The organism is Clostridium sp. KNHs214 (assembly GCF_000744935.1).
Taxonomy (GTDB): domain Bacteria; phylum Bacillota; class Clostridia; order Clostridiales; family Clostridiaceae; genus Haloimpatiens.
In genome coordinates this window covers 576714-807399 of sequence record NZ_JQMW01000011.1, presented here as the reverse complement: position 1 = coordinate 807399, position 230686 = coordinate 576714, and the positions used below count along the sequence as shown (strand labels likewise).

The window sequence follows — 230686 nt, the reverse complement described above, 5'->3', positions numbered from 1 at the left end:
ACAGAGCAGTGAGCATGATGAGAGAAAGATTACATGCTAATGCAGTCCCAATACAATTACCAATAGGAAAAGAAGAAAACTTTACGGGAATAATAGACTTAATAGAAAACAATGCTAGAATATATAAAGATGACTTAGGAAAAGAATTTGAGACAACTGAGATTCCAGAAGATATGAAGGAATTAGCAGAAGATTATAGATCACAAATGTTAGAAGCAGTTGCTGAATTAGACGAAGAATTAATGATGAAATACCTTGATGGAGAAGAATTAACAGTAGAAGAAATTGACACTGTTATAAGAAAAGGTGTATGTAGTAATGAAATAGTACCAGTAATATGTGGTTCTTCATATAAGAACAAAGGCGTACAAATGATGATTGACGCTGCAGTTAAATATTTACCATCACCATTAGATGTACCATCAATAAAAGGCATGGATCCAGAAACGAAAGAAGAAGTAGAAAGACACAGTGACGACAATGAGCCACTTGCGGCTTTAGCATTTAAGATAGCTACAGACCCATTCATAGGAAAACTAGCTTTCACAAGAGTTTACTCTGGGATAATGGAAAGTGGTACTTACGTACTAAATTCTAATAAGGGTAAAAGAGAAAGAATAGGAAGACTTGTTAAAATGCACTCAAATCACAGAAAAGATGTAGAAGAATTAAGAGCTGGTGATTTAGGAGCTGTAATAGGTCTTAAGAATACAACAACTGGAGATACTTTATGTAGTGAAGACAGTCCAGTAATATTAGAAAGCATGGAGTTCCCAGAACCAGTTATATCTGTTGCTATTGAGCCTAAGACAAAAGCAGGCCAAGAAAAAATGGGTATTGCTCTTCAAAAATTAGCTGAGGAAGATCCAACTTTTAGAACATTTACTAACCAAGAAACTGGTCAAACAATTATAGAAGGTATGGGTGAGCTCCACCTTGAAATAATTGTTGACAGACTTCAAAGAGAGTTCAAAGTTGAATGTAACGTAGGTCAACCACAAGTTGCTTACAAAGAAACTATTAGAAAAGCTGTTAAAGCTGAAGGTAAGTTCGTTAGACAATCAGGTGGACGTGGTCAATATGGTCACTGTTGGATTGAAATGGAACCATGTGAAGAAGTATTTAAATTTGAAGATGCTATTGTTGGAGGATCTATACCAAAAGAGTACATTGCACCAATAGAAAATGGTATAAGAGAAGCATGTAAAACAGGTGTCGTTGCTGGATATCCTGCAGTAAACTTCAAAGTTAAATTATTTGATGGTTCATACCATGACGTTGACTCTTCAGAAATGGCCTTTAAGATAGCTGGTTCTATGGCATTCAAAAACGCTATGAGCAAAGCTGATCCAGTATTACTTGAGCCAGTTATGAAAGTTGAAATTGTTATCCCAGAAGAATATATGGGAGACGTTATGGGAGACGTTAACTCTAGAAGAGGTAAAATAGAAGGAATGGAACAAAGAGCAGGAGCTCAAGTTATTAGAGCATTTGTTCCACTATCAGAAATGTTTGGTTATGCAACATCATTAAGATCAAAAACTCAAGGTAGAGGAAACTACTCAATGGAATTTGATCACAATGAAGAGGTGCCAAAGAGCATACAAGAAAAAGTAATTAGTGAAAGAAAATAATATTAGTAGATTAAAAAAAGCTTAAAAATAAATGATTATTACATTTATTATAAGGAGGAAGAACAATGGCAAAGTCAAAATTTGAAAGAAGTAAACCACACGTAAATATAGGAACAATAGGTCACGTAGACCACGGTAAGACAACATTAACAGCAGCAATAACAACAGTATTATCAAAGACAGGAAAAGCAGAAGCAACAAAATATGACGAAATAGACAAGGCACCAGAAGAAAAAGAAAGAGGAATCACAATCAATACATCACACGTAGAATATGAAACAGACAACAGACACTATGCACACGTAGACTGCCCAGGCCATGCTGACTATGTAAAGAACATGATAACAGGAGCAGCACAAATGGATGGAGCAATACTAGTAGTAAGTGCAGCAGATGGTCCAATGCCACAAACAAGAGAACATATACTACTAGCATCAAGAGTTGGAGTTAACCACATAGTAGTATTCTTAAACAAAGCAGATATGGTAGATGATCCAGAATTATTAGAATTAGTAGAAATGGAAGTAAGAGAATTACTAAGCGAGTATGGATTTGACGGAGACGGATGTCCAGTAATAACAGGATCAGCATTAGAAGCATTACAAAACCCAGATGATGAAGGAAAAACAGCATGCATCTATGAATTAATGGCATCAGTAGATGAATATATACCAACACCAGAAAGAGCAACAGACAAAGAGTTCTTAATGCCAGTAGAAGATGTATTCACAATAACAGGAAGAGGAACAGTTGCAACAGGAAGAGTAGAAAGAGGAGTACTACACGTAGGAGACGAAGTAGAAATTGTTGGACTAAGTGAAGAAAAGAGAAAAGTAGTAGTAACAGGAGTAGAAATGTTCAGAAAGTTACTAGATGAAGCAATGGCTGGAGATAACATCGGAGCATTATTAAGAGGTATCCAAAGAGCAGACATCGAAAGAGGTCAAGTATTAGCAAAACCAAATACAGTACACCCACACAAGAAATTCGTAGGTCAAGTGTACGTATTAAAGAAAGAAGAAGGTGGAAGACATACACCATTCTTTAACGGATACAGACCACAATTCTACTTCAGAACAACAGATGTAACAGGTTCAATAGCATTACCAGAAGGAGTAGAAATGGTTATGCCAGGAGACCACATCGACATGAATGTTGAGTTAATAACTCAAGTAGCTATGGAAGAAGGACTAAGATTTGCTATAAGAGAAGGCGGAAGAACTGTAGGTTCAGGAGTCGTTACTACTATAGTTGAATAATTAATATTTTTAAGTTAACTCAATTGACTTTTAATTAAGAGTTTTATAAGGGGGAAGAGTGCGTATCTTCTCCCTTATAATTTAAAATACAAACAAAAAAATACTTGTCAAACAAAAAAAATTAGTGTATACTGAAAGAGTTGTAATGTGTAACAGTAATGTGGTAAGAGGTTGCCGAACTTCCGGGGAATTCTTATCATATAAGTTCGATCAGGAATCGGGCGACGGAAAGCCTGTTTATTTGTTTTCGGTACAACATGAAACACCCGGAACAGTTTACAGAGTATCCGCTGTTGTACGTAAAGAAGTAAAGCGTGCGATGAAAAGGAGGGAAAGAAAAAATGGCAAAACAAAAAATAAGAATCAGACTTAAGGCTTTTGATCACAATATTCTGGATCAATCAGCAGAAAAAATAGTAGAAACTGCAAAAGCTACAGGAGCTAGAGTAGCAGGTCCAGTACCTCTACCAACAGAAAAAGATGTGGTAACAATATTAAGAGCTCCACACAAGTACAAAGATGCAAGAGAGCAGTTTGAAATAAGAACTCATAAAAGACTAATAGACATAATAAGTCCTTCACCAAAAACTGTAGATTCTTTAATGAAGTTGGATTTACCAGCAGGTGTTGATATCGAAATAAAGCTATAATTTAGTAATAGAGGTCTATTACGAGCTGTTATGATCACTTATGTGATCCGCTAATTAGTTGAGGAGGTGTAATTAATGAAAAAAGCAATATTAGGTAGAAAGTTAGGTATGACTCAAATATTTGCAGAAAATGGTGCTGTAATACCAGTAACAGTGGTTCAAGCAGGACCTTGTGTTGTTCTTCAAAAGAAAACTGTAGAGAAAGATGGATATGAAGCAATTCAAGTTGGATTTGAAGATATAAGAGAAAAATTAGTTAATAAACCTGTTAAAGGACAATTTGCAAAAGCTAACGTTTCTTTAAAAAGATTTATTAAAGAATTTAGATTAGAAGACACAGCTGCTTATGAAGTTGGAGCAGAAATAAAAGCAGATGTATTTAATGTTGGAGATAAAGTAGATGTATCAGGGGTTTCTAAAGGTAAGGGATTCCAAGGTACAATCAAAAGATGGAATTTCCACAGAGGACCAATGAGTCACGGTTCTAAATACCATAGAGCGGTTGGTTCAATGGGAGCATCTTCTGATCCATCAAGAACATTCAAAAACAAGAAAATGCCTGGTCACATGGGAAACGAAAATGTTACAGTGCTAAATCTTGAAGTAGTAAAAGTAATGCCAGAAAACAATGTAATATTAATAAAAGGCGGAATACCAGGACCAAACAAAGGATTAGTAGTATTAAGAGATACAATAAAAGTTAAATAAGCAGTTCTAAAGGAAAGGAGGAATTAGAATGCCTACAGTAGGATTATTTAATAGAGAAGGACAAAAAGTTGGTGATGTTGAATTATCAGCTAATGTGTTCGGTATCGAAGTAAATAAAGAAGTTATGCATCAAGTTGTAGTAGCACAACTTGCTAATAAAAGACAAGGAACTCAATCAACTAAAACAAGAGCTGAAGTTTCAGGTGGTGGAATAAAGCCATGGAGACAAAAGGGAACAGGTAGAGCAAGACAAGGTTCAATAAGAGCTCCACAATGGATTCACGGTGGTGTTGTTTTTGCACCAAAGCCAAGAGATTACAGAAAAGATGTTCCAAAGAAAGTTAAAAGATTAGCTCTTAAGTCTGCTCTTTCATCAAAAGTTGCAGATGAAAACATATTAGTTTTAGAAAGCTTACAAATGGAAGCTCCAAAAACTAAAGAAATGGTAAAGGTGCTAAATGCATTCGAAGCTAAAAAAACATTAATAGTTGTAGCTGAAAAAGATGAAAATGTATATAAATCAACTAGAAACATTGAAGGGGTAGCAGTAATCCCTGTAAATAACTTAAATGTCTATGATTTATTAAGATATGAGAGATTATTAGTAACTAAAGATGCGGTTGCTAAGATTGAGGAGGTGTATGCATAATGAAATTAACAAGCCATGATATAATAAGAAGACCAGTTGTAACTGAAAAAAGTATGGCTGAAATGGCTGATAAGAAATACACCTTTATAGTAGAAAAAAGTGCAAACAAATACCAAATAAAAACAGCAATAGAAGAAGTTTTTGGTGTTAAAGTGCTAGAAATTAAAACTGCAAATGTAATGGGAAAACCAAAGAGAGTTGGAGTTCACTTTGGAAAAAGACCAGATTACAAGAAAGCTATTGTTAAGTTAACTGAAGATAGCAAAGCAATAGAATTTTTCGAAGGAATGTAGTTTTAAACTATAATAAAGCAATTATTGGCGATGGCCAGAAAAGCTAGTGCAAGGAGGGAAATTAAATGCCAGTTAAGGGTTTTAGACCTACTACTCCTTCTAGAAGACAAATGACTATGGCTACTTTTGAGGAAATAACAACAGATAAGCCAGAAAAGTCACTTCTTGTTTCTCTAGGAAAGAAAAATGCGGGTAGAAATGGTCAAGGAAAAATAACAGTTCGTCACAGAGGCGGCGGAGCTAAAAGAAAATATAGAATAATAGATTTTAAAAGAACTAAAGATAATATACCAGCAACTGTTGCTACAATAGAATATGATCCAAACAGATCAGCATACATTGCTTTAGTTGTATATGCTGATGGTGAAAAAAGATACATAATTGCTCCAGTAGGATTAAAAGTTGGAGATGTAATTATGTCCGGCGCAGAAGCTGATATTAAAGTTGGAAATGCTCTTCCTTTAAAGAATATTCCAGTAGGTACTGTAATTCACAATGTTGAATTAGCAAAAGGAAAAGGCGCTCAATTAGTAAGAGCTGCAGGTTCTTCTGCACAGTTAATGGCTAAAGAAGGCGGTTATGCTACATTGAGATTACCAAGTGGTGAAATGAGATATGTTAGAATAGAATGTAGAGCTACAATAGGAACAGTTTCTAACTTATCACACGAACTAGTTAACATAGGAAAAGCTGGTAGAACAAGACATTTGGGATTCAGACCAACAGTAAGAGGTTCTGTAATGAACCCTAATGATCACCCACATGGTGGTGGAGAAGGTAAGGCACCTATAGGTCATGCTAGTCCACTTACTCCTTGGGGTAAACCAGCACTTGGATATAAGACAAGAAAGACTAAGAAATATTCTGAAAGATTAATAATAAAGAAAAGAAAATAGTGGAGAGAATTTAAAATTCTCTTCCTAGTTTGCCAATGAACTGTATGAAAGGAGGCCAATACAAGTGAGTAGATCAATAAAAAAAGGACCTTACATTGACGAGATACTTTTAAAAAGAATTAATGAAATGAACAAAAATGGAGAGAAAAAGGTTATTAAAACTTGGTCAAGAAGTTCAACAATATTCCCTCAAATGGTAGGCCATACAATAGCAGTACACGATGGAAGAAAACACGTGCCTGTATACTTAACAGAAGATATGGTTGGACATAAATTAGGAGAGTTCGTTTTAACTAGAACATTTAAAGGTCATAAAAACACTGAGAAAAAATCAGCTGTAAGATAGTGACTGGGGAAGGAGGTAATAGTAATGGAAGCTAGAGCTAAAGCTTGTTACGTGAGAATGTCTTCAACAAAAGTAGCAGTTGTACTTGACTTAATAAGAGGTAAAGATGTTAATGAAGCTTTTGCAATATTAAAATACACTCCAAAAAGAGGAGCAGATGTTATAAGCAAGGTTTTAAAATCAGCTGTTGCTAATGCAGAAAATAATTTTGATTTAGATAAAAATAGATTATATGTAGCAGAAGCCTATGCTAATCAAGGACCAACTTTAAAAAGATTTAGACCACGTGCTCAAGGTAGAGCATATAGAATATTAAAAAGAACTAGCCATGTAACATTAGTGGTTAAAGAAAGAGTGTAAGGAGGGACGTAGATTGGGTCAGAAGGTAAATCCACATGGTTTAAGGGTTGGCGTTATCAAAGATTGGGATGCAAAATGGTATGCTAATGATAAGGACTTCGCTGATAACCTAATAGAAGATAACCAAATAAGAGAATTTGTTAAACAAAAACTTTATACAGCTGGTATTTCAAAAATAGAGATTGAAAGAGCGGCTAAAAGAGTTAAATTAAATATACAAACAGCTAAACCAGGAATGGTTATAGGAAAAGGCGGCCAAGGAATTGAAACTCTTAAAGGTGGGTTAAAATCAATAGTTGGCAACAAAAATATATTAATAAACATAATAGAAGTTAAAAAACCAGAAGGCAATGCTCAATTAATTGCTGAGAACATAGCTTTACAATTAGAAAAAAGAATATCTTTTAGAAGAGCTATGAAACAATCAATACAAAGAGCTATGAAATCTGGAATTAAAGGTATCAAAACATCTTGTTCAGGAAGACTTGGCGGTGCTGAAATAGCAAGAAATGAACAATATCATGAAGGAACAATTCCGCTACAAACATTAAGAGCAGATATAGATTACGGATTTGCTGAAGCGAATACAATATATGGAAAAATAGGTGTAAAAGTTTGGACATATAAAGGAGAAATTCTTCCAACAAAAAAAGTAAACAAGGAAGAAACTGAAGCATAGAAAATTTTGTGTTCAAGGAAGGAGGAATAAGTTATGTTAATGCCTAAAAAAGTTAAACACCGTAAGGTACAACGCGGTAGAATGAAGGGTAAGGCAACAAGAGGTAATTTCATAGCATATGGTGATTTCGGTATACAAGCAACTGAATGTGGTTGGATAACAAACAATCAAATAGAAGCTGCCAGAATAGCAATAAATAGATACGTTAAAAGAGGCGGAAAAGTTTGGATTAAGATATTCCCAGATAAGCCTGTAACAGAAAAACCTGCAGAAACTCGTATGGGTTCAGGTAAGGGTTCACCAGAACATTGGGTAGCAGTAGTAAAACCAGGTAGAGTGCTATTCGAAATATCTGGAGTTCCAGAAGAAGTAGCAAGAGAAGCTATGAGACTTGCTTCACACAAATTACCAGTGAAGAGTAAATTTGTTACAAGAAGAGATTTTGAAGAAATGGGTGGTGAAGTAAATGAAGGCTAAGGAATTACAAGAGCTAAGACAAAGTACTCCTCAAGAGTTAAATGCCAAAATTGGGGACTTAAAGGCTGAGTTATTCAACTTGAGATTCCAATTAGCTACTGGGCAGTTAGAAAATCCAATGAGAATAAGACAAGTCAAAAAGTCAATAGCCCAAATCAAGACCATCCTTAGAGAAGAAGAGTTAAAGGCTGTAAGACAGTAAACTGTGAAGGGAGGTTTAGCCTAAATGGAAAGAGGAAACAGAAAGACTAGAATAGGAAGAGTCGTATCTGATAAAATGGATAAGACTATTGTAGTTGCTGTAGAAACAAAGGTACGTCATCCGTTATATGGAAAAACAATAAACAGAACTACTAAATTTAAAGCTCATGACGAAAATAACGAAGCTAATATAAATGATAGAGTAGAAATAATGGAGACTAGACCATTATCTAAAGATAAGAGATGGAGACTAGTTCAAATAGTTGAAAAAGCTAAATAGTGTATTAACGAAAGGAGGTACTTACTATGATACAACAGCAAACATTATTAAAGGTAGCTGATAACACTGGAGCAAAAGAAATAATGTGTATCAGAGTATTAGGTGGATCTAAGAGAAAATGGGGAAACATCGGTGATATAATAGTTGCTAGCGTTAAAAGTGCAACACCAGGCGGTGTTGTTAAAAAAGGTGACGTTGTTAAAGCCGTTATAGTTAGATCTAGAAAAGGCGTAAGAAGAGCCGATGGAACATATATAAAATTTGATGAAAATGCAGCAGTTATAATAAAAGATGATAAGATGCCAAAAGGTACTCGTATATTTGGACCAGTAGCAAGGGAGCTAAGAGATAAAGAGTTTAATAAAATATTATCACTAGCACCAGAAGTTCTATAATTAAGGAGGTGGCTACGGATGAAGGTACACGTTAGAAGAAATGACACAGTGATGGTTATTTCAGGTAAAGATAAGGGAAAAACAGGCGAAGTTATAAAAGTTTATCCTAAAACAGGAAAAGTTTTAGTTAAAGGCGTTAATATAGTAACAAAACATCAAAAGCCAAATAGACAAAACATGCAAGGCGGAATAATACAACAAGAAGCTCCAATATATAGTTCAAAAGTAATGCTATATTGCACAAAATGTAACACTGTTACAAGAATAAGCAAAAAAGTATTAGATGATGGAACTAAGGTTAGAGTATGTAAAAAGTGTGGAGAAACATTCTAGAATTCGAAAGGAGGTCTAATTAATGAATCCAAGACTACAAGAAAAATATATAAAAGAAGTAGTTCCAGCATTAATGGAAAAGTTCGGATATAAAAATGTAATGGAAGTACCAAGATTAGAAAAAATAATAGTAAACATGGGAATCGGAGAAGCAAAAGATAATCCAAAGGTTTTGGAAGCTGCAGTTGGTGATTTAAAACTTATATCAGGACAACAGCCAATAATTACAAAAGCTAGGAACTCAGTTGCTAACTTTAAAATAAGACAAAACATGCCTATAGGATGCAAAGTTACATTAAGAAAAGAAAAAATGTATGAGTTTGCTGATAAGCTAATAAATGTAGCATTACCAAGAGTTAGAGACTTTAGAGGAGTTTCATCAAAGTCATTTGACGGAAGAGGAAACTACGCTCTAGGAATAAAAGAGCAATTAATATTCCCAGAAGTTGAATATGATAAGATAGATAAAGTTAGAGGAATGGATATAGTATTCGTTACTGATGCAAAGACTGACGAAGAAGCTAGAGAATTATTGAGATTCTTAGGAATGCCATTTGCTCAATAAAGGAGGGAAAACTAGTGGCACGTAAAGCGATGATTGAAAAATGGAAAAAAGAACCAAAATTTTCATCTAGAGCGTATACAAGATGTAGAATATGTGGTAGACCACATGCTGTACTAAAAAAATATGGAATTTGCCGTATTTGTTTTAGAGAATTAGCATATAAAGGACAAATCCCTGGCTGTAAGAAAGCAAGCTGGTAATATAAAACTGTTCACGAAAGGAGGCAAAATAAATGATAATGACAGATCCTATCGCAGATTTGCTAACACGCATAAGAAATGCAAATATAGTTAAACACGAAATTGTTGAAATACCTTCATCAAATATAAAGAAAGCTATAGTTAATATATTGCTTCAAGAAGGTTATATAAAGAATATTGAGGAATACACTGATGGTTCTGTTCCAATGTTAAGATTAACAATGAAATACGGATCAAGTAAAGAAAGAGTTATAACTGGTTTAAAAAGAATATCAAAACCAGGTTTAAGAGTATATTGTAGACACGAAGAAATACCAAGAGTTCTAAATGGTTTAGGAACTGCTATAATATCTACTTCAAAAGGAATTATAACTGATAAAGAAGCTAGAAATTTAGCAGTAGGTGGAGAAGTAATCTGCTACATATGGTAGTGTAATGAAGAGGAGGTGCGATTATGTCAAGAATAGGAAAACTTCCAGTAGCTATTCCAAATGGTGTAACTGTTAATGTAACACCAGACAACGTTGTTACTGTTAAAGGTCCAAAAGGTGAGTTAACAAGAAAGATGCATGCTAATATGCTAATTAATATAGAAGACAATTCTGTTGTTGTGAAAAGACCAAGTGAACAAAAGGAGCATAGAGCCCTTCATGGATTGACAAGATCTCTAATCAACAACATGGTTACTGGTGTAACAGAAGGATATCAAAAAACATTAGAATTAATAGGTGTTGGTTACAGAGCACAAGCTAAGGGAAAAGGACTAGTTCTTAACCTTGGATTCTCACATCCAGTTGAAATAGAGGCTATTGATGGAATTCAATTTGAAGTTCCAGAAGCAACAAAAATAGTTATAAAAGGCATAGATAAAGAATTGGTAGGAGAAATTGCTGCTGTAATAAGATCTCATAGAAAACCAGAGCCTTACAAGGGAAAAGGAATTAAGTACCAAGGCGAAGTAATAAGACGTAAAGAAGGTAAAACTGGTAAATAGTAAATAATCTCTAGAAAGGAGTGAAACGAATGTTTAAGAAAATAGACAAAAAAGCAATAAGAAAAAGAAGTCATCTTAGAGTTCGTAAAAAAGTTTTTGGTACTCCAGAGATACCAAGACTATGTGTATATAGAAGCGAAAAGAACATATATGCTCAAATAGTAGATGATATCAATGCAACAACTTTGGCAGCTGCTTCAAGCTTAGATAAAGATTTCGAAGTTAAAAACGGCGGAAATAAAGAAGCTGCAAAAACTGTTGGTGAAATGATAGCTAAGAAAGCTTTAGAAAAAGGAATAAAGAATGTAGTATTTGACAGAGGCGGATATATATACCACGGAAGAGTTAAAGAACTTGCTGATGGTGCGAGAGAGGCAGGACTAGAATTCTAAGAGAAGGAGGGAAAGTAATGAGAATAGAGCCTAGCAAATTAAACTTAAAAGAAAAAGTTGTATTTATAAATAGAGTTGCTAAGGTTGTTAAAGGCGGTAGACATTTTAGATTCAGCGCTTTAGTTGTAGTTGGAGACGAAAACGGTCATGTTGGCGTTGGAATGGGAAAATCTATTGAAATACCTGAAGCAATAAGAAAAGGCATCGAAGATGCTAAAAAGAATTTAGTAGAAGTGCAAATGGTAGGAACAACTATTCCACACGAAATATACGGTGAATTTGGAAGAGGAAATGTTCTTTTAATGCCAGCTTCAGAAGGTACAGGAGTTATAGCTGGTGGACCTGTTAGAGCGGTACTTGAGCTTGCAGGAATCAAAGATGTTAGAGCTAAATCATTAGGATCTAACAACCCAAAAAATATGGTTAATGCTACACTAAATGGATTAGCAAATTTAAAAACTGTTGAACAAGTTGCTAAGCTTAGAGGCAAAACCGTAGAAGAGATTTTAGGTTAGGAGGGATAACCTTGGCTAAGCTTAAGATTACATTAAATAGAAGTCTTATAGGAAGAAAAAAAGATCATATAGCTACAGTTGATGCTTTAGGTTTAAGAAAAATAGGAAAAACTGTAGAACATGAAGACACTCCTCAAATAAGAGGTATGATAAAAAAAGTTGAATACTTATTAAAAGTTGAAGAAGTATAATATAAGGAGGTGTGAAAATGAAACTTCATGAATTAAAACCAGCAGCAGGTTCAACAAAAACACCTAAAAGAGTTGGAAGAGGATATGGTTCAGGTCTAGGTAAGACATCTGGAAGAGGTCAAGACGGACAAAACGGTAGAGCTGGCGGCGGCGTAAGACCTGGTTTCGAAGGTGGTCAAATGCCACTATACAGAAGACTTCCAAAGAGAGGTTTTACAAACATATTTGCAAAGAAATTTGCTGTTGTTAATTTAGATAGATTAAATGAATTTGAAGACGGTACTGAAGTTACTCCAGAAGTTTTATTAGAAAAAGGAATAGTTAGAAAATTACATGATGGAGTAAAAATACTAGGAAGCGGAAATATAGAAAAGAAGCTAAATGTTAAGGCTACAAAATTCTCAAAATCTGCAATAGAAAAAATAGAAGCAGTTGGAGGAAAAGTTGAGGTGATATAGGTGCTATCAACCCTACGTAATGCCTGGAAGGTAAAAGAGTTGAAACAAAGGATGATATTTACTTTACTAATGATAGCAATTTTCAGGATGGGAAACTTTATTCCTGTCCCTGGAATTGATACTAGTAAGTTGACTACTTTGGCGAAGTCTGGAACGTTATTTGGCTTTTATGATCTACTATCTGGAGGTGCATTTAGTAGATTTAGTATTTTTGCAATGGGGGTAACTCCATACATTAATGCATCAATCATAATGCAGCTATTGACATTTGCGATACCTTCATTAGAATCTCTTTCTAAAGAAGGTGAAGAAGGTAGAAAGAAAATACAAAATTATACAAAAGCATTTAGTATTGTATTAGGTTTTCTTCAAGCTTTCGGTACTTATGCAATAATAACAGGATATGGTGCTTTGAAACCAATGTCAGCCTTTAATATATTTGTTATAATGTTGACTTTAACTGCAGCTTCCACCTTCTTAATGTGGTTAGGAGAAAAGATTACAGTTAAGGGTTTAGGAAATGGTGTTTCAGTATTAATTTTTGTCAACATCATATCAAGGTTACCACAAACTGTGTTTAAGCTTTCAGAATTAGAGAGTACTGGTTCAGTAAATATAATACAGATAATAGTATTTGTAGCAGTATCATTACTATTACTAGTAGGTGTTGTAGTTACTAATAAGGGAGAAAGAAGAGTTCCTGTACAATATGCTGGAAAAACAACCGGAAGAAAAATGATGAAGGGTGGTTCATCCCATATTCCTATAAGCATGAGTTCTTCAGGCGTAATTGCAATAATATTTGCAATGTCAGTTATGCAGTTTCCAGCTACTATAGCTGAATTCATACCAAATTCTAAATTCGCAACATTTATACATGGTCCATACAGTTTATTCAAACCAAATTCTTGGCAATATGCTGTAATGTATGCCATACTAATAATATTCTTTAGTTGGTTCTATACTGAAATTACTTTTAAGCCAGATGAAATGGCAGAGAACATGCATAAATCATCAGGATTTATACCAGGAATTAGACCAGGTAAACCAACACAAGAGTTTTTAGAAAAGGTACTATTAAGAGTATCAATAATTGGAGGAGTTTTTGCTTCTATAATAGCTGTACTACCTATAATAATTGATGGATATACAAGTTTTAAAGGGATATCTTTTGGTGGAACTGCTTTATTAATCGAGGTAGGAGTAGCATTAGATACTATGAGACAACTTGAGTCTCAACTAGTAATGCGTCATTACAAAGGATTCTTAAAATAAGTATATAACTTAATATGGAGATGATTTTTAGTGAAGATTATTTTATTAGGCCCTCCTGGAGCTGGTAAGGGAACACAGGCTAAGTCAATAAGTCAGAAGTATTCTATACCACATATATCAACAGGAGATATTTTCAGAAAAAATATTTCTGAAAAAACACCTTTGGGTGTTAAGGCTAAAGAATATATGGATAAAGGTTTGCTAGTACCTGACGAGTTAACTATAGATTTAGTTAAAGATAGATTATCACAAGAGGATTGTAAAAATGGATTTCTTCTTGATGGTTTTCCAAGGACAGTTAAGCAAGCAGAGGCTTTAGATAAATTCATTAATGATAAAGGTGAAAAAATAGACACTGCATTGTTAATTGAAGTGCCACGAGAACTTATTTTAGAAAGAATGACTGGTAGAAGAGTTTGTCCATCATGTGGAGCAAGTTATCACATTAAGTTCAACCCTCCGAAAAATGAAGGTAAATGTGGTATTTGTGGAGCAGATCTAATTCAAAGGAAAGACGACAATGAAGCGACAGTAAAAGATAGATTAGATGTATATGATAAACAAACTCAACCATTAATATCATATTATAAATCCCAAAACGTATTGTCAGTTGTTGATGGTACTTTAGCGATAGATAAAGTATTTGAAGACGTATGTTCAGTATTGGGAGAGCGATAAATAAATGATTATAATTAAAAACAATTCAGAAATTGAATATATGAGACGGGCAGGTAAAGTTGTAGGAGATACGCTTGCAATACTTGAAGACGTAGTAAAACCTGGAATAACTACTAAAGATTTGGACAGAATAGCAGAAGACTACATAAGTAAGCAAGGTGCTAAACCATCTTTTAAGGGTTATTACGGTTTTCCAGCCTCATTATGTACTTCTATTAATGAAGAAGTAGTTCATGGAATTCCTTCTGATAGAGTTCTTCAGGAGGGAGACATAATAAGTGTGGATTGTGGTGCTATTTTAAATAATTATCATGGTGATGCAGCCAGAACATTTGCTGTAGGAAATATCTCTGACGATGCCAAGAAATTAATACAGGTAACTAGGGAATGCTTTTTCAAAGGAGTAGAATATGCAAAGGTTGGGAATAGATTAACAGATATATCTCATTCTATTCAGTTATATGCAGAAAGCTTTGGATATTCTGTTGTTAGAGAATATGTAGGTCACGGTATAGGTCGTGAAATGCATGAAGATCCTGAAGTTCCTAATTATGGACGGGAAGGAAGAGGACCAAAGCTTACACATGGTATGATGTTAGCCATAGAACCTATGATAAATTTAGGTGAATATCATGTAGAGACTACGCCAAATGGCTGGACAGTAGTAACTGTGGATGGAAAACTATCTGCACATTATGAAAATACAGTTGCTATTTTAGATGAAGGTCCTGAAATATTAACTTTAAGTTAATAGAGGTGAAAGATTTGGATAGTAAAAGTTTTATTGGTCGAGTAGTTATTTCCAAAGCAGGTAGAGATGCAGATAGAAAGTTTATAATAGTTGATGTAATAAATCATCAATATGTAAACATATGTGATGGGGATCTGAGAAAAATCGAAAATCCTAAAAAAAAGAAAATAAAACATCTGAATTTAACTAACACTTTTGCAGGAGAAATAACTCAGTTATTAGCAAATGGTGATAAGGTTAGTAATTCAAAAATAAAAAAGTTTCTACAGTCCATTGATGATAATGAGGAGGTTTGATTACCTTATGTCAAAACAAGATGTTATAGAAATGCAAGGTACGGTTTTAGAAGCTTTACCTAATGCAATGTTTGAAGTTGAACTTGAAAGTGGTCACAAAATATTGGCTCATATATCAGGTAAACTAAGAATGAATTTTATAAGAATATTGCCAGGTGATAAAGTTACAGTGGAACTTTCCCCATACGATTTGACTCGTGGGAGAATTACTTGGAGGGCAAAGTAAGTAAGGAGGGTTAGTAATGAAAGTAAGACCATCTGTTAAACCAATTTGTGAAAAGTGCAAGGTTATAAAGAGAAAAGGTAGAGTAATGGTTATTTGTGAAAATCCAAAACATAAGCAAAAACAAGGTTAGTAATAACTTTAAAATAAATATATAATAAATATTACGAAGTAATAGAAAGTCATTAATCTTAGGAGGTGTAAAATTAGATGGCAAGAATAGCAGGAATTGACCTACCAAGAGATAAAAGAGTTGAAATAGGTCTAACATACATTTATGGAATCGGTCTTTCAACTTCACAAAAAATACTTGCATCAACAGGTGTAAATTCTGATACAAGAGTTAAGGATTTAAGTGAAGAAGAAGTAAATGCTTTAAGAGATTATATAAACAAGAATATAACTGTTGAAGGTGACTTAAGAAGAGAAGTAGCTTTAAACATTAAGAGATTAATGGAAATAGGAAGTTACAGAGGAATAAGACATAGAAAAGGTCTTCCAGTAAGGGGACAAAAAACTAAGACAAATGCTAGAACAAGAAAAGGTCCAAAAAAGGGAGCAGGTAGCAAGAGAAAATAATAAGTAAGGAGGGACGAAACGGATGGCAGCTCAAAAAGTTAAAAGAAGTAGAAGAAAAAAAGAAAGAAAAAACATTGAGCACGGTTGTGCACATATAAAATCAACTTTCAACAACTCAATTGTTACAATAACAGATGCAGTTGGAAATGCACTTTCATGGTCAAGTGCAGGTGGATTAGGATTTAGAGGATCAAGAAAGAGTACACCATTTGCAGCTCAAATGGCAGCAGAAACTGCAGCTAAAGTAGCAATGGAACACGGATTAAAGAGTATTGAAGTATACGTAAAAGGACCAGGTTCAGGAAGAGAAGCTGCAATAAGATCACTTCAAGCAGCTGGTTTAGAGATATCTTTAATAAAAGATGTTACTCCAATACCACATAACGGATGTAGACCACCAAAAAGAAGAAGAGTGTAATTATAGCAGTAATAGGAGGTGTAATTTAATGGCAAGATATACTGGAGCTTCTTGCAAGCTTTGCAGAAGAGAAGGAATGAAGTTATTCTTAAAATCAGATAAATGTTATACAGATAAGTGTCCATTCACTAAAAGAAGCTATGCGCCAGGACAGCATGGACAAAGTAGAAAGAAATTATCTAACTATGGAGTTCAATTAAGAGAGAAACAAAAGGCAAAGAGAATCTATGGTGTTTTAGAAAGCCAATTCAGAATTACATATGAAAAGGCTGAAAGAATGAGAGGAATCACTGGTGAAAACTTACTAGTAATCCTTGAAAGTAGATTAGACAACGTAGTATATAGATTAGGTTTTGCGGGCTCAAGAAAAGAAGCTAGACTTTTAGTTACTCATGGACATTTCTTAGTTAATGGCAAGAAAGTAGATATTCCATCATACATAGTATCAGCTAATGATGTTATATCTGTACGTGAGAAGAGCAAAGGAACTGAAAAATTCAAGACTTTTGCTGAAAACCCAAAAACTTTACCAAAATGGTTAGAAGCTAATGCTGAAAAACTAGAAGGAAAAGTTGTTGCTATTCCATCAAGAGAAGACATTGATGTACCAGTAAATGAAACATTAATCGTTGAGTTATACAGCAAATAATAGGTTGTAAATGCGTGTAAAATCAGTTGCCCTCAATATAAGGTCGTTATTAAAAGAAAAAGGAGGGTTTATCTAGTGTTAGAGATAGAAAAGCCAAAAATAGAGTGCGTGGAAATTTCTGAAGATAATATCTATGGTAAATTTGTTGTAGAGCCATTAGAAAGAGGTTATGGTATTACACTTGGCAATTCCTTAAGGAGAATACTTTTATCTTCCTTACCAGGAGTTGCTGCTACCTCAGTTAAAATTGATGAGGTTCTACATGAGTTTTCCACAGTTAAAGGAGTAAAAGAAGATGTTACTGAGCTAATCTTAAATATAAAGGGATTAGCTTTCAAGATGACAGGAGATGGACCGAAGACAGTTTATATTGATGCTAAAGGACCAGGTGTGGTTACTGGTGATGATATTATTACTGATGGTTCAGTAGAAGTAATTAACAAAGATCTATACATTGCAACTTTAGATGAAAATGGAAGATTGCATATGGAGATAAATGTTGATAGGGGAAGAGGCTATGTGTCTCAAAATAAAAACAAATCATTAGATTTACCTATAGCAACTATTCCTGTTGATTCAATATATACTCCTGTAAAAAGAGTTAATTACACTGTAGAAAACACAAGAGTAGGCCAAATTACAGACTACGATAAGTTAACTATAGAGTTGTGGACTAATGGTACTATAAGACCAGAGGAAGCAATAAGTCTTTCAGCCAAAATACTTATAGAACACTTTAAATTATTCATGTCATTAACAGATCATGCTGATGACATGGAGATAATGGTTGAAAAAGAAGAAGATAAAAAAGAAAAAGTTCTTGAAATGACTATAGAAGAGCTTGATTTATCTGTAAGAAGTTATAACTGCTTGAAGAGAGCAGGTATAAATACAGTGCAAGAGTTAACTGAAAGAACCATGGATGATATGATGAAAGTTAGAAATCTAGGTAAAAAGTCATTAGAGGAAGTTCAGAAGAAATTAGACGATTTAGGCTTGAAATTAAAACAGAGCGAAGAGTAAGGAGGTAAAGACATGGCAGGATATCGCAAGTTGGGACGTCCAACTGATCATAGAAGAGCAATGCTAAGAAACTTAGTTACTAGCTTATTAAAGAGCGAAAAGATAGAAACAACTGAAACAAGAGCTAAAGAAACTAAAAAACTAGCAGAAAAAATGATAACTCTAGCTAAAAGAGGAGATCTACATGCTAGAAGACAAGTAGCTACTTTTGTACAAGAAAAAGAAGTAGTAGAAAAGTTATTCAGTGATATCGCACCAAAGTATGCTGAAAGAAATGGTGGATACACAAGAATATACAAAGTAGGACCAAGAAGAGGAGACGCTGCAGAAGTAGTAATTCTAGAGCTAGTTTAATATAAAATAAGGGATTAAGTTTCTTAATGCTTAGTCCCTCTTTTGCTATATAAGGGAATAGTTACATATGCAAATAAGTAGATAAGCTCTAATGATAAGGAGTCATGAAATGGAAGCTAATATGATTGAATGTAAAAATTTAACTTTTGAGTATTCTGCAAGTAGTGATGAAAATATAAAAAAGCTAGCTATAAATGGAGTGAATTTAAATATAAAAGAGGGCGAGTTCTTAGTTGTTTTAGGCCATAATGGTTCAGGAAAATCCACATTAGCAAAGCATATGAATGCATTGTTATTACCTACTAGTGGTAAAGTGTATGTAAATGGTATGGACACAAAAGATGAAGATTTTTTGTGGAAAATAAGAAATACTGCAGGAATGGTTTTTCAAAATCCAGACAATCAATTAGTAGCCACTATTGTGGAAGACGATGTGGCTTTTGGTCCAGAAAATATAGGAATAAAACCGGAAGAGATAAGAAAAAGAGTTGAAGAGTCGCTAAAAAAAGTAGATATGTATGATTATAGAAATCATGCACCACATCTTTTATCTGGTGGTCAAAAGCAGAGAGTTGCTATAGCAGGTATATTAGCTATGAGTCCAAAGTGTATAATATTTGACGAACCTACTGCTATGTTAGACCCATCAGGAAGAAAAGAAGTTGTAAATACAATAAAGGATATAAATAAAAATTATGGAATAACAATAGTATTAATAACGCATTATATGGAAGAAGCAGTAGAAGCAGATAGAGTAATTATAATGGATGAAGGAAGAGTAATAAAAGAAGGTACTCCAGTCCAAATTTTTAGTGATGTTTCTACCATGAAAAGAGTGGGACTTGATGTTCCTCAAGTAACAGAATTAGCTTATGAATTGAAAAAGAGTGGCATAAACATAGACACTAATATATTAACGATAAATGAGATGGTGAGTAGATTATGTCAATTAAAATAGAGAATTTAATGCACATATATATGCCTAATAGCCCTTTTGAAAAGAAGGCATTAGATGATGTTTCATTAGAAATAAATGATGGTGAATTTGTAGCTTTAATTGGTCATACAGGTTCAGGAAAGTCAACTTTGGTTCAGCATATAAATGGACTTTTAAAACCGTCTAGTGGAAAAATAATAGTAGATGGTACGGATATAGCAAGTAAGGATGTTAAATTAAGTCTTATAAGAAAAAAAGTGGGGCTTGTATTTCAATATCCTGAATATCAACTTTTTGAAGAAACTATTGAAAAGGATATTGCCTTTGGGCCAAAGAATTTAAAGCTAGATGAAAAGGAAATAGAAAACAGAGTAAAAAGAGCCATGAAAATGGTAGGATTAGATTATGAAACGTATAGAAATAAGTCTCCATTCGAATTGAGTGGCGGACAAAAAAGAAGAGTGGCTATAGCTGGAGTTGTGGCTATGGAGCCTAAAGTTCTTATATTGGACGAACCAACAGCCGGATTAGATCCAAAAGGTAGAGAAGAAATTCTTGGCCAAATAATTGCTCTTCACAAGGAATACAAAATGACAATAATTTTAGTATCTCACAGTATGGAAGATGTAGCTAAAGTTGCAGAGAGAATTATTGTTATGCACAAAGGTAAAAATATACTAGATGGAAAACCAAATGAAGTTTTTAAAAATGTAGAAGTATTAGAAAAGGTTGGATTAGCAGCTCCACAAATAACTTATTTAATGCTAAAGCTTAGAGAAAAGGGTATGGATGTATCAGATGAAGTCTTTACTATAGATCAAGCTAAAAGAGAAATTCTTAGAGTACTGAGAGGTGCTGAAAATGATTAAGGATATCAGTATAGGACAATACATACCTGGGGAATCTTTTGTGCATAAACTGGACCCAAGAGTAAAAATCTTAATATCTTTTATATTTATAATAGATTTATTTATAGTAAAAAACTTTAAAGGATATATATTTGTAGTTGCTTTTATATTTGGGGCTATAATTATATCTAAAATATCCTTTAATTATATATACAAAAGCATAAAACCAATTTTTATACTTTTATTGATTACTGCAATATTAAATGTGTTCATGACCAGGGGTTCTGGGGAGCCTTTATTTGCATGGAAATTTATAAAGATTTATAGTGAAGGATTGAGATTGGCTGCTTTTATGATAATAAGGCTAGTACTTTTAATAATAGGTACATCATTACTAACTTTAACTACTTCACCCATACAGCTTACGGATGGAATAGAAAAATTATTAAATCCCTTTAAAAAATTAGGCTTACCTGCCCATGAATTAGCTATGATGATGACTATAGCTCTTAGATTTATCCCTACACTTATAGATGAAACCGATAAAATAATGAAGGCTCAAATGGCAAGAGGCGCTGATTTTGAATCAGGAGGAATAATTGATAAGGCAAAAAATCTTATACCACTTTTAGTACCTTTATTCATAAGTTCTTTTAGAAGAGCAGATGAGCTGGCTATGGCTATGGAAGCTAGATGCTATAGAGGCGGAGAAGGTAGGACTAGAATGAAACAACTAAAACTTACTTATAGAGATTCTGTAGCATCTGTAGTTACTGGTGTTTTGGTTATTATATCTGTATGGAGTAGATTTTGGTAATGAAAAATATCAAAATTAAGATAGAATATGATGGAACAAATTATTTTGGATGGCAAGTGCAAAAGGATAGAACAACGGTGGAGGGAACTTTAGAAGAGGCTATAGCTTCTTTAACTAAAGAAAAAATAAAGTTGATAGGTTGTAGTAGAACAGATACAGGAGTTCATGCAAAAGCATATGTGGCTAACTTTTTTACAAATAGCACAGTACCGTCTGAAAAGTTTAGGGAAGCGTTAAATGCTAAGTTACCTAAGGATATAGTTATATTAGAATCTAAAGAAGTTTCAGAGGATTTTCATGCTAGATATAAGAGTAAGGGAAAAAAGTATATCTATACTATATATAATAGAAAACAACCTTGTGCCATCTATAGAAATTATATGTATAGTTTTTCTAAAGAATTGCAGCTAGATAAAATGGAACAGGCATGTAAATATATAGTAGGAACTCATGACTTTTCAGCCTTTAAAACAAAAGGCAGTTCAGTAAAAACTTCTATAAGAAATATAAATGAATTATATATTAATCGGGAAGAAAATATAATTAAAATAGCTGTTTCAGCAGATGGGTTTTTATACAATATGGTTAGAATAATAGTAGGAACTTTATTGGAGGTTGGAACAGGAAAGATTGAGCCGGAATATGTGAAAAAAATAATAGATAGTAAAGATAGAACAAAAGCAGGAAAAGTCGTACCAGCTTGTGGATTATGTCTTGAAGAAGTTTTTTATTAAAAATTATTTATAGAGCATATAGTCGTTGACACGCCCGGGAGAATGTATTATAATATAAGAAGTTTGTATTGCATATAAGATCCACTAGCCCCGGATCTTCATGATAGAACGAAATACAACAAGAAGACTTTTTAGGGAGGGAAAATGATGAAATCATATATTGCAAAACCGCAAGAAGTTGAAAGAAAATGGTATGTAATAGATGTAGCAGGAAAACCACTAGGTAGAGCTGCTAGCCAAATAGCATCAATATTAAGAGGAAAAAATAAACCTACATATACTCCTAATGTTGATACAGGAGATTATGTAATAGTTTTAAACGCTGACAAGATTCTTTTAACAGGAAAGAAACTTGAGCAAAAAATGTTAAGACACCATTCATTATATCCAGGTGGATTAAAGGAAATACCATACAAAGATGCAATAGCTAAAAAACCAGAATTTGTTTTTCAAGAAGCTGTTAGAAGAATGCTTCCAAGCGGTCCATTAGGTCGTCAAATGCTAACTAAATTAAAAGTATACAGAGGCGAAGAGCACGATAATCAAGCTCAAAAACCAGAAGTATTAGAATTAAGATACTAATTGGAAGCGGAAGGAGGATATGAAATGGCTAAGGTTCAATATCAGGGAACAGGAAGAAGAAAAAAATCAATAGCAAGAGTTATACTTGTACCAGGAGAAGGTAAAGTAACTGTAAATAAAAGAGACATGGATGATTACTTTGGATTAGATACTTTAAAATTTATAGTAAACCAACCACTAGTATTAACTGGAACAAAAGAAAAATATGATGTATTAGTTAATGTACATGGTGGTGGATTTACAGGTCAAGCTGGAGCAATAAGACATGGTATATCAAGAGCTTTGGTAAAAGTTGATGAAAACTTGAAACCAGAACTTAAGAAAGCTGGATTCATAACAAGAGACCCAAGAATGAAAGAAAGAAAGAAATATGGTCTTAAAAAAGCAAGAAGAGCTCCACAATTCTCAAAGAGATAAAAAGCGGTCAACGCATTTATCAAGAAAAGCCCGATTTTACAAGGATTACAGACGTTGTGGAATGTTGTCAAACGCACTGGAAATTACTCCGTGTGCAACACGTTTGCAACAGGTGTGCAACAAAAACATTAGAAATAATAGTAGGACATTTTTCAGTGAAGCGATTTGCTGGAAAGTGTCCTTTTCTTTTTGATAGGACTTTCCTTTCCGTTCTCGTTATATCTTATTAATCGCATCGACTAGCTCCTTAATATCAAAGTGAGTATAAACTTTCTCTGTCAGTGTCATTGCCCCAGAGTGCCCTACAATCTTTTTGATAATCGTCTGATCTACACCAGCTTCCGCTAACATAGATATACAGGTATGTCTACAACAGTGAGGTGTACGGTCAATCTTTAGCTGTTCCATCAAAGGCTGGAAGTAGCTGTCATAATAATTCCTGTACTTAAAGTGCTTACCATCTTCCGTATGAAGCAGGTATTCGCAATCAGGTAAAGAATCAAACCATGACTGATAGAAAGGAAGGACTTTATCGGCTATTGGTACTTTACGGATACCATTCTCTGTCTTACTACTGATTACATCAAAGTATTGCTCATCTAGATGAACATTCTCCTTCTTCAAGTCCAATAATTCAGAAATTCGAACTCCGTTATACAAGAGCATAAGGATAATCTGATAATACTTGTCCTCTTTCTGTTCCCATATTCGGGTAATTTCTTCTTTGTCAAATTTGTTACGGTCATACTTGTTTGGATTACGGTCTTTGTATTGAAGAATATCCACAAAAGAAGAATAATCCTTGTTGCAAATATCGTTTTTCAATGCGAAGTCATACAGCTGATTAAAGAGGACTTTTATCTTCTTTAAGGTTGGAAAATTCTTTCCACAGGTATCAATAACTTCTTGCAAGTCAACCAGTTTCAAATCTTTAAATACTTTGTTGTAAAGTGAACTGCAAGCCTTATAGGAGGCAATATAACCCTTTACATTGGATTCTGATACAGATGCATATTTTCGCTTTGACCATTCTTCGTAAACATCGGAAAAGGTCATCTTAGCAGCTTTAAGATCAAAAGGATTCTTGTTATAATCGGCAAGCATCTGTAGTCCTTCTGCCTTGGTTGGGGCATATCCGATAATAATGTAATCTCTTACTTGTTTATCCTTCGCTTTGTCATAATGCCAACCAACGGATTTTTTGACAGCGTAAGGATTTCGGCGTTTTCCGGAAAGCTTTGTCACACTTCCGTAGCCATTTGGTAACTTCATTCGCACCATTCCTTTCGTATATTTATTTGTAAAATCTGCAATGCAGAATAATACCGTAGTAAAAATGGATATCACTAATCATGAATGACCTTGGTAACACTTGGTCTGATTGTCTTCCAAATATCATAATTGTCATTCGTCTGACTACCAGATTCCAATAATTCTTTCATAGCCTGCCAGTCTTTTAGAAACTGGATAAGGCTCTTATCTTCAAAGAAAATACCTGGTTCTCCATTCAAGTCTCTTAATTTCACATCAAATACTTCATCAATAGCAAATAGTAAAGGTAATACATCCCCATCTGCCTGTATATCAAATTCAGCAAGTGAATTGACATTTACATTGAGTGCATCTGCAATCTTACGTAACTGGTCTGGCTTTGGGGTGTTTTTACCTAATTCATATTTGCGGATAGCAACTTCATGAATCCCTGCTTTATCTCCCAACTCTTTTTGTGTTAATCCACGAAATGTACGGATTAACTTAATTTTTTTACCTGTAGTCATGATTGACCTCCATTCTGCCTGAATAGGCATTTTCGCAATGTCTGATACATATGTTCGAACTTTGCTACTATAGTAAGAATATAACATACTAAAATGAGAAAGTAAACATTAAATTTAAAACTATTGACAGAGCAATAAAAGGTCTGTATAATACACAACATAAACAGAGCAAGAAATGCTCTAATAGAATTACAGGGGGTGATATCTATGGCGGAAAAGATTTATCAAGTAGAACTTCCGCCATTTACCGGAAGGAATGTTCCAATCATAGAGATTGCGAAAGCGATTGGGAAAGATCCACAGTATGTCAGGGTAGGGTTACAACAGGGAATTCTGAATTTCGGATATGTTCTGAAACTAGAAGATTCCAAAGAATTTAACTACTACTGCCCAGATCGAAAGGTTTGGGAAGAGACAGGATACTTCAGACCGGTAGAAATGGCAGTGTAACCGTAGACAAAGGAAAGGAGGTGGTTGCCATGAGGGTGATAAAACAAAAAAGTCCTAACCGTGCAGGGTCAGGACTAGAAGATAATTGTAGCAGAGCTAACGATTATCTTATCTCACAAGTATGATTATATCATTAGCTCCTGCTACTGACAAACAGAACATTTGGACACATAACAGGAGGAAATAGCAATGAACGAAACAAAGACAGAATTAAAGTTAATCCATATGGAGGACGTGATATCAAAAGAAGTCAGTTGGCTATGGTATCCATATATTCCGTTTGGAAAGATTACCGTAATTGAAGGAGATCCGGGGGAGGGTAAGACAACCTTAATACTTAAGATCGCAGCACTACTAAGTAAGGGATTACCACTTCCCTGTACGGATGATGTTCCATATGAACCAATGTCGGTAATCTATCAGACAGCAGAGGATGGACTTGAGGATACGATAAAGCCGAGATTGGAACAGGCTGGAGCGGATTGTTCCAAAATCCGAGTCATTGATGAATCGGAAAAAGAGCTGACCATGAGTGATGAACGATTGGAGCAAGCAATCATTGAGACAAAGGCGAAGCTAATTATCCTAGATCCAATTCAGGCATATATCGGTGCAACGGTAGATATGCACAGAGCAAACGAAATCCGTCCAGTACTTAAAAGATTGGGAGCGATTGCAGACAAATATCAATGTGCCATTATTCTTATCGGTCACATGAACAAGGCATCGGGCACAAAATCAACGTACCGGGGACTTGGGTCAATTGATATTCAGGCAACTGCTAGAAGCGTCCTTCTAGTAGCAAGGCTTAAAGATAAACCAAACATCAGAATTATGGCACAAGATAAATCAAGTCTGGCACCAGCTGGAGATGCTATAGGATTTGAATTAGTAGAAGGTAATGGATTTGAGTGTATTGGAGCTTATGACATAACCGTAGATGAATTGCTAAGTGGACAGGAGGGGAGAGGGAAAAAGAAGTTCGATATAGCGATTTCTTTTATCACAGAGTATTTCAAGACCGTATCCGAAGTCTCTTCTAATCAGATTGAAGAAGATGCAGCTAGTCAGGGAATTAAACGGAATACCTTACTAGCAGCAAAGAAGAAATTGGGAATTATAGCAGATAAAAGAAAGCAGTCGGACGGTAAACAATATTGGATATGGAGTATGCCGAAGAAAAGAGTTTAACAGTCTATCTTCTAGGAAAAGCGGATTCTAAATTCTTGAAAAGAGTTTAGAATTTGCAATCCTAAAGAAACAGACTATTAAACTCTTGCGAGTAGCAATATAACCCTCGGAGAGCCACCGCAGTTATGGCTTGCCAAAACTGCTAGGGGGTTATCATCTTCGGCAAGGCTAAGATGATAACAAGCATTTCTCCGGCGGAACAACAGATAAAGGAGGAGAACATCTATGGGTAGCGTTTCCTATTCAGCACATATCAGTAATGGTAAAAGTGCAATTACAAGTAAGAGTAAATTGCAAGGAGTGGCAAAGCATAATCTTCGTAAATACAAATCCGATGGTTACAGTTCTGAAAATATTATACTACTAGAAGGAACTGATAATCTATATCAGGATGTAAGAAATATTTACCAGCAAGAATTTGACGAAGCCGTCCGAGAATACAACGAAAAGCAAAGACGACCAGAACGAAGAATTGATGATTATTTTGAACATGTTGCAAAACTGGATCAGGATATGGCAGTTGAAATTATTTTCCAATGTGGGGATAAGGAGTTTTGGGAAGAGCATGAAGATAGTAAAGATAGAATGTACAATGTTTACCGATATGTACTTTCCAGATTACAAGAGTTTCTGCCAGATTTCAAAGTAGCCAACGCTGTAATTCACTTTGATGAAGCTAGTCCACATATGCACGTGGTAGGAGTTCCTGTATGGAGAGGTACAAAGAAAGGATTGTCAAAGAAGGTTTCAAAACGAAATGTATTTACACCATCAACCTTGTCGGTTGTACTACAAGATAAACTTCGAGAAGAAGCAAGATCCTGCTTTAGATATAACATTCATGAAATAATTGGGGATAAGAAAAAAGGCAGGAATCATGATTTGTCGGTAGCAGAGTATAAGGTACAACAGGAGCTTCAAAATCTTCAAAAGATGGAATCAGAGAAGCAGATACTAGAAACCTCAGTTGATTCAGCTAGACAGAAATTAACTGATTTGAAACTCCAATATGATGAAATGGATGAAGAAATCCAATCAGAACTGACGGATAAAAAGAAGATGGTTGAATCACTGGATACACAGCTGGAAACAAAGAAGTGGGTGCTGGAAATTACGGATGAAGAATTAAAACAAAAATGTTCTTTTCTGGAATTACTAGATGTTGTAAAGCAAATGATTCATTCTTATTTACCTCTACAACCAGATATTGAGGAATTTGCAAATACAGTAGAAAAGGGAGGAAACATTACTGCCGGAAACTCTTTTCGAAGTTTCCTATCAACACTAGGACAGTTACTATTATCCTTTAAGGAAATAGTACAGGAAGGATTCTGCTGGTTCCCTCGACTGATGAGATGGAATACAAGCAAAGGAGAAGTTGCTCCAGTATTTCGAGATGATCCGGGTGGATATAATTACATGTTAGAAGCATTTCGCAATGTAGACACAAAGGCGATATACAGGGCAGAGAATTTAAAGGATGAGATTTGTTCAGAGAATCGAATTGGGACGCTGAATCAGTTGGCCGAGAATATAGATGTGGTAGAACAGCAGATGAAAGTAATGCAGGATGAGATTTACAGGAGGTATAGAAGAAGGTAATAAAAAAGTAAAGTACCTCAGAAAAAAATCTGGGGTATTTTAGCATAAGATTGCATATCTGTATTTTTAAAAGTTGACATATTTTCGCATCACATATACAATAGTGTTAACAACATGCTTTATAATGATGTAGAGAAGGAGGAGTCTTATGTTTAACGTAAATGAATTATTAGACGAAGCTGTGAAAGAAACTGAAAATTTGGATGAAGATGAGATATTCTTAGTGAAGGATTTGTTTAAGGGATATGTATGGAATAGAATTGCAGTGAAGGACAGACTTCTATTAGGAACTTTGTTCTTGAATTATGTAAATCAAGGGAAAAGTCATCTTTATGCAATTGAAAAAACATCATCTCACCAGCAACAGTATAAAAAAACAAGATATAGTTCATGAGATCTTCAATTTAATCTGTTGCTGATAGATATGCAGATAATATGTTTAACATATATTAAGAAAGGATGGAAAATATTTGAGTGTATTAATTTCTAAATTTAAAGAAGTATTATTATCCGTAATTCCAATTACAATAATTGTGTTAATACTGAATTATACGTTAACTCCTCTTGAAACACCAATATTTATAAGGTTTTTGATAGGTGCTTTATTTCTTATAATTGGTTTAACAATATTTCTAATTGGAGTTGATATTGGAATTACACCAATAGGAAATAATATGGGCGGAGCGCTTGCTAAGACTAATAAATTGTGGTTAGTAGTAATTGCTGGCTTAATACTTGGTTTTTTTATATCAGTTGCAGAACCGGATCTTCATATTTTAGCAGGACAGGTTGATTCCGTTTCGTCAGGTTTAATATCAAAAGGAAGTATCGTAGTGATTGTATCTATAGGGATAGCAATCATGCTTGCGGTAGGTCTAGGTAGAATCGTTTACAATTTTCCATTATACAAATTATTAACAATAATATACAGCATCATTTTCATACTTGCTTGCATAACCTCACGCGAGTTTTTGGCAATATCATTTGATGCCTCGGGTGCAACAACCGGAGCATTGACAGTACCTTTTATTCTGGCACTGGCAATTGGTGTTTCAAAATTAAAAAAAGATAGTAAAGCATCAGAAAAAGATAGTTTTGGGCTAGTAGCCATTGCATCAACAGGAGCGATTATATCTGTAATGATTATGAGTATTATATCAAAAACGGATGAAATCACGGGGAATCTTGAAGCAGATGGAATTTCCGAATCTATTATAGCGCCATTTATTCATGAATTTTCTAAAGTAGGGACTGAAGTAATTATAGCATTACTCCCTATCTTAGTATTATTTCTTGCTTTTCAAAAAATATCTTTTAAATTGCCAAAGAGAGAGGTGAGAAAGATCTTATTTGGTGTACTGTTTACATTTATAGGATTGGTTATATTTTTAGTTGGTGTAAATGCTGGATTTATGGATGCTGGAAGTATCATAGGATATAGTATAGCTACATTAGATAATAAAATTTATGTTATACTTGTTGGTTTTATACTCGGTGTGGTAACAATACTTGCAGAACCAGCAGTTTATGTATTGACACATCAGATTGAGGGTGTTACTAGCGGATATGTAAAGAGAAGTGTTGTTATGTTTGCTTTGGCAATAGGTGTCGGTATAGCGGTTGCGTTATCTGTGATACGTATACTAATTCCAGAGTTGCAACTATGGCAATATCTTCTTCCTGGATATTTATTATCAATTGCATTGAGTTATTTTGCACCAAAACTATTCGTAGGTATTGCATTTGACTCTGGGGGAGTTGCGTCAGGACCCATGACGGCTACATTTATATTGGCTTATACACAGGGGGCAGCAGAAGCAGTGGAAGGAGCAAACGTTTTAGTGGATGGATTTGGAGTAATAGCTATGGTTGCTATGACACCGTTAATAGCGTTGCAAATTTTAGGATTAATTTTTAAGATTAAGTCTAAGAAAGGGGGATTTGAAAATAATGGACAGTAAAACTGAGATTATGGAGATGGAGTTAATATGTGTAATAGTTAATTTAGGTACGGGAAGTAAGATATTAAAAACATTCAAAAAACATGGAATTTGTGGTGGAACTATAACATTAGCAAGAGGAACCGCAAACAACCGCATATGGGATTATTTAGGTCTTTCTGATATAGGAAAAGAAATTATATATATGGTTGCAGATAAAGAAACTGCGTATCGAGTATTGGATATAGTTAATCTTGAATATAAGTTAGATAAGCCAAACCATGGGATTGCATTTACAACATCCATTTGTGCTACTGCGGGAATGAGAAAGTGTAAATGTGATAATGTGAAAATTGAGAGAGGTGAAGATAATACGATGTATCAAGTAATTACTATCATTGTTGATAAAGGAAAAGCCGAAGATGTTATAGAGGCAGCAATTACGGCAGGCTCCAAAGGAGGTACCATTGTTAATGGAAGAGGTTCTGGAATTCACGAAACAAGTAAATTGTTTTCCATGGATGTTGAACCAGAAAAGGAAATTGTAATTATAGTTTCAGAAGTAGATATGACAGAGTCTATAATATCTGTAATAAGAGAAAAATTAAAGATTGATGAACCTGGAAAAGGTATTATTTATGTTCAGGATATAACCAAGACATATGGTATTTTCAAATAAAATGCATCTATATTATCAGTTGTTGACAGATACTGCATAAATGGGACTCAAAATAATTCTGATAACAGAGAAGTTCTGAGACGTAATAAAATGCTCTGGGTGTGAAACGTGTGTGCAACATTGATTATTACAAAGCTTGTATTTACGGGCTTTTCAAGCTCTTAAACGGTTACCAAAGAGATAGTATTTTATACAGATATATGGAAAGAGAGGTATATACCTCTCTTTTTTTTATAGAATAAATCAAAAAAGGTTTTAAAAAATTATGCAAAATAAATTAAATCTACTTACTATGTAAGATTAAATACAGTATATAACTTGAAATAATGGGCAAATATAGGGATGGATAGTGATAATATGTAAGCTTAAATAGTTTATAGTTTAATGTTAAATCAATGTTAAATAATTAATAAAATTGTTACTAAATCGTAATTTTTGTAGTATTATTTAAAATGGTGTAAATATTTAATTACTTATTAATATAAAATTAATATTAAGTAAGTGGAGGTAGAGTATGAGTATTGTCAATATAATTATTGGACTCATGGGTGGACTTGGAATGTTCCTTTATGGTATGAAACTTATGGGTGATGGACTTGAAAATGCATCTGGAGAAAAACTTAAAGTATTTTTCGAAAAAATAACTTCCAACCCAGTAAAGGGAATTATGACAGGAGCTTTGGTTACAGCTGTAATTCAAAGTAGTAGTGCAACTACAGTAATGGTGGTTGGATTTGTTAACGCTGGACTTATGAATTTATATCAAGCAGCAGCAGTAATAATGGGAGCTAATATAGGAACCACAATTACAGCACAAATAATAGCATTTAAATTAGATGCTATAGCGCCTATTTTTATAGGAATAGGAGCTGGAATTGTATTATTTTCTAAAGCTAAAAAGAGTAGAGAAATAGGAAATATTATATTAGGTTTTGGTATTTTATTTTCTGGAATGGAATTAATGAAAGTAGCAATGGAACCAATTGCTGAAGCACCAGCTTTTGTAAGTTTAATGGGAACGCTTAAAGGAAATATATTCTTAGGTGTGCTTACAGGACTTCTAATGACTGCCGTAGTGCAAAGTTCTTCTGCAACTACAGCTATACTTATTGTACTAGCATCCACAGGGGGAGTACCATTAGAAGCTGCAGTGCCAATACTATTTGGTAACAATATAGGTACATGTGTAACAGCATTACTAGCCAGTGTAGGAACTTCAAAGACAGCAAGAAAAGCAGCACTAATTCATTTATTTTTTAACTTAATAGGAACTTTGATATTCTTACCATTTACTTATCCTTTTGTGGCACTTATAAAAAATATCACTCCTTTAGGAGCAGAAGTAGTTAAGAGACAAATAGCCAATGCTCATACAGTATTTAATATAGTTAATACTATATTAATGGCACCATTTATAAAATATCTTGTAGCACTAGTTAATAAAATAATACCAGGCGAAGATGAGAAAGAACCTATGAAGCCTAAATATATAGATGATAGATTATTGGAAACACCTGTTATAGCAGTTGGTCAAACTACAAAAGAATTAATAAGAATGGCAAATAAAGCTAAAGATAATTTGGAAATTTCTATGGAAGCTTTTAGAAATAGCAATGAGGCTTTGGTTAAAAAGGTATATGAAAATGAAAAATTAATAAATTTATTAGAAGATGAGATAACTACTTTCTTAGTAAAATTATCTAAAGAGCAGTTGTCTGAAGATCAATTAGATATTGTAACATCAATGTTCCATATGGTAAACGACATAGAACGTATAGGTGACCATGCTGAAAATGTTGCAGATTTAACCAGTGAAAAAATACAAAAAGGCATTAAGTTTTCAAAGGGAGCAGAAGAAGAGTTACAGGGCATGTTTAATGAAATAATAAATGCATTAAATGGCAGTATAGTTAGTATAGAAAATAGAGATATAGAAGCTGCTAAAAAAGTATTGAGTATAGAAGAAAAGATAGATTCTATGGAAAAGGAATTAAGAGCATCACATATAAAAAGACTTAATGAGGAAATATGTAATGCTACAGGTGGAGCTATATTCTTAGATATAATAAGTAACTTTGAAAGAATAGGAGATCACTCTACTAACCTAGCACAAGCAGTTCTAAACATATATAAGTAAAAATATTGAATTTTTAAGATGATTAATGCAAAATACCTAACATATTTTATTATGTTAGGTATTTTTATTTTTGTTTTCTTATATAGATAATATGAGAGCTGTAAAGGAGGCAAAAATAGTGAAAAATAATAAATTAATATCTACAATAGGTGTTATAGTGGTAGGAGCTTTTTTAATAGTGCTAACAAATATTCAATTTGGAAAAACATTAATAGTGAATAAGGATTTAGAGAAAAGAACTATATTAATTGACCCAGGGCATGGAGGAATTGATGGAGGAGCTGTATCTAAAAATGGTACTGTAGAAAAACATATAAATTTAAACATATCCTTGAATTTAAAAGAGGAATTAAAGAAAAAAGGATATAAAGTTATTATGACCAGGGAAGAAGATAAAGGCTTATACTCAGAAGATAGTAGAAGTAAAAAAATAGAGGATTTAAATAATAGATGTGAAATAAAAGAAAAAACTAAATGTGATATGTTTATAAGTATTCATTTAAATAAATTTCCACAAAGTAAGTATTACGGGGCGCAGGTATGGCATTCTAGTAATCCCGAAAGTAAAGAATTGGCTGATATAATACAAAAAAAATTAATAGAGGATTTGGATAAACAAAATAAAAGACAGCCTAAAGATGCAAAAGACATGTATAAGATATTAAGATGTAACGATACTATACCATCTGTAATAGTTGAATGTGGGTTTTTATCCAATGAAAGAGAAGAACAACTTTTAAAGGATGAAGCATATCAAGAGAAGATAGCTAAATCTATATCAAAATCTGTGGATGAGTATTTTAATTTTAAAAAGGAATGAATATATTTAAAGAAATTAAATAAAGAGTGAGTGGTTTTTGTTTATAATAAACTAGATAGAGGCTGTGGCACTAAAAATAAATTATACAACACATTGTGTTTGCTATTAAATTTCAAACCAATGTATTGTATATGAATTTCTTAATGCGACAGCCCCATTTAATTATTAGAAGTTTAATAAAAAATTTTTAGTTATAAACTACAGATGAACTTTCATCTAATATAATCCACCAGGTGCTGCCACGAATTAATGAAATATTTTTCCCATTTTTATCCTGTATTTTTATAGGTGAATCTAAATTCTTATTCCATTCTATATCTATGGCTTTTCCACCAGAAAATAAAAGTCCATTTCCAGAGCCAATTGGAAATTTCTTGTTAGATTTTGAATTTACTATTTGAATTATTATGTTTGAAACATGAACAGGAGTATTGTAATAAGCATCAATATGCTCTTTAGAAGGATTATGATGATAATATTGACCTTCTTTATATAAAAAGTTAGATGAAAAATATTCATTAAAGTCTATAAATATATTATTAGCCTTCTTGCCTTTTCTTAATTTTATATCTTCAGAGTCTAAAAAATCAAATTTGGGCAAGTAGGAAGTATCAATAGGTTTTTTTTGACCAGAGGATGATGAAATTTTTTTAGGCACTTCATCTAAATAAATACCTTTATAAATGAGTTTATTTTGAGAATCTACGTATTGGAGTATAATATCTGCTTTACTTAGTCCATCAGTGTTATCGTTCATTTGACTTAATTTATATATAACCTCTGTGGCATTTTTAAACTCTCTATTGTTTTTATTCTTTAATATTTCGCCGCTGTAGGGTGAAATGTCTATGTTTGGAAACTTATTGAAGGGTATAAGCTTATAACATATGAGCATTACTAGGATACAGCAGACAGAAAATAGTATTAAAATAATATTATTTACGAAATTACATTTTTTCATACAAAATTCACTCCTTATATACTACTACATTAAAATAATAGTCTTATTCTACTGTTTTTATGCAAATAAATTGAATTTATACAATAGTTAAAAAAAATGTTGATGTGCAAAATGACCTATGATATTATATTAATGGAATATGGATTAGTCCATTAATCCATGTTGTGAGGGAGGGATAGTTATAGAAATTAAAATCGATAAAAAAAGCGGAGTACCTCTTTACATACAAGTGAAAAATCAAATAATGGAATCCATAAAACGTGGACTCTTAAAGGTTGGCCATAAGATGCCTACTGAAAGAGAATTGGCCCAACAGCTAAATGTTAGTAGAAATACTGTAAGCTCTGCTTACAATGATCTAGAACAAGAAGGAGTTTTAAAATCCTATCAAGGCAAGGGAACCTTTGTAGCTGAGGAAGCTGTAACATGGAAGGATCAAAATATTAAAGACAGAATAATTAAATTCATAGATCTAGGGTTAGAAGAGTCCATGGAGATAGGAATGGAGCCAGACAGTTTTTTAGAATTAGTTAAGCAAAGGGTAAAAGAAAAAAAAGAGCTTATGAGCAAATTAGTAGCCATTTATGTGGAATGTAATATTGAGCAGGCTAGAATGTTTAGTAAGCAGTTGACTAAAATTTCTGGTGTCCGAGTGGAGCCGTTGACTATAAATGATTTAAAAGAAATGAATGACAATACGAAAGAAAAAATTGAACAAGCTCAGATAATTATAGCTACATTTAATCATGTAAATGAAGTTATTGAGCTGACTAGAGAAAAAAGAAAAGAAGTGCTTGGGGTTGCAATAAATCCTAATTTGGGCACTATAGTTAAAATAGCTAGATATCCTGAACATACAAGGTTTGGGTTTATATGTATATCAGAAGAATTCATGTTTAAAGTAAAAGGGGCTTTAGACGGAGCAGGGTTAGGTAATATTGATATAACGTATTCTAACTCTAAAGACGAGGGAGAAATTAGGAAAATAATAGATAATAGTGAAGTGCTAATTGTATCACCAGGTAGACATAAAATGGTTAAAAACTTAAATAAAGATGAAAAAGAAATGATTGAATTTTTGTATAACCTAGATAGCGACTCTGTAAAGGCTTTAAAGTCTAAAATTATAGAGTTGAAATATAAAGATATCTAATTTAAGGTGGGAGGCATTTATAAATGGAGAAGAAAACAGTTGTTATAGGTGTAATTGGTTCTGACTGTCATGCAGTAGGAAACAAAATAATAGATTACGCCTTGACAGAATCAGGCTTTAATGTTGTGAATATTGGAGTTTTATCACCACAAGAAGACTTTATTAATGCAGCAGTAGAAACTAATGCTGATGCAATACTTGTTTCATCACTTTATGGTCATGGAGAAATAGACTGTAGAGGGCTTAGAGAAAAATGTGATGAAGCTGGATTAAAAGACATAAAATTATATGTTGGTGGAAACATAGTTGTAGGAAAACAAGATTGGAATGAAGTTGAAAAAAGATTTAAAAATATGGGATTTAACAGAGTTTACGCACCTGGAACAGATATAGAAATAACTATAGAAGACATTAAGAAAGACTTTAATCTTAATTAAAAATATGCCAACTAAGCCAAATGATAATTAGTTGATTGGAGTGGTATCAGTGGATGCATATTTACTTATAGACTTTGGAAGTACCTATACTAAGTTGACAGCGGTAGACATTGAAAATGAAGAGATATTAGCCACAGCAAAGGATATTACTACTATTGAAGATGATATAATGATAGGATTAGACAAAGCTTATAGTAAACTAAATGAGGCATTAAAAGGTAAAGAAGTTAACTTTGTTAATAAATTAGCTTGTTCTTCAGCAGCAGGCGGCTTAAAGATGGTAGCTATTGGTCTAGTGCCAGAGCTAACAGCAGAAGCGGCTAAAAGAGCAGCACTTGGAGCAGGCGCTAGGGTACTCAAAGTATATAGTTACGAATTAACTTCTAGAGAAATAGAAGAGATAAGAAATTCTAAACTAGATATAATTCTTCTAGCAGGAGGAACAGATGGAGGCAATAAGGAGTGTATAATTCACAATGCTAGAATGATAGCAAAAAGTGGATTAAAGCTTCCAATAGTAGTGGCAGGTAATAAAGTTGCCTATGACGAAATAGAAGAGGCTTTTAATGGAACAGACATCTATTATAGAATAACTGAAAACGTTATGCCAAAACTTAATGTTTTAAATGTGGAACCAGCTAGAGAAGAAATTAGAAAAATATTTATGGATAAAATAGTAGAAGCTAAAGGTATGAGTAATGCTGAAAATTACATAAGTGGTATATTAATGCCTACACCTGCGGCAGTGCTTAAAGCTGCTAGGGTTTTAAGTGAAGGCAGTGATGAAGAAGAAGGTATCGGAGATTTAATAGTTGCAGATATAGGAGGAGCTACTACAGACATACATTCAATAGCTGAGGGAGCACCAACTAAATCTGGAGTAACTATGAAAGGTCTTGAAGAACCAATTGCTAAGAGAACTGTTGAAGGCGATTTGGGAATGAGATATTCAGCAGTTTCACTTTGGGAGGCAGCAGGTACAAGGAAAATAAGAAATTATTTAAATGATAAAGATAGAAACATAGATGTAGAAGGAAATTGTAAAAAAAGAGCAGAAAACATAAAAATGATTCCGTGCACAGAAGAAGAAATAAAGTTTGATGAAGCCATGGGTAAAGTGGCAACAGAAATAGCTATGGAGAGGCATGTAGGCATAGTAGAAAGCGTTTATTCTCCTATGGGTGTTGTGTTTACTCAAACAGGAAAGGATTTAATGGAAGTTAAGTACATGATAGGAACTGGGGGAGTACTTATTCACAGTGAAAACCCAGGAGGAATATTAAAAGCAGGTACTTTTACCATGGAAAGTCCTCAATCTTTAAAGCCTAAAAATCCTAAGCTCTTAATTGATAAGACATATATATTATCATCTATGGGTCTTTTAGCACAAGAACTTCCAGATATGGCTGTGAGAATTATGAAAAAATACTTAGTAGAAGTTTAATATTCAGGGGGAATAATAATGAATATAAAAAATAAAAAGTGGACTGAAGAAGAATTTTTCAAAATGAGAGAAGAGGTTTTAAATCAATGGCCTACAGGTAAAGAAGTTGACCTTAAAGAAGCTGTTGACTACCTTAAGAAAGTTCCAGAACATAAAAATTTCTCTTTTAAATTAAAAAAAGCTAAAGAAGAAGGCGTTACATTAGCTCAACCAAGAGCAGGAGTTGCTTTAATAAATGAACATATAGAATTATTAACACACCTACAAAATGAAGGTGGAGCTGATTTACTTCCATCAACTATAGATAGTTATACAAGACAAAATAGATATGATGAGTGTGAAATTGGTATACAAGAAAGTAGAAAAGCAGGAAGATCTCTACTTAATGGATTCCCAGGAGTAAACCATGGTGTGCATGGATGTAGAAAAATCTATGAGGCAGTAAATTTACCATTAGAGGCAAGACACGGAACACCAGATGCTAGATTGCTTTCAGAAATAATTCATGCAGGTGGATGGACTTCTAATGAAGGTGGGGGGATATCATATAATGTTCCTTATGCTAAAAATGTTCCACTAGACAGAACTATAAGAGATTGGCAATACTGTGATAGACTAGTTGGTTTTTACGCTGAGCAAGGAATAACTATAAATAGAGAGCCATTTGGGCCTTTAACAGGAACTCTAGTTCCACCAAGTACTTCAAACACAGTTGCTATCATTGAAGGATTATTGGCAGCAGAGCAGGGCGTTAAAAATATAACTGTTGGATATGGACAATGTGGTAACATAGTTCAAGACGTAGCTGCTATAAGAGCTCTAGAATCACAAATGGAAGAATACTTAAGAGAATATGGATACCATGATGTATATGTAACTACAGTATTCCATCAATGGATGGGTGGTTTCCCACAAGATGAAGCTAAGGCTTTTGGAGTTATATCTACAGGTTCAGCTACAGCAGCTCTTGCAGGAGCAACAAAGGTAATTGTTAAAACTCCACATGAAGCTATAGGAGTTCCTACTAAGGAAGCTAATGCTCAAGGTATAAGAGCTACTAAGATGACATTGAACTTACTAAGAGGTCAAAGACTTCCAATGTCAAAAGAATTGCAAGATGAAATAGCTCTTATAAAGGCAGAAACAAAATGTATGATGGATAAGACTTTTGAATTGGGCAATGGAGATTTAGCTATAGGAGCAGTTAAAGCTTTTGAAGCAGGGGTTGTAGATATACCGTTTGCACCAAGTAAATATAATGCAGGAAAAATGATGCCAGCTAGAGATAATAATGGTGCAGTAAGATATTTGAATTTTGGAAACTTGCCATTTACTGAAGATATAAAAGAAGTAAATAGAAGAAAATTAGAAGAAAGAGCTAAATTTGAGGGAAGACCAGTAAGCTTTAAGATGACAGTGGACGATATATTTGCTGTAAGTAGGGGAGTACTTGTAGGAAGACCTCAAAAATAGTTTGAATAAATATTAAGTTAGATGATTTAGGTTTTACAAATAAATTAAAGTTAAGATGCAAAATTTATAATATGTGTTAAGGAAAATAGTTTAAAAATAGAGTATTAAAAACAATTTATTATATAGAAGTTTAAAACTTGAAAAGGGGACAGGTGAAAAACTATGAAAATTATTGATGTAATATGTTCTGAAGGAAAAACAGGATTTTATTTTGATGACCAAAGAGCTATAAAAAAAGGAGCTAAACATGATGGATTCACATATGTAGGTGAGCCAGTAACTGAAGGATTTAAATCTGTAAGACAAGCGGGAGAATCTATATCAGTAATGCTAGTACTTGAAGATGGTCAAGTGGCTTTCGGAGATTGTGCTGCAGTTCAATACTCAGGAGCAGGCGGAAGAGACCCATTATTCTTAGCTAAAGACTTTATTCCAGTTATAGAAAAAGAAATAGCTCCAAAGCTAATAGGAAGAGAGTTAGATAGCTTCAAAGCATTAGCAGAAGAATTTGATAGAATGCAAGTAAACGGAAAAAGATTACATACTGCTATAAGATATGGAGTAACTCAAGCATTACTTGATGGTGTAGCAAAAGCTAAAAAAGTTACTATGGCAGAAGTTGTTAGAGATGAATACAATACAGGAGTTGACATAAAGAGAATTCCTATATTCACTCAATCAGGCGATGATAGATATGACAATGCAGATAAAATGATAATAAAAGGCGCTGAAGTAATGCCTCACGCTTTAATAAACAACGTAGAAGAAAAATTAGGAAAAGACGGATCAAAATTATTAGAATATGTTAAATGGTTAAGTGAAAGAGTACAAAAACTAAGAACTTGCGAATGCTATTCTCCAGTATTCCACATAGACGTATATGGAACAATAGGAGTGGCTTTTGATTATGACACTGATAAAATGGCTAATTACTTAGAAAAATTAGGAGAAGCTGCAAAGCCATTTAAATTAAGAATAGAAGGACCAATGGACGTAGAGGATAGACAAAAACAGATGGAAGCTTTAAGAGACTTAACAACAGAAATAGATAAGAGAGGAATAAACGTAGAATTAGTTGCAGATGAATGGTGTAATACATATGACGATGTTAAATTCTTTGCTGATAACAAATCAGGACATATGCTTCAAATAAAAACTCCAGATTTAGGCGGAGTAAACAATGTTATAGAATCAATTCTATACTGTAAGAAAAAAGGAGTAGGAGCATACTGTGGAGGAACTTGTAACGAAACTAACAGATCATCAGAAGTTACAACTAATATAGCAATAGCTTGTGGAGCAGACCAATGTCTTGCAAAACCAGGTATGGGCGTTGATGAAGGATATATGATAGTTAACAATGAGATGAACAGAGTAGTAGCTCTTGTTAATAGAAGAAAATAATATAGTCCATTAATACTTAAAAGGCGGTTTGTGCAGGAGTGCATACTGCCTTTTAAGTGCATATAAACCTTAATGATATAAAACCTTTATGATAATATATTTAATTAATATATACTATGATTAAATCACTAAAAGGTACAATGTAATAGAATTATGAAATTTCATAATTCAAGTAATTTAATACTTTTTCTGGGATAATCATGCTATAGTTCATTTCACGATGATTAATAAGGATAATATAGTTGATATTTTAAAATATGTTTAAGGTTTTAAATTTAAGAAAGCTAGGAGGGCAATGTCAATGAGAGAAATAAATGTAGAAAGAATTACAGAAGCATTAGCTAAAATGTGTATAGACGCTAATTATTATTTAAACGATGATATAAAAAATACTATTAAAGAAGCTAAGGAAAAAGAAGAGTGGGATATAGCTAAAGGAATATTAGACAAAATAATAGTAAATTCTGAAATAGCTAGAGATGAAAAAATGCCTATGTGTCAAGACACAGGAATGGCTTGTGTATTTGTAGAAATAGGTCAAGAGGTACATATAGTTGGAGGAAGTTTAGAAGAAGCTATTAATAAAGGTGTAGCTGAAGGATATGTAAGTGGATATTTAAGAAAATCAGTGGTAAAAGATCCATTAGATAGAGTGAATACAAAGAATAATACTCCTGCAATAATATATTATGATATAGTTCCAGGAGATAAACTTAAAATAACTGTAGCTCCAAAAGGATTTGGTTCTGAGAATATGAGTCAAATAAAGATGCTAAAACCAGCAGATGGATTAGAGGGTGTTAAGGAATTTATATTAAAGGTTGTTAAAGAAGCAGGCCCTAATCCATGCCCACCAATAGTAGTAGGTGTAGGTATAGGTGGAACCTTTGATAGAGCTGCTAATCTCGCAAAAAAAGCATTAATAAGACCAGTGTCAGAAAGAAATGCAAATAAGTTTTATGCAGATTTAGAAGAAGAATTATTAGAAAAAATAAATACATTAGGCATAGGACCACAAGGCTTTGGTGGAAAAACTACAGCATTAGCTGTTAATATAGAAACCTATGCAACGCATATAGCAGGACTTCCAGTAGCAGTAAATATCAATTGCCACGCTACAAGACACGCAGAAGTAGAACTTTAATAAGGGTAAGGGGGAGAAAACATGGAAAAGAAAATAACTACTCCTTTAACTGAGGAAAAAGTTAAGGATTTAAAAATAGGTGATGCTGTTCTTATATCGGGAACTATTTATACAGCTAGAGATGCTGCTCATGCAAGACTTGTAAATCTAATAGAAGAAGGAAAAGAGCTTCCTATGGATATAAAGGACGCTATAATATACTACGTGGGACCAACACCAGCAAAACCAGGTAAGGCTCTAGGTTCAGCAGGTCCTACTACTAGTTATAGAATGGATCCATATGCTCCAAAGCTTTTAGACAATGGCTTAAAGGGCATGATAGGTAAAGGACTAAGGTCTAAAGAAGTTATAGATGCTATAGTTAGAAATAATGGAGTATATTTTGCAGCTATAGGTGGAGCAGCAGCTCTTATAGGACAATGCGTTAAAAAGGCAGAGCTTATAGCTTATGAAGATTTAGGAGCAGAAGCTGTAAGAAAATTAGAAGTAGAGGATTTACCTGTAGTTGTGGTTATAGATAGCCAAGGAAACAACCTTTATGAAAAAGGACAAAAGGATTATTTAGATTCTGTAAATAAATAATTTTAAATTTTACATTCTAAATTTTAAATTAATATAAAAGTAGGTGAAAACATGAAAATAGAAAAGGTAGCAAAAGCAGGCACACTAGAGTCAAATGATGTGATGATAACAGTTATGCCAAATGTAAATGGTGGTATAGAAGTGGAAATTGATAGTATTGTTATGAAACAATTTGGTGAAGCCATAAAAGAAACTATAATGAATACCTTAAAGGAATTGAAAGTAGAAGAAGTTAAGATAAAAGCAGAGGATAAAGGAGCTTTAGATTATACAATAAAGGCAAGAATAGAGACTGCTATTAAAAGAGCTACTAACTAATAAATACAAATAATACCTAATTGAGTATATACAATATATTCTTAAGAATTTATTTTGAAAGGAATTATGCAATTTCCCCAATTATGAGTATTAACTGTATTAAATTAGTATATTTATAAATTTAATAGTTTAAAATGCTTATTATAAAAAGTAGATAAAAATTTGGGTGCTAGTGATTAAGAAATAGAGATTGGAAAAAACAATGAGAAGGTGAAAATATGAAAAGATTAAGAAGAACTATGTTATTTATGCCTGGAAACAATCCAGGAATGCTTCAAAACGCGGGCATTCTTGGTTCAGATTCTATAATATTAGACTTAGAAGATGCAGTTAGCATAACTGAAAAAGATGGAGCCAGAATACTTGTAAGAGAGGCTATTAAAAATGTAGATTATTCTAATGTAGAAGTGGTAGTTAGGGTAAATCCTTTAGATACAGAATTTGGACCAAAGGATTTAGATACTATAGCTAGAGTAAAGCCAGATGTAATAATGGTTCCTAAAGCTACAGAAGAACAAATAAAAGAAGTGGACAGCAAGCTTTGTCAAATAGAAAGAGAAGAAGGATTTGAAGAAGGAAGCATAAAACTATTTGCTTTAATAGAAACTGCCTTTGGACTTGAAACTGTTTATGATGTAATAAAAGCCTCTAAGAGAATAGAAGGAGTTCTTTTAGGTGGAGAAGACCTAACTTCAGACTTCGGAGTAAAGAGAACTAAGCAGGGGGATGAAATTCTTTACGCAAGAAATAAAGTGGCTACAGCTTGTAGAGCCATGAGGGTGGATGCTATAGATACTCCATTTACAGATACAAATGACTATGAAGGATTAAGATTAGATACAATGAAAGCCAAAGGATTAGGTATGACAGGTAAGTCATCCATAAATCCAAGACAAATAGACACAATTCATTCAGTATTTGCACCAACAGAGGATGAAATAAAACATGCCGTAAGAGTATTAGAAGCTAAAGAAGAAGCGGAAAGCGAAGGAAAAGGCGTATTCTCTTTGGATGGAAAAATGGTAGATGCTCCAGTTATAAATAGAGCAAAAACTACTTACGAATTGGCTAAAATGTTAGGACTTGTTTAGAATTGAGAATTGAAAATTAAGAATTAAAAATAAGAAATTGAAGATTAAAAATAGAGTGATTTTGCAAAGTTACAATATGTAGAGGTAAAATACAATTGAAATTATGTTGAATAGAGACAGAGGAGTTAAGGATTTATTTAACAGAATTTAGAGGTGATAAAATGAAAAATGTATTGGGTAGAGAAATACCTGAAAAAATAGAAGGATATAAGGAAGTAAAACCTTTTAAAGGTGCTTTTGCTGAAGATGGAGAAAAGACTATAAAATCTGTAAAGGTAAAGACAGTAAAACCAACAGATTCTAAAGTTTTAAATAGTATAGAAGAAGCCCTAGATAAAGTAGAAATAAAAGATGGAATGACTATTTCCTTTCATCACCATTTAAGAAATGGAGACCATGTGCTCAACATGGTAGTGGATGCTATAGCTAAAAGAGGAATAAAGGACATAACAATAGCAGCTAGTTCTATATTCCCTACACAAGCATCATTAGTAGAGCATATAAAATCAGGAGTAGTAACAGGAGTGTATGCTAATTACATGTCAGGACCTGTGGCAAGAGCTATTTCTTTAGGCTTATTAAAGAAACCAGCTGTAATGCATACTCATGGCGGAAGAGCTAGAGCCATTGAAAGTGGAGATTTACATATAGATGTGGCTTTTATAGCAGCACCTACAGTAGATACCTACGGAAATATAAATGGAGTAGAAGGACCAGCAGCTTGTGGTTCTCTAGGATATGCAGCGCCAGATGCAGAGTATGCTGATAAGGTAGTAGCTGTAACAGATAATTTAGTCCCATATCCAGCATGTCCAATAGAAATAAGTCAGCATCATGTGGACTATATAGTAAAAGTAGAAAGCATAGGAGACCCTAAAGGAATAGTTTCAGGAACTACAAAAATAACAAAGGATCCTGTGGGACTTAAAATAGCTAAAATGGCTTCACAAGTTATAAAGGCATCAGGACTAGTTAAGGATGGATTCTCATTCCAAACTGGAGCTGGTGGAACATCGCTAGCAGTGGCAGCAGAATTAAAGGAAATAATGAAGAAGGAAGAAGTAGTAGGAAGCTTTGCAGCCGGCGGAGTTACTGGATACATTGTAGAAATGCTAGAAGAAGGATTATTTAGAAATATATTTGATGTACAGTGCTTTGATTTAAAAGCAGTAGATTCTTACAAAAATAATCCAAAACATCAAGGTATGTCTGCATCCATGTACGGAAACCCTCATAACAAAGGATGTGTAGCTAATAATCTAGATGTTATGATTTTAGGTGCTACAGAAATAGACACTGATTTCAACGTTAATGTTACTACAGGTTCTGATGGAATCATAATGGGAGGTTCTGGTGGACATAGTGACACAGCAGCAGGTGCAAAACTTGCTATAGTAGTTACAAACCTAATGAAAGCAAGACTTCCGATAATAAAAGATAGAGTAACTACTGTAACTACTCCAGGAGAAAGCATAGATGTAATTGTAACAGAAAGAGGAATAGCAGTAAATCCAAATAGAAAAGACTTAATGGAAAAATTACAAAAGACAAATTTACCAGTGATGACTATAGAAGAATTAAAGGATATGGCAGAAAAAATTACAGGAAAACCAAAGCCTATAGAACTTACAGATGAAGTGGTGGCTGTAGTTGAATACAGGGATGGTACTGTAATAGATGTAGTGAGAAAACCAATAATTTAATAATTGAATAAAGTAAAAAGTGCTAGTTAATAAACTCATATCAAAGCTAGCACTTTTTTATTATTTAAATAAGGATAAAATATATTGTAATTTAGTTTGAGTTAAGGAAAATATTTTACAAATTAGTATTTAGATCTAATAGTTAAGTTATCTATTTCTTATAAATCAATGTTATAATTGTTATATGATTAACCCACAATAAGCATTACATTACCTGAATTATGAAATTTCTCTGGAATGACTTGCATAAGAAGCAAAGGAACTGTTTAAATTTATTGTTCCGAGCTCTTATGCAAGTCATGGAGGAGAAATTTCATAATTCCATCACATTATACCTTTTTATCCGATGACTACCTGCCGTAACACTCCCACTTCTAACAAAGTGGGAGATAACGGCAGCTACGTCCCTGGATAACGATCTCTAACCTTCAGTTGGAGTAAAAACTCCATCTGAAGCTAAGAGCTCTGTTTATGGGTTAATCGGTATATAAATTTTTATTTACAGTTAGATTTATTTATGGAGTTGAATTGTATGAAAGAAATTGTATTTGTAACAAGTAATAAAGGAAAAATTGCATCAGCCCAAAGAGAACTTGAAAATATAAAGGTTTTACCATATAATGCTGAGCTTATAGAACCTAGAGGCGATGATATAAGTGAGATAGCTAAGGAAAAAGTTGTACAGGCATATAAAATTGTAAAAACACCATGTATAGCATTAGATGCGGGATTTTTTATAAAAGAATTAAATGGATTTCCAAAAGTATATGTTAATCATACATTAGAAACCATAGGAATAAAGGGAATATTAAAATTAATGGAAGACATTGGAGATAGATATTGTGAATTTAAATCTTGTTTAGCGTACTATAATGGGAAGAATATGAAGTTTTTTGAAAGTAAATCACCAGGTAGTATATCTAAAGGTATAAGAGGAGAAGACAACGAAAATAAATGGTCAGATTTGTGGTACATATTTGAGCCTCTAAATTTCAATAAAACATTAGCAGAGTTTAGTGAAAAGGATTTTGAAATGTATAATAGGTTGAAGGAAGAGAGTTGTATAAAGAAATTTGGCATATGGTATAGGGGGGAAACAAATGAATATAGATGAAAAACATAGAAAAATTATAAAAATTGTTCAAGAAAAGTTGACTTGTTCAGCTCATAATTTAGATCATGTATTTAGAGTTTATAATCTTTGCTTATTAATTTCAAAATACGAGAAAGAGGCCGATTTAGAAGTGCTTATTCCAGCAGCATTATTACATGATATTGCAAGAGTAGAAGAAAGTAAAGATAAAACAGGAAAGGTTGATCATGCTATTTTAGGCAGTGAAATTGCAGAGGACATATTAAAAAACTTACAATACGAAGAGGAAAAGATTGAAAGTATAAAGCACTGTATTGTAGCGCATAGATTTAGGACTGGGAATGAGCCTAGGACAATAGAGGCTAAAATACTTTTTGACGCAGATAAGCTTGATGTTATAGGTGCAAGTGGAATTGCTCGTACTTTTATGCTAGCAGGACAATTTGGACAAAGATTAACAGTAAATGAGTCACTAAATGATTATTTAAATAAAAATACTGTTGAAAATGGAAGGTTAAAGGATGTTTCAAAGCATACACCTTTTATAGAATACGAAGTGAAGTTTAAAAAGATTCCTAGTAAATTGTATACGAAAAAGGCAAAAGAAATAGGAAAAACAAGGCTTAAATTTATGGAAGAGTATTTTACTAGATTAAAGTTAGAGATGAAGGGTATTCAGTAAAATTAAATTACATGAATTTAACATAATTGGTATATTAATTTGTAATTGAGTAGAAGTATGTATTTAGGGAGAATTAGTTTTGCTATGTTTATCTACACATATCAAATAGCTTAAAAGCAAATACCTAATATAATTAAGTTGTAAGATATATGCACTTTTTAGAGGACTGGTTTAAGCTGGTTCTTTTTTAAAATTGTAAAAAATATAATAATTTAGAAGGAATTCATATAATATTTAACTAATATAGTATTGTATTAGTTAAATATTTATGAAAACAACATACAAATTATTAGTTAGCGGAGCAGCTTCCGTAGATTCTATTTATTTGAAAGTGGAAGTATTACAGTAGATAGCCACTGAATAAAGAGTAAAAATACTAAAAGATTTTGAAAAGAAAGGAGCGTAATTATGAACGAATTAGTAGTAGCAGGGACAGGGTTTATGGGCATAGTGACCATGATAGTTAAGCTAATGGCTTATATAGCTATTATTTTGGCAGCATCTAAGTTGATTCGTGCATTAGATATTTATATAAATAAAAATCGTTAATAATTTCAGGTATCCTTGGTTCGTTAATATCATAGAAGATAGCTAAAAACTTTGGAATAAATTAACTTATATTTTGAAGTAAAATGTATATATCAACGTGTAAAATGTTTGTAATCACTTTATAATTTGATAAGTACTTTTTGAATTTAGATAGTAATAGAAGTAAAAACATAGGAATTTGCTAGTTTAATTTAAACTAGCTTTTTTGTTTACAGTGAAGGTAGACAACATGTATAATTAGTTATATATGGTATTTGGCTATATAAAATGGGGGAAAGATTATGGGGACTTTTGAATTAGAATATAAAATCTTTGGTCAGGGTAAAACATTTCTCATTATAGAAACTGGTATAGGCAGTTCTTTTTATGATTGGTATTCTATTGTGGAAGAGATAAAAAAATATTTTACAGTTGTATTATATCATAGAGCCGGCTACGGAAAAAGTCAGGTTTCAGATGAATCACGTACCACAAGAAATATGGCAAAAGAACTTAATGAACTTATAGAGAAAATTGGTATAGAAGATAAATTTATTCTAATGGGACATTCCTTTGGTGGATTATGTGTGCAGCAATATGCAAAAATGTATCCTAATAAATTGAAAGGAATAGTACTAATTGACTCTACTTCATATAATTTTAAAAAGTTGTATAGACTTAATGTACCTATTATGAGTGATTTTATTGCAATAGATAAAATGATACAATGGAATGTGAATGCTTCAAAAAAATCTAAGGAAGAATTAAAGATTCAGAATGAAAATATTATTTCAAGTTATATAAAACGCATGTCCTGTAGTGATATGAAAAATGTAGAGGAGTTTTTTACAAGTAATGTACTTCACAAAACTATAGCAGAGGAATTTGAAAATTGGGATAGGGATAGTAAAGACATAAAAAGCATTTCAGAGTTTCCTAATGTTCCGCTTATAGTAATAGCAAGGGATAGTAAGGTAGCAGTGGAGAGCTGGATTAAGTATCAGATTCCAAAGAAAGAAGCTGTATTATATGAAGCTCTGTGGCGTGATTTGCAAATTGAGTTATCAAAGCTTTCAAATAAGGGAAAGCTAGTAATTGCGGAAAATAGTGAACATGAAGTTTATATAGATAGACCAGATATAGTGATTCAATGTTTGAAAGCACTAAGATAACTTAAAAAAATTAATTAAAAAATAAGGGTGATTTTATATGTACGACTTAAAACTATCAAAAATAAATTTAAGAAAAGAAGAAGAAAGAAAAGAAGTGGAAGAGTTTTTAAACAGTTTTGGTTTAATTCTGGATAAAGATGTGGATTATACTATAGTTTTAAGAAATAATGTGGATAAAATAGTGGCTACTTGTTCTAAAGCTAAAAATGTATTTAAGTGTTTTTCGGTATCTCCTAATTTGCAGGGGGAGGGAGTTACATCTACACTTATAACTAATTTAATAGATAAGTCTTTTGAACAGGGGATTTATCACAATTTTATATTTACTAAGCCTAAAAATATAGATATATTTTCATCACTAAATTTTAATACTGTTACTAAGGTGGAAGAAGTAGCTTTATTAGAAAGAGGCATATATGATATAAAGAGTACACTTAAAAACATAATTAAGAAATATGATATAGATGTGAATAAAAACAGAGCTGCCATAGTTATGAACTGCAATCCTTTTACAAAGGGACACAGATATTTAATAGAAAAGGCCGCGAGAGAAAGTGAAGAAGTTTTAGTTTTTATAGTGGAAGAAGATAAATCACTTTTCCCTTTTAAAGAAAGATACGGATTGGTTAAAAAGGGAGTGGAAGATTTAAAGAATGTAAAAGTCATACCTGGAACGGAGTACATAATATCTTCTGCTACATTCCCTTCATATTTCTTAAGAAAGGAAGATGAAAGGCTGAAGGGATATACAAAGTTAGATGCAAATGTATTTGGAAAATATTTTTGTAAGGAGTTAAATATAAACAAGAGATTTGTAGGGAAGGAACCCTATTGCAATGTAACCAGAACTTATAATGCTACGTTAAAAGAGGTATTAGAGCATTATGGTGTGGAAGTTACAGAAATTAAGAGAAAAGAGTTTAGTGGTGGGGCTATAAGTGCTTCTAAAGTCAGGGATTTTATAAAGAAAGATAAGATGGATGAATTAAAAAATTTAATACCTGAAGTTACCTTTGAATTTTTAAATACGGAAAAGGGAGAGGAGATAATGGAGAAGATAAAGAAAAGTAATTCTCCACATTAGACATATGTATATTGCAGAAGATATATTAGATGCTAGAGAAAAAAGAGTAGAAAAGCAGAAAAGAATATTAGAAAAATATTTAAATACATTAATAGTAGTAAGAGCTAATTACCCAGGGGTTAATAAAGACAATACAGTAACTAGAGAAATAGTAGATGTAATAAAAAATGAATTAATAAAAGTTTTTAATGTGGAAAGTTTATGTGATTGTACAAATATAAAATCTCAGGAAATAGAGATAATAGAAAAAAGCAGCGATAATATATTGTTTAAACAATTAGAATTCACTCCAGAAGGGCCTATATTTTTTATGGTAGTTAATAAAAATATTGTAGACGTAAAAAAGCTGTGCATAACTATAGAAGAAAAGCACCCATTGGGAAGATTTGTGGATATAGATGTGTATAATGAAAAAGGTCAGGGGATAAGTAGGAGAGAATTGGGGCTAGCTAGTAGAAAGTGTTTTATATGTAGTGAGGATGCTCACTTATGTGTAAGAAGTAGAAGGCACAGCCAAAAGGAAATAATTGATTTTATAGAGAAAAGTTTTGGGGAATATACAAAAAAACATATGGAGAATAAGCATGAATAAAGAAAACTATAGAGTACAATACAATCATAAAGATAAAATTTATACTGTAGCTAGTTTAGCGGTAAAGGCTATGCTCTATGAGGTAAGTGCTTTTCCTAAACCTGGTCTTGTGACTCCTGTGAGTAATGGAGCTCACAAAGATATGAATTATTTTACTTTTATAGATAGCACCTGTGCTCTTATGGAAACCATGATTAAGTTTAGTGAAATTGGATTTAGTTCTAAAGGAGAAAAAGAGATTTTTAAAGAGGCAAGGGAGATTGGTAAAATAGGAGACAAGCATATGCTTCAAAGCACTAATGGGGTAAATACCCATAAGGGAATGATATTTTTAATGGGATTATCTTGTATAGCAGCGTTAAAGACTATGTACCAGGGAAAGAATTTTGATGAAATAGAGAATACTATAAAGAGAATGACTAGGGGAATAGTAAAAGAAGACTTAGAAGAAGCTATCAATGGAAAAGATGAAGATAGTCTTACTTATGGAGAATTTCTATATAAAAACTATGGTATTACAGGAATACGTGGAGAAGTAGAAAAGGGAATACCTATAGTTTTTGAGCATTCTTTAAAAATATATGAAGAAAACAATGATTTAGATACAAATGACAGACTAGTACACACTTTAATTGGTATAATGAGCTGTTGTGAGGATACTAATGTAATACATAGGCACAATATAGGGGTTTTAAAAGAAGTTCAAAATAAAGCTAAATACATAATGAAACTAGGCGGAATGCAAACTGAAAATGGGCGAAAAGCTGTAGAGGATTTAAACACCGAATTTATAAATAAAAATATAAGTCCTGGAGGTTGTGCGGATTTATTGGCAGTAACAGTGTTTTTTCATAACGTTAAAAAGCTACTTTAAAATAGCCACTAAGAATATTGTGAAGCAAGTGCAATAAGAAAAATCTGTCTTTAAGTCCACAATAAGAATATATTATGAAATAATACATTGAAGAAAAATCTGATTTTAATTCCGTAATAAATGTGTAATTTGGGACTGTTCACAATACGCCAAGAACTTCTAAATGTCTCACAGTTAAAGCCCCTAAAGCTTTCAAACTCACTCGTTCCTCGTTCAAACATGAAAGCTTCTTAACGGGTCTTTAACTGTGAGACATAAGAAGTTCTACGGCTAGTTCAATAGTCCCCAATTCCACATTTATTACTACATTAAAATCAGATTTTTAGTTTAATATGTTTATGGTTGGAGAGGAAGCCTACTAAAGGAGGATTTTCCTCCGCTACGCTACAGAAAATCTTTAATTAAATAAATGGGATAGCAAAAAAGCTATAACTGTTTCATTAAATGGAGTAGTTATAGCTTTTCTTTAAAGGCTTAAAAATCTTTTATTGGCGATAGCCAGCCTAAATAAACTCCGCCTGAGAATTAAGAACTGCCACTAAATCATTTTGGGACTAATATAAATCCTTAGTCATCAAATGTTTTTTAGTACTAGGTTTTAGTTTCTAGATGTTGGAATTTGTTGTTATAATACATATATATGTTTCTTAACATATATGTCGATCATTCATTATAAAGCAACAAGCTTACGCCAAAAAAACTTTATAAAGCACTAAATAAGGCCTAATATATTTTGCCGTGAGGCATTGATTTATATAAATCTTAAATTTGTAGTGTAGACCAGGTAAGAGCTCTTACTTCTTATCTACAAGTTCTTATTTATCCAACAATTAAAGTTATATATTCTTATATATAAATCCTAATTATGCCTACGTATTTACGCTGGCTGCCGCCAATAAAAGATTTTTAAAGCGCTAAAGAGAAAAGCTAAAACTATTTTATTTAATGAAATAATTTTAGCTTTTTTCATTTTACGTTTTTTATCTAATTAAAGATTTTCCATAGCGAAGCGGAGGAAAATCATCCTTTAGTCAGCTGTATTCATCCTCTGATAGCCTATGCATGAACTGAAAAATCTGTCTTTAAGGTAACAATAAATATATTTTCTTAGACTATTGAGCTAGTCTTAGAAATTCTTTGTTTTCAAATTTTAATGCCCGTTAAGAAGCTTTCATGTTTGAGCGCCGCCAGAAGCGAGTTTGAAAGCTTTAGGGTATTAAAATTTGAAAACATTAGAATTTCTTGGCGTATTGCGAGTAGTCTAAGAAAATATATTTATTGTGGACTTAAAGACAGATTTTTTTATTGCACTTTCTTCACAATCTTCTTATGTTATGCCATATTTTTTACATTTTAGTGATACAGTTCTGTGAGTAATGCCAAGGGCTTTCCCTGCCTTATTAAAGCTTTTATATTTTTTCATGGCTATTTTTATAATTTCTTTTTCATATTCTTCTAAAGGCAATAAATCTCCATTAACTAAATTAATCAGTTTTTCTTCTTTATTATCTATACTTCTAATATGAAAAGGCAGGTCATTTAAAGTTATTAGATCCCCATTACACATATTGATAGCTCTTTCAATTATATTTTCTAGCTCTCGTATATTGCCAGGCCAGTGGTATTTTTCTAGATAAATAATGCAGTCGTTTGTAATACCTTTTATATTTTTATTAAGTTTACTATTTAATTTTTGTATAAAGTGTTCTACTAAAAGACTTATATCTTCTTTTCTTCCTCTAAGAGGGGGAAGTGGTATATTAATAACATTTAATCTATAATATAAATCTTCTCTAAATTCACCATTCTTTATCATAGTTTCCAAATCTCTGTTAGTAGCAGCAATAATTCTCACATCGACCTTTTGAGTTTTTAAGCCTCCTACACTTTCAAATTCCATGTCTTGAAGTACTCTAAGAAGTTTTGCCTGCATACTTATGGGCATATCTCCTATTTCATCTAAAAAGATTGTTCCACCATCTGCTAAATTAAATTTACCAGGTTTACTTTTAATAGCTCCTGTAAAAGCACCTTTTTCGTATCCAAAAAGCTCACTTTCTAAAAGATTTTCAGGAATAGCGGCACAATTTACTCTTACTAAAGCATTGTTTTTTCTGGGGCTATTGTAATGAATAGCTTTGGCTATAAGTTCTTTTCCAGTTCCGCTTTCTCCCCTTATTAAAACTGTAGAAGTAGAATCAGAAGCTTTTTCTGCAATATATAGTACATCACGTAAAGAACCACTGTTGCCGATGATTTCTTTAAAGGAGGAATTTAATAGAGATTGTCTTCGTATTTCGTCTTTATAATAATTAAGTTCTTCTTCAGATTTCTCTAATTTACTAACTAATTCTTTCATTTCATTAATAGGCTTTGATATGGAGATTATCCCTTTAAATTTATCATCAATAAATATAGGTTCTATAGTTGAAACTACTTCTTGGTTATCTTTTTTATGAAAGAACTTTTCTAATTTTTTCTTTGTATTAAAAACTTTTATTCTAAGTCCATTAGGTGATATATCTATTAAATCTGCGCCTAGAATAAAATTCTTATTTATGTTAAAATGCTTTTCATAAGCAGGATTTAAATAACTAATTTTTCTATATTCATCTACGAAACAAATTAAGTCATGTGATGCTTCTAATATTTTTATAAATTTTTCATTTAATTCTTCTATACCTATGACTTCGGATATATCTTGGAATATACTGATGGCCCCTAATATTTCATTGTTTTTACCTAAAATTGGTGCGCTATTGGTTATAGTAATGTTGTCATTTATGTGTTGAATTTGACCTATTTGATGACTTTTATTTTCAACTACTGATGGAAGTTCTGATGTAGGGATTATATCTTTTATATATTTGCCATACACTTTTTTTTCAGAGCTATATATTAAATTTAATGCATATTGATTTATTTTAACTATATGGCAATTTGAATCTATAACGATTATTCCTATAGGGATATTATTTATTATTTGTTCATTTGCAATAGTATTTTCTTCTATAATAGCGTCAAGTTTAGACATAGTATTATCTGAATTTAACTCAAAGTTTATAAAGTTAAACATTTCATTTACAGCTTGATAACCAATATCAGAATCATTATTGCAAGATATCTCAATGGTTTCACCCTTTTGTATTTTTAAAGAAAGAAGGGCTAGCATACTTATAGCAAAGGGATCTGATGAGGAATTACTTTTTTTTATAAAAAGATTTATATTATATTTAGATTTTAATTCTGAAGCTTTTAATACAATTGAAGCAGCTATTCTAGTATGAATTCCCTCAATTATATTTACTGTTAAAGTTTTTTTAGGCAATTATAAATCTCCTTTCATAAGAAATTGTTTAAATAAATCTTTGATACTTTTGATACTTATTATTAAAATTTAATCAGAATACTTGATAAATTTTATCAAAAAGACAAATATATATGATAAAATTTATCAACCATGAAGTTTAAATAGTTCCTTCGCTTCTTATGCAACTCATTCTATAGAAATTTCATAATTCAAGTAATGTAATACTTTTTGTGGGTTAATCATACTATTATTTTAATAAAAGCCAAGTTAAATAGAGTTCAACTACAATTAAATTATAAATTTAAAAGAATTATAATAGAAAAACTACTATATTAATAAAAATGGCTTGATAAATTTTATCAATATATAGATTCTATCATAAATACATAGTAGTAATAAAGAATTATTTAAAAAGATAAATAAATTGCAGAAATATGTAGAATATAAGTGTATATAAAAAATAAATGCATATTGAAATTTTATAGAAATCTGCTTTGGCATGCATTTTGCTTTAATTTATACAAAAGTTTAAATTGACGTAAAATTTATTAAATTTTAATTTTTATTAATAGGAAATGCTTAGGAGGAATTTTATATGTTGAAAAAAGGTATTTCAGCATCAAAAGGATATGCTATAGGAAAGGTTGTTATAAAAAAGGAACAAGAGCTAAATGTTGTAGAGAAAAAGATTGAGGATATAATAGCAGAAAAGCAAAGATTAAAAGATGCAGCTGAGGCATCAAGAGAGCAATTAACTAAAATAAAGGAAAAAGCAGAAAAAGAAGTGGGAAAGGATAAGGCAGCAGTTTTTGAAAGTCATATGATGCTTTTAGATGATCCTGAATTCACTGGTGCCATAGAGATGAATATAGAATCAGCAAGTGTAAATGCTGAAAAAGCTCTCAAGGATGTAGTTGACATGTATATGGGCATATTTGCAGCTATGGAAGATGAGTACATGAGAGAAAGAGCAGCAGATGTTAAGGATGTAGGAGATAGAATACTAAAGAATTTATTAGGAGTAACTTCTGGAGATTTAAGTGATATAGAAGAAAATACTGTAGTAGTGGCTCATGATTTAACACCATCAGACACAGCACAGTTAGATAAGAGCAAAGTAATCGCTTTCTTAACCAATATAGGAGGAAGAACTTCTCACAGTGCTATAATGGCAAGAACACTTGAAATACCAGCAGTAGTAGGACTTCAGAATATAACTGAAGAAGTTAAAGATGGAGACTTAGTTATAGTTGATGGTATAGAAGGAATAGTAGAGATTAATCCAAGTGAAGAAACAATAAAAACTTATGAGGGGAAGAAGGATAAATTCCAAGGAGAGCAAGAAGCGCTTAAAAAATTAATAAGTGTTGAAACAGTAACAAAAGCAGGAAAACGTGTTGAAGTAGTTGGAAACATAGGAAAGCCAGAGGATGTACATCAAGTTATAGAAAATGGTGGAGATGGAGTAGGACTATTTAGAACAGAGTTCCTATACATGGATAGAAATGATATGCCAACAGAAGAAGAACAGTTTGAATCTTATAAATATGTAGCGGAAAAATTAGATGGAAAACCTGTTGTAATAAGAACTCTGGATATTGGTGGAGATAAAAAGCTTTCATACTTACCATTGCCAGAAGAAATGAACCCTTTCTTAGGGTACAGAGCTATAAGACTATGCTTAGACAGAAAAGATATATTTAAGGTTCAATTAAGAGCTTTATTGAGAGCAGCGGCTTATGGAAATATTAAGATAATGTTCCCTATGATATCTTCAGTATCTGAATTTTTAGATGCTAAGGGAGTACTTAAAGAATGCATGGAAGAGTTAAAAGTTGAAGGAAAAGAATTCAATGCAAATTTAGAAGTAGGTATGATGGTAGAAATACCAGCTGCTGCCATAGCTGCAGATGAATTTGCTAAACACGCAGACTTTTTCAGTATAGGAACAAATGATTTAATTCAATACACATTAGCTGCAGATAGAATGAATGAAAAGGTGTCATATTTATATGACCCAACGCATCCAGCAGTATTAGCTTTAATAAAGAACACAATAGATGCTGCCCACAGAGCGGGTAAATGGTGTGGAATGTGTGGAGAAGTGGCAGGAGATGAAAGGGTTATACCTTTGCTAGTGGAATATGACTTAGATGAGTTTTCTATGAGTGCTACTTCTATATTGAATGCTAAACAGATAATAATGGAAACAGAAGTAAAATAGAATAAAGAAATGATGCAACCTAGGTTAAGTATTAGCCTAGGTTTTTTTGCATTAAATTCTGTATTTTTAATAGTGATATTTTGATTGAATATTGCATAGTTTATTTGTAACCATATCTTAAGGATATACATGATAACACGATTATATGTTAATATATAATCAAAGGTTTAAGTTTCAGATGGAGTATTATAGTAGATAACCATCGGATAAAAAAGTATTACAAATGTTAAGAGGTGCAAAATGGACAAGTCATCTAAATTTTATAGAAAAGCTGTTAAAGCTTTTGAAAAAGGGCATGTAGATAAAGCGTTAATTATAGGAAAAAAAAGCTTACAGTATAATAATAAAAATAGTTCTACATTGAATTTTATGGGCTTACTTTATTATTTTAAAGGAGAATTAGGTAATGCCCAAAAAATGTGGAATATAAATTATAAATATAATGGAGACATGGTATCTAAAAAATATTTACAAGATAGTAAAATGGATAAAGAAAGGCTAGCTTTATACATAAAAGGAGTAAAACTTTATGATGAAATAAAAATAAAGGATTCTCTAGAAATTTTTACTCAATGTGAACAAAGTGATTTTAATTTTATAAATTTAAATAATTATATAGCAGGCTGTTATATAAAAAAGGGTGATTATAAACAAAGTGAGAATCATATAGATAAGGTACTATCTATGGATCGGAGAAATGTGGCAGCTCTTAAAAGTAAAAAAATGCTTCAGGAATATGGAGTTATTAAAAAGAATTATAAAAAAGAAATTATTTACTTATCAATAATATTAATTTTTATAGTAAGTGTACCTATAATTATTGGATGCAGGAGTTACTTTAATAAAAATAAAGGTAATAATTCACAAAAAATATATACGAAAAAAGAGTATAAAGAAAAAAGTGAAGATAAAAATAAAGATAAAGTACAAAATCAGCAAAAGAATTTACAAAATAAAAGTAGTTCTAAAACTAAGGATAAAAATGTTAATTATGCAAAAGCTGGTGATATACAAAAGCAAGTATTTGATTTGAATACATTAAATGGTTATATAAATGCAAAAGATTTCTACAAAATATATAGCTATATAGAAAATATTAAAGAAGAACCATTGACTGTAAATGAAAAATTAGCATATCATAAAAGTGTAGAGTTATTAAAAAGTGAAGGAGTAAAGTTTTTCTATGAAAAAGCTTTAGATGAGAATAAAAATAATAAAATAAAAGAAGCAAAAGAGAATTTATTAAGAGCTAAAAAATTCTCCAACAATAATTATTTAGATGAGCATATTTTATATTTTTTAGCTACAACCTATGAAAAAGAGGAGGATATACAAAATTCGCTGGTATATTACAATCAATATAGAAGTAAATACAAAAATGGAAATTATGAAGAAGTGGTATTATATAAACTTGCTATATTAAATAGATTTAATGACATTAATTTAGCTAAAAAATATGCTCAGGAATTAAAGAGTTCCCATGCTAGTTCAATTTACAATAATTCTAGGATAAATGATATACTTAATGAAAAATAACAATATGATTAAACCACAAAAGGGTACAATGTGATGGAATTATGAAATTTCATAATTCAAGTAATGTAATACTTATTGTGGGATAATCGGAATATAGATGTATGTTATTAGTAAAAATGTGTAAGTATATTATAAAAAAGTAACTAAAATATGCTTGACTTTGTAAATAGTAAGTAATAAAATATAAGTACAAGGATACCCCGCAGGGGTATAAGGAGGGATAATATGGTTAAGGAAATAAGTTCAATGAATTTTAATACAGAGGTTATGGAAGAAAATGTTCCAGTAGTAGTAGATTTTTGGGCAACTTGGTGTGGACCATGTAGAATGTTAGGTCCAGTTATAGAAGACGTTTCTAATGAATTAACTGGTAAAGCTAAGTTTGTTAAAGTAAATGTAGATGAGAATCCAGATATAGCTCAAAAATACGGAATAGCAAGTATACCAACAGTAATGGTGTTTAAAAGTGGCTCTGTAGTTGGAAATATGGTAGGTTTTAGACCTAAAAATGAAATAATGAAAATATTAAAATCACATATTTAATATAGATGCAGATAATTAACTCAACTTTCCCACATGAATTTCAAGTTCTTATTAGATGAACAAACGTTTTTAATTTAAAATTTGGAATGTAAAATTTAGAATGAAGATTGAAATTACTAGGGGATTTTTTCAATTTATATTTTGAAAAACTTCCTTAAAGGAGTTTTATCCTTCATTCTAAGTTTTTAATTTTAAATTTTAAATATTAAATTTTTATTTTATAAGTTTTATGAAAAAAGATAATTTTTATCGGTGGTATTTGGAGACCATAGTTCACATAAAAGGAAGTGAATAAAGCATATGAATGATAGATATGATATAGCTATAATAGGTAGCGGACCTGCAGGTTTGTCTGCAGCTATTAATGCCCAAATTAGAAATAAAAAAATAATAATATTTGGAAATCAAAATTTTAGTAATAAACTTATAAAGGCTCCAAAGATAAACAATTATTTAGGCTTTTATAGCATAAATGGCCAAGAGCTTAAAAAACAATTTGAAAATCATATAAAATCTATGGGTATAAATATAAAATTTGAAAGAATAAACAATGTGTATGCTATGGGTGAGTACTTTGCATTAATGGCAGGGGACAATACTTATGAGGCTAAGACTGTTATCTTAGCAACAGGCATAGAGTTCACAAGGCCTCTAAAGGGTGAGGAAGAATTTTTAGGCAGAGGTGTTGGTTATTGTGCTACTTGTGATGCACCTTTATATAGAAATAAAGTAGTAAGCATAATAGGATATAATAAAGAAGCTGAGGAAGAAGCTAATTTTGTTTCTGAGCTAGCATCTAAGGTCTATTATATTCCTATGTATAACGGCCAGTATGGCTTAAGGGGTACTGTAGAAATTATAAAAGACACTCCTTTAGAAGTAGCAGGAGATTTAAAGGTGAGAAAATTAGTACTGAAAAATAGGGATATAGAAACTGACGGTGTATTTCCATTAAAGGATAGTGTTCCACCAAGTCAGCTAGTTCCTGGATTAGAAATGGAAGAGGGGCATATTAAGGTGGATAAAAATATGCAAACCAATATACCCGGATGCTTTGCTTGTGGAGATTGTGTAGGAAAACCTTATGCGTATATGAAATCGGCTGGAGAAGGTCAAGTAGCAGCGTTGAAAGCTGTAAGTTTATTAGACGCATGGAAATAATATAGAAGTGGCTGTATCAAGGTGATCTTTAATCACTTTGATACAGCCACTTCTGTTTGTGAAATTTGTGAATCTTTTATTTAACTGCAAAAAATACATGATTTCCTATGGACTTAGTATTTTTTTTATTTATGTTCTTCATCCAAGAACAGGTAGCTATTTTGGGATTATAAAAGAATACAGCTTTAGAAGTAGGATCTTTTCCTTTTAATGCATCTAATACTGCACGGTAACTTTCATCATCCGGGGTTATATCAATTTTGCCATTTTTCACACAGGAAAAGGCATTCTTTTGTTTTACAACCCCCGCTACAGAGTTTGGAAAATCAGGACTAACTAATCTATTTAATATAACAGAAGCTACTGCTACTTTTCCATCATAGGGCTCCCCTCGACTTTCAGCATAAACTACTTGAGACATTAAAAAGATGTCGTCATTACTAATATAATAAGCCTTCTTGTCATTAAAAACCGCCACCAATCCTTTTTTTTCTTCTTTGTATAAATTTTTAGTAGAATTTTCATGTTCTAGTGGTACGCTTTCCTTACCTAGTACTTCGGCCTTTGTTAGTCCAAGACATAAGACGAAGATTAAAAGAAAAGCTTTAAACTTTTTCATTTTTTTCCTCCTTTTATTCTTGCAAAATATATGGCAATAGGAAAAGGTGAAAGTCTAGTAAATAGACTATTATAAATTCACATAAGGTGAATTTATTGATATTATTCCCCACTAGAAAAAAATAATACAAAAATTTTATGAAATTTTGTATTATTTTATTACTTTATGAATAAAACCCCAATTATACCAGTATAATTGGGGTTGAAATTTATATAATGATTAAACCACAATAAGGTATAATGTGATGGAATTATGAAATTTCTCCTCCATGACTTGCATAAGAGCTCGGAACAATAAATTTAATTTAAGAAATTCTAATCTTTTAGCCATATAAAATTATCTAACGCTCACATTCAGCGTCCTGCCTCAGGTTCGCTAGCCTGGCGTCCTTGCCAGGCTTACGATAATTTTATCTGTCTAAAAGAAGAATTTCTAAAATTAAATTTAAACAGTTCCTTCGCTTCTTATGCAAGTCATTCCAGAGAAATTTCATAATTCAGGTAATGTAATGCTTTTTGTGGGATAATCATATAATTTTTTAATAGAGAGATTTTTTCAATTCTTTATATAGATTAGTGAAATTTTCTATGTCAATATTTACATTTGCTAGCTTAGCATTTGAAGTGTTATATAAAGAATTCAATGATTCCATGTCAACATTATCATTTTTAATTTTAATTTGTTCTATACTAACCGTATATTTAAAGTTTTCTAAATAATCTTGGTAGTCATTTAATAATGTTTTTAAAGAATTATAAATGCCTGCTTGCCTTTCAGGAATACTTATGGCATATAAATCCTTGCTGATTTTTTTTATTTCTGACAAATCTACATCTATTTTTCCTAATAAATCATCGTAATTTATTTTATTTACTCTAGCTTCTGGTACTAGATTAAAGTAATCTTTTTTTATTTTTGAGAAATTGGTATAAACCGTATCTATTTTTTCGGAGAAATCTGTTATTTGATTTTGAGAAATTTCTTTATCACGGTATTTCTTAAATTCTTCATAAGTATAATTAATAGATGTATTTATAAGGTTTTCTACTGATTTTGGCCTATTTAAGGTTATATTTTTCATTGTGAATGATGAGTAGTATTTTTCACATTCCCTATAGGAATACTTTATATTGTCAATATTTTTTTGATAATTACTGTTTGTAGGGGCTTTCAACAAATTGATTAAATAATTATATGTGGATATATTTTGGTTTAAGCCCTTCATCAAATAATTATAAGAATCTTTGTATTTTGCTGGAGGAGTTATATTGTTCAATTTGTTTTTTATGTCATTTAGAAGTTTTGTTTTTCCCCATAGACTTTCTGATATAGTTTTTGGGTCAAACTTATCATTTGTATTTAATTTTTCTATATCAGAATTAACTTTATTTATAGAATTTACAATAGTATCTATATTACTTTCATAACCGTTAAAGGATTTATTTATGGAAAAATAATATGTAGCAAAAAAAACTAGAGTTATGATTGCTATAATTCCTGATATAATAGAAATTTTTATTAAAGTACCTTTAGATTTGTTTTCCATAGATGTTCCCTCCTTATATATCATTTATACTTTTATATTATCACAAATCATATAATATTCTAATTATTTTAGTGTAATTTAGTTTATGTTTTTTATACTATAAATAATTCTCATAGTGTATAATTGTATTATAAGAATATAATAGAATAATGTAGTAGAAGAAGGTGGAAATATGCAGGCATTTAATATAATAATTAAAACTATTAAGGATATAAACATAATTTCCTTATTAGATATAATTGTAGTGGCGTATATATTTTATAAAATATATAATTTAATAAAGGAGACTAGGGCAGAGCAACTTCTTAAAGGGATAATTCTTATATTTTTAATGATACCTGTAAGCAGTTTTTTACATTTAGATATGCTCAATTGGATTTTAAACAAAACATTGCCTATAGGTTTACTTACCTTTGTTGTTATCTTTCAACCAGAAATCAGAAGAGCACTTGAACACATAGGGAGAAGTACTTTTGATAAACACATAATAGAAGATGATGAAACTATGGATAAGGTTATTACTGAAGTAGTAACGGCAGTAGAAAATCTATCTGAAAGTAAAACTGGAGCCCTAATTGTTATAGAACAAAGAACTGGTTTAGGAGAAATAATTAATACAGGGACAAAGATAGATGCCATTGTTAGTTCAGCTCTTTTAGAAAATATTTTTGTTGTAAATACTCCATTACATGATGGAGCTACAATAATAAGAAACGATAGAATAGTGTGTTCAGGATGTGTTCTTCCTCTTACAAATAATAACAATATAAATAAAAAATTAGGTACAAGACATAGGGCAGCTATAGGCATATCGGAAAATTCAGATGCCTTAACTATAATTGTGTCTGAAGAAACAGGAACTATTTCTTTAGCTGTCAATGGTGGATTAACACGAAATTATGACAAAGATAAGCTGAAAGATATATTGATAAAGATAATGCAATTTAGAAAGAAGAAAAAGATTTCTTTTAAAGAGAAGGTGAAGGGATGGATAAAAAGAGAAGAAAAGACTTCATAATTAAAGTATGTTGTTTAATTGTTGCCTTTGGATTATGGCTTTATATATCTAATATTGAAAATCCTATAAAGACCACGGTTATAAGGAATGTTAAAGTGAATATTATAAATAAAGATGTACTGTCACAATATAATTTAGTACAATTGCCTAAACAAAGTTACATGGTAAATATAACAGTAAAGGGTGCTACGAGTGACATTTATGCTTTGAAAACATCGTCATTTAAACTAGAAGCAGATATGAGCAGCTATGCACTAAAAAAAGGAACTATGAAGATACCTGTTGAAGTAAAAAGTTCACCAAGTAATATAAGTATAATAAATCCAGAAAGTTTATGGGTTAAAATGCAATTGGATAATTTTTCACAAAAGAAGGTGCCAGTAAAATTAAATATTAAGGGGCAGGCTAAAAATGGATTTAAAACTTCAACACCGCTAGTTACTCCATCTAATGTTACAGTTAGTGGAGCAGAACAATATATAAATTATGTAACTTCAGTTGATGTGGATATGGATTTGACAAATGAAGAGAAAAGTATAGATGGAACATATAAGGTAAAACCAGTGGACATATCAGGAAATAGAGTGGATTACGTTTCTGTGGAGCCTAATGAGGTAAGAATTAAAATTACTTTAGATAAAGATAAAACAAAGTATGTTCCAATAGAAGCAAATATTAAGTCTTCCAAGGGCAAGTTCCCTACTGGGGTATCTATTATTCCGGAAAGTGTATCTATTTCAGGAGATGAATATAGACTAAAAAAAATAGAAAAAATACTTACGGAAGAAATTGATTTAAATAATGTAAATAGTGGTGGAATTGTTGAAATACCATTAAGAATTCCAGAAGGTATAAAAGTATCTTATAAGGGAAACGTTAAAGTTAAAATAACTTACAATACTGTAATTCAGAAAAGTATTTCTTTAAAAGTTAATGTTAAAAACCTAAAGGAGAATTTAGAAGCGGTTTTAAACCCAAAGGAAGTTTCAGTTATAGTGTCAGGAAATGATGATAAGATAAAGTCCCTTAAAAATACAGATGTGAATTGTTCTGTAGATCTTAATTCATTAGGGGAGGGTGCTCATAATATACCGGTTAAAATAGAGTTACCTAATGATATAAAAAGTATTTCATACAATCCACAAACAATTAATGTAACAATCAAAAAGAAGGAAGTGGGCAAAACTAATGGGAATTAGAATAAACAATATAGTATTAGATATAGATGAGGACATAAGCATAGTTAAAGAAAAGGCTCTAAAAAAGCTAAAGTTAAGAGAAAAGGACATAGAAAGTTTTAAAATAATTAGAGAATCTATAGATGCTAGAAAAAAAGATAATATAAGATTTAACTACACTGTAGAAGTAGATTGTGAAAAAGAAAAAAAGGTAGTGGCTAAGGCCAATAATAAAGATGTTAAGCTTGAAGATAAAGTATACGATGATCAAATAACTTTTGGAAATAAAAAATTATCTAATAGACCAATAATTGTAGGTATGGGACCGGCAGGGATGTTTGCCGGTCTCATTATGGCTGAAAATGGATATAAACCCATTATACTAGAAAGAGGTGAAAAAGTAGAAGAAAGAACTGAATCTGTTAATGAGTTTTGGAGAAGTGGTAATTTAAATTTAAATTCTAATGTGCAATTTGGTGAAGGTGGTGCAGGAACTTTTTCAGATGGAAAATTGACTACTAGAATAAAAGATAATAGGTGTGACTATATATTAGAAAAATTCGTTAAATATGGAGCGCCAGAAGAAATTATATATAAGGGCAAACCCCATATAGGAACAGACATATTAAAAATAGTAGTTAAAAATATAAGAGAAAGAATAATGGAACTAGGTGGGGAGATTAGATTTAATAGCTTACTTCAGGATATAGTAATGGAAAATGGTAAAATAAAATGTGCTATAGTAAATGGAGAAAAAATACCCTGTGAAGCACTAATATTAGCCATAGGGCACAGTTCAAGAGATACATATACCATGTTATATAACAAAAATATATTTATGTCCCCGAAAGCTTTTGCTATAGGGGTTAGGGTAGAACATTTACAAGAGTTTATAAGTATAAATCAGTATGGAAAATATGCTAATCATCCTAGGTTAAAGGCGGCAGATTATAGATTGAGTTATACTAGTAAGAATACAAATAGGTCTGTTTATAGCTTTTGTATGTGCCCTGGTGGTGAAGTGGTGGCTGCAGCTTCAGAAGAGGGCAAATTAGTGACAAATGGAATGAGTTATTACAAAAGAGATAAGCAAAATTCAAATTCAGCAATAGTTGTTTCTGTTGGACCGAAGGATTTTAGCTCAGATAATCCTTTAAGTGGAATGGAATTTCAAAGACATTATGAGGGCTTGGCTTATAAGGCAGGTGGAGGGGGATATATTGCTCCACTACAGCTATTAGGAGATTTTTTTAAAGATCAAAAGAGCAGTAAGCTGGGCAGGGTAAAGCCTACATATACACCAGGGTATAATTTTGCAGATTTAAGAGAATGTTTACCTAAGTATGTGGTGGATACCATGAAGGAAGGATTTAAGGACTTTGATAGAAAAATACAGGGTTTTGCAGCAGAGGATACTTTATTAACAGGTATAGAAACTAGGACTTCAGCTCCTTTGAGAATTGAGAGAAATGAAAACTTGGAGAGTATATCTGTAAAAGGTATTTATCCTGCAGGAGAAGGAGCAGGATATGCTGGTGGTATAGTATCAGCGGCAGTGGATGGACTTAAAGTTGCAGAAAATATTATGAAGGAATACAAACCATATATTTAATTTTTATGAAAAAATAGATTTTATTCAGAATTTTTGTTAAAATAAAAATAGTGGGGAAATTATTATAGGGGGTTATGTAATTATGGACAGAAAATATGTTTTAGCAATTAATCCGGGCTCTACCTCTACCAAAATAGCTATATATCAAGGTGAAAAGTGTGTTTTATCACATAGTCTTTCTCATGATTCAGAAGAAATAAAAAAATATGATAGAATTTATGATCAAAAAAACATGAGAACAGATATGATATTGAAATGGCTAGAAGAAAATAATATAAAGTTAGAAGAAATTCAAGGAGTAGTAGGCAGAGGTGGGCTTTTAAGACCTATGCCCGGTGGAACCTATAAAGTTACAGAGGCTATGCTTGAAGATTTAAAATTAGGATATCAAGGACAGCATGCTTCAAATTTAGGTGGGATTATAGCTGAGGAAATAGGAAAAAAAGCAGGAGTTAATTCTTTTATCGTTGATCCAGTAGCAGTAGATGAAGTAGAAGAAGTAGCTAGAATATCAGGTCTCCCAGAGATTCCAAGGAGATCTTTAGTTCATGCTTTAAATGTGAAAGCTGTTACTAGAAGGGTGTGTAAGAAGCTAAACAAATCTTTTTCAGATAGTAGTTTCGTAGTGGCACATATAGGTGGTGGAATAACTGTTTCACCAATTAAAAATGGAAGAATATTAGATTGCAACAATGCTAATGAAGAGGGACCCTTTTCACCAGAAAGAGCAGCTGGACTTCCAGTAGGAGACGTGGTTAAATTAATTTTTAGCAATAAGTATGATGCAAAACAATTTAAGAAAAAAATTATTGGTGAAGGTGGATTAGTAGGGTATTTAGGAACTAATGATGCTAGAAAAGTGGAGAAAATGATAGAAGCTGGAGATAAAAAGGCATTGTTGGTATTTAAAGCTTTTGCTTATCAAATAGCTAAAGAAATAGCAGCTATGGCAACTGTTTTAAATGGTAAGTTAGATGGGATAATTCTAACTGGTGGAGTGGCTTATGATAAGAAAATAGTAGATTGGATAAGTGAAATGGTAGGATTTATTGCCCCAGTGCAGGTAGTACCTGGAGAAGATGAGATGCTAGCTTTAGCACAGGGGGCATTAAGAGTTATAAATGGAGAAGAAAAGGCTAAAATTTATGAGAAAGAGGTGCAGATAAAATGATAAAGAATTTTGATGAGGTTTTACAAAAAGCTAAAAGTATAGAAAGAAAAATAGTATCTGTGGCAGTGGCACAAGATGAGCCAGTTCTTATCGCTATTAAAAATGCAAAGGAGAATGGAATTGCAGATGCTATATTAGTTGGAGATAAGGAGGAAATAATCTCCATTGGAACAAAAATAGGAATGAATATGGCGGACTATGATATAGTAGATGAAAAGGATTACAAGAAGGCCGCATTGAAAGCTGTAGAATTAGTATCTTCAAAGAAAGCAGATATGGTTATGAAGGGACTTGTAGATACAGCTAATTTTTTAAGAGCTGTATTAAATAAAGAAGTTGGTCTTAGAACAGGAAGATTGATGTCACATGTAGCAGTGTTTCAAATACCTACATTAGATAGATTATTGTTTTTAACAGATGCAGCATTTAATATGTATCCAGAACTTAAAGAAAAAGTGGACATAGTAAATAACGCAGTTAAAGTAGCTCATTCTGTAGGAATAGAATGTCCAAAGGTAGCACCAATATGCGCTGTAGAAGTAGTTAATCCTAATATGCCAGCTACTTTAGATGCAGCAACTCTTGCAAAAATGAGTGATAGAGGTCAAATAAAAGGATGCGTTGTAGATGGACCTTTAGGACTTGATAATGCTATTTCTGAAGAAGCTGCAAAACATAAAAAGGTTTCAGGACCAGTAGCTGGACAGGCGGATATAGTGCTAATGCCAAATATTGAAGCAGGAAATGTCATGTATAAAACATTAACTTACACAACTGATAGTAAAAATGGTGGACTTTTAGTTGGAACTTCTGCTCCAGTTGTATTGACTTCAAGAGCAGATAGCGAAGAAACAAAATTAAATTCAATAGCTTTAGCAGCACTTGTGGCAGAACTTTTAAAGAAGAATAATTAAATTAAAATAAATTGAAAATATTAATATGGGGGAGTAAGTTATGTCATATAAGTTATTAATAATAAATCCAGGTTCTACATCAACCAAAATAGGTGTATATGAAGATGAAAATCAAATATTAGAAGAGACTTTGAGACATTCTGCTGAAGAAATAGGTAAATATAGTTCTATATTTGAACAGTTAAATTTCAGAAAAGAGGTAATATTAAAAGTATTAAAGGAAAAGAATTTTCATATAAACACTTTAAGTGCTGTAGTTGGAAGAGGAGGGCTTTTAAAACCTATAGAAGGCGGTACATACAGTGTAAATGAAAGAATGCTTGAGGATTTAAAAGTTGGAGTGCAGGGACAGCATGCATCAAATTTAGGTGGAATACTTGCAAATGAGATTGCCAAATCCTTAAATATTCCTTCTTTCATAGTAGATCCTGTGGTTGTAGATGAAATGGATGAAGTGGCAAGAATATCAGGTATGCCAGAAATAGAAAGAAAGAGTATATTTCACGCATTGAACCAGAAGGCAGTAGCTAAAAGATATGCAAAAGAAAAGGGAAAGAAATATGAAGAATTAAATTTAATAGTGGCTCACATGGGCGGCGGAATTTCTGTTGGTGCTCATAAAAATGGCAGAGTAGTGGATGTTAATAATGCATTAGATGGAGAAGGACCATTTTCACCAGAAAGATCTGGAGGACTTCCGGTAGCAGATCTTACTAAAATGTGTTTTAGTGGTAAATATACATTAGAAGAAATGAGGAAAAAAATCAATGGAAAAGGCGGATTTGTAGCATACTTAGGTACAAATAATGCTAAAGAAGTAGGAGATAAAGCAGTTGCCGGAGATAAAAAGTATAAATTATTATTTGATGCAATGGCTTATCAAGTAGCCAAAGAAATAGGAAAATGTGCTGCAGTACTATGTGGTAAAGTAGATGCTATAATATTAACAGGTGGTATAGCATATAGTAAAGATATGCAAAAGGCTATAAAAGAGAAAGTAGAATTTATATCATCAATAGTTGTTTATCCAGGAGAAGATGAGCTTCTAGCTTTGGCACAAGGCGGTCTTAGAGTTTTAAATGGTGAAGAGGAAGCTAGAGAATATAAATAGAGATATTGTTAACTATAATTAAAAAATTAAGACATTCTATAGGATAACATGTATTATTTGAAATATAAATGGAAACAATTTATCTATTGTAAACGTTATTAAATAGGTGTAAAGTATAAGTGAAGAATAAACTAAATTTTAAAAAGAGAGTTGATGTGCATGAGCAATATAAGAATCTTTACCGGTCATTTTGGCAGTGGTAAAACAGAAATAGCAATAAATGCAGCACTAGATTTAAAAAGTAAAGGTAAAAAGGTAACAATTGTAGACATCGACATAGTAAATCCTTATTTTTGTGTAAGAGATTTAAAAAAAGAATTAGAAGAAAAAGGAATAAAAGTTGTATGTTCTAATCCAGAGTATGTTAATGCAGAGCTAATGGTTGTACCTTCAGAAGTGATGACTGCTTTCAATGATGATAATGACCATGAGGTAATAATTGATGTTGGTGGAGATGATCAAGGAGCTATAGCACTAGGACAGTATAATAGATATTTCAGACAATATGGTTATCAAATGTATTTTGTAATTAATAATAACAGACCTTTAACTAAGGAGTCAGAGGATACAGAAGAATTCATAAGAGATATAGAGATAGCTTCAAGATTAAAAGTAACTGGTTTAATAGCTAATACTAATTTGTCCTATGAAACAGAAATTCATCATGTGCTAGAAGGACATGAAAAAACCATGGAATTATCTAAAAAGCTAAATATACCTTATAAATATTTAACCTGCAGAAAAGATTTGGTAGAAGAAATTAGAGACAAGGTGAATGTAGAAGTTTATGGATTAGATATATTTATGAAACCACCTTGGAGGTAAAAATTTAATCAAATGATTCAGAAAATTTGCAGTAATATTATTATTAATAATTTTGGAAATATAAATTAAATATACAAAGGGGGTAGTGTTATGCCAAGAGTAACTTTCAGAGAAGAGAGATGTAAAGGGTGTGGCAACTGTATAGAAGCTTGTCCTAAGAAAATAATATCATTTTCTGACAAAATGAATGTAAAGGGCTATCATCCAGCAACAGTTACAGAAGAAAAAATGAAAGAATGTATAGGATGTGCTTCTTGTGGAAGAATGTGCCCAGACGCTGTAATAACAGTTGAAAAAGAAGAAAAATAATTAATAGGGGGGAAAGACAATGGGAGAAAAGGTTTTAATGAAAGGTAATGAAGCTATAGCTGAAGCTGCAATACAAGCTAACTGTAAAGCTTTCTTTGGATACCCAATAACACCACAAACAGAAGTAGCTGCATATATGTCTAGAAAAATGCCTAAAATAGGCAGAGTATTTATACAAGCAGAAAGTGAAGTAGCTGCTATAAATATGGTATATGGTGCTGCAGGTACTGGAGTAAGATGCATGACATCTTCAAGCAGTCCTGGAATAAGCTTAAAAGCAGAAGGAATATCGTATATTGCAGGAGCAGAACTTCCATGCGTTATTATAAATATAGTAAGAGGAGGCCCGGGACTTGGAAGTATACAACCAGCTCAATCAGACTACTTCCAAGCAACTAAAGGTTGCGGACATGGTGATTACAGATTACCAGTATTTGCACCTTCTTCAATACAAGAAATGGTAGATTTAATTCAAGAAGCTTTTGACGTAGCAGATATGTATAGAACTCCTTGTATGGTAATGGGAGATGGAATGCTTGGTCAAATGATGGAACCAGTTGAATTCAAAGAAAGAACAGCAAGAAATTTACCAGAGAAAACTTGGGCAGCTAATGGATTACAAGGAAGAAAAGATCACAATGTAATAAATTCATTGTACTTAAAATCAGAAGACTTAGAGCAACACAACATAAAACTACAAAAGAAATATTCAGAAATAGAAAACAATGAAGTTAAATATGAATTATACAATTGTGAAGGGGAAAAAGACCTTATAATAGTTGCATATGGTACTACATCAAGAATATGTAAAAATGTTATAAAGGCAGCTAAAGAACAAGGAATAGAATTAGGACTTGTAAGACCAATAACATTATGGCCATTCCCTAACGAAGCTTTTGAAAAGACTGTAAATAACACAAAACATGGATACTTATCAGTTGAAATGAGTTGTGGACAAATGATTGAGGACGTAAGACTTGCTGTTAATGGCAGAAAACCAGTAGATTTCTACGGAAGAACTGGTGGAATGGTTCCTCATCCAGAAGATATACTAGCAAAGGTTAAGGAAATTGTAGGGGGTGTAAAATAATGAAGGTAGTATTTCAACCACCAAAAGCGTTATTAGATGTGCCTACACATTACTGTCCAGGATGTACTCATGGAGTTATTCATAGACTAGTAGCAGAAGTTATAGATGAATTAGGCATAGTGGACAAGACTATTGGAGTAGCTCCAGTAGGATGTTCAGTTCTTGCATATGATTATTTTGCATGTGATATGTTTGAAGCAGCTCACGGAAGAGCACCAGCTGTAGCTACAGGAATAAAAAGAACTAATCCAGATAAGGTAGTTTTCACATATCAAGGTGATGGAGACTTAGCAGCTATAGGAACTGCTGAAATAGTACATGCTGCTACAAGAGGAGAAAATGTAACTACTATATTCGTAAATAACTGTATATATGGAATGACTGGCGGCCAAATGGCTCCAACTACATTACCAGGACAAGTTACAGAAACTACTCCTTATGGAAGAGATGTAAATTTAGCTGGTCATCCAATAAGAGTATCAGAAATGATATCTACTTTAACAGGTGCTTGCTATGTTGAAAGAGTTTCAGTAGACAGTGTTCCAAATGTAATAAAAGCTAAAAAAGCAATAAAGAAAGCTTTCCAAAATCAATTAGAAGGAAAAGGTTTCTCATTAATAGAAGTTTTATCAATATGCCCAACTAACTGGGGATTATCACCTAAAGAAGCTATGCAGTGGTTAAGAGATAATATGATGCCATATTATCCACTAGGAGTTAAAAAAGACTCTACTACTGAGGAGGTGAAATAGTATGACACAAGAGGTTATATTTGCAGGTTTTGGAGGACAAGGTATACTTTCTATGGGAAAATTCCTAGCTTATGCTGGTATGGATGCTAACTTAAATGTTTCATGGCTTCCTTCTTATGGACCAGAAATGCGTGGAGGTACAGCAAACTGTTCTGTTATATTATCAAAAGAACCAGTAGGCTCACCTATAGTTACGGAACCAAGTTCTGTTATAGTTATGAATAGACCATCTTTAGATAAGTTTGAAGAAAGTATGGTTAAAGGTGGATTATTAATAATGGACAGCGACTTAGTAAACAGAGATGCTGAAAGAAAAGATATAGAAGTTATAAAGATACCTGCTCAATCTGAAGCAGAAAAATTAGGTAGCAAAAAAATAGCTAACATGATTCTTTTAGGAGCACTTGTTAAAAAGACTGGTATAGTTTCTATGGAAGAATTATTAGCAGCGCTTAAAGCTCATGGTAAAGAAAAATTCTATGAAGTAAATAAAGCTGCATTAGAAAAAGGTGCAGAATACGCTAAATAAAGCGTTAGTAATTAGGCACATTCATATAAGAAACTTAAAGACTAAGGGAGTTAACTCTTACTTAAATAAAGGAGTTAAACCTTTAGTCTTTTTATTATATGACGCAAAACAGACTAGCATACTGACTTGTTATTTATTTGAATGTGCCTTAATAAGAATATAATGTTAAGTTAATAAGTTTTCGTTATAATAAAAGGAATATTATAACTGGAAGGAGAATATTTAATATTAACATATTAGGAGGGGTGAGAGCATGGAGAATAAAAGGGATTTAAGTATATCAGGCTCAGGTTCTATAGGTGGTGGAGATTATAATGAAGTGCGTATATCAGGTTCGGGAAAGGTTCAAGGTGATATTAATTGCAAGGACATTAGAATTAGTGGCTCAGCTAAAATAGAAGGCAATGTAAAAACTAAGAATTATAGCATAAGTGGATCATCAAAAATAATTGGCTCATTAGAATGTGAAAATTTAAAAGTATCAGGCTCTTCTCATATACTAGGAGATCTCAAGGGAAGATACATGTCTATTTCTGGAAGCAGTAAAATAGATGGAAGTCTGTATGGGGAAGAAGTTAAAATATCCGGGGGAATGCACATAGGAAAAGATTGTGAAGTAGAGAGATTTAAAGCTAGTGGAAATTTTGAAATAGCAGGTTTGTTAAATGGAGAGAATATAGAAGTAGATATAGGAGGGAAGTGTACAGTTAAGGAAATAGGTGGAGAAAATATAAGCATTAAAAATAGTGAAATAGGAGGTTTTGCTTTCTTAAACTTATTTATTAAAAGAAAGCTTTTTGCAGAGATTATAGAAGGAGACAATATACATTTAGAAAACACTGTTGCTAATACAGTTAGGGGAAAAAATGTTTATATTGGAGAAGACTGTGAAATAGATACTTTAGAGTATACTGAAAAAGTAAAAGTAGATTCTAATTCAAAGGTTTTGAACATTAAAGAAGTGTAAAAATACAAAATGTATATAATAAGTATATATTTTATACTTGAATTTTTTATTTAAACCTATATAATAAATATATTAATGTGTATTATAGCTATATCTAAGAATATGAAGGGCTAAGAAAAATGAAAGGAGTGAGTATATGATTCACAAAGTTATAAGTAGATGTCCCGTATGTAACAACAATCTTTCGGTGACACGATTGGAATGTAAAAATTGTGGTACTATAATACAAAATGAATTTCATTTATCTAAATTTGCCTATTTAAATAAAGAACAAGAAGATTTTATAGAAGTTTTTTTAAAGTGTAGAGGTAATATAAAAGATGTAGAGAAAGAATTAGGAATATCCTATCCTACAGTCAGAGCTAAATTAGACGACGTTATATCTGCATTGGGATATACTGTAGACAAAAAAATAAAGTGCGATAAAAGAGAATTAATCAATATAATTAATTCAGATGAGGTTTAAAAAAACTCCAAACTATAATTTGTTTGGGGTTTTTTTACGAAAAAATTAACATGATAAAAAGCTAGATGAAATGGATAGATATAAATAGTTGTTATAAATTTATAAGTATAATATAATAAAGTTATGTTCAAAAATAAATTGATTAATTTTATGATTCAATCACAAAAGGTACAATGTAGTGGAATTATGAAATTTCTCTTCCATGACTTGTATAAGAGCTCGGAACAATAAATTTAAACAGCTCCTTTGCTTCTTATGCAAGTCATTCCAGAGAAATTTCATAATTCAGGTAATGTAATACTTTTTGTGGGATAATCATTTTATAGATTTTGTATAGAGTGGAGGAAGAAAAGAATGGGTAGAATGTTTGGAACGGATGGTGTAAGAGGTGTTGCTAATAGTGAACTTACAGCAGAACTAGCGTATAAATTAGGTAGAGCTGGAGCATATGTTTTAACTGAAGGAGCTCATAAACCAAAGATATTAGTAGGAATGGATACTAGAATATCTGGCGATATGTTAGAATCTGCTTTAGTAGCAGGAATACTATCTGTAGGAGCGGAGGCAATATGTGTGGGTATCGTACCAACACCAGCTATAGCTTATTTAACAAGACAATATAAAGCAGATGCAGGGGTAATGATATCAGCATCACATAACCCAGTAGAATACAATGGAATAAAATTCTTCAATAGAAATGGATATAAGCTAAAGGATGAATTAGAAGACAGGATACAATCTGTTATAGAGAATAATATGGGGGGAGTACCACTTCCTACTGGAGAAAATTTGGGGAGAAAAATAGTAGAGGAATCTGCTTTAGAAGATTATATAGAATTTGCAAAGTCTACCATAGATGGAGATTTAAAGGGAATGAAGATAGCATTGGATTGTGCTAATGGAGCATCTTTCCAAACAGCTGTGGAGACTTTTAGAGAATTAGGTGCAGAAGTAGTAGTTATAAACAATGATCCAGATGGAGTCAATATAAATAAAAACTGTGGTTCAACTCATCCGGAAGAGCTTATGGATTACGTAGTTAGAAAAGGATGCCACTTAGGACTTGCCTTTGACGGTGATGCGGATAGATGTCTTGCAGTAGACGAAAAAGGAAACCTTATAAATGGAGATTTCATAATGGCCATTTGCGGAAAATACCTAAAGGAGCAAAGAAAATTAGACAACGATGTAGTAGTAGTAACAGTAATGAGTAATCTAGGATTGGATATAGCATTAAAAGAAGCTAATATATCTACAGTTAAAACTAAAGTTGGAGATAGATATGTTTTAGAAGAAATGCTTAAGGAAGGATATAAATTAGGCGGAGAACAATCAGGACATATTATATTCTTAGATTATAATACTACAGGAGATGGACTTGTAACAGGACTTCAAATTTCAAAAATAGTTAAGGAAAGTGGAGAAACTCTTTCAAAATTAGCTTCAGCTATGACAGAGCTTCCACAGGTATTAGCTAATGCTACAGTACCAAATAATAAAAAGAATGTATATAATGAAGACAAGGAAATAATAGATGAAATAAAGGCTATAGAAGAAAAATTACATGGATGTGGAAGAGTACTTATAAGACCTTCAGGAACAGAACCACTTGTAAGAGTTATGCTTGAGGGAAAAAATCAAAAGGAATTAGATGAACTTGCACATAATCTTGCTAAGTTAATAGAAGAAAAAGCAAATAGTTAATATAGAGATTTAAATTAGGAAGCTCCACTTCAGCATGAGCAAAGGGAGAGAATTCACTAACAGGATACTTAAAAGTAGATATTTAAGTATCCTGTTTATATATATGTATAAAGTACTTCATCTATAGTAAGAATATAGATGGAGATTGAATGTTATATGGTTTGTTGAATTTTTAGTATTTGTACACTGGACATAAATTACCGGAGGTTTTGTTTTTAATTTTTAAATTTAAATTATAGTTAGTTTCTAAAAGGGCTTTATTCTTCATTTTAAATTTTATATTTTTATTTTTCAACTGCGAAAGTTGAATTATATATTATCAATTGCAGATACGAATATAATTACATTATTAGATAGCTATATGTTAAAAAGCCGTAAATGTGGTAAAATAGGATTATGTGGTAATTGTGTATATAAAATAAAATCTATAGCACAAACTATAGGACTAAGGAGGAAGATTTGTATGAAAGTTAAAAAAGCTATAATTCCCGCAGCGGGATTGGGCACTAGATTTTTGCCTGCCACAAAGGCACAACCTAAGGAAATGCTTCCTATAGTAGATAAGCCTACTATTCAATACATAATAGAAGAAGCGGTGGCTTCTGGTATAGAAGAAATATTAATAATAACTGGACGTAATAAAAGGGCCATAGAGGATCATTTTGATAAATCTGTAGAATTAGAGAATGAATTAGAGAAAAAAGGTAAAGAAGAAACACTTGAAATGGTTAGAGATATAACTAACATGGTTAATATATATTATATAAGGCAGAAAGAACCTAAGGGACTAGGTCATGCTATAAACTGTGCTAAAACTTTTGTAGGCAATGAGCCTTTTGCAGTTATGCTTGGAGACGATGTGGTAGATAGTGATAAACCATGTCTAAAACAACTTATAGATTGCTATAACGAGTATAAAACAAGCATTTTAGGTGTACAGGAAGTAGACTATAATGATGTATCAAAATATGGTATAGTGAAAGGAATGCATATAGAAGATAGGGTTTATAAAGTGAAGGATTTAATTGAAAAGCCTAAAAAAGAAGAAGCTCCATCTAATGTAGCTATACTGGGAAGATATATAATAACTCCTAGAATATTTGATATATTACAGAATACAGCACCAGGTAAAGGCGGAGAAATACAGCTTACAGATGCCCTAAGAACCCTTGTAAAAGAGGAGGCCATGTATGCTTATAATTTTGAAGGAAGAAGATATGATGTAGGGGATAAGCTAGGATTTTTAGAAGCTACAGTGGAGTATGCATTAAAGAGGGATGAATTAAAAGCTGATTTTATGAAGTATTTATTGAGCATAAAGGATAATCCTAAATTTAAAGAAATTTATGAGGAAACGCTAAATAATAAGTAAGCGCTAAATAATAAGGAAGCGTAAATTTTGTTATTAATAAAGATGGAGTGTTTGTAAATATATAAAACACTTCATCTTTATTTAGCATATTATGCCATTGCCTTAATAACTTTATTCAATATATAATATGCAACTATAGCGGATAAAATTGCAGATAAAGAGAACACAGCTATATTTTCATTAAAATAACCAAGTCCTACGAAAGCACCTACCATAAGTCCAGCGCATATGGAAACACACCACTTAAAAACTGTTTCTAATTTTGAGTTACATACTATTTTATTATTGAACTCTAATTTTCTATTAGAAAAACAGTATAAAGACAATGCAAAGAATAGAATAATTAAAATCCAACATATTAATAGTTTTAATGATAAATTTGGGTATGAGAGGATTTGGTATACATCACATGCATTTTTAGCATTGGTGTTATACCATTGGTTATTAGCAAAATTATAGTTGTATATATACAAATAATTTCCTATATCATTAAGTTTAACAAGTAGTTTACCGTCACAAGCAAGGTTAAAAGAAATTCTAAGTATATCAGATATTATTAATATTAAAAATCTAGGTACTAAGAGAGTTAGTGCACATGTAATACTGGAAAATACAACATTTCCCATAATAGTTTGAAAGAATAAGAATACAGTGAAAAGTAATATATACACAGTTGAATCCATAATAAACCACTTTAATATATCGGAAAATGGGTTTAAAGAAGTATTTATCCACTTTAAATTAGCTAGATAAAAGAAAGATATCAATATGGCATTTATAAGGAAAATTCCAATTATAATAACAATTCCTAAGAACCATTTATTTTTAATAATATCTTTTTTAGTAAAAGGCATTGAAAAAATTAAACCATAGGATTGAGTGCTTTTTTCATTTAAAAATAAAGCTAAACTCAATAGGCATACAAGAGCTATCATAGCTACAAAGTATAAAGAACCATACAATAAGGAGTTATTAAACCATCTTACGGTAAACATTTGGCCATGTTGTGTTAAATATGATTTCTGTAAGTTTAATGCAGTCATAAGTTTGAAAAGTTTAGTGTATAATATGCAAAAGAACATGAGCATAGCCACCCATTTGGTAGTTTTCCAATCCTTGTATAACAGTGATTTATTTAGCTTGAATTTCATTTTTATCACCATCCTCCACTGAACATATGAATATTTCTTCTAAGTCTAAATCTAAAAATTCCATAAATTCTACACCTAGATTTTCTAAATCTTCTTGAAACTTTTGAGAAAAATCATTAGTTACCAAATAATAAACTCTACCTACATTTTTAAAATTCAAAATACTACTCCAACTTTTTATAACATCAATAGCTTTTTCACTATTTTTAAATATTACTTGAACCTTTCTTGTTTTCTCTTTAATGTTGTCTAAGGATGAAGATAATATAATTTCACCATTTTTTATCAGGGCAATATTGTCACAAATTCTCTCTATATCAGCTAGATTGTGAGAAGATATAAATACTGTAGTTTCATTTTCAGCAACTTCATCCATAAGCATATTCATAAAATCTTTTTTAGCCAATGGATCTAGTCCTGTGGTAGGCTCATCTAAAATTAAAACTTTAGGATTGATACTTAAACTAAGCATTAAAGAAACTTTAGTTTTCATTCCCTTAGAAAGTTCTCTTATTCTTTTTTCTATAGGTATTTTGAATATATTATTTAGTTTATTGAATTTTTCTATAGAAAATTTAGTATAAGTCATATTGTAAAATTCCAAAAGTTCTTTTACTTTAAAATATGATAAAAGGGAATTTTCATCAGAAACATATCCAATACAACTCTTAACTTCTACATTTTCAAAAATATCTTCATTATTTATAAGAGCAGTACCACTATCCACCTTATATATACCCGTTAAGCATTTAATTAAAGTGGTTTTACCAGCGCCATTTTCACCAATAAGTCCAAAGATACTTCCTTTTGGAACTTTCAAATTTATATTTTTTAATATTTCATTTTTCCCTATATTTTTATAGAGATTAGTTATTTCTATCACGTGAACACCCCCTAAAAATCTTCATATATATTACTTAAAAGGTCAATTAAATAATTTTTATCTAAACCCATGTAATGAGCTTCTATTACTATCTTTTTCATAAGTTCTTTTAATTCTTCTAATTTATCATCTGTGGGTGAAGGAGTGTAGTTTTCTGCTACAAAAGTTCCCTTTCCCCGTATAACCTCTATGTTTTTACTCCTCTCCAATTCCTTATAAGCTTTAGCTATTGTGTTTGGATTGGCAGTAATCATAGTAGAAAGTTCTCGTACAGAAGGAAGCTTATCTCCTGGTTTTAGTATGCCTTTTAGAATATTTTCCCTTATATTATCTATAATTTGTTTATAGATGGGAGTACTACTTTTGCTATTAATTTGAATCAAATTTTCACCTCCATAATTTCATATGTGTATTAAGTGTACTATGCTATATAGCACACTTATAATTTACCACTTATTTCTTATTAAGTCAATAAGACATAAAAAATGATTATTCCACAATTCCACCACATGGTACTTTTTTGTGGTTTAATCATAGGAATAAACAAACAAATTTCCATTATTTGAATATATAATGTAAAATGGTTATAATATATATATAGTTACGTTAAATAAACTGCCTATGGTAGTAAATAGAAAGGACGAATCAAATTGCTTGAAGATATAACTATGTTAATAAAGAGAATAGTAGATGATGATATATTGGCATTAGGAGCAACTAATAGTTGTATAAAATATAAACATGTGTAGACAATCAAAGTTAAATGTATATATTTTATTAAAAAGCTCCCTACATTCGTAAAGAGTGTAGAGTGGTGTTAAAAAAACATCCAAAACTCCTTTAACTGCTGGAAGTCCCTAAAGCTACATTAACCACAACGTAAGAATGAAATAAGTCTAAGCGTGAAGGTGACGAAAGTAGAAAAAATAATGTAGATAGTGCAAGGTTAAATCCTAAACACTGTGACAATGGGTAATCAGCAACCAAGTTCCGAAAAGGAAAAGGCTCAACGACTAGAGAGTAATCTCGTACCTTCAAGTGAGGGGAAATGGGGAGGGTCCTAAATAATTAGGATTGTGATATAGTCTGTGCTTATATGAAAGTATAAGAAGTTCATAAACAGAGCTCTTAGCTTCAGATGGAGTTTTTACTCCAACTGAAGGTTAGAGATCGTTATCCAGGGACGTAGCTGCCGTTATCTCCCACTTTGTTAGAAGTGGGAGTGTTACGGCAGGTAGTCATCGGATAAAAGAACTGCATAGGAGTAACGACCTTATGTGAACACTCTAAAAACAATACAAATGTGCATTAGATAATTTATTAAAACAACCGTATTTTAAAATTCTATAATTTATTTATTTCTTAAATCTTTAACAATTAAAGTATAAACGTAATTATTTACAAAATGTTGTTCTTTATTAAACTTTAATTTTCAATTGTTCATTAATTTGTTTTGGAATAGTAACCTTAATTAAAAAAAATCACCTTATAAAATAAGTGCATTATTTTTATAATGTCGCAAATGAAAGAGCTAGGATGGGTATATTATATAATATAAAAGTATAGTATACAAGCGAGGTGAATAATAATGGGTACTATTATTAAAACAGTAAAACAATATTCCTATGAATTAGATGATAATATAATAAAAGAATTATCATTTATAGGAAGCAAATATAGAAATGTGAAGAACTATGTATATTCAAGATATAGCGGAATTAATAGTATCCCATTATTAAAAAAAGATAGACAAATAAGAGATGAGTGGGTAAAAACAGAATTTGCACAACAATGGAAATTACCTGCGAGATATTGGAAATTAGCTTTAAGCGAAGCTTTTGGAAATATTAAAGCTGAGTGGACTAATATCAAGAATAGAGTTAAAGAACAATGTAAAGCAAATAATAATTTATCAAATGAAGATAGGCATTATATGATTAAACCACAAAAAGGTACAATGCGATGGAATTATGAAATTTCTCCTCCATGCCTTGCATAAGAGTTTGGAACAATAAATTTAATTTAAGAAATTCTAATCTTTTAGCCATATAAAATTATCTAACGCTCACATTCAGCGTCCTGCTTCAGGTTCGCTAGCCTGGCGTCCTTGCCAGGCTTACGATAATTTTATCTGTCTAAAAGAAGAATTTCTAAAATTAAATTTAAACAGTTCCTTCGCTTCTTATGCAAGTCACTCCAGAGAAATTTCATAATTCAGGTAATGTAATGCTTATTGTGGGTTAATCATTATATAAATTATATCCTTAAATTCAATGATTATTATTATAAAGTATTAAAGAATAAATCTTTTGAAATTCCTAAAATATTTAAGGATAAAGACTTAAATTATAAATATCTTAATAGTCTTATTAAAAGATATACAAGAAGATATAAAGGACAGATACCATATTCTAAAAGCGGAAGAGTATTTTCTATTGATACCGGTTTATATAGGTATAAAGATGGATGTATAAATATTACATCTACTAAGAAAGGCAAAAGATTATCTATTAAATTAACCGATAATAATCAATATGATAGGACTATGACAGTTAAAAGAATAGATAATAAAATAGAAATTCACTGTCCTTTAAAAATTAAAACAAAGGTAAATCACAATAAAGAAAATATTATAGGAATAGATAAAGGTTATAGGTATTTATTTGCAGTATCAAGCGATGAATTTTATGGTGAAAATCTTAATAATTATCTTAATAAGGAAACTGAAAGATTAAATAAAGTTAATGAAAATAGAAATAGGTTTTGGGCTTTATACAATCAATATTTAGAACAAAATAATATTGAGAAAGCTAACACCATAAAAGAAAATAACTTAGGTAAAGTAAAATATAATCACAATAAAAAGAAGCATGACCAAACTGTTAAATCTTATATAAATTATTCACTAAATGGATTAATAAATAGAGAAAAGCCTACTGAAATAGTTATGGAAAATCTAGATTTTGTTAATTGGAATGATAGGTATCCTAAATCAGTAAAACGTAAATTATCAAGGTGGATAAAGGGGTATATAAGAGAAAGGCTAGAGTATAAGTGTGATTACAATAGTATTAAATATACTTATATTAATCCAGCTTATACAAGCAAAGTTTGTAATGTATGTGGAAGTTTTGGTAAAAGAGATGGTGATGTGTTTACTTGTCCTAAATGTGGTGAAATTCATTCTGATACTAATGCAAGCAAAAATATATTAAAAAGAAAATATGATAAAGAAATTACGTTATATACAAATTATAAAAAAGTTAAAGAGATTTTAGAAAATAGAGTTAGTTAATTTAAATTGCCGTTAATTTAAATTGATATAAATATAAAAGAATATTTAATCACAAATGTATGTACCCTATGAAAATAGAGCATGCATTTTATCAGAAATGAGGGTTAAATAATTCTTTCATTGTAAAATTTTAAAATACGGTTGTAGGATAGTAAATAATTTTAAGTTAAAAGATTTAAAAGATTTTACGAACTGGTACATCCAAGACTTTAAGCCACCATAAGGTGTGATAAGTGCGAATTATCTAATATGAGTACATTTGTACATGTTTTTAGAACCAGCTCAACTAGCATATGGATTTATATTATCTTTTTTCCCATTTTTAATATTTTTACTTACCATAGTTGGATATAGCTCTGTGAGTAGTGAAGCCGTATTAACTAGTATACAACTTATATTGCCTCAAAATGCATTTGAGTTAGTAAAATCTACAGTTATTGAAGTTGTAGATTATAGGAAAGGAAATCTATTATCTTTTGGTTTAATAGGTACTATATGGGCATCTTCTACAGGTTTTAGAGCAGTAATAAGAGGTCTCAATAGAGCATATGATGAAGATGAAAAAAGGCCTTATTGGAGAGTATTTGGTATATCAGTCTTATGTATTTTTGCTTTAATATTAATTATAATGAGTGCATTTTTATTGATAATATTTGGAGATGTGTTAGGTGAATATATACATAAATGGTTTAGGTTTACGAACAACTTTTTTTATTTTTGGAATTCTCTTAGATATGTAGTAATGGTTATATTTATGATATTCACTTTTGCAGCTATGTATCATTTTATACCTAGTAAAAGGATGGGGTGGAAAGAAGTGATGCCTGGAGCTACTTTTACTGCTTTAGGCTGGTTAATATCGTCTTTATTGTTTTCTTATTATGTGAACAATTTTAATAATTATTCTAGAGTATATGGAAGTATAGGGGCAGTTATAGTGATAATTTTATGGCTTTATATAACTTCTGTTATAATATTAATTGGCGGAGAACTTAATGCAGTACTCTCCTACAACAAAAAATCAAGATAAGAATATATTGTGAAGTAAGTGCCATAAGAAAAATCTGTCTTTAAGTCCACAATAAATATATTTTCTTAGACTGTTCGCAGTACGCCAAAAAATTCCAATGTTTTCAAATTTCAATACCCTAAAGCTTTCAAACTCGCTTCTGACGGCGCTCAAACAATGAAAGCTTCTTAACGGGTATTGAAATTTGAAAACAAAGAATTTCTAAGGCTAGCTCAATAGTCTAAGAAAATATATTTATTGTTACCTAGACAGATTTTTCAGTTCATGCGTACATTGCTTCTAGGGGAGATGGCCTACTAAAGGATGATTTTCCTCCGCTACGCTATGGAAAATCTTTAATTTGTAAATAAATGAGAAAGCGCTCATAATATTTTTTTGGGCGAAGCCTTTCGTTTACTCCCTAGTCATCAAATGTTTTTTAGTACTAGGTTATAGTTTCTAGATGTTAGAATTTGTTATTATAATACATATTTATGTTTTTTAACCTATATGACGATCATTCATTATAAATCAACAGGCTCACGCCCAATGTCATCAAGCTAAAATGTAATAAAAAGTAAAAAACTCCTTTCAAAAACACTTTACATTTTAAAATTATCACAAATAATCAAAAAGAGCACATAAATTTTGTGTATTTCTAATGATTAAAGGTGATAAAAATGAAATTAAAAAAAAGCTTTAAAAAAGCCATGTTACAAAGTAAAATAATGATTGAGGACTATATATTTAAATGTTCGAATAGAACAAGTCCATCATACTTTACGAGGGCAGGAAAAATGGGATTTAAAGAAACAATGCTATTTATGCTAAATATGATAAACAAGTCTTTACAAGTAGAATTAAACAATTTTTTTGAAGTGATTTTGAAAAGAAAAGATACAATTTCAAAACAAGCTTTTTCAGAAAACAGGCAAAAAATTAATCCTAATGCATTTATTGAGCTAAATGATAAAATAGTAGATGTTATTTATGAAGAATGTGATGAATACAAGCTTTGGAATGGATACAGATTAACTGCCATTGATGGTACTACAATAGAGTTACCTAATACAGAAACCTTGAGAAATGAGTTTGGATATGCAAAGAATCAGCACACCAGCGTAGCCATTGCTCGCGCAAGTGCTTCATGTCTCTTTGATGTGCTAAATAAAATTGTTATAAAAAGTAAAATATATCGTTTTGAAACTTCTGAAAGAAAAATAGCATTAGAATTAATTTCTGAAATGAAAAAAGTTTCTTCAATAAAGGACTTAATATTATTTGATAGGGGATACCCAAGTATTGAGCTGATGTCTACGTTGATTGAAAGCAATATTTATTTTGTCATGAGACTAAAAAATAATGTATTCAAGAAAAAAATTAATGTAGAAAAGCAGGATCAAATAATAGAAATTACACATGATAAAAAAACATATAAAGTTAGAGTTATAAAATTCTATCTTGACTCAGGAACTGAAGAAGTTTTAGTAACTAATTTATTTGATGAATCTATGAAAATTCAAGAATTTAAAGAATTATATTTTAAAAGATGGGGCATAGAGATAAAATATGATGAATTAAAAAATCGACTTGAAATAGAAAACTTTACAGGTACAACTAAAATAGCAATAGAGCAGGATTTCTATGCTTCTATTTATCTGTCAAATATGATTGAATTGGCACGTAAAGATAGTGATGAAATAGCAAGAGTTGAAAGAGAAAATAAAGAAACAAAGTATGAATATAAGACAAACTTAAATATTTTAATAGGCAGCTTAAAAGATAAGCTTATAATGATGTATCTTGAAGAAAGTCCAAGAAAAAGAAATAAGATTTATAAAGAAATCATGCAAAAGGTTTCAAAAAGTAGCATTCCCATAAGACCTAATAGACAAAATCCTCGCATCAAAAGAATTGCAAGAGGAAAGTATAAGAAAAATAAAAAACGTAGTCTGTAGCTTTAAACAAATAGCCTTTAACAAGAATCCTATTTCATGTTTGTACAAAAATTTTGACAGTTATCAGGATTTATTTGTCATACAAAAAAATAAGTCTAAAACAAGTCTTATTTTAATATTTTATAAATTAACCCAATAAAATAAAAATCGCAAGTTAATATTCCATATTATTGAATATTAACTTGTAGTTAGCTGTATTCCCCCATAGATAGCTTATGCATGAACCGAAAAATCACACTTTAAGGGAGTGAAAAAATTGGAATTGGGACTATGGAACTAGCTTTAGAACTTCTTATGTTTGCAGATTTCAATTTCCTAAAACCTTAACTCGCTCCTTGCGTCCCTCAAACAAGAAGGTTTCTTAACGGGAATTGAAATCTGCAAACATGTAGAAGTTCTTAGCGTATTGTGATTAGTCCCAAATTACAATTATTTCACGGACTTAAAGTGTGATTTTTCTTACGGCACTTGCTTCACAATATTCTTATTTAGTGTATAGTTCTACTATTTTAAGAATTACTTCTACTGATTTTTCCATAGCGAAAGTTGGAATATACTCGAATTTACCATGGAAATTGTGTCCACCAGTAAATAAGTTTGGAGTTGGAAGACCTTCAAAAGAAAGTCTAGCACCATCTGTACCTCCTCTAATAGGAACTACTATAGGCTCTACACCTACTTCTTTCATAGCTTTGTAGGCAGTATCTACTATATGTTTAACTGGTTCTATTTTTTCTTTCATATTGTAGTATTGATCCTTAATTTCTAAGTGTATGATATTGCCATATTTTTTATTTAGCTCTTCAACTATTTTCTCCATGTTGATTTTTCTTTGCTCAAATATTTCTCTATTGTGATCCCTTATTATAAATGAAAGTTTGGTTTCCTCTACATCACCTTGGAAGGAACATAAATGATAGAAACCTTCATAGTGCTCAGTGTGTCCCGGAGTTTCAACGGTTGGAAGCATACTTACAAGTTCAGTGCCGATAAGTGCAGAGTTTATCATTTTGTTCTTTGCAGAACCAGGGTGAACATTTCTTCCAGAAATTTTAATTTTTATGCCAGCAGCATTGAAGTTTTCGTACTCTAATTCTCCAATGTCTCCACCATCTACAGTGTAAGCAAAGTCTGCATTGAATTTTTTAACGTCAAAGTGGTCAGCGCCTCTTCCAACCTCTTCATCTGGTGTAAATCCAACTTTGATGGTTCCATGTTTAATTTCAGGATGAGCTGCTAAATATTCTACAGCAGACATTATTTCAGCAATACCTGCCTTGTCGTCAGCACCCAAAAGAGTTGTTCCATCAGTAGTTATAAGGGTTTTCCCTATATAATTTTTTAGTTCTGGAAACTCAGATGGAGAAAGAACTATATTGTTTTCTTTGTTTAATACAATATCTCCACCGTCATAGTTTTCTACAAATTGAGCATTGACATTTTCACTAGATATTTCTGGAGAAGTATCCATGTGTGCTATAAAACCAATAGTAGGAACGGATTTTTCTAAATTTGATGGCAATGTAGCCATTATGTATCCGTTTTCATCCATGGAAGCATCTTGTAAACCTACAGCCTTTAATTCCTCTACTAAATCTTTAGCAAGTAATAATTGTTTGCTAGTACTTGGTACAGTATTGGAATCTTCATCTGATTTTGTGTCATACTTTATGTATTTTAAAAATCTTTCAACAACTTTTGACATAAATTCATCTCCTTATGCATAATTTTTACAATATAAAGTTATTATACTATTTTTCTATTTCTAATTCAATGATTATCCCACAATAAGGTAGAATGTAATGGAATTATGAAATTTCTCCTCCATGACTTGCATAAGAGTTTGGAACAATAAGTTTAATTTAAGAAATTCTAATCTTTTAGCCATATAAAATTATCTAACGCTCACATTCAGCGTCCTGCCTCAGGTTCGCTAGCCTGGCGTCCTTTTAAGGGTTACGATAATTTTATCTGTCTAAAAGAAGAATTTCTAAAATTAAATTTAAATAGTTCCTTCGCTTCTTATGCAAGTCACTCCAGAGAAATTTCATAATTCAGGTAATGTAATGCTTATTGTGGGTTAATCATTCAATTATATAAAATATTAAAAATGAAAGCAATCTTGCCAAAACACAACAAGATTGCAACAAAACGTGAATATTAGAAAGTATTTATTATATCATTTATCTTTCTTTCTTCTTTAATATAGTTGATAATATTTATAGATTTCGAAGAATCGCCTATTAATATACAACCAACTATTTTTTCATCTCTAAAAAACAGTTTTTTATAAATTTTCTTAACAGGATTGTTTAGTACAACTGTAGAGTTGGTTTCATCGTCATTTACATTTCCACAGGAGAATACTGTAGTGTTAAAAGCTTGTAATATAGTGGATGAAACAAAGTTTTTGAATATTAAATTATCTCCTAAACAATTGGCACCAGCAGTAGATCCCATTTGTTCTGCAGCAGTCCAAGTACCAAAAACTAATCCATTTAGTTCAGCTATATCTCCACAAGCATAAACATCCTTTATATTTGTCTCCATTTGTTCATTTACTATAACCCCTCTGTTCATTTCTAGGGTTGTGTTTTTAAATAAATTTATATTGGGTGTAATTCCCACAGAGAATAAAACCAAGTCTGTATCTAAGATCTCGCCATTAGATAACTTAAGTCCAGTAACTTTAGTATCACCTAACACTTCTTCAGCGTTTGCATTTTTTAATACTTTTATGCCAGAGTTTTCAACTATATCTTCAAATAATTTAGAGCCTTTATCATCTAGCTGCCTTGTTAAAAGTCTAGGTGATCTTTCTAGAATAGTTACTTTAAGTCCTTGCTCTTGGAAACTTTCAGCGGCTTCTAATCCTAAGAGGCCACCACCTATTATAGAAACTTTGGTGCAAGAATTTACTTTAATATAATTTTTAATATCCATTAAATCCTTTAAACTTCTTAATGTAAAGGCCCCTTTTTTGTTATTGCCAGGTATAGGTGGAATGAAGCTGTTACTACCATTTGCTAGTATTAGTTTATCATAGATTAATTCTTCTCCGGAGTTTAAAATTAAAGAATGAGAAGCGATATTTACTGAATTTACTTTAGTATTTAGTTTAAGTTGTATATTATTATCTTTATACCACTGCTCATTATATATATATATTTTATTTTCATCTACAGAGGCGCCTATCAAACCTGTAAGTTGTGGTCTGTAGTAGGTTATATAGTTTTCAGCAGATATAATAGTTATTTCACAATTTGTGTTACGCTGCCTTATAGACTTAGCAGAGGAGATTCCTGCTATGCCATTTCCTATTATTACAATATTGTCTTTTGAATTTGAAGTGAATTTTGCATCTTTTTCATTAGAAGTATGGGAAGATTTTTTTACTTCTTGGAATAACTCAGGTCCAACACCACAAATAGGACAATATTCAGGAGGCTGTGTTCCTTCGAATATATAGCCGCAAATTGTGCATTCCCATATTTTCATATCTTCTTTTTCTTCACTATTTACAGATGATTGCGCTATTTCTTGAAACATTTCAGGACCAACTCCGCAAAGAGGACATATATCTGGAGGGGTTATCCCTTCGTGAATATAACCGCATACTGTACATACCCATTTTTTAATCATATTAATAGCTCCTTTCTAAAATATATACTAGTATATAATATATAAATCATAATAATATTCTTTCATATTTTAGGATAAATTTCAATGCTAATTTTTAATTATTATTAGTTAATATAATATTTCCTTTTGCAAATGTAAAGCAAGTAATTAAACTGTTATAAGAATTTCATTTGAAAAAATAGTTTATTGGATAAATAGCTATAGTGATATTTGTAGTTTATAGAGGAATGAAAATTATCCTTATGAAAATTAATTTTTAAATTTTAGGTGTAGTAAAATGACGTCTGAAACTTAGAAATTCGTTTATATTTAATTATATTTTAGTTTTACGGAACTAATTAATAAAATGATTAACCCACAATAAGGTAGAATGTAATGGAATTATGAAATTTCTCCTCCATGACTTGCATAAGAGCTAGGAACAATAAATTTAATTTAAGAAATTCTAATCTTTTAGCCATATAAAATTATCTAACGCTCACATTCAGCGTCCTGCCTCAGGTTCGCTAGCCTGGCGTCCTTGCCAGGCTTACGATAATTTTATCTGTCTAAAAGAAGAATTTCTAAAATTAAATTTAAATAGTTCCTTCGCTTCTTATGCAACTCATTCCAGAGAAATTTCATAATTCAAGCAATGTAATACTTATTGTGGGATAATCATAATATTTTAATAGAAAAAATATTAATACTAATATATAATGTAGTTTGAAATTGATATAATATTACACAATAAGGAGATAAAGAATGAATTTACTAAAAGTAATATTTTGGTCAGCAGTGCCTATAGTAGAACAAAGAGGAGCTATTCCCTTAGGGATAATAAAATATCACATGAATCCTTTTGTGGTTTTTATAGTAAGTTTATTAGGAAGCTTGCTTCCTGTGCCGTTTATACTATTGCTATTTAATGCTATATTTGACTGGATGAAAAAATATGAAATATTTTCAGGAATAAATAAATTTATTGAGAAAAAGCTTAATAAAAATACTGATAAGATGGAAAAATATAAAGAACTAGGACTTATTATATTTATAGGAATACCACTTCCAACTACAGGATTGTGGACAGGCAGTGCTGTAGCAGCCTTTTTGAAATTAGATAAAAAGAAGTCCTTTATATGTGCAGTAATAGGAGCAATTATATCAGCTACCCTAATAACTATACTTTCTTTAACAATACCTGCTGTGCTAGGATATTAATAATTAGATTATTTTATAGTTTAGTTTGCAGAACTACTGTTGCTTGTGTCGATGGTAGTTTTTTTATTTGTAAAATGGGTTATAAAATGTGCAAAATGCAGTAAGTTGTATTGTGTTATTTTTAAAATAATTATGAAAGTGTTATAATGATAATATGCGGTTTTTATATAATAAAATAAATTCTTAATTTTAGGGGGATAGTCAAATGAACGTGGAGGTTTTTAAGGAGTTTAGAAAAAAAGTAAATGACAATGTAAGTAAAGTTATAGTGGGGAAAGAAGATAAAATAGATAAAATAATAGTCTCGTTTATATGTGGAGGGCATGTACTCTTAGAAGATGTACCTGGTGTTGGTAAAACAAAACTAGTAAAGGCACTATCTAAATCAATGGATTGTTCTTTTAAAAGAATACAGTTTACGCCAGATTTGCTTCCTTCTGATATGACGGGAATTTATTACTATAATGCAAAAGAGCAAGAGTTTCAGTTTAAACCAGGTCCTATATTAAGTCAGTTTGTGTTGGGAGATGAAATAAATAGGGCAACCCCTAGAACTCAATCAGCATTATTAGAGAGCATGGAAGAAAGACAAGTTACTGTGGAAGGAAATACTATAAAACTAAGTAGACCTTTCTTTGTAATGGCAACGCAGAATCCTATAGAACAGTTTGGAACATTTCCTCTTCCAGAGGCTCAATTAGATAGATTTTTTATAAGATTATCCATGGGTTATCCAGAATATATGGACGAGAAGAAAATGATGGATAGATTTATAGAAAAGGACCCAATAGATCAATTGGAGTCAGTGGTAACAATGGAGGATATATGCTATGTACAGGATAATTATACTAAAGTGTATGTAAGCGATGAAATGAGAGAGTATATATTAAATATAATAATTGCTACTAGAAAACACGACAGAGTAGAGGTGGGATGTTCACCAAGGGCAACTCTAGCTCTTATGAAGGGCAGTCAAGCTCATGCAGCTATAAATGGAAGAGATTATATTACACCTGAAGATGTAAAGGCCATGGCAGCACCTGTTATAACACATAGACTAGTATTAAAAAGTGAAAATAGTGTTATGGATAATAAGGGTGAGTACATAGTGGAAGAAATCTTAAATACTGTAAAAACGCCTTTAGAAGAGGTATAGAGGTGGTTTAAAATGATATCTTTTTTAATATTTTTATTTATAATAATTCTAGTGTATGGTATATCAGATTTCACTAAAAACAAGGGATTTTATAAGTTATCATTATACAGAAAAGTAGATAAGAACTCTGTGGTAGAAGGTGAAGAAGTTAAAGTTTCCATAATAATAGAAAATAAAAAAAGAATGCCTATATTCTTCATGCTTGTAAAAGAAGAACTGCCTTACGAAGTATTTAATAAAAACTATAAAAATATAACTCAGTATTCTATAGGAGGTTATGAAAGAATTAAGAAAACCTATGCTATTCCTATAGCACATAGGGGGGTATATCTTTTAAGGAAAATAGAAATGGTAGTAGGAGACATGTTTGGATTTTTTACTACAGATAAACAGATAGATAATTATCTGGAAATTGTGGCTTATCCTAAGGTAGTCAATATTATAAAACTAAAATTTGATAGTACAAGCCATCAAGGGGATGCTGTAATAAAAAGATGGATTTATAAAGATCCTCTATATATTAAGGGCATAAGGGAATATAATGTTGAAGATAGAATGAAGGATATACATTGGAAATCTAGCTTAAAGATGAGCAAGCTGATGGTTAAAGAATATGATTATACATCTGAAAGAGAGTTTATAACTATAATAAATGTTCAGTGTCATAAAACCCACTGGAGATATATAAATAAAGAAGCTGTGGATAGAGCCATAAAAGTTACGGTTTCTATAACAGATACTGCTTTAAAGGAAGGGATACGAGTTTCAGCGTGGACAAATGCTAATATAATTAGTTATTCAAATGACATTAAAAGCACAACTATTCCTTGTAATTCCTTAAAAGATGTACTGGAATTATGCGCAAGAATGGATTACATGCCACAAAACAGTTTTAGTGATTTTTTAAATAAGCACATAAAATATTTTAAACCTAACAACACTTATGTAATAATAAGTTCATTTTTTACTGAAGAAGATCAAAATATAATATTCTTTTTAAGAAATAAAGGTATTAATTTAAAAATTATTGATGTATCTGATAAAGGAGATTTAACTGAAGTAAGAGGAGTAGAAAAAATAGTGTATAGAGGTGAGAAATATTAATGAGTTGGTATAGGAGAATAAGATGTTTATTTACAATTGAAGTTGTAATGTTTTCTTATATAGTTTGGTCTACCTTGAGTTTTATAATTACTAAAAAGCATATAAGTAGTATTATTTTTTTTAATCTCCTAATTTCTGTGTTTTTAATGGAATATATAAATTATAAGAAGAATAATAAATGGCTAGCTTTAGGGTTTCCAGCTTTATTATGGCTCGGTGTAAATTTTTTATTTTATAAAAGCTTTGTTCCCTTTACGCTAAATTATGTCTATGTATTGTTTATAATTGTATATAGCTATAATTTAGAAAAAAATCATGTAAATTATTATTTTAGTAGGGAAATATTTAGGAAATCCTTATTTATAATAATACTGCTGTGGCTAATTACTATGATATTTGGAAACATTAGCAATAAGACCTTTTTTAGATTTTATATTATATATTTTACTATAGGCATAATATATTTAAGAGAAATAAGAGATTATAACTACAATGTAATAAATAAAAAGTCGCTTATCATAGATGGGGTAACTGCCGTTTTTATTTTTAGTTTATCTATTGAAAAGTTTTATCACATATTTTTTAAAGGTTTAATGTTATTGAAAACTGTATTTGATTATGTAGTGAATGTAGTTATAAAGATGTTAATGTTTGTATTAGATAAACCCTATACAGAGATCTTAAATTTTTTAAAATCTCTTTTTAGAGAAGAAATTGTATCAGAAAAGGGAACTTTAAAGAAAAAGATTGTTAATAAAAAAACTAAGGAAATTGTTTCTTATGCTAATGTAGATATGACATTTATAAGAATTATTATAAAAATATTGACATTTGCCTTAATATGTATAGTTGTATATAAAATTGCATCGAAATTAATTTATTATTCATCTAAGGAAGAAAATGCAAATGTAATAAGTGAAGAAAAAGAAAAAATAGAAATTGAAGAAAAGAAGAAGAAAAAAAGTATTTTAAATAGATTTATGAATAGTATTTATTTCGGGAAAGATCCCAAAAAGAAGATAAGGCATTTTTATAGAGAATTAGAAATAGATTCTAAGGAAAAAGAAATGTTCAATGAATATATGACTGCTACTCAATTAGAAAATTCTATAATTATAAATAGGAATGTGAAAAGGGAGGAATTAAAGTACATTACTGATAGATATAATGAGGTGAAATTTTCACATCATGAAATAGAAAAGACAACTGCAGAAGAATTTAAAAATAATTATTTTAAAGTAAAGAAAAAAATATAAAATAAATTTTTAATAATTTCGACAAGAAAACGGAAAATAAAGAGTAATTAATGGAATATTCTGAAAATTGTCAAGGATAAATGCTAAGTTTGTAAGAAAAAAGTTTGTTTTATGTCACTTTAGTACGATAAAAAAAATTTTGCAACTGTTATAAAATGACACAATTTTTTCTCTGCCAGTGATAATATAGTAACAAATAAAATATGGGGGGAAGTTAAATGATTGTAGTAGAAAATGCTATTAGACGACTACAAGAAGGTGATTTAACTCGAATTTATTCTTACAGATTGGTAAAAGACAAAATCTCAATTCATTTTAGAGGAAGCAATGAAGAAGTACAAGCTTATGGCATAGAGGTGGAAAGACAGGATATAGTAAATGGAGAAATAATTAATATACAAAGAGATTGTGTAGTTTCTATAAGTCCATATAGGCATAAAGTACATAATCTAATGAAAATACTATATGAAAACACAGTGTCACCTATTCACCTTTTAGATATAATAGGCGAGGAAGTTGATTACAGTGTAGAGGATTTTGATTGTGAACTAAAGAATATATTGGCTAATTAATTTTTTTATGAAGGAAATTATATTCCTTCATTTTTGTTTAAAAATTTAGTAAAATTTATTTGCATAAATTTTATCAATGCTATAGTGAGGTGGACAGTAGATGATAGCCGGCATAGGAATAGATATTGTTGAGATATCTAGGATAGAACGAATTCTTAAGGATAATTCGCTATTTCTATATAAAATATTTAACGAAGAAGAAATAATATACTTAAAAAATAGGAATTTAAGATATGAATATGTAGCTGGAAGATTTGCAGCAAAAGAAGCAGTGTCTAAGGCTTTAGGTACAGGATTTACAGGTTTTTCTTTTAAGGACATAATAATCAAGAATACAGAGTTAGGAAAACCTATAGTGGAGCTTAAAAAGCCAGCTAAAGAAATAGCAGAAAAACAAGGTAAATATAAAATGCATTTAAGCATATCTCATAGCAGAGAAAATGCTATAGCCTACGCCGTATGGGAGGTGGATAATTTTGAGGATAGGCACATCTAAAGCGAGTAGAGAAATGGATAGGGTATGTATAGAAAAAATTAAAATACCTGGTATAGTTTTAATGGAAAATGCCGCATTAAAAGTAGTAAAGAATATAGATATGAATGAAATAGATTCTTTTGTATTAGTATGTGGTAAAGGAAATAATGGAGGAGATGGGTTTGCTATTGCAAGGCATCTGCATATTCAAGGAAAGAAAGTTCAGGTATTTTTAGTAGGAAATACTGAGGGATTAACCCATGACTGTATGGTAAATTATTGTATAGTATCTAATTTAGGTATTACAATATCAAAAATCAACAATATAAGTGATTTAGATTATCTCAGAAACTGTATAAGTACAAGTGGAATGGTTATAGATTGTTTATTTGGAACAGGACTTACAAGAAAAGTTGAAGGTATATATGAGCAGGTTATATCAATAATAAATGAAAATAGTCCATGTACTCTTTCTGTAGATGTACCTTCAGGAATTAATTCAGATAATGGACAAGTAATGGGAATATGCGTAAAGGCACATAAGACAGTATCTTTTCAGATTTATAAAAGTGGTTTTTTAAAATATTCATCTAGTAAATTCATTGGACAGGTGATTGTAGAAAATATAGGAATTCCTTCAAAGGTTATAGAAGAAATATGCCCAAGTGAATTTATCTTAGATAAAGATTTTATTAAAAAAACTATAAAAGTTAGAGATAAACATTCCAATAAAGGGGATTTTGGAAGAGCATTAATAATATCTGGCTCAGAAGGCTTTACAGGTGCAGCATATATAAGCGCTGAAACAGCAGTAAGAAGTGGGACGGGTCTTGTGACACTTGCTTGTCCTAAAGATATTCAAAGTATACTTAGTTGTAAACTTACAGAAGCCATGACTGTGAATTTTACAGAAAAGGAAAAAATACAAGAGATAGTATCTAGAGCAAAATCTATAGCTATAGGTCCAGGAATGGGAAATAGTATAGAGACTTTAAGTATTTTAGAAAAAATAATAAAAACTTCTAAATGTCCCATAGTAGTGGATGCAGATGCCATAAATGTGCTTCAAAATCATAAGGACCTAATAAAAGAAGCTTCCAATACTTTAGTATTTACACCTCATCCCGGTGAGATGTCTAGACTTACAGCATTAAATATAGAAGATATTAATGAAAATAGAATAGCTATTGCTAAAAAATTTGCATTAGAAAATAACGTAATAGTATTACTGAAGGGATATAATACTGTAATAACTGATGGAAATAGTACATTTATAAATTCTACAGGAAATAGTGCTATGGCTAACGGAGGAATGGGAGACTGCTTAACAGGATTAATAACCTCATTTATAGCTCAAGGGTATACTTCACTGGAAGCAACGTATTTAGCTGCATATATTCATGGATATTGTGGAGACAAACTAAGTAGTAAGATGTTTTGTGTAAATGCAAAGCATATAATGGATTATATTCCTTATGCAATAAAAGAAATAATACAATAAAAATAGAATATTAATTTCTCCAAAACAATATTAATTAATTATAGTATTATTTGGAGGAAAAATATGAAAAGCACAAATATTAAAAACACAAATAAAATAATTACTTTAATATTATTTATGGTTCTCCTTTTATCTTTAACGGCCTGTGGAAATAAAAAAACAGAAAAGGAAAATGAAATTATAGATATAATAAAAGCCATTGATAAATACAGTACAAATATAGAAATAACCACGATAAATTCTAGGCAAAAAATACAGCTAAAAGGAAAACAAACATATGTAAAAGGAGAAGTTGCTAAATTAGAAATAAATGGCGTGAGGCAGATGGTTTATGAGGGAGAGAAAGTACGCATAAAGGATATAGAAAACAAAAAAAAATATTCAATTGATGAAAGTTTTGATAGTTTATATAAATTAAGTTTTATTGACGAATATATTAAACTTATTTATAATAATGAAAAAATCAAATATAAATATAAAAAACTGGATGGCAATGAATATTTAGTAGTTATAATGGATCTGCCCTACAACAACAGAAATTTAAGTAAAGTTAATTTATACTTAGATTGCAAGGATAAAAAGCCATATAAGGTAGTAATTTATAATAAAAAGGATGAAGAAAAAGTAAACATACTTTATAAGAAGTTTTGTACGCATTAATATATGGAGGTGAAAGTGGTGTTTAGGCACTTAAGACCAGTTTGGGCTGAAATACAATTGGATAAATTAGCTAACAACATGAGGGAAATAAGAAGGGTATCAAAAAGTAAGGATATAATAGCTGTAGTAAAAGCAGATGCATATGGGCATGGAGCATTAGATGTAGCACCTGTGTTTTTAGAAAATGGAGCTAATAGATTAGCAGTGGCAGTAATAAGTGAGGCTGTGGAACTAAGAAGGGGAGGAATAGAGTGTCCTATAATGATTTTAGGTTTTACTCCACCAAATTTAATTGATAATTTATTAAGATACGATATAGAACAAACAGTTTATTCCTATGATTTTGCAGAAGAAATATCTAAAATGGCAGTTAAAAGTAATAAAATAGCTAAAATTCACATAGCTTTAGATACAGGCATGGGAAGAATAGGATTTTTACCTGAAGAAAATAGTGTAGAACAGGTATATAAAATAAGCAAATTGCCTAATATAATAGTAGAAGGAATATTTTCGCATTTTTCTGCTGCAGATGAAAAAGATAAGGAATATACATATAAACAATTGGAGCACTTTAATTGGTTTTATAATAAATTAAAGGATAAGGGAGTAAATATAAATATAAGGCACATAGCCAATAGTGCAGGTATTATAGATTTACCCGAAACTCATTTTGAAGCAGTGAGGCCAGGAATAATACAGTATGGATATTATCCTTCTGAGGAAGTTTCTAAAGATAAAATAAATATAAAACCTGCTATGCAGCTTAAGACAAATGTAGTTCATATAAAAAAAATTCCTGCAGGAGAATACATAGGATATGGGAGAAAGTTTAAAACTACTAAAGATAGTGTAATAGCCACTTTACCAGTGGGATATGCTGATGGATACACAAGACTACTTTTTGCTAAGGGTAAAGTAATTATAAACAATAAATTTGCGCCAGTGGTGGGGAGAATATGCATGGATCAATGCATGATAGACATTACAGATGTAGAAGATGTAAAAGTAGGCACAGACGTTATACTTATAGGGGAGACAGAAGAAATAAAATTTAATGCAGAAGATGCAGCGGAGATTCTAGGTACTATTAGTTATGAGGTAGTTTGTATGATTAGCAAAAGAGTACCAAGAGTATACATAAAGGATGGGAAAATTGTAAAAATAAGGAATTACGTATAGGGATTACACAAGTTTCAATAATATACTTGTAGAAAAATGGGGGTTTAATGCGCAAAATCTTTGACATATTGACAAATAGGGTTATAATTAAAGAGTAGATACATATTTCGCTTTAATAAATAGGAGGTATCGATTATCGTATGTCAGGCTCAAAGAGATTAGTGGTAAACCTCTCAGAAAAACTTTTTAATGAGTTTAATGAAGCTTTAAAGAAAGATTCTAAAAAAAGAAGTGAATTTATAAGGGAAGCCATAGTATTATATATTGAGGAGAAAAAAAGGTTGAGCTATGAAGAAATGCAAAAGGGATATATGGAAATGGCTCAGCTAAACCTCGATTTATGTGAATGTGGCTTCGAAAGTGATATGAAAGAGTTAGGAGAATATGAAGCTATGCTTTCGGAGAGTGATTTGCCTGATGACACCGATAGTAAAACGAGGAGATATATTTTATGCTGATCTCAGTCCAGTAGTTGGTTCAGAACAAGGTGGAGTAAGACCAGTTATCATAATACAAAATGATGTGGGAAATAAATACAGTCCTACGGTTATCGTAGCAGCAATTACGTCACAAATTAATAAGGCCAAGCTGCCAACTCATGTAGAAATTTCTTCAGAGGAATATGGTCTTAATAAGGATTCTGTTGTGCTCTTAGAGCAAATAAGAACTTTAGACAAAAGACGACTTAAGGAGAAGATTGGTCATATGACAGATGATGACATGGAAAAAGTTAATCAGTCAATTTTAATAAGTATTGGATTGAAATAGCAGCAAAATAAGGGTTATATAATTCTTTATATAGCCCTTATTTTAATATTAATAAATAATATTTAAAAAAATGCAAAAAATTCATATAAAGGCTTTTTACTTTTTAAAGTAATTGTTATAATATGATTATGAGCAAGTTTAGGAGGGATAAGAATGGAAGTTAACACAAAAGAATTACAGGATATAGCGAAAACTGTAAGAAAAGACATAATAACCATGATAACTCAATCAGCTTCAGGACATCCAGGGGGATCATTATCAGAAGTTGAAATATTAACAACTTTATATTTTAAAGAAATGAATATAAATCCTCAAAATCCACAGGATCCAGATAGAGATAGATTTGTGCTTTCTAAGGGACATGGTGCACCAGGTCTTTACAGCGTATTAGCTAGAAAAGGTTATTTTGATGTAAGTGAATTAAATAATTTAAGGAAGCTAGGCTCAATACTTCAAGGACATCCAAATATGAATTATGTTCCTGGTATTGATATGTCTACAGGTTCATTAGGACAGGGAATTTCAGCTGCAGTTGGAATGGCTCTAGCTGGAAAACTAGATAAAAAAACGTATAGAGTATATTCTTTACTTGGAGATGGAGAACTAGGTGAAGGTGAAGTATGGGAAGCAGCTATGTCTGCAGCTCATTACAAGTTAGATAACTTAACAGCATTTGTAGATTTTAACGGATTACAAATAGACGGAAAATGTGAAGAAGTTATGAATTCAAATCCTATAGATGATAAGTTCAAAGCATTTGGATGGAATGTTATAACTATAGATGGACATGACTTTGAACAAATAATAAATGCTATTGAAGAAGCTAAGAATACCAAAAATAAACCAACAGTTATTATATGTAAAACAGTAAAAGGAAAAGGTGTATCATTTATGGAAAATCAAGCTGGATGGCATGGTTCAGCTCCTAATAAAGAACAATGTGAAGAAGCTTTAAAAGAAATAGGAGGTGAAAACTAATGGTAAAAATGGCTACTAGAGAGGCTTATGGTAAGGCTCTTGCTAAATTGGGTGAAGAAAAATCAAATATAGTAGTTCTTGATGCAGATTTATCAAAATCAACTAAAACAGCAGACTTCAAAAAGGTATTTCCAGAAAGATTTATAAATATGGGAATTGCTGAAGGAAATATGATGGTTGTTGCAGCTGGATTAGCATCTTGCGGAAAGATACCATTTGTAAGTACTTTTGCTATGTTTGCTGCTGGTAGAGGATTTGAACAAATAAGAAACTCTATATGTTATCCTAAATTAAATGTTAAAGTGTGTGCAACTCATGCAGGTTTAACAGTTGGTGAAGATGGAGCATCTCACCAAGCTATAGAAGATATATCTTTAATGAGAAGCATACCAAATATGCTTGTAATATCTCCAAGTGATGGAATTGAAGCAGAAGCAGCTATAAAAGCAGTAGCAGATTATAAAGGACCTTGCTATGTTAGACTTGGTAGATCAGCGGTTTCAGTAATAAATGATAATGCAGACTACAAGTTTGAAATAGGAAAAGGTGTTACTTTAAGAGAGGGAAAAGATGCTACAATAATAGCTACTGGAATAATGGTAGATGCTGCATTAGAAGCTTATAATATATTAGCAGAAGAGGGAATAAAGGTTAAGGTTATAAATATACATACAATAAAACCAATAGACCAGAAAATAATAGCTGATGCTGCAAGGGAAACAGGAGTTATAGTAACAGCTGAAGAACATAGCATAATAGGTGGATTAGGCTCAGCAGTTGCAGAAGTGGTAACAGAAAACTATCCAGTACCAGTATTAAAAGTAGGAGTTAAAGATACTTTTGGGGAAAGTGGAAAGCCAGTAGAGCTTTTAGAAAAGTATGGATTAACACCAATGGATATAGTAAAAGCAGTTAAAAAAGGCATAAGCTTAAAATAGTAAAAGCTAGTTATTAGTAAAAGGAAGGAGTAAATAGCTCCTTCCTTTTATTAAACCCTTTTATTTATGCAAAAATGAAATTTTTTATTCATTTTTGCATAAATAAAGATTTTTCAAAACCTTTGTGATATAATCTGAATGTAGGAGTGATGAGTATATGAATAACTTTTGGTCAGATATAAGGGAGTGTCTCAAAATATCTATTAAAATATTATTAATAAGCTTTTTAATAGGTATATTAATAGGATTAATTGGGTCTGTCATAAAAGGTTCATTTAATATATTATACATAGCAGAATGGGGAGGTAGATTTGTAACCTATGCATCTTGTTTTGGCTTGTTTATGTCAGCAGTTTCATTTACTAAAAAGGATTTAATGAGGCCATTAAATTATGAAAAACAATGGAAAACATATTTTTTGAAATTTAACTTAGCTCAAGCGATATTTTTTGTGTCTATATTTTGCTTAACTTTTTCATTAATAATAAATTCAGTTCTATTTTATCTTAAATGATTTTTATTAAATATAAGTTGAATTTAATGTAGTTGTGGCAACAAAGCTTCCTTATTTCTATAGGAGTAGAATTGCCACTTGCTTCTGTGCAGAATTGTATTAATTCCAGTATATTTATAAGGATTAATATAGTTAAAGTATTTTATAAATAACAAACATAAGTTAATTACGCAAAGCGGTTTAAACGGTTACATAATTTAAATATAGGGAGTTATGTTTATTAATGCATATTTTAAGGCATAAACCTAAGGTACGTGAAAAAAATAACAAGTCAAATATACTAGCATACTGACTTGCTATTTATTTGAATGTGCTTAAATGGGGTTTATATATATTATTGCTAGATTATACGGGGGGATATTATGGAGAAAATTAATAAGAACAACAAAGGAGTAGTAGTTAAAGAGTGGGTATTAGCAACAGTTGGAGTTTTAATATTAGCAATTGCTACAAGAGCTTTTTTAGAACCTAATCATATAGCTGGTGGAGGTGTTTTAGGTATAGCTATAGTACTACACCACTACGTTCCAATATCTGTAGGACTTCTAACAGCTCTTATGAATATTATATTATTTATAGTTGCATTTATAATAATAGGACCACAATTTGGAGCTAAGACAATTTATTCTAGTTTCGCTTTGGCAGGATCCATATGGATAATGGACAAGTTAATTGATCCTGCTTGGATGGTAACAGACAATTTGCTTTTAGCAACTATATTTGGAACTTTATTATCAGGAGTTGGTATGGGATTGGTTTTTAATCAAAATGCTTCCACAGGAGGTACAGACATACTTGCAAAGATAATAAACAAATTTGTACATATAGATTTAGGAAAAGCACTATTGATGGTAGATTTTTTAGTTACAGTGGCAGCTGGTATGACATTTAATCCTGAAGTTGGAATGTACTCTCTATTATCTGTAATAATAAACTGTACTACCATAGATTCCGTAATAAATGGATTGAATATGTGTAAATCGGTAATGGTTATAAGTATGGAAAGAGATAAGATTAGCCAGTTTATAATAAATGAATTGGGAAGAGGCTGCACTATATTTCATGGAAAAGGCGGATTTAGTGGACAAGATACCAATATATTATATACAGTTTTAGATAGAAAGCAATTTATTAGATTGAAGATATTTATAAAAGAAGTAGACCGAAGAGCATTTATAACTGTAAGTGATGCTAGAGAGGTCTTGGGTGAAGGGTTTAAAGACATAATAGAAGATTAAAAAGGTTAGATTTCCACATATTTAATTATGTGGAAATTTTACTTGTAATAAAAAATTAACATATTAAAAACATTGGAGTATACGTTACAAAAAACACTATACTTGTGTTATAATATATAAATAAAACCTACGAGGAATAGGAGTAAAGTATAATGATTAAATTTGAAAATGTAACTAAAGTTTATAACAATAATGTTTTAGCTTTATCTAATGTAAATATAGAAATAGACAGTGGAGAATTCGTTTTTCTAGTTGGACCAAGTGGAGCAGGTAAATCTACATTTATCAAAATACTCTTAAAGGAAATTCAACCTTCTAGTGGAACAGTAGTGGTTAATAATATTAAATTAACAGAAATTAAAAGAAGTGAAGTACCTTATTATAGGCGTAAAATAGGTGTTGTATTTCAGGATTTTAGACTAATACCTTCATTGAATGTTTATGAAAATGTGGCTTTTGCCATGAGGGTTACAGGTGCATCTAGTAGAGAAATAAGAAAAAAAGTTCCAACCGTTTTATCTCTTGTTGGTTTATCTAAAAAATATAAAGCTTTCCCAAATGAACTTTCAGGAGGAGAACAGCAGAGAGTTTCACTAGCTAGAGCTATAGTAAATAATCCATCCTTACTAATAGCAGATGAGCCTACAGGAAATTTGGACCCAGAAACTACTTTAGAAATAATGAACATACTTCAAGACATAAATAGAGCTGGTACTACAATACTTATGGCTACCCATGCCAAGGATATTGTAGATAATATGAAGAAAAGAGTTATTGCCATAGAAAAAGGTATTATAGCAAGAGATGAGCAAAGGGGTAGATACGGTTATGAGGATTAATGCATTTAAATATTTTATTGTAGATGCTTTAAAAAGTTTAAGGCGAAATAAAACAGTAAGTTTAGCATCTATGCTTACTGTAGCAGCTTCTCTATTTTTAATGGGAATATTTTTAATTGCTATTTTAAATGTTGGTCAAGGAGTAGAGAATGTAGAGTCTCAAGTTCAAATAAAGGTTATTTTAAAAGATAAAATAAAAGTTGATGAAAAAAATAATATAGAAAATACATTAAAATCTACAAAGGGAGTTAAAGAAATAGAATTTGAAAGCAAAGATAAGGCTTTAGAAAAATGGAAAAAGCAATTAGGAGAAGAAAATACAGGATTAGCTGATGGACTTGAAAAACAAAATCCTATGCCTAATTCGTACATAATTAAATTGGAATCACCAGAAAATGCCGAAACAGTAGTTTCAAAGATAAAGAATATGTCGGGAATAGAAAAAATTAAAGACGGAAGAAAAGTGGTAAATCAAATTATAAAAATTACTAAAGCATTAAAATGGATTGGCATAGTACTTTTCATTATATGTCTTACAGTATCACTATTCCTAATAGGGAATACTATTAAATTGACAGTTTACTCTAGAAGAAGAGAAATAAATATAATGAAGTACGTGGGAGCTACAGATTGGTTCATAAGATGGCCTTTTATAATAGAAGGAGTCATAATAGGTATTTTAGGAGCACTGATTGCTACTATAGTGTTATACTATGCTTATAAGGTTATATATGTTAAAATTACTGCTGGTGGAGTAATGCTTATGTTAATGCATCTTATTGCACCTGCTTACGTGTTCAACGTATTGGCTTGGAAGTTTATATTAGGTGGAATTTTAATAGGCTCAATGGGTAGTATATTATCCATTAGAAAGTTTTTACAAGTATAATGAATAAACCTTGGGGTGAACCCAAGGTTTTTTTTAAAAACATTATATGAAATGATATAATTAAAGTGATAATATTAATTAGTAATATGAATAATAATATATATTAGTATAATATATTTAAAAGTGTAGAGATAAGAGGTGTAAAATATGACAAATAAAAAAAAGTGGATATCATTTACTGTAGCATTGTTAATTGTAACTAATCTATTTACAGGTTTTATATTTAGTAGTAAGGCAACAGTAGCTCCAAAGGACAATGAAATAGCGAAATTTAATAAGTTATTTTTGGTAAGGGATAAAATATACAAATATTATGATGGAGCTATAAGCGATGAGGTATTAGTAGAAGGTGCAATTAAAGGAATGACTGCTGCACTTAAAGATCCATACACAGTTTTTATGAATAAAAAAGAGTTTGAAGAATTTAATAGTCAAATAGAAGGAAGTTATGTTGGTATAGGAATACAAGTTGGAGTAAAAGATAATAAAATAGTAATAATAAGTGCTTTCGATGATTCACCGGCTAAAAAAGCTGGTATTACCAGTGGTGATATAATAGAAAAAGTTAATGGAGTATCGGTAAATGGGGAACAATTAGAAAAAGCAGTGTCAATGATGAAAGGAAAAGAAGGAAGAGAAATTGATTTAACTCTATTTAGAGATAAAAAAGGTGAATTTAATTTAAAATTAAAAGCAGAAAAAATAGAGTTCAAAACTGTAAAAGGAGAAATTATTGAAGATGGTTTAGGATATATACAAATAAGCATGTTTGATGAAAACACATCTAAAGATTTTAATAAAAAATTAAAAGAATTAAATAATAAGGGAATGAAAGGTCTTATATTAGATTTGAGAGAAAATCCTGGAGGATCACTAAAGACTTGCGTAGAAGTAGCTTCTAATTTTGTACCTAATAAAGCAACTATAGTTTCTACTGTGGATAAGAATAAGAAGAAAATAGAATATAATTCAGAAGGTGGAAATGCTATAAATATGCCTTTAGTGGTTTTAACTGATGGTGGAACTGCTAGTGCATCTGAAATAGTTTCTGGAGCTGTTAAGGATTATAAATTAGGTACTTTAATAGGGGAAAAAACCTTTGGAAAAGGCGTGGTACAAACAATGATAGATACAAAAGATGGAACAGCACTTAAGGTAACTATAGCTAAATATTATACACCATCTGGTAAAAATATACACAAGATAGGTATAAAACCAGATATAGAAGTTAAGTATCCCGAGAAACAAAAAGAAGAGGCTGCTAAGAACGGATATAACAGAAACAAGGATCCTCAATTCCAAAAGGCATTAGAAGTTATAAAAGAAAAAATGCAGAGTAAATAATTAAGAGTCAAACATTAGGTTTAATATGTAGTTAAAATATAAAAAATATGGAATTAATAGTTTAGTTCAGTAAGGGGGGGTAATGTGTCACTAATATTTTACGTATTGAGAGCAGTTGCAACAGCGTTGGTAGAGCCTGTGTCTCTATTAGTATTAACTTTTATAGGATTTATGTTCTACAGACAAAATAAAAAAATTACATTAATGCAAAAGATAGTGGTAGGAAAAAGTATAAACTCTCCTTTAGAGCTAACCATATCTGAAATAGTAATAGGGATATTTGGAGCAGTTTTGGCTAGTTTAATGATGGCTTATTTAGGGATAACCTTTAGAGAAGAATCCTTAATAGATTTTATATTTATTTTGTCAATAATTTTTATGCTCATAAAACCTAGATTTGTGTGCTTTGCATATTCAGGAGCAGCTCTTGGATTATTAAGCTTAGTATTTCAAAAATTATCAATAATTTTAAAGAATCCTTCATTGGACTTATTTAAAATAGATATAGTAGCACTAATGTCTTTAGTGGCAGTGCTTCACTTTGTAGAGGGAATTATGATAATACTGGATGGCAAGAGGGGGGCCATTCCAGTATTTAAAAATGATGAAGGAAAGATATTTGGTGGATTTCTACTAAAAAGATATTGGATTTTACCAGTAGCCTTACTTTTTATAGTGAATCCCAATTCTTTTCAGGGAATAAATATAAATCCACCTTATTGGTGGCCTATAGTTAGGCAAAGTATACCATTTAGTACAGTGAAAAATATGTTAATAGCGGCTATAACCTTTTATGGAATAATAGGTTATGATTCCGTCACATTTACAAAAACTAAAGAAGAAAAAGCTGCTTCATCAGGAATATGGGTTATGATATATTCTTTAGTTTTATTTTTGTTTACTCAAATAGGATCAAATAATGAATTTGTTCAATTACTTCTTATAATATTTGCTCCACTAGGTCATGAAGTTATGATTTTAGCTCAGAGATTTATGGAGACTACGGGAAAGTCAATATATTCCAGCGGCGAAGAGGGCATCATGGTACTAGAAGTAATACCTAATTCTTTAGCTGATGAAATGGGAATTAAAAGTGGAGATTTGCTTATGAATATTAACAGTAAGAAGATAAGTGAAGAAAATGATATAATTGATGTAATTAGGGATGCACCTAATTATATAAGGCTTACTGCCAGAAAAATTTCTGGAGAGTTAAAAGAATTAAAGTATGATAATATCATAAGTAGAGGAGATTTAGGTGCTTTGTTTGTTCCTAAGATTGTACCACAAGACAATACTGTTATAAAATTAAGAAGTAAAGATTTTAAAAAATATCTAGAAGAAGCTGAGAAAAAAGAAGAAAATAATCAATAAAGAAGAAGACTATCTACAGCAAGAAAATAAATGATTAAAAAACATTGATAAAGTAATAAAGAAGTTCATAAATAGCATTGTTGATTAACTTAAAAGAGGAAAAGCATAAGAATATAATTTCTTATGCTTTTCCTCTTTTAGGTGGTTAGTTAGTTATTTATTGTTAGGGTGATTTATTTTAATTTATCTTTCGTCAATACTAGAAATCACATTATCATATAAGTCTAATTCACATTTACAGTTTTTACAATGTGAGCATTTAGAACAACGTTTACTTAAAGAAGTTCCTATAGAAGACATTACTACAGCATCTTGTGATTTAAAAGAAGAACAATTTGAAGCTACGCACATACTTTCATAAATATTTCCCATTACATAATCCTCCCCATATATAAATGATTATATTGTTAGAGTTCTATTTTGATAATAAATATGTAACAAATTACTTACAAAAATTGTTTATATCTGTGATTTACAATATAATTGTAGCACTTATAATTCACAAATGCAATATAAATATAAAAATATTACACATTAATCATATGTTATATATTATATGTGTTACACTATTGTTTTGTAACATGATTATTAGTTATAGAGGAAATGCACATATTGTCTCTATATAAGGGAATATTTCCAGTTTATAATAAAGTAAAAATAACGGTAGTGTGACACCACTGGATAGTAGATTTTAAATGTCAGAAGTGAATTATAATAATTTGTAGTATAATGATTACATAATTACAACAAGGGAAAAGATAATTATATAATATATATGGTTGACATTAGGAAAAATAAGGGTTAAAATAATAGTATCGAACAAATGTTCAATGAGAGGTGTATGCAATGGGAGAATTCAAAATACATTCTAAATTTAGACCTACAGGAGATCAACCAGAAGCTATAGAGAGCTTAGTAAATGGTATAAATAAAGGATATGATTTTCAAACACTTTTAGGGGTAACGGGTTCAGGAAAAACTTTTACTATGGCGAATATAATAGAAAAAGTACAGAAACCAACATTAGTTTTGGCGCACAACAAAACTTTAGCAGCGCAGTTGTGCTCAGAATTCAGGGAGTTTTTTCCTGAAAATTCAGTGGAATACTTTGTATCTTATTATGATTACTATCAGCCAGAAGCTTATGTAGCTCAAACGGATACATATATTGAAAAGGATGCATCAATAAATGATGAAATAGATAAACTAAGACACTCAGCTACTTCAGCTCTTTTAGAGAGAAGGGATGTAATTGTAGTGGCATCTGTATCCTGTATATACGGACTAGGTAATCCAGAAGAGTATAAAAAATTAACAGTATCTCTAAGGGAAGGAATGCTTAGAGATAGGGATGAAATAATTAGAAAATTAATAGATATACAATATGAAAGAAATGACATAAATTTTGTTAGGGGTACCTTTAGAGTGAGAGGGGATGTGTTAGACATATTTCCGGCTTCATCTACCAATAAGGGAATAAGAATAGAATTTTTTGGCGACGAAATAGATCGCATAAGAGAATTTGATGTCATTACCGGGGAAATAATAGGTGGAAGAAAACATGTCTCAATATTTCCAGCATCCCACTTTGCCACATCTAAAGATAAAATAGAAGGAGCATTGGGAGAGATAGAAAGAGAACTGGAATGTACTCTTAAGGAATTAAAGTCCGAGGATAAACTATTAGAAGCTCAAAGACTTAATCAAAGAACTAATTTCGACATTGAAATGATAAGAGAAATGGGTTACTGCACGGGTATAGAAAACTATTCTAGAATATTTGATGGAAGGGAGCCAGGAACGCCACCACAAACATTAATGGATTATTTTCCAGAAGATTTTTTATTATTTATAGATGAGAGTCATGTAACTATTCCTCAGATAAGAGCTATGCATGGTGGAGATAGATCTAGAAAGGAAAATTTAGTTCAGTACGGTTTTAGACTTCCATCAGCTTTTGACAATAGACCGCTTAAGTTTCAAGAGTTTGAAAATAAACTAAATCAAGTGGTATTTGTTAGTGCAACTCCTTCAGATTATGAAAAGAATCATTCTAAAAATATAGCTGAGCAAATAATAAGACCTACAGGACTTTTAGATCCAGAAATAATAATTGAAAAGACAAAGGGCCAAATTGATAATTTATATTCAAGAATAAAGGAAACCATAGCTAAAGGATATAGAGTGTTGATAACTACTTTAACTAAAAAAATGGCAGAAAATTTAACAGATTACTTTAAGGAAATGGGTATTAAAATAAACTATATGCATTCGGATGTGGACACTATTGAGAGAATGAAATTGATAAGGGATTTGAGAAAAGGAGAATTCCACGTTATGGTTGGAATTAATCTTTTAAGAGAAGGGCTAGATATACCAGAAGTAGCTTTGGTGGCAATACTAGATGCGGATAAAGAAGGATTTTTAAGGTCTGAGACATCATTAATACAGACTATAGGAAGAGCTGCTAGAAATTCAGAGAGTAAAGTTATTATGTATGCTGATAATATAACGGGAGCTATGGAAAAGGCTATAAGTGAAACAAATAGAAGAAGAAAAATTCAAAAAGAATACAATGATATACATGGAATAACTCCTAAAACAGTTATGAAAGATATAAGGGAAGTTATAGAGGCAACTCAGGTATCAGAAAGTGACGTAGAAAAATATGAAGCATTGCCTGAGGATGTAGAATTAACAAAGGAAGAATTTGTTAAGTTGATTAAGAAATATGAAAAGGAAATGAAAGAGGCAGCTAAAAACTTAGAGTTTGAAAGGGCCGCAGATTTCAGAGATAAAATAACAAAATTAAAGGGGAGTATGGAGAATTAAAATGAAGGATAAAATATTTATAAAAGGTGCTAAAGTACATAATTTAAAAAATGTCACATTAGAAATACCTAGAGATAAGTTTGTTGTATTTACGGGACTTTCAGGTTCTGGAAAATCATCTTTGGCTTTTGATACTCTATATGCAGAGGGGCAAAGAAGATATGTAGAGTCATTATCAGCTTATGCAAGACAATTTTTAGGCCAAATGAATAAGCCAGATGTGGAGTATATTGAAGGATTATCACCAGCTATTTCTATAGACCAAAAGACCACTAGTAGAAATCCAAGATCAACTGTAGGTACTGTAACAGAGATATATGACTATTTAAGACTTCTTTATGCAAGAATAGGTCATCCTCATTGTCCTAAATGCGGTAAGGAAATAAAACAGCAAACAGTGGATCAAATGGTAGATAAAATTATGAGTTTCCCTGAAAGGACAAAACTGCAGGTTCTGGCTCCAGTGGTTAAAGGAAGAAAGGGAGAGCATGTTAAAATACTAGATAAAATAAAAAAAGAGGGATATGTAAGAGTAAGAATAGATGGAGAAATTCTAGATATATTAGAGGAAGATATTAAGCTAGAAAAAAATAAAAAACACAATATAGAGATAGTAATCGATAGAATAATAGTAAAAGAAGGAATGGAAGGAAGAGTAACTGATTCCCTAGAAGCGGCACTGAAATTGGCAGATGGGCTTGTTATTTTAGATATAATTGACCAAGAAGAGATGCTTTTAAGTGAAAAATTTGCTTGTGCAGAATGTGGTATAAGCATAGGAGAATTAGAGCCAAGAATGTTTTCCTTTAATGCACCTTATGGTAAATGTGATTATTGTGATGGACTTGGAACGCTTTTAGAGATAGATGAAGGTTTAGTTATACCAGATAGAAGTAAGAGTATTTTAGAAGGGGCCATAGTTTCATTAGGAGAGGGAAGTTTGAAAAAAGACTCTTGGACCCATTCTATATTAAAAGCTTTAAGTGACAAATTCCACTTTTCTTTAAATACTCCTATAGAACAGCTAGAGCCTCAGGTGTTAAACATAATTTTATATGGCATGAAAGGGGAAAAATTAAAGGTACATTATGTAAAAGAAGACAGAGAAGGAATTTATAATTACGCTTTTGAGGGTTTTATAAATAATTTAAAAAGAAGGTATATGGAAACTTCTTCTGATTATATTAAAAGAGAAATAGAGCATTATATGAGTAATAATCCTTGTCCGAAATGTCATGGTGCTAGATTAAAAGAAGAAGTTTTAGCAGTTACGGTAGGGGATAAGAATATATTTGAGTTTAGCAAAATGCCTATAAAGGATGAAATAGATTTTCTAGAGGAACTGACATTAAGTGAAAAAGAAAATGCTATTGCAAGTCAAATATTAAAAGAAATAAAAAATAGATTAAAGTTTTTGATAGATGTAGGATTAGATTATTTAAACTTAACTAGAACTGCAGGAACTTTATCTGGAGGAGAGGCTCAAAGAATAAGGTTGGCAACACAAATAGGTTCCAGCTTAGTTGGAGTTTTATACATACTGGATGAACCTAGTATAGGTCTACATCAGAGAGATAATGACAGGCTTATAGGTACATTAAAGCATCTTAGAGATTTAGGTAATACCTTAGTGGTGGTAGAGCATGACGAAGATACTATAAAAGCTGCGGATTATATAGTAGACGTGGGACCTAGGGCAGGTGAACATGGAGGAGAAATAATTGCAGCCGGTGATATAAATTCCATAATGAATTGTGAAAAATCTATAACTGGACAATATTTAATAGGAAAAAAGAAAATAGACATACCTTTAGAAAGAAGAAAACCTTTAGGAAAAATAATAAAAGTTATAGGAGCTAGGGAAAATAATTTAAAAAATATAAGCGCAGAAATACCAGTAGGATTATTTACTTGCGTTACTGGGGTTTCAGGTTCTGGTAAGAGTACCTTAGTCAATGAAATATTGTATAAGGGAGTAAATAAAATACTAAATAATTCTAAAGTTAATCCAGGTAAGCATAAACTTATAGAGGGAGTAGAAAATATAGACAAAATAATAAATATAGATCAAAGTCCTATTGGCAGAACACCAAGGTCTAATCCTGCAACTTACACAGGTGTATTTGATATTATTAGGGAAGTATACTCTAATGTACCTGAATCTAGAATGAGAGGATATAAGCCAGGAAGATTTAGCTTTAATGTAAAAGGTGGTAGATGTGAAGCTTGTAGGGGAGATGGCATAATAAAAATAGAAATGCAATTTTTATCTGATGTATATGTGCCTTGTGAAGTTTGTAATGGAAAGCGATATAATAGAGAAACTTTAGAGGTTAAGTATAAGGGTAAAAATATAGATGAAGTATTGAATATGACCGTAGATGAAGGAAGTAAATTCTTTGAAAACATACCTAGGATAAAAAACAAGTTAGATACTCTTATTGATGTAGGTTTGGGATATATAAGATTAGGTCAACCATCTACACAATTGTCTGGAGGAGAAGCTCAGAGAATAAAACTAGCTTATGAGCTTTCAAAGAGAAGTACAGGAAGGACTTTATATATACTAGATGAACCAACTACAGGACTTCATGTGGATGATGTGAATAAATTAATAAAAATTTTACAAAGGTTAGTAGATGGCGGAAATACTGTAGTTGTGATAGAACACAACTTAGATGTGATAAAATGTGCTGACTATATAATAGATTTAGGGCCTGAAGGTGGGGAAAAGGGAGGCACTATAGTTACTTTTGGAACACCAGAGCAGGTGGCTCGTAAGAAAAATTCTTATACGGGACAATACTTAAAAAAGATGTTATAATTTACAATAGACTAGTATATTCTAGTCTATTGTATTTTGTAAAAAGAAGGTGAAGGTTATGGATTTAAGTAAATTTAGTTTTATATCTAAAATATTTACGATAGCCATATTAGCTATAATATACGTAATAATATTTTTTATATTAAAAATAATGTACAAGGATATCAAGGAACCGGGAAAGAGAAAAAAGGCAAGAAGAAAGAAGTATGGATTAGAGGTTGTACAGATAAAGGGAAATGAGGTTTTGAAAGTAGGAAGTGTGATTCCCATGGGAGATTGGATAACTATTGGTAGAAGATCAGACAATACCTTAGTATTATCTGATGAATATGTTTCAGGCCATCATGCAAAGATATTCTTAAAGAATAATAGTTGCATTATAGAAGATTTAAATAGTACCAATGGAACTTTTGTAAATGATGAAGCTATAGAAGGAAAAACCTATTTGAGCTCAGAGGATATGGTTAAGATAGGAAATTCTGTTTTTAAAATTATAGGATAGTATAAGGAGGCATTCTCCATGAATTATTTAGCTGATGAAAAAAAACTTTTAAGATACACTTATTTACTATGTTTTACTATTTTTATAGATTTGTTTTTAATAAAAGATCCTTTCGACAAGGGAGCAATAATAATGGCGGTGCTTATAAGCATACTTATAGGTTATTCTCATTTTATTATAAGAAGATTTTTCCCAGACGGAGATAAGGTCATACTTATTATAGCTAGTATATTATCTGTAATAGGTATAGGAGTTTTATATAGATTAAGTACTACTGTAGCTATTAAGCAGTTAATATGGTTTTCCATAGGAGTAGCTGGATTTATATTTATAGTAGTGCTTTTACCAGATTTAGAAAGGTTTAAAAAATTAAGATATTTATATTTAATAGCTACATTAGTAGCAATGTCATTAGGAACACTATTTGCACCAGAACAATATGGCTCAAAGAACTGGATAAGTATGTTTGGGGTTAAGTTTCAACCATCAGAGTTCGGAAAATTGTTTTTAGTAGCATATCTAGCATCTGCCTTAAAAGAATACGAAAGTTTTAAGCAGCTTATAGAACCAGCTATAGTGGTTATGATTTCGTTAGGATTCATGGTTTTTCAAAAGGATTTAGGATCTGCACTAATATTTTTTGGTATTTCCGTTACTATGCTTTATATAGCTACTTCTAAATTTAAATATGTAGCTACTTGTATAGGATTATTCATAATAGGAGGACTTATAAGTTATAAGCTTTTTGGGCATGTAAGGCTTAGAATAATGATATGGAAAGATCCCTTTAAATATGCGTCAAATGAGTCTTTACAGGTGGTACAATCAATGATAGCTATAGCTAGCGGTGGATTATTTGGGTCAGGATTAGGGTTAGGATATCCCAACTTTGTTCCAGTAAATCAAAGTGACTTTATATTTGCCGTAATATGTGAAGAATTAGGTCTGCTTACAGGTATAGCAATTATTATATTGTACTTTATATTGTTTTATAGATGTACTAGAGCAGCTTTAAGGGCTAATAATAATTTTTCTAGATTGCTGGCAGTAGGATACAGTGCAACTATAGCTTCACAGGTTTTAGTAATAATAGGTGGAGTTATGAGCATCATACCTCTTACTGGAATAACATTGCCATTTGTTAGTTATGGGGGAAGCTCTATGATAATAACATTTTTCTCCTTGGGTATATTACAAAAGATTTCTGAAGAGGGAGTGTAAAAATGAAGGATATTTCGCAAAATATTAAAAAGGTAATGATTATTTTTTTACTACTCTTTTTAGGTTTAATTGTTTATATGACATATTTTGAAGTATTTCTAGGCTCTAAATTAGTAACTAGAGCAGATAATGGAAGGCTATGGGCCAAGAGAAATGCAATACTAAGAGGTGTTATATATGATAGAAATATGAAGCCTCTAGCTGAAAGTAGTAAAAATGGAGAAAAGCAAATTAGAAAATATCTATATAATGATTTATTTGTTCACACATTAGGATATGAAAATGAAAAGTATGGATTAACAGGAATGGAAAAAAGATATGACAAAGAATTAATGGCATTAGATAGTATAGATATATATAATGTATTTAATTTTAAAAATAAAGATACTGAAAAAAAAGGGTATAATTTAATAACTTCATTGGATTATAATATTCAAAAGAAAGCTTATGACTTATTAGGTGATAATAAGGGAGCAGTTGTGGTGTTGAATCCTAAAACAGGGGAAGTATTAGCTATGGTTTCTAAACCAGGTTTTAACCCTAATGAATTAACAGAGGATAAGTGGAAAGCAATAAATAAAGATGAAAAATTTCCACTTATAAATAGAGCAGTTTCTGGCATGTATCCTCCAGGATCAGTTTTTAAAACTGTTACAGCTGTTAGTGCTTTAGAAAATATTGATGGTATGATGAATAAGAGAATTCAAGACAATGGTAAAATAGTATTTAATAGTAGGGAAAAATTATCAAACTATGGTGGAGAAGTTCTTGGTAATATAAATTTTCAACAAGCTTTTGTACATTCAAGTAATGTGTATTTTGGAACCTTGGGAATGGAAATGGGAAACAGTAAATTAAAAGAAACAGCAGAAAAATTCTTTTTTAATAAAAGCATACCATCCATAGGAATCACTATAGACAATAGTAGATTCCCGAAATATAAAGATTATGAAAAGGGAAATATAGCTCAAAGTGCTATAGGGCAAAGTGGAGTATTAGCTACTCCTATGCAAATGGCTGTAGTTGCTTCAACTATAGCTAACGATGGAGTAATGATGAAACCTAAAATTGTAAATAAAGTAACAAACTCTAAGGGAAACACTATGAAAAATATTTCACCAGAAAACATCGGACAGATTACTAGCAAGCAAAATGCAGATATCATTGAAGAATTTATGAGAAAAACTGTGCAGCAAGGTACTGCTAGAGCTGCAAAAAACTCAAATGTAGCTATATGTGGAAAAACAGGAACAGCAGACCATAAAGATGATGGCTCAAAGAATTCTACGCCTCACTCTTGGTTTATTGGATTTGCTCCATATCAGAATCCAGAAATAGCTATAGCTGTAATTGTAGAAAATGGGGGAACTGGAGGAGGTAGTGCCACTAGAATAGCTACTGAAGTCATTAATGAAGCTATAAAAAAATAAAAATTCATTAAGCTAAAGGAGATTATTACATGACTGGAAAAACTCATGCTGGCATAGGAATAGTAACTTATATAGGACTATGTGATAAGTTGCCTGGCAAGTTTAGTTATATAGGTATAGTGGTAGTGGGTATAGCCTCATTATTGCCAGATGTAGATCATCCTAAGGGTATACTCAATAAATATATATTACCTTTTAAGAATAAGACTACAAAGGTGGCAATTTATGTAGGCATGGGTTTAATTACTCTCCTATTAGATCATTTCTGTTTTAATAAGCCTATAATAAAAGTATTAGGATTTATATTAGTAATGATAGGCTTTTCTTCACACAGAGAGGGCATAACTCATAGTATAGTGGGGATGGCATTATTTACTTTAATAGCTTCTTATTTAGGCAAAATGTATGGAATTTCTGATGTGGTATACTACTTTTTGATAGGATATGGTATGCATTTGTTATGTGATATGCTTACTAAAAGAGGGGTACCTATATTTTACCCTTTTAAAAATAAGAAATATAAATCTCCAGTAAATTTCTCTACTGGTTCAAAGATGGGAAAAATAGTTGAAGAAATAATAATGATGGTAGGCCTTATGTATGCAATATATAAACTGCCCTTTATTTTATTCTAGAAAGTACATATTATAATCTAAAGTATTTAAGTTATAATTCTAATATAAACTTACTTTTGTTTTGGAGGAAATTATGTTTGATTTTGAATATCATTTAAAAATGCTTCCAGAAAAGCCTGGAGTTTATATAATGAAAAACTCTATAGGTACAGTTATATATGTTGGTAAAGCTAAAATATTAAAAAATAGAGTGAAACAGTATTTCCAAAGTTCTAAAAATCATCCTGAAAAAGTTAGACAAATGGTTAAAAACATAAGTGAGTTTGAATATATTGTTACAGACTCTGAGATGGAAGCATTGATACTGGAATGCAATTTAATAAAGAAATATAAACCTAAATATAACATATTGCTGAAAGATGATAAGGGATATCCTTTTATAAAGATAACTTTAAATGAAGATTTTCCAAGAGTAATTATAGCTAGGAATAAGGTTAAAGATGGAGCAAAGTATTTTGGACCTTATCCTGAGTATTCTGTGGTAAAGGAAATAATTTTGCTCATTAAAAAAATATTTCCCTTGAGAACTTGTAAAAAAATAATAAAAAGTGAAGATGTAAAATTAAAAGCTCATATAAAACCTTGCTTAAATTATCACATAGGTATTTGTAAGGCTCCTTGTGCTGGATATATTTCTAAAGACCAGTATGGGAAAATAGTTGACAATATTATAGAATTATTATTGGGAAAAGATAAAACTTTAAAAAATCAATTGCAAAAGGAAATGATGGAAGCCTCTAAAAACTTACAGTTTGAAAAGGCGGCTTCTTTAAGAGATAAATTAGAAGCGGTGAATAAAGTTTGTGAGAATCAGAAGATAATATTTGGCAATTTTGAAAATGAGGATTATATAAATTTATATATGGATGAAAAGGATACTTGTATTCAAGTTTTCTTTTTAAGAAATGGAAAGATTATAGGAAGAGAGCACTTTATATTTGAGGATACTGCAGGAAACAATAAGGGAAATATAATAAGTACTTTTATAAAGGAATTTTACGGAGGAACAGCTTTTATACCTAAAAATATTTTAGTTCCTGATATAGAAGAAGGGGAACTTTTAGAACAGTGGCTTTCATTAAAGAAAGAAGGAAAAGTAGAGATAAAAATGCCTGTAAAAGGTAAAAAACACCAATTGATGCAAATGGTAATGAAAAATGCTAAAATAACATTAGAAGGGTTTAAGTTAAAGTACATAATGGATAAGGAAATGAATAATAAAACGTTGGAGGAGTTTACAGAAATTCTTAATTTAAAGGAAATACCAGAGAGAATAGAGGCATATGATATTTCCAACATTCAAGGTGTGGACTCTGTAGGAAGTATGGTGGTTTTCGAAAATGGAAAGCCTAAATCTAGCGATTATAGAAGATTTAAAATAAAAGAAGTAATAGGTCCTAATGATTATGACAGTATGAGAGAAATACTTAGAAGAAGATTTTCTCATGGATTTAAAGAAATAGAAGAAATAAAAGAAAAAAATTTACAGTATAGTGTGGGAAAATTTTGTGTTTTCCCAGATTTAATACTTATGGATGGAGGATTAGGTCAAGTAAATATTGCCTATGAAGTTTTAAGAGAGTACAATCTAGAAATTCCTGTATGTGGAATGGTTAAAGATGATAAACATCGTACAAGAGGTTTAATATATGAAGGAGAGGAAATAATCTTAAATAGAAACTCTAGTGTAATGAAACTTATAACTAGGATACAGGATGAGGTTCATAGATTTGCCATTACTTATCACAGAAGTTTAAGACAAAAGAGAGTATTACATTCTGTATTAGAGGATATACCATTAATTGGAGCAATTAGGCGAAAAGAACTTTTAAAGAAATTTGGAAGTATAGATAATATTAAAAAGGCATCTTATGAAGAGCTTATAAGCACTCCATCTATAAATATGCAGGCTGCAGATAGTATAATGCAATACTTTAGAAAAAGCAAAGGAAGTGTATAATATGAACTATATATCGGACCTTCACACCCATACAATAGTAAGCGGTCATGCTTATAGTACATTATTAGAGAATATAAGTGAAGCCAGTAGAAAGGGATTGAAGATACTGGGTTCTGCAGAACATGGACCTAAAATGCCAGGAGGACCCCACATATTTTATTTTGGGAATTTAACTGTAATTCCTAGAGAAATGAATGGAGTAAAAATATTAAAAGGTTGTGAAGCTAATATAATTGATTTTGAAGGAAATGTAGATATACCTGAGAGAATTTTAAAAAAATTAGATTATGTTATTGCAAGTTTGCATGATGTATGCATAGAACCAGGAAGCATAGAAGAAAATACTAATGCACTTATAAAGATTATGGACAATACATATGTAGATATAATAGGGCATCCTGGAAATCCATCATTTCCTATTTACGAAGAAGAAATAGTTAAAAAAGCTAAAGAAAAGAATGTATTATTGGAAATAAACAATAGTTCATTTGTAAGCTCAAGAAAAGGAAGTAAGGACACTTGCTCAAAAATAGCTAAACTTTGTAAGAAATATGGTACAAGAATAATAATAAATAGTGACGCACACTTTGCTACGGCTGTAGGTGACTTTAAGGAGGCAGAGGCGATTTTAAAATCAGTAGGTATGCCAGATGAACTTATTATAAACAAAAGTGAAAAAGAAGTGTTAAATTATTTAAAGAATAAAGGCAAAGCACTTGACATAGCTATTGATTAATTAATATTATATAAATTATACTATATGTATGGAGATAAAATTCTAAAAGGAGATAGATTATGAATGGATACAAAGATTTTAGCCTTCTGATGAAGTCTATATTAGAGCCAGAGGATATGCTATTAGATGAGCCTATGAAAAATCATACATCCTTCAAAGTTGGAGGACCTTGTGATATATTAGTAACTCCAAAGAACTATGATCAAATTATAAAGATAATACAGCTTTGCAGGGAGCATGAAATTCCTTATTATATAATTGGAAATGGATCTAATCTTCTTGTAAAAGATGGTGGCATAAGAGGAGTTGTAATTAAAACTTGTAAATTAGACAAAATTGAGATTGTAGGAGAATGTGTAGTTGCAGAAAGTGGAGCAGTTCTATGCAGTGTAAGCAATAAGGCTGCAAAGAGTGGACTTACAGGCTTGGAGTTCAGTAGTGGAATTCCAGGAAGCATTGGAGGAGCTGTAGCTATGAATGCTGGAGCTTACGATGGAGAGATATCTAAAGTAATAGAAAGTGCAGTGGTTTTAAACAAAGATGGAGAAATATTAAATCTTTCTAAGGAAGAATTAGAGTTAGACTATAGAAAAAGTGCTATACTTAAATATGGATATACTGTTTTAAAAGTTACGTTTAGATTACATATGGGTGACAAAGAGAAGATAATGAATAGAATTTCTGAATTAGCTTCTAGAAGAAAAGAAAAACAACCTTTAGAATATCCATCTGCAGGAAGTACATTTAAAAGACCAGAAGGGTATTTTGCAGGTAGATTGATAGAAGAAAGTAATTTAAAAGGTGTATCTGTGGGTGGTGCGCAGGTATCAGAAAAGCATGCAGGCTTTGTTATAAACAAAGGAGGCGCTACTGCTAAGGATATATTGGATATTATTGAACTGGTTAAGGAAAGGGTAAAAGCAAACTTTCAGGTAGAGCTTCAACCAGAAGTTAGAATAATAGGAGAAGAATAGTATATTTATTACGTATTTAATGGATATTTACCTTGGCGTAAGTAGCCATTAAATACGTAGTGAAAATTTTGATAATTCAAAATTTTACTAAAATATAAAAATAAATTGGGGGGTATTTTTATGAAATACGGAATAAGAGAAGAGATATTGAGTTTAAACATGTACAAGGCTGGTAAGCCTATAAGTGAAGTAAAAAGGGAGCTAGGATTAGATGACGTTATAAAATTAGCTTCTAATGAAAATCCACTAGGATGTTCACCTAAGGCTAAAGAAGCTATTGTGAAGACTTTAGAAGAGCCTCAAATGTATCCAGATGCTTCTAATTATGAATTAAAGCATGCCATAGCAGAAAAGTTAAGTGTAAAGCCTGAAGAAGTATTCTTAGGTACAGGTTCAGATTCGTTAATAAGAATTATAAGCAATACATTGTTGAATCCAGGGGATGAATGCATAATGGGTGAGGTAACATTCCCACGTTATGAAGCAGGGGCTAAATTAATGGGAGCTAAGGTTATATCAATTCCAATGAAAAATAATGCTCTAGATATAGAAAAGATGGTAGAATCCGTAAATAATAAGACGAAAATAATATGGTTCTGCAATCCAAATAACCCAACAGGAACTATATTTACAAAGTCTGAATTTGAAAAAGTTTTAGATAAAATACCAGAACATGTGATTATTATAATGGATGAAGCGTATATTGAATATGTTACAGATAAGGATTTCCCAGATGCTTTAAATTATTTCAATAAGTATAAAAATATGATAGTATTAAGGACTTTCTCAAAAGCTTACGGATTAGCTTCATTAAGATGTGGATATGGAATAGCTCATGAAGAATTGGTAGGATACTTTAATAGAGTAATAGGACCATTTGATGTAAATTTATTTGCTCAAAGAGCAGCTGTAGCAGCACTTAAAGATGATGAGTTCTTAAACAAGGTATATGAAGAAAACAAAGCTGGAAAAGAATATCTTTATGGAGAATTTGATAAGTTAGGTCTCCCTTATGAAAAAACTAATGCTAACTTTATAATGGTTAATACAAAGACAGATGATAAAGAAGTATTTAATAAATTATTAAAACAAGGATTGATAATCAGACCAGGACATTTATTAGGAATGCCAGGTTGGATGAGAGTTACTATAGGAACTATGCCGCAAAATAAAAAATTCATAGAAGCTTTAAAAAATAGTCTATAAAAGCATAGAAAACTGTGAACAAAATAAGCTTAAATTTTGCTCACAGTTTTTTTATACTTTTCAATGGCAAGTAATACAGGTAGTTACTGTAGTATAATTTATGTTATAATAATAAAATAAAACTGTAACAGTAATAAAGATAGCGAGGTGTTCTTATATGAATTTTGTAATAGTTACAGGATTGTCTGGAGCAGGGAAAACACAAGCTATAAGATGCTTAGAGGATTTGGGATATTTTTGTGTAGATAATTTACCAACTACTTTAATACCCAAGTTTGCAGAGGCTTGTTTTCAAACAGAGGGTAAAATAGATAAAATAGCATTAGTAATAGATATTAGAGGTGGTAAATTCTTTGATGATTTATTTACAAGTTTAAATTACTTTAAATGTCAGGGATATCATTATGAAATTTTATTCTTAGAGGCCAGCGATGAGGTTTTAATAAAAAGATATAAAGAGTCAAGAAGAAAGCATCCACTAGCCCCAGAAGGAAGAGTTTTAACTGGAATAGATTCTGAAAGAGAAAAATTAAGAGATGTAAGAGAAAAAGCTAATCACATTATAGATACAACTAAGCTTTCTACAAGGGAGTTAAGAAATAAAATAACCAGCATATATGGTGACAAGGATCAAATAGAAAGTAAATTAATGATAACTGTATTATCCTTTGGTTTTAAATACGGTATTCCCCTAGATTCAGATTTGGTATTTGATGTGAGATTTTTACCCAATCCATATTATATTCCAGAATTAAAGCAGTACTCTGGAAATGATAGTTCCGTAAGAGATTATGTAATGGACTTTAAGGAAACCACAGATTTTGTGAAAAAACTGGAGGACATGTTAAACTTCTTAATACCAAACTATATCAAAGAAGGCAAAAGGCAGTTAATCATATCTATTGGATGTACAGGCGGAAGGCATAGATCTGTAACTATAGCTAATGCTATGTATCAAAAATTAAGAGATAAGGGTCATAATGTAACTATAGATCACAGAGATATAAATGAGGATGTTAGCAAGGGTGGTATGAAAATATGAAGCTAACTCAATGGTTGAAGCCGGGAATAAAAGTTAAAAGGTGGATACTTTTTGGAATTATGGGTATTCTTTTAATAGTATTTGGAATAATAGAATTTTTAAATAAGATGTACTATAACATATACTACATAACATTTTTTATTTTTTTAATAGTATGTGGCGTATTTACTCTTTACATTTCTATAAATCAAGGTATGAAATCAGTTATAGCACTTATAAATCAAGGATATTTAAAAGTATCCTTTGACTCTAAAAAATTAGGAAATTTAATATATGAAAAAAGGTTATTAGTAAAAGGGCCTAAAATAGTAGTAATTGGTGGGGGAACAGGCTTATCCACTATGCTAAGAGGGCTTAAATATTATACATCAAACATTACAGCCATAGTTACAGTTGGAGATGATGGAGGGGGTTCAGGTGCATTAAGAGAGGATCTTGGTATACTGCCTCCTGGGGATATAAGAAACTGTATTTTATCTTTAGCAGATACAGAACCCTTAATGGAAGAACTTTTACAATACAGATTTGCAGAGGGAAGACTTAAGGACCAAAGTTTTGGAAATTTATTTTTAGCAGCTATGAATGGAATATCAGATAATTTTGAAGATGCAGTTCAGAAGATGAGCTCTGTTTTAGCGGTAACAGGTAAAGTATTACCTGTTACTTTAGACGATATGATTTTAAAAGCTAGACTGGAGAATGGTGCTATAGTAGAAGGTGAATCTAATATACCAAAAGAAGCGTTAAGGTGTAATAGTAAAATAGATAGAATTTTTATAGAACCTGAAAATGCTAGGGCTCTTAGAGAATCTGTACAATCTATAAAAGAAGCAGATGCTATAATTTTGGGACCGGGAAGCCTTTACACGAGTATAATGCCCAATCTTCTTGTAAAAGATATATCTAATGCAATAAAAAGGACAAAGGCATTAAAGATTTATGTGTGTAATATCATGACTCAACCTGGAGAAACGGATGATTTCACCGTGGCCGATCATATTAAAGCCGTACATAAACATGTAGGAGAAGGTATGATTAATTATGCTGTGGTGAATGATGGTGAAATTACTAATGAACTTATAGATAAATATAAGCTTAAAACATCACATATAGTAAAATGTGATGATGGAGAGTTAAATGCCATGAACATAAATACCGTAAAAGGTAATTTTATAAAAGTTAAAAAAGGCTTAATAAGGCATGATGCAGAAAAACTGTCATCAATACTAATAGAAACAATTATGGATAAACAATTATTCTATGATAGGAAGAAGATACTTGAATACTTCTACTTATCTGAAAGATTAAAGGAAAATAGAAGGGAAAGAAGTTAAGATGTCGTTTTCGTCAAAGGTTAAAAGTGAAGTTTGTAGATATGTGGAGGTTTCCAAAGAAGAGGCTATAGCTATATTATCAGGAGTGATGAAAGTAAGTGGCACCATAGCTTTGGCATCAAATAAACAATTAAGTTTTAAGATAACTACAGAAAATCCTAGTATTGCAAGATTAGTATTTAAATTGTTAAAAACTCATTTTGGTATACATGCTAGAATAATGGTTAAGAAAAATAATTCTCTAAAGAAGAATAATGTTTATGTAATAATTATAAATGAAGAAATGGGAGTTAAAAACTTATTAAGAAAAGTTGGCGTTTTAAAACAGCAAGACAGTTTTTCATTGGAATTTGGAATACCTTCAAATTTAGTTTATGACGATAAAACTAAAAAGGCCTTTATAAGAGGGTCTTTTTTAGGGGGAGGAAGTATTAGCAATCCTGAAAAGACCTATCATTTAGAATTTGTAACTCATGATAATAACTATGCGGAAGAGCTTAGTGGGTTAATCAACACTTATGGCCTTAACTCAAAGGTTATACAAAGAAAAAGCAGCTATGTAATTTACATTAAAGAAGGAGAACAAATTTCTGATTTATTAAGTATTATAGGAGCTCATAGTTCATTATTTTTCTTAGAAAACATAAGAATAATGAAGGAAATGAGGAATAATGTTAATAGATTGGTAAATTGTGAAACTGCTAATTTAAGTAAAACTGTAAATGCTGCAGTTAGACAAGTAGAGAGTATAAAGTTAATTGAAAGTGAAATAGGCTTAAAAAGACTTCCTAAAAACTTAAGAGAGATAGCTGAACTTAGACTAAAGTATCCAGATGAGTCCCTAAAGGAATTAGGAGAAATGTTGAATCCTAAGGTTGGAAAATCAGGAGTAAACCATAGACTTAGAAAAATAGAAAAAATAGCAGAAGAATTAAGAAAAGAAGGCAGGTAGTAAATTTTATGTCTAAACACGAGAAAATATTGAATTATATTAATTCATTAACCCCTGGAACTAGGATTTCTGTAAGAGGTATTGCGGCAGAATTAAGTGTAAGCGAGGGAACTACCTATAGAGCCATAAAAGAATCCGAGGATTCAGGAATAGTGTCAACTATTCCTAGAGTTGGAACTATAAGAGTAGAAAAAGTGGAAAAGAAAAATAGAGAGCTTTTAACATATGCTGAAGTTGTTAACATAGTAGAAGGAAATATTTTTGGGGGAAAAGAGGGTATATATAAAACTTTAAGTAATTTTTTTATAGGAGCAATGACAGAGGATGCTGCTGCAAGGTTTATTGAAAAATCATCTTTAGTTATAGTTGGAAATAGGGAGGAACTTCAAAGGTTAGCATTGATGAATGAATGTGGAGTACTTATAGCAGGTGGATTTCAATGCAGTGAAGAAATTAAAAAATTAGGAGACGAAAAATGTTTGCCTATTATATCTTCCAGCTATGATACTTTTACTATAGCTAGTATGATAAACAGGGCTCTTTCTGAAAATATAATTAAAAAAGATATAATATTGGCAGAAGATATAATGACTGAGGCAGAATGTATGTTGGATACGGATAATGTAAGAAAGTTTAAGGAATTAGTGAAAAAGAATAAACATGAAAGATTTCCAGTATTAGATAAGGATAATAAGTTAGTGGGCATAGTTACCTTAAGAGATATAAGTGATGGAGTTGATGATCAAGAGCTTATAAGTAATGTAATGACTAAAAATCCAATAACAGTTTTTTCAAAAACCACTATAGCTTATGCTGCACATATAATGGTTTGGGAAAATATAAAAATGTGTCCTGTGGTACACAAAAAGAAACTTTTAGGAGTTATAACAAGGAAAGATGTAATTAAAGCTCTTAAGTACGCATCAAGACAGGAACATGTAAAAGAAACTATGGAGGATTTAATTTTAGAGAATTTCAAATACAATAATGAAGATGGAAAAATGCATTTTTATGGAGAAATAATACCTGAAATGTTAAATGAGCTAGGAACAGCTTCCAGTGGAGCTTTAAATATGCTTCTTTCCACTACTGCTGAGCTTACTGTGCGAAGCAAAAACAATGTTAACATATATGTGGACAACATAGTAACTTATTTTATGAGACCTGTTCAAATGAACAGACCAATAGATATATATACTGAGATTGTGGATATGGGTAGAAATTCATGCAAAGTGGAAGTTAGCATGTACAATAAAACTAAAGATTTAATAGCAAAAACTATACTGTCAGCTAAAATACTAAATTAAGGTTTGATAACTTGCTTTCTCAATATTTTATGAAAATTATGAGTGGGCAAGTTTTTATAAAATAAAAACTAATACACTAGAGAGGAGGATATTAGATGGATTTTGTACATCTTCATGTGCATACAGAGTACAGTCTCTTAGATGGTTCAGGCAAGGTTGACAAACTTATAGCTAGGGCTAAAGAATTAGGAATGCACAGCCTTGCCATAACGGATCACGGAACCATGTATGGATGTGTAGAATTTTATAAGGAAGCTAAAAAACAAGGAATAAAACCTATAATAGGTTGTGAAATATATGTATCTGAAAAGTCCATGGAATTAAAGGATAATAAAGAAAACAGCATATACCACCTAGTACTTTTGGTAAAGAATGAAAAGGGTTATGAGAATTTAATGAAGATAGTTTCTACAGCATCTATAGAAGGCTTTTATTATAAACCTAGAGTGGATCATGAATACTTAAAAAAACACAGTGAAGGACTTATAGCGACTAGTGCATGTTTAGGGGGAGAAGTTCAAGCGAATATATTGAAGGGAAATATAGAAAAAGCTAAAAAAGTTGCACTTTTATACAAGGAAATATTTAAAGAAGGCTTTTATTTAGAACTTCAATATCACGGACTTCAGGATCAGTTAAAGGTAAATGATGAGCTTATAGAATTGTCAAAAGAGTTAGATATACCATTAATTGCAAGTAATGACGTGCACTATATAAAAAAGGAAGATACCAAAGCTCATGATGTACTTTTATGCATTCAAACAGGTAAGACGGTAGATGATGAAAATAGAATGAGGTATCCGTCAGGTCAGTTCTATTTAAGATCACCAGAGGAAATGTATAGTCAATTTTCCTATGCTAAAGAAGCGCTGGAAAATACCGTAAAAATAGCAGAACAATGTAATTTCGATTATGAATTTCATGTGTCTAAATTGCCAGAATTCCCTTTGAAAAAGGGGCAAGATCATTATGAATACTTAAGAGATTTATGTTATAAAGGACTAGAGGAAAGGTACCAAGATATAGGAGAAGAATTAAAGGAAAGACTGGAATACGAACTGGGCATAATAAATCAAATGGGCTATGTAGATTATTTTCTCATAGTTTGGGACTTCATAAGGTTTGCCAGAGAAAGTAGTATAATTACAGGGCCAGGCAGAGGTAGTGGGGCAGGGTCATTGGTAGCTTATACCTTAGGAATAACCAAAATAGACCCAATAAAATATGGACTAATATTTGAAAGATTTCTTAATCCAGAACGTGTGTCCATGCCAGATATAGATAGCGATTTTTGCTATGAAAGAAGGCAAGAGGTTATCGATTACGTGGTGGATAAATATGGAGAAAATAATGTATCTCAGATTATAACCTTTGGTACTATGGCAGCTAGGGCTTGCATTAGAGATGTAGGTAGAGCGCTTAATTACTCCTATGCGGAAGTAGACAAAATAGCTAAGATGATACCTATAGTACAGGGAGGTATAACTATAGATAAAGCATTGGATATGAATCCAGAGCTTAAACTGGTATATGAAGATGATACTAGAGTAAAAGAACTTATTGATATAGCGAGAAAATTAGAAGGTCTTCCAAGACATACATCTACCCATGCAGCTGGTGTAGTTATAGCATCTAAACCTTTAGTAAATTATGTGCCGCTTCAAAAAAATGATGACAATGTAGTGGCACAATTTCCTATGGGAACTTTGGAAGAACTTGGACTTTTGAAAATGGATTTCTTGGGCTTACGTACCCTAACTGTCATAAGAGATGCACTTGATATAATAAAGAAAACTAAAAATATAGATATTGACTTAGATAAATTAGGTTTTGAAGATAAAAATGTGTATCGCATGATTGGAGAGGGCAAGACCACTGGGGTGTTTCAGCTAGAGTCCCCAGGCATGACTAGTTTTATGAAAGAATTAAGGCCCGATTCATTAGAGGATATAATTGCGGGCATAAGTCTTTACAGACCAGGTCCTATGGCAGAAATACCAAATTACTTAAAAAATAAAAAGAATCCAAAGGAAATTCAGTATTTAACTCCAGAATTAGAGCCTATATTAAATGTGACTTATGGGTGCATGGTTTATCAGGAACAGGTTATGGAAATTGTTAGAAAACTAGCTGGATATTCTATGGGAAGAAGTGATTTGGTTAGACGTGCTATGTCTAAGAAGAAGCACGATGTAATGCTTAAGGAGAGACAAAATTTTATACATGGAATAGTGGATGAAGAGGGTAAGGTATTGGTGCCGGGCTGTGTTAGAAATGGCATAAGCGAAGAGGTGGCAAATAAGATATTTGACCTTATGATGGACTTTGCATCCTATGCCTTCAATAAATCCCACGCCGCTGCTTATGCAGTAGTAGGATATCATACGGCATATTTAATGTATTACTATCCTACAGAATTTATAGCAGCTATGCTAAATAGTGTAAGGGGTGACAATGAAAAAGTAGCCCACTATATAAGGTTTGCCAAGGAAGCAGGTATAGAAGTGCTTCCGCCGGATATAAATGAAAGTTTTACTGATTTTACAGTTCAAAAGGGTAAAATAAGATTTGGCATGTCTGCAATAAAAAATATAGGAGTAAATGTAGTAGATAGTATAGTAAAATCTAGAGAGGAAAATGGAATATTCAACGATTTTATGGACTTTTGTAATAAAATAGACTTGAGCTCTGTTAATAAAAGGGCAGTGGAAAGCCTTATAAAATGTGGTGCCTTTGATAATTTTTCTATATATAGATCTAAACTTTTAGCGGTTTATGAAAAGGTTCTAGATGGAATAAACAATAGAAATAAGAAAAATATAAAGGGTCAGATGAGTTTATTTGATACTGTAGAAGAACCTATAATGGATTTAGGAGTAGTTTATCCCAATATACAAGAATTCGATAAAAAGTATATTTTGTCTATGGAGAAGGAAATGACAGGTTTGTATATATCAGGTCATCCACTAGATGAATATATAGAATCTTTAAAGGCTACTACGGATACCAAAACTACAGACATAATCATAAATGAAGATATAGAAGAAAATGTAACAGTAAGTGAAAATGACCTAAAGGTAAAAGACGGAGACAGAGTAGTTATGGGTGGAATCATTTCTAGCTTAAGCAAGAAGGTCACTAGAAGTAATACCATGATGTGTTTTATGGCTTTGGAAGATTTATATGGTACTATAGAAGTTGTGGTATTTCCAAAAGTATTGGATAAATATAAAAGCTTTATAAATGAAGATGAGTTAATCATAGTTAAAGGAAGAGTTAGTATAAGAGAAGATGAACAGCCTAAAATACTTTGTGATACAATAGAACCGCTGGTAAAGATAAATAGCAGTAAAATATATATTTTGGTGGAAGATGAGAGCAAAACAAAATCAGCTTTAAGTAATATAAGAAAATTAGCAGAAGAATTTAGTGGAAATATACCGGTTTATATATGTACCAAGAGGGAAAGAAAGAAATACAGAGTGAACAGAGATCTATGGTTAAGTGAGGAACCAGAGGTTATGAGTAAACTTGTACAAATATTTTCTTATGACAATGTAAAAAAACAATAAAAACATATAGAAAACATCATCTAAATATCTCAATGTGCCTTAGGTGGTGTTTTTTATATATTTCTATGATTCATATGTATTTTTTCAAAAATAGTTGAGAAAAGGTTTAGATTTTTAGGCTATTGCATATAATCATTTTTAAATAGTTTGAATAAATTCTACTTTTTTACTAAACTAAAATTACGGAAGAAAATAAATGAATAATTATATTTTAATAGTGAAAAATATCTAGTGAAATGATATAATAAAAAATGTGTAGGAAGTTGTCAAAAACATATATTTTATCATATAATTTTAATAAATGTGGGACAAAGTGTGTCCTAGCGGTCGTAGGAGGGAACAGCTTATGAAAACTATAGGTATATTAACAAGCGGTGGAGATGCACCAGGAATGAATGCTGCTATAAGATCAGTGGTTAGAACTGCGCTAGATAAAGGTTTAAAAGTAATGGGAATTCAACGTGGATATAGCGGACTTATAAATGGAGAAATTTTTGAAATGAATAGACATAGTGTATCAGACATAATACATAGAGGCGGAACTATCCTTAGAACTGCAAGATGTGAGGAATTTAAAACTGAAGAGGGAAGGAAAAGAGCTGCTAATGTTTTAAAAATTTTTGGAGTAGATGGACTAGTAGTTATTGGTGGCGACGGTTCTTTTACAGGTGCAAGATTATTGTCTGAATTGGGAGTGTCAACAGTTGGAGTTCCAGGAACTATAGATAATGATCTAGCTTACACTGAGTATACTATAGGATTTGATACAGCTTTAAATACAGTATTAGATGCTATAAATAAAATAAGAGATACCTCTACTTCTCATGAAAGAGTGAGTGTCGTGGAAGTAATGGGAAGAAATTGCGGAGATATAGCACTATATGCTGGATTAGCTGGTGGAGCTGAAAGTATAATAATTCCTGAAAAAGGATATAATGTAGACGAATTATGTAGAACTATATTAGAGGGCAAATTAAGAGGAAAAATGCATAATTTAATAGTTCTTGCAGAAGGTGTGGGAGGAGCAGAAGAATTAGCAAAAAAAATAGAAGAGATTACTGGAATAATAACTAGAGCAACTGTTCTTGGCCATATACAAAGGGGAGGAAGCCCTTCAGCCTTTGATAGAGTATTAGCAGCTAGATTAGGAGCAAAGGCTGTAGACACGCTTTTAGAAGGTAAAAAGGCAAGGGTTGTAGGAATTAAGCACGGAAAGATCGTAGATCAAGATATAAATGAAGCATTATCTACAAAAAGGGAATTTGACGAAGAATTATACGATATAGCAAGAGCATTATCTTACTAGAATAATTAATGAACACTATATTGGGTAAGCTAATATTAATAAGGTACATGAAAAGAAATAACAAGTGGAATATACTAGCATACTAACTTATTATTTATTTGAATGTGCCTAACGTCTTCCATTATATAAAATTAATATTTAATAAGGAGAGTATGTTTCATGAAAAAAACAAAAATTATATGTACTATAGGACCTGCAAGTGACAATAAAGATACCTTATCAAAACTTATGGAAGCAGGAATGAATGCTTCTAGACATAATTTTTCTCATGGGGATCATGAAGAACATAAGGTAAGAATGAACCTTGTAAAAAAATTAAGAGAAGAATATAGAAAGCAAATTGCTATAATACTTGACACAAAAGGTCCAGAAATAAGAACAGGTAATTTTTCAAAGGAAGCTGTTCAACTAAATGAGGGACAGAAGTTCACCATATACTGTGGAGAAGAAGTTTTAGGAGACGAAACTAAGTGCTCTGTGACTTATGAGGAATTATGTGAAGATGTAAATGCTGGAGACACTATATTAATAGATGATGGTTTAGTTGGATTACAAGTAGAAAGTATAGAAAAAAACAAAATACACTGCATAGTTAGAAATAGTGGTGAAGTTTCAAATCACAAGGGTGTCAACGTACCAGGAGTTTCTATAAACCTACCAGCCTTAACAGAGAAAGATAAAGAGGACTTATTATTTGGTATAGAACAAGGAGTAGACATAATAGCTGCTTCATTTATAAGAAAAGCATCAGACGTTTTAGAAATAAGAAAACTATTGGCTAAAAATGGTGGAAGTGATATACAGATTTTTTCTAAAATAGAGAATGCTGAAGGCGTAGGAAATATAGATGACATAATAAAGTTTTCTGACGGAATAATGGTAGCTAGAGGAGATTTAGGTGTAGAAATACCAACTGAAGAAGTACCAGTTGTACAAAAGATGATAATAGAAAAATGTAATATGGTAGGTAAGCCAGTAATTACAGCTACCCAAATGTTAGATTCTATGATAAGAAATCCAAGACCAACAAGAGCAGAAGCTTCGGATGTAGCTAATGCTATATTTGATGGCACAGATGCTATAATGCTAAGTGGTGAAACTGCTAAAGGAAAGTGGCCAGTAGAAGCAGTGACAACTATGGCTAAAATAGCTATGAGAATAGAGGAAGCACTAGATAATAATAAAAGATTACAAAAGAGAATGGAAGCACATATACCTAATGTAGCTAATGCCATAAGCTTAAGTGCAGTAACTACTGCAGAACAGTTAAGCGCTTCTGCTATAATCACAGCTACACAAAGTGGAAGTACTGCAAAAAGGGTTTCAAGCTATAGACCGGATTGTCCTATAATAGCAGTAACTCCAAATGAAAAGGTAGCTAGAAAACTAGCACTTAACTGGGGGGTATTTCCATTAGTTACTTCTCAATACAAATCTACAGATGAACTTATAGATCAATCTGTAAATATAGCTTTAGAAGAGGGATATATAAATAAAGGTGATCTAGTAATAATAGCAGCAGGTATCCCAGTACAATATTCAGGAACTACAAACATGTTAAAAGTTCATATAGCTGGAGATATACTAGTACAAGGTAAGGGCGCAGGAAATAAACCAGGATACGGTGTAGCTCATGTAGTGAATTCTCCAGAAGAGGCTAATAGAGTAGTTCAAGAAGGAGAAATCTTAATAGTAAAAGATTTAAATAAAGAATATATAGATGCTTTAGATAGAGCCGTTGGTATAATAGCAGAAAATGGCGGGCTTACATCTCACATGGCTATAGAATGTATATCTAGAGAAATTCCAATAATCTGTGGAGCAGAAAATGCTACAAATATTATAAAAACAGGCTCATTTATAACTATGGACACAGGAAGAGGAGTAGTATATAGCGGAAGAGCTAATGTAAGATAAAAAATATATAAAAAACTATTGATTTAATTTCATTTTTGTTGTAAAATTATATTTCATACGTATATTTATTTTTTTAATGGATATACTACTATAATAGAAAATACTGGCAACTGATTTTACGACCTTGCACCCTATTTGGGTGTATTTTTTTTGCATAAAATATTTGAATAAAATATTTTTAGGGTATCAAACTAGTATAAACAAGACAATTATGAATATAAGCAAATGGTTTTCAGTAATTACTTCAATGTATGGAACATTATAAAAATTATTGTTTCTAGTTCTTATGCAAGTCATGGAGGATAAATTTTATGGTTCCACTACAGTGTACCTTTTGTGGTTGAATCATATTAATTGTTTTTGAATATTTTGGAGGAGATGATAACATTGGAAACTAAACTCATGTGTAGTGCTACCGATTGTGTTAATAATATAAATGGATTATGTGCTGCTTATATTATAAATATACAAGATGAAAAGGCCTCTAATAGTGAAGAAACTTATTGTGACACTTTTGATGAAAGTGGATTAGGTAATGCGGTGAAAAATATGTTTAATATGAATGTGGTAGGAGAAGCTAAACAGATATTTATCAATGAATCCATTCAAATGAGCCCAGAAATAAAATGTAATGCAGAGAAATGTATGTATAATTCTGATGGTATATGTGAAGCTGATTATGTGAGTATATCAGGAATAGGCAAGGAAAATCAAGAAGGTACTAATTGTGAAACTTTTCAAATATAATTTTCAAAGATAGAATATAATAAAAGGTTTCTATTATATTTTATACCAAAAAAGTAGGCTATAAGATAAAGTTTGAAATGGGCATTGTCAAGGTTAAAGGTGAATTGCCCATTTATTATTATTAGTTTATAATTATGATATTAGACACATTCAAATAAATAACAAGTTAGTATGCTAATCTATGGGTCATACTGCGTCAGCACAACCTCACACTTCAGTGTAAGCAAGCAGAGGGAGAGTTCACTACATTAGTTTGGAGTAATAATACATAAAAATTGATAAATATTGAAAATGGCTAAATAAATTTATTGAAAGGTTGATACGATGAATAAGGAAATTCCAGTTAAGAAAAATGAAGAATACATAATAAATATATCGGGCATGGGACATGATGGAGAAGGCATAGGCAAGGTAGAAAATTTTACAGTGTTCATTCCTGGAGCCATAGAAGGAGAAACTGCAAAGGTTAAAATATTAAGTGTTAAGAAAAATTATGGTTACGGAAAACTTATTGAGATAATAAAGCCTTCAGAAAAAAGAGTTGCTCCTGTTTGTCCTTCCTTTGGGAAATGTGGAGGATGCAGTATTCAGCACTTAGATTACAGTTATCAACTTCAAATTAAGAGAAAAAGAGTAGAAGATGCATTAGAGAGAATAGGAAAGCTAGGGAGAATTACAGTACATAACACTATAGGTATGGATAACCCTTATCACTATAGAAATAAAGTGCAGCTTCCAGTAGGAGAAGATAAAAATGGCAACATAGTAGTAGGATTTTACGCTCCAAGAAGTCATAATATAATAGATATAGATACTTGTTTTATTCAAGAAGAGGTTTCTCACAAAGTAGTGCAGCTAATAAAGGCGTGGATGAATAAATATCATATAAAACCTTACAATGAGGAAAATCACAATGGTTTAGTGAGACATATAATGGTGAGAAAAGGCTTTAAAACTGGAGAAGTTATGGTAGTTATTGTGACTAATGGGGATAAGTTGCCTAATAAAGATGAATTAATTAAATCTCTTGTGGATAACATATGGGGAATTCACAGTATAATTCAAAATGTAAATAGTAAAAGAACCAATGTGATATTAGGTTCTAAGTGTAAAACTTTATGGGGACAAGACCACATAACTGATTACATAGAAAATTTTAAATTTAATATATCACCTCTTTCCTTTTTCCAAGTAAACCCTGTGCAAACTGAAGTATTATACAGGAAAGCTCTAGAGTATGCAGACTTAAAGGGAGATGAAGTGGTATTTGATGCCTATTGTGGTACAGGAACTATTTCTTTGTTTTTATCTCAAAAGAGCAAAAAAGTATACGGTGTAGAGATAATTAAGGAAGCCATAGAGAATGCCAGAGAAAACAGTAAGGTAAACAATATAAATAATGCCGAATTTATAGTAGGTAAATCCGAAGAGGAAATACCAAAGCTTATTTCAAAGGGCATAATACCAGATGTAGTGGTAGTAGATCCCCCAAGAAAGGGTTGTGAAAAAACACTTATAGAGTCCATATGTAAAAGTAATCCTAAGATAGTGGTTTATGTTTCCTGCGACCCAGGAACTTTGGCTAGGGATTTATCAATTTTTCACGAATTAGGATATAAAACAGAGGAAGTACAGCCGGTGGACATGTTTCCTCAGACCAACCATGTTGAGTGCTGTGTGTTGCTAAAAAAATCTGAAAAATAAATGGATGACTCCGAGAATCTATAAAAGATTTTCGGAGTTTCATCTGATTTAACTTCAATACGTTCTAAAAATCTGTTTAAGATTTCTGGTGTAAGTTCTTTCAAATCAATAATCTTTTCTTTTAGCTTGTCTAATTCATCTATAAAATTATAATATAGCGTTAAATTATAGCATTTGTTACAATGTGCTTAGTAAAATTTTTAATTGTGAGATAGAATTGTTTTTTAAGGTCGTAGTATCTAATGAAACAACAAAGAACAATTTACAGCATGAATTAAATAGAAGGGTAATAAATCCAGTTACTAAAGAACTTCGTGATGATAACTATTTGATTGAATTACTCAAAGCAAATAATTTAAGTGAGATAGACTTTAGTAAAATGACCATAAGCTTAATTAGCTATTCATTATAATAAATGAAACAAATAAAAGGTAGCGACAGCTACCTTTCATTCTTTTAAAGATAGGATTTCTATCTCTACCTTTTGATAAAAATACTTATAAATAAGTACCTAATCCTTTTATATCATTAATCCTAAATAGCATTAAACCTTTTTTATTGTGATGTTAAGAGGTATTAGCTAAGTTTTCATCTCATATTAAAAGAGAAACCTCTTAACATTATATTATATGCAGAAACAAGAATAATATAACTTTTATAGATAATATAAAAAATATTATTAGATTATTGATTGGAAGTGTTTATGGAATATTACAAGTGAATATAGTATAATTATGGATGTATTTTATATTTGGAATAGGGGGGCGGGAGTTGTTTTTTTATGACATATCGGTAAATAGGCATTTAAAAATAAAAGAAATACCAAATCACATATACATAGCACCTCATCCACTACTTAGCAATTATATAGCACACTATACAGTATCGTTTCCAAATACAAATGAAATGAGAACATGTAGGGATAACATTAGTGATATAACTCTAATACCTGATTCAAGTGGGTGTATTATATATACTTATGAAAATAATGATTTTTCATCAAGTCTGTGGGGAGCAACAACAAAAACAGTTACAGTAAAGAATGATGTTAATTTAAAAAAGATAAGGTTTTTTATTGAGTTTATGCCTGGTGGTTTACATGCTATTACTGGTATAAATCAGTCAGAACTATGCGATATTCAAGTACGAGTAGGTGAAGTTGACAAGTATTTGTCATATTCATTAATTCATGCTATGGAAATTTCAAATAATATAGACGATATGATTTCAATGGTTAACATGATTTTTCTGAAAGCAATAGAAAAAAATAACAAACAACATGCAGTTATAGAGTCTACTTTAGATATAATTAAGGCTACAAATGGAAGATTAACGATAAAAGAATTATCTGCAAATGAATATATTAGTGAACGTCATTTGAATAGGTTATTTAATGAGTATATTGGAATAAATGCTAAAATGTTTTCAAGACTTGTAAGAGTAAATCATTCAATCAATATATTTAAAAAAATTGATTATAAAAATTGCTTAAATACAGCTCAAATCTTAGGTTATTTTGACCAATCACATTTTATTCGGGATTTTAAGCAAATATGTGGCGTTTCTCCTAATTTATTTTTTAGAAACATGTCCGATTTTTACAATGAACCGTTTAAATATTAATATATAATAAAAGATATTATAGAATTGGGGGAATAAATGATGATAGAATCAAGATGTGGTATTTTATGCTCAGAATGTAAATACAAAGAACAAGTGAAATGCAAAGGTTGTGTACATATTGATAAACCGTTTTGGGGTGAGAGCTGTCCAGTAAAATCCTGTTGTGAAGGTAAGAAACTTTTACATTGTGGAAAATGTGGAGATTTTCCTTGTGATTTACTTAATCAGTTTGCATATGATAAAGAACAAGGCGATGATGGAAAAAGAATAGAACAATGCAAGAAATGGGCTTGTGAATGTCAATAAAACTAATGAAGTACCTTAAAGAATATTTTAAAGGACTATAGTTTCTATACAAAAACTATAGTTTTTTACATACAACTATTTTATGTAAGTATAAGTGTTAAAAATACAATTTCTATTTAGGCAAAATCGCTATATTTTTATTAGGAATGTCTTAATTTAATGTTGAAATAGATAGATACTACTAAGGCAATTTATATAATTGGAAGCGAGGGAGAAATTCTATGAAATATGAATGGATTAATGATTATTGTCTCTCGAAAAAGGGAGTAGAAAAAGATTTTAAGATAGAATGGGGAGCAACAAGATACCTTGTTGGAGGAAAAATTTTCGCTATGCAAGGTGGAGATAAAGATAACAAAAGGATTATTACTTTGAAATGTGAACCATCCTTTGGACGATTTTTAAGAAAGGAAAATCAGCATATTGTAGCAGGATATTACATGAACAAAGAACATTGGAACTCAGTATATTTAGAGGGTGATGTGTCTGATAATATTTTAAAACAGATGATAAATATGTCATATGAATTAGTATTAAATTCTTTAAGCAAAAAAATGCAAAGAGAAATTGTAGGCGAAGATAAAATTGATTGAGCCAACATGGCGAAGTTTATTTTTATATATTATATTGAGAATTATAGGTGGATAACTCCACCTATAATTTGGGAATATTTTAATATCATGTTAAAACAGAGCCTTTTATTAAATTAGGATTGTCTACCGTTAGCAGTCAAGCCATGTGGAGTGTGTAGTAGGAATACGTCGCAAGGATTTGTTATAATCATTGAATTTACTCACTTTGCAAGCTTTTATAACTTTAATACAAATGGTGATGATTTTAGAAATAAAGAGGTTATTTTAGCAATAATATGATTATTTAAAATGCATTTAATTACTGGATAGCTATTGGATTTATAGTTATAATTTGACTTAGAAGTGCAATTTTCAAAAGCTATATTTTGACGCACTACACTCTACAACAAAAGCTATGCCACCCGTGAAGAAACCCGAAGGTATATATTCTGGTACATAGAAGTGTTTTACAACAGAAAAAGAAGGCATCAGGCACTGGGTTATCTGTCGCCCTATGATTTGAAAGCTTACCTTTTTGTCACAGCAATATCGATACTCTTTAGTCTACTTTTTAATACAAGCTTACGTAAAGAAGAATTATACATAAATGGGCATTTCAGTAGTTTAAAAGAGATCTTCAAACGAATATTAAAAGTCTTCAATCTATATTCTCTGTTAGCATTTTTACTATTAGCATTTAATACTTCGCTCAAAATCTGAGCACTGTTTATGGCTGAACTTATTCCCTCCAGGGAGCTTGGACTAATAAAGCCAGCAGCTTCCCCAATTAAAAAAGCGTTGTTCTTTCCGCAGCAAAAATCATAGAATGACGATGGTCTCAGAACCATGCATGCCTCTGTTTTTATAGGTTTTCCAAACTTAAATCCAATTTTCTCTAGCTTTTTTTTCTGATTTTCAAACCTTTTCCGAGAATTATCTATAGGAAATGCACCGCCAAAAATAAACTGATTATCCTTAGAAATGGACCAAGAACAGCAATCTGTATTCTCCAAGTCGAAAATACAGGAATAAAATGGATTAGGGTGTGTTTCAAGAAACCATTCCTGGATTGACATGTAAGTCCGTATTTTCCTTTTGGGATAAAGGGTGTGCCGTACCAAAGAATTAGCACCGTCTGCACCTACTAGATATTTTGCAATAATAACCTGTTCCATGCCGTTTTCATGAAAAGTTATTCGGTAACCTTCTGGTATTTTTTCAACAGCAGAACAACGTGAATTACTATGAACCTCCACATGGTTGGGAATAAGTGATTTCAACCATAAGTCAAATTTATGACGATCAAGGTTAATATAAAACCGTTGATAATGGCGTATGATATTATTTTTCAAATCTATGGTTTTAACAGAAAAAATCTGTGGGTCTACCATAACATCCTTAGGAAGGCATATGTCTAACCTTGCCAATGCCTTCTGAGCGTCGGAAGAGAGTAATCCACCGCAAGGTTTCTGAAATCCCTTTTCTACAGAGTCTTTTTTATCTATGGCAATAATTTTATATTTTTTTGAAAGCATTCTTGCCAATATGGCGCCAGAAGGCCCTAACCCGATAATTGCAATATCATATACCTTAGTCGTTGCTTTTTCCACCTTTATTCCTCCTTGCCTAAATCATAATCTTCCCTATACTCTAAAATATCTTCTGGTTGGCATTGTAGTATTCTACACAAAGCATCCAGAGTGGTAAAGCTAGAAGCTTTTGCTCTCTGATTTTTGAAGTTTGATACATTTGCCCTTGTCATTCCTGATTCTTCTAATAACTTCGTTAAAGAAATTTTGCGTTTTGCCATCATAACATCCAAATTAACTATAATCATATTGGATTTTATCCTTTAATATAGGTATCACAAAATAAATTACATTTCATCCATTCCCACTAAAAAATATGCAGAGCCCATGCTATCATTCAAGTAAAATATTGAGTGCATGGGTGATGACAAATGATAAAACAATGCTGGCAACTAGAAATTGATAACGATAATTCTCAGATGCAGGAATTAAAAGCTGCCATAAAAAAGAACTAAAATTTCTTATGGGAATTTCGCGTTACAATTCACCTTTTATATCACTATAATAAACACTCATTTATCGTTTGTCAATAATTTTTTTATATAAAACAATATATTTTTATCTTTTATCATAATTATATAGAAAGGAAAAACTCAATAGTAACACGAGATGCCGTTTTGTAAGTTGAAAAGCAATCTTTGTAACTAACAACTGAATATTTGTAAACGAAAAGCAGTTTTTGTACTCGAAAAGCCAGTTTTGTAAATGAGATGCAACTTTTGTAACCAAAATGCAGTTTGATTTTCCTGTTTCTCTGCTGTATCATAATGAAAAACTACAATCCACGAAGTGAATGGTCAAGAGGCATTTACCACCTTTGCTACCAATCACGGAATCCATTTGTACCACCGCGGTATCAGGATTTTTTTCAATAAATGAATCAAAAGTTTCGTAATTGCGACCAATACGACAGCCTTTATCCACTTTGAATTCAGGCTTCTCATAACGCTCACGGAACTTGACTTTCCTTGGAAGATCAATGTTCCTGATATCGAAAAGACATGCATCGATGTAATTATAAATGCTCTTTTCACTACACGTAAACCTGACCTACAGACAGCAATTTACATAAATCATGTTTACATTCATTAATAATCATTATAAGGCATTAACATTGTAAATTAAGAAAACACTATCCTTAATATGATAAGTATATATTTAAATGCAATTTATGGAAGTATATAAGCGTAAAGTCCTCCTATTACATTAACAAATGTTAAGTTTTTCTATAACTTTTATATATCATAAAGTACTAAATCAAATTTAAGCTTGTACTTTTTAATATCAGAATCATAGCATCTATTGAACCATTTTATGCCGCAACTAAATAAGCTATATATTCTAACCATTTTGTTCTTTAATTTTTTTGTAGCTCCTATGATTTTGCTTTTCTTATTCTTAGAGCAATCTGCCCCTAATATTATCATCCATGTATAGGCTATACTTAAGCATAAATATAGATTTCCAAAATACACGATGTCTTCTGTCCATGTCCCTTCCATATCAAATCCATTTGATTTTAAATCCCTAAACATTTCTTCTATAATGAATCTTTTTTTATAGGGGTTATGTCTCTTAGGTACTTAATTTTCTTTTTTCCTTCTATCGTTACAAGCATATCATTGGTACATCTTATGCAATATTGCCAGCTAAGTCTATCTATGAATTTAAATAAATCTATACTTTTAAAACCTCTATCTGCTAATAATATAACTTTATAATCATAAGCATTAAAAATTTCATTAAGTTCTGTTATTCCTTGTTTTATATGTTCAAAGCTCTTATTGCCTTTCTCATTATACTCAAATATTTTATACCATAATGGTATTGCTCTTTTGCCCACTTTCAATGAGAATTTCAATATTAAAAATCTATCATCAAGTGTTGTATGATTAAATATTATAATTAATTTATTATTGTTACTTCGCTTTACATATTTTTTTATAACTTCTTTAATAAAAAAATAAAAAAACTGTATAAATAATCTGGATTTATTGGTGAATTTGAAAAAAATCTATATATTCTCTTTATCTTACTTTCCTCAGTTGCACCTGTGAAATCATCCTTTAATTTCTCAGATATATCTGAGATTACAACTGACTTTGATAAAATTATTCCTATGATTATATAAACAAGATTTTTCAATCTTTTGCTTGTTATGGGTAGAATCTCATATAGTATTTTTTCTAATTCTGTTGTAATATATTCTTGATTGTTTAGCATAGCCACTTCCTCCTGTTTTATAAGTTCGTTTTGGTGTAACAACTTATATTTTAGGACTTGGCTATGTTTTTTTCTATACTTTTTTATTGGTAATTTTACCTTCAATATTTAACTTTAACCTTAGTGCAAATGTCAATATAAAAATGTAGGTTTTTTCAAAAATAATATGGTAGGAAAACCTACATTTTTATTTAGTACTTTTACCCCTCCTCAGCAGTGATTGATTGAAGTTGATCTTTAAGGCGATATGATGGACCATTTATATTGATAACTGAGCAATGATGCAGTAATCTATCCAAAAGAGCATTTGTTAATACTGGCTCCTGAAAAATATCACCCCATTTTGAAAAGGGAGAATTAGTTGTTATTATTGTAGAAGATTTCTCGTACCTTTTGGCTATAAGATTAAAGAATAAGTTGGCAGACTCATTATTCATCTTTTGATATCCCAGTTCATCTATTATAAGAAGTTTATAACGGCAAAACCACTTTATTCTTCTTTCTAACCTGTTTTCTTCACTTGCTTTTTTTAGTTGTGATATAAGTTCCTGGAATGTGATAAAATACACACAATTACGTTGCTTAGCCGCTTCAATACCTATTGATACAGCTAAATTTGTTTTCCCAACTCCTGGACTTCCACAAAATATTATATTTTCCGTCTTTTCTAAAAATCTAAGTGTTATAAAATCCATGATTTTTCCCTTATCTATTGAGGGTTGAAATCCAAAGTCAAACTGATCAATTTCTTTTAAAAACGGAAAATTAGCAACTTTTACATTCCCTTTTATTACAGCATCCTTCTTGAAATTTATTTCTAATTGGCTTAATTCATATAAGGCATCAACAGGTGTTTTGCTACCGTCTGTCATCATATCTATGTATCTATCAATGTTCTCTCTAATTCGCACTAATTCAAGTGTGTCCAGGTTATTAATAAGGGTATTGTAGTTGTTCATTTAGCAATTCATCCTCACGATCCCTGGAGCCTGCCCTAAGGTAAACTCCTGTATTTCTTTTTCATATTTATTATGAATTATTTTATATCCTTCATCTGTTAGAATGCATTCTGCATCGCATACTGCCATAAAATCATTTATCCAGCAATCATAATCTAATTGCTTACACCAATTGTTTTTAACTGAAAATTTTAAATTAGACATGAAGATTTCTTTATTCTTTACATAAGGAAGTACTAAATTCATTCCTTTAATAAAGGTGCTTCGATTTTCTTTTGACATATGGGCATACTGCCCTATAATCCAGTTACCATAGGGGCTCCCATTCATATATGCTAATAATGCTTCGGGTGACTTTGTAGCCTCTATATTTGAAATATCTATTTTTCTTGATTCTAATAATCTATCCATAAGTTTTAAATTTTCATTAGCTACAGCCTCTAAATCTGCAGCCTTAACCTTCCCTTTCATAAGTATCGTGTAATGTTCTGGAACATAATTAATTGGATTTTTATTAATTGAGTGAAATGTTACAAGTTTTCCTTTATAATAGATATATAGTTTATTGTCGAGGATATCAACGCTAACTTCCTCATTAATAAGCTTAGGATGTACGGAATATTTGCTCTCTCCAAATCTAATTAGTGCTTCATTTGAAACTTTATATTTATTTGGTGATAGATAGGTATCAATAATTGAAGCTTTTGGTAAAGAATGCAGATATTCCTTTTCCTTATAAAACAGAGCGGTTGGCGACATGCCTGTTTCCGTATTAATATTTATATTCATTTTTAAATTAATTTCCTTTAGTTTCTCTAATAAATTATCTAATGTATCAAATTCACCATCATATGCCCGAATCCAGTCAATTACCTTATTTTTTGCTTCAACAGTCCCTTTTGTTTCAGGCTTTCTTGCCCCACACAATCTGACATTAAATCCAAAATCTTTTGCAAACTTACCCATTGTTTCAGTAATCTTTTTCTTTACTCCATGTACATTTGCAACAGTGGACATGTTATCAAACAAAAGCTCTTCTGGTATTCCTCCAAAGGCTTCAAAGGAATTAATAAGACATCTAAAAACATCATCTGTTTTTTTTTGAATGGATAGTCCTAAGTAGCTATATCTTGAAAAACTAAGTGTTACATGCAAAATATTTATAGTGTATTTTTCCCCAGATCTTGAAGTAAGTGTTATATCCTCCTTCCAGTCAACTTGCCCTTGTTTTCCAATTTTTGTTTCATAACGTGGATGGCCAGTATTACTTTGTTTAGGTAGTAACTTGTTTTTCTTGATATAAGTGATGAAATTTGAATAGGTACCTATAGTATTAATCCCATGTTTATCCACCATAAATTCATAAACACCTTTCATTGTAATCCTACGAATTGCTAACTTATCAGTAATTTCTACACGATATGGGTCAAGCTTGCTTTTCTTAATTCTCGTTTTTGGTTTCCCTTTGTAGCCTTGATCATACTTTTTTACAGTCCTCCAATCCATACCATATTTTTTTGCCAGTTGGGCGTAATTTGGTTTAATTCCTATGCTATTCATTAGAAATAGCTCTCCTTGTAAGTTGTTAATCATAGTTGTTATACCTCCATGTAGAAGTATAGCAATTATGTCCAAAATACAAAATAAGAATGTAGGTTTTTATACATTTTTATTTTGTATTTTTCCTACATTCTTATTATATTATTTGCATTAGTTAACTATGTTGTCTTTTTTACTGTCCGTAGGTCAGATTTTCAGGGATACTCTGGAATATAATACTCGAATTATGACATTAATGAGGCAGGGCAACCTCACCATCTGTGGTTTGGTTGCCTATAAAAATTATTTTTCAACTAAAGAGTTTTCTATAGCTTTTCTGATTACTTTACTTGAAATAGTTGCTCCGCTGATCATATCAACATCTGTTGTTTGTTTTGCAATAATATCACTAATAATGCTTTCTGCACCACTGCCCTTACCATTTTTATGTTCAATTAATTTTATATCAGTTATCTTTTTATCTTTTATAGTAGTTTTTACCTTAACAAATACAAGCCCTGCTTTAAATTCACCTGTATATGCTCCGTCTTTAATTGAAGATATATTAATATCAGTAAAAGTCATTTTAGAAAGAGTTTGTTCTCCGTTTTTTAACTCTGACACGATATTTATAAACAAAATTACAATAAAAGTTAATACAATTAAAACTATAGATAAAACAATAATGGAAGTTTTCTTTTTCTTATTTAAAATCATCCAATCACTCCTTTATAAGTTTTTCAGCAAATCTAACAGCACCATTTATTTCATCTTTGTTAGGATGCGAGAAAGCCATAAATAAAAATCCACCTTTACAAAGATATTCATCTTTTAGCACCTCAATACCATTTAAAGCAAGTGCATCACGAATAGTCTTTTGAGGTACAACTCTTGTAGAAGATGTTATTAGTGCAACTTTTTTTACTTGTTTTGAGGATAAACTCTGAGTAAATTTTAAAAGTTCAGGACTGCAATCTCCTCCATAAATTCCGCTCACTATGTACAGGAGATCACAATCGTTAATTTGGGGGTTTTCTTTAACGCTATGTGGGGTGATTCCAAGCTTATTTGCAACGGCTGATGCAATTTTTTTACTGTGACCTGTCATTGTGGCGTAAATGATTTCTGTTTTCATTTCAAATTTTCCTCCATATTTTCAAGATTTTCGTAAATTTTTTGTTGTACTTTATTCATTACTGCAATTTCTTCGTCGGTAAGGTTTTCGAACATCTTTGTTATAAAGTTGATAGAGTTTTCATTATTATCTTGGTTCCATTTAACCCACTTATCTGTTGTGAGAATACGCATAGCTCGCAAATCCTTGTTATCATTTTCAATACGAATAAAACCCTTAGATTCAAGCTTTGATATAAGCTGCTTAGTGTTTTGGTGAGATGAATCACATATTTTAGCGAGCTGTTTTAGGGTCGGCGGTTCATCAAACATTCCAAGCATCATAGCGGTCAGCCATTGTTTAGCTGTAAGCTCTTCAATATCGCTGTCCATAACTGTTTGCAAGCGATTAGAAAGTAAAAATATATTTGCAAAAATAATATACCGTTTATCCATCTTTTCAAAATCGTACATTTTATCATCCTTTCGTTAGGTAACATATTACTTATATAGGTATTATATTACCTTTATTTTTGCTTGTCAATATTATAACTTTTAAAGATAATTTTAATAGGATTATTTTATACTCTCAAAATGTAAAGGAAAACTCAAAATGATTATTTGAGAATTTGTTACAGATAAGGCGTTTAAACAAATATATAAAAATTACAATCTACTTACCGTTTTTTGCAAGAATACTATGGACAATACTCGGCATATAGCAGAGAGAAAAAATTACTTCAATTCTTGTTGGTATTGGGTATAGCTTTAACTTAGACTTTAGGGTATGCTTTGCTTGCAAAATCAAAGATAGGAGGAAGTGAAAATGGAAGAAACCAAAAGTTTATGTGCTAAAATCCCTATAGAATTGCACAATAGAGTAAGAGCAAGCCAAGAAGAAAGCGGACTTACTCTAAACCAATATGTAGAAAAGCTGATTGTTGAATATTATCAAATGAAGGAGATGAAAAACATGGCACAAACAAGGACACTTGCACTGCAAATAGCAGAGGAACTCTTTGCAAGGATTAAAAACTACCTGGATAAAAATCCACACTTAACCCAAAAAGCATTTATCACCGAACTAATCATAAAAGCACTGGATGAAGCTGAGGCACAAGAATCAAAATAACTATTGGCAAGGATAGAAAATGTCCTTGCTTTTTTATGCAAAGTTTGGGCATATCGTGAAAACGGTATGCTCTTTTTACTTGGAAAGAAAGGAGGTTATGCCTTTTGTTTATATGGGATTTCTTGCTCAGCGACGTGATGAATCAAATCATCTACAGGAATTACTGGTCATGCAAATGGAATCAGTGATTTGGCTAACGGTTAATGTCATCAAGTTAATATTCAATAATATGGAATATTAACTTGCGATTTTTATTTTATTGGGTTAATTTATGAAATATTAAAATAAGACTTGTTTTAGACCAGCATTTCTTTATAATGAGAGTGTCTCAGTTATGTTGCTAGCATTTGTTATAAATGACCTTATTGATGCATTTATAAATGTTTGCAATAGAGCAGCAGAAAAAAACATGTTTTGCTTGCAACTTTAGATAGAATTTACAATGCATTTAATTCAGCTCAAGAAGTTGCTTTGATGTTATTTTCTCAAAATGGCAAATATCATGTAGTAATACCGCCAAATGAAAAAATGGGCGTTATGATGGCATATGACTATAAAATTATATTTGAAAAACAAACAACTACCGAATAACTAAGAGAAAATCTGCGTAAATTTTATCCTTTATAGTAAACCAATAAAAAAGTGCGAACACAAATCGCACTTTTACTTATTGCTCTAAAGTCAATCTAATTATCTTTTATGTTTGGTGCAAATGCTTGGCATAAATCGCAACAATATCCACATCTTGTTACATTCATAATAACTATACCCTCTTTCTATTTGGTTTTTTCTTTATCAATAATAATCTTTTTATATCTTCGATTACTGTGCCATTAATTATGTCTATATATAACCATTTTCCGTCATGGTACTGATGAGTATTATCATATAAGTTAATAATATATTCAGAGTAGTTTATCCTTGATGTTTCAAATTTTTCCCGTTCATTCTTTCCAAATATAATTAAAAAACGCAGACCTTTTTCTCTTGGATACAACGCACAAAATGTTTTCCCACTTTTACGATATTTTAGTTCAAAAACGCCTGTTTTTCCCCCAACATCCCATAATACATCCATATTGTAATTATTCTTTATAAAGTTGTTGATAGAGCACCATGTTTCAAATATATCCGCTCCCATCAACTGATTCAATTCTTCTTCTGTTGGTACTTTTTCAAGCATAAGTACATCTCCCCCATTTTAATAATTGGAATAATTAAGGCTTCTATAATTATCTCCTTAGATAAATTATATAGCTTGTTTATATGCAATTCAAATGAATGTAAGTTTTATTTTAGCAATAATATGATTATTTAAAATGCATTTAATTACTGGAAAGTTATTGGATTTATAGTTATAATTTGACTTAGAAGTGCAGTTTTCAAAAGATTAGCAATGATTTCGCCGTGCATGGTAATGACTTTCTTTATGCTGCCAAAACAGTTTTTAGCATATAATGGAAACGACAAGAATCATTATTATATGTATAATTACATAGATTTACTGATTGTTGATGAAGCAGGACAGATATCACCAGAAGTTGCGGCTCCATCGTTTTCATTAGCAAAAAAGGCAGTTGTAGTTGGAGACGAAGAACAAATACCACCTGTTTGGGGAACCACTAGGGCACTTGATATTGCGATGGCAATTAGTAATAAAGTTATCGATGGAAAAGAGCAATATTGTGAACTTGAAATAAATGGTTTAAATTGTTCACAGTCAAGTATCATGAAGCTGGCATCATTATCTTGTGCATTTGATAAATATAAAAAGGGGTTATTCTTATGCGAACATCGCAGGTGCTATAATGAAATTGTTACATATTGTAATAAATTAGTATATGAAGATAAGTTGGAACCAAAACGTGGCAGCGTCGTAGAGGACAAGAATAATGCTCTTTCTGGTTTGCTACCTGCAATGGGACATAAACAGATTACCGTGTCTAGATCACAGAAGTCTGGTAGCAGCAGGCAGAATAAAGAAGAAGCCAAGCAGATTCTTGCTTGGTTAAAGGCTAATTATGAAGCTATAGTAGATTGCTATAGAAAAAAGGGTAAAAATAGTATTAATGAGAAGGAATTGATTGGTGTAATAACTCCATTTAAGAGTCAGAGTATTCTTATAAAAAAATTGATAAAGGAAGAATTCCCAGATTATGCACAATTTATTGATGTTGGAACAGTACATACTTTTCAGGGCGCAGAACGAAAGATTATTTTATTTTCAAGTGTGTATGGTAACGAAGATGGCCGCTATTTTATAAATAGAGCTCCAAATCTAATGAATGTTGCAGTTTCCAGAGCAAAAGATTCATTTTTAGTATTTGGAGATTGCGGATGCCTTTCTGGTGGAGAAAAAACAGCAGCAGGTCTATTGAAAAATATGACCAAAACTATTGTAAAATAAATAGTTTAGACATGGCATTATGACTTTTAGGCTTTGTGTCAATTAGCAACAAAAACTAGAAGTAAACTTCCAGTTTTTGAACAGGGTCTGGCTACTTACAAAGTAAAACCGTGTTATTTTATAAAATTATATGTTATTATTAAAACGGCGAAATGTAATTTTATATAATAGTTTGTGAAGGATAGTTATGTTTGTGCTTAGAGCGATTTGCACATGAGATATAGTTAGGAGTGAAGTATGTGAATGATATACAAATAAACTTAAATCGTCCTGTAAAGAAAAGTTTATGGGTTTACTTACAGAATAATATGAAACAATTGAAAGGTGATATTTTTTTTCAATATGTTCTTTTAGCATTAATGCTTAAAGGATTATTTTTTATATGCATTGTGCCAAGTGTAAATGCCTCTAAAATTGATATTGTACATGCATTTATGAGTGTGCCACCTATAATTTTACAAGGAGCCTTTATTGCTATGTTTTTATCTATATCCTTTCTATTCAAGGGTAGGGGCCATATTTGGAGTTTAATAGTTTTAGATATTATTATTACAATATTATTCGTATCTGATATATGGTATTACAGGGGATACTCCTCTTATTTATCTCCTCATCTATTAAAGCAGTTTGCTAATCTAGATAACTTAGGTGGTTCTGTTGCATCTATGTTTCATACAATTGATTTAGTTTTTATAATTGATATAGCATTTTTTATATTCTTAGCAGTAAGAAATAAAAAATTATATAAAAATGTAGAAAGAAATGTATTTTTATTTGTTTTGGTTCTTGCAATTTCTATTGGTTATGTGTTTTATGACCATTATAAGGTAGATGTTTATGGAAGGGGATTTGAGAATCAAAGAATTTGGAAGGGAAGTTGGTCTCCTAATCAAACTTTATCAAATCTTGGTCCCATAGGATATCATATTAATGACCTTTTTGTGTACTTTGATGAGTGTAAGAAATATGTTTTATCCGATAGCGAAAAGAAAGAAATTAAACAATGGTATGATAAAAAACAAGAAAACTTACCAGATAATAAATATAAAGGAATGTTTAAGGGGAAAAATCTAATTGTTCTTCAAGTAGAATCTTTAGAAAACTTTATGATAGGTCAGAAAGTAAATGGACAAGATATTACTCCTAATATAAATAAGCTTTTAAGTAATAGCATATATTTTCCTAATGTTTATGAACAGGTTTGGAATGGGACAAGTTCTGACTCTGATTTAATGACAAATACATCCGTTTCACCTGTAAGAAGTGGAAGTACTTTTTTCCGTTATCCAGGTAATAAATATAATTCTTTACCAAATTTATTAGAAAATAAGGGATATTCAAGTTTGGCAATACATCCAGATAAGGGAGCGTACTGGAATTGGATGCAAGCGCTATATTCTATAGGTTTCAATAAGTGTATTGATGAAAGTTCTTTTAAAGGAGATGAGTTAATAGGGTTAGGCATTAGTGATGGAAGTTATTTAAAACAAGTTGTACCAATGATATCAAAACAAAAGAAGCCTTTTTATACCTTTATGGTTACATTAACAAGTCATTGTCCTTTTGATTTACCAAGTAACCTAAAGAATTTAAATTTAGAAAAAAAATTTCAAGGAACTAAATTAGGTGCGAGCTTTCAAGCTTTTCATTATACAGACAAACATATTGGATTATTTTTAGAGAATATAGATAAAGAGATCGGTTTAGATAATACAGTAGTGGTTATTACTGGAGACCATACTGGTGTGCATAAATTTTATCAAGATGAAATTTCCAAAATAAAGCCTTCAGAGTCATGGTGGGCAGAGAAAAATATGAAGGTTCCATTTATCGTATATAGTAAAGGTTTAAAAGGTGAGGTGGTAAATGTAAATGGTGGCCAGCTAGATATTATGCCAACCATAGCTTATTTAATGGGAATAGACGAAAAAGATTTTAATCATACAGCTATGGGACGTATCTTGGTTAAGACTAATAAAAATTATACATTTTTAGCCACTCGTAAATTTATTGGAAAAGGCACTAAAGAAGAAGAGGAGCACACACTTAAAACAATAGATTTAGGAGATAAGTTAATAAGGAGTAATTATTTTGATAAAGAATAATTTTAATAAGGAGATATCGCCATGAAGATAGTATGTTGGGAACTTAACCATGAGGATACAAAGCATATAATTAAGCTAAAACATAATGCTTTTAGTGGAAAGAGTTCACTGTATTGTGATGATAAAATTATTATGAAAAAGAGAGCTCTATTAGGAGATGAAGTAAAGCTATCTTTTAATGTGGAAGATAAGCAATGTAATTTGGATATAGTTCCAAATAAATTAACATACCAATACAAGCTTACAGTAAATGAATATGGTGTACTAAACATATTGGAGGAAGAAAAATCTAAGATTGAATGGTGGGCTTGGTTGTTTGCAGCAGCATGTATAGTCATACCAATAGTATTTATTGAAAGTTTGATACTTGCTATTATAGGTATAGGTGGAGCAGCAAAGTGTTTATCCATAGCAGCAAAGGGTGATAAAGGGAGAACAAATAGAATAGCGTTGTGTGCTAAAACTACTGTCATTTCATGGGCATATTTAGGAATATTTTATTTGATTGTTAATCATGTTACGGAGTATTTCTTAAAAATATATACTTAGATGATTAACCCACAATAAGGTAGAATGTAATGGAATTATGAAATTTCTCCTCCATGACTTGCATAAGAGCTTGGAACAATAAATTTAATTTAAGAAATTCTAATCTTTTAGCCATATAAAATTATCTAACGCTCACATTCAGCGTCCTGCCTCAGGTTCGCTAGCCTGGCGTCCTTTTAAGGGTTACGATAATTTTATCTGTCTAAAAGAAGAATTTCTAAAATTAAATTTAAATAGTTCCTTCGCTTCTTATGCAACTCATTCCAGAGAAATTTCATAATTCAAGCAATGTAATACTTATTGTGGGTTAATCCTTAGATAAATTAGATATAAAATATTTACATGACTTATATGGAAGAATGCATAAATTTAATTTACATAAATTTATGCATGTCTTTCATAAGCCATAATAATGCTTTTTTAAATCTATAGGGTATTTTTGTAAAATGCCCACCCTCATTCCAGTCAAGTGTAATATTTTCTTTAAATGAAAGTTGTTTTTCTAATATCTCAAATGCTTCGCGGGTACAACTTCCTACTTTAGCCATACGTTTATTGCGGCTTTTCTCCTCCACTTTGCCAAGAGACATATATACCTTTGCAGAGACATTTACAGGTGCATGAGAATTCATAAATTCTATCCAATCATCATACCACAATGAACCAGAGAGGCTTCCTATTTTACCAAAGGCTCCAAAGTTATAAAGAGCGTATAATGAAACAAGTCCTCCTAAAGAATATCCAATAAGTGCAGTATTTGAAGGTTCAGGTTTTGTTTTATAGTGCTCATCTATAAATGGCTTAATAGTATTTGTAAGAACATTAAGATAATCTAGGGCACCTCCTTCAAAAGACTCGCCCTTTTTTGTTAGAGGCTTAGCAGGCCATGGGGTAAAATCCTCATTCCAGTTTTTTGACTGAATGCCTAAAAGTATAAATTCGCCACAGTCCGCACCAAAGTGGGGTTCTATATCTTCCATAAATTCTTGTTCTATAGAATCCCCATTTATATATACAATAGGATAATTTTTATGGCTTGTGTAGTATTCTGAGGGAAGATATAATGAACACTCATAATCAGAGATGGTTAAATTGTGTATATGGCCTTTCATTTTTTTCACCTCATTATGGATTATTTTTTCATAGCATTATTTTAATATATGATTAACCCACAAAAAGCATTATATTACTTGAATTATGAAATTTCTCAAATTAAATTTATTGTTCCGAGCTTTTATGCAAGTCATGGACGAGAAATTTCATAATTCCACCACATTGTACCTTATTGTGGGTTAATCAATATATTAAATAATATTAAGAATAATACTAAGAATATTATACCATCCTATTAAGGAATAAACTTAGGGTTAAGAAATAAATCTTTTATTTTGTACGTGAGAAAAACATAGTTACTTAATGGGTAATACTGTGATGTCATTATATAAACAAGGAAAATCCTCTTTCTAATTTACGTTATAGTATATTAGAAAGAAGGTTATCCTGTTAAAGACGATTTGGCCTTTGGACAAAAGGTTTTTTCTTGCACAAGAAGATAGAAATTGATAAAATTTAAGAAGTATCCAGACTTAAAATAAGTGTAAATAAAAATGTATTTACAAAAATAGGAGAAATGCTTGTATGAAAAATAAAACCACTAGAGATAACAATAAAGCTGTTAGGGGTAGCAATAAAACCACTAGAGAGAAAAATAAAGCTGATAGAGGTAATAATAAAACCACTAGAGAGAATAATAAAACAATGTGCAAAAAAAATACTAAGGTAAAGGAATTAAATTCAAAAGAGAATAAGCAAGTAGTATGTCCGAAATACAAGGAATGTGGAGCATGTGAAAATTTGCATATACCTTATGAAAAACAGTTAAAAGATAAAGAAACTGAAGTTAAAAAATTGTTAGGAAAAAATATATATGTACATCCTGTAATAGGAATGAAGAATCCTTATAATTATAGAAATAAGGTTCATGCAGTATTTCATAGAGAGAAAAGTGGGAATATAATTTCTGGAATATACAAGGCAGGAACTCACAAGGTAATACCTGTGGAAAAATGTTATATTGAAGACAGAAAAGCAGATGAAATAATTGTTTCTATTCGTGGACTTTTAAAGTCCTTTAAAATAAATCCTTATGATGAGGATAAAAGAGAGGGACTTTTAAGGCATGTGCTAATAAGAAAAGGATTCTCAACTGGCGAGATTATGGTAGTTTTAGTGGTGGCATGCACTAGATTTCCATCTAAAAATAACTTTGTAAAGGCGCTTCGTAAATTGCATCCAGAGATAACCACTATTGTACTAAATATAAATAATAAAAGCACCAGTATGGTTCTTGGAGATAGGGAGCAGGTCATATATGGTAAAGGCTATATTGAAGATGTGCTTTTAGGGTGTACTTTTAGGATTTCGTCACGTTCTTTTTATCAAGTTAACCCTATCCAAACTCAAGTGCTTTATGAAAAAGCTATTGAGCTTGCAGAGCTTACAGGAAAGGAAAAGGTTATTGACGCCTATTGTGGCATTGGTACAATTGGACTTATAGCAAGTAAACATGCAAAGAAGGTTATTGGAGTTGAATTAAATGGCGATGCTGTAAGGGATGCTATTTTTAATGCAAAGAGAAATAAAATTAATAATGTCACATTCTATGCAGGTGATGCTGGAGAATTTATGGAAGACATGGCATGTAGAGGTGAAAGTGCAGATGTAGTTATTATGGATCCTCCAAGAAGTGGTAGCACCGAAAAATTTATGGATTCTATAGTGAAGATGGGTCCTAAAAGGGTGGTGTACATCTCCTGTAACCCAGAAACCTTAGGAAGAGACCTTAGATATATGGATAAGAAGGGCTATATAGCCAAGGAGGCATGGCCGGTGGACATGTTTGCTATGACGAAGCATGTTGAGACGTGCGTACTTTTGTCCCACAAAAATTCGTAAACATCTCCACCGTCTTTATAAACAGGAAAATTGAATAAAATAGACTTTAGGGGCAGCTCTGAGTCATCACATGGGAAAATCTCTATTTTTTTGATTAACGAAGAAATTAGGGATTTTCTTTCTTCATCGCTGATTTTGTCATACACCTTTTCAAAGTTTGCCAATAGGGTGTAGATATTCTCTAAGGTAATGGCATCCTGCTCGACAGCCTTACGGCGGAGCTTTACATCTTCAATTTTTTCTTCAAGCTCAACGATAACATCGTACAGTCCATCAAGGCGGAGGGTCATATCATGGAGCTTGCGTTCCCTAAAGCGGGTATCCTCCGGCAAGCTGTCAATCTCATTTTCAAGGCGAGTTTTATTTAAGTCTACTTCCCGAAGTTTGACTTCGTAATTTTTTAGCTCTCTATCGAGGGTAGAAGTGTCAATTTGCTTGCCTATCTTTGATTTTATTTCGGCTGCAAAATCCTCATTTTGAATTAGCTCTCTGATTGCTTCAATGACAAGCGGCTCTATATCTGTTTTCTTGAGCATGGCTTTATAGTCACAGCTTTTCCCTCTTGCTGTTCGAGCCTTGCTGCACACATAATAGTAAATCTCTTTATATGTACCGTCCTTGTTCGTCCATGCGTGTTTATTGGTATACATCGGTCCGCCGCATTTAGGGCATTTCAAAATGCCGCTTAACAAATGTGCTCTATCCCGACCTATTTTCGATGGGGATTTTACACCTGTTATTTCTCGCTTTTCGTGAGCTTTATTCCACAATTCCTCGCTTATAATAGCTTCGTGCTGACCATCTGCAAGGATATATTCCTCTTGGTGTACTTGGCGGTATTCGTTTTTACTGCCTTTGACCTTTTCTCTTGTTCGTCTGCCAAAAGCGATTTTTCCGGAGTATACAGGGTTGTCAATTATCATTCGTATAAAATGGGTACTCCATTGCGTTAGTGTTCCGTTATCCCGTTTTACTTTTTTGATGCCCTGCAAGTTAAGATAGTTGGCAATTTTGTAAAACCCCATATTGCCATTAACAAATTTATCGAAAATAATGCGTATCGCATCGGCTTCTTCCTCTTGAACATAAAGTTGTTTATCTTTTAGGTAATATCCATAGGGAGCAAATCCACCATTCCAACCACCTTGACGAGCCTTTTCCTTTCGTCCGTTCATTGTCTGCTCAATAATGTTTTCACGCTCAATTTCAGCCACGGCAGACAATACAGAGATAAGAAGCTTGCCGCTTGTCTGCGATGAGTCAATTCCTTCTTCAATACAAATCAAATTTACACCAAAAGATTGAATATGCTCTAAAGAATTTAGAATGTCGGCGGCATTTCGCCCAAAGCGAGAGAGCTTATAAACTAAAACGTAGTCAATGCCTAAACCGTTTTCAATGTCACTGAGCATTTGCTTGAATGCAGGTCTGCCCTCAATGGACTTGCCGGATTTTCCAGCATCTTCATAGATATTTACAACTTCCATTTCTTCTCTATCTGCAAATCTTGTTAAGCTGCTTTTTTGCCCATCCAAGCTAAATCCATCAACCTGCATTTCTGTACTTACACGAGGGTAAAGCACACATTTTTTTCCACTCCTATTCATAGTCATACCTCCAATATATTATTGGAAAACATCAATGCACAAATGCGTTTTTCAGTTCGCACGGTTTATTTCACCTAAAACCTCTGCACCATGTTTTTCAATAATTTGAGAAAGTACATTTATAAAGTCTTGATAGGCTTTTGTTTTCTCAAATGTTTGATTGGGAGCAGGAACTTTGGGAGCATTTTTAGATGTTTCCTTGATATTTTCCATTCGCAATCACCTCCAAGTGAATTGCTTACATAAAGTATAAGCAATTTTTTTATTTATGAAAAGTTTGTCGTTTTATTAGTATGAATGAAACTAAACGCACCGCAAGTTTACGTTAAATAAAAATGCGGTGCGATTATGTTTGCTTATTTGCCGTATTTGCCACGCACCCCGGCAAGGGGGATATTTTGAGCTGCTGTTAGCACAGCATCATAGCCCCACAATACCGTAGCTTGTCCTTTCAAGAGCCACGCATACCGCAGGAACTCCCCCTGTTTCTATCGTATTGGGGGCGAAACGTATTGAAGTATCATTGTCCCTTATGTGGGTCATTGCGGACGAGTATGCTAAACTCGGTCTAACAGTCCATTTTATCGCTCGGGCGGTATTGTATTCACCTCCCCATACCGCTGTCTTGGCGATGTCTGCTAAGTCGCTTTACCTTTCGGCTCACATAAGTAATGTACTCAAAATATCGTATATTCAGTTGTCAAGGAACACTTTTATGCCATTTGCTATATGAGAGGAAATACTTCCTCTCATATACCTTTAGAAAAAGAGCCACAAAGTAAATGTGCTTAATAATATTTTTTCAGAAAATGTTCGATGCTCTTTAAAGCACTCTTGATGGATTGCCCTATGGTTGCCTTGCTAACTCCTTCAGCTTTGGCAATAGCCACTTTGCTCATTCCTAAAAAGTAGTGAGCGTAAATGCGTTTTGCCTGTTTGTCGGGCAGAGTGGCAATGGCAGCATGGAGTTGTTCACTTGTCAGCTTGCGTTCGTAAATCTCATCGGGTGAGAGAGAAACAAACAAGGCACCGTGTTCGATACCGTCACCACGGTCAAGAGAGTAGTAGGCTTTGTGGTAATATACTTTGCTTTGATAGGCTTGCTCTGCTTTGCGGTGTTCCTCAAAGATGTCAAACACCTCATCGGGAATATCAATATAGGTATCTATGCTTATATGGGCATAGTAATCTTTTAGGTTTATTTTTTTCATGGCTGTACCGTCCTTTCAAATTTGGGTTAATAGCGAATTTGAAAGGACGGTGGGAGGGGAACGGCATCGAGGGTCTATATACGCAAAAATGCCCGATTGAAATTCATAAAATCTCAATCGGGCACAGAAAAACTTATATTTAAATTTATGATTATAAGGAGGGGAAAAATTTGGGGAAGAACGCATATCTATTTTTAATTTTGGGGAATACAAAAAATAATATAGAGAAGCGGACACGGCAATACCTCCTCGGTTACCGCCGTGTTAGTGCGTTAGTCTAAATATCGTCATAAATTTCATAATAGAAAAACGGCGGCTTTAATATTAGGCCACCGTGATAAAAATACATAAAAACGCAATTGCTATACGACGGCTTTTTTTCTTTGCCGTCGTCCGGCAATTTATATAAAAAGATATGACAACCGATTGAAAAAATCCATTTTATATTTAATATTCATTTTTTAACTCCAGTGATACAATGGCTCCTTGACCATTTTCTTTGTTTTCAACGGTAAGTGTACCATGATGTACCTCAGCTACTTTCTTTGCAATATATAGACCCAATCCATAGTGCTTTCCCGAACGTTCGGCTTGTTCCGTATAAAATTCGGTTGCAGCGTTTTTTAAGGCTGCAGCCGAAAAACCTGCGCCACAGTCGATAACAATAAAGGATAATTGTCCACAGTCTGTTTCTAATACGAGCAAAGAGACATCGCTTTTTTCCGGAGCGTGTTCGACTGCATTGTCTAAAATATTAAGTACCGCTCTTTTGATATTTTGCACATCTCCGTAAAATGTATCAACGAGAACATCTTGTTTTAAAGTGAAAGAAACGTTTTTTAAGCTGCATAATGCTTCTGCCTGATTTTGCATGTCAGAGATGAACTCGGCAAGACAAAATACTTGCTTTTTGCTGATGGCTTCATCAGAAATGGTCGCGGTAAGCATCAATAGATTGATGTAGTTTTCAATGGTGTCGGTGCTGGTATGAATATACTGTAATAGCTCCTGATCTGACGAGGGCAGCTCTGATTCCAACAAAAGCTCTGTGTTACCCTTAATGATTGTTAAAGGTGTTTTTAAATCATGTGCAAGTGAAGAAAGCTGGAGATTTTTGCGTTGCTCCAAATCCCACTGTTCTTTTAACGATCTTGATAATGCGTCCTTCAATTCATCCATAGATTGCAAAATGGTATTAAACTCACCAATCTGGGTTTGTGTAATATCAAAATTCAGATCCATTTGCTTAATGGAATTTGTTGCTGCAATGATTGGCGATAATTCTCTCTTTAATTTTTTGCTGAATCTCATGGCGATTATCATGGCAATCAGAATAAACAGGACGAATAGAAGCGGCAATGGGATCAGTTCCGGTTTTGGAAATATTGCATGGAGCTTTGGATTTGCAAAATGTGCGAACACATCATATTCAATCATCAAATTACTGCCATCTGTTCGCTGGATATGAATGTATTTGCTGTTCGTCACCTCTGTTTGCTCAGATAACTGTTTTTTTGCGTCATCCAAGTCCTTTTCTGACATCGTGCTGCGTTCCAAATTGCCATTTTCGTCAAATAAAGTATAAGTACAGGTGAAAGGAATGAGTGAAGAATCGAATGGCTCATTTTGTGTGAGCTGCTCTGTTGCTTCTTCGATCATTCGCTCTGAATAATTTGCCGGTAAAATAAATCCTCTGCCCAGTGCGAAGTAAAAACCAAATACAACCAATGTGCTGACAACAATGATGAGAACACAAAATATTCCCAGATATTTTAAAAAGAGCATAGATAACGATGCCGTTTTCTTTACTTCCATGTATAGCCCACCCCCCAAACGGTTTCGATCGGACATTCCTGATACAGCAAAAATTTCGCTCGGATGTTTTTTACGTGCACTCTAATTGCAGTGACATCACTTTCTGAATCAAAACCGAAAATCTGCTCTAAAATATGCTCCAAGGAGAACACTTTTCCTCTGTTGCGTGCTAAAAGCTCGCAGATTTCATACTCACTTTTCGTGAAAGAAAGCGGTTCATCATTGATTGCAATTTTCTTTCCCGACAAATCGAATCGGATCTGACCCAATATCAGCGTTTGATGACGCTCTCTGCCTTCTCTGCGAAGATGGGCAGTCACTCTGGCACGCAATTCCGAAAGGCTAAACGGTTTTTTGATATAATCGTCTGCCCCAAGCGACAAGCCATCCACGACATCTTGATCCATGATTTTCGCAGTTAGAAATAGAATCGGAATATCTACATAGCTGCGAATCTCACGGCAAAAAGTGAAGCCATCTACATCCGGCATCATAACATCAAGAAGAATCAGGTCATATCTTTTAAAGTCATTGGCAGTTACACCTTGTGCACTGTTTTTACAAGTTACACTATGACCATCTTTCGTAAGAGTATTTTCAATTAATTTACAAATATCTTTTTCGTCATCAATTACAAATATATTTGCCAATTTAAGACCTCCGGTATTTTAATTTTGAGATTTCGCTTCCCAAAGCTGATGATTAATTTCAACTAAAACGCATATATCCTCTGATTCGCCAGTCAGTTCATACACATTACCATAGACATAGGACTTGCGATTTTGCTCGGATAATTCACCGGGGGTTAGTTCCATTTTGTTGTATTCATCTTTCGGAATGATTTCACCTGTTGTGGTATTGAATACAACTTGAGTACCTATCACCTGAAGTAAATTTCCTCTATCAGCTTTAGCGTGAACCACTTCGATTATATCATATATTACATCATTGTGTATTAATTGACCACCATGCTCGGGGTTTACAAAGTAAGACTTTTCTGTATCATCTTCAAGTGCCAAGTCTTGAAATTCAATGAATGTATCCTCTGCGGAAACGGATTTGGTTGGTTTTGTTTTGTAAAATTTACCATCAACTCCAACTACTATGGTATCATCTTTCATTTGATATATATTTTCAAATTGAGCAAAATAATAAGCTTCAGATGGATAATCGCCTGTCAGCTTCTGCAAATAGTCTTTATAGGATAGGTTTGCTTCAATTCTCACAGCTTTAAAGTCGTTTCCGATAAAAACCAGTTTACCAATCATGCCTACCTGAGCACTTAAATCTTCTCTTGATACAGTTTCATTTAAAATAGAATAGGTTGTATCCTCAAATATAAAATTTCGAGAGTTTGATTCTATAATTTCACCACGAGGTTTATCGTTATTTCCTTTATAAAATAAATTATTTATGCTCGAACAACCGGTTAGAGTAATGCTCATTATTAATAGAATCATCAATATACTTTTAATCGATTTCATCTTTTCTTCCCTCCCATTTTGTACTCCAATATTTCACTATAATCAACAATATGGCGCTTGAGACAACAATAAAAAGGAATCCGGGTTTAACGCCAGACTGACCTATAAAATTCACTTGCGCCAAGGTGCTTTCCACAAGTATGCTACAAAAACGAGTCGGAATACTCCAAGGTAAAAATGGCCAAATCACATCTCCTAACCCGGTCAACAGCAGTGCAGAAAGCAGGCTTCCGATAATCCCAACCCCAAGACCGATTCCTTTTCCAAAGGCAAAACTCAACAGGTATTCTAAAATATATAAAGAGATATTTCCGTAAAATAAGAGCAGTCCCGCTTTTACATATAAGTTCATTGTAAAAAGCCGGTTTCCCATAATGCGAAAAGTAAATCCAAAGCCTACTGTCGCAATCATGGAAGCGACAAAACCGAATAATAAAATTGCAAAAATCATGCTAAAATGCGGAAGGCATTTTTTGTACGGTGTAGAAAGAACCAGTTGAAACAACCCTGCTTGCAGTTCCTTTTCTGACAGCATGGCAGTAATCACCCCGATTAGCAACGGGGACACCATTGCCAACACTTGAAAATAAGCAGATACTTTTTGCGCATCTTCCCACGGTGATATGATGTAATAAGCCAAAAATACAGATGCACCCGCTATTGGAAGAATCAAATGGATTGGCAATAGAGCAGAATGTGTTATCTTATAAATATCAGACTGCAAATTTTTTAAAAAGCATTTCATGATTACACCTCTCTTTTTTGAAACCACAATGAGGTCAAAATGGTTACGATACAAAACAGAGCCAGTGTAATCATAATTCCGGGTATGACAACAGAAAGATCCCCCATTGCGTTATCTGCTTCAATCCACAATCCATTCGGCAAAACTTTAATCATTGGGCACATCAGTCTTGCAGGGATTGAAAAAGGCACCCACCAATAGCTTTCTACAGCACAAATGACCGCAACACCAAAATTGCATAAAAAACTAAGGAGAATGGTAAAAAATGCACCTATTTTTTCTGTTGCAAACATCCAAACAGGAATTTGCCACGAAAATGTCAAAAACAGGATAAAACTTGCGCCGAAGCTATGGAGCACATCAATCGTGTTTCCAAAGAACATTCCGCTCACAATCATGCCTGCAAAGAAAATGAAACAGGTGATAAAAAGAAACCCTGTATTCAAAATAATTTGGGCAAGCCACAGCTTGCGTTTGCAAACAGCAATGCCAAATAAGCCATGCCTGTTTTTCTTACATTCCCTTGCGGTCGTGAACGCAGAGAACATTGTAAAGCATCCGGGCAGCATGATGGTATACCACCAATTGTAAGCACCGTTTTGAAGATTATTTCCTCCCATAATAACCAAAGCAAGTAAAATGGTAAGCAGTGGTGCAAGCCAGAGAAGAATTTTGTTAAAGCTATGCTTTTGTTTCAGAAATTCTGATTTCACATAATTAAGCATTTGTTTCACCAGCCTTTCTTACAACATCCAAAAACAAAGCTTCCAAATCTGTATTTGTATCTATTTTATCCTCATACCAAAGTGTTCCGCCTGCGATGATGCCAATATGGTCAGCGATTTGTTCAACCTCTGATAATATGTGGCTGGAGAGTATCACGGTAATGCCCTGCTGCGGAAAAGAGCGGATCAGCTCCCGAAGCTCTCCAATTCCAATCGGATCAAGGCCGTTTGTCGGCTCGTCAAGGATAAGAAGCTTGGGGTGATTTAGCAATGCCATGGCGATTCCCAGACGCTGCTTCATGCCCATTGAAAAGTGGCCTGCACGTTTCTTGCCTGTTTTCGTTAAGTCAACTATTTTTAAAACTTCATCAATACGGCTATCAGGCAAGCCATAAAGCAATGTTCTTACTTTAAGATTTTCACAGGCTGTTAAATTTTGGTAGATAGGCGGAGATTCAATCAGCGCACCGATTGACAGTAAATCCGTTCTGCTCCATGGTTTTCCGTCAAAATAAATTTCCCCTGAGGTTTGCGTAATCATTCCGGTTAGTATTTTTAATAAAGTGGATTTTCCGGCGCCATTCGGACCCAATAGACCATAAACTGAATTTTCACCAACACAAATAGAAATATTGTTGTTGGCTTTTTGGTTTTTGAATTTTTTACTTATATTACTTGTGGTGATTATATTTTTCATGATAATCGTCCTTTCATCTTATCTTTATAAATAGAATAGAATGTATTTATAAAGATTCCATAAGCTTTTATAAATATTTTGTCTAATTTAAAATTAATTATAAAGTCTTGCAATTTATTCTCTTAGAACAAAAGTGGCAAGCAGGGCATACGGGTGACCACCGTATGCTTTTGCTTGTTGGGGAAGTATCCCCAATCCCCACTGAAACGATGATAAATCATCGTGCTACGCTCCTCTTGGGAGCTGATGAAATCACAGGGTAGCTTAACGCTGATCCTGTAATTTCTCTTTTGCCTTTTGTTCCTGTTCCATTCCCAAAAGGCGGTCGATATTTGCCTTTGCAGTCAGAATATCTTGCATTTCTTTTTTAGCGGTATGGTACTTGCTGTAAGCCTTGTTTTTTACGGAAAACAGCTCATCACATTCCGCTTGCAGGGCTTTAACTGTGGGGAGCTTTTTTACACCAAGTTCCTTAAAAGCCGCCTTTGCCGCCTTATGCAAGGCAAGCTCGGCACGGTGTTCCTCGTAAAACTTTTTAGAGTAGCCTGCCTTGCGGTAGTCGGTGTAAATATCTCGGGTTTTGGCATAATTGAAGATGTGCTTTTTAAGAGCCTGTATTTCAGCAATACGCTTTTCAGCGGTCTTAATTTGTGTATTCAGCTCATCGAAAGTAGCGGTGCATTTCTTCGCCTTTTCCTCTAAATCAGAGTAGGCAAGGAGCTTGTGTTCTTGCAGAAAATTAACGGTTTGTGCCATCTGCTTTAGATTGAAAATCTTTGCCCACTGCTCATAGCCTTTGCCCTTGCCTTGCTGTAATTTTGCTTGAATATCCACAAGGAGATTAACGGATTTTTCTTGCTTTCTCGGCTGTTTGGCAGAGGACTTTTTGACCTCTCTTTGCGGTGCTTTACCCTCAATGATTGCTTTGATTTCATCTTCGGAATATCCCTCACCAAGAGAACGCAGCCGGATAAAATTTTTCTGCATTGCACTTTTAAATCCGTAGTGCTTACCGATTTTAATTTCATAGTCTGCATCTTGCATGAGCTGTAAAAACGCATCAAAGTTTTTGGGCTTTTGGGCAAGTATTTCATCTATGACTTGTCTTAATTTATCGGAGTGCGATGGGGGCTTATTATCGCCAAGCCACTTACCGTAATGACCTTTGGAGCGTTTGGGATTTTCGATAATGGAAAGCCCATTTTCAAGACAAAGGCGGTCGGATATTTGGGCAAGAGCCTTGCCACTTCTTTTAAAATCTCGAAACTTTCTTGTGCAATCGAGAGAGGTAGAATTGAAGATAATATGATTATGAATATGGGCTTTGTCTATGTGAGTAGCAACGATAAATGCGTGTTTGCCTTTGGTGAAGCTCATGCCCAATTCATAACCGATTTTGTTTGCAAGCTCGGGTGTAATTTCCCCGGGTTTAAAGGACTGCCGTATCTGATAGGCGATAACATTGCTTGCCTGCTGTCTGCCCGTTATATCATCATATTGCCGCTTAGATAGCATAAACTCGCCCTGCACCGTTTTAGGGTCGCACTCGTAAGAGGATAACAATTCACCCTCATTTGTTTTCTCGGGATTTTTAGCATAATCTGTGCGGTCAGCAAGGCAATCTGCAATGGATTTTCCTTTATTTTGGTGCATGGAAATTAGTCTTGTGGTAGCGATAATAACACCTCCCGTCATAAAAAAATCGGTGCAAAGGCATACGCTCTGCACCATACAAATTTACTTTTTCAGTTCTTTTCGTGCATGGGCTAAAAACTCATCAACCGTTGGAACTGTGCCTTTGCATTGCACTCTATTTTGATAGGCTTTTGTTATCCCGTCATTGGGTGCATTTTCGTATGCGTGATTGATAGCTGACTGCATATCATGCTTTACCTCTGCCACCGATACATTGTTTTCTTTTGCAATTTTGCGAAATATTTTTCTGTTGCTCAATACGCTGAACGCTCCTTTCTCATTTGTTATTTGCAATATTTATCACACGGACATTCTGCTTTTTTGCGTAATCAACCGTAAATGTTGTCATGCTGATGTTTGGGAATAGCTCTATGCCCGGTAAAACAGCAGATTCTTTCTTTCATGCAATCATCCTTTGCCATTTATCATAGCATAAAAATCCTGTTTAGTACAGCTACCTGTACTAATTTTCGCAGGATATTGCCTATACTGTAAATGGTACAGTTATAGGGACGGTGATAAAATGAAATTGAACGAAGCGGTTAGCAGGCGATTGCAAGGGTTGTTAGACGAAAAGCAAATGACACAATATCAGTTGTTTATGAAAAGCGGTGTGCCTAAATCGACCATTGGAAATGTCATAAATTGCTCGTATGACTCCGTAAAATTACGCATCATACATGAGATATGTCAAGGACTTGGAATTAGCATTACTGAATTTTTTGCATCATCATATTTTGATGAAAATAACCTTGAAGATTGATTGCTCGGCACTTATAAAGTGTCGAGTTTTTTCACGAAAAAAGCAGAAGTGCCACCGTAAAGCAAGGGTCGAGATAAACGGCTTCGCCGCCCTTGCTTTACGGTGGCACTCCTACTATGCGGCAATTAAGGGGCGATAGCACACAAATGCTACCGCCCCCTTACCATTTCTAAGGCTAAATACCTTTCAGCCAGTCATTGAAGTATTCCACCCTTGCTATAATCCATGCCCCCATCATGGGCAAGCCCCACGGACTGATGAGATAGCCTGCGATAAAGGCAGGTATCGCCTGTGAAAAGCCTGCCACGATAATTGTACCGATACCGAGGGCAAACAGGACAAAGGACAGAACACCTAAAAGCCCACCGCCGAACACAAGCACAAACTTTGATATTCCAAGCAGGATATTCAGTGCCAAAGTGATTGGCAGCAACACGATTTTAAGTAATGTTTTCATAAGCACCCCTCCATATCTCTTGTGTGTTTATCGTAGCAGAAGAAAGGGAAAGTGTCTATCTTATCATATCAAATCGCCGCCAATCTGAGCATGATTTCCTCGGCAGCACTCCAAAGTCTATCATAGCTTTTTCGCAAATCCTCAATGTCCTCACTGTAAATACTGCCTGTTTCATGCACCCGTTTGGTGAGCTGATTAAGGCTGTTGCTCGTTACTCTAAGCACTCTGACAAGCTCCCTCACATCGGCGGTATCAAGGTGAATGATAAGCCCGTCAATCGCCATTTTTCGGAGGTAGGCTTCGGTATTCTTTGTGCCAAGCTCCTGCATTTTCTGCTCAATCAGCTCTTTTTCCTGTGCCGTCACTCTAAGCTGAATACGGATATTTCTCTGTCTATTTGCCATCACCGTTCCTCTCTTTCCGTCTTAAATTTTTTAGGTGGTATTGTAGATTTTGGCTGATGTTGCTTTAGGCTGTCCAGTATGGACGGTCGAGCTTGCTTAGATACCATAGCCGTATCCCTCGAGGGGGCAGAACGCATGGCACTCATGTTCAGCTCTCTGTCGAGAACGGCAAGCCTTGCTGTCTTTTCCTTTAGCTCCTGTTCCTGCATAAACGGCTTTTGCACCTCAACTTTTGCCGCCACCTGCTGATTATAGAGGTTTTCAAGCTCCTTTTGCACCGACTGCAACCGCTGTGGCATATTGTTTAGAGCATTGTCAATACGGGTGAGGTTGCCCCTTGCATCAAGCCCGAGCTTTGTGGTATGGCTCATCGCTCCTTTCAGCGTGAGGGTGTGTTCATTGCCAAAGGCGGCATAGCTTAAATACATGGTAAAGCCTTTGTAACTGCCGATTTCCACAGGGTCGCTGTTCTTTATTTCTTTGCAGGCTTCGAGGATTGCCGCCCCTGCATTGTCCTTGTCGATGAGTGTATCGCCCTTAATAGTGATTTTAAAGTCATCTTTAAGAAGCTCGCCTTGCGGCACTTTTTGGGTATGCTCTGCCAGTGTCACAATATCCTGTTCAAAGCCCTTTATATAGCCCTTATGCCTTTCAATGCTTTCGGGGAAGTGCTTTAACAGATTATCCTCCAAGCGGTATTTTGTGCTTTGGTGGTTTGCTTTTAAGAGCTTCAGCTTTGCCACCTCAATATCTAAGTCCATTTTTTCCTTTATCAAGGAATTTCCTGCACACAGAGCCTTATTAGGATAGAACCGGTGCGCCTTGCAGAGTTTCCTCTGTAGGTTTCACCAATCCCCCCGCGGAACCGGACGGACACCTCTCAGCGTATCCGGCTCCCCATTTGTCTATCATTTAGAATATTTAGTCGCGTGTTTTTGCAAAACAGTCCGGGCACAACGCAAGAGATTTCCTGCGTTTTTTCATCATCAACAGTTCAAACTCGTTTTTACCCGTTAGGTCTTTTAGCCTTTTTGTAGTGCGTCAAAATATAGCTTTTGAAAACTGCATTTCTAAGTCAAATTATAACTATAACTCCAATAACTATCCAGTAATTAAATGCATTTTAAATAATCATATTATTGCTAAATAAAACCTCCTAATGACTTGACATCATTTGGAGGTTATTTTAAGCTTATTATAAAAACTAGAGAAAGGAAAGGGAAGAACCCCAAGCCGTGCAAAGCGAAGGTTCTTCCCTAAAAATAAGAGCGTAAGCTCTTACAACCTATTATTATGATAAGATTATTTTCACAACTATGCAAGTGTTTTAAACAAATTTCTTTTGAAAATGAGATAAATATTTTTGAAGAGTATATGAAAACGGTTAATTCAGAGGCTTTGGTATGTCCAGTCTGCGGATCTAAACACGATCTATCCCTATTTGCCTCTTATAAACGCCATCTTGTGACTTATGATAATAATGAAGTTCACGATAATATAATAACTATCAATAGATATATTTGCCCGTCATGTGGACATACTCATGCTATCCTACCTTCGGTAATTGTGCCCTACATGTCATTTAGCTTTAAATTTACTGTGTCTATTATTCATGATTATCTTGTACATAAATTTACCTCTGTAGAAGCTATGTGTGAACATTATTGTATAGCAATATCCACATTCTATCGAATTTTAAATAAGTTCAAAAAACATAAACAACTATGGCTTGGACTTCTACAAGACAAGCTTATTTCTAATCTAAGTTTTATACAGCGTGTTATAAATAGTACCTTTATTGAAATTGAAACCTTTATAACAAACTTTTTTAATAGAAACGGCTTATCCTTTTTTCAAGGAACATCATAATTAAGCTATAGCTATATACTTTTTATTTTATTTTATATATACCACTTAATACGATAATGGATATTATAATTTCCCCATGATAGCATTTTTATAGAGGTGATGTTGAAATGAATAACAAAGAAATGATTGAAATAGCTTCTATTAGACTAGCACTAATAGCTCCAGCTATAAATAATACTTATACTGAAAGCTCGAAAATTGCTTACTATAGACGTGTTGCTGCTACTCCTGTAAAATTACCTAACGGTAAGTCAGTTTTATATAGTCCTGGAACACTATCTAATTGGGAATCAGATTATAATAGGTTTGGTTTTGATGCCCTTCTACCGAAGACGCGTAGCGACATAGGGAAAACCAGAAAGTTAAATGATGTAGCTATAGAACAGATATATATGCTAAAAAATGCATTTCCTAAAATTAATGCTACTCTTATATATCATAAACTTATCGAAGATGGCTTTATCAATGAAAAAAATATATCATTATCTACAGTTCAAAGATTTATAAAAAATAATGATCTTAAATCTGCTAGATGCATAAATATGAAAGATAGAAAAGCCTTTGAAGAAGAGTTTGCAACTGGCATGTACCAAGGTGATACATGCTATGGCCCGTATATTACTGAAAATGGCATACGTAAAAGAACATATCTAATTATGCTAATTGATGATAAATCAAGACTTATCGTTGGCGGAAGATTCTTTTACAATGATAACTCTTATAATTTTCAAAAGGTACTTAAAGAAGCTATCGCTAGATATGGCATACCTAATAAACTTTACTTGGACAACGGTTCTCCTTATAAAAATGAGCAATTAAGTCTTATCTGTGGATCTCTTGGAATAGTAGAACTGCACACTATGGTAAGGGATGGAGCATCCAAAGGAAAAGTAGAAAGAAATTTTAGAACATTAAAAAGTAGATGGCTAAACACTCTAGATGTAGAATCTATATCCTCCTTAGCGGAGCTAAATGATGAGCTATTCGCATATATAAACAAGCATAATGTAACAGTACATTCAGCTACATCTCAACGTCCGATCGATAGATATAAAAGCGATTTAGCTCATGTTAAGGTAGCTACTGATAGTGAGTGGCTGGATAATTGCTTTATGAATCGCATACAACGAAGAGTTAATAATGACTCAACCATAAGCATTGATAAAATATCTTATGATGTACCTATGCAATTTATAGGACAGAAAGTTGAAGTAAGATATTTACCTGATGATATGGATAATGCATATGTATATTATGAAAATGCTAAATACAGCATTAGAAAAACAAATAAGATTGAAAATGGTAAAACCAAACGCAGGAATGCATTTACTATAGACTATTCAAAGGATGGTGTTAAAAATGTTTAAACAATTTTATGGTATGACAATGAATCCATTTGAAAAAGGCATAAAAGAAAAAGATGCCTATATGTCAAATGATCTAAAAGAGATGATATCAAGACTTGAGTATCTTAATGAAGCTAGGGGAATCGGCTTATTTACAGCTTCACCAGGTAGTGGAAAAACCTTTGCCTTAAGGTGCTTTGCTAAAAAAGTAAACCCTAATTTAACAAAGGTTATATATCTTTGCTTTACCACTGTAACTACTACTGAGTTCTATAGGCAATTTTGCATCTCCTTAGGAATTGAACCTTCTTCTCGTAAATCTGACATGTTTAAGAGCATAAAAGACTATATGGAAAGTATGAGTACAGATAAACGTGTGCATTATATATTAGTTTGGGATGAAGCACAATATCTAAATAATGATATTTTAAAGGATTTAAAGCTACTTATGAACTTCTCTATGGACTCAAAAGATTGCTTTTCCTTAGTTTTGATAGGACAACCTGTGTTAAATAATATCTTAGAAAAGCAGATACACGAGGCATTAAAACAAAGAATAATAATAAATTATAATTTTGAAGGATTTTCTGAAATTGAAGCTTTAGAATATATTAATTCTAGATTATCATTAGCAGGGGCTTCGCCAGAAATATTTGATAATAATGCTGTTTTGGCTGCATATAGAAGCTGTGCTGGCTCTATAAGACGCTTAAATATGATATTAACTAAGGCTTTAATAATAGGTGCGCAGCACGAAAAAAACGTAATCGATACTGATATAATAATGGCTGCCGCCAATGAAATATCACTGCATTAAAATCACAAGGAGCGCTAGCTCCTTTTTCTTTTAGGTGCAAAATGATTTTTCATTAAAAATAAAGTGATTTTGTAGAAATAATTTGACGTAAATTGTACTATAATTATAGAAATAAACTGACGTTTAAATTAGGAGAAATTTGACGTTTAACACTGTGTGGTAAAAGGCACAAAAATAGCGGTGCTTGAGGTGGTCAAGCTCCGCTGTATGGGTACAAGATTTTTGCCGAGGGGTAAGGCAGTCATAAAGCCCTGTTCCTGCTGATAATCAAGCCTTATGAGGGTACAGTTGTGCTTGTTGGCAATACCGCTTGCTTGGAGCAGGATATTGTCCAATTCCTTTTTGCTGTCAGCAGTATTCAGTACAAGAAATGTGATTAAAAACATTCGCTCGTTTCGGCTTTGCAGGTCGGCAAGGAGTTTTTTGGCTTCACCGCCATAGGTGGCAAGGTCAGAGGGGATAATGTCCATGTCATAGCCTGCTCTTACCGCTTTTTTCTGTTCCTCAATCTTCATTTTATCGAGGTCGGTAATCTTACGCTTGATAGTTTTGATTGCTTTCATTTGGTCTACCGATTGAATGTGCATGGTAACAATGAGATTGCTCTCCATTTCCAAAAAGTCGGACAGTACACGGTCATTCAGCTCGGGGGCGAGTATCTGCAAAAAGGATACAGCACCATATTTATCGCCTGTTCTGAATGTGCCTTTCTCCTTAAACTCAAAAGAGGACGGGGCGATAAAGTCCTTCGTACTAAGCCCCGAGGGTGCAAGCCAGTTCCATTCAAAGGCAAAGGGGTCATTGCCACTCATACGAAGAATATTGTGCATGAGCTTTAATCGCTGTTTACCGTCAAGAGAGGTAAGCTGCACACCCAATCGCTTAAATGCGTTCCACAGGTCATTTTCAATGCGTTCAAGACGGGGCTTGGCGATTCTGATATTCTCGGCTTCAATGCCAAAGGTCAGATACTTGGTTTTCACAAGTCCGTTGTTGCCCCTTGCAAGCTGATTGTGCAGCATCTCGCTGTACTCTGTTCGGATACTGTCGAAAGCATCTGCCTGCGGAGCGATGAACACGCTTTTTTCAAAGTCCTTTGTATTCGCTGTGGTGTTTAAGAATGTGAGCTGAAATTTGATGGTGCTGTCAAAGTAGTTGAGGAAGTCGCACCAGCTTTCAAAGATAGCGGTCTTGTCCTCGTTCTGTGCAATCTGATAATTGATGTCACCGAATTGCAGGGTTTTGGTGTAGAGCTTATCGCCCACATGACAGATACCATCGGGGAAAATATGACGGTAAGGAATACTTTCCTGTGCCGACTTTACTCCTTTGGGTTTATTGTTCGCCCTTTGCACCGCACTTGCGATGCTTTGCTTTTCCACTCGGGTGAGCTTTATGGGCTTCTTTTCGATTTTTGACAATTTGATTTACCTCCATGTCTAAGTGATATTGCCTTTCCAATAACGGATAGAAATTATCCGTAATGTAAGGTCTTTGTTTCGGGTTAAGAAAACGCACTGCCACATAGTTCTTGAGGATTACCTCGAGGGGCTGACCATGCTTTTCATACATGGCAAACATGAACAGCGGCAGCATGAGAAACATCATTACAAGCACCGCAGGGCTTGTGCCAATGTAGTCCTTGAGAATAAAAAAAGGCGGTAGTCCTACCGCCAGTGCCGCCGAAAAGCAGATAATTTGCCGCTTGGTAAGGTTTAGAGCAACCTTTGTTTTTACATTGCTTAAATCTTTGGGGATTGGTACATAAGCCATAAAATCTTCCTTTCCAATAAAAAAGCACCCATCATTTAGACAGGTGCTATCTTTACATTAATTCTGACAAACTTTTGTTTTGCAAATCGTTCAGTTCTTCCATTGAAGAAACTTTCGCTTTGTGCATAGTAACTGAAGTATTAGTGTCGCTTTCTATCCATTCCTCAGGGGAATACATTTTGTAATTGATATAATCATTGCAGTAATTATATACAGCCGTTAAGATTATACCCAGTGAGTAAAAATCACCCTCCATGCACCCACTACTCTCAAAGTAATATCTCCATTTTGCAAAGTCATTACTAAAGTTTTTAAAAAATTCACCAACATCAGCATTGCTCATTTCAGATACGGTTTTTTCTAATATTGTTCTTGTAGACTTTTCTTCCAGTTGATTAAACAACTCATATAATTTGTGCCCCTTAGGATATTGAGTTTCATTGATGCAATTTTCTTTGCCTCGTTGTGTCTTTTCCCAATAATCAAAAGAATAGATAAGCTTTAAATATAGTTCTAATGCGAACAAACCATTTGTTGCTGTGGCAGGAGTTGCATTTTCATATTGTATAATCCCTAAGTTTTCTGCACTCTGCTTTTTCAAGTTCTCGAAAGTTGACTTGAATCCATTTGCAGACATATATAGTTTGCTAAGGTGTGAGTATTTGATTTTAGTAAAATCATCTTTTTTGCTCATTTTTTCACCCTCCTTTTTTATAGTATAGCATTTAAAACACCCCACATATAGTCCAAATCTGTTAATTTCAATGGGCTGAGAATATGCTCTTTGCCAATGTACCCGTTTTAAAGAGGGAGAAGCAGAGCAGTACCGTGTACATCATGCAAGTCCAAATCGCTTTTATGGGGTCATCACCTGTTGCAATGGACTGAATAAGCACCGCATAAATGCCAACGCACACCATAATCAAAAAACCTTGAAATGCGAGGGCAAGCAGAGCTTTGAGGTAGTTGTTTCCCATGTTCCACTCCTTGCTTGACATTGTAGCAATGGGGAGTGCTCCAAGAGAAGTCATGAGGTAGATTTCAAGCATTCTTCCGTACACGATAATGAAAATGCAAACGGATAATGCCCACATGATAATCCCCATAAAAAAGCTTTGCAGATACAGCCCCAAGAGTGAGCCTATATTCATTTCTAACAGGCTTTCACGCAGGGTATCTAAGGTTTCCACTCCTACTGCGGTATCTCCGATAATCACTCCTGCCGCATTGGATATGACGGACTGTGCCACATCAAATATGCCCATCATAATGGGGAATGTGTTTGTTACAAGCACCACAGCAATAAAGGTTTTCATCATCCACTTGAAAATATCCGAGGGTGGAAAGTCGTGCATATTGTTTCTGTCAATGACCATTTGTATCAGCTCGTAGCACATCACAAAGGTCAGAATTATTCCGGCTATGGGCATGATAACGGTGTCCGATAAGTTCTCAATCATGGAGAAAACACCGCCATTCCATTGTGACGGTGTTTTTCCCACATCTCCTGCAATCCTTGATACTTCTGAATTGATGTTATCGAACAAGCCCGTTAGATTACCCATGATACCGTCAACGAGCAGATTGGTTATCCACTCGTTGATTGCATCAATGATAAAATCCATCGGCTGTTATCTTAAAACAATCCGCTGAGAAGTGGTACAAGTGTCATGCCAATCAGTGCTACGCCACCGCCTGCCATGAGCTGTTTCATACCCTGTGATTTTGCACCGGGGTTATCGTTGCCGTACCCCTCAAGGAGATTGATAACTCCCCAAATGCCAAGTCCTGCTCCAAGAGCAATAACGAGTGTCTGCAATACGGTTACTGCTTGATTAAAAAATTCCATATGATTTTTCTCCTTTAATTTTGTATTTTGGGGTCTGTGTTTTGGCAATAAAAAACGCTGTTCATTGACAGCGTTAAAAGACCACAATCATAGGCAACACCTCCTTTCCGTGTGGCTTGTGTATATAAAAAACACCACCTTGAATGGTAGTGTTTATTGCCCGTCTGAGGGCGATGGCTCGGTTGTTTCTTCCTCTTTGCTTAAATCGTAAACCTCGTACACATCATTTCCTTTGAGCTTTAGTTTGTTGGATAAGAATTTCTCAATGTCAAAGGCATTTTTCTTATCAAAGTCCGAGAGGTACTTGTATTTCGGGTGCTTAGTAATATCGTACTTATCACTGAAAAAGGGGCGAACACCTCTAAGCTGTAAAATACATTTCCCACCGTCCATGACAGATAGATCATCCATGCTCATCCATGCTCATCAGCTCTTTTCCAAGCCGTTGATAGTTGATACCATAGCTTCGTTGGCTACCTCGGGTATCAGAAGTGTTGAACATATCAATGGTTTCTTTACCAAGGGTTTCTGTTAAATCCTTGAGGGTGGTTTTTTCCTTGCCACCGAGGAAAATCATGCTGTCACAGTTGCCGATAATGGTATCGGAATTGTCCTTGTAGAGTGCCTTGAGCTGTGATTGTGCCTGCAATACAAGGCAAGCAGAGATTTCACGGCTGCGAATGGTTGCCATGAGCTTCTCAAGGTTTGGTATCTGCCCGATATTGGCACACTCGTCAATCAAGCACCGCACATGAACAGGCAAGCGACCTCCGTACACATCATCTGCTTTGTCACAAAGCAAGTTAAAAAGCTGTGTGTAACACATGGATACAAGGAAATTGAATGTGGCATCGGTATCGCTGATGATAATAAAGAGTGCTGTTTTCCTATCTCCGAGGGTATCAAGCTCCAGTTCATCATAGGCGGTCAGTTCTCTAAGCTCTTTAATATCAAAGGGAGCGAGCCTTGCACCACAGCTAATTAAAATCGACTTCGCTGTTTTGCCTGCGGCTAATTTGTACTTCTTATATTGCCGCACCGCAAAGTGCTGAGGGTCTTTTTCCTCGAGCCTATCAAACATCAAATCCACATTGTTTTTAAATTCCTCATCGTCCTCACGGACTTCACTGGCATTGATAAACTCAATCAACGTTGTAAAATTCTGCTCATCTTCGGGGGCTTCATAGTAGATGTAGGCGATAAGGGCGGTGTAGAGCAGGGTTTCTGCTTTCACCCAAAAATCATCGCCTGCCTTGCCCTCGCCTTTGGTATTGGCAATGAGGGTGGTAACGAGCTTTAAGATGTCCTTTTCACTTCTGATGTAGGCGAAAGGGTTGTAGTGCATGGATTTCTTGAAATTGATGGTGTTGAGGATTTTCACCTTGTAGCCCTCACGAAGCAACAGCTTACCACATTCAATGACGATGCTGCCTTTTGGGTCTGTGACTACGAATGAGCTGTGGCACTGCATGAGATTTGGCTTGAGCCAAAATCTCGTTTTACCACTGCCGAGCCGCCCACAATCAGCACATTTTTATTTCGTGCTGTCTTTGGGTCTTTGGGGCGGTTGTTCATGGTCAATCGTTCCGTTTGGGTGAGCAGTACATTGTTTTGGAATGTGGGGTCTACATACGGCTCAATATCTTTTGCGTTGCCCCAACGGGCAGAGCCATATTCCACACCCTTACGGTATTTTTTTGCATTTTTACTGCGAACATAGATTATCAGCCTTAGTAATGCACCGATTAAAAGCCCAATGAGCAAGTCGGTAGGATAAAAGGACGGAAACGGTACTGCAAAAGCTTGAGATAAGCCCTCGCCCAAATTCAGTATCTTTTGCCCTAAATCAACACCGTTTGTGTTCCGCCATGCTTCGGGCAGCTTTGTAAACAGCAGCCCCAACACAAGGTAGGGAATGTTAAGGATAAGGAGCTTTTTCATCTTTTTACTCATAGACTCTGCTCCTTGTTTTTATGTTTCACCTTGTCTACAACGGTGTTTTTCACAATCTGAGCCAACTTTCTAAGCTCTGCAAGCACAGACGGTCGAGCCGCCTTTTTCACCATATCTGCGGTATATTCCTTAAAGGCATTGGTAATGGCATCGGCATCTTTGCCTTTGAAAAAGACCACATATTTCGGCGGTACTTCGTGCTTATCTTTCATAACAGCAAAGTCCACACCGTACTTTTTTGCCACTCGCTCAAAATCTTTGATGTTTTGGTCGGTGATTTCAATACTGGTCATACCTTGCCCTTGCTTTGCAAGCTGTTTTACCGACTGTTTCCCCTGTGGGATATTGGGGTGGGATTTTTTGTCTTTCAAATGTGCAAGCAGTTTTAGCATTGCTTTTTTCAGCTCTCTGCCTGTGAGCTTGCCTGCACTGATGACAAGAGCAACGGTTTTTTGTTCCACTTCTTCCTGCATGAAAAATCCCTCCTTTCACGGTTTTTTCTGCGGCTATTCCTCTCTGCCTTGCCCCTTGACGGTTAAAATGCCCTCAAGGGTAGTTGCGGTGATATTCAGCCTTTGGGCGATAGCTATGTCGTTTTTCACATTTTCATCTACGATACTGCCGCATACCACAAGCACCCTTGCACGGCGTAACATATCCCTTGCCATATCAATTCCGTCCTTGTGTTCCTGCGGTACTTTGTCACACAGAAACAGAGGAAGATAAAGCGGTGGGCAAATGGGGGTGTAGCCTGCTTCATATAGCTTTCTGCAATATTTAGCCGCTGTTTCGGTTACTTCAAACTCGTTTTTGCTCCAAGCGGCGGTAATGTATGCCATTGGTTTTCTCATTTTGAATTTCTCCTTTCATTTTTTTGCATGAAAAAAGGCACTCTGCAAATTTCTTTACAAAGTGCCTTAACGGTTAGGACTGTATAAATCGTGATTGACTAAAGCGGAGTAGTAGTTGTCCATGGTAGACGGGGCATTAAAAAGGGTTGCAAGCAAATATCGCTTGATATTCCGCACATAGGTGGTGTTTTTGTTTAAACAGTCAAACACATAGTCAATGTGCGACGAGGTAATTCTCAGCATCTTGTCTTTCACAAGTCTTGCAGGATAATCATCACCGGCAATGTTTATGGTGTCCTTTGTAGAACACAGGGTTTCGATGATGATGTCGGCTATTTCATCTAAACGCTCACGCATACCGATACCGCCGTGCTGCTTAAAATGCCTGTATTCAATATTTTCGTAAACCAATTCTTTTACTTCTTCGTAAGTTTCACATCCTATCTCATCATATCCCGTTTTTTTGCCATTGTAAGGATTTGATTGATAAGGATTTGATATTTCAGTAATAAATAAATCTTTTTTTGATTTATCATTAGTTTGTAGATAAGTATTTAATTGGTAGGGTTTTTCCTGTATAGGCATAGCCTGTGTTGGATTTTCCAGTATAGGGCTTTCCAGTGCAGGCAAGACCTCGGCAGGAAATGTGTCATCGCCCATGTTCTGCGGATACTCACGAATTGTATATTCCGTAGTGGTGAGCTGTCCTCGGTCATTTCTGACACGCTGACGGTGCATATATCCTGTGGTTTCAAGCTCCTTAATCGCCCCGTTAATACTGTCTATGCCGTCTTTGCAGATATAGGCAAGCCCTTTTACGGTGTAATCCCAATCCTCGGGGAGCGACAGCATAAGGGATAACAAGCCTTTTGCTTTGAGCGACAAGCCTTTATTGCGTAAATGATGGTTTGCCATGACGGTGTAATCCTTTGTTTTTTCTATTCTGCACACAGCCATTTCCTCACTTCCTTTCAGTGCTGTTTTTCCTTATCGCTCTTGGCTTTGAGTACGCTTTTTATGCCATGTTTCCAATAGTTTAAGTATGGTTTCTTCCATTTTCTGCGGTGTATAGGACTTGGGGAAATACTTACGGAGCTTATCGCTTGTAAGCGTTACCTTGTCGAGTTCGCCTTTCTTTTCTTCGCTCATAATGGCACACATAGCTTCAAGGGTACATTTGCCCTCGGCACTAAACTTTTTAAGCCGCTGTGCCTGCGAAAGAGAGGGGGTTGCCTGTTCCATATCCATTGCTTCAAGCAAGTTGGTTTGTTCCTCGGGCTTTAGGTAAGACAGCTCCACAGCAGGGTTAAAGGCTATTTTCTTATCATCTACCATGTCTAAAAGCTCGGGGATAAGCTCAGTAAGACGGATATAGCGTTGTATTTGCCTTGCACTGTCGGGGGCATTTTCGCTAAGAATATTAACACTTCTTAAATTGTCGCCAACTTGGCTACCATTTTCTTTTGTGGGTCTGCCTGCCTTTCGTTTTATGGCATCTAACTTTAATTTGTATGCAAAGGCTCGTTCACTTGGCAAGATGTTTTCTCTTTGCAGATTGCTGTCCACCATAATGATAGTGGCGGCATCATCGTCAAGGTTACGGACGAGAACAGGCATGGTGTCAAGCCCTGCAAGTTCGCTTGCCCTGTGTCTGCGGTGTCCTGCTACAAGCTCATAGCCGCCCTCATCACGAGGTCGGGCAATAGCAGGAACAAGCACACCATATTCCTTTATGCTCTCAGCGGTTTCTGCCATTGCTTCATCGTCTTTTACCTTAAAGGGGTGGTCTTTGAACGGAAACAGCTCTGTCAAGGCTATCTCCATAACCTTTTCTCTGCCTGCATCGGCTCGGCTTTCCTCGGTGGAGAACAAATCATCTACCGATGTCAGATTTATATTTTTGGCGGAGCTTTTCAATTTTCAACACCTCCTTTGTGAGTTCTTTGTAAGCGTCTGCAACCTTGCCTTTGGGGTCATGGGCAAAAATGCTCTTGCCCTCGGCACTGATTTCGGCGGCTCGTACCGAATGGGGAATATCCGTGTTAAATACCTTGACTTTACTGCCATAGGTATCTCGAAGCAGGGTGCTGATATACTTTGCAAAGCTCGTGCGGCTATCCACCATTGTCAGCAGAATACCGTCTATTTGCAGTTTGGGGTTAATCTGCTTGCGTACCTTGTTTATGGTTTGGAAAAGCTGTTCTAAGCCCTTTGCAGGGAGATACTGAGCCTGCACGGGGATAATTACACTGTCTGCCGCCGCCAGTGCATTGACGGTCAGCATACCAAGCGAGGGCTGCGTATCAAGCAGGATATATTGATAGTCCTTTTTCACCGTATCAAGATACTGCTTCAAAATGGTTTCTCTGCTCATGGCATTGATGAGGGATACCTCCATGCCAGATAACTCAATGTTGGCAGGGAGCAAGTCCACACCCTCGGGGTGAGAAATAATGCCTTCCTTGTGTTCTAATGGGCTGTCGGTGATTACCTTGCCCATAACCGTTGCAAGGGTAGTAGGGATATTGTCGGGCTGTGCGTGTCCTAAACTGATTGATAGCGAGCCTTGAGGGTCACTATCCACGATTAAAACCTTTTTACCTTCCTGTGCCAGTCCTATGCCTAAGTTGGCACAGGTTGTTGTTTTGCCGACACCGCCTTTCTGCATGGCGATGGCGATTACTTTTGCGTTCAATTTCTGTTCCTCCTTTCGATTTTGGACATGAAAAATGCCCCTTACAAAATGTAAAGAGCAATTTCATATTTATATTTAGTTTTCTATATTACTTCAAAATAAGTAAGAGCATCTTTGATAGCATCTACTTGAATAGGAGTGGGGTGCTTTCTCGGCTGTTTTAATGTTTCTACTGCATTAGGAGCATCGTACATGGGTAAACCTAAATCTCGCTTGACCTCGGCAATGTATGCTGTGTGTACATTAAAGCTGTATTTTTCAACGATATATTCCTTTATCAGCTTGTAAGTAATTCGCTGTTTTGGCTTGTATGCCTCTGCTTTTTCAACTATACTATTAAGAGGAATCATACCAACGCTGTTTCCAAAGTCCACAGATACGTTGATATAGCTGTCTGGAGCTTTGTGGGTCTTTGGTAATACCGTTGAGACGGTAGTACTGATGACGAATTGTAGTTCTGAGAAGAAAAAATAGGGTTTAACCACAATATGTTGTGGTTTTTAGCTTAAAAATGAGCAAAATATAGATGATATAGCTATTTTTAAGAAATTTTCATAACATTAAGGCTAAGTGGAAGGTCAGTTAATGATCCGAAACTTAGCCTTTTTATATTCTAAAAAGAAGGTAAAGAAAAGTGTAAGTCTTAATTTACTCAATAGATTAAGTGGCTACAAAGAACAAGTTCCTGTTTTCATGTATGACTTTGATATAGCTTTTGATAATAACTTAACAGAACGTGATTTGTGTATAACTAAAGTTAAACAAAAGATTTCATGTACCTTTAGAAGTTCTACTGGCGCTAACACTTTTGCCAGAATTCGTGTATATGTATCTACTGTAAGAAAATAATGTGAGAATACTTTAGATTTTGTAAAATCAATATTTACAGTAAATGCATTTGTTCATACTTTAATGCAAAGGTTTCGCTAAGCGAGGTATTATACCTCTTTTTAGTATACATAAATTTAATATCAACACCTTACTTCAGATACATAAAAATTTGAAAGTAGGGTGTTTTTTATTTTATAAAACTATGATAAATATTTACATAATTGAATATTTTTAACACATTAATTGAATATGTTGTCATACAATTATATAAGTAAGCTAATTAAAATTAAAAAAGCAGTAATTATTTAGGATGGCTGAATAGTTATTAAAAAAGTGAGTTGTTAATATTTATTAAAAAATAGAGGTGTTTTTATAAAATATTGCAGCTAATATATAAGGAGGAGGATGAGATGAAAAGAGCATTATTAGTTATTGATGTACAAAATGAATATTTTATTGGTAAACTACCTATTGTACATGCTAATAGGAGTTTAAAAAATATTATTAAGTCTATGGATGAGGCTTCAAAAAATAATATTCCAATTATTTTAATTCAACATACGGAAGTAGAAAATAATTCAGAAACGTTTATTAGAGGAAGCAAGGAATGGGAAATACATGATGAAATCAAAAAAAGAAAGCATGAATGTATTATTGAAAAGAATTTCCCAGGAAGTTTTACAGAAACTAATTTAGAGGAGTTACTTAGAAATATGAATGTAGATACAGTTGTAGTATGTGGATATATGACCCAGATGTGTTGTGATACTACTGCAAGACAAGCATTTCATTTAGGATTTTCAGTAGAGTTTTTATCAGATGCAACGGGAACACTTGACATATCAAATAATCAGGGGAGAATAAGTGCTAAGGAGTTACAAAAAGCTATTTTAATAATTCAAGCAACGAGATTTAGTAAAGTTTTAACTACAGATAAATGGGTAGAATGTATAAAAAATCATATTTAAAATTTAGAAAAGCCGTACGCATAAAATATGCAAGCGGCTTTTTGATTATAGAATTTCTCAAATTAGTTCTTAGGTAACAAAACCTTAATAAATTGACTGCTTTCCGCAATAAATTTATCCACATCTAAGCTAGTGTTTTTCAAAGTTTTATGAATAAATAATCCATCAGAAGCTAATAAAATTAACCAAGTTAAATATTCAGCAGGTATTTTATCAGTTCTTTCACGAATTTTCTCTGTAATAATGGCAGCAAATTCTGCATAACGCTGCATCAATTTTATACGAATCTCTTCGTTGCCAAGCATAGCATCATAAAAGAAGTGAAGACGCATACCTACCGAAGAAATGTCTCTTTCTAAAACATATTTTACCAGTCTATCAAGAGAAGTATCTTTTTCTGGATTTTCAGTCCAAGCTATCAAATCATTCCACTGTTCTTTTAAATATTTATCAGTAATATCAAACAAAATATCATTTTTAGATTTGTAATGATAGTAGAGAGTTCCTTTTGAAATTCCTGCATTTTTAGCTATTTCTGCTAAAGATATTTCTGAAAGCTTTTTTGTTTCCAATAATTTTTCTGTGGCGTCTAATATTAAATTTTTTACATTGTCTTTTCTTGGTGCTGCCAAAACTTTACCTCCTAAATATGGTGAAACTTTATTTAAAGTATAAGGCACATTCAAATAAATAACAAGTCAGTATGCCAGTCTATCTAGCGTCATACTGCGTCACCAGAACCCGACGATAGTCCTACCAAAGGTAGAAACTGTTTCCTTGTCTGACACAAAAGATACCAGCATCTTTGACTTGTTATTTCTTTTCATGTACCTAACGTTTATAAAATAGTTTGTCTATTTTATTTAGTTTCATAAATGAATATTAAAGTATATTTTAATATTCATTAAATTAAAAATATTTATACAAATATATTGACAATTTACAAAATAATTGATATTTTAAAGTTAAAGTCGGTTGCGTGGGCGACTAAGAAGAAAGAAGTGAAATAATGAATAATAAAGTATTGGAAGTGAAATTACAAAAAAAGTTAGATGAGAAATTTCATAAGATGCTAAAGGTAAATATAAAAGAAAATTGCATAGTTGTTTCAGGAACTCTTTCAAAATGGGAGGATATTATAGATGCTTGTATGATGTGTGTGGTTAAAAAAAGCACTATGCATGTTGTAAATGACATAAAACTGCAGGGAATTACTATGCCATCAATGAGATTACCAAAGGAAAAAGATACTTCTTTAGAAGGATTAGAGCCAGATGTTTTGATTATTGGTGGGGGAATTTCTGGGGCTAGTATTGCAAGAGAACTTACTAAATGGAAATTAAATATTTTACTTGTTGATAAAGAAGCCGATTTGGCTATGCAGGCATCAGGAAGAAATGATGGAGAGGTGCATCCGGGGGTAGACTTAAATAAGGGGACTTTGAAGCAGCATTATGTATTAAAAGGCAATAGTATGTTTGAAAAGGTATGTAGTGATCTTTCAGTTCCTTTTGTAAGAAGAGGGCAATATGTAGGTTTCAAACAAAAATCAGTGTATCCTATAATACGTTCATATGTATGGCAAAGAAAACATATTTGTAAGGTAGAAGGCACGAGAATTATTAGCAGAAAAGAACTGAAAAAAAGGGAACCAGAGTTAAATGAGGAATTTGCATTTGCCGTATACAATCCTACAGCAGGATGCGTATGTCCTTATGGACTTACTATAGCTTATGGTGAAAATGCAGTACAAAATGGAGCAAAGGTATCTTTAAATACAGTGGTTTTAGATATGGAAGTAGTAGATGGAATAATTAAAAGTGTGATTACAAATAGGGGAAGAATTTATCCCAAATTAGTGATTAATGCCGCAGGTACTTTTGCAGAAGATATTGCAAAAATGACAGGAGATAGATTCTATTCTATACACCCTAGAAAGGGAACAAACTCAATACTAGACAAGAAATCAGCTCATTTAGTTAAATCAATAGCGTCTATTAAGCTAATAACAAAGAATAAATTGCATACAAAGGGTGGAGGAATATTACGTACTGTTCATGAGAATCTTTTAGTAGGTCCTAATGCAATTGAAACCTATGAAAAGGAGAATTTTGCTACAGAACAATCTAGTATTGATGCTGTGTTTAAAAAACAAAAGGAAACTGCTAAAGGGTTAAAGGAAAAGGATATTATAACTTATTTTACTGGAGTACGTGCTGCAACCTTTGAGGAAGATTTTATAATAGAAAAAGGAAGAAAAACAAAGAATTTAATACATTGTGCCGGCATACAATCACCAGGATTAACAACGGCACCAGCAGTAGCATTAGATGTTGAAAAAATGGCAGTAGAAGAATTATCTAAAGAAATTCCTGTACAGAAAAATGAAAAATTTAATCCTAAAAGAAAGGGTGTACCTGTTCTTCGTAATATGACCAGTGAAGAAAGAACAAAGCTAATTAAAGAAAATCCTGATTATGGAATTATCGTTTGTCGCTGTGAGGAAATAAGTAAAGGGGAGATTATTGATGCTCTTAATTCAGTAATTCCAGTGAATACGGTGGATGGCATAAAAAAGAGAATACGACCTGGAATGGGAAGATGTCAAGGAGGATTTTGCATGCCTTTGGTAGCAAAAATAATTAGTGAATATAAAAATATCCCTATAAATGAAGTTAAAAAATCAAACTCCGCTTCCTATATTACCATAGGAGAAACAAAAGGAGGATTAAAATGAACATGTATAATGTAATAGTCATTGGGGGAGGACCAGCTGGACTAGCAGCAGCTATTTCTGCAAAACAGGAAGGTGCAGAGGTACTACTGATTGAGCGTGAAGCAAGACTAGGTGGAATTTTAAAGCAGTGTATACATGATGGTTTTGGATTAGTGCATTTTGGAGAAAAACTATCAGGACCTGAATATGCAGAACGTTTCATTGACAAGTTTAATGAAGAAAAAATAGATTACAAATTATTAGCTTTTGTTACAAATATTCAAAAGAAAAGTAAAGGATTTATTGTTAGCGTAGTAACTAGAGAAGGGGTTGTAGATTACTCAGCAAATACCATTATTCTTGCCACTGGATGTAGAGAAAGAACTGCAAAACAAGTTTTTATACATGGAACTAGACCATCAGGAATTTTTACTGCGGGTACTGCTCAGCATTTTACAAATTTACTTGGACAGATGCCAACAAAAAAATGTGTTATATTAGGTAGTGGGGACATCGGACTTATTATGGCAAGAAGGTTAACGTTAGAAGGGGCAAAGGTATGTGGTGTATATGAAGCTAAAAGGACCCCTTCAGGGTTAACAAGAAATATTATGCAGTGCTTAAATGATTTCAACATTCCCCTTTTCTTATCTCATACAGTAACTCGTGTATTTGGAGAGGATAGGCTTACTGCGGTGGAGATTATGGAAGTGGATGAAAAAATGAAACCAATTAGAGGAACTAGCCAAATAGTAGAATGTGATGCACTTATTTTATCAGTTGGATTGATACCAGAAAATGAAATTGCAGAGAAATTGAATGTAAAATTGGATTTTCGCACTAAAGGACCTATTTGTGACAATGATTTCATGACTAATGTGGAAGGCATATTTTCTTGTGGTAATGCACTTCATGTAAACGATTTAGTAGATTATGTGTCAGAAAGCGGAGAACTGGCAGGAAAAGCCGCAGCAAGGTATAAGTATGGGAATAAGCAACTATTGAATTTTAAAATTAGCAAATCTATACTCTATTTGGTGCCACAAAGAATTGATTTATCTAGAGAGGATAAAATTGTTACTTTATATTTTAGAAGCAAGGAAGTGCTAAATAATGCAATTTTACAGATTAATGTAGATGATATAGTAGTTTTGGAAAAAAAATATGCTCATTTAAGACCACCAGAAATGCAAAAGCTAGAAATTGATTTTAATAAATTAAATATAAAAGATAACTCTTCTATTTGCATTGAAGTGAAAGGAGAGATAGCATGAAGGAATTAGTTTGTATTGTATGTCCAAATGGCTGCAATTTGACTGTAGAGAGAGATGATAATAATTGGATTGTTAGTGGAAATAAATGCAAAAGAGGAGAAGCTTTTGCTATTAATGAATTGACAAACCCCATGAGAACAATTTGTACAACTGTTAAAACAAATTTTAAAAATGTGCCAGTGCTGCCTGTGAGAGTTTCTGGTGAGATACCAAAGGATATGATATTTAAAGTAATGGAGGAAATTAATAAAGTAATTATTATGTCTCCAATAGGGCGAGGGGATGTTATAATAAGGGATGTTTTAGGTTTGAAAGTTGATGTTATAGCTACTAGTAATATATTAAAAGATATTAGGCACATTCAAAATTATTTCTAAAAATTAGATATTGTGAAAATATTAAGTGTAGAGGGGGCAGCATATTGGGCAATCCGTTGATATTAACCTTTGATCTAGGAACTCAGAGTATGAGGGGGATGCTTGTAAATCAAAAAGGTGAAATTATAAATTTAGTTCAGCATAAATATAAAGAACCATATTTTTCAAAGAAACCTGGATGGGCAGAACAAAAACCTGAATTTTATTTTCAAACATTATGTAATATAGGTAAGGAACTTAAGAAAAAGAGCTCTAATGGGTATGAGGATGTTATTGCAGTTACAATTACAACAATTCGTGATTCCTGTGTATGCCTTGATTCAGAGTATAAACCCTTAAGAGATGTTATACTTTGGCTAGATAGCAGAGAAACAAAGCATGTAAAACCTTTTAAGTGGTGGATTAGTATGGCACTTAAAGTGGCTAATATGGATTTGGTATTAAAAACTCAATATAAGGTTTCTTTTGCAAATTGGATTATGGAAAATGAACCAGAAATATGGGAAAAAACTAAAAAGTTCGTAATGTTACCAACATATTTGAATTATAAATTAACTGGAGAATTGAAGGATTGTGCAGCTAATATGATTGGGCATATACCATTTGACTATAGAAATCGTAAATGGCTAAATAAAAATGATCTAAAAAGGTGTATGTGTGATATTCCAGAAGAAATGATGTGTGAACTTATTGATACAGGAGAAATTGTTGGCTACATTACAAAAGAAATCAGTGAGGCTTCAGATATTCCAGTAGGTCTTCCACTTATTTCAACGGGGTCAGATAAGGGCTGTGAAACATTAGGTTTATCTGTAATTAAAGAGGATCAGGCGGCTTTGTCTTTTGGAACAACGGCTACAGTTCAATTTGCTACTAAAAGATATTTTGAACCTAAAAGATTTCTTCCAGCTTATCCAGGAGTACCAAAGGATGTGTACAACCCTGAAATAGAAATATTTAGAGGATATTGGCTTATTTCTTGGTTTAAAAAAGAATTTGCTTTAAAAGAATGCGTGGAGGCAGAAAGACTAGGATGCTCTCCAGAAAGTATATTAAATGAACGATTACGTGAAATTCCAGTAGGGTGCGATGGGCTAATGCTGCAGCCATTTTGGACCCCTGGTGTAGTGACACCAAATGCAAAGGGAGCCATTATTGGTTTTTCTGATGTACACACAAGAATTCATGTGTATAGAGCTATAATTGAAGGTATAGGATTTGCGCTGATGGATGGAATGTATAATATGGAAAGGCGTTCAGGTCAGAAAATAAAGGAAATTTTTGTGGCTGGAGGAGGTTCTCAGAGTGATGAGATATGTCAAATTACAGCCAATATGTTTGGATTGCCAGTAAAGAGAATACAAACTCATGAGGCATCAGGACTAGGATCGTCTATTGCAGGATTCGTAGCCATGGGAGTATTTTCTGATTATGAAGAAGCTATTAAATCTATGGTTCATGAAAAAGATGTATTCGTTCCAAATATGGAAGAATGTGAAGCTTATCAAAAATTGTATAAGAATATTTATACACAAATATATAGTAAATTATTGCCGCTTTATAAAAAAATAAAAATATTTAGTGGCTTGTAGAATTGAAAAATAAAAACTGTGGATAATTTTTAAGATTTGGCTTAAAAGCGTGCAAAAAAAGACACGACAAAAAGCCTTTTGTTAAAAAGGTATGCGTAGCATGTGGAAAGATATTTATTTGTGGATATGTTAATTATGAAGCTATTTTAAGAAGTTTATTTATACTTCTAATGTATTCTGGTTTATTTATAGCGTAAGCTAGTATAACATTTATGAGTTTAGAAATAGCCGTTAGGCACAGGTCAGCACGCATAGTTGCGGTGTTTAAAGTTCTTGGTGATTCAATGCATGGGTTAGATTTTAACGATGAAAGAGTTCGTTCAATACATGCACGATTAGGATATTCATCGTCCCATTCATTAGAATTTCTTTGAACACCAGGATAAAGTCTAAAGTCTTTATTGGGATAAACATAAGTCATACGACCACTTTTTTTATCAGTACATGGATTTTCACAAGTATGATAGCACTTACCTTTTTTATCCCTATGGGCTTTGGGACAAGTAAATTTGAATCTTAAGCTTCTATTTTTGCCTTTACAAGGACCTTCAGCTTTAAAAGGGGTTTTGTCTAAAGGACATAGAGGAACACCTTCTATATCATATTCAAGATCACCTATTTTACTGTTACTTTGATTACGAGGGTTAAGAGGTATAAATACTTTTTCAAAGCCACATTGTTGAAGAAAACCAAAGTTATCATAACTATCAAATTCTGAGTCACCTAAGAAATATTTAAATTTAAAGTTAGAGGTGTTACTTAATGTTTCTAAGAATGGCTTAATTACTGGTTTTAAAGAAGCATTATCATAGCAATATTTTTGCTCTTTAGGAGTTTCAAATTCTTTATCAATAGGGTTATAAAAATCTTCATCAAAAAATTTGATATTCAACGGAATGCCCCAACCATTAGTAATTAGACCAAATTTGTAAAAATAGCCGAAATGTCCATTTACGAAGTCTAGCTTAATACTATGGTTTGCAAAAGCAAATTTAGGCATGTTCTTATATGCGACAGCATAAGGATTGAGCTGTTTGTTATTGGTAGCTTTAGCATAGGATTTTACCCTATTTACTTCAGAAACAAGAGTTTTGGGATTATTTTCTTTTACTCTTGGTTTTAAACCTGAAGTATCATATATAAGTTGATAATTACGGTTTTTATGAGGTGAATCATCAGGAAGAGATTCATTGATATTGTTACAAATATCAATGACTTGAGGAACCATTGAATTAAATAAGTCGGCAAGATCACCTTCAAAATCCGTTTTAAATCTACTGAAAAAAGATTCATCAGGAATATCATCATAGAAGCAACAAAATTCTCTTATTTCAGTAGAAAATATAAGAAAAAGATTTAACAGAACAGTAGTAGGAATATGAAATATCTGCATTAGAATTAAAGCAGATAACACTGATGAAAGATTATATTTCCTATCTCTGCCTAAATCGGCATAGTATTTTTGAGTAAAAGATTCTGGAATAAAAGATTGGATATCAAAATTATCAGCAAGTAATTTGATGAAGCCTACAGGTTGCTTTTTTCTAAGGTCTTTAAGTTCGGTTAACTGCTCAAAAATATTAAGTTGCTTAAGTTTATTAATACAAAACATGTAATTCTCCTCCTCTGTGGATAATATTTTGTGTGGTTACATTTATTTTCTCACAGTGGAGGAAAATATAAAAGCCTATCGGCTAAAAAGATAGGCAAATCAACGGTTGTGTAATTTCACAATCGACTAAAAATAAAAATATTGACAAGGAGAGAGGATAAATGAGCAAACCATATAAAGAATTTGAACCTAAATGGATAAAAGAACCAGCACCAAAGAATAGTTATCGCTCTATATTTCGCTGGGGAGATCCTAATTTCGTAAAATATCCAAAAGAATCACTATATAAGCTTATGAAAGAAAAGTTTAATATGACAGATGAAGATTTTAAACAGTATGATGGATACCTTGGTTTTGATGAGGTTAAGTTAGATAAGCCATGTGAGCTGGATAAGGTGCACATTGATGCTCTAAAAAAAATAGCTGGAGATGAATTTGTTACAATAGATGATTACAGTAGACTTTCAGTAGCTTACGGAAAAACTGGATATGATGCTCTAAGATTGAGAGAAAAAAGAGTGGATTGTGTTCCTGATGTTGTAGTTTATCCAGATACTACAGAACAAATTGAACAAATTGTAGCATATTGCACTAAACATAGTATTCCATTATATGTATATGGTGGTGGGAGTAGTGTTACAAGAGGTGTAGAGCCCACAAAGGGGGGGATTTCTCTCGATATGAGATTACGTTATAACAAGGTACTATCCTTTAATGAAATAGATCAAACTATAACTGTGCAAACAGGTATGTCAGGTCCACAGCTAGAGGAGGCTCTACAAAATGCACCAAAATTATTTGGTGCCAAACGAGCTTATACTTGTGGGCACTTTCCACAATCATTTGAATATAGCAGTGTTGGAGGTTGGGTTGTTACAAGAGGTGCTGGTCAAAATAGTACCTATTATGGATGTATCACAGATATAGTAATGGGGCAAAAATATGCAACACCAATTGGAACTATTCAAACTAGTCATTATCCAAGAGAGGCTACAGGGCCTAACTTAAATCAGATAATGATGGGCGGCGAGGGAGCTTTTGGTATATTGACAGAGGTTACATTAAAAGTATTTCGATGGATGCCAGAAAATCGCAGGAGATTCTCTTATATTTTTAAGAATTGGGAGATTGCTCAAGAGGCAGCAAGGGAAATGATGCAGTGTGAAGCAGGATTTTCTTCTGTATTTAGACTTTCTGATCCAGAGGAAACTAGTTTAATGCTTCATCTCTATAATGTAGATGAAACTCCACTACAGCGTATTTTTGAAATTCGTGGTTATAAAGATATGGAAAGATGTCTATTTTTAGGGTTCACAGATGGAGAAAGAGGATATTCTAGAAATGTAGCAAAAAACATTAAGAAAATAGCAAGAAAATATGGTGGAATGAGTCTAACTTCATATGTTACAAAGAGTTGGGAAAAAGGACGTTTTAATGACCCATATTTAAGAGATACTTTAATGGATTTTGGAGTTATTACAGATACTTTAGAGTGTACTGTAAATTGGTCTAATATGGCACAGGTTCATAGAGATGTGAGAAAGGTGTGTCATAAGCTACCAAATACTATAGTAACAACTCATATGTCACACTGTTATCCACAGGGAGCTAATTTATATTTTATTTTTATAACTAGAATGAATGAAGCTGAAAAATTTAAAGAATACCATAGTAGCATTTTAGATGCTATTCAAAAGTCTGGTGCATCCATGAGTCACCATCATGGAATTGGTAAAATGTTTGCTCCTTGGTTAGAGGGACAATTAGGACGCAAAGAATTCGGTGTGTTCAAGGCACTAAAAAATTACTTTGATCCTGATTACAACATGAATCCAGGAGGAACCATAGGACTTGACTTAAAGGAAGAGGAAAAACGTTTCTTAAAAGAGGGAATTGATTAAGAATAATAAAAACCGTCTGCATAGAATATGCAGGCGATTTTTGCTTAAGGCACATTCAAATAAATAATAAGTCAGTATGCTAGTCTATTTTGCGTCATACTGCGTCAGCAGAACCCGCTGATAGTCCTACTAGCGGCGGAAACTGCTTCTTTGTCTGACACAAAATATACCAGCATCTTTGACTTGTGTACCTAAATAGAAAATTATCATTTGTTGACTCTCACATTATGGTATACTCTATACTGTAATTGAGCTCAAAAACACATATATGTGAGGTAATATAAATGTTAAGAATAGGTGATTTTTCAAAATTATCAAGAATTAGCATACGAATGCTGCGCCATTATGATGAGATTGGTTTGCTTATCCCCGAAAGTATAGATGATTTTACAGGTTATAGGTATTATAGTGAGGCGCAACTGCCTCTTGCAGGGCGTATCAACGCACTGAAAGATATGGGGTTTAGTCTGGCATCTGTTTCTGAAATACTGAAGAGCTATGATAATCCAGAGGCTCTAAAGAAATATTTATTGTTTAAGAAGACAGAAGTTCGAGAACAGGCGGAGGAAACCAATAGGCGTTTAATACTCATTGAAACTGCTATTAAAAGACTTGGAAAGGGTGATAAGGTTATGAATTATAATGTAACTTTAAAAGAATTGCCAGAAAGATATGTGGCAAGTGTACGTAAAATAATTCCTTCTTACGAACAGGAGGGTATGCTATGGCATACATTAGTGACAGAAACTATGCCACTTAATATTAAGGATGGAGAACCTTGCTATACACTTGCTATTTTCCATGATGGAGAATACAAGGAAAAGGATGTGGATGTAGAGGTTCAGAAATCTGTAAAGGGAAAATATAAAAACACAAAAAATGTAGTGTTTAAAACAATGCCTCCTGTTCAAATTGCATCAGCTACTTATAAAGGTAGTTATGATAAAATTGGTGAAGTTAATCAGGTAGTTGCAAATTGGGTAAGTGATAATGGTTATGAGTTTAATGGTTTAGCCTTTAATATCTATCATGTAAGTCCTCATGAAACACAAAATCCTGAAGAATGGGTAACAGAAGTATGTTATCCTGTAAGAAAGAAATAAAACGGAATAACAAAAGCCGTCTGCTAAAATATGCAGGCGGTTTTTGCTTGTATAAGTAAAACAGGATTTACGTAAAATTGATAGTTTTTATTTTTGTGCATAAAAATACCTACCTCTCTTACAGTGCATTAAAAATGCACATAATAAAATTCGCACAACAATAAAGCCTGCTATTATATTGAGATTCATAGAAATTTATAAGCTATGCTTTGTAATTTTAGTGTAGTATAATTTAGATATGATGTTGAAAGTTTTACCAAGCGGTTAGATATCATGCAAATAATGGAATAATAATTTATATAATTTTGGGAGGCGAAGTATATGAACAATAAAATAGCAGTAATATACAAATCAAAATACGGGAGCACAAAGAAATATGCTCAGTGGATAGCAGATGAGGTAAAGGGCAATTTATTTGATGCTTCAGAAATAAAGGTAGAAATGTTGAAGGAATATGATACTATTGTTTACGGTGGAGGACTTTATGCTAGTGGCATTTCAGGTATATCACTTATAACTAAAAACTTTGATATTATAAAGGATAAAAAAATAATAGTTTACACAGTGGGACTTGCTTCTACGGATAAAAAAGAAGTTTTCGCCCCAATTATAGAAAAGAATTTCCCTAAAGAAATCATAAATAATATAAAGTTTTTTCATTTTCGCGGTGGAATAGATTACAAAAAGCTAAGCTTAGTACACAAAGCTATGATGGCAATGCTAAAAAAAGTAGTATCTAAAAAACCTGAAGATAAGTTAACAGATGATGATAAAGGGTTACTAGCTACCTATGGAGATAAAGTTGATTTTACAGATAGAAGTGCAATAGTGCCTCTAGTTAATTATATATTGTAGAAAGTAATAATAAAGTTTGTGTTAATGAACTAAAAAAGGTTTCCAAAGGTTACGAAATCATCTCTACAGGAGTGACAAGTACCAATGAAGTAAATAGTGCCATAGGTAGTTTAGTAAAGGAGATAGATGTATTTATACCAACAGATCAATTAGTGGTATCATCAATGCCTATAATAGTTAAGAATACATTAAAAGAAAAAGTACCTATAATTGCAGCAGAAAAAGGAAGTGTAGAAGCTGGTGCACTAGCTACTGTAGGAATTAACTATTATAAATTGGGTTATGAAACAGGTAAAATGGCAGTGGCAGTATTAAAAGGAGAGGATATTTCTAAGATGCCAATTAAAATATCAGATGAAACGGATGTATACATCAATGAAGAAAGCTTAAAAAAGTTGAATATTAAAAAGCCATTAATGAAGAATGTTAAATACATAAAAACTAAGGTAAAGTAGATATTGATGATTCACAAGGTTAGTTAAATGCAGTCCACAGGTGATGAACAAAAACAAATTATTGTGTTCGAAAATTCAGATTATTTCAAAAAATGTAGTCTAGGCTACATTTTTTTATTTTTCGTTTTGTTATAATCTCTATAATAAATATATTAAAAATCAGAAGGAGGAGGGAAATAAATGATAAAGTTAATAGGAATTTTAATTATTGTAATAGGTTTTATAATCAAATTGGATACTTTGGCAGTAGTTGTTATTGCCGGTATTGCCACAGGTCTTGTTTCTGGAATGTCCTTCAATGATATAATGAAAATTTTGGGAGAGGCTTTTGTAACTAATAGATATATGTCATTATTTATTATTTCACTTCCAGTTATAGGTCTATTAGAAAGATATGGTTTGAAGGAAAGAGCTGCATATCTCATAGGAAAGATAAAGACAGCTACAGTTGGAAAACTTACTTCTATATATCTTATAATAAGAACAATTTCAGCTGTTTTTAGTTTAAGAATAGGTGGACATGTTCAATTTATAAGACCTTTAATACTTCCAATGGCTCAAGGTGCTGCTGAAAATCGATATGAAGATTTTGATGAAGAAGGAAAAGAAGTGGTTAAGGGATTAGAAGGATCAGTTGAGAATTATGGAAACTTTTTTGGTCAGAATGGTTTTGTGGCATCTGGTGGAGTACTATTGATTGTTGGGGTACTTAAGGAATTGAATTATAAGGTAGAAGCTATTGATGTGGCAAAGGCTTCCTTACCAATTGCTGTAATAATAATGATAGTGGGAACAATTCAATTCTTATATTATGATAAAAAGTTTGACAAGAAATATAAAAAGAAAGCTAAACAAAATACAGAGTCAGGAGGGGATATAAATGCTTAAAGCATCTTTAACTGAAATAATGTATGTTTTGTGTGGCATGGTATGTTTTTATACAAGTTATATGACTTTAAAAGATAAAGAGAATAATTCTAAGATATCTACAGCTCTGTTCTGGCTTATACTTGGATTTATATTCACTTTCAGCAAAATAGGATTAATATGGGGAAATGAGAAGATAGGAGTAAACCCTACTATAATAGGATATTTAATTTTAGTACTTTGTGCATTGTCAGCACTTAAAGTTGTTAAGCCTGGAAAGTATCAACAGTCAACTCAAGAATTTAAAGATAAAATGGCTAATAAAATAGGTAATGCTATATTTATACCAGCAGTAGCTTTAGCACTAATTACTTTTTTGGTAGCACAACTATTTAAAGAATCTTTAGGTTCCCTAGTAGCTTTGGGAATAGGTACATTATTGGCTACTATACTTGCAATAGTAATAACAAAAGGAAAACCAAAAGAAATGGTGGAAGATGGAAGAAGATTATTCCAAATGGTTGGTCCTGTTAATATTTTACCGCAACTTCTTGCAGCATTAGGTTCAGTTTTTGCTAGTGCAGGGGTTGGAAAGGTAATTGCTGATGGCATAAGTGGAATTATACCACAAGGAAATATACTTGCAGGAGTAGTGGCTTATTGCGTAGGCATGGCACTATTTACTATGATAATGGGTAATGGATTTGCAGCTTTTGCAGTTATTACTGCGGGGGTAGGAGTTCCTTTTGTTATAGCTCAGGGAGGAAACCCTGTTGTAGTTTCCGCTTTGGGGTTAACAGCAGGATTCTGTGGAACTCTTTTGACACCAATGGCAGCTAATTTTAATATAGTTCCAACAGCTATTTTAGAAATTAAAGATAGGAAATATGGAGTTATAAAATATCAAGCCCCAGTGGCTATATTAATGTTAATTATACACATATTACTTATGTATTTTTGGGCATTTTAATATAGAGTTTATAAGATTTTTAGGATTAATATTGAAATAAATTTTACGTCGTTATGTTAGGAGAGAATGAAGATGAAAAAAGTATTGGTTACAGGATTTGATCCCTTTGGAGGAGAAAGCATAAATCCAGCTCTTGAAGCTGTTAAAAAACTCCCAGAAGAAATAAACGGAGCTAAGATTGTTAAAGTAGAGATTCCTACAGTATTTAAAAAATCTGTAAGAAAGCTTGCAGAAGCTATAAAAGCAGAACAACCTGATATGGTGGTATGTGTAGGACAAGCAGGGGGAAGATACGATATTACTATAGAAAGAGTTGCAATAAATATGGATGATGCTAGGATACCAGATAATGAAGGAAATAGTATCATAGATGAAAAAATATTTAATGATGGAGAAAATGCATATTTTGCAAGCATTCCAATAAAAGCTATGGTTAAAAAGATACAGGAAGGTGGTATTCCAGCTTCAGTTTCTAATACTGCAGGAACTTTTGTATGTAATCACATAATGTATGGACTTTTATACCATCTAGATAAAGAATTTAAGAATACTATTGGAGGATTTATACATGTTCCATTTATACCAGAACAAGTAGTAGACAAGAGAAATATGCCTTCTATGGCGTTGGAAAGTATAACTAAAGGATTAAAGTTAGCTATAGAAGCAGCTATTGAAACTAAAGAAGATATTAAAGAGACTGGTGGTAAAATATGTTAGAAACTAAAGTTAATATGGAAGTTGAAGAAGTAAAGAATGTATTTGTTTATGGAAGTTTAATGAATAATTTTTTTAACTATGAAAGATATCTAAGAGATATAATATTAGATAGAAAAAAAGCTAGAGTTAAAGGTAAACTTTATCATTTAGCAAAACGAGGATATCCAGCTTTAGTAGATGGAAAAGATTTTGTATACGGTGAGCTTATAAGTTTTAAAAATTTTAAGGAAAACCTTAAAATATTAGATAAAATGGAGGGATATATAAGGGAAAACGATTCTAGCAACGAATACAGTAGAATATTAACAGATGTAGAAGTTTTGGAAGGTGAATCAGCGAGGATTCAAAAAGCCTATATGTATAAGTATAATGATAAAAATAATAAAATAGATAAAAATGATATATATGTGCATCATGGAGATTGGAGAAAATTTATGATACAATATATTAGTTAATTTTATCTAGTACATTTCTTATTTAAAATTTATAGAGTAGAGTGAAGAGTATTGTAGTATTTTGTTGCTACAATGCTCTTCACTTTTTAAATTCCTTTTGATATAATAAGCAAAATATAAAAAATAAAAATTCATTAAATTGGGTGATAGAAATGTATGAAGAATTATTTGATTGTGAAAAACAGCATGAAATGAGAAATTTTTTCTTGAATGATTTTAGTAATTATGGGGAAAAAAGAAGTTTTCGCAAAAATGAGCAAATAATAATTAGGGAAAAGAGGTTTATAGCTGTAGTTACTAATGGTAGCGTGAAAAGAAGTTTTTATAATAGTAATGGAGATGAAAAATATCTTTATTATTTAAAACCGGGAGAAATCTTTGGAGAGGAAGAGTATTTTGAAGGTGTAGCTGATTGTTTTATAAATACAGCTATACAAAACACTGACATATCTATAATTCACTCAAGAGAAGTAGAAAAACTTTTAGATTTTAATGCTGACATATATAGATTCATAATTCATAGCTTAGTTAGGAAGTATAGAATATCAATGACTCAAATGGTAAATATATGTTTTAATGATTCTACACAAAAGGTAGCAGATACTTTAATAAGATTATGGACTCAGTCAAAAGAAATAGGAACTAATAATGAAAAAATAGTAATAAATTTAACTCACCAAGATATTGCAGATATAATAGGATGTTCAAGAATTACAGTTACCAGAACTCTGAAGAAGTTTAAACAAGAAAACATAATAACTTCAGAAAATAGGAGTATAGTAATAAAGGATATAAATAGATTAAAAAGGTATTTAACTAATAATTGTAATAAATAAAATGAGTATATTAATTTATAATAATAATTTAATATAAAATGAGCTTTATCTGACGAATATACCATATGTAGATAAGGCTCTTATTTTATATTAAATTATTAATTTTTTGTTAAAAAGAAACACATAAGCTAGTATTTGAATAAGAAGAGATGGAAATTTGTAAAAAAGATTACAGACGCATAATTACACCATTTAATGGATATTAAAAGGCATAAAAAGACTAATTAAAATCCATGGAGGATAATTACATAATAAATATATATAGTAATTGAATAAAGGATTTTCAATAAATGTATATGTTTTAGGGATGAAATTTTTTAAAAAAAATGATTTAATTATATTTGACTTTTAGTCATATATAATTAAACTTTACAGGATAAAGGAGAAAAACAAATGAAGATAGGTAATAAGGAGATAAGCAAAAAAACCACATATACTGTGATAGCTATTTCCATCATAGCTATAATGTTTGTGCCAATGCTTTATTCAGCTATTTACTTAAAGGCATTTTGGGATCCGTATGGTAACTTGCAAAAAGTACCTGTTGCTTTTGTAAATTTGGATAAACCTGTCACAAAAGATGGAAAAAGATACAATATAGGTGAGGAAGTATCAGATAATCTTAAGGAAAATAAAAAGGTGAAATGGCAATTTGTAAATTATGATGAAGCTAATAAAGGTGTAAATGGGACAAAGTATTATGCTATGATTATTATACCAGAGGATTTTTCTAAAAAGGTGGCTGATGCAGCTGATGGAAAGTTTCAGAAGCCAGAAATAATTTATAGTCCTAATAAAGGGACTAATTTCATATTTTCACAAGTTTCTTCTAAAGCAGCTGACACTATAAAAAGTGAAATAGCTTCAAATTTAGCTAAGGAAACTACCAGGGAATTATCTAATAATCTTTATGAAGTAAAAGATTCTATAAAAGAGGCTAGTGACGGTTCAGAAAAATTAAAAGATGGTCTTTTAGAACTTAATGATGGAGGAAATAAATTACTAGATGGGCAAAATGGAGTTATAGATGGATTAAAGCAGTTCAAAGGCAAATTGTCTCAATCAGATCCAAGGATTGCTGAACTTATAAGTGGTGCCCAAGCTGTAAATGGTGGAGCAAAACAGGTTAGTGAGGGGTTAGGTGAGTTAAATGGTAAGATGCCACAATTAAATGAAGGTATTAATAAGATTAATGGAGGATTATCAGCATTAAATACCGATATACCACAGATAAACAATGGAGCAATAGAAATAAGCAATGGATTATCTGAGCTAAACAAGCAGATGCCAAATTTACAATATGGATCTAAAAAATTGAATGATGGAATTAAGAGCGTAAAGTATAAAGTATCAGAAGACAGCGATGGTATTTCTAAAAAATTAAATTATGCTGGTGATGGTGTTGAAGCTGTTAGTAAAAATATAAATAAAGCTTATGATTTAATAGCACAGGCTCAACAGGATATGGCAAATGGGAATATGGATGTAGCTAAAGCAAAAATAGCTGGATCCAAAGCTATTTTATCTGGAATTAAAAGTAAAGATATAAGCACTAATATAGCAAAACCGTTAAAAGAAAATGTAGATGCATTAAGACCTTTAGTTGGGGTTTTAGGGCAGTTAGAAGAAGGCTCAACTTCAATGTTAGTAGGTACAAATAAAGTTGGCGATGCAGTTGATGAACTTTCAATAGGAGCTACTAAGTTGTCTAAGGGAGTTAGACAAGTATCCTGGGCTTTAAATGAACTTTCAAATGGATCTAATGAAGTTTTAGCTGGACAAAAGAAAGCAACAGAAGCTGTAAACAATATTTTTGATGGATCAGTACAAGTTACAGATGGAACAAATAAAGTAGCTATGGGTAATATACAGTTAGCTAAAGGAATAGATGAAAAACAAAAGCAAGGTATAGATGGAGTCAATCAGCTTTTAGATGGAAGTAATAAATTAAAGGATGGAACATCTGCTTTAAGTAGCGGATTAAAAGAGGCAAGCCATGGAAGTAAAGAATTAAATGAGGGTTTAAGTGAAGGCTATGATAAGATGAATACAAAACTAAAATTTACTCCAGAGAATATGAGTGAGTTTATATCAGAACCATTAACTGTTGATGAAAAGCCAATTAATGATGTTAAGTATTATGGAGAAGGATTAGCACCATACTTTATGTCACTTTCATTGTGGTTAGGAGCTATGTTTGTGAATATTATAATAACTCTAGCGAAGTTTTCAGAAGTTGTTAAGAATAAATTTTTAAGAAGTTTTACAGGAAAAGCTATTATAGGTTCATTAATGGTAGCCATTCAAGCAATAATTTTAAGTATAACACTTACTAAGGGTTTAGGAATGCATTCAATAAATAACGCATATTTTTATATGAATAATATATTTATTGCTATTGTATTCTTTATGATTATGTATGGATTATCTTATGCTATAGGAGGAGTAGCAACTCCTATAATATTTGTAGCATTACTTTTACAATTATCATCTTGTGCAGGTACTTTCCCGATAGAAACATCGCCTAAATTCTATGAGTTTATAGGAAGATGGTTACCAATGACATATTCAGTTAAAATGATGAGAATGATAGTATCTGGTATGAATAAAGTTTTATTTAAAGAAAATGTAATTGCTATGATTAAATTTGTTTGTGTATTTGTTATTTTCGGTTTTTTTACAGGAACTATAATAAAGAAGATAAAAAATAACCATAAAGGGGATATTGAAGATACACAAGAGGTTCAGGTAGCTTAATGTTTTTATATTTATGAATATATTCACGGCATTTTTATTAGTGCAATTAGTTCACTATTTAGCAAAGGATAAATGCGCCACAAGTAATAAATTTTAAAATTATCACTTGTGGCGCATTATTATTTTTTATCATAAGTTTCAATAATTCATGTATAAGTAAAATTATGATTAATATATATGATATTGACTAGGGGATATTAAAGTAATATAATGTTAAAAAATGGTAATTAAGAGAGTAGGGGGAGTTTACAAATGTCAGGAACTATTGCAGAAAAGATATTGAAGGCTCATATTATAGAAGGAAAAGCGGCAGTAGGGGAGGAAGTAGCTTTAAAAATCGATCATACCTTAACTCAAGATGCTACAGGAACTATGGCATATTTACAGTTTGAAGCAATTGGAATAGAAAGGGTTAGAACAGAATTAAGTGTAAGTTTTGTAGATCATAACATGTTACAGACAGATTTTAGAAATGCAGATGATCACAATTATTTAAAGTCTGTTGCACAAAAATATGGTATTTATTTTTCTAGACCTGGAAATGGTATCTGTCATCAACTTTTCTTAGAAAGATTTGCTTGTCCAGGGAAAACTTTAATTGGCTCTGATAGTCACACACCTACTGCAGGAGGAATAGGAGCATTAGCTATAGGTGCAGGAGGCATGGACGTTGCCGCTGCCATGGCAGGAGAAGTTTTTAGAATAAAATATCCTAAAATCGTAGGAGTTAGATTAACTGGAAAACTTCCTAAGTGGGTTTCTGCAAAAGATGTAATCTTAGAACTACTAAGACGTGTGGACGTAAAAGGGGGAGTGGGGAAGGTATTTGAATATTTTGGAGATGGTGTGAAAAATTTAAGTGTGCCTGATAGGGCTACAATTACTAATATGGGAACAGAAACAGGATGTACTACTAGCATTTTCCCAAGTGATGAAGTTACAAGAAAGTTTTTAAAAGCACAAGGACGAGAAGAACAATGGACTGAAATTATAGCGGATAAAGATGCTCAATATGATGAAATAATAGAAATAGATTTAGAGAAAGTAGAGCCTATGGTTGCACTGCCACATAGCCCGGGAAATGTTAAGAAAGTATCTGAAGTGGCTGGCATAAAAGTAGATCAAGTAAATATAGGATCTTGTACTAATTCATCATTAAGAGATCTTTTAATTGTTGCAAAAGTGCTTAAGGATAAAACAATCTCTGATAAGCTTCATTTAAGCATTAGTCCTGGTTCAAGGCAAGTGGTAGAGCATTTGATTGAAAGTAATGATATGAAATATTTAGTTAAAGCAGGTGCAAGAGTATTAGAAAATGCATGTGGACCTTGTATTGGAATGGGATGTGCACCATGTTCCGAAGGAGTAACTGTGAGAACTTTTAATAGAAACTTTAAAGGGAGAAGTGGAACAAAGGATGCAAAAGCTTATTTAACAAGTCCTGAAACAGCTGTTGCCACAGCTTTAGCTGGCGTTCTAACTGACCCACGAAGCTTAGGAGAATATCCAAAAATTGAAATGCCAAGTAAATTTGAAGTTAATGATAATATGATAGTTAAGCCAGTGTCCATTGAAGAGTCAAAGAATATAAATGTGGTGTATGGTCCTAATATTAAGCCTTTACCTGACTTTTACCCTCTTCCTGATATGTTAAATGGGAAGGTACTTATAAAGTTAGAAGATAATATAACCACTGATGATATTATGCCTGCAGGAGCTAAAATACTACCGTTACGTAGTAATATACCTGAAATATCAAAGCATGCTTTTGAGTCTAAAGATAGTGATTTTTATAATAAAGCTCTTGAAAATAATGGTGGATTTATTATAGCTGGTGATAATTATGGACAGGGTTCTAGTAGGGAACATGCGGCATTAGCTCCCAAATATTTAGGAATTAAGGCAGTTATTGTAAAATCCTTTGCTCGTATTCATATGGCTAATTTAATTAATTTTGGAATTGTACCTTTAACGTTCAAAGATACTGAGGATTATAAGAAAGTTGAAGCTGGGGATGAATTGAGGGTTACCATTGGTGATTTAACAGGAGAAGTGATATTGAAAAATATTACCAAAAATATAGATATTCCATTGACACATACTCTTTCAAAATTAGATGCACAGATTTTAAAACTAGGAGGAAAATTGCCTTGGATTAAAAGTAAAATTCAATGATTAAGTAAGACACATTCAAATAAATAACAAGCCAGTATGCTAGTCTATTTTGCGTCATACTGCGTCAACAGAACCCGCCGATAGTCATACAAAGGCGGAACCTGCTTCCTTGTCTGACACAAAATATACCAGAATCTTTGACTTGATATTTTTTTCATGTACCTAATTTCATTAGAGGAGGATTAATAAATATGTTAAGTGAAAAAATCCAAATGAAAGTTCCTTTAGTAGAGATGAATGGAGATGAAATGACTCGTATTTTATGGCATATGATTAAGGATATACTTATTTCTCCATATGTAGATTTAAAAACCCAATGTTATGATCTTGCAATTAAAAAAAGGGATGAAACAAATGATGAAGTTACCATTGAGGCTGCTGAGGCAATTAAAAAGTATGGAGTAGGTGTAAAATGTGCAACTATTACTCCAAATGCGGCTAGGGTGCAGGAATATAAATTAAAGAAAATGTGGAAAAGTCCTAACGGTACAATTAGATCTATTTTAGATGGAACTGTTTTTAGGGAACCTATTATAGTTAATACTATTCATCCTTATGTAAGTACATGGAAAAAACCTATTGTCATCGCCAGACATGCCTATGGTGATATTTATAAAAATGTAGAATATAAAGTTGAAGAACCTGGAAAAGCTGAAATAGTGTTCTCTAATAGTGAAGGAAAAGAAATTTCCAGACAAACTGTTCATGAATTCAAGGGAAATGGTGTTTTAATGGCAATGCATAATGTGGATAAGTCCATTGAAAGCTTTGCAAAGGCTTGCTTTAATTATGCACTAGATAAGAAAATAGACCTTTGGTTTTCTACTAAGGATACTATTTCTAAGACTTATGATGCTAACTTTAAGGCTATATTTGATAGGATATATGAGACTACCTATAAAGAAAGATTTAAGGAAGCTGGTATAGTTTATTTTTATACTTTAATTGATGATGTAGTTGCTCGTATTGTAAAATCTCAGGGCGGAATGCTTTGGGCATGTAAAAATTATGATGGAGATGTTATGTCTGACTTGGTAGCTACTGCTTTTGGAAGCTTGGCTATGATGAAATCTGTATTAGTATCACCAGATGGATATTTTGAATATGAGGCCGCCCATGGTACAGTACAAAAACATTATTATAAATACCTAAAGGGAGAGAAGACTTCTACTAACCCTATGGCTACTATTTTCGCATGGACTGGAGCACTTAGAAAACGTGGAGAACTTGATGAAATAAAGGAACTTGTAGATTTTTCAGATAAACTAGAAAGGGCGTGTGTTGAAACTATAGATAAAGGCATCATAACCAAGGATTTAGCACTGCTTTCAGAAGCAACTAATAAGAATATTGTAAATTCTGAAGAGTGGCTGAAGCTAGCAGCAAAACAACTAGAAAGCTTGCTATAGAAAATATTCGCAATTTTCACAACAAAGTGATTAAGATATAGTAGTTAATGGAAGGTGAATTATATGAAAATTATAAAAGAATCATTAGTTGGAACTTTGGAATCAAGTGATATTCAAATAATGATTTTGCCAAATGAAGATTTTGGAATAGAAATACAATTAAAAAGCAATGTGGAAAAGCAATTTGGTAAACAAATTAGAAAAGTTATTATAGAAACATTACAAAAGTTAGGGGTAGAAAACGTTAAAGTTATAGCTACAGATAGAGGAGCCTTAGATTGCACAATAAGGGCTAGGTTACAGTGTGCAGTTTATAGAGCATGTGGCATTGAAGGAAATTATGATTGGGAGGCGCTTGAGTAATGGAACGTTTAAGAAGAACTATGATGTTTGTTCCAGGAAGCAATCCCGGAATGATTAGGGATGCAGCTATCTATGGAGCGGATTCCTTAATGTTTGATTTGGAAGACGCAGTTGCTATAAATCAGAAAGATGCTGCTAGATTAGTAGTTTATAATGCTATAAAAACTTTAGATTATGGTGATACGGAAATTGTTGTAAGAATAAATGGTTTAGATAGTCCCTTTGGAAGAGATGATATAGAAGCAGTGGTTAGAGCTGGCGTAGATGTAATTAGACTTCCGAAGACAGAGAGAAAGGAAGATATAGAGCAGGTGGAAGCTGTTATAGAGGAAGTGGAAAAAAAAATAGGCAGAAAAGTGGGAAGCACTAAGATGATGGCAGCAGTTGAAAGTGCTATTGGAGTAATTAATGCTTATTCTATTGCTACTTCAAGTTCAAGGCTTATTGGCATAGCATTGGGAGCTGAAGATTATGTAACCAGCATGAAAACCAAAAGATATCCAGATGGTATGGAATTATTAGGAGCAAGAACACAAATTGTTATGGCTGCAAGAGCTGCTGGGATATATGCTTTGGATACTGTTTACTCAGATGTAGACAATGAAGAAGGATTTAGAAGAGAGGTACAATTAATTAAGCAGCTTGGCTTTGATGGAAAGTCCGTTATAAATCCAAGGCAGATTAAGCCAGTTCATGAAATTTATTCACCTAAAGCTAAAGAAATAAATAAATCATTAGATATTGTAAGAGCAGCTAGAGAAGCAGAAAAACAAGGTTTAGGAGTTATTTCTTTAAATGGAAAGATGATTGATAAACCTATTATAGATAGAGCAGAGAGGGTATTACAACTAGCGAAGGCTGTAGGATTATACAAGGAGGTCATGGAAGATGAAAAATAGTATAGGAAGAGAAATTCCAGATGAAATTCTTAAAGATAATAAGCTTTATGCGGGAGCTTTTTCCATGGACCAAAATGTAGTAAAAGTAGGACACAAAGTTAAACCAGTTAAGCCTTGTGAAAGCAAACTATTGAATAGCATTCAGGAAGCTATCCTTAAGTGTGGCTTAAAAGATGGAATGACTATTTCATTTCACCATCATTTTAGAGCAGGAGATTATGTATTAAATATGGTAATGGATGCTATAGCTGGTCTTGGAATCAAAAATTTAACATTAGTGCCTAGTTCTCTTACAAATGTTCACATCCCATTAGTAAAGCATATTAAAAATGGTATAGTTAGAAAAATTTCCACCAGTGGATTAAGGGGTAAATTGGCAGAAGAGATATCTAATGGATTAATGGAGGAGCCTGTAATTATAAGGTCTCATGGTGGAAGAGCACGTGCTATTGAAGCAGGTGATATTAAGATAGATGTAGCATTTTTAGGTGCTTCCTCTTGTGATGAATATGGAAATGCCAGTGGTTCAAGAGGAAAGGCTAATTGTGGCTCTTTGGGATATTCAAAAATAGATGCTCTATATGCGGACAAGGTAGTTATAATAACAGATTGTTTAGTAGATTTTCCTAATATGCCTGCAAGTATTTTACAGAACAATGTGGATTACGTAGTTAAGGTAGATAGTATAGGAGATCCAGAGGGAATAGCTTCTGGTGCCACAAGATACACTAAAAATCCAAAGGAACTACTAATTGCAGAATATTGTAGTAAGGTCATAACAGAATCTGGATATTTTAAGGAAGGTTTCTCATTTCAAACTGGCACGGGGGGAGCTTCGTTAGCCGTAAGTAGATTCTTAAGAGATGAAATGATAGAAAGAGGAATTAAAGCAAGCTTTGCATTAGGTGGAATAACTAAACCAATGGTTGAGATGCTTGAAGAAGGATTAATTAAAAATATTTTTGATGTACAAGGATTTGATTTAACTGCGGTAGATTCTATAGATAAAAACCCAATGCACCATGAAATAGATTCTTCTTTTTATGCCAATCCACATAATAAAGGATGCATTGCAAATAAACTAGATGTAGTTGTTTTATCAGCTTTAGAGATAGACACAGATTTTAATGTAAATGTTATGACTGGTTCTGATGGCGTACTAAGAGGAGCTTCTGGGGGACATTCAGATACAGCAGCTTGTGCAAAATTAACTCTAATTGTAACTCCTACAATTAGAGGAAGAATACCATGCATAGTAGATGCTGTAAATACAGTTATTACACCAGGGGAAAGTGTAGATGTACTGGTTACTGAATTTGGTATTGCTATAAATCCAAGAAGAGAGGATTTGATCCAAAAGTTTAAATATACAAGTATACCTATGTTTACCATTGAACAGTTAAAGGATAAAGCCCAAAGTATCGTAGGCGTTCCTGAAAAAATTCAGTATGATGATAAAGTAGTTGCAATTGTGGAGTACAGAGATGGAAGCATTATTGATGTAGTAAGAAAAGTAAAGTGATAAAAACAAAATAGTAAAAAATATTAAATTTAACTAACTCAACTTTCGCATATAAATTCCAAGCTTTACATTAGATGAATAAAGTAAATACAAATATAGTTTTAATTTAAAATTTTACATTTTTATTTTCTAACTGCGAAAGTTGAGTACCTAAAAATAATTCATATAAATAGAAAGTGCAGATAGACATTTAAATTAGACGGATAGAAGCCTAGGGTGGCAGTGACTTAGAACTTATTTGGTGATTAGAGATTAATTAGTGTGTTAGTTTGATAGTTTGTCAGAAGTTATTTAAGGACTGATGATTGGAGACTAGGAATTGGTGATTAGGGATTAGAAATCAGATAATGGAGATTTATACTAGGAGAGTTATTATGAATATACATTTTCAAGGGAAGGAGCAATCTTTACAGGAGATTTTAAAATGTAGAGAGATAAGGGTGCAGTATCAGCAATATTTATTAAATAAATACCGAAACACAGTTATATCTTATAAGTTAAATATACCTGGACCGATAAAGAATAATTTCATTATAAAAAAGATATTTGATGAAGGATTACAGGTTTTTAAAGATAAGCTAAATGAGACTTCTGGAATGGTTTTAGAGGAAAAGATTTTGTATAAAGACAGTGGGCCTGAGTATTTTGGGGTCTTAAATATATTTCCATATTTAATGAAAAAAATAACTATTGATATTGAAGAGACACATGCTTTGGGAAGACTGTATGATTTCGATGTTTTAAATGAAAAAGGAGAACAAATTTCTAGGCAGGAGTTAGGTAGAGAGCCGAGAAAATGTTTATTATGTGAAAGTAATGCATTTGAATGTGGAAGAGCTAGAAAGCATAAAGTGAAAGAATTAATAGATAAGGTAGAATCTATGGCAGAGGAGTATTTTATATGAGAATTGCTATTATTGGATATGGGGGAGTAGGCAAGGCATTTACCCAATTAATTAATAATAAAAGGGAGTATTTATATAGAAGGAGTTTAGAAATTCAAGTAAATTACATAATTAATAGCAGTGGAGGGATATATAATAGTCAAGGTATTGATTGTTCTGAGCTTATAGAGTTTTTAAAATGGGAAAAAGATATTACAAAATATAAAAAAGGAGGAAGCGAGAAAATTTCTCTTGATACCATACTCCAAAATAATGATATAGATATGGCTATAGAAGTTACGTCCACCAATAAAAAAACAGGAGAGCCTGGAATGACACATATAAGAAAATGTTTAGAAAATGGCATACATGTGGTCACCGCTAACAAAGGTCCAATACTTTTAGCTTATAAGGAATTAAAGGATTTAGCCTTAAGAAATGGTGTTGGATTAGGAGTTGGGTGTACAGCAGGTGGAGCATTGCCTTCTATAAATGGGGGATTAATTGATTTAGCAGGAGCTGAAATTATTTCAATTGAAGGAGTGCTTAATGGAACTACTAATTTTATTATTAATGAGATGGAGCATAAGGCAGTGAGTTATCTAGAAGCTTTGAAAAAGGCTCAAGAATTGGGTATTGCAGAATTAGATGCTAGTTTGGACGTGGAAGGATGGGATACTGCATCTAAATTATTAATTCTTACTAATATATTGATGGATGAAGAGAAAATCTTAAATGACATTACTATAGAAGGCATAACAGAAATTACAAAAGAAGAAGTTATGAAGTGTTTACAGGAAGGAAAAAAATATAAGCTTCTTGGCAGAACTGTAAAAGAAAATGGAAGAATTAATATGAGTGTAAAACTTGAAAAATTGGATATTACACACCCGTTGTATGGTGTAGATGGGAAGAATAAAGGAGTTACATATAAAACAGATGTTTTAGGAGACCTAACAATTATAGGTGGTGCGTCTGGTGTAATTTCTGCTGCAGCTTCTATTTTGAGAGATATTATAAATATTAGTAAAGAGTATAGAACTACGAAAAAATTCTATAAAATGTAAAAGTATATGGAAAAGCTAAAAAATATTTACAATTAAACTCAAAATTATGATAAAAATGTTAAATTTATTAAGAGAAAAATCCTTTTAATGAAAAAAATGTTGTATACTTTATTGTATATTTAAGAATTTTAATGTACAATTAAATAGGATTTAACATGCGAGGATGTTTTTACATCCTTGTCTATTTTTATGCTAAAAATTATAACAAAGGAGAAAAACTAATGAAAAAGTTTACAAAAGCAAGGATGGCGTTGCTAGTTGGTGCTTTTACTATGTTTAGCACTGCGTGTTCCATCCAACCAAACAAAAGATCAGACAAAAGTTCAACACCAAAAGAAAAAGCTGCTGTTAATTTTAAAACAGGAGCTACACCTATAGTAGGTGGAGCAGCAATAAACAAGCATGATATTACTATGTACAATGATAAAGTTGCTGTTTCTTTCGCTGTAGACACACCAAATCCTTGGGGAAATCCTAAAGGCAGTATATTGGACGTAGCTACTGTGACAGATGGAAAGTTCGGTCAAGATAGAGTTCTTGATGTAGAGTTTTTAGCTGACCAATGGAGTGGCTGGGTTAGCGGTGTACCAGAAAAAGTATATATTGATAAGAGTAGTACAAAAACAAAAGGGATTGTGGTAGCTGAAAGAACTTTTGTGCGTGAAGGGAAAGCACCCGTTAATGTTGTAACAACATATTCTCTAGAAGTAGGTAGCAATGAAGTTAAGATGGTTACAAAATTTTCAAATACTGATAAAAAGAACTCCTATGCCGATTTATATAGTGGGTATACCATAGGAAATAAAGGTGGATATATGTTTGGTCCTTATGGATACAATACACCAGATAAAAAGACAAAACAAATTACTATAGGTGAAAAACTTGGACAATATGTTACTACATACAATAAAGATTTCGCTGTAGCTCTTCATGTTGATGATGCAAATAAGTATATAGGTACATCAGGATACAAAGACTTATATAAATTAACTACATTGGCTCCTGGCGAAACTAAGACATTTAATGCTACATTGCAAATTGAAAATAGTGGTAGTCATTCACCTATATTAGATAAAGCAATGAAAATGAAAAACGAAAAGACAGGCGTATTAGAAGGAAAAATTTACTCAAAAGATAATAGCGGAAAAGAAAAGAAAATTTCTCAACCAATTCTTGTGGTAGAAAAAGAAGGAGAATACGAGGATACTAAAGGATATAATTTACCTGCTGGTACAGTGGTGAAAGAATTCCAACCATTTACATGGGCTGTTGGAGATAAAAATGGTAACTACAAATTAAATCTTCCAGCTGGTGACTATAAGGTTTATGCTATTGCTGAAAACTATGCACCTAGTCAAAAGGTAGCTGTTAAAATCGAAACAGGTAAAAAAGTTACTCAAAGCTTCGGACAACTTGTTCCTGGTGGAACTGTTAAATTATCAGCTTACGATAGCAAAACTAAAAAGCCACTTGATGCTCGTATTGAAGTTAAGGGTGGAACTGTTCCTGTAGTAAGATATTTAGGTGCAAGTACATTCTTTACAGGACTAGATAAGACAGGAAGTGCAAGCTTTGTTTTAAATCCAAATGTTGATTATAAAGTAAACGTTTCTTCAGGTAGAGATTTTGTTTCAAAAGGTAAAGAAATTGCTATAAATGTTAAGCCATCTGAGACGAAAAAGCTTAGTGTTGGACTAGATATGGATTTAAATCCAGCTGCAGAAGGATGGTTTGGAGCAGACTTACATCATCACAGTAATTTAGGAGATGGAATTACACCACCAAAAGATTTGGTTAAATCACAGCTTAGCAGTAAATTAGATTTATTATTTATCAGTGACCACGATGCAGTAAAAAATCATCAAGAGATGAGAAGACTTGCTAAGTCAAAAAATATGCCGTTTATCCCAAGCTTAGAAGTTTCACCTAGCTGGGCGCATTTTAATATTCTTAATATGCCTTCGGATAAATCTATTGATCCAAATAGTAAAGCTTCAGAAATTATAAAAAAAGGTCATGAGCTTGGCTCATTAGTAATTAGTAATCACCCTTATACTTCATATGGTTACTTTACTGCTGATGAAGAAGGAACTATTCCAGGTGGTTACGATCCTAATTTTGATTTAGTTGAATTACAACCTACAATGAACCTATATGACGCTGATAACTATGAAAAGAAAACTTTAGATAGAGTTTATAAACTTTGGAATGAAGAAGCAAACAAGCCTACAAAAAAATACTATTTAACTGGCGGAACAGACACTCATGATGTTTGGTCAGAGTTATACTCTGGTCAAATAAGATCCTTTGTTAAAGTTGATGGAAAATTAACAGAAAGTAAGTTCTTAGAAGGATTAATGAAGGGACATTCCTATGTAAGTATGGGACCTATAGTAACACCTGATAAAATGTTTGGTGAAACTTACAATATTAAAAAAAATGAAACATTTACAATGAATTTAAAAACACAGGCTGTAAATGGAATTAAGAAAGTTTATGTAATTAGTAAAGGTTCAAAAGTTGCAGTAAAAGAGTTTGATGGAACTAAAAATGAACAATTAGTGAAATTTGATTTAGTTCCAACTGAAAATACTTGGTATAATTTCATCATAGAAGATAGCCAAGGTAAAACTGCAGTTACTAACCCTGTTTGGATGAATATGTCTAAATAATATAAGAAACTATTAAATGATATATGAGCCCTATCTGATAAGTATTAACAGATAGGGCTTTTAATTATGCAAAAGATTAATGTTAAAATTTAATATTAGAATGACACTGGTTTAATTACAGTAGGATAGCTTTAGATAGGGATATTTGTAAATTGACAATATATTTTGAATATTATAGAATAATGTTAGTATAAGTGTGAAATCTGTTAGAATACAATGTTTTCTATAAATTTAATAAAATACAAAAAAAGACAGCACATTAAAAATGCTGTCTATTTTAAGATATAACAAGGGGAGGCTATTTATGGAATTTAAATTTGATATGGAGAAGAATGAAGAAAAGCTTAAAGATTTCAGAATTTTTATCAGGGAAAATCAGCATAAGAAAGGGGCTTTGATGCCAGTATTGCAAAGGGCACAAGTATTATTTGGATATTTACCGGAGGAGGTATTAGAGAGTATATCTAAAGAATTAGATATACCGCTATCAGAAATATATGGGGTAGCTACTTTTTATTCGCAGTTCTCCCTTATACCTAAGGGCAAATATAAAATTGGGGTTTGTCTGGGAACGGCTTGTTATGTAAAAGGTTCTCAAAAGATACTTGACAAAGTTATGGAAGAACTGGGCATTGGAGTAGGTGAAACTACACCGGATATGAAATTCTCTATAACAGGAAGTAGATGTATTGGGGCTTGTGGATTAGCACCGGTTTTATCCATAAATGATGAGGTATACGGTAGAGTGAAGCCAGAAGATGTAAAGGATATAATAGATAAATATAGATAATATGGGGGTGTGGTAGATGATTACAATAGATGAACTAAAAAAAATAAAAGAGGAAACTTTAAATAGAATAAAACTCCGTCAGTTAGAAGTAGGCAAAGAATTTATTGATGAAACTCATGGATTTAAAAAGCATCACATATTAGTTTGTGGTGGGACAGGTTGTCATTCATCTAAAGGAGATAAAATAAAGGAATTACTGGAACAAAAGATAAAGGAAAAAGGAATATCGGAAGATGTAAAAGTAGTGCTTACAGGCTGTTTAGGTTTATGTAAATCAGGACCCAATGTAGTAGTTTATCCAGAAGGCGTATTTTATAGTCACGTTGAATTATCAGATGTGGACGAAATTGTTGAAGAGCATATAATAAAGGGGAACATAGTAAGAAGACGATTATTTAAAGAATCACATGTAGACGATAAAGTAAAACCTATTAATTCAGTTAATTTTTACAAAAAGCAAACTAGAGTTGCACTTAGAAATTGTGGAATTATAGCTCCAGGGGACATTGACGAATACATAGCAATGGATGGATATTCAGCATTAGCAAAGGTTATAACTGAAATGTCTCAGGAAGAAGTAATAAATGTAATGAAAGAATCTAATCTACGTGGAAGAGGTGGAGCAGGATTTCCAACAGGTAGAAAATGGCAAGAAGCTTATAAATACCAGTCTGATCAGAAGTATATAATTTGTAATGCAGATGAAGGAGATCCAGGAGCATTTATGGATAGGTCCATATTGGAAGGAGATCCTAACTCTATATTAGAAGCAATGGCTATAGCAGGCTATGCAGTAGGTGCAGATCAAGGCTTTATTTATGTTAGAGCGGAATATCCGATAGCGGTACAAAGACTAGAAGTGGCAATAAAACAAGCTAGAGAATATGGATTACTAGGTAAAAATATATTAGATACAGGTTTTAATTTTGATATTGAACTTAGACTAGGAGCTGGTGCTTTTGTATGCGGTGAAGGTACAGCTCTTATGGAATCTATAGAGGGAAGAAGAGGAATGCCAAGACCTAAGATTCACAGAACTGCTCACAAGGGTCTATGGCAAAAACCAACAATAATAAATAATGTAGAGACCTTTGCAAATGTACCTGTAATATTTCAAAAGGGAGTAGAATGGTTTAGGAATATTGGTACAGAAAAATCTCCTGGAACTAAGGTATTTGCACTAGGTGGAAAGATTGAAAATACAGGATTGATTGAAATTCCAATGGGAACTTCTCTTAGAGAAATTATATTTGACATAGGTGGAGGAATACCTAATGGTAAGAAATTTAAAGCTGTACAAACTGGTGGACCATCTGGAGGATGTATACCAGAGGAGTATTTAGATACGCCAGTGGATTATGAATCCTTAGGAAAATTAGGATCTATTATGGGTTCTGGCGGAATGATTGTAATGGATGAGACAAACTGTATGGTGGATATTGCAAGGTTCTTCCTTGACTTTTCAGTAGAGGAATCCTGTGGAAAATGTGTACCATGTAGAGAAGGTACAAAGAGGATGCTTGAAATACTGGAAAGAATAACCAAGGGAAAAGGTGAAGATGGGGATATAGAGAGATTAGAAAATCTTTCTGATATTATGACTTCTGCATCCCTTTGTGGACTTGGACAATCAGCTTCTAATCCAGTAATCACTACATTAAAGTATTTTAAAAATGAATATGAAGCGCATATAAAAGATAAAAAATGCCCAGCCGGTTCATGTTCAGCACTTTTAGAATACTACATTGGAGAAAATTGTGTCGGATGTGGTAAATGTGCTAGATCATGTCCTGTTGGTTGTATAGAAGGTAAGATAAAAGAAAGACACGTAATAGATACTTCAAAGTGTATAAAATGTGGAACTTGTATGGAAGCATGTCCACTAAAACCAAAAGCAGTGGTTAAAAGGTAGAGAAGGGGGGAAGAATGATGAAAAATGTAACTCTTACTATAGATGGACAGAAAGTAACAGTCACTGAAGACTATACTATATTAGAAGCTGCAAAAAAGCTAGATATTGATATTCCCGCTTTATGTTACGATCCTAATTTAGAAATAGTAGCAGCCTGTAGAATGTGTTTAGTTGAAGTGGAAGGAAGTAGAAAACTACAAACATCTTGTTCAACAAAAGTGTCAGATGGTATGGTTGTAAATACTGAAACGGATAAAGTTGTTAAGGCTAGAAAACAAATTTTACAACTTTTATTAGATAGCCATCCAAATGATTGTTTAACTTGCCAAAAGGCTGGAGAATGTTTATTACAAAAATATGCATATAGATATAATGTTAAGTTTAGACAACATGATGGGGCTGTTAGACCAAGGCTTATAGATACTTCAAGTCCATATATATTAAAGGATGATAGCAAATGTATATTATGCGGCAAATGCGTAAGAACCTGTAATGCAATAATTGATAGAAAAGTTTTATCCTTTGCTGGAAGAGGATATAATACAAGAATAGTTTTAGATTCAGATAAAACCCTAGAAACTTCTAAATGTGTATCTTGTAATAGATGTGTTACGGTTTGTCCTGTGGGTGCATTAATTGATAAAAGACAAATGGGGAAGACTAGAGTGTGGGATGCAGAGATTAAAACTGTAAATTGTAAAGTATGTGACTATGGCTGCAAATTTGAAGTATTATCTAAGAATAATAAAAATATTGCAGTAAAGGCTAAGAAACCTGCAAATGGTAGACCTTTATGTTTAAAAGGAAGGCTGACTACAGAACTTATGAATTTAGATAAACCGGATAAGCCATATAGAAAGGTTGATGGCAAGTTTGTTCAATGTAGTTGGGCAAAAGCTATCGGTATGGCAGATGTAATAGATAAGATAGAAGAGGTTGAAAATTCACAAGAAAAATAGTTAAGTCAGGAGATGAATACCATGATTGAATTGACCATAAATGGTATCAGATACCAAGTAGAAGAGCACAGCACAATTCTTCAAGCTTGCGTCAAGGAAGGTATAGAAATACCAACTTTATGTCACGACGAGAGATTAGAGGCTTATGGAGCTTGTAGAATGTGTTTAGTTCAAGTGGAAGGCTGGAAAAAGCTTGTAACATCTTGTACTACAAAGGTACAAGAAGGCATGGTTATATATACTAAAAGTCCTAAAGTAATTAAGGCAAGAAGAGAAGTCATTGATTTACTGCTATCAAACCATCCAATGGAATGTCTTACTTGTGATAAATCAGGAAATTGTAAGTTGCAAAATTACGCTTATGAATATGGACTGGTAGATGGCAGCTATAAGGGGGATAAGAGAAATAAAAAAATAGATGACTCCAATCCATTTTACACTTATGATCCAAATAAATGTATATTATGCGGATTATGTGTTAGAGTTTGCAGTGAACTTCAAGGTACTAATGCTATTAATTTTGAGAATAGAGGCTTTGATACTAAGGTAGCTACGCCTTTTAATCAAGGATTAGACAATTCTAAATGTGTTTCCTGTGGGAACTGTGTTTCAGTATGCCCAGTGGGGGCTTTAACACCTAAGGTTAAAGAAAAATTTAGATATTGGGAAACTCGTAAAGTAAGGACGACCTGCTCCTATTGTGGGGTAGGGTGTCAAATGGATTTGTTAGTTAAAAATAATAAGGTAGTAGGCGTGGAGCCAGCATTTGATGGACTTAATAAGGGACTGCTATGTGTAAAAGGCAAATTTGGATATAAATTTATCAATCATAGGGATAGATTAAATACTCCACTAATCAAGAAGAATGGAAAATTTGTAGAAGCTTCATGGGAGGAAGCCTATGGATTAATTGCATCAAAAATTAAAAAAATAAAAGATGAAAATGGTTCAGAGGCCTTTGGCGGACTTTCTTCAGCTCGTTGTACCAATGAAGAAAATTTCTTATTTCAAAAACTATTTAGGGCTGTCATAGGTACTAATAACGTAGATCACTGTGCTCGTCTCTGACATGCTTCAACTGTTGCAGGTCTTGCAACAACGTTAGGCAGTGGAGCTATGACTAATAGTATTGAAGAGATTTTAGGCGCTGATGCCTTATTTGTAATAGGTGCAAATATTACTGAAAATCATCCAGTAATAGGAACAAATGTAAAGCAAGCTGTAAAGAAAAATGGTGCAAAGTTAATAGTGGCTGATCCCAGAAGGATTGAATTAGCTAATTATGCAGATGTATTTCTTCAAATTAAACCAGGAACCAATATTGCATTATTAAATGGTATGATGCATGTAATCATACAAAAAGGATTACAAGATAAAACTTATATTAAAGAAAGAACGGAAAATTATGAGGAATTAGTAAGATTGGTTAAGGAATATACCCCTGAAAGAGTGGGCAAAATATGTGGAGTGTATGCTGATGATATAATTAAAGCTGCTACCATATATGGGGAAGCTGAAAAGGCAGGTATATATTATACCATGGGAATAACTCAGCATACCACCGGAACTCACGGAGTAATGTCTGTATCAAATCTTGCATTATTGTGTGGTAATATAGGTAAAGAGTCTGCAGGGGTAAATCCTTTAAGAGGACAAAATAATGTACAAGGTGCTTGTGATATGGGTGCACTTCCATCAGATTTTCCAGGATATCAGAAAGTATTTAAGGAAGAAGTGGCAGAAAAATTTGAAAAAGCATGGAATACGCCTTTATCTAGAAAAGTAGGTCTTACTGTTTCTGAAATGCTAAGTGCTGCTGAAAAGGGTAATATTAAATTTATGTATATAATGGGTGAGAATCCAATGGTATCAGACCCGGATATAAACCATGTTAGAAAATCTTTAAATAATTTAGAGTGTTTAGTTGTACAGGATATATTCTTTACTGAAACTTGTGAGATGGCTGACGTGGTACTTCCAGCAACATCTTTTGCAGAAAAAGATGGTACCTTTACAAATACAGAAAGAAGAATTCAGAGAGTAAGAAAGGCTATAAAGCCAGTTGGAGATTGTAAGCCCGATTGGAAAATATTAATGGATATAATGAATTTACTTGGATATAATAGAAAATACTTGGAGCCATCAGAAATAATGGATGAAATAGCTTCTCTTACACCTTCTTATGGAGGTATAGAGTATAGAAGATTAGAAAACAGTATGGGCATACAATGGCCATGTCCGCATAAGAAGCATGAGGGTACAAAATATCTTCATAAAGATGTTATTGCTAGAGGTAAAGGATTATTTATGCCAGCGGAACAAGTAGATAGTGCAGAAATGCCAGATAAGGAATATCCATTTGTATTTATGACGGGAAGAATATTATATCATTATCACACTAGAACTATGACTGGTAGAGTAGAGGGACTTAATCAGAAGGCTCCTAGTAGCTATGTTGAGATCAATGAAATTAATGCCAATAAAATGGGTATAGTAGATGGTGAAATTGTGAAATTAACATCTAGACGTGGAGAAGTTGAAGTAGCTGCAAAAGTTACGGATACCATAGATGAGGATGTGTTATTCATGCCTTTCCACTTTGCAGAAGCTGCAGCCAATTATCTTACTAATACTGCATTAGATCCAATAGCTAAAATACCTGAATTAAAGGTAGCGGCAGTGAAAATGGAAAAGATACAGGTAGGGTGATTATTATGAATAAATTTGGTACGGCTATAATACTTGCTGGTGGTAAAAGTTCTAGAATGGGCTTTGATAAGCAATTTTTAAAGATTGATAAGAGAAGGCTTATGGATTCTATTGTTCACAAATTAAGAGAAGAATTTGGGGAAATTATCATTGTAACTAACAAACCTCAATGTTATATAGGTCTTAGTAATAAGATAACTCATGACAAAATTGAAGGCAAGGGACCTTTAGGTGGTATCCATGCAGGGCTTAAGGAGTCTTCATCTAAGTATGCTCTTGTGGTTGCCTGTGATATGCCCAATATCAATATGGATTATATAAGATATATGAAAAAATCTATTGAAAATCAGGACATAGATGGTTGTGTAACTAATTTTGGGGACTGGATTGAGCCTTTTAGTGGATTTTATTCTAAGGAAATAGTAGATGATATAGAGAAACATTTATTATTCAATAGGAGATCAATAAATTCATTGCTAAAGAATTTGAGAATTCATTATGTAGAAGAAAAGAAAGCACGAGAATTTAGCCCAAACTGGGATATGTTTTTAAATTTAAACACTAAAGAAGATTTGAATTCTTATCTAGAAAAGTATGGGTATATATAGGAGCAAAACAATATGAAATCTACTAAAAGTATCGATATATTAAGAGTAAAAGATGACAGTATTTCAAAGGAAGAGGATATTCTTATAATAGAATATCCCTTTACTATATATTTAAATGATAAAGAGATTATAACTCTTTTATGCAGCCCAAAATCACTTAAAGAACTTACATTAGGATTTTTATATTCTGAAGGATTTATTTACAATATTTCTGAGGTGGAAAGGATTCAGCTCCATGAAGAAAAAGGCGTTGTATATGTATATTTAAATAAGGAAAGGTCTCTAAATGACGCGGTCCAAGGGAAAAGAACCATAACTTCAGGTGGCTGTAAGGGAACATCCTTTAATAATGTATTAGATTCCTTTAAATCTAAGAAGATAGAGACACCGCTAGATATTAAAATAGAGGAAATAAAATCTTTAGTAAAAGAATTTAACAATAAATCACAATTGTTTTTAGATACAGGGGGAGTACATAGTTGTGCTTTGTGCAACAGGTCTAGAATAATAATGTTTGAAGAAGATATTGGAAGGCATAATGCTTTAGACAAGCTACTTGGCAGAGCCTTAATGGATGATATAGACTTATCAGATAAGCTAGTTTTATCATCAGGCAGGATATCATCAGAGATGTTAATAAAAATAGCTAAGAGGGGTATTCCAGCATTAGTTTCTAGGTCTGCTCCTACTAGTCTTTCTGTTGAGTTGGCAAGGAAGTTAAATATAACTTTAGTAGGATTTGCAAGAGGAGAAAAAATGAACATTTATTCAAAATTTCAATGGTAACTTTTAATGGTATGGTTGCTTCATAATAATCACCTTGAGGGCGCATTTTATTGGAGGGATTGGATGTATATTTTACTTTTAGCAGCAACAATTTTAATTGTTTGTGCACTTTCTAGTAAAGTGCTGTATAGATTTGGTATACCTACGTTAATTGTTTTTCTTGCCATAGGAATGCTAATGGGTTCAGATGGGCTTGGAGGAATTTACTTTGATAATTCAGAGTTAGCAAAAAATATATCTAATATGGGTTTAATATTTATAATGTTTTACGGAGGTCTGGGTACAAGTTGGAAAGCTGCAAAGCCAGTTGCTTTCGCTTCAGCAGTTCTTGCTACAGTAGGTGTTGTGATTACGGCGTTTTTAATAGGAATTTTTGCGTATTTTGTTCTTAAGTTTGATTTTCTAGAGAGTATGCTATTAGGCTCAATTATTTCATCTACAGATGCTGCATCAGTGTTTTCTATACTTCGCTCAAAGAAGCTTAACCTTAAGAATAATCTAGCGTCAATGCTTGAGATGGAAAGTGGGTCTAATGATCCAATGGCATATATGTTAACAAACTTTAAGTTCTATTCCAGGGTATCTAAGTTTAAGGTCTAATGATCCAATGGCATATATGTTAACTACTATTTTTGTAGGACTAATTATCGGTGATGTACAAAATATAGCATTACTTCTTTTAACCCAAATTTTATTTGGTGCATTAATTGGTATTCTTGTAGGCAAAGTTGGCAGTTGGCTTATAAATCATATAAAACTTGATATTGATGGGCTATATTCAATTCTCGTAATTGGAATAGTATTGCTATCTTATTCTATTGCTAATTTGTTTAAAGGAAACGGTTTTTTATCTGTTTATATAACAGGTTTGATTCTAGGAAACAGCAAACTTGTACATAAAAACAGTTTAGTTCATTATTTTGATGGATTATCGTGGCTTATGCAAATTCTATTATTCTTCACTTTGGGTTTGTTAGTATTTCCATCAAAATTACCCAATGTAGCTTTGACGGGTATTGGTACTGCGCTTTTTATTATTTTTGTGGCGCGGCCGCTGGTGGTATTTTGTGTTTTAACATTTTTCAAAAGATCCGTTAAGGAACAACTTCTTGTTTCATGGGTTGGATTTCGTGGAGCAGCTTCCATCGTTTTTGCTACATATCCTTTAACTGCTGGAATTGCTGTGGCGGATGAGATATTTAATATTGTATTTTTTGTAGCGTTAGTTTCAGTTATGATTCAGGGAACATTTTTTATTCCTATTGCAAAGAAACTTAAATTGGTTGGGGAAGAAGAAGCAGTACTTAAGACTTTTACAGATTATTCAGGAGAAATTCAGGCAGAATTATTAGAAATGGAAATTTTGAGATCTAGTAACATGGCAGGAAAAGCTATAATGGATTTAGATATTCCCAGTAATATATTAATTGTTGTTATAAAAAGAAATGGTAAGTTAATAACACCTAGCGGTGCAACAGTACTAAAAGAGGGTGATTTAATCATGTTGGCTGGAGATAATAAGGTGCTTTTGGAAATATCTAAAAGTGTAAAATAGTTTTTCCCTTCTTTTGCTTATCTTGTATTAATGAAGCAAGAGGTTTTGCGATTTTATAGACCTCTTGCTATTTGTATTACTAAGTTTTATAAAAGTCTTTGTATAGGGCTTACAGGAGAGAGTATAGTTTTAATTTTTTCATAAGGAATTTCTATTTTAAACAATCCGTATGCATAAGGTGTATATTCATAAACTTGATAGTACATTACTAGAGAGGTTGGAGTTAAGTAAAACTCTTGGTTTGGTTGTACTCCATTATATTCAGTAAGTAGTTGTACATTATTTTTAATTATATATTCTTTAGCTAACTCATCTAAAAGTGGTTTATAGTAAAACTTAGGATTGAATAAATCACCAAAATCATATACTTTTCCTGTTTTAATATCTATGGTTATGGATGAATATTTAGTAAACCCATGAGCAGCTTTTTTTACATAGGTATATATTCCAAATAAAATACTCAGAAGTCCCTTATCATTTAAAGGCACTTCATAAAAACTTATAATTTCTGCAAAATCTATTTTTCCTGGTATAAGAACCTGATCTTTAAATAAATCTAAAACTTTATTAGTTATTTCATTATTAATTATATCTTTTATTTCACCAGGTTCATAATTTTCTAGAAATGGATAGGATATTTTAAATGTTTCTGGATCAATAGTTTGATTTTGCAAATTAACTTTTGCAAAGTAATCTTTCGAACTATTCTTTAATAAAGTATTTTGTTCATTAATATTGTGTTTAGAAAAATCATATTGTAAATTTATTTTTTTGTTGTAACGTTCATGGCACATGGAATAATAAGGACACATGAAATAATAAGGAAACATTAAAGAGCAAGGACAATTATAGCAGTAAGGAACATTTAGCATAATTTATATTACCTCTTATTTTATTGTTTACAATAATTACTATATGCTTATTATTAGGTCATGGTGTATCTAATAAGGATGTAGTTGCTTATTATTAATAGTTCCTAAGTATTATTTATGAACCTGTTGACTTATAATGCTTAACACCAAAACTCCATATTAAGATGCAGGGAATTATAAACAATATGCCAAATAAAGGGGTTAACATGTATAAAACATTATTTCCTTCTACTTTATCTAAAATAAACATTAGAGGTAGATAGTTTACTGTGCCAAAGGGAATGACAAAGGTAAAGAATTTTCGCACCCAGTCTTTATAAATGCTTAAGGGATATTGTGCCATTTCCCTGCCCCCATCTGTAAAAATATTTATAACTTCCAAGCCTTCAACAGTCCAAAAACACAAGGTAGCACCGAGCATGAATATGCCTGTAAAGATGAATATTCCGCTTATGACCATTAATATTAGAGTGATTATTTTATAGGGACTCCAGTATACATTAAGGTGTGTCAATGAAAAAAACAATACTATAATGCTTTGAGCCAGTCTACCTATTCTTGTGAATTCAAACTTTGATCCAAGTACTTGAAGCATTGCTATGCGAGGTCTAACTAAAATTCTATCGAAATCACCATTAATAATTAAAGAGGAAAATGAGTCAAATCCCCTAGCAAAGCATTCACTTAATGAAAATGCTAGATGAATTACTGAATAGCATAAAGCAACTTCATAAAGCGACCATCCTCCTATGTTTGGAAATCTTTGAAAAAGTAAAACCATGGATATAAAAACAACAAAAGGTACAAAAAACTGTCCAATGGAGAGTAGAATAAAGGAAGTTCTATACTCCATTTGACTTTTTAAAAGTATACTCATATATCTAAAATATAGTTTCATATATTCCCTCCTTGAATTAACTATTTTTTCATAAGGATTTAATAGAGAAATAATATAAAAAGGGATTATACCTATCCCAAATAATTTACCCTCCTTGAACAATTATTCTTTTTAAAGCCTTTTTTATCCACAATTTGCCTAGGACAACTATAATAGTTATCCAAATAACTTGTACACCAATGCTAATTAATGCTTCTTTGGTACCAATGTTTCCAGCATATATCCTAAAGGGTAAGTCAGAGGTATATCTAAAGGGCAGCATATATACTATCTTTTGTAGTGTTTTTGGCATTAAAGGAACTGGAATCACTAGTCCAGATAGGAATTCTCCTAATACACCAAAAATTAATAAGGAACCTGTAGAAGACATTGTATAAAAAATTGAAATATAAATTAGCATAGAAATTGCAACAATTAAAATTAAGCCTAGACTTAAAGTGATTAAAAATAATATAAAAGATGCAAAACTTGGTGGTGGAGAAAAATTATAAGGATAAGGTAAAAAAACTGCTATAATCATTATAGGGAAACAGCGCAGTAGGGCACCTGATAATCTTTGAGCAATAAGTTTTGAATACCAAAGCTTGTATAAATCAATAGGACGACAAAGTTCATAAGCTATATTGCCACTAGTTATAAGGTCTAAAAGTTCATTATCTCTATACCACAGCATTATAAATACTAAAAAACTTTGCTGAAGCCAAATAACTTGTATTAATTCCCTAAAAGATATAGGCTGAACTGTTGAGTTGCCTTTATAGAAAGCTTCAAAAATCATTATGTACATAAATCCCCAAAAAAATTGAGTGGAAATTCCAGCTAAAGCTGCCACCCTATACTGCAGGCCTTTAAGCAATCGCATCTTGAATAATGAGTAATATGCTTTCATGTTTGAGCCAGGGGTTTTTTTATTGGAATAGTAAGTATTCATATCTGATACTCCTTGTATAAATCTACTATTATTTCATCAATTGGACGACTCTCTACAGAAACATCAATAATGTCTAATTTATTTGATAGTAGGCCTATGGCTTCTGATACCTTTATTTTTTCTAAGTCTACGGATAAAGTAATGCTTTCTTTAGAACTACAAATAACAGTTGTACCATCAATATGTATATTTTCGTGATTTTCAGTAAAATCAACTTTTAATATTTTATGAGTTGCGAATTTATTTTTTAATTCAGTGAGTGTGCCGTCTAGCAGGAGTTTTCCTTTGCCAATTAGTATTATTCGCTCAGCTAAAGCTTCAATATCATTCATGTCATGAGTTGTTAATATAACAGTGACTTTTTTCTCCTTATTTATAGTTTTCACGAAATTTCTAACGGCAATTTTGGAAACGGCGTCAAGGCCTATGGTTGGTTCATCTAGAAATAATATCTTTGGACTATGGAGTAAGGATGCCCCAATTTCGCACCTCATTCTTTGTCCAAGACTTAATTGTCGTACAGGAGTTGAAAGTAATGTGGATAAGTCTAATGTGGATGTTAATAATTCAAGATTATCTTTGAATTCTTTATCAGGAACTTTGTAAATATCCTTTAATAAATTATATGAATCGATTACAGGTACATCCCACCAAAGCTGGGAACGCTGACCAAATACTACACCTATGTTTTTAACGTGATTTACTCTGTTTTTCCATGGAGTGTATCCAAGTATATTGCACTTGCCGCTGTCAGGAACTAAAATACCACTGATAATTTTAATAGTAGTAGACTTGCCAGCCCCGTTAGGGCCAATGTATCCAACGATTTCACCTTGATTAATTTTAAATGAAACGTCTTTTAAGGCTTGAACTGTGGAATATTGGGGTTTAAATAAGGATTTTACTGCTGCACCAATGCCAGCCTTTCTCTTTACAACCTTAAAACTTTTACTTAAGGCTTCAACTTCTATCATAGTATTCCTCCTTTAAAAGAAATGTATAATATATTTATAGTTAAATAAAGTAAAAAAATAAAGTAGAACAAAGTGAAATAAAACGAGATGAGTAAATAAAATAAATGAAATAAAATAAATAAAATAAAGTAAATAAATGTACATAAAATTTAACCGCGAAATATTATTATATAACTACTTAAGATGGATGTCAATACAAAAAATAGAAAATAAAAAAATAGCTATGATTAAATGTAAAAATGTATATACCATAGCTATTTTTATAAATCAGTCCGTAAAACCTCATACCCTTGCGTTAGGGCGAGGATTGTTCTAAAATTTAAAGGGCGTTAACAACTGAAACAGTATTTTCTTTATTTTCGATGATTTCTTCACAAATTTCAATATTAGCTCCCAAACTTTTAAAAACTTCTACGATGTTTTCATATCCTCTTTCGATATGTTCTATCCCTAGAATTTTTGTAGTGCCTTCAGCACCTAAACCCGCCAGTATAAGACATATTCCGGCTCTTACATCTGATGCATAAACGGAGGTGCCTTTTAAGTTTTTCCTACCTGGGATTACAACACTTCCATCTTTCATAATTATATCTGCGCCCATTTTGTTTAATTCTATACAATGCTTAAATCTATTAGGATAAATATTGTCAACTATTATGCTGTGGCTATCAGCTCCAGTTAATAAAGCAGTAATTGGCTGCTGTAAATCCGTTGCAAATCCTGGATACATTGCTGTTTTTATATGAATTCCTGTAACATTTCCATTAGAATTTGCTGTAATAGAATTTTCCTTAATATCTATAGACATTCCAGCTTCCTCTAGCTTTGCAATGCATGGAAGTAAGTGAGTTGGAATAACATCATTTACACTGATGCTGCCACCTGTAATGCCAACGCTCATAAGTAAACTTCCTGCAATTAATCTATCTGGGATAATAGTATGCTGTGTACCATCCAGTTTTTTTAATCCGTCTATTACAATTGTATCAGTTCCTGCACCTTTAATACGTGCTCCCATTTCGTTTAAAAACATGACTAAGTCTACTACTTCGGGGTCTTTGGCAGAGTTTCTTAAAATAGTTCTACCTTCAGCTAAAACAGCTGCCATTAACACATTTATAGTAGCTCCACTTGTTATAACATCGAAATAAATATCAGCACCAGTAAGTTTGTCTGCCTCTACTACATAGTAATCATCATAAAATGTGAATTTAGCTCCTAATGCCTCAAGACCCTTTATATGCTGATCAATTGGTCTAGTACCAAAATTATCTCCACCAGGATATCCTAGTGTAACTTTTTTATGTTTGGCTAATAAAGCTCCAATAAAATAATATGATGCTCTATAAGAAGAAGATTTTTCTGGGTCTATAATTGCACTGTTAATTTTTGTTGTATCTATTGTATAAATATGATTTTGTTCAAAAATTTTAGCTCCCATAAATTTTAGTATATTGTATACAACTTTAATGTCTGAGATATTGGGAATGTTTTTTAAAACAACAGGTCCATCTGCTAAACAACATGCAGTTAGTATTGGCAGTGAACTATTTTTTGATCCTGGTATTGATACGTTGCCATTTATATTCTTACTCTTTTTTACCTCAATCCAACGCATTATAAAATCCTGCCTTTTCAATAAATTTTTAACGTAAATATTGTTGTGTTTTGAATTCTATTAAATTAAACATATATAAAACATAATATCATACTTATTACTTTTTGTTAATGATTTATATATTTAACAAGAAGTTTTTGAAAATATAAAAAATATAAATTGAAGAAATTCCTTAGGAATTTTAACCTTCATTTTACATTCTAAAATAAAAACGTTTACTCATCTAATGTAGAACGTAGAATTTATGTGCGAAAGTTGAGTTACTTTATTATTGAAAGTTACATCTTCATTGTAACTTTCAATAATCCTAGATTCATCCACTAATAATTGCCACCAATCTTTTATAATTACTATCTTCATTATTTATATTTGATAGAAAATCCAAAAAAATTCTTTGTTAAAAAGGATTTTTATAGAAGGTGAATAGCAACCAGAACCTTTTATAATTTAGCTCTTGATAATATATTAGCCTATTTTTAATTTTTATCTAGATTTAATATAATTTAATTGATATTTAGGAGAATTTAAAAATAGTTCCGTATAATCTAGTATTGATCCATCTTCGAAAAAAGTAGTATTTGCTATTTTGATAATAGGCGTTTGATTATCAATATTGAATAATTCTGCAATTTCTTTAGGTGGAAGGATAGGACAAGTATTGTGATAGCTATAGTCAATTTTCATGTTTTTAACTTTTTCCATATAATCATATTTAGATCCTTCCAATATTTTTATTGAGATATCGGGATTAGATTTTACAGACATATAGGTTTTTTCAAAAACAAAGGGTTCATCATTGCCATATCTGATTCTTTCAATATAATAAATCATATCATCAGTGTTAATGTTAAGTTTACGAGCTATCTTATCATCAGCTTTTTTTAAAGAAAAATTATGCACTTTTGTGGATGGTTTAATTCCTAACTCGAGCATTTCTTGAGTAAAACCTTTTAATGTTGCAATTTTTTGTGTAGTTGGATTGTGATTTACAAAGGTGCCAACTCCAGGGGTTCTAAGTAATATCCCTTGAGCGACTAAATTATCAGTGGCTCTTCGTACAGTTACTCTTGAAACATTATAGGTTTTAGCAAGTTCTAATTCAGTTGGAATGGTATCATTTTGTTTATAATAACCTGTAGAAATTTTATCTAAAATATCATTTTGTATTTGTTTGTATTGTGCAATCTTTGGTGCTCTAGCATTCATTAAATTCACCTCGCTAAGTATGTGCTTATATAAGTATTATATAATATATTTAAAACTCATTGCAAATATAATCACAAATTCACTAAATGTAAATACATTTAGTGAATTTGTGATTATATGAATATTTTAGAAAATGCTATATAGTTACCAATAAGTCTATATGATATTAACATTGTAATAAGGACGTAGGTGGCGGTATTACTTTGAAATTAAATAGAGTATTATTAATAATAGTGGTAACCACGGAAGAGTGTTAAAAATGTAGTAGACATAGATATAATAAAATAAATGTATTGACATTTAAAAATAAGGTGTTTATAATTAAAACAATAAATAAAAAAGGAGGTTAGTATGAAATATAAATATTTATTTACGGATTTTCACTCTAATATACACCATGATCAAATGGATCAATTGGACGAGTGGTACGAGCAGGCAAAAGAAATGCTAGATTTTTGGCCAATTGCATATTATCCATACTATGTTAGAAAGGATAAATGTGGAATTCCATTAGAAGATATACATCCAATGGAAATAGTTCAAGAGGATTGGGAAAAAATAAATACTTTTGTAAAAAATAAAAATGAAGAAAATAAACAATTCCCTATTTTTAATGGATATGAATGGCAGGGTGCTGGATTAGATGGAGACCATAATGTATTTTTTAAAACAACTGGTCCATTGGTAAATCCAATGAGGTATGAGCAATTATACAATAAGTTAAAGTGCTATGATGCCATAGCAATACCTCATCATTTGGCATATTGTTTATATAATCGTGGAAAAAACTGGGAAACAAATATAGAAGAATTTTCACCATTTGCTGAAATTTTTTCTTCCCATGGAAGTTCAGAAAGTGGAGATACAGATATTCATATGTCAAGACATATACATATGGGGCCACGAACAGGTGGAACATCAGTATTTGATGGATTAAAAAAAGGACATAAAATTGGAATAATTGCTTCAGGAGATAATCATGTTGTCGCTGCACAATATGGACATGGTTTTGCTGGAGTTTTAGCAGAAGAGAATAATCCAGAAAAAATATGGGAAGCACTATTAAATAAAAGAGTGTATGGAATGACAAGTGGAAGAGTAAAATTACTTTATGAAATTAATGAAAACGTTATGGGTAGTGAAATTCAAACTAGTGACAAGTTTTTAGAGCACCATATTGCAGTAGAAACTCAAGAGGCAATAGACCGAATAGTGATTTATAAAAATGGAAATCCATATTATACATATAGCCACAGTGAAAATTGGATAGAAAAAAAGCTTCAGGAAAAAATAACCTTTAAATTTAAAATAGAATTTGGCTGGGGGCCAGACCTTAAGATTTATCCAGATATGAAAGAAAAAAAATGGAGTGGAAAATTAAAAACAGAAGGTAAAATCAAATCTATAGAAAAATGTTGGTCTTCAAGAGGGCAATGGATAAATAAAATTGACGATTCCTCTTGTGAGTTTGGGCTTACTACAAGAAAAACAACGCAATCAGGAAAGTGGATGGGACCATCTCCTGTAACAACAGAGGGTTTTGTATTTGAAATAGAGGCAAATTTAAACTCAGAAATAACATTTGAAATAGATGGACAAGTATTTATTAAAAAGATAAGTGAATTATTAAAAAACACAGATCTTATAGTTTTTTTAAAGGAAGCGAAGGCTTTAGCTAAAGAAAGATTTAATTTTGAAGAATATTATAGAAACGATCCATTTTATCATAATGCCTATAAGGTTAGAATTATGAAGGGTAAGCCTCAAATAGCTTATAAAATAGATAAAAGAATAAAATTAGATTTTCATGAGGATGCTTTTTATTTAGTTAAGGTCTATGGAACAGATGGTTCCGTGGCATGGTCATCACCTATATGGGTAAAAAAAAGTAATTAATTAAATATTAATTAAAATAAATTATGAGGTAGGAGGACTAATATGAGTATTAAGGAAAATGTGCTAGTTAACAAGTCATTTGGAGTAGCACAAAAACTAGGTAAGTCTATTTTATTACCCATTGCAATTTTACCAGTCGCAGGTTTATTTTTAGGGATTTCCGCAGCATTAACAAATGGAGCAGTTCTTAAAGCTTATCCAATACTTGCATCGCCAGGATTACAGATTTTTTTACAAATTCTAAATGCAATAGGAAAAAGTGTATTTGACGCATTGCCATTGATATTTGCAGTAAGGTATTGCGGTAGGGCTTGCAAAAAATGACAAAGGTACTGCAGGGTTAGCAGCAGTAGTTGGATATTTTGTACTGATTACAACCATTAATGTTCTTTTGAAAATTACCAATCAATTACCAGCACAAGGAGTTGATCCTAAGTCTCTAGGACAAGGCTTACAGTTTGGTGTAATGACACTTCAAATGGGTGTTTTTGGTGGTGTTCTTGCAGGATTATACACTTCATGGGTTCATAATAGATTCTATAAGCTAAAATTACCAGAAATATTGGCCTTCTTTGGAGGAGCTAGAAGTGTTCCAATTATTACAGCGGTGGTTAGTGCTTTATTTGGAGTTCTTATGTTCTTTGTGTGGCCGATGATAGGTAATTTAATAGGAGCTTTTGGAGAATTGGCTTCTAAATTAGGAGTATTTGGAGCATTTATTTATGGATTAATGCTAAGAACTTTATATATTTGTGGATTACATCATGTATTTTATTTACCATTTTGGACAACTGCAGCAGGCGGAGTAGCTGAAGTTGCGGGAAAAAGTATAGCAGGTTGGCAAAATATATTCTTAGCACAATTAGGAGATCCTAATACAGTGCACTTCTTTAAAAATATTGCGTTATATAATTCAGGACGGTACATACATATGTTATTCACATTACCAGCAGTATGTCTTGCTATGTATCATTCCATACCAGATAAGAAAAAACGTAAGAGAATTTTGGGTTTCATATTATCAATAGCATTAACTTGTTTTATTACAGGAGTTACTGAACCGATATCATTTGCATTATTATTTGCAAGTCCAATACTATTTATAGTTGAAGCAGTTTTGTTTGCAATAGGATTTGTTGCTTGTGCATTAACTGGGGTTACTATTGGCTCTACATTTTCTGCAGGATTAATAGAGTTTTTATTGTTTGGAGTATTCCAAGGCAATTCAAAGACAGGTTTTGTGTGGATATTAATTTTAGGTATTCCATTTGCAATAGCTACATATTTCATTTATAGATTCTTGATAACTAAGTTAGATGCTAAAACTCCAGGACGTGAAGAAGAAAATGAAGATGAAGAAACTTCATTAAGGTCTGGGTATGTAAGTGGAAAAGCTAAGGACATTATTGAAGCATTAGGAGGAGTAAAGAATATAGAGGAAATAGACAATTGTGCAACAAGACTTAGGGTAACTGTTAAGAAAATAGCTGAGGTAGATATTGAAGGGTTAAAGAAAACAGGAGCACATAATACATTAGTAAGAGGAAAAAATCTTCAAGTTATTTATGGACCATCAGTAAATATAGTTCGGGTAGAAGTAGATGAGTATTTAGAGTCACTAAATAGTTAGATAAAATGGCATATTGACATTTAAAAAGTGTCAATATGCCATTAGAATAGGAGGCAATATGTTTTCCATATTTAAAAAGAATAAAATGAAATTTGTTTCTCCAGTTAAGGGAAAATTAATTAATTTAGATAAAGTAGATGATGAAGGAATTGCTAATAGAGATTTAGGTGATGGTTTTGCTATTGTACCTATGGATAATAAGGTGGTTTCACCTATAGATGGGACAATAACATTAATATTTAAAACTCTTCATGCAATTGCAATAGAAAATGATGAGGGGTTAAATATTCTCATTCATATCGGGTTAGATACAGTGAATTTAAAAGGAGAAGGTTTTAAGTCTTTCTGTAAAGTAGGAAAAAAAGTAAAAAAAGGTGAATTGCTTATGGAAGTAGATTTTGATGGCATAAGAGATAGAGTAACATCTTGTGATGTTATAATACTAGCTCAGGATAATTCGAGTTTTAAATTGCTAAAGGAAAACCAAGTAGTAGAATGTGGAGAAAATGAGATAGTACAGGTTCAATAGAGGAGGAAGATATGAATATTTTATATATACATACACATGATTCAGGTAGAATATTATCTCCTTATGGCTATGATGTTCCTACACCTAATATAAAAATGTTTGCAAGTGATGCAACAGTATTTACACAAAGTTATTGTGCATCACCAACTTGCTCGCCTTCAAGAGCAGCATTACTTACAAGTACCTATCCACATCAAAATGGAATGTTAGGATTGGCACAGCGTGGATTTTCTATAGAT

The 230686-nt window shown here is 32.4% G+C and carries 232 protein-coding genes and 6 pseudogenes (2 of these 238 only partly in view); 177 read left to right on the top strand and 61 right to left on the bottom strand.

Going from position 1 to position 230686, the window contains the following annotated elements:
- From fusA to rpsI, 40 genes are all read left to right on the top strand, one after another.
- Window positions 1-1634, top strand: the 3' portion of a protein-coding gene (gene fusA, locus CC89_RS12375; RefSeq protein WP_035292554.1) for an elongation factor G. Its footprint begins 433 nt before the window's first position; the window shows 1634 of its 2067 coding nt (coding positions 434-2067); its start codon lies beyond the left edge, outside the window; it ends in the stop codon at window positions 1632-1634.
- A 65-nt stretch (window positions 1635-1699) separates the two neighbouring features.
- Window positions 1700-2893, top strand: a complete 1194-nt coding sequence (gene tuf / locus CC89_RS12370; protein ID WP_035292552.1) for an elongation factor Tu — start codon at window positions 1700-1702, stop codon at window positions 2891-2893.
- Window positions 2894-3234: 341 nt separating this feature from the next.
- Window positions 3235-3543: a 30S ribosomal protein S10 gene (gene rpsJ, locus CC89_RS12360; protein WP_035292547.1), complete on the top strand. Its 309-nt coding sequence runs from the start codon at window positions 3235-3237 to the stop codon at window positions 3541-3543.
- 75 nt (window positions 3544-3618) lie between these two features.
- Window positions 3619-4251 (top strand): 50S ribosomal protein L3, encoded by a 633-nt coding sequence (gene rplC, locus CC89_RS12355; protein ID WP_035292545.1) that lies wholly within the window; start codon window positions 3619-3621, stop codon window positions 4249-4251.
- 28 nt (window positions 4252-4279) lie between these two features.
- Window positions 4280-4900, top strand: coding sequence for a 50S ribosomal protein L4 (rplD, locus tag CC89_RS12350; RefSeq protein WP_035292543.1), 621 nt, complete (start codon window positions 4280-4282; stop codon window positions 4898-4900).
- Window positions 4900-5193, top strand: coding sequence for a 50S ribosomal protein L23 (gene rplW / locus CC89_RS12345; RefSeq protein ID WP_035292541.1), 294 nt, complete (start codon window positions 4900-4902; stop codon window positions 5191-5193). The genes rplD and rplW overlap by 1 nt, the downstream gene beginning before the upstream one ends.
- Before the next feature lie 65 nt (window positions 5194-5258).
- On the top strand, window positions 5259-6089 hold the full coding sequence (gene rplB / locus CC89_RS12340) for a 50S ribosomal protein L2 (RefSeq protein ID WP_035292538.1): 831 nt from the start codon (window positions 5259-5261) through the stop codon (window positions 6087-6089).
- A 64-nt stretch (window positions 6090-6153) separates the two neighbouring features.
- Window positions 6154-6435 carry a 30S ribosomal protein S19 gene (gene rpsS / locus CC89_RS12335; protein ID WP_035292534.1) on the top strand — a complete coding sequence of 94 codons (282 nt, stop codon included), beginning with the start codon at window positions 6154-6156 and terminating at the stop codon, window positions 6433-6435.
- A 24-nt stretch (window positions 6436-6459) separates the two neighbouring features.
- Window positions 6460-6795, top strand: a complete 336-nt coding sequence (gene rplV, locus CC89_RS12330) for a 50S ribosomal protein L22 (RefSeq protein WP_035292532.1) — start codon at window positions 6460-6462, stop codon at window positions 6793-6795.
- 13 nt (window positions 6796-6808) lie between these two features.
- Complete coding sequence (rpsC, locus tag CC89_RS12325) at window positions 6809-7474, top strand: 30S ribosomal protein S3 (RefSeq protein ID WP_035292530.1); 666 nt, start codon at window positions 6809-6811, stop codon at window positions 7472-7474.
- Between the two features lie 33 nt (window positions 7475-7507).
- Window positions 7508-7951, top strand: coding sequence for a 50S ribosomal protein L16 (gene rplP, locus CC89_RS12320; protein WP_035292528.1), 444 nt, complete (start codon window positions 7508-7510; stop codon window positions 7949-7951).
- Window positions 7941-8153, top strand: a complete 213-nt coding sequence (gene rpmC, locus CC89_RS12315; protein WP_035292525.1) for a 50S ribosomal protein L29 — start codon at window positions 7941-7943, stop codon at window positions 8151-8153. The genes rplP and rpmC overlap by 11 nt, the downstream gene beginning before the upstream one ends.
- Window positions 8154-8177: 24 nt before the next feature.
- Complete coding sequence (gene rpsQ, locus CC89_RS12310) at window positions 8178-8432, top strand: 30S ribosomal protein S17 (protein WP_035292523.1); 255 nt, start codon at window positions 8178-8180, stop codon at window positions 8430-8432.
- Between the two features lie 26 nt (window positions 8433-8458).
- Window positions 8459-8827 (top strand): 50S ribosomal protein L14, encoded by a 369-nt coding sequence (gene rplN, locus CC89_RS12305; RefSeq protein WP_035292522.1) that lies wholly within the window; start codon window positions 8459-8461, stop codon window positions 8825-8827.
- Between the two features lie 18 nt (window positions 8828-8845).
- Window positions 8846-9160 (top strand): 50S ribosomal protein L24, encoded by a 315-nt coding sequence (gene rplX, locus CC89_RS12300; protein ID WP_035292519.1) that lies wholly within the window; start codon window positions 8846-8848, stop codon window positions 9158-9160.
- A 22-nt stretch (window positions 9161-9182) separates the two neighbouring features.
- Complete coding sequence (rplE, locus tag CC89_RS12295; protein WP_035292518.1) at window positions 9183-9725, top strand: 50S ribosomal protein L5; 543 nt, start codon at window positions 9183-9185, stop codon at window positions 9723-9725.
- A 14-nt stretch (window positions 9726-9739) separates the two neighbouring features.
- Window positions 9740-9925, top strand: a complete 186-nt coding sequence (locus CC89_RS12290; RefSeq protein ID WP_035292517.1) for a type Z 30S ribosomal protein S14 — start codon at window positions 9740-9742, stop codon at window positions 9923-9925.
- Window positions 9926-9957: 32 nt separating this feature from the next.
- Window positions 9958-10356, top strand: a complete 399-nt coding sequence (gene rpsH / locus CC89_RS12285; protein ID WP_035292515.1) for a 30S ribosomal protein S8 — start codon at window positions 9958-9960, stop codon at window positions 10354-10356.
- A 23-nt stretch (window positions 10357-10379) separates the two neighbouring features.
- Window positions 10380-10919: a 50S ribosomal protein L6 gene (gene rplF / locus CC89_RS12280; protein ID WP_035292513.1), complete on the top strand. Its 540-nt coding sequence runs from the start codon at window positions 10380-10382 to the stop codon at window positions 10917-10919.
- 29 nt (window positions 10920-10948) lie between these two features.
- Entirely contained in the window at window positions 10949-11311 is a 363-nt protein-coding gene (gene rplR / locus CC89_RS12275) for a 50S ribosomal protein L18 (RefSeq protein ID WP_035292511.1), read from the top strand.
- Between the two features lie 17 nt (window positions 11312-11328).
- Window positions 11329-11826 carry a 30S ribosomal protein S5 gene (gene rpsE, locus CC89_RS12270; protein WP_035292508.1) on the top strand — a complete coding sequence of 166 codons (498 nt, stop codon included), beginning with the start codon at window positions 11329-11331 and terminating at the stop codon, window positions 11824-11826.
- Window positions 11827-11837: 11 nt separating this feature from the next.
- Window positions 11838-12017 carry a 50S ribosomal protein L30 gene (gene rpmD, locus CC89_RS12265; RefSeq protein WP_035292507.1) on the top strand — a complete coding sequence of 60 codons (180 nt, stop codon included), beginning with the start codon at window positions 11838-11840 and terminating at the stop codon, window positions 12015-12017.
- Between the two features lie 17 nt (window positions 12018-12034).
- Window positions 12035-12475, top strand: a complete 441-nt coding sequence (gene rplO / locus CC89_RS12260) for a 50S ribosomal protein L15 (protein ID WP_035292506.1) — start codon at window positions 12035-12037, stop codon at window positions 12473-12475.
- On the top strand, window positions 12476-13750 hold the full coding sequence (gene secY / locus CC89_RS12255; RefSeq protein WP_035292504.1) for a preprotein translocase subunit SecY: 1275 nt from the start codon (window positions 12476-12478) through the stop codon (window positions 13748-13750). It abuts the gene before it with no gap.
- Between the two features lie 30 nt (window positions 13751-13780).
- Window positions 13781-14428, top strand: a complete 648-nt coding sequence (locus CC89_RS12250; RefSeq protein ID WP_035292503.1) for an adenylate kinase — start codon at window positions 13781-13783, stop codon at window positions 14426-14428.
- Between the two features lie 4 nt (window positions 14429-14432).
- Entirely contained in the window at window positions 14433-15179 is a 747-nt protein-coding gene (gene map / locus CC89_RS12245; protein ID WP_035292501.1) for a type I methionyl aminopeptidase, read from the top strand.
- 14 nt (window positions 15180-15193) lie between these two features.
- Window positions 15194-15475: a KOW domain-containing RNA-binding protein gene (locus CC89_RS12240; protein WP_035292499.1), complete on the top strand. Its 282-nt coding sequence runs from the start codon at window positions 15194-15196 to the stop codon at window positions 15473-15475.
- A 7-nt stretch (window positions 15476-15482) separates the two neighbouring features.
- Window positions 15483-15701: a translation initiation factor IF-1 gene (infA, locus tag CC89_RS12235; protein WP_035292496.1), complete on the top strand. Its 219-nt coding sequence runs from the start codon at window positions 15483-15485 to the stop codon at window positions 15699-15701.
- Window positions 15702-15717: 16 nt separating this feature from the next.
- Complete coding sequence (gene rpmJ, locus CC89_RS12230; RefSeq protein WP_003373491.1) at window positions 15718-15831, top strand: 50S ribosomal protein L36; 114 nt, start codon at window positions 15718-15720, stop codon at window positions 15829-15831.
- Window positions 15832-15908: 77 nt separating this feature from the next.
- Window positions 15909-16277 carry a 30S ribosomal protein S13 gene (gene rpsM / locus CC89_RS12225; protein WP_035292494.1) on the top strand — a complete coding sequence of 123 codons (369 nt, stop codon included), beginning with the start codon at window positions 15909-15911 and terminating at the stop codon, window positions 16275-16277.
- Between the two features lie 22 nt (window positions 16278-16299).
- A complete protein-coding gene (rpsK, locus tag CC89_RS12220) occupies window positions 16300-16695 on the top strand; it encodes a 30S ribosomal protein S11 (RefSeq protein ID WP_035292493.1) in 396 nt (131 codons plus the stop codon).
- A 28-nt stretch (window positions 16696-16723) separates the two neighbouring features.
- Window positions 16724-17344: a 30S ribosomal protein S4 gene (gene rpsD / locus CC89_RS12215; RefSeq protein ID WP_035292490.1), complete on the top strand. Its 621-nt coding sequence runs from the start codon at window positions 16724-16726 to the stop codon at window positions 17342-17344.
- Between the two features lie 75 nt (window positions 17345-17419).
- Window positions 17420-18367 carry a DNA-directed RNA polymerase subunit alpha gene (locus tag CC89_RS12210; protein WP_035292488.1) on the top strand — a complete coding sequence of 316 codons (948 nt, stop codon included), beginning with the start codon at window positions 17420-17422 and terminating at the stop codon, window positions 18365-18367.
- Between the two features lie 12 nt (window positions 18368-18379).
- The gene (rplQ, locus tag CC89_RS12205) at window positions 18380-18721 is read left to right on the top strand and encodes a 50S ribosomal protein L17 (protein ID WP_035292485.1); all 342 of its coding nucleotides are present in this window, start codon (window positions 18380-18382) and stop codon (window positions 18719-18721) included.
- 109 nt (window positions 18722-18830) lie between these two features.
- The gene (locus CC89_RS12200) at window positions 18831-19679 is read left to right on the top strand and encodes an energy-coupling factor transporter ATPase (protein WP_035292483.1); all 849 of its coding nucleotides are present in this window, start codon (window positions 18831-18833) and stop codon (window positions 19677-19679) included.
- Window positions 19664-20527 carry an energy-coupling factor transporter ATPase gene (locus CC89_RS12195; protein WP_035292481.1) on the top strand — a complete coding sequence of 288 codons (864 nt, stop codon included), beginning with the start codon at window positions 19664-19666 and terminating at the stop codon, window positions 20525-20527. The genes CC89_RS12200 and CC89_RS12195 overlap by 16 nt, the downstream gene beginning before the upstream one ends.
- Window positions 20520-21323, top strand: a complete 804-nt coding sequence (locus tag CC89_RS12190) for an energy-coupling factor transporter transmembrane component T family protein (protein WP_035292478.1) — start codon at window positions 20520-20522, stop codon at window positions 21321-21323. The genes CC89_RS12195 and CC89_RS12190 overlap by 8 nt, the downstream gene beginning before the upstream one ends.
- Window positions 21323-22057 carry a tRNA pseudouridine(38-40) synthase TruA gene (truA, locus tag CC89_RS12185; RefSeq protein ID WP_035292477.1) on the top strand — a complete coding sequence of 245 codons (735 nt, stop codon included), beginning with the start codon at window positions 21323-21325 and terminating at the stop codon, window positions 22055-22057. The genes CC89_RS12190 and truA overlap by 1 nt, the downstream gene beginning before the upstream one ends.
- A gap of 147 nt (window positions 22058-22204) precedes the next feature.
- Window positions 22205-22639 carry a 50S ribosomal protein L13 gene (gene rplM / locus CC89_RS12180; RefSeq protein ID WP_035292475.1) on the top strand — a complete coding sequence of 145 codons (435 nt, stop codon included), beginning with the start codon at window positions 22205-22207 and terminating at the stop codon, window positions 22637-22639.
- Window positions 22640-22663: 24 nt separating this feature from the next.
- Complete coding sequence (rpsI, locus tag CC89_RS12175) at window positions 22664-23056, top strand: 30S ribosomal protein S9 (protein ID WP_035292473.1); 393 nt, start codon at window positions 22664-22666, stop codon at window positions 23054-23056.
- A gap of 216 nt (window positions 23057-23272) precedes the next feature.
- Here the strand turns inward: rpsI and CC89_RS12170 are convergent, their stop codons facing one another.
- Together CC89_RS12170 and CC89_RS12165 are read right to left on the bottom strand one after the other, a co-directional pair.
- Window positions 23273-24328 carry a tyrosine-type recombinase/integrase gene (locus tag CC89_RS12170; protein WP_035292471.1) on the bottom strand — a complete coding sequence of 352 codons (1056 nt, stop codon included), beginning with the start codon at window positions 24326-24328 and terminating at the stop codon, window positions 23273-23275.
- Between the two features lie 74 nt (window positions 24329-24402).
- Window positions 24403-24834, bottom strand: a complete 432-nt coding sequence (locus CC89_RS12165) for a helix-turn-helix domain-containing protein (RefSeq protein ID WP_035292469.1) — start codon at window positions 24832-24834, stop codon at window positions 24403-24405.
- A 207-nt stretch (window positions 24835-25041) separates the two neighbouring features.
- On the opposite strand from CC89_RS12165, the gene CC89_RS12160 reads away from it, so the two are divergent.
- The 8 genes from CC89_RS12160 to cwlD all read left to right on the top strand — a co-directional run bounded on the left by CC89_RS12160 (window position 25042) and on the right by cwlD (window position 33653).
- Window positions 25042-25284: a hypothetical protein gene (locus tag CC89_RS12160; RefSeq protein ID WP_035292468.1), complete on the top strand. Its 243-nt coding sequence runs from the start codon at window positions 25042-25044 to the stop codon at window positions 25282-25284.
- Between the two features lie 189 nt (window positions 25285-25473).
- Window positions 25474-26475 (top strand): AAA family ATPase, encoded by a 1002-nt coding sequence (locus CC89_RS12155; protein ID WP_035292467.1) that lies wholly within the window; start codon window positions 25474-25476, stop codon window positions 26473-26475.
- Window positions 26476-26700: 225 nt separating this feature from the next.
- Window positions 26701-28077 carry a plasmid recombination protein gene (locus tag CC89_RS12150; protein WP_035292464.1) on the top strand — a complete coding sequence of 459 codons (1377 nt, stop codon included), beginning with the start codon at window positions 26701-26703 and terminating at the stop codon, window positions 28075-28077.
- A 148-nt stretch (window positions 28078-28225) separates the two neighbouring features.
- Window positions 28226-28471, top strand: coding sequence for a single-stranded DNA-binding protein (locus CC89_RS12145; protein WP_035292462.1), 246 nt, complete (start codon window positions 28226-28228; stop codon window positions 28469-28471).
- A 76-nt stretch (window positions 28472-28547) separates the two neighbouring features.
- A complete protein-coding gene (locus tag CC89_RS12140) occupies window positions 28548-30038 on the top strand; it encodes a DUF1538 domain-containing protein (protein ID WP_035292460.1) in 1491 nt (496 codons plus the stop codon).
- Window positions 30028-30696, top strand: a complete 669-nt coding sequence (locus CC89_RS12135; RefSeq protein ID WP_035292457.1) for a P-II family nitrogen regulator — start codon at window positions 30028-30030, stop codon at window positions 30694-30696. The genes CC89_RS12140 and CC89_RS12135 overlap by 11 nt, the downstream gene beginning before the upstream one ends.
- A 514-nt stretch (window positions 30697-31210) precedes the next feature.
- On the top strand, window positions 31211-32833 hold the full coding sequence (locus CC89_RS12130; protein WP_035292455.1) for a Na/Pi cotransporter family protein: 1623 nt from the start codon (window positions 31211-31213) through the stop codon (window positions 32831-32833).
- A gap of 91 nt (window positions 32834-32924) precedes the next feature.
- A complete protein-coding gene (gene cwlD / locus CC89_RS12125) occupies window positions 32925-33653 on the top strand; it encodes an N-acetylmuramoyl-L-alanine amidase CwlD (RefSeq protein ID WP_081897083.1) in 729 nt (242 codons plus the stop codon).
- A gap of 187 nt (window positions 33654-33840) precedes the next feature.
- Here cwlD and CC89_RS12120 read toward each other — a convergent pair whose 3' ends face one another.
- The gene (locus tag CC89_RS12120) at window positions 33841-34614 is read right to left on the bottom strand and encodes a DUF3048 C-terminal domain-containing protein (RefSeq protein WP_035292454.1); all 774 of its coding nucleotides are present in this window, start codon (window positions 34612-34614) and stop codon (window positions 33841-33843) included.
- A gap of 229 nt (window positions 34615-34843) precedes the next feature.
- Between CC89_RS12120 and CC89_RS12115 the strand changes: the two genes are divergently transcribed.
- The 17 genes from CC89_RS12115 to citG all read left to right on the top strand — a co-directional run bounded on the left by CC89_RS12115 (window position 34844) and on the right by citG (window position 51388).
- Window positions 34844-35767 (top strand): GntR family transcriptional regulator, encoded by a 924-nt coding sequence (locus CC89_RS12115; RefSeq protein ID WP_286161349.1) that lies wholly within the window; start codon window positions 34844-34846, stop codon window positions 35765-35767.
- Between the two features lie 23 nt (window positions 35768-35790).
- A complete protein-coding gene (gene glmS / locus CC89_RS12110) occupies window positions 35791-36204 on the top strand; it encodes a methylaspartate mutase subunit S (protein ID WP_035292450.1) in 414 nt (137 codons plus the stop codon).
- A gap of 49 nt (window positions 36205-36253) precedes the next feature.
- Window positions 36254-37648, top strand: a complete 1395-nt coding sequence (gene glmL / locus CC89_RS12105; protein ID WP_035292448.1) for a methylaspartate mutase accessory protein GlmL — start codon at window positions 36254-36256, stop codon at window positions 37646-37648.
- Window positions 37649-37666: 18 nt separating this feature from the next.
- Window positions 37667-39121 carry a methylaspartate mutase subunit E gene (locus CC89_RS12100; protein WP_035292447.1) on the top strand — a complete coding sequence of 485 codons (1455 nt, stop codon included), beginning with the start codon at window positions 37667-37669 and terminating at the stop codon, window positions 39119-39121.
- Window positions 39122-39283: 162 nt separating this feature from the next.
- Window positions 39284-40525: a methylaspartate ammonia-lyase gene (locus tag CC89_RS12095; RefSeq protein ID WP_035292445.1), complete on the top strand. Its 1242-nt coding sequence runs from the start codon at window positions 39284-39286 to the stop codon at window positions 40523-40525.
- Between the two features lie 301 nt (window positions 40526-40826).
- Window positions 40827-41669 (top strand): fumarate hydratase, encoded by an 843-nt coding sequence (locus CC89_RS12090; protein ID WP_035292444.1) that lies wholly within the window; start codon window positions 40827-40829, stop codon window positions 41667-41669.
- A 21-nt stretch (window positions 41670-41690) separates the two neighbouring features.
- Window positions 41691-42251 (top strand): Fe-S-containing hydro-lyase, encoded by a 561-nt coding sequence (locus CC89_RS12085; RefSeq protein WP_035292442.1) that lies wholly within the window; start codon window positions 41691-41693, stop codon window positions 42249-42251.
- A 51-nt stretch (window positions 42252-42302) separates the two neighbouring features.
- Complete coding sequence (citD, locus tag CC89_RS12080; RefSeq protein WP_035292441.1) at window positions 42303-42569, top strand: citrate lyase acyl carrier protein; 267 nt, start codon at window positions 42303-42305, stop codon at window positions 42567-42569.
- 218 nt (window positions 42570-42787) lie between these two features.
- The gene (locus CC89_RS12075; RefSeq protein ID WP_035292438.1) at window positions 42788-43660 is read left to right on the top strand and encodes an HpcH/HpaI aldolase/citrate lyase family protein; all 873 of its coding nucleotides are present in this window, start codon (window positions 42788-42790) and stop codon (window positions 43658-43660) included.
- Between the two features lie 161 nt (window positions 43661-43821).
- Window positions 43822-45363, top strand: a complete 1542-nt coding sequence (gene citF, locus CC89_RS12070) for a citrate lyase subunit alpha (RefSeq protein ID WP_035292437.1) — start codon at window positions 43822-43824, stop codon at window positions 45361-45363.
- A 532-nt stretch (window positions 45364-45895) separates the two neighbouring features.
- On the top strand, window positions 45896-46477 hold the full coding sequence (locus CC89_RS12065; protein ID WP_035292436.1) for a non-canonical purine NTP pyrophosphatase: 582 nt from the start codon (window positions 45896-45898) through the stop codon (window positions 46475-46477).
- Window positions 46464-47138, top strand: coding sequence for an HD domain-containing protein (locus tag CC89_RS12060; protein ID WP_035292433.1), 675 nt, complete (start codon window positions 46464-46466; stop codon window positions 47136-47138). Before CC89_RS12065 ends, CC89_RS12060 begins: the two co-directional genes overlap by 14 nt.
- A 408-nt stretch (window positions 47139-47546) precedes the next feature.
- Window positions 47547-47687: a hypothetical protein gene (locus CC89_RS20590; RefSeq protein ID WP_185750756.1), complete on the top strand. Its 141-nt coding sequence runs from the start codon at window positions 47547-47549 to the stop codon at window positions 47685-47687.
- Window positions 47688-47968: 281 nt separating this feature from the next.
- The gene (locus tag CC89_RS12055) at window positions 47969-48838 is read left to right on the top strand and encodes an alpha/beta hydrolase (protein ID WP_035292432.1); all 870 of its coding nucleotides are present in this window, start codon (window positions 47969-47971) and stop codon (window positions 48836-48838) included.
- Window positions 48839-48875: 37 nt separating this feature from the next.
- On the top strand, window positions 48876-49922 hold the full coding sequence (citC, locus tag CC89_RS12050) for a [citrate (pro-3S)-lyase] ligase (RefSeq protein ID WP_035292429.1): 1047 nt from the start codon (window positions 48876-48878) through the stop codon (window positions 49920-49922).
- A gap of 4 nt (window positions 49923-49926) precedes the next feature.
- Entirely contained in the window at window positions 49927-50514 is a 588-nt protein-coding gene (gene citX, locus CC89_RS12045) for a citrate lyase holo-[acyl-carrier protein] synthase (RefSeq protein WP_051931750.1), read from the top strand.
- A complete protein-coding gene (gene citG, locus CC89_RS12040) occupies window positions 50507-51388 on the top strand; it encodes a triphosphoribosyl-dephospho-CoA synthase CitG (RefSeq protein WP_035292428.1) in 882 nt (293 codons plus the stop codon). Before citX (CC89_RS12045) ends, citG begins: the two co-directional genes overlap by 8 nt.
- Window positions 51389-52715: 1327 nt before the next feature.
- On the opposite strand, the gene CC89_RS12035 is transcribed toward citG, so the two are convergent.
- A complete protein-coding gene (locus tag CC89_RS12035) occupies window positions 52716-54716 on the bottom strand; it encodes a sigma 54-interacting transcriptional regulator (RefSeq protein ID WP_035292427.1) in 2001 nt (666 codons plus the stop codon).
- 577 nt (window positions 54717-55293) lie between these two features.
- On the opposite strand from CC89_RS12035, the gene ptsP reads away from it, so the two are divergent.
- From ptsP to CC89_RS12015, 4 genes are all read left to right on the top strand, one after another.
- Window positions 55294-56922, top strand: coding sequence for a phosphoenolpyruvate--protein phosphotransferase (gene ptsP, locus CC89_RS12030; protein WP_185750755.1), 1629 nt, complete (start codon window positions 55294-55296; stop codon window positions 56920-56922).
- Between the two features lie 240 nt (window positions 56923-57162).
- Window positions 57163-58458 carry a tetratricopeptide repeat protein gene (locus CC89_RS12025; RefSeq protein WP_035292425.1) on the top strand — a complete coding sequence of 432 codons (1296 nt, stop codon included), beginning with the start codon at window positions 57163-57165 and terminating at the stop codon, window positions 58456-58458.
- Between the two features lie 225 nt (window positions 58459-58683).
- A complete protein-coding gene (gene trxA / locus CC89_RS12020) occupies window positions 58684-59001 on the top strand; it encodes a thioredoxin (protein ID WP_035292424.1) in 318 nt (105 codons plus the stop codon).
- Between the two features lie 300 nt (window positions 59002-59301).
- On the top strand, window positions 59302-60162 hold the full coding sequence (locus CC89_RS12015; RefSeq protein ID WP_035292421.1) for an NAD(P)/FAD-dependent oxidoreductase: 861 nt from the start codon (window positions 59302-59304) through the stop codon (window positions 60160-60162).
- Window positions 60163-60238: 76 nt separating this feature from the next.
- Here CC89_RS12015 and CC89_RS12010 read toward each other — a convergent pair whose 3' ends face one another.
- Together CC89_RS12010 and CC89_RS12005 are read right to left on the bottom strand one after the other, a co-directional pair.
- Entirely contained in the window at window positions 60239-60781 is a 543-nt protein-coding gene (locus CC89_RS12010) for a cell wall hydrolase (RefSeq protein WP_035292420.1), read from the bottom strand.
- A 538-nt stretch (window positions 60782-61319) separates the two neighbouring features.
- Window positions 61320-62327 (bottom strand): hypothetical protein, encoded by a 1008-nt coding sequence (locus CC89_RS12005; RefSeq protein ID WP_035292419.1) that lies wholly within the window; start codon window positions 62325-62327, stop codon window positions 61320-61322.
- Between the two features lie 172 nt (window positions 62328-62499).
- Here CC89_RS12005 and cdaA point away from each other — a divergent pair, with 172 nt between their 5' ends.
- From cdaA to galU, 15 genes are all read left to right on the top strand, one after another.
- A complete protein-coding gene (cdaA, locus tag CC89_RS12000) occupies window positions 62500-63345 on the top strand; it encodes a diadenylate cyclase CdaA (protein ID WP_035292418.1) in 846 nt (281 codons plus the stop codon).
- Window positions 63315-64544, top strand: coding sequence for a CdaR family protein (locus tag CC89_RS11995; RefSeq protein WP_035292416.1), 1230 nt, complete (start codon window positions 63315-63317; stop codon window positions 64542-64544). Before cdaA ends, CC89_RS11995 begins: the two co-directional genes overlap by 31 nt.
- Window positions 64534-66135 (top strand): NAD(P)/FAD-dependent oxidoreductase, encoded by a 1602-nt coding sequence (locus CC89_RS11990; RefSeq protein WP_035292414.1) that lies wholly within the window; start codon window positions 64534-64536, stop codon window positions 66133-66135. The genes CC89_RS11995 and CC89_RS11990 overlap by 11 nt, the downstream gene beginning before the upstream one ends.
- An 82-nt stretch (window positions 66136-66217) precedes the next feature.
- Complete coding sequence (gene buk / locus CC89_RS11985) at window positions 66218-67306, top strand: butyrate kinase (RefSeq protein WP_035292412.1); 1089 nt, start codon at window positions 66218-66220, stop codon at window positions 67304-67306.
- Window positions 67303-68220: a phosphate butyryltransferase gene (gene ptb, locus CC89_RS11980; RefSeq protein WP_035292411.1), complete on the top strand. Its 918-nt coding sequence runs from the start codon at window positions 67303-67305 to the stop codon at window positions 68218-68220. Before buk (CC89_RS11985) ends, ptb begins: the two co-directional genes overlap by 4 nt.
- Window positions 68221-68260: 40 nt before the next feature.
- A complete protein-coding gene (gene buk / locus CC89_RS11975; RefSeq protein WP_035292410.1) occupies window positions 68261-69331 on the top strand; it encodes a butyrate kinase in 1071 nt (356 codons plus the stop codon).
- A 159-nt stretch (window positions 69332-69490) separates the two neighbouring features.
- Window positions 69491-70156 (top strand): P-loop NTPase family protein, encoded by a 666-nt coding sequence (locus CC89_RS11970; RefSeq protein WP_035292409.1) that lies wholly within the window; start codon window positions 69491-69493, stop codon window positions 70154-70156.
- Between the two features lie 90 nt (window positions 70157-70246).
- A complete protein-coding gene (locus CC89_RS11965) occupies window positions 70247-70465 on the top strand; it encodes a 4Fe-4S dicluster domain-containing protein (protein ID WP_035292407.1) in 219 nt (72 codons plus the stop codon).
- Window positions 70466-70484: 19 nt separating this feature from the next.
- Window positions 70485-71555 carry a 3-methyl-2-oxobutanoate dehydrogenase subunit VorB gene (locus tag CC89_RS11960; RefSeq protein ID WP_035292405.1) on the top strand — a complete coding sequence of 357 codons (1071 nt, stop codon included), beginning with the start codon at window positions 70485-70487 and terminating at the stop codon, window positions 71553-71555.
- On the top strand, window positions 71555-72307 hold the full coding sequence (locus CC89_RS11955) for a thiamine pyrophosphate-dependent enzyme (RefSeq protein WP_035292404.1): 753 nt from the start codon (window positions 71555-71557) through the stop codon (window positions 72305-72307). The genes CC89_RS11960 and CC89_RS11955 overlap by 1 nt, the downstream gene beginning before the upstream one ends.
- 1 nt (window position 72308) lies before the next feature.
- Window positions 72309-72836 (top strand): 2-oxoacid:ferredoxin oxidoreductase subunit gamma family protein, encoded by a 528-nt coding sequence (locus CC89_RS11950; protein WP_035292402.1) that lies wholly within the window; start codon window positions 72309-72311, stop codon window positions 72834-72836.
- A gap of 253 nt (window positions 72837-73089) precedes the next feature.
- A complete protein-coding gene (locus CC89_RS11945) occupies window positions 73090-73803 on the top strand; it encodes a polymer-forming cytoskeletal protein (protein WP_035292401.1) in 714 nt (237 codons plus the stop codon).
- Between the two features lie 136 nt (window positions 73804-73939).
- The gene (locus CC89_RS11940; RefSeq protein ID WP_035292399.1) at window positions 73940-74269 is read left to right on the top strand and encodes a DUF2089 domain-containing protein; all 330 of its coding nucleotides are present in this window, start codon (window positions 73940-73942) and stop codon (window positions 74267-74269) included.
- 354 nt (window positions 74270-74623) lie between these two features.
- Entirely contained in the window at window positions 74624-75973 is a 1350-nt protein-coding gene (glmM, locus tag CC89_RS11935) for a phosphoglucosamine mutase (protein WP_035292397.1), read from the top strand.
- A 463-nt stretch (window positions 75974-76436) separates the two neighbouring features.
- A complete protein-coding gene (galU, locus tag CC89_RS11930; protein ID WP_035292395.1) occupies window positions 76437-77345 on the top strand; it encodes a UTP--glucose-1-phosphate uridylyltransferase GalU in 909 nt (302 codons plus the stop codon).
- An 89-nt stretch (window positions 77346-77434) separates the two neighbouring features.
- Here galU and CC89_RS11925 read toward each other — a convergent pair whose 3' ends face one another.
- From CC89_RS11925 to CC89_RS11915, 3 genes are read right to left on the bottom strand one after another with little or no spacing between them, the layout of a single operon-like run.
- A complete protein-coding gene (locus tag CC89_RS11925) occupies window positions 77435-78496 on the bottom strand; it encodes a hypothetical protein (RefSeq protein WP_035292393.1) in 1062 nt (353 codons plus the stop codon).
- Complete coding sequence (locus CC89_RS11920) at window positions 78477-79379, bottom strand: ABC transporter ATP-binding protein (protein WP_035292391.1); 903 nt, start codon at window positions 79377-79379, stop codon at window positions 78477-78479. Before CC89_RS11920 ends, CC89_RS11925 begins: the two co-directional genes overlap by 20 nt.
- 11 nt (window positions 79380-79390) lie before the next feature.
- Window positions 79391-79762 carry a GntR family transcriptional regulator gene (locus CC89_RS11915; RefSeq protein ID WP_035292389.1) on the bottom strand — a complete coding sequence of 124 codons (372 nt, stop codon included), beginning with the start codon at window positions 79760-79762 and terminating at the stop codon, window positions 79391-79393.
- A 1205-nt stretch (window positions 79763-80967) separates the two neighbouring features.
- On the opposite strand from CC89_RS11915, the gene CC89_RS11910 reads away from it, so the two are divergent.
- The 4 genes from CC89_RS11910 to CC89_RS11895 all read left to right on the top strand — a co-directional run bounded on the left by CC89_RS11910 (window position 80968) and on the right by CC89_RS11895 (window position 85641).
- Window positions 80968-81378 carry a hypothetical protein gene (locus CC89_RS11910; protein ID WP_035292387.1) on the top strand — a complete coding sequence of 137 codons (411 nt, stop codon included), beginning with the start codon at window positions 80968-80970 and terminating at the stop codon, window positions 81376-81378.
- Between the two features lie 234 nt (window positions 81379-81612).
- Complete coding sequence (locus tag CC89_RS11905; RefSeq protein WP_035292386.1) at window positions 81613-82674, top strand: RNA-guided endonuclease TnpB family protein; 1062 nt, start codon at window positions 81613-81615, stop codon at window positions 82672-82674.
- 265 nt (window positions 82675-82939) lie between these two features.
- Window positions 82940-83704, top strand: a complete 765-nt coding sequence (locus CC89_RS11900) for a YihY/virulence factor BrkB family protein (RefSeq protein ID WP_051931749.1) — start codon at window positions 82940-82942, stop codon at window positions 83702-83704.
- Window positions 83705-84363: 659 nt separating this feature from the next.
- Window positions 84364-85641 (top strand): IS4 family transposase, encoded by a 1278-nt coding sequence (locus tag CC89_RS11895; protein WP_035292384.1) that lies wholly within the window; start codon window positions 84364-84366, stop codon window positions 85639-85641.
- Window positions 85642-86125: 484 nt separating this feature from the next.
- On the opposite strand, the gene pepT is transcribed toward CC89_RS11895, so the two are convergent.
- Together pepT and CC89_RS11885 are read right to left on the bottom strand one after the other, a co-directional pair.
- Window positions 86126-87346, bottom strand: a complete 1221-nt coding sequence (pepT, locus tag CC89_RS11890) for a peptidase T (RefSeq protein WP_035292383.1) — start codon at window positions 87344-87346, stop codon at window positions 86126-86128.
- Between the two features lie 455 nt (window positions 87347-87801).
- Window positions 87802-89283 (bottom strand): FAD-dependent oxidoreductase, encoded by a 1482-nt coding sequence (locus tag CC89_RS11885; protein ID WP_286161348.1) that lies wholly within the window; start codon window positions 89281-89283, stop codon window positions 87802-87804.
- A 744-nt stretch (window positions 89284-90027) separates the two neighbouring features.
- Here CC89_RS11885 and CC89_RS11880 point away from each other — a divergent pair.
- The 19 genes from CC89_RS11880 to CC89_RS11790 all read left to right on the top strand — a co-directional run bounded on the left by CC89_RS11880 (window position 90028) and on the right by CC89_RS11790 (window position 107268).
- Window positions 90028-90483: a COG2426 family protein gene (locus tag CC89_RS11880; RefSeq protein WP_035292380.1), complete on the top strand. Its 456-nt coding sequence runs from the start codon at window positions 90028-90030 to the stop codon at window positions 90481-90483.
- Window positions 90484-90688: 205 nt separating this feature from the next.
- Entirely contained in the window at window positions 90689-91639 is a 951-nt protein-coding gene (locus tag CC89_RS11875) for an AAA family ATPase (RefSeq protein ID WP_035292379.1), read from the top strand.
- Window positions 91640-91651: 12 nt separating this feature from the next.
- The gene (locus CC89_RS11870; protein ID WP_035292378.1) at window positions 91652-92743 is read left to right on the top strand and encodes a DUF58 domain-containing protein; all 1092 of its coding nucleotides are present in this window, start codon (window positions 91652-91654) and stop codon (window positions 92741-92743) included.
- Window positions 92744-93132: 389 nt separating this feature from the next.
- On the top strand, window positions 93133-93999 hold the full coding sequence (locus CC89_RS11865; protein WP_185750754.1) for a hypothetical protein: 867 nt from the start codon (window positions 93133-93135) through the stop codon (window positions 93997-93999).
- 218 nt (window positions 94000-94217) lie between these two features.
- Window positions 94218-94571, top strand: coding sequence for a DUF6514 family protein (locus tag CC89_RS11860; RefSeq protein ID WP_185750753.1), 354 nt, complete (start codon window positions 94218-94220; stop codon window positions 94569-94571).
- A 100-nt stretch (window positions 94572-94671) separates the two neighbouring features.
- The gene (gene acpS / locus CC89_RS11855; protein ID WP_035292375.1) at window positions 94672-95067 is read left to right on the top strand and encodes a holo-ACP synthase; all 396 of its coding nucleotides are present in this window, start codon (window positions 94672-94674) and stop codon (window positions 95065-95067) included.
- Entirely contained in the window at window positions 95048-96547 is a 1500-nt protein-coding gene (locus CC89_RS11850) for a bifunctional ADP-dependent NAD(P)H-hydrate dehydratase/NAD(P)H-hydrate epimerase (RefSeq protein WP_035292373.1), read from the top strand. Before acpS ends, CC89_RS11850 begins: the two co-directional genes overlap by 20 nt.
- A gap of 63 nt (window positions 96548-96610) precedes the next feature.
- On the top strand, window positions 96611-97207 hold the full coding sequence (locus CC89_RS11845; protein WP_035292371.1) for a germination lipoprotein GerS-related protein: 597 nt from the start codon (window positions 96611-96613) through the stop codon (window positions 97205-97207).
- Window positions 97208-97225: 18 nt separating this feature from the next.
- On the top strand, window positions 97226-98386 hold the full coding sequence (gene alr, locus CC89_RS11840) for an alanine racemase (protein WP_035292370.1): 1161 nt from the start codon (window positions 97226-97228) through the stop codon (window positions 98384-98386).
- A gap of 140 nt (window positions 98387-98526) precedes the next feature.
- A complete protein-coding gene (locus CC89_RS11835) occupies window positions 98527-98844 on the top strand; it encodes a CopG family ribbon-helix-helix protein (protein ID WP_035292369.1) in 318 nt (105 codons plus the stop codon).
- The gene (locus CC89_RS11830; RefSeq protein WP_035292365.1) at window positions 98804-99154 is read left to right on the top strand and encodes a type II toxin-antitoxin system PemK/MazF family toxin; all 351 of its coding nucleotides are present in this window, start codon (window positions 98804-98806) and stop codon (window positions 99152-99154) included. Before CC89_RS11835 ends, CC89_RS11830 begins: the two co-directional genes overlap by 41 nt.
- Window positions 99155-99307: 153 nt before the next feature.
- On the top strand, window positions 99308-100132 hold the full coding sequence (locus tag CC89_RS11825) for a transketolase (RefSeq protein ID WP_035292362.1): 825 nt from the start codon (window positions 99308-99310) through the stop codon (window positions 100130-100132).
- Window positions 100132-101070: a transketolase family protein gene (locus CC89_RS11820; RefSeq protein ID WP_035292359.1), complete on the top strand. Its 939-nt coding sequence runs from the start codon at window positions 100132-100134 to the stop codon at window positions 101068-101070. The genes CC89_RS11825 and CC89_RS11820 overlap by 1 nt, the downstream gene beginning before the upstream one ends.
- A 157-nt stretch (window positions 101071-101227) precedes the next feature.
- Window positions 101228-101584, top strand: a complete 357-nt coding sequence (locus CC89_RS11815; RefSeq protein WP_035292357.1) for a hypothetical protein — start codon at window positions 101228-101230, stop codon at window positions 101582-101584.
- A 362-nt stretch (window positions 101585-101946) separates the two neighbouring features.
- The gene (locus tag CC89_RS11810; protein WP_051931747.1) at window positions 101947-102822 is read left to right on the top strand and encodes a YitT family protein; all 876 of its coding nucleotides are present in this window, start codon (window positions 101947-101949) and stop codon (window positions 102820-102822) included.
- A gap of 152 nt (window positions 102823-102974) precedes the next feature.
- Window positions 102975-103661 carry a cell division ATP-binding protein FtsE gene (gene ftsE, locus CC89_RS11805; protein ID WP_035292355.1) on the top strand — a complete coding sequence of 229 codons (687 nt, stop codon included), beginning with the start codon at window positions 102975-102977 and terminating at the stop codon, window positions 103659-103661.
- A complete protein-coding gene (gene ftsX, locus CC89_RS11800; protein ID WP_035292352.1) occupies window positions 103651-104550 on the top strand; it encodes a permease-like cell division protein FtsX in 900 nt (299 codons plus the stop codon). Before ftsE ends, ftsX begins: the two co-directional genes overlap by 11 nt.
- A gap of 147 nt (window positions 104551-104697) precedes the next feature.
- A complete protein-coding gene (locus tag CC89_RS11795; RefSeq protein ID WP_035292349.1) occupies window positions 104698-105894 on the top strand; it encodes a S41 family peptidase in 1197 nt (398 codons plus the stop codon).
- Window positions 105895-105978: 84 nt separating this feature from the next.
- The gene (locus CC89_RS11790) at window positions 105979-107268 is read left to right on the top strand and encodes a PDZ domain-containing protein (RefSeq protein ID WP_035292348.1); all 1290 of its coding nucleotides are present in this window, start codon (window positions 105979-105981) and stop codon (window positions 107266-107268) included.
- 183 nt (window positions 107269-107451) lie between these two features.
- Here CC89_RS11790 and CC89_RS11785 read toward each other — a convergent pair whose 3' ends face one another.
- Window positions 107452-107640, bottom strand: a complete 189-nt coding sequence (locus CC89_RS11785) for a hypothetical protein (RefSeq protein WP_035292347.1) — start codon at window positions 107638-107640, stop codon at window positions 107452-107454.
- Between the two features lie 474 nt (window positions 107641-108114).
- On the opposite strand from CC89_RS11785, the gene uvrB reads away from it, so the two are divergent.
- The 24 genes and pseudogenes from uvrB to CC89_RS20570 form a co-directional block, all read left to right on the top strand.
- On the top strand, window positions 108115-110100 hold the full coding sequence (gene uvrB, locus CC89_RS11780; RefSeq protein WP_035292344.1) for an excinuclease ABC subunit UvrB: 1986 nt from the start codon (window positions 108115-108117) through the stop codon (window positions 110098-110100).
- A 1-nt stretch (window position 110101) separates the two neighbouring features.
- Window positions 110102-112924 carry an excinuclease ABC subunit UvrA gene (uvrA, locus tag CC89_RS11775; protein ID WP_035292342.1) on the top strand — a complete coding sequence of 941 codons (2823 nt, stop codon included), beginning with the start codon at window positions 110102-110104 and terminating at the stop codon, window positions 112922-112924.
- Between the two features lie 58 nt (window positions 112925-112982).
- Window positions 112983-113426 (top strand): FHA domain-containing protein, encoded by a 444-nt coding sequence (locus CC89_RS11770; protein ID WP_035292341.1) that lies wholly within the window; start codon window positions 112983-112985, stop codon window positions 113424-113426.
- Window positions 113427-113444: 18 nt separating this feature from the next.
- Window positions 113445-114647, top strand: coding sequence for an FtsW/RodA/SpoVE family cell cycle protein (locus CC89_RS11765; protein WP_035292338.1), 1203 nt, complete (start codon window positions 113445-113447; stop codon window positions 114645-114647).
- 2 nt (window positions 114648-114649) lie between these two features.
- The gene (locus tag CC89_RS11760; RefSeq protein ID WP_035292337.1) at window positions 114650-116077 is read left to right on the top strand and encodes a peptidoglycan D,D-transpeptidase FtsI family protein; all 1428 of its coding nucleotides are present in this window, start codon (window positions 114650-114652) and stop codon (window positions 116075-116077) included.
- 29 nt (window positions 116078-116106) lie between these two features.
- Window positions 116107-116712: a metal-dependent hydrolase gene (locus CC89_RS11755; RefSeq protein WP_035292335.1), complete on the top strand. Its 606-nt coding sequence runs from the start codon at window positions 116107-116109 to the stop codon at window positions 116710-116712.
- A 73-nt stretch (window positions 116713-116785) separates the two neighbouring features.
- Window positions 116786-118672 (top strand): excinuclease ABC subunit UvrC, encoded by a 1887-nt coding sequence (gene uvrC / locus CC89_RS11750; RefSeq protein WP_035292333.1) that lies wholly within the window; start codon window positions 116786-116788, stop codon window positions 118670-118672.
- 1 nt (window position 118673) lies between these two features.
- Window positions 118674-119408, top strand: coding sequence for a phosphatase (locus CC89_RS11745; protein WP_035292331.1), 735 nt, complete (start codon window positions 118674-118676; stop codon window positions 119406-119408).
- A 59-nt stretch (window positions 119409-119467) separates the two neighbouring features.
- Window positions 119468-120382, top strand: a complete 915-nt coding sequence (murB, locus tag CC89_RS11740; RefSeq protein WP_035292328.1) for a UDP-N-acetylmuramate dehydrogenase — start codon at window positions 119468-119470, stop codon at window positions 120380-120382.
- Between the two features lie 120 nt (window positions 120383-120502).
- Entirely contained in the window at window positions 120503-121588 is a 1086-nt protein-coding gene (gene hisC / locus CC89_RS11735) for a histidinol-phosphate transaminase (protein WP_035292326.1), read from the top strand.
- Window positions 121589-121745: 157 nt separating this feature from the next.
- Entirely contained in the window at window positions 121746-122630 is an 885-nt protein-coding gene (gene rapZ / locus CC89_RS11730) for an RNase adapter RapZ (protein WP_035292324.1), read from the top strand.
- The gene (gene mgfK / locus CC89_RS11725) at window positions 122627-123964 is read left to right on the top strand and encodes a gluconeogenesis morphogenetic factor MgfK (protein ID WP_035292323.1); all 1338 of its coding nucleotides are present in this window, start codon (window positions 122627-122629) and stop codon (window positions 123962-123964) included. Before rapZ ends, mgfK begins: the two co-directional genes overlap by 4 nt.
- Window position 123965: 1 nt before the next feature.
- A complete protein-coding gene (whiA, locus tag CC89_RS11720) occupies window positions 123966-124916 on the top strand; it encodes a DNA-binding protein WhiA (protein WP_035292321.1) in 951 nt (316 codons plus the stop codon).
- A gap of 8 nt (window positions 124917-124924) precedes the next feature.
- Entirely contained in the window at window positions 124925-126223 is a 1299-nt protein-coding gene (locus CC89_RS11715) for a DRTGG domain-containing protein (protein ID WP_035292319.1), read from the top strand.
- A gap of 95 nt (window positions 126224-126318) precedes the next feature.
- The gene (locus CC89_RS11710) at window positions 126319-129795 is read left to right on the top strand and encodes a DNA polymerase III subunit alpha (RefSeq protein ID WP_035292317.1); all 3477 of its coding nucleotides are present in this window, start codon (window positions 126319-126321) and stop codon (window positions 129793-129795) included.
- Between the two features lie 346 nt (window positions 129796-130141).
- Complete coding sequence (pfkA, locus tag CC89_RS11705) at window positions 130142-131101, top strand: 6-phosphofructokinase (RefSeq protein WP_035292316.1); 960 nt, start codon at window positions 130142-130144, stop codon at window positions 131099-131101.
- A 159-nt stretch (window positions 131102-131260) separates the two neighbouring features.
- Window positions 131261-133018 (top strand): pyruvate kinase, encoded by a 1758-nt coding sequence (gene pyk / locus CC89_RS11700; RefSeq protein ID WP_035292314.1) that lies wholly within the window; start codon window positions 131261-131263, stop codon window positions 133016-133018.
- 378 nt (window positions 133019-133396) lie between these two features.
- Entirely contained in the window at window positions 133397-133765 is a 369-nt protein-coding gene (locus CC89_RS11695; RefSeq protein ID WP_035292313.1) for a DUF1540 domain-containing protein, read from the top strand.
- 324 nt (window positions 133766-134089) lie between these two features.
- Window positions 134090-135469 carry a 23S rRNA (uracil(1939)-C(5))-methyltransferase RlmD gene (gene rlmD / locus CC89_RS11690; protein ID WP_035292312.1) on the top strand — a complete coding sequence of 460 codons (1380 nt, stop codon included), beginning with the start codon at window positions 134090-134092 and terminating at the stop codon, window positions 135467-135469.
- 184 nt (window positions 135470-135653) lie between these two features.
- A complete protein-coding gene (locus CC89_RS20580) occupies window positions 135654-135881 on the top strand; it encodes a hypothetical protein (RefSeq protein ID WP_185750752.1) in 228 nt (75 codons plus the stop codon).
- A 359-nt stretch (window positions 135882-136240) separates the two neighbouring features.
- A complete protein-coding gene (locus CC89_RS21165; protein ID WP_035292311.1) occupies window positions 136241-137092 on the top strand; it encodes a helix-turn-helix domain-containing protein in 852 nt (283 codons plus the stop codon).
- A gap of 39 nt (window positions 137093-137131) precedes the next feature.
- Window positions 137132-137398: a DUF3795 domain-containing protein gene (locus CC89_RS11680; RefSeq protein WP_035292310.1), complete on the top strand. Its 267-nt coding sequence runs from the start codon at window positions 137132-137134 to the stop codon at window positions 137396-137398.
- A 221-nt stretch (window positions 137399-137619) separates the two neighbouring features.
- A complete protein-coding gene (locus CC89_RS11675) occupies window positions 137620-137991 on the top strand; it encodes an MmcQ/YjbR family DNA-binding protein (protein ID WP_035292307.1) in 372 nt (123 codons plus the stop codon).
- 378 nt (window positions 137992-138369) lie between these two features.
- Window positions 138370-138483 (top strand): annotated as a pseudogene (locus CC89_RS20570) (IS3 family transposase); the annotation flags it as partial.
- Window positions 138484-138497: 14 nt separating this feature from the next.
- Here the strand turns inward: CC89_RS20570 and CC89_RS11670 are convergent.
- The 11 genes and pseudogenes from CC89_RS11670 to CC89_RS11625 form a co-directional block, all read right to left on the bottom strand.
- Window positions 138498-139580 carry an FAD-binding protein gene (locus tag CC89_RS11670; protein WP_035292305.1) on the bottom strand — a complete coding sequence of 361 codons (1083 nt, stop codon included), beginning with the start codon at window positions 139578-139580 and terminating at the stop codon, window positions 138498-138500.
- A gap of 2 nt (window positions 139581-139582) precedes the next feature.
- Window positions 139583-139807, bottom strand: coding sequence for a helix-turn-helix domain-containing protein (locus tag CC89_RS11665; protein ID WP_035292303.1), 225 nt, complete (start codon window positions 139805-139807; stop codon window positions 139583-139585).
- A 517-nt stretch (window positions 139808-140324) separates the two neighbouring features.
- Window positions 140325-140597: pseudogene (locus CC89_RS21160) on the bottom strand (IS30 family transposase); the annotation flags it as partial.
- A gap of 197 nt (window positions 140598-140794) precedes the next feature.
- A complete protein-coding gene (locus tag CC89_RS21155; RefSeq protein ID WP_051931744.1) occupies window positions 140795-141094 on the bottom strand; it encodes a hypothetical protein in 300 nt (99 codons plus the stop codon).
- 5 nt (window positions 141095-141099) lie between these two features.
- Window positions 141100-141408 carry a transposase gene (locus CC89_RS21150; RefSeq protein WP_035292301.1) on the bottom strand — a complete coding sequence of 103 codons (309 nt, stop codon included), beginning with the start codon at window positions 141406-141408 and terminating at the stop codon, window positions 141100-141102.
- Window positions 141409-141500: 92 nt separating this feature from the next.
- A complete protein-coding gene (locus CC89_RS21145) occupies window positions 141501-141782 on the bottom strand; it encodes a hypothetical protein (RefSeq protein ID WP_051931742.1) in 282 nt (93 codons plus the stop codon).
- 200 nt (window positions 141783-141982) lie between these two features.
- The gene (gene istB / locus CC89_RS11645; protein WP_035289149.1) at window positions 141983-142741 is read right to left on the bottom strand and encodes an IS21-like element helper ATPase IstB; all 759 of its coding nucleotides are present in this window, start codon (window positions 142739-142741) and stop codon (window positions 141983-141985) included.
- Complete coding sequence (gene istA / locus CC89_RS11640; protein WP_051931461.1) at window positions 142742-144334, bottom strand: IS21 family transposase; 1593 nt, start codon at window positions 144332-144334, stop codon at window positions 142742-142744. It abuts the gene before it with no gap.
- A gap of 249 nt (window positions 144335-144583) precedes the next feature.
- Window positions 144584-144997 carry an FMN-binding protein gene (locus CC89_RS11635; protein WP_035292299.1) on the bottom strand — a complete coding sequence of 138 codons (414 nt, stop codon included), beginning with the start codon at window positions 144995-144997 and terminating at the stop codon, window positions 144584-144586.
- A 4-nt stretch (window positions 144998-145001) separates the two neighbouring features.
- Complete coding sequence (locus CC89_RS11630; RefSeq protein ID WP_035292297.1) at window positions 145002-145415, bottom strand: flavodoxin domain-containing protein; 414 nt, start codon at window positions 145413-145415, stop codon at window positions 145002-145004.
- Window positions 145412-145867: a MarR family winged helix-turn-helix transcriptional regulator gene (locus tag CC89_RS11625; RefSeq protein WP_035292295.1), complete on the bottom strand. Its 456-nt coding sequence runs from the start codon at window positions 145865-145867 to the stop codon at window positions 145412-145414. The genes CC89_RS11630 and CC89_RS11625 overlap by 4 nt, the downstream gene beginning before the upstream one ends.
- Before the next feature lie 352 nt (window positions 145868-146219).
- Between CC89_RS11625 and CC89_RS11620 the strand changes: the two genes are divergently transcribed.
- Together CC89_RS11620 and CC89_RS20560 are read left to right on the top strand one after the other, a co-directional pair.
- A complete protein-coding gene (locus CC89_RS11620) occupies window positions 146220-146525 on the top strand; it encodes a hypothetical protein (RefSeq protein WP_035292294.1) in 306 nt (101 codons plus the stop codon).
- A gap of 414 nt (window positions 146526-146939) precedes the next feature.
- Window positions 146940-147116, top strand: a complete 177-nt coding sequence (locus tag CC89_RS20560) for a hypothetical protein (protein ID WP_185750751.1) — start codon at window positions 146940-146942, stop codon at window positions 147114-147116.
- Window positions 147117-147288: 172 nt separating this feature from the next.
- On the opposite strand, the gene CC89_RS11615 is transcribed toward CC89_RS20560, so the two are convergent.
- Entirely contained in the window at window positions 147289-147708 is a 420-nt protein-coding gene (locus tag CC89_RS11615; RefSeq protein WP_035292293.1) for a DUF3788 domain-containing protein, read from the bottom strand.
- Between the two features lie 213 nt (window positions 147709-147921).
- Between CC89_RS11615 and CC89_RS11610 the strand changes: the two genes are divergently transcribed.
- The 3 genes from CC89_RS11610 (at window position 147922) to CC89_RS11600 (ending at window position 151586) form a co-directional block, all read left to right on the top strand.
- Window positions 147922-148932, top strand: coding sequence for a DEAD/DEAH box helicase (locus tag CC89_RS11610; RefSeq protein WP_035292282.1), 1011 nt, complete (start codon window positions 147922-147924; stop codon window positions 148930-148932).
- A 239-nt stretch (window positions 148933-149171) separates the two neighbouring features.
- Window positions 149172-151037: an LTA synthase family protein gene (locus CC89_RS11605; protein WP_081897049.1), complete on the top strand. Its 1866-nt coding sequence runs from the start codon at window positions 149172-149174 to the stop codon at window positions 151035-151037.
- A 21-nt stretch (window positions 151038-151058) separates the two neighbouring features.
- Complete coding sequence (locus CC89_RS11600) at window positions 151059-151586, top strand: hypothetical protein (RefSeq protein WP_035292281.1); 528 nt, start codon at window positions 151059-151061, stop codon at window positions 151584-151586.
- 374 nt (window positions 151587-151960) lie between these two features.
- On the opposite strand, the gene CC89_RS11595 is transcribed toward CC89_RS11600, so the two are convergent.
- A complete protein-coding gene (locus tag CC89_RS11595) occupies window positions 151961-152698 on the bottom strand; it encodes an alpha/beta hydrolase (RefSeq protein ID WP_035292279.1) in 738 nt (245 codons plus the stop codon).
- Between the two features lie 526 nt (window positions 152699-153224).
- Here CC89_RS11595 and rlmD (CC89_RS11590) point away from each other — a divergent pair.
- Complete coding sequence (rlmD, locus tag CC89_RS11590) at window positions 153225-154541, top strand: 23S rRNA (uracil(1939)-C(5))-methyltransferase RlmD (RefSeq protein WP_051931740.1); 1317 nt, start codon at window positions 153225-153227, stop codon at window positions 154539-154541.
- On the opposite strand, the gene CC89_RS11585 is transcribed toward rlmD (CC89_RS11590), so the two are convergent.
- The 11 genes from CC89_RS11585 to CC89_RS11540 all read right to left on the bottom strand — a co-directional run bounded on the left by CC89_RS11585 (window position 154451) and on the right by CC89_RS11540 (window position 164778).
- On the bottom strand, window positions 154451-156148 hold the full coding sequence (locus tag CC89_RS11585; RefSeq protein WP_051931739.1) for a recombinase family protein: 1698 nt from the start codon (window positions 156146-156148) through the stop codon (window positions 154451-154453). The two genes, rlmD (CC89_RS11590) and CC89_RS11585, sit on opposite strands and share 91 nt — an antisense overlap.
- 51 nt (window positions 156149-156199) lie before the next feature.
- Complete coding sequence (locus CC89_RS20555; protein WP_185750750.1) at window positions 156200-156361, bottom strand: hypothetical protein; 162 nt, start codon at window positions 156359-156361, stop codon at window positions 156200-156202.
- Between the two features lie 575 nt (window positions 156362-156936).
- Window positions 156937-157359: an RNA polymerase sigma factor gene (locus CC89_RS11580; RefSeq protein WP_035292277.1), complete on the bottom strand. Its 423-nt coding sequence runs from the start codon at window positions 157357-157359 to the stop codon at window positions 156937-156939.
- 447 nt (window positions 157360-157806) lie between these two features.
- Complete coding sequence (locus CC89_RS11575) at window positions 157807-159174, bottom strand: sensor histidine kinase (protein WP_035292276.1); 1368 nt, start codon at window positions 159172-159174, stop codon at window positions 157807-157809.
- Window positions 159165-159824: a response regulator transcription factor gene (locus CC89_RS11570; RefSeq protein WP_035292275.1), complete on the bottom strand. Its 660-nt coding sequence runs from the start codon at window positions 159822-159824 to the stop codon at window positions 159165-159167. Before CC89_RS11570 ends, CC89_RS11575 begins: the two co-directional genes overlap by 10 nt.
- An 18-nt stretch (window positions 159825-159842) precedes the next feature.
- Window positions 159843-160658 (bottom strand): NisI/SpaI family lantibiotic immunity lipoprotein, encoded by an 816-nt coding sequence (locus tag CC89_RS11565; protein ID WP_035292274.1) that lies wholly within the window; start codon window positions 160656-160658, stop codon window positions 159843-159845.
- On the bottom strand, window positions 160645-161403 hold the full coding sequence (locus CC89_RS11560) for a lantibiotic immunity ABC transporter MutG family permease subunit (RefSeq protein WP_035292273.1): 759 nt from the start codon (window positions 161401-161403) through the stop codon (window positions 160645-160647). The genes CC89_RS11565 and CC89_RS11560 overlap by 14 nt, the downstream gene beginning before the upstream one ends.
- Before the next feature lie 2 nt (window positions 161404-161405).
- Complete coding sequence (locus tag CC89_RS11555) at window positions 161406-162116, bottom strand: lantibiotic immunity ABC transporter MutE/EpiE family permease subunit (protein WP_185750749.1); 711 nt, start codon at window positions 162114-162116, stop codon at window positions 161406-161408.
- A gap of 4 nt (window positions 162117-162120) precedes the next feature.
- Window positions 162121-162825 carry a lantibiotic protection ABC transporter ATP-binding protein gene (locus CC89_RS11550; protein WP_035292269.1) on the bottom strand — a complete coding sequence of 235 codons (705 nt, stop codon included), beginning with the start codon at window positions 162823-162825 and terminating at the stop codon, window positions 162121-162123.
- Window positions 162826-163089: 264 nt separating this feature from the next.
- Complete coding sequence (locus tag CC89_RS11545) at window positions 163090-164502, bottom strand: relaxase/mobilization nuclease domain-containing protein (protein ID WP_035293583.1); 1413 nt, start codon at window positions 164500-164502, stop codon at window positions 163090-163092.
- Between the two features lie 60 nt (window positions 164503-164562).
- Entirely contained in the window at window positions 164563-164778 is a 216-nt protein-coding gene (locus CC89_RS11540) for a sporulation initiation factor Spo0A C-terminal domain-containing protein (RefSeq protein ID WP_035292267.1), read from the bottom strand.
- Between the two features lie 265 nt (window positions 164779-165043).
- Here CC89_RS11540 and CC89_RS11535 point away from each other — a divergent pair, with 265 nt between their 5' ends.
- The gene (locus CC89_RS11535) at window positions 165044-165283 is read left to right on the top strand and encodes a helix-turn-helix domain-containing protein (RefSeq protein WP_035292265.1); all 240 of its coding nucleotides are present in this window, start codon (window positions 165044-165046) and stop codon (window positions 165281-165283) included.
- 175 nt (window positions 165284-165458) lie between these two features.
- On the opposite strand, the gene CC89_RS11530 is transcribed toward CC89_RS11535, so the two are convergent.
- From CC89_RS11530 to CC89_RS21450, 4 genes and pseudogenes are all read right to left on the bottom strand, one after another.
- Entirely contained in the window at window positions 165459-165740 is a 282-nt protein-coding gene (locus CC89_RS11530; RefSeq protein WP_035292263.1) for a CD1845 family protein, read from the bottom strand.
- A gap of 68 nt (window positions 165741-165808) precedes the next feature.
- Entirely contained in the window at window positions 165809-166144 is a 336-nt protein-coding gene (locus CC89_RS11525) for a plasmid mobilization protein (RefSeq protein WP_035292261.1), read from the bottom strand.
- Window positions 166144-166920, bottom strand: coding sequence for a hypothetical protein (locus CC89_RS11520; protein WP_051931737.1), 777 nt, complete (start codon window positions 166918-166920; stop codon window positions 166144-166146). The genes CC89_RS11525 and CC89_RS11520 overlap by 1 nt, the downstream gene beginning before the upstream one ends.
- Window positions 166921-167065: 145 nt before the next feature.
- Window positions 167066-167164, bottom strand: a pseudogene (locus CC89_RS21450) (HNH endonuclease); the annotation flags it as partial.
- A 273-nt stretch (window positions 167165-167437) separates the two neighbouring features.
- Here CC89_RS21450 and CC89_RS11515 point away from each other — a divergent pair.
- From CC89_RS11515 to CC89_RS11505, 3 genes are all read left to right on the top strand, one after another.
- Window positions 167438-168013, top strand: coding sequence for a DUF6431 domain-containing protein (locus tag CC89_RS11515; protein ID WP_035289157.1), 576 nt, complete (start codon window positions 167438-167440; stop codon window positions 168011-168013).
- Between the two features lie 107 nt (window positions 168014-168120).
- On the top strand, window positions 168121-169380 hold the full coding sequence (locus tag CC89_RS11510) for a DDE-type integrase/transposase/recombinase (protein ID WP_035289160.1): 1260 nt from the start codon (window positions 168121-168123) through the stop codon (window positions 169378-169380).
- Window positions 169373-170176 carry an ExeA family protein gene (locus CC89_RS11505; protein ID WP_035289163.1) on the top strand — a complete coding sequence of 268 codons (804 nt, stop codon included), beginning with the start codon at window positions 169373-169375 and terminating at the stop codon, window positions 170174-170176. Before CC89_RS11510 ends, CC89_RS11505 begins: the two co-directional genes overlap by 8 nt.
- A gap of 152 nt (window positions 170177-170328) precedes the next feature.
- Here the strand turns inward: CC89_RS11505 and CC89_RS11500 are convergent.
- From CC89_RS11500 to CC89_RS11440, 12 genes and pseudogenes are all read right to left on the bottom strand, one after another.
- A pseudogene (locus tag CC89_RS11500) lies at window positions 170329-171588 on the bottom strand (VirB4-like conjugal transfer ATPase, CD1110 family); the annotation flags it as partial.
- Complete coding sequence (locus CC89_RS11495) at window positions 171512-171949, bottom strand: PrgI family protein (protein ID WP_035292259.1); 438 nt, start codon at window positions 171947-171949, stop codon at window positions 171512-171514. The gene CC89_RS11495 and the pseudogene CC89_RS11500, both read right to left, overlap by 77 nt.
- Window positions 171950-172001: 52 nt before the next feature.
- Window positions 172002-172643, bottom strand: a complete 642-nt coding sequence (locus CC89_RS11490; protein ID WP_035292258.1) for a hypothetical protein — start codon at window positions 172641-172643, stop codon at window positions 172002-172004.
- A gap of 67 nt (window positions 172644-172710) precedes the next feature.
- On the bottom strand, window positions 172711-173574 hold the full coding sequence (locus CC89_RS11485) for a VirB6/TrbL-like conjugal transfer protein, CD1112 family (RefSeq protein ID WP_035292257.1): 864 nt from the start codon (window positions 173572-173574) through the stop codon (window positions 172711-172713).
- An 11-nt stretch (window positions 173575-173585) separates the two neighbouring features.
- On the bottom strand, window positions 173586-173798 hold the full coding sequence (locus CC89_RS11480) for a Maff2 family mobile element protein (protein WP_035293577.1): 213 nt from the start codon (window positions 173796-173798) through the stop codon (window positions 173586-173588).
- A gap of 153 nt (window positions 173799-173951) precedes the next feature.
- Window positions 173952-175751, bottom strand: a pseudogene (locus CC89_RS20015) (VirD4-like conjugal transfer protein, CD1115 family).
- On the bottom strand, window positions 175748-176224 hold the full coding sequence (locus tag CC89_RS11465; protein ID WP_035292255.1) for a PcfB family protein: 477 nt from the start codon (window positions 176222-176224) through the stop codon (window positions 175748-175750). The pseudogene CC89_RS20015 and the gene CC89_RS11465 overlap by 4 nt, the downstream one beginning before the upstream one ends.
- A gap of 33 nt (window positions 176225-176257) precedes the next feature.
- Entirely contained in the window at window positions 176258-176602 is a 345-nt protein-coding gene (locus tag CC89_RS11460) for a DUF7768 domain-containing protein (RefSeq protein WP_035292254.1), read from the bottom strand.
- A gap of 66 nt (window positions 176603-176668) precedes the next feature.
- Window positions 176669-177559: a DUF6017 domain-containing protein gene (locus CC89_RS11455; protein ID WP_035292253.1), complete on the bottom strand. Its 891-nt coding sequence runs from the start codon at window positions 177557-177559 to the stop codon at window positions 176669-176671.
- 30 nt (window positions 177560-177589) lie between these two features.
- Entirely contained in the window at window positions 177590-178519 is a 930-nt protein-coding gene (locus CC89_RS11450; RefSeq protein WP_035292252.1) for a ParB/RepB/Spo0J family partition protein, read from the bottom strand.
- Window positions 178476-179297, bottom strand: coding sequence for a ParA family protein (locus tag CC89_RS11445; RefSeq protein ID WP_035292251.1), 822 nt, complete (start codon window positions 179295-179297; stop codon window positions 178476-178478). The genes CC89_RS11450 and CC89_RS11445 overlap by 44 nt, the downstream gene beginning before the upstream one ends.
- Before the next feature lie 83 nt (window positions 179298-179380).
- Window positions 179381-179647: a hypothetical protein gene (locus tag CC89_RS11440; RefSeq protein WP_035292250.1), complete on the bottom strand. Its 267-nt coding sequence runs from the start codon at window positions 179645-179647 to the stop codon at window positions 179381-179383.
- Window positions 179648-179882: 235 nt separating this feature from the next.
- On the opposite strand from CC89_RS11440, the gene CC89_RS20010 reads away from it, so the two are divergent.
- Together CC89_RS20010 and CC89_RS11430 are read left to right on the top strand one after the other, a co-directional pair.
- The gene (locus tag CC89_RS20010) at window positions 179883-180146 is read left to right on the top strand and encodes an IS66 family transposase (RefSeq protein ID WP_035292248.1); all 264 of its coding nucleotides are present in this window, start codon (window positions 179883-179885) and stop codon (window positions 180144-180146) included.
- A 392-nt stretch (window positions 180147-180538) separates the two neighbouring features.
- Window positions 180539-181096 (top strand): cysteine hydrolase family protein, encoded by a 558-nt coding sequence (locus CC89_RS11430; protein ID WP_035292246.1) that lies wholly within the window; start codon window positions 180539-180541, stop codon window positions 181094-181096.
- A gap of 62 nt (window positions 181097-181158) precedes the next feature.
- Here the strand turns inward: CC89_RS11430 and CC89_RS11425 are convergent, their stop codons facing one another.
- Complete coding sequence (locus CC89_RS11425) at window positions 181159-181728, bottom strand: TetR/AcrR family transcriptional regulator (RefSeq protein ID WP_035292244.1); 570 nt, start codon at window positions 181726-181728, stop codon at window positions 181159-181161.
- Between the two features lie 377 nt (window positions 181729-182105).
- On the opposite strand from CC89_RS11425, the gene CC89_RS11420 reads away from it, so the two are divergent.
- From CC89_RS11420 to CC89_RS11405, 4 genes are read left to right on the top strand one after another with little or no spacing between them, the layout of a single operon-like run.
- Complete coding sequence (locus tag CC89_RS11420; protein WP_035292242.1) at window positions 182106-183833, top strand: NAD(P)/FAD-dependent oxidoreductase; 1728 nt, start codon at window positions 182106-182108, stop codon at window positions 183831-183833.
- The gene (locus tag CC89_RS11415; RefSeq protein ID WP_035292240.1) at window positions 183830-185086 is read left to right on the top strand and encodes an NAD(P)/FAD-dependent oxidoreductase; all 1257 of its coding nucleotides are present in this window, start codon (window positions 183830-183832) and stop codon (window positions 185084-185086) included. The genes CC89_RS11420 and CC89_RS11415 overlap by 4 nt, the downstream gene beginning before the upstream one ends.
- The gene (locus CC89_RS11410; protein WP_035292238.1) at window positions 185083-185463 is read left to right on the top strand and encodes a DUF1667 domain-containing protein; all 381 of its coding nucleotides are present in this window, start codon (window positions 185083-185085) and stop codon (window positions 185461-185463) included. Before CC89_RS11415 ends, CC89_RS11410 begins: the two co-directional genes overlap by 4 nt.
- Before the next feature lie 44 nt (window positions 185464-185507).
- Window positions 185508-187055 (top strand): FGGY-family carbohydrate kinase, encoded by a 1548-nt coding sequence (locus CC89_RS11405; RefSeq protein ID WP_035292236.1) that lies wholly within the window; start codon window positions 185508-185510, stop codon window positions 187053-187055.
- A gap of 133 nt (window positions 187056-187188) precedes the next feature.
- On the opposite strand, the gene CC89_RS11400 is transcribed toward CC89_RS11405, so the two are convergent.
- Window positions 187189-188667, bottom strand: coding sequence for a transposase (locus CC89_RS11400; RefSeq protein WP_035289274.1), 1479 nt, complete (start codon window positions 188665-188667; stop codon window positions 187189-187191).
- A gap of 161 nt (window positions 188668-188828) precedes the next feature.
- On the opposite strand from CC89_RS11400, the gene CC89_RS11395 reads away from it, so the two are divergent.
- From CC89_RS11395 to CC89_RS11270, 25 genes and pseudogenes are all read left to right on the top strand, one after another.
- Window positions 188829-190568, top strand: a complete 1740-nt coding sequence (locus CC89_RS11395; RefSeq protein ID WP_035292234.1) for an FAD-binding oxidoreductase — start codon at window positions 188829-188831, stop codon at window positions 190566-190568.
- Between the two features lie 284 nt (window positions 190569-190852).
- The gene (locus CC89_RS11390) at window positions 190853-191671 is read left to right on the top strand and encodes a MerR family transcriptional regulator (RefSeq protein ID WP_035292232.1); all 819 of its coding nucleotides are present in this window, start codon (window positions 190853-190855) and stop codon (window positions 191669-191671) included.
- Between the two features lie 321 nt (window positions 191672-191992).
- On the top strand, window positions 191993-192526 hold the full coding sequence (locus tag CC89_RS11385) for a flavodoxin domain-containing protein (protein ID WP_035292230.1): 534 nt from the start codon (window positions 191993-191995) through the stop codon (window positions 192524-192526).
- A complete protein-coding gene (locus tag CC89_RS11380) occupies window positions 192520-192981 on the top strand; it encodes an ABC transporter substrate-binding protein (RefSeq protein ID WP_081897045.1) in 462 nt (153 codons plus the stop codon). The genes CC89_RS11385 and CC89_RS11380 overlap by 7 nt, the downstream gene beginning before the upstream one ends.
- 180 nt (window positions 192982-193161) lie before the next feature.
- Window positions 193162-193869 carry a DUF969 domain-containing protein gene (locus tag CC89_RS11375; RefSeq protein ID WP_035292228.1) on the top strand — a complete coding sequence of 236 codons (708 nt, stop codon included), beginning with the start codon at window positions 193162-193164 and terminating at the stop codon, window positions 193867-193869.
- A complete protein-coding gene (locus CC89_RS11370; protein ID WP_035292226.1) occupies window positions 193862-194818 on the top strand; it encodes a DUF979 domain-containing protein in 957 nt (318 codons plus the stop codon). The genes CC89_RS11375 and CC89_RS11370 overlap by 8 nt, the downstream gene beginning before the upstream one ends.
- A 72-nt stretch (window positions 194819-194890) precedes the next feature.
- Window positions 194891-195535, top strand: a complete 645-nt coding sequence (gene pcp / locus CC89_RS11365) for a pyroglutamyl-peptidase I (protein WP_035292224.1) — start codon at window positions 194891-194893, stop codon at window positions 195533-195535.
- Entirely contained in the window at window positions 195529-195990 is a 462-nt protein-coding gene (locus CC89_RS11360) for a gamma-glutamylcyclotransferase family protein (protein ID WP_035292222.1), read from the top strand. Before pcp ends, CC89_RS11360 begins: the two co-directional genes overlap by 7 nt.
- Before the next feature lie 152 nt (window positions 195991-196142).
- Window positions 196143-196826, top strand: a complete 684-nt coding sequence (locus tag CC89_RS11355) for a Crp/Fnr family transcriptional regulator (protein ID WP_035292220.1) — start codon at window positions 196143-196145, stop codon at window positions 196824-196826.
- Between the two features lie 393 nt (window positions 196827-197219).
- On the top strand, window positions 197220-199583 hold the full coding sequence (locus CC89_RS11350; protein ID WP_035292217.1) for a YhgE/Pip domain-containing protein: 2364 nt from the start codon (window positions 197220-197222) through the stop codon (window positions 199581-199583).
- Between the two features lie 252 nt (window positions 199584-199835).
- Window positions 199836-201758 carry an aconitate hydratase gene (locus tag CC89_RS11345; protein WP_035292215.1) on the top strand — a complete coding sequence of 641 codons (1923 nt, stop codon included), beginning with the start codon at window positions 199836-199838 and terminating at the stop codon, window positions 201756-201758.
- A 191-nt stretch (window positions 201759-201949) separates the two neighbouring features.
- A complete protein-coding gene (locus tag CC89_RS11340; RefSeq protein ID WP_035292213.1) occupies window positions 201950-203167 on the top strand; it encodes an NADP-dependent isocitrate dehydrogenase in 1218 nt (405 codons plus the stop codon).
- 63 nt (window positions 203168-203230) lie between these two features.
- Window positions 203231-203530: a citrate lyase acyl carrier protein gene (citD, locus tag CC89_RS11335; RefSeq protein ID WP_035292211.1), complete on the top strand. Its 300-nt coding sequence runs from the start codon at window positions 203231-203233 to the stop codon at window positions 203528-203530.
- Window positions 203530-204429: a citrate (pro-3S)-lyase subunit beta gene (gene citE / locus CC89_RS11330; RefSeq protein WP_035292209.1), complete on the top strand. Its 900-nt coding sequence runs from the start codon at window positions 203530-203532 to the stop codon at window positions 204427-204429. The genes citD (CC89_RS11335) and citE overlap by 1 nt, the downstream gene beginning before the upstream one ends.
- Window positions 204419-205951 (top strand): citrate lyase subunit alpha, encoded by a 1533-nt coding sequence (gene citF / locus CC89_RS11325; RefSeq protein ID WP_035292208.1) that lies wholly within the window; start codon window positions 204419-204421, stop codon window positions 205949-205951. Before citE ends, citF (CC89_RS11325) begins: the two co-directional genes overlap by 11 nt.
- 374 nt (window positions 205952-206325) lie before the next feature.
- Window positions 206326-206856 (top strand): citrate lyase holo-[acyl-carrier protein] synthase, encoded by a 531-nt coding sequence (gene citX / locus CC89_RS11320; RefSeq protein WP_035292206.1) that lies wholly within the window; start codon window positions 206326-206328, stop codon window positions 206854-206856.
- A complete protein-coding gene (locus CC89_RS11315) occupies window positions 206853-207902 on the top strand; it encodes a homoserine dehydrogenase (protein WP_035292204.1) in 1050 nt (349 codons plus the stop codon). The genes citX (CC89_RS11320) and CC89_RS11315 overlap by 4 nt, the downstream gene beginning before the upstream one ends.
- 221 nt (window positions 207903-208123) lie before the next feature.
- Window positions 208124-210574, top strand: coding sequence for a CehA/McbA family metallohydrolase (locus CC89_RS11310; protein ID WP_035292203.1), 2451 nt, complete (start codon window positions 208124-208126; stop codon window positions 210572-210574).
- Window positions 210575-210878: 304 nt separating this feature from the next.
- Complete coding sequence (gene nuoE / locus CC89_RS11305; RefSeq protein ID WP_035292201.1) at window positions 210879-211364, top strand: NADH-quinone oxidoreductase subunit NuoE; 486 nt, start codon at window positions 210879-210881, stop codon at window positions 211362-211364.
- 16 nt (window positions 211365-211380) lie between these two features.
- On the top strand, window positions 211381-213276 hold the full coding sequence (locus tag CC89_RS11300; protein ID WP_081897043.1) for an NADH-quinone oxidoreductase subunit NuoF: 1896 nt from the start codon (window positions 211381-211383) through the stop codon (window positions 213274-213276).
- Between the two features lie 17 nt (window positions 213277-213293).
- Complete coding sequence (locus CC89_RS11295) at window positions 213294-214235, top strand: NADH-quinone oxidoreductase subunit G (RefSeq protein WP_035292199.1); 942 nt, start codon at window positions 213294-213296, stop codon at window positions 214233-214235.
- 21 nt (window positions 214236-214256) lie between these two features.
- The gene (gene fdhF, locus CC89_RS20005; protein WP_081897042.1) at window positions 214257-216944 is read left to right on the top strand and encodes a formate dehydrogenase subunit alpha; all 2688 of its coding nucleotides are present in this window, start codon (window positions 214257-214259) and stop codon (window positions 216942-216944) included.
- Window positions 216945-216949: 5 nt separating this feature from the next.
- Entirely contained in the window at window positions 216950-217552 is a 603-nt protein-coding gene (gene mobA / locus CC89_RS11280; protein WP_035292194.1) for a molybdenum cofactor guanylyltransferase, read from the top strand.
- A gap of 12 nt (window positions 217553-217564) precedes the next feature.
- Complete coding sequence (gene fdhD, locus CC89_RS11275) at window positions 217565-218338, top strand: formate dehydrogenase accessory sulfurtransferase FdhD (RefSeq protein WP_035292192.1); 774 nt, start codon at window positions 217565-217567, stop codon at window positions 218336-218338.
- Between the two features lie 63 nt (window positions 218339-218401).
- Window positions 218402-219893, top strand: a pseudogene (locus CC89_RS11270) (potassium/proton antiporter).
- A gap of 86 nt (window positions 219894-219979) precedes the next feature.
- On the opposite strand, the gene CC89_RS11265 reads toward CC89_RS11270, so the two are convergent.
- From CC89_RS11265 to CC89_RS11240, 7 genes are all read right to left on the bottom strand, one after another.
- Window positions 219980-220687 (bottom strand): DUF3298 and DUF4163 domain-containing protein, encoded by a 708-nt coding sequence (locus CC89_RS11265; protein ID WP_081897081.1) that lies wholly within the window; start codon window positions 220685-220687, stop codon window positions 219980-219982.
- Window positions 220688-220880: 193 nt separating this feature from the next.
- Window positions 220881-221663, bottom strand: a complete 783-nt coding sequence (locus CC89_RS11260) for an ABC transporter permease (RefSeq protein WP_035292190.1) — start codon at window positions 221661-221663, stop codon at window positions 220881-220883.
- 85 nt (window positions 221664-221748) lie between these two features.
- Window positions 221749-222594: an ABC transporter permease gene (locus CC89_RS11255; protein WP_286161346.1), complete on the bottom strand. Its 846-nt coding sequence runs from the start codon at window positions 222592-222594 to the stop codon at window positions 221749-221751.
- Window positions 222591-223568, bottom strand: a complete 978-nt coding sequence (locus CC89_RS11250) for an ABC transporter ATP-binding protein (RefSeq protein WP_035292188.1) — start codon at window positions 223566-223568, stop codon at window positions 222591-222593. The genes CC89_RS11255 and CC89_RS11250 overlap by 4 nt, the downstream gene beginning before the upstream one ends.
- 319 nt (window positions 223569-223887) lie before the next feature.
- Entirely contained in the window at window positions 223888-225186 is a 1299-nt protein-coding gene (gene murA, locus CC89_RS11245; protein ID WP_035292187.1) for a UDP-N-acetylglucosamine 1-carboxyvinyltransferase, read from the bottom strand.
- A 219-nt stretch (window positions 225187-225405) separates the two neighbouring features.
- Window positions 225406-225546 carry a hypothetical protein gene (locus CC89_RS20550; RefSeq protein WP_185750748.1) on the bottom strand — a complete coding sequence of 47 codons (141 nt, stop codon included), beginning with the start codon at window positions 225544-225546 and terminating at the stop codon, window positions 225406-225408.
- Between the two features lie 123 nt (window positions 225547-225669).
- The gene (locus CC89_RS11240) at window positions 225670-226392 is read right to left on the bottom strand and encodes a GntR family transcriptional regulator (RefSeq protein ID WP_035292185.1); all 723 of its coding nucleotides are present in this window, start codon (window positions 226390-226392) and stop codon (window positions 225670-225672) included.
- Between the two features lie 351 nt (window positions 226393-226743).
- On the opposite strand from CC89_RS11240, the gene CC89_RS11235 reads away from it, so the two are divergent.
- The 5 genes in view from CC89_RS11235 to CC89_RS11220 are tightly spaced (at most 58 nt apart) and all read left to right on the top strand, a layout consistent with a single transcriptional unit that may run on beyond the window.
- The gene (locus CC89_RS11235) at window positions 226744-228288 is read left to right on the top strand and encodes a PHP domain-containing protein (protein WP_035292183.1); all 1545 of its coding nucleotides are present in this window, start codon (window positions 226744-226746) and stop codon (window positions 228286-228288) included.
- A 42-nt stretch (window positions 228289-228330) separates the two neighbouring features.
- The gene (locus tag CC89_RS20820) at window positions 228331-228612 is read left to right on the top strand and encodes a PTS transporter subunit EIIC (RefSeq protein WP_207641508.1); all 282 of its coding nucleotides are present in this window, start codon (window positions 228331-228333) and stop codon (window positions 228610-228612) included.
- A complete protein-coding gene (locus CC89_RS11230) occupies window positions 228587-229918 on the top strand; it encodes a PTS transporter subunit EIIC (RefSeq protein ID WP_286161367.1) in 1332 nt (443 codons plus the stop codon). Before CC89_RS20820 ends, CC89_RS11230 begins: the two co-directional genes overlap by 26 nt.
- A gap of 58 nt (window positions 229919-229976) precedes the next feature.
- A complete protein-coding gene (locus CC89_RS11225) occupies window positions 229977-230447 on the top strand; it encodes a PTS sugar transporter subunit IIA (RefSeq protein ID WP_035292181.1) in 471 nt (156 codons plus the stop codon).
- Between the two features lie 11 nt (window positions 230448-230458).
- A protein-coding gene (locus CC89_RS11220) for a sulfatase family protein (RefSeq protein ID WP_035292179.1) crosses the window boundary here: on the top strand, window positions 230459-230686 show its 5' portion. It continues 1134 nt past the right edge of the window; 228 of the gene's 1362 nt are visible here — the first part of the coding sequence; its start codon is at window positions 230459-230461; the stop codon falls past the right edge of the window.

Excerpts from the sequence above, each read along its gene's own strand:
- tuf (WP_035292552.1), top strand. The coding sequence starts at position 1,700 with ATGGCAAAGTCAAAATTTGAAAGAAGTAAACCACACGTAAATATAGGA.
- rpsJ (WP_035292547.1), top strand. The coding sequence starts at position 3,235 with ATGGCAAAACAAAAAATAAGAATCAGACTTAAGGCTTTTGATCACAAT.
- rplC (WP_035292545.1), top strand. The coding sequence starts at position 3,619 with ATGAAAAAAGCAATATTAGGTAGAAAGTTAGGTATGACTCAAATATTT.
- rplD (WP_035292543.1), top strand. The coding sequence starts at position 4,280 with ATGCCTACAGTAGGATTATTTAATAGAGAAGGACAAAAAGTTGGTGAT.
- rplW (WP_035292541.1), top strand. The coding sequence starts at position 4,900 with ATGAAATTAACAAGCCATGATATAATAAGAAGACCAGTTGTAACTGAA.
- rplB (WP_035292538.1), top strand. The coding sequence starts at position 5,259 with ATGCCAGTTAAGGGTTTTAGACCTACTACTCCTTCTAGAAGACAAATG.
- rplV (WP_035292532.1), top strand. The coding sequence starts at position 6,460 with ATGGAAGCTAGAGCTAAAGCTTGTTACGTGAGAATGTCTTCAACAAAA.
- rplP (WP_035292528.1), top strand. The coding sequence starts at position 7,508 with ATGTTAATGCCTAAAAAAGTTAAACACCGTAAGGTACAACGCGGTAGA.
- rpmC (WP_035292525.1), top strand. The coding sequence starts at position 7,941 with ATGAAGGCTAAGGAATTACAAGAGCTAAGACAAAGTACTCCTCAAGAG.
- rpsQ (WP_035292523.1), top strand. The coding sequence starts at position 8,178 with ATGGAAAGAGGAAACAGAAAGACTAGAATAGGAAGAGTCGTATCTGAT.
- rplN (WP_035292522.1), top strand. The coding sequence starts at position 8,459 with ATGATACAACAGCAAACATTATTAAAGGTAGCTGATAACACTGGAGCA.
- rplX (WP_035292519.1), top strand. The coding sequence starts at position 8,846 with ATGAAGGTACACGTTAGAAGAAATGACACAGTGATGGTTATTTCAGGT.
- rplE (WP_035292518.1), top strand. The coding sequence starts at position 9,183 with ATGAATCCAAGACTACAAGAAAAATATATAAAAGAAGTAGTTCCAGCA.
- rpsH (WP_035292515.1), top strand. The coding sequence starts at position 9,958 with ATGATAATGACAGATCCTATCGCAGATTTGCTAACACGCATAAGAAAT.
- rplF (WP_035292513.1), top strand. The coding sequence starts at position 10,380 with ATGTCAAGAATAGGAAAACTTCCAGTAGCTATTCCAAATGGTGTAACT.
- rplR (WP_035292511.1), top strand. The coding sequence starts at position 10,949 with ATGTTTAAGAAAATAGACAAAAAAGCAATAAGAAAAAGAAGTCATCTT.
- rpsE (WP_035292508.1), top strand. The coding sequence starts at position 11,329 with ATGAGAATAGAGCCTAGCAAATTAAACTTAAAAGAAAAAGTTGTATTT.
- rplO (WP_035292506.1), top strand. The coding sequence starts at position 12,035 with ATGAAACTTCATGAATTAAAACCAGCAGCAGGTTCAACAAAAACACCT.
- map (WP_035292501.1), top strand. The coding sequence starts at position 14,433 with ATGATTATAATTAAAAACAATTCAGAAATTGAATATATGAGACGGGCA.
- infA (WP_035292496.1), top strand. The coding sequence starts at position 15,483 with ATGTCAAAACAAGATGTTATAGAAATGCAAGGTACGGTTTTAGAAGCT.
- rpmJ (WP_003373491.1), top strand. The coding sequence starts at position 15,718 with ATGAAAGTAAGACCATCTGTTAAACCAATTTGTGAAAAGTGCAAGGTT.
- rpsM (WP_035292494.1), top strand. The coding sequence starts at position 15,909 with ATGGCAAGAATAGCAGGAATTGACCTACCAAGAGATAAAAGAGTTGAA.
- rpsK (WP_035292493.1), top strand. The coding sequence starts at position 16,300 with ATGGCAGCTCAAAAAGTTAAAAGAAGTAGAAGAAAAAAAGAAAGAAAA.
- rpsD (WP_035292490.1), top strand. The coding sequence starts at position 16,724 with ATGGCAAGATATACTGGAGCTTCTTGCAAGCTTTGCAGAAGAGAAGGA.
- rplQ (WP_035292485.1), top strand. The coding sequence starts at position 18,380 with ATGGCAGGATATCGCAAGTTGGGACGTCCAACTGATCATAGAAGAGCA.
- CC89_RS12200 (WP_035292483.1), top strand. The coding sequence starts at position 18,831 with ATGGAAGCTAATATGATTGAATGTAAAAATTTAACTTTTGAGTATTCT.
- CC89_RS12195 (WP_035292481.1), top strand. The coding sequence starts at position 19,664 with ATGTCAATTAAAATAGAGAATTTAATGCACATATATATGCCTAATAGC.
- CC89_RS12190 (WP_035292478.1), top strand. The coding sequence starts at position 20,520 with ATGATTAAGGATATCAGTATAGGACAATACATACCTGGGGAATCTTTT.
- truA (WP_035292477.1), top strand. The coding sequence starts at position 21,323 with ATGAAAAATATCAAAATTAAGATAGAATATGATGGAACAAATTATTTT.
- rplM (WP_035292475.1), top strand. The coding sequence starts at position 22,205 with ATGAAATCATATATTGCAAAACCGCAAGAAGTTGAAAGAAAATGGTAT.
- rpsI (WP_035292473.1), top strand. The coding sequence starts at position 22,664 with ATGGCTAAGGTTCAATATCAGGGAACAGGAAGAAGAAAAAAATCAATA.
- CC89_RS12170 (WP_035292471.1), bottom strand. The coding sequence starts at position 24,328 with ATGAAGTTACCAAATGGCTACGGAAGTGTGACAAAGCTTTCCGGAAAA.
- CC89_RS12165 (WP_035292469.1), bottom strand. The coding sequence starts at position 24,834 with ATGACTACAGGTAAAAAAATTAAGTTAATCCGTACATTTCGTGGATTA.
- CC89_RS12160 (WP_035292468.1), top strand. The coding sequence starts at position 25,042 with ATGGCGGAAAAGATTTATCAAGTAGAACTTCCGCCATTTACCGGAAGG.
- CC89_RS12155 (WP_035292467.1), top strand. The coding sequence starts at position 25,474 with ATGAACGAAACAAAGACAGAATTAAAGTTAATCCATATGGAGGACGTG.
- CC89_RS12150 (WP_035292464.1), top strand. The coding sequence starts at position 26,701 with ATGGGTAGCGTTTCCTATTCAGCACATATCAGTAATGGTAAAAGTGCA.
- CC89_RS12145 (WP_035292462.1), top strand. The coding sequence starts at position 28,226 with ATGTTTAACGTAAATGAATTATTAGACGAAGCTGTGAAAGAAACTGAA.
- CC89_RS12135 (WP_035292457.1), top strand. The coding sequence starts at position 30,028 with ATGGACAGTAAAACTGAGATTATGGAGATGGAGTTAATATGTGTAATA.
- CC89_RS12130 (WP_035292455.1), top strand. The coding sequence starts at position 31,211 with ATGAGTATTGTCAATATAATTATTGGACTCATGGGTGGACTTGGAATG.
- cwlD (WP_081897083.1), top strand. The coding sequence starts at position 32,925 with ATGAGAGCTGTAAAGGAGGCAAAAATAGTGAAAAATAATAAATTAATA.
- CC89_RS12120 (WP_035292454.1), bottom strand. The coding sequence starts at position 34,614 with ATGAAAAAATGTAATTTCGTAAATAATATTATTTTAATACTATTTTCT.
- glmS (WP_035292450.1), top strand. The coding sequence starts at position 35,791 with ATGGAGAAGAAAACAGTTGTTATAGGTGTAATTGGTTCTGACTGTCAT.
- CC89_RS12100 (WP_035292447.1), top strand. The coding sequence starts at position 37,667 with ATGAATATAAAAAATAAAAAGTGGACTGAAGAAGAATTTTTCAAAATG.
- CC89_RS12095 (WP_035292445.1), top strand. The coding sequence starts at position 39,284 with ATGAAAATTATTGATGTAATATGTTCTGAAGGAAAAACAGGATTTTAT.
- CC89_RS12090 (WP_035292444.1), top strand. The coding sequence starts at position 40,827 with ATGAGAGAAATAAATGTAGAAAGAATTACAGAAGCATTAGCTAAAATG.
- CC89_RS12085 (WP_035292442.1), top strand. The coding sequence starts at position 41,691 with ATGGAAAAGAAAATAACTACTCCTTTAACTGAGGAAAAAGTTAAGGAT.
- citD (WP_035292441.1), top strand. The coding sequence starts at position 42,303 with ATGAAAATAGAAAAGGTAGCAAAAGCAGGCACACTAGAGTCAAATGAT.
- CC89_RS12075 (WP_035292438.1), top strand. The coding sequence starts at position 42,788 with ATGAAAAGATTAAGAAGAACTATGTTATTTATGCCTGGAAACAATCCA.
- citF (WP_035292437.1), top strand. The coding sequence starts at position 43,822 with ATGAAAAATGTATTGGGTAGAGAAATACCTGAAAAAATAGAAGGATAT.
- CC89_RS12065 (WP_035292436.1), top strand. The coding sequence starts at position 45,896 with ATGAAAGAAATTGTATTTGTAACAAGTAATAAAGGAAAAATTGCATCA.
- CC89_RS12060 (WP_035292433.1), top strand. The coding sequence starts at position 46,464 with ATGAATATAGATGAAAAACATAGAAAAATTATAAAAATTGTTCAAGAA.
- CC89_RS20590 (WP_185750756.1), top strand. The coding sequence starts at position 47,547 with ATGAACGAATTAGTAGTAGCAGGGACAGGGTTTATGGGCATAGTGACC.
- CC89_RS12055 (WP_035292432.1), top strand. The coding sequence starts at position 47,969 with ATGGGGACTTTTGAATTAGAATATAAAATCTTTGGTCAGGGTAAAACA.
- citC (WP_035292429.1), top strand. The coding sequence starts at position 48,876 with ATGTACGACTTAAAACTATCAAAAATAAATTTAAGAAAAGAAGAAGAA.
- citX (WP_051931750.1), top strand. The coding sequence starts at position 49,927 with ATGTATATTGCAGAAGATATATTAGATGCTAGAGAAAAAAGAGTAGAA.
- citG (WP_035292428.1), top strand. The coding sequence starts at position 50,507 with ATGAATAAAGAAAACTATAGAGTACAATACAATCATAAAGATAAAATT.
- ptsP (WP_185750755.1), top strand. The coding sequence starts at position 55,294 with ATGTTGAAAAAAGGTATTTCAGCATCAAAAGGATATGCTATAGGAAAG.
- CC89_RS12025 (WP_035292425.1), top strand. The coding sequence starts at position 57,163 with ATGGACAAGTCATCTAAATTTTATAGAAAAGCTGTTAAAGCTTTTGAA.
- trxA (WP_035292424.1), top strand. The coding sequence starts at position 58,684 with ATGGTTAAGGAAATAAGTTCAATGAATTTTAATACAGAGGTTATGGAA.
- CC89_RS12015 (WP_035292421.1), top strand. The coding sequence starts at position 59,302 with ATGAATGATAGATATGATATAGCTATAATAGGTAGCGGACCTGCAGGT.
- CC89_RS12010 (WP_035292420.1), bottom strand. The coding sequence starts at position 60,781 with ATGAAAAAGTTTAAAGCTTTTCTTTTAATCTTCGTCTTATGTCTTGGA.
- CC89_RS12005 (WP_035292419.1), bottom strand. The coding sequence starts at position 62,327 with ATGGAAAACAAATCTAAAGGTACTTTAATAAAAATTTCTATTATATCA.
- cdaA (WP_035292418.1), top strand. The coding sequence starts at position 62,500 with ATGCAGGCATTTAATATAATAATTAAAACTATTAAGGATATAAACATA.
- CC89_RS11995 (WP_035292416.1), top strand. The coding sequence starts at position 63,315 with ATGGATAAAAAGAGAAGAAAAGACTTCATAATTAAAGTATGTTGTTTA.
- CC89_RS11990 (WP_035292414.1), top strand. The coding sequence starts at position 64,534 with ATGGGAATTAGAATAAACAATATAGTATTAGATATAGATGAGGACATA.
- buk (WP_035292412.1), top strand. The coding sequence starts at position 66,218 with ATGGACAGAAAATATGTTTTAGCAATTAATCCGGGCTCTACCTCTACC.
- ptb (WP_035292411.1), top strand. The coding sequence starts at position 67,303 with ATGATAAAGAATTTTGATGAGGTTTTACAAAAAGCTAAAAGTATAGAA.
- buk (WP_035292410.1), top strand. The coding sequence starts at position 68,261 with ATGTCATATAAGTTATTAATAATAAATCCAGGTTCTACATCAACCAAA.
- CC89_RS11970 (WP_035292409.1), top strand. The coding sequence starts at position 69,491 with ATGAGCAATATAAGAATCTTTACCGGTCATTTTGGCAGTGGTAAAACA.
- CC89_RS11965 (WP_035292407.1), top strand. The coding sequence starts at position 70,247 with ATGCCAAGAGTAACTTTCAGAGAAGAGAGATGTAAAGGGTGTGGCAAC.
- CC89_RS11960 (WP_035292405.1), top strand. The coding sequence starts at position 70,485 with ATGGGAGAAAAGGTTTTAATGAAAGGTAATGAAGCTATAGCTGAAGCT.
- CC89_RS11955 (WP_035292404.1), top strand. The coding sequence starts at position 71,555 with ATGAAGGTAGTATTTCAACCACCAAAAGCGTTATTAGATGTGCCTACA.
- CC89_RS11950 (WP_035292402.1), top strand. The coding sequence starts at position 72,309 with ATGACACAAGAGGTTATATTTGCAGGTTTTGGAGGACAAGGTATACTT.
- CC89_RS11945 (WP_035292401.1), top strand. The coding sequence starts at position 73,090 with ATGGAGAATAAAAGGGATTTAAGTATATCAGGCTCAGGTTCTATAGGT.
- CC89_RS11940 (WP_035292399.1), top strand. The coding sequence starts at position 73,940 with ATGATTCACAAAGTTATAAGTAGATGTCCCGTATGTAACAACAATCTT.
- glmM (WP_035292397.1), top strand. The coding sequence starts at position 74,624 with ATGGGTAGAATGTTTGGAACGGATGGTGTAAGAGGTGTTGCTAATAGT.
- galU (WP_035292395.1), top strand. The coding sequence starts at position 76,437 with ATGAAAGTTAAAAAAGCTATAATTCCCGCAGCGGGATTGGGCACTAGA.
- CC89_RS11925 (WP_035292393.1), bottom strand. The coding sequence starts at position 78,496 with ATGAAATTCAAGCTAAATAAATCACTGTTATACAAGGATTGGAAAACT.
- CC89_RS11910 (WP_035292387.1), top strand. The coding sequence starts at position 80,968 with ATGGGTACTATTATTAAAACAGTAAAACAATATTCCTATGAATTAGAT.
- CC89_RS11900 (WP_051931749.1), top strand. The coding sequence starts at position 82,940 with ATGTTTTTAGAACCAGCTCAACTAGCATATGGATTTATATTATCTTTT.
- CC89_RS11895 (WP_035292384.1), top strand. The coding sequence starts at position 84,364 with ATGAAATTAAAAAAAAGCTTTAAAAAAGCCATGTTACAAAGTAAAATA.
- pepT (WP_035292383.1), bottom strand. The coding sequence starts at position 87,346 with ATGTCAAAAGTTGTTGAAAGATTTTTAAAATACATAAAGTATGACACA.
- CC89_RS11885 (WP_286161348.1), bottom strand. The coding sequence starts at position 89,283 with ATGATTAAAAAATGGGTATGTACAGTATGCGGTTATATTCACGAAGGG.
- CC89_RS11880 (WP_035292380.1), top strand. The coding sequence starts at position 90,028 with ATGAATTTACTAAAAGTAATATTTTGGTCAGCAGTGCCTATAGTAGAA.
- CC89_RS11875 (WP_035292379.1), top strand. The coding sequence starts at position 90,689 with ATGAACGTGGAGGTTTTTAAGGAGTTTAGAAAAAAAGTAAATGACAAT.
- CC89_RS11870 (WP_035292378.1), top strand. The coding sequence starts at position 91,652 with ATGATATCTTTTTTAATATTTTTATTTATAATAATTCTAGTGTATGGT.
- CC89_RS11865 (WP_185750754.1), top strand. The coding sequence starts at position 93,133 with ATGATATTTGGAAACATTAGCAATAAGACCTTTTTTAGATTTTATATT.
- CC89_RS11860 (WP_185750753.1), top strand. The coding sequence starts at position 94,218 with ATGATTGTAGTAGAAAATGCTATTAGACGACTACAAGAAGGTGATTTA.
- acpS (WP_035292375.1), top strand. The coding sequence starts at position 94,672 with ATGATAGCCGGCATAGGAATAGATATTGTTGAGATATCTAGGATAGAA.
- CC89_RS11845 (WP_035292371.1), top strand. The coding sequence starts at position 96,611 with ATGAAAAGCACAAATATTAAAAACACAAATAAAATAATTACTTTAATA.
- CC89_RS11835 (WP_035292369.1), top strand. The coding sequence starts at position 98,527 with ATGTCAGGCTCAAAGAGATTAGTGGTAAACCTCTCAGAAAAACTTTTT.
- CC89_RS11830 (WP_035292365.1), top strand. The coding sequence starts at position 98,804 with ATGACACCGATAGTAAAACGAGGAGATATATTTTATGCTGATCTCAGT.
- CC89_RS11825 (WP_035292362.1), top strand. The coding sequence starts at position 99,308 with ATGGAAGTTAACACAAAAGAATTACAGGATATAGCGAAAACTGTAAGA.
- CC89_RS11820 (WP_035292359.1), top strand. The coding sequence starts at position 100,132 with ATGGTAAAAATGGCTACTAGAGAGGCTTATGGTAAGGCTCTTGCTAAA.
- CC89_RS11815 (WP_035292357.1), top strand. The coding sequence starts at position 101,228 with ATGAATAACTTTTGGTCAGATATAAGGGAGTGTCTCAAAATATCTATT.
- CC89_RS11810 (WP_051931747.1), top strand. The coding sequence starts at position 101,947 with ATGGAGAAAATTAATAAGAACAACAAAGGAGTAGTAGTTAAAGAGTGG.
- ftsE (WP_035292355.1), top strand. The coding sequence starts at position 102,975 with ATGATTAAATTTGAAAATGTAACTAAAGTTTATAACAATAATGTTTTA.
- ftsX (WP_035292352.1), top strand. The coding sequence starts at position 103,651 with ATGAGGATTAATGCATTTAAATATTTTATTGTAGATGCTTTAAAAAGT.
- CC89_RS11795 (WP_035292349.1), top strand. The coding sequence starts at position 104,698 with ATGACAAATAAAAAAAAGTGGATATCATTTACTGTAGCATTGTTAATT.
- CC89_RS11785 (WP_035292347.1), bottom strand. The coding sequence starts at position 107,640 with ATGGGAAATATTTATGAAAGTATGTGCGTAGCTTCAAATTGTTCTTCT.
- uvrB (WP_035292344.1), top strand. The coding sequence starts at position 108,115 with ATGGGAGAATTCAAAATACATTCTAAATTTAGACCTACAGGAGATCAA.
- uvrA (WP_035292342.1), top strand. The coding sequence starts at position 110,102 with ATGAAGGATAAAATATTTATAAAAGGTGCTAAAGTACATAATTTAAAA.
- CC89_RS11770 (WP_035292341.1), top strand. The coding sequence starts at position 112,983 with ATGGATTTAAGTAAATTTAGTTTTATATCTAAAATATTTACGATAGCC.
- CC89_RS11765 (WP_035292338.1), top strand. The coding sequence starts at position 113,445 with ATGAATTATTTAGCTGATGAAAAAAAACTTTTAAGATACACTTATTTA.
- CC89_RS11760 (WP_035292337.1), top strand. The coding sequence starts at position 114,650 with ATGAAGGATATTTCGCAAAATATTAAAAAGGTAATGATTATTTTTTTA.
- CC89_RS11755 (WP_035292335.1), top strand. The coding sequence starts at position 116,107 with ATGACTGGAAAAACTCATGCTGGCATAGGAATAGTAACTTATATAGGA.
- uvrC (WP_035292333.1), top strand. The coding sequence starts at position 116,786 with ATGTTTGATTTTGAATATCATTTAAAAATGCTTCCAGAAAAGCCTGGA.
- CC89_RS11745 (WP_035292331.1), top strand. The coding sequence starts at position 118,674 with ATGAACTATATATCGGACCTTCACACCCATACAATAGTAAGCGGTCAT.
- murB (WP_035292328.1), top strand. The coding sequence starts at position 119,468 with ATGAATGGATACAAAGATTTTAGCCTTCTGATGAAGTCTATATTAGAG.
- hisC (WP_035292326.1), top strand. The coding sequence starts at position 120,503 with ATGAAATACGGAATAAGAGAAGAGATATTGAGTTTAAACATGTACAAG.
- rapZ (WP_035292324.1), top strand. The coding sequence starts at position 121,746 with ATGAATTTTGTAATAGTTACAGGATTGTCTGGAGCAGGGAAAACACAA.
- mgfK (WP_035292323.1), top strand. The coding sequence starts at position 122,627 with ATGAAGCTAACTCAATGGTTGAAGCCGGGAATAAAAGTTAAAAGGTGG.
- whiA (WP_035292321.1), top strand. The coding sequence starts at position 123,966 with ATGTCGTTTTCGTCAAAGGTTAAAAGTGAAGTTTGTAGATATGTGGAG.
- CC89_RS11715 (WP_035292319.1), top strand. The coding sequence starts at position 124,925 with ATGTCTAAACACGAGAAAATATTGAATTATATTAATTCATTAACCCCT.
- CC89_RS11710 (WP_035292317.1), top strand. The coding sequence starts at position 126,319 with ATGGATTTTGTACATCTTCATGTGCATACAGAGTACAGTCTCTTAGAT.
- pfkA (WP_035292316.1), top strand. The coding sequence starts at position 130,142 with ATGAAAACTATAGGTATATTAACAAGCGGTGGAGATGCACCAGGAATG.
- pyk (WP_035292314.1), top strand. The coding sequence starts at position 131,261 with ATGAAAAAAACAAAAATTATATGTACTATAGGACCTGCAAGTGACAAT.
- CC89_RS11695 (WP_035292313.1), top strand. The coding sequence starts at position 133,397 with ATGATAACATTGGAAACTAAACTCATGTGTAGTGCTACCGATTGTGTT.
- rlmD (WP_035292312.1), top strand. The coding sequence starts at position 134,090 with ATGAATAAGGAAATTCCAGTTAAGAAAAATGAAGAATACATAATAAAT.
- CC89_RS11680 (WP_035292310.1), top strand. The coding sequence starts at position 137,132 with ATGATAGAATCAAGATGTGGTATTTTATGCTCAGAATGTAAATACAAA.
- CC89_RS11675 (WP_035292307.1), top strand. The coding sequence starts at position 137,620 with ATGAAATATGAATGGATTAATGATTATTGTCTCTCGAAAAAGGGAGTA.
- CC89_RS11665 (WP_035292303.1), bottom strand. The coding sequence starts at position 139,807 with ATGATTATAGTTAATTTGGATGTTATGATGGCAAAACGCAAAATTTCT.
- CC89_RS21155 (WP_051931744.1), bottom strand. The coding sequence starts at position 141,094 with ATGTTTAGGGATTTAAAATCAAATGGATTTGATATGGAAGGGACATGG.
- CC89_RS21145 (WP_051931742.1), bottom strand. The coding sequence starts at position 141,782 with ATGCTAAACAATCAAGAATATATTACAACAGAATTAGAAAAAATACTA.
- istB (WP_035289149.1), bottom strand. The coding sequence starts at position 142,741 with ATGAACAACTACAATACCCTTATTAATAACCTGGACACACTTGAATTA.
- istA (WP_051931461.1), bottom strand. The coding sequence starts at position 144,334 with ATGATTAACAACTTACAAGGAGAGCTATTTCTAATGAATAGCATAGGA.
- CC89_RS11635 (WP_035292299.1), bottom strand. The coding sequence starts at position 144,997 with ATGATTTTAAATAAGAAAAAGAAAACTTCCATTATTGTTTTATCTATA.
- CC89_RS11630 (WP_035292297.1), bottom strand. The coding sequence starts at position 145,415 with ATGAAAACAGAAATCATTTACGCCACAATGACAGGTCACAGTAAAAAA.
- CC89_RS11625 (WP_035292295.1), bottom strand. The coding sequence starts at position 145,867 with ATGTACGATTTTGAAAAGATGGATAAACGGTATATTATTTTTGCAAAT.
- CC89_RS11620 (WP_035292294.1), top strand. The coding sequence starts at position 146,220 with ATGGAAGAAACCAAAAGTTTATGTGCTAAAATCCCTATAGAATTGCAC.
- CC89_RS11615 (WP_035292293.1), bottom strand. The coding sequence starts at position 147,708 with ATGCTTGAAAAAGTACCAACAGAAGAAGAATTGAATCAGTTGATGGGA.
- CC89_RS11610 (WP_035292282.1), top strand. The coding sequence starts at position 147,922 with ATGATTTCGCCGTGCATGGTAATGACTTTCTTTATGCTGCCAAAACAG.
- CC89_RS11600 (WP_035292281.1), top strand. The coding sequence starts at position 151,059 with ATGAAGATAGTATGTTGGGAACTTAACCATGAGGATACAAAGCATATA.
- CC89_RS11595 (WP_035292279.1), bottom strand. The coding sequence starts at position 152,698 with ATGAAAGGCCATATACACAATTTAACCATCTCTGATTATGAGTGTTCA.
- rlmD (WP_051931740.1), top strand. The coding sequence starts at position 153,225 with ATGAAAAATAAAACCACTAGAGATAACAATAAAGCTGTTAGGGGTAGC.
- CC89_RS11585 (WP_051931739.1), bottom strand. The coding sequence starts at position 156,148 with ATGAATAGGAGTGGAAAAAAATGTGTGCTTTACCCTCGTGTAAGTACA.
- CC89_RS20555 (WP_185750750.1), bottom strand. The coding sequence starts at position 156,361 with ATGGAAAATATCAAGGAAACATCTAAAAATGCTCCCAAAGTTCCTGCT.
- CC89_RS11580 (WP_035292277.1), bottom strand. The coding sequence starts at position 157,359 with ATGAAAAAAATAAACCTAAAAGATTACTATGCCCATATAAGCATAGAT.
- CC89_RS11575 (WP_035292276.1), bottom strand. The coding sequence starts at position 159,174 with ATGGAAGTAAAGAAAACGGCATCGTTATCTATGCTCTTTTTAAAATAT.
- CC89_RS11565 (WP_035292274.1), bottom strand. The coding sequence starts at position 160,658 with ATGAAATCGATTAAAAGTATATTGATGATTCTATTAATAATGAGCATT.
- CC89_RS11560 (WP_035292273.1), bottom strand. The coding sequence starts at position 161,403 with ATGAAATGCTTTTTAAAAAATTTGCAGTCTGATATTTATAAGATAACA.
- CC89_RS11550 (WP_035292269.1), bottom strand. The coding sequence starts at position 162,825 with ATGAAAAATATAATCACCACAAGTAATATAAGTAAAAAATTCAAAAAC.
- CC89_RS11535 (WP_035292265.1), top strand. The coding sequence starts at position 165,044 with ATGAAATTGAACGAAGCGGTTAGCAGGCGATTGCAAGGGTTGTTAGAC.
- CC89_RS11530 (WP_035292263.1), bottom strand. The coding sequence starts at position 165,740 with ATGAAAACATTACTTAAAATCGTGTTGCTGCCAATCACTTTGGCACTG.
- CC89_RS11525 (WP_035292261.1), bottom strand. The coding sequence starts at position 166,144 with ATGGCAAATAGACAGAGAAATATCCGTATTCAGCTTAGAGTGACGGCA.
- CC89_RS11515 (WP_035289157.1), top strand. The coding sequence starts at position 167,438 with ATGATAAGATTATTTTCACAACTATGCAAGTGTTTTAAACAAATTTCT.
- CC89_RS11510 (WP_035289160.1), top strand. The coding sequence starts at position 168,121 with ATGAATAACAAAGAAATGATTGAAATAGCTTCTATTAGACTAGCACTA.
- CC89_RS11505 (WP_035289163.1), top strand. The coding sequence starts at position 169,373 with ATGTTTAAACAATTTTATGGTATGACAATGAATCCATTTGAAAAAGGC.
- CC89_RS11495 (WP_035292259.1), bottom strand. The coding sequence starts at position 171,949 with ATGGCTTATGTACCAATCCCCAAAGATTTAAGCAATGTAAAAACAAAG.
- CC89_RS11490 (WP_035292258.1), bottom strand. The coding sequence starts at position 172,643 with ATGAGCAAAAAAGATGATTTTACTAAAATCAAATACTCACACCTTAGC.
- CC89_RS11485 (WP_035292257.1), bottom strand. The coding sequence starts at position 173,574 with ATGGATTTTATCATTGATGCAATCAACGAGTGGATAACCAATCTGCTC.
- CC89_RS11480 (WP_035293577.1), bottom strand. The coding sequence starts at position 173,798 with ATGGAATTTTTTAATCAAGCAGTAACCGTATTGCAGACACTCGTTATT.
- CC89_RS11465 (WP_035292255.1), bottom strand. The coding sequence starts at position 176,224 with ATGCAGGAAGAAGTGGAACAAAAAACCGTTGCTCTTGTCATCAGTGCA.
- CC89_RS11460 (WP_035292254.1), bottom strand. The coding sequence starts at position 176,602 with ATGAGAAAACCAATGGCATACATTACCGCCGCTTGGAGCAAAAACGAG.
- CC89_RS11455 (WP_035292253.1), bottom strand. The coding sequence starts at position 177,559 with ATGGCTGTGTGCAGAATAGAAAAAACAAAGGATTACACCGTCATGGCA.
- CC89_RS11440 (WP_035292250.1), bottom strand. The coding sequence starts at position 179,647 with ATGATTCCTCTTAATAGTATAGTTGAAAAAGCAGAGGCATACAAGCCA.
- CC89_RS20010 (WP_035292248.1), top strand. The coding sequence starts at position 179,883 with ATGATCCGAAACTTAGCCTTTTTATATTCTAAAAAGAAGGTAAAGAAA.
- CC89_RS11430 (WP_035292246.1), top strand. The coding sequence starts at position 180,539 with ATGAAAAGAGCATTATTAGTTATTGATGTACAAAATGAATATTTTATT.
- CC89_RS11420 (WP_035292242.1), top strand. The coding sequence starts at position 182,106 with ATGAATAATAAAGTATTGGAAGTGAAATTACAAAAAAAGTTAGATGAG.
- CC89_RS11415 (WP_035292240.1), top strand. The coding sequence starts at position 183,830 with ATGAACATGTATAATGTAATAGTCATTGGGGGAGGACCAGCTGGACTA.
- CC89_RS11410 (WP_035292238.1), top strand. The coding sequence starts at position 185,083 with ATGAAGGAATTAGTTTGTATTGTATGTCCAAATGGCTGCAATTTGACT.
- CC89_RS11400 (WP_035289274.1), bottom strand. The coding sequence starts at position 188,667 with ATGTTTTGTATTAATAAACTTAAGCAACTTAATATTTTTGAGCAGTTA.
- CC89_RS11395 (WP_035292234.1), top strand. The coding sequence starts at position 188,829 with ATGAGCAAACCATATAAAGAATTTGAACCTAAATGGATAAAAGAACCA.
- CC89_RS11390 (WP_035292232.1), top strand. The coding sequence starts at position 190,853 with ATGTTAAGAATAGGTGATTTTTCAAAATTATCAAGAATTAGCATACGA.
- CC89_RS11385 (WP_035292230.1), top strand. The coding sequence starts at position 191,993 with ATGAACAATAAAATAGCAGTAATATACAAATCAAAATACGGGAGCACA.
- CC89_RS11375 (WP_035292228.1), top strand. The coding sequence starts at position 193,162 with ATGATAAAGTTAATAGGAATTTTAATTATTGTAATAGGTTTTATAATC.
- CC89_RS11370 (WP_035292226.1), top strand. The coding sequence starts at position 193,862 with ATGCTTAAAGCATCTTTAACTGAAATAATGTATGTTTTGTGTGGCATG.
- pcp (WP_035292224.1), top strand. The coding sequence starts at position 194,891 with ATGAAAAAAGTATTGGTTACAGGATTTGATCCCTTTGGAGGAGAAAGC.
- CC89_RS11360 (WP_035292222.1), top strand. The coding sequence starts at position 195,529 with ATGTTAGAAACTAAAGTTAATATGGAAGTTGAAGAAGTAAAGAATGTA.
- CC89_RS11355 (WP_035292220.1), top strand. The coding sequence starts at position 196,143 with ATGTATGAAGAATTATTTGATTGTGAAAAACAGCATGAAATGAGAAAT.
- CC89_RS11350 (WP_035292217.1), top strand. The coding sequence starts at position 197,220 with ATGAAGATAGGTAATAAGGAGATAAGCAAAAAAACCACATATACTGTG.
- CC89_RS11345 (WP_035292215.1), top strand. The coding sequence starts at position 199,836 with ATGTCAGGAACTATTGCAGAAAAGATATTGAAGGCTCATATTATAGAA.
- CC89_RS11340 (WP_035292213.1), top strand. The coding sequence starts at position 201,950 with ATGTTAAGTGAAAAAATCCAAATGAAAGTTCCTTTAGTAGAGATGAAT.
- citD (WP_035292211.1), top strand. The coding sequence starts at position 203,231 with ATGAAAATTATAAAAGAATCATTAGTTGGAACTTTGGAATCAAGTGAT.
- citE (WP_035292209.1), top strand. The coding sequence starts at position 203,530 with ATGGAACGTTTAAGAAGAACTATGATGTTTGTTCCAGGAAGCAATCCC.
- citF (WP_035292208.1), top strand. The coding sequence starts at position 204,419 with ATGAAAAATAGTATAGGAAGAGAAATTCCAGATGAAATTCTTAAAGAT.
- citX (WP_035292206.1), top strand. The coding sequence starts at position 206,326 with ATGAATATACATTTTCAAGGGAAGGAGCAATCTTTACAGGAGATTTTA.
- CC89_RS11315 (WP_035292204.1), top strand. The coding sequence starts at position 206,853 with ATGAGAATTGCTATTATTGGATATGGGGGAGTAGGCAAGGCATTTACC.
- CC89_RS11310 (WP_035292203.1), top strand. The coding sequence starts at position 208,124 with ATGAAAAAGTTTACAAAAGCAAGGATGGCGTTGCTAGTTGGTGCTTTT.
- nuoE (WP_035292201.1), top strand. The coding sequence starts at position 210,879 with ATGGAATTTAAATTTGATATGGAGAAGAATGAAGAAAAGCTTAAAGAT.
- CC89_RS11300 (WP_081897043.1), top strand. The coding sequence starts at position 211,381 with ATGATTACAATAGATGAACTAAAAAAAATAAAAGAGGAAACTTTAAAT.
- CC89_RS11295 (WP_035292199.1), top strand. The coding sequence starts at position 213,294 with ATGAAAAATGTAACTCTTACTATAGATGGACAGAAAGTAACAGTCACT.
- mobA (WP_035292194.1), top strand. The coding sequence starts at position 216,950 with ATGAATAAATTTGGTACGGCTATAATACTTGCTGGTGGTAAAAGTTCT.
- fdhD (WP_035292192.1), top strand. The coding sequence starts at position 217,565 with ATGAAATCTACTAAAAGTATCGATATATTAAGAGTAAAAGATGACAGT.
- CC89_RS11265 (WP_081897081.1), bottom strand. The coding sequence starts at position 220,687 with ATGTGCCATGAACGTTACAACAAAAAAATAAATTTACAATATGATTTT.
- CC89_RS11260 (WP_035292190.1), bottom strand. The coding sequence starts at position 221,663 with ATGAAACTATATTTTAGATATATGAGTATACTTTTAAAAAGTCAAATG.
- CC89_RS11255 (WP_286161346.1), bottom strand. The coding sequence starts at position 222,594 with ATGAATACTTACTATTCCAATAAAAAAACCCCTGGCTCAAACATGAAA.
- CC89_RS11250 (WP_035292188.1), bottom strand. The coding sequence starts at position 223,568 with ATGATAGAAGTTGAAGCCTTAAGTAAAAGTTTTAAGGTTGTAAAGAGA.
- murA (WP_035292187.1), bottom strand. The coding sequence starts at position 225,186 with ATGCGTTGGATTGAGGTAAAAAAGAGTAAGAATATAAATGGCAACGTA.
- CC89_RS20550 (WP_185750748.1), bottom strand. The coding sequence starts at position 225,546 with ATGAAGATAGTAATTATAAAAGATTGGTGGCAATTATTAGTGGATGAA.
- CC89_RS11240 (WP_035292185.1), bottom strand. The coding sequence starts at position 226,392 with ATGAATGCTAGAGCACCAAAGATTGCACAATACAAACAAATACAAAAT.
- CC89_RS11235 (WP_035292183.1), top strand. The coding sequence starts at position 226,744 with ATGAAATATAAATATTTATTTACGGATTTTCACTCTAATATACACCAT.
- CC89_RS20820 (WP_207641508.1), top strand. The coding sequence starts at position 228,331 with ATGAGTATTAAGGAAAATGTGCTAGTTAACAAGTCATTTGGAGTAGCA.
- CC89_RS11225 (WP_035292181.1), top strand. The coding sequence starts at position 229,977 with ATGTTTTCCATATTTAAAAAGAATAAAATGAAATTTGTTTCTCCAGTT.